The 222,512-nt window shown below is 62.7% G+C and carries 219 protein-coding genes, 3 tRNA genes, 1 other RNA gene, 6 pseudogenes and 2 riboswitches (2 of these 231 running past the window's edge); of the genes and pseudogenes, 124 read left to right on the plus strand and 105 right to left on the minus strand.

The features are described from left to right. From V1292_RS12005 to tkt, 8 genes are all read right to left on the minus strand, one after another. A protein-coding gene (locus V1292_RS12005; protein ID WP_334372739.1) for an inositol monophosphatase family protein crosses the window boundary here: on the minus strand, positions 1-548 show its 5' portion. The gene continues 247 nt to the left of window position 1, outside the view; 548 of the gene's 795 nt are visible here — the first part of the coding sequence; it begins with the start codon at positions 546-548; the stop codon falls past the left edge of the window. A 40-nt stretch (positions 549-588) separates the two neighbouring features. Then, positions 589-1,740: a tetratricopeptide repeat protein gene (locus V1292_RS12010; RefSeq protein WP_334372740.1), complete on the minus strand. Its 1,152-nt coding sequence runs from the start codon at positions 1,738-1,740 to the stop codon at positions 589-591. A gap of 9 nt (positions 1,741-1,749) precedes the next feature. Further along, positions 1,750-2,460: a thiamine phosphate synthase gene (locus V1292_RS12015; RefSeq protein ID WP_334372741.1), complete on the minus strand. Its 711-nt coding sequence runs from the start codon at positions 2,458-2,460 to the stop codon at positions 1,750-1,752. A gap of 2 nt (positions 2,461-2,462) precedes the next feature. After that, complete coding sequence (locus V1292_RS12020; RefSeq protein ID WP_334372743.1) at positions 2,463-3,488, minus strand: class I fructose-bisphosphate aldolase; 1,026 nt, start codon at positions 3,486-3,488, stop codon at positions 2,463-2,465. A 114-nt stretch (positions 3,489-3,602) separates the two neighbouring features. Continuing rightward, on the minus strand, positions 3,603-4,670 hold the full coding sequence (gene fba / locus V1292_RS12025) for a class II fructose-bisphosphate aldolase (RefSeq protein WP_334372745.1): 1,068 nt from the start codon (positions 4,668-4,670) through the stop codon (positions 3,603-3,605). Positions 4,671-4,720: 50 nt separating this feature from the next. Further along, positions 4,721-5,917, minus strand: a complete 1,197-nt coding sequence (locus V1292_RS12030) for a phosphoglycerate kinase (RefSeq protein ID WP_334372747.1) — start codon at positions 5,915-5,917, stop codon at positions 4,721-4,723. A 129-nt stretch (positions 5,918-6,046) separates the two neighbouring features. Beyond that, entirely contained in the window at positions 6,047-7,054 is a 1,008-nt protein-coding gene (gap, locus tag V1292_RS12035; RefSeq protein ID WP_334372749.1) for a type I glyceraldehyde-3-phosphate dehydrogenase, read from the minus strand. A gap of 140 nt (positions 7,055-7,194) precedes the next feature. Continuing rightward, entirely contained in the window at positions 7,195-9,180 is a 1,986-nt protein-coding gene (gene tkt / locus V1292_RS12040) for a transketolase (RefSeq protein WP_334372751.1), read from the minus strand. Positions 9,181-9,467: 287 nt separating this feature from the next. Between tkt and V1292_RS12045 the strand changes: the two genes are divergently transcribed. The 3 genes and pseudogenes from V1292_RS12045 to V1292_RS12055 all read left to right on the plus strand — a co-directional run. Then, complete coding sequence (locus V1292_RS12045) at positions 9,468-9,794, plus strand: DUF4164 domain-containing protein (protein ID WP_334372753.1); 327 nt, start codon at positions 9,468-9,470, stop codon at positions 9,792-9,794. Further along, positions 9,791-10,174, plus strand: a complete 384-nt coding sequence (locus V1292_RS12050) for a cell division protein ZapA (RefSeq protein WP_028349229.1) — start codon at positions 9,791-9,793, stop codon at positions 10,172-10,174. Before V1292_RS12045 ends, V1292_RS12050 begins: the two co-directional genes overlap by 4 nt. Positions 10,175-10,464: 290 nt before the next feature. Beyond that, positions 10,465-11,580 (plus strand): annotated as a pseudogene (locus tag V1292_RS12055) (IS481 family transposase); the annotation flags it as partial. A gap of 287 nt (positions 11,581-11,867) precedes the next feature. On the opposite strand, the gene V1292_RS12060 reads toward V1292_RS12055, so the two are convergent. Beyond that, positions 11,868-12,263, minus strand: coding sequence for an endonuclease domain-containing protein (locus tag V1292_RS12060; RefSeq protein WP_334372754.1), 396 nt, complete (start codon positions 12,261-12,263; stop codon positions 11,868-11,870). 248 nt (positions 12,264-12,511) lie between these two features. On the opposite strand from V1292_RS12060, the gene ssrS reads away from it, so the two are divergent. The 3 genes from ssrS (at position 12,512) to V1292_RS12075 (ending at position 14,268) form a co-directional block, all read left to right on the plus strand. Next, a non-coding RNA gene (ssrS, locus tag V1292_RS12065) (6S RNA) lies at positions 12,512-12,672 on the plus strand. 195 nt (positions 12,673-12,867) lie between these two features. Next, on the plus strand, positions 12,868-13,443 hold the full coding sequence (locus tag V1292_RS12070) for a 5-formyltetrahydrofolate cyclo-ligase (RefSeq protein ID WP_334372756.1): 576 nt from the start codon (positions 12,868-12,870) through the stop codon (positions 13,441-13,443). A 3-nt stretch (positions 13,444-13,446) separates the two neighbouring features. After that, positions 13,447-14,268 (plus strand): TIGR00282 family metallophosphoesterase, encoded by an 822-nt coding sequence (locus tag V1292_RS12075; protein WP_334372757.1) that lies wholly within the window; start codon positions 13,447-13,449, stop codon positions 14,266-14,268. Between the two features lie 195 nt (positions 14,269-14,463). Here V1292_RS12075 and V1292_RS12080 read toward each other — a convergent pair whose 3' ends face one another. The 4 genes from V1292_RS12080 to V1292_RS12095 form a co-directional block, all read right to left on the minus strand. Further along, positions 14,464-16,671 (minus strand): xanthine dehydrogenase family protein molybdopterin-binding subunit, encoded by a 2,208-nt coding sequence (locus V1292_RS12080; RefSeq protein ID WP_334372759.1) that lies wholly within the window; start codon positions 16,669-16,671, stop codon positions 14,464-14,466. A 5-nt stretch (positions 16,672-16,676) separates the two neighbouring features. Continuing rightward, on the minus strand, positions 16,677-17,693 hold the full coding sequence (locus tag V1292_RS12085) for an FAD binding domain-containing protein (protein ID WP_334372761.1): 1,017 nt from the start codon (positions 17,691-17,693) through the stop codon (positions 16,677-16,679). Then, the gene (locus V1292_RS12090) at positions 17,690-18,169 is read right to left on the minus strand and encodes a (2Fe-2S)-binding protein (RefSeq protein WP_334377016.1); all 480 of its coding nucleotides are present in this window, start codon (positions 18,167-18,169) and stop codon (positions 17,690-17,692) included. The genes V1292_RS12085 and V1292_RS12090 overlap by 4 nt, the downstream gene beginning before the upstream one ends. Before the next feature lie 322 nt (positions 18,170-18,491). Beyond that, the gene (locus V1292_RS12095) at positions 18,492-20,249 is read right to left on the minus strand and encodes a methyl-accepting chemotaxis protein (protein ID WP_334372763.1); all 1,758 of its coding nucleotides are present in this window, start codon (positions 20,247-20,249) and stop codon (positions 18,492-18,494) included. A gap of 199 nt (positions 20,250-20,448) precedes the next feature. On the opposite strand from V1292_RS12095, the gene V1292_RS12100 reads away from it, so the two are divergent. From V1292_RS12100 to V1292_RS12155, 12 genes are all read left to right on the plus strand, one after another. Next, positions 20,449-21,195, plus strand: a complete 747-nt coding sequence (locus tag V1292_RS12100) for a YebC/PmpR family DNA-binding transcriptional regulator (protein WP_065743088.1) — start codon at positions 20,449-20,451, stop codon at positions 21,193-21,195. Positions 21,196-21,413: 218 nt separating this feature from the next. After that, positions 21,414-21,941, plus strand: a complete 528-nt coding sequence (ruvC, locus tag V1292_RS12105; protein ID WP_334372765.1) for a crossover junction endodeoxyribonuclease RuvC — start codon at positions 21,414-21,416, stop codon at positions 21,939-21,941. A gap of 298 nt (positions 21,942-22,239) precedes the next feature. Continuing rightward, positions 22,240-22,857, plus strand: coding sequence for a Holliday junction branch migration protein RuvA (gene ruvA / locus V1292_RS12110; RefSeq protein WP_334372767.1), 618 nt, complete (start codon positions 22,240-22,242; stop codon positions 22,855-22,857). Then, positions 22,854-23,303, plus strand: coding sequence for a hypothetical protein (locus V1292_RS12115; RefSeq protein WP_334372768.1), 450 nt, complete (start codon positions 22,854-22,856; stop codon positions 23,301-23,303). The genes ruvA and V1292_RS12115 overlap by 4 nt, the downstream gene beginning before the upstream one ends. Before the next feature lie 123 nt (positions 23,304-23,426). Further along, positions 23,427-23,846: a cytidine deaminase gene (locus tag V1292_RS12120; RefSeq protein WP_065726757.1), complete on the plus strand. Its 420-nt coding sequence runs from the start codon at positions 23,427-23,429 to the stop codon at positions 23,844-23,846. Further along, positions 23,843-24,889, plus strand: coding sequence for a Holliday junction branch migration DNA helicase RuvB (gene ruvB / locus V1292_RS12125; RefSeq protein WP_334372770.1), 1,047 nt, complete (start codon positions 23,843-23,845; stop codon positions 24,887-24,889). Before V1292_RS12120 ends, ruvB begins: the two co-directional genes overlap by 4 nt. A gap of 147 nt (positions 24,890-25,036) precedes the next feature. After that, positions 25,037-25,948, plus strand: a complete 912-nt coding sequence (locus V1292_RS12130) for a metallophosphoesterase (RefSeq protein WP_334372771.1) — start codon at positions 25,037-25,039, stop codon at positions 25,946-25,948. A 75-nt stretch (positions 25,949-26,023) separates the two neighbouring features. Further along, entirely contained in the window at positions 26,024-26,239 is a 216-nt protein-coding gene (locus V1292_RS12135) for a hypothetical protein (protein WP_334372773.1), read from the plus strand. A 9-nt stretch (positions 26,240-26,248) separates the two neighbouring features. After that, entirely contained in the window at positions 26,249-26,539 is a 291-nt protein-coding gene (locus tag V1292_RS12140; RefSeq protein ID WP_334372774.1) for a type II toxin-antitoxin system RelE/ParE family toxin, read from the plus strand. After that, positions 26,536-26,988 (plus strand): tol-pal system-associated acyl-CoA thioesterase, encoded by a 453-nt coding sequence (gene ybgC, locus V1292_RS12145; protein WP_334372776.1) that lies wholly within the window; start codon positions 26,536-26,538, stop codon positions 26,986-26,988. Before V1292_RS12140 ends, ybgC begins: the two co-directional genes overlap by 4 nt. 122 nt (positions 26,989-27,110) lie before the next feature. Then, positions 27,111-27,578 (plus strand): nuclear transport factor 2 family protein, encoded by a 468-nt coding sequence (locus tag V1292_RS12150; protein WP_334372777.1) that lies wholly within the window; start codon positions 27,111-27,113, stop codon positions 27,576-27,578. Between the two features lie 4 nt (positions 27,579-27,582). After that, positions 27,583-28,149, plus strand: a complete 567-nt coding sequence (locus tag V1292_RS12155; RefSeq protein ID WP_334372779.1) for a TetR/AcrR family transcriptional regulator — start codon at positions 27,583-27,585, stop codon at positions 28,147-28,149. 182 nt (positions 28,150-28,331) lie between these two features. Here the strand turns inward: V1292_RS12155 and V1292_RS12160 are convergent, their stop codons facing one another. Next, complete coding sequence (locus tag V1292_RS12160) at positions 28,332-28,976, minus strand: glutathione binding-like protein (RefSeq protein ID WP_334372781.1); 645 nt, start codon at positions 28,974-28,976, stop codon at positions 28,332-28,334. Positions 28,977-29,083: 107 nt separating this feature from the next. Here V1292_RS12160 and V1292_RS12165 point away from each other — a divergent pair, with 107 nt between their 5' ends. Next, on the plus strand, positions 29,084-29,743 hold the full coding sequence (locus V1292_RS12165; protein ID WP_334372783.1) for a TetR/AcrR family transcriptional regulator: 660 nt from the start codon (positions 29,084-29,086) through the stop codon (positions 29,741-29,743). Between the two features lie 41 nt (positions 29,744-29,784). Here the strand turns inward: V1292_RS12165 and V1292_RS12170 are convergent, their stop codons facing one another. After that, positions 29,785-30,750 carry a 2-hydroxyacid dehydrogenase gene (locus tag V1292_RS12170; RefSeq protein ID WP_334372784.1) on the minus strand — a complete coding sequence of 322 codons (966 nt, stop codon included), beginning with the start codon at positions 30,748-30,750 and terminating at the stop codon, positions 29,785-29,787. Positions 30,751-31,084: 334 nt separating this feature from the next. Between V1292_RS12170 and V1292_RS12175 the strand changes: the two genes are divergently transcribed. From V1292_RS12175 to V1292_RS12195, 5 genes are all read left to right on the plus strand, one after another. After that, a complete protein-coding gene (locus V1292_RS12175) occupies positions 31,085-31,453 on the plus strand; it encodes a YciI family protein (RefSeq protein WP_334372786.1) in 369 nt (122 codons plus the stop codon). Beyond that, positions 31,450-32,721: an RNA polymerase sigma factor gene (locus V1292_RS12180; protein WP_334372788.1), complete on the plus strand. Its 1,272-nt coding sequence runs from the start codon at positions 31,450-31,452 to the stop codon at positions 32,719-32,721. Before V1292_RS12175 ends, V1292_RS12180 begins: the two co-directional genes overlap by 4 nt. Positions 32,722-33,080: 359 nt before the next feature. After that, positions 33,081-33,494: a DoxX family protein gene (locus V1292_RS12185; RefSeq protein WP_334372789.1), complete on the plus strand. Its 414-nt coding sequence runs from the start codon at positions 33,081-33,083 to the stop codon at positions 33,492-33,494. Positions 33,495-33,526: 32 nt separating this feature from the next. Beyond that, entirely contained in the window at positions 33,527-34,063 is a 537-nt protein-coding gene (locus tag V1292_RS12190; protein WP_334372790.1) for an SRPBCC family protein, read from the plus strand. Between the two features lie 104 nt (positions 34,064-34,167). Continuing rightward, positions 34,168-34,581: a VOC family protein gene (locus V1292_RS12195; RefSeq protein WP_334372792.1), complete on the plus strand. Its 414-nt coding sequence runs from the start codon at positions 34,168-34,170 to the stop codon at positions 34,579-34,581. A 146-nt stretch (positions 34,582-34,727) separates the two neighbouring features. Here the strand turns inward: V1292_RS12195 and V1292_RS12200 are convergent, their stop codons facing one another. The 4 genes from V1292_RS12200 to V1292_RS12215 form a co-directional block, all read right to left on the minus strand. Then, positions 34,728-35,165, minus strand: a complete 438-nt coding sequence (locus V1292_RS12200; protein ID WP_442894467.1) for a hypothetical protein — start codon at positions 35,163-35,165, stop codon at positions 34,728-34,730. 547 nt (positions 35,166-35,712) lie between these two features. Next, complete coding sequence (locus V1292_RS12205) at positions 35,713-36,501, minus strand: SDR family NAD(P)-dependent oxidoreductase (protein WP_334372794.1); 789 nt, start codon at positions 36,499-36,501, stop codon at positions 35,713-35,715. 165 nt (positions 36,502-36,666) lie between these two features. Then, a complete protein-coding gene (locus V1292_RS12210) occupies positions 36,667-38,352 on the minus strand; it encodes a methyl-accepting chemotaxis protein (protein ID WP_334372796.1) in 1,686 nt (561 codons plus the stop codon). Positions 38,353-38,560: 208 nt separating this feature from the next. Next, a complete protein-coding gene (locus tag V1292_RS12215; protein WP_334372797.1) occupies positions 38,561-39,058 on the minus strand; it encodes a winged helix-turn-helix transcriptional regulator in 498 nt (165 codons plus the stop codon). A 115-nt stretch (positions 39,059-39,173) separates the two neighbouring features. Between V1292_RS12215 and V1292_RS12220 the strand changes: the two genes are divergently transcribed. The 11 genes and pseudogenes from V1292_RS12220 (at position 39,174) to V1292_RS12270 (ending at position 47,158) form a co-directional block, all read left to right on the plus strand. After that, positions 39,174-39,719, plus strand: a complete 546-nt coding sequence (locus tag V1292_RS12220; protein ID WP_334372799.1) for a dihydrofolate reductase family protein — start codon at positions 39,174-39,176, stop codon at positions 39,717-39,719. 53 nt (positions 39,720-39,772) lie between these two features. Beyond that, on the plus strand, positions 39,773-40,426 hold the full coding sequence (locus tag V1292_RS12225) for a glutathione S-transferase family protein (protein WP_334372800.1): 654 nt from the start codon (positions 39,773-39,775) through the stop codon (positions 40,424-40,426). 11 nt (positions 40,427-40,437) lie between these two features. After that, positions 40,438-40,806 (plus strand): nuclear transport factor 2 family protein, encoded by a 369-nt coding sequence (locus tag V1292_RS12230; RefSeq protein WP_334372801.1) that lies wholly within the window; start codon positions 40,438-40,440, stop codon positions 40,804-40,806. A gap of 283 nt (positions 40,807-41,089) precedes the next feature. Continuing rightward, positions 41,090-41,503, plus strand: coding sequence for a YciI family protein (locus V1292_RS12235; protein WP_334372803.1), 414 nt, complete (start codon positions 41,090-41,092; stop codon positions 41,501-41,503). 136 nt (positions 41,504-41,639) lie between these two features. Beyond that, the gene (locus tag V1292_RS12240; protein ID WP_334372805.1) at positions 41,640-42,065 is read left to right on the plus strand and encodes a YciI family protein; all 426 of its coding nucleotides are present in this window, start codon (positions 41,640-41,642) and stop codon (positions 42,063-42,065) included. A gap of 138 nt (positions 42,066-42,203) precedes the next feature. Then, positions 42,204-42,927 (plus strand): annotated as a pseudogene (locus V1292_RS12245) (TetR/AcrR family transcriptional regulator). Positions 42,928-43,034: 107 nt separating this feature from the next. Beyond that, complete coding sequence (locus V1292_RS12250; protein ID WP_334377019.1) at positions 43,035-43,520, plus strand: DUF2852 domain-containing protein; 486 nt, start codon at positions 43,035-43,037, stop codon at positions 43,518-43,520. 426 nt (positions 43,521-43,946) lie between these two features. After that, positions 43,947-44,234 (plus strand): hypothetical protein, encoded by a 288-nt coding sequence (locus V1292_RS12255; RefSeq protein WP_334372807.1) that lies wholly within the window; start codon positions 43,947-43,949, stop codon positions 44,232-44,234. 236 nt (positions 44,235-44,470) lie between these two features. Further along, complete coding sequence (locus V1292_RS12260; protein ID WP_334377020.1) at positions 44,471-44,860, plus strand: serine O-acetyltransferase; 390 nt, start codon at positions 44,471-44,473, stop codon at positions 44,858-44,860. Positions 44,861-44,981: 121 nt separating this feature from the next. Then, entirely contained in the window at positions 44,982-46,226 is a 1,245-nt protein-coding gene (locus tag V1292_RS12265) for a DUF1963 domain-containing protein (protein ID WP_334372808.1), read from the plus strand. A 173-nt stretch (positions 46,227-46,399) separates the two neighbouring features. Beyond that, entirely contained in the window at positions 46,400-47,158 is a 759-nt protein-coding gene (locus V1292_RS12270) for a serine O-acetyltransferase (protein WP_334372810.1), read from the plus strand. Between the two features lie 770 nt (positions 47,159-47,928). Here the strand turns inward: V1292_RS12270 and V1292_RS12280 are convergent. Continuing rightward, complete coding sequence (locus V1292_RS12280; protein WP_334372812.1) at positions 47,929-49,197, minus strand: serine hydrolase domain-containing protein; 1,269 nt, start codon at positions 49,195-49,197, stop codon at positions 47,929-47,931. Between the two features lie 1,377 nt (positions 49,198-50,574). On the opposite strand from V1292_RS12280, the gene tolQ reads away from it, so the two are divergent. The 11 genes from tolQ (at position 50,575) to V1292_RS12335 (ending at position 63,755) form a co-directional block, all read left to right on the plus strand. Beyond that, positions 50,575-51,288 carry a protein TolQ gene (tolQ, locus tag V1292_RS12285; RefSeq protein ID WP_057847291.1) on the plus strand — a complete coding sequence of 238 codons (714 nt, stop codon included), beginning with the start codon at positions 50,575-50,577 and terminating at the stop codon, positions 51,286-51,288. Between the two features lie 37 nt (positions 51,289-51,325). After that, positions 51,326-51,802: a biopolymer transporter ExbD gene (locus V1292_RS12290; protein ID WP_065743115.1), complete on the plus strand. Its 477-nt coding sequence runs from the start codon at positions 51,326-51,328 to the stop codon at positions 51,800-51,802. Positions 51,803-51,855: 53 nt separating this feature from the next. Further along, positions 51,856-52,782 carry a cell envelope integrity protein TolA gene (locus V1292_RS12295; RefSeq protein ID WP_334377021.1) on the plus strand — a complete coding sequence of 309 codons (927 nt, stop codon included), beginning with the start codon at positions 51,856-51,858 and terminating at the stop codon, positions 52,780-52,782. Between the two features lie 71 nt (positions 52,783-52,853). Beyond that, positions 52,854-54,185, plus strand: a complete 1,332-nt coding sequence (gene tolB, locus V1292_RS12300; RefSeq protein ID WP_334377022.1) for a Tol-Pal system beta propeller repeat protein TolB — start codon at positions 52,854-52,856, stop codon at positions 54,183-54,185. Positions 54,186-54,366: 181 nt separating this feature from the next. Further along, entirely contained in the window at positions 54,367-56,700 is a 2,334-nt protein-coding gene (locus tag V1292_RS12305; protein ID WP_334372814.1) for a putative bifunctional diguanylate cyclase/phosphodiesterase, read from the plus strand. Between the two features lie 163 nt (positions 56,701-56,863). After that, positions 56,864-57,604 (plus strand): N-acyl amino acid synthase FeeM domain-containing protein, encoded by a 741-nt coding sequence (locus V1292_RS12310; protein ID WP_334372816.1) that lies wholly within the window; start codon positions 56,864-56,866, stop codon positions 57,602-57,604. A 301-nt stretch (positions 57,605-57,905) separates the two neighbouring features. After that, complete coding sequence (gene pal, locus V1292_RS12315; RefSeq protein ID WP_028351332.1) at positions 57,906-58,397, plus strand: peptidoglycan-associated lipoprotein Pal; 492 nt, start codon at positions 57,906-57,908, stop codon at positions 58,395-58,397. A 566-nt stretch (positions 58,398-58,963) separates the two neighbouring features. Next, positions 58,964-60,109, plus strand: coding sequence for a tol-pal system protein YbgF (gene ybgF / locus V1292_RS12320; RefSeq protein WP_334372818.1), 1,146 nt, complete (start codon positions 58,964-58,966; stop codon positions 60,107-60,109). A 50-nt stretch (positions 60,110-60,159) separates the two neighbouring features. Then, positions 60,160-61,191: a tRNA lysidine(34) synthetase TilS gene (gene tilS, locus V1292_RS12325; protein WP_334372819.1), complete on the plus strand. Its 1,032-nt coding sequence runs from the start codon at positions 60,160-60,162 to the stop codon at positions 61,189-61,191. 267 nt (positions 61,192-61,458) lie between these two features. Further along, positions 61,459-63,381: an ATP-dependent zinc metalloprotease FtsH gene (gene ftsH / locus V1292_RS12330; protein WP_334372821.1), complete on the plus strand. Its 1,923-nt coding sequence runs from the start codon at positions 61,459-61,461 to the stop codon at positions 63,379-63,381. 134 nt (positions 63,382-63,515) lie between these two features. Further along, the gene (locus V1292_RS12335; protein ID WP_334372822.1) at positions 63,516-63,755 is read left to right on the plus strand and encodes a hypothetical protein; all 240 of its coding nucleotides are present in this window, start codon (positions 63,516-63,518) and stop codon (positions 63,753-63,755) included. 40 nt (positions 63,756-63,795) lie between these two features. Here the strand turns inward: V1292_RS12335 and V1292_RS12340 are convergent, their stop codons facing one another. Together V1292_RS12340 and metE are read right to left on the minus strand one after the other, a co-directional pair. Beyond that, a complete protein-coding gene (locus V1292_RS12340) occupies positions 63,796-63,996 on the minus strand; it encodes a hypothetical protein (protein ID WP_334372824.1) in 201 nt (66 codons plus the stop codon). A 164-nt stretch (positions 63,997-64,160) separates the two neighbouring features. Continuing rightward, positions 64,161-66,551 (minus strand): 5-methyltetrahydropteroyltriglutamate--homocysteine S-methyltransferase, encoded by a 2,391-nt coding sequence (gene metE, locus V1292_RS12345; RefSeq protein ID WP_334372826.1) that lies wholly within the window; start codon positions 66,549-66,551, stop codon positions 64,161-64,163. A gap of 114 nt (positions 66,552-66,665) precedes the next feature. Continuing rightward, positions 66,666-66,879, minus strand: a riboswitch (cobalamin riboswitch). A 133-nt stretch (positions 66,880-67,012) separates the two neighbouring features. After that, positions 67,013-67,230: riboswitch (cobalamin riboswitch) on the plus strand. Between the two features lie 114 nt (positions 67,231-67,344). Here metE and V1292_RS12350 point away from each other — a divergent pair. The 5 genes from V1292_RS12350 (at position 67,345) to V1292_RS12370 (ending at position 74,311) form a co-directional block, all read left to right on the plus strand. Beyond that, on the plus strand, positions 67,345-70,251 hold the full coding sequence (locus V1292_RS12350) for a ribonucleoside-diphosphate reductase subunit alpha (protein WP_334372828.1): 2,907 nt from the start codon (positions 67,345-67,347) through the stop codon (positions 70,249-70,251). A gap of 25 nt (positions 70,252-70,276) precedes the next feature. After that, entirely contained in the window at positions 70,277-71,407 is a 1,131-nt protein-coding gene (locus V1292_RS12355; protein WP_334372830.1) for a ribonucleotide-diphosphate reductase subunit beta, read from the plus strand. Between the two features lie 249 nt (positions 71,408-71,656). After that, positions 71,657-72,880 carry a glycosyltransferase family 87 protein gene (locus tag V1292_RS12360; protein ID WP_334372831.1) on the plus strand — a complete coding sequence of 408 codons (1,224 nt, stop codon included), beginning with the start codon at positions 71,657-71,659 and terminating at the stop codon, positions 72,878-72,880. Positions 72,881-73,104: 224 nt separating this feature from the next. After that, positions 73,105-73,779, plus strand: a complete 675-nt coding sequence (locus V1292_RS12365) for a TetR/AcrR family transcriptional regulator (protein WP_334372832.1) — start codon at positions 73,105-73,107, stop codon at positions 73,777-73,779. A 106-nt stretch (positions 73,780-73,885) separates the two neighbouring features. Continuing rightward, positions 73,886-74,311 (plus strand): OsmC family protein, encoded by a 426-nt coding sequence (locus V1292_RS12370; protein ID WP_334372833.1) that lies wholly within the window; start codon positions 73,886-73,888, stop codon positions 74,309-74,311. Positions 74,312-74,461: 150 nt separating this feature from the next. Here the strand turns inward: V1292_RS12370 and pyk are convergent, their stop codons facing one another. Then, positions 74,462-75,898: a pyruvate kinase gene (gene pyk / locus V1292_RS12375; RefSeq protein ID WP_334372834.1), complete on the minus strand. Its 1,437-nt coding sequence runs from the start codon at positions 75,896-75,898 to the stop codon at positions 74,462-74,464. Further along, the gene (locus V1292_RS12380) at positions 75,895-76,479 is read right to left on the minus strand and encodes a DUF1036 domain-containing protein (protein WP_334372835.1); all 585 of its coding nucleotides are present in this window, start codon (positions 76,477-76,479) and stop codon (positions 75,895-75,897) included. The genes pyk and V1292_RS12380 overlap by 4 nt, the downstream gene beginning before the upstream one ends. Before the next feature lie 200 nt (positions 76,480-76,679). Between V1292_RS12380 and V1292_RS12385 the strand changes: the two genes are divergently transcribed. Together V1292_RS12385 and V1292_RS12390 are read left to right on the plus strand one after the other, a co-directional pair. After that, positions 76,680-76,982, plus strand: coding sequence for a DUF1244 domain-containing protein (locus tag V1292_RS12385; RefSeq protein ID WP_028351318.1), 303 nt, complete (start codon positions 76,680-76,682; stop codon positions 76,980-76,982). A gap of 277 nt (positions 76,983-77,259) precedes the next feature. After that, on the plus strand, positions 77,260-77,532 hold the full coding sequence (locus tag V1292_RS12390; RefSeq protein ID WP_057847308.1) for a DUF2312 domain-containing protein: 273 nt from the start codon (positions 77,260-77,262) through the stop codon (positions 77,530-77,532). Between the two features lie 212 nt (positions 77,533-77,744). Here V1292_RS12390 and V1292_RS12395 read toward each other — a convergent pair whose 3' ends face one another. From V1292_RS12395 to V1292_RS12415, 5 genes are all read right to left on the minus strand, one after another. Beyond that, positions 77,745-79,388 carry a DUF882 domain-containing protein gene (locus V1292_RS12395; RefSeq protein ID WP_334372836.1) on the minus strand — a complete coding sequence of 548 codons (1,644 nt, stop codon included), beginning with the start codon at positions 79,386-79,388 and terminating at the stop codon, positions 77,745-77,747. 255 nt (positions 79,389-79,643) lie between these two features. Next, positions 79,644-81,791: a L,D-transpeptidase family protein gene (locus V1292_RS12400; protein ID WP_334372838.1), complete on the minus strand. Its 2,148-nt coding sequence runs from the start codon at positions 81,789-81,791 to the stop codon at positions 79,644-79,646. A gap of 360 nt (positions 81,792-82,151) precedes the next feature. Beyond that, the gene (locus tag V1292_RS12405; RefSeq protein WP_334372839.1) at positions 82,152-83,651 is read right to left on the minus strand and encodes a sigma-54-dependent transcriptional regulator; all 1,500 of its coding nucleotides are present in this window, start codon (positions 83,649-83,651) and stop codon (positions 82,152-82,154) included. Between the two features lie 102 nt (positions 83,652-83,753). Beyond that, a complete protein-coding gene (locus V1292_RS12410; protein WP_334372841.1) occupies positions 83,754-84,395 on the minus strand; it encodes a TerC family protein in 642 nt (213 codons plus the stop codon). A 117-nt stretch (positions 84,396-84,512) separates the two neighbouring features. Next, positions 84,513-84,854 (minus strand): hypothetical protein, encoded by a 342-nt coding sequence (locus tag V1292_RS12415; protein ID WP_334372843.1) that lies wholly within the window; start codon positions 84,852-84,854, stop codon positions 84,513-84,515. 78 nt (positions 84,855-84,932) lie between these two features. On the opposite strand from V1292_RS12415, the gene V1292_RS12420 reads away from it, so the two are divergent. The 14 genes from V1292_RS12420 (at position 84,933) to V1292_RS12485 (ending at position 95,879) form a co-directional block, all read left to right on the plus strand. Beyond that, entirely contained in the window at positions 84,933-85,265 is a 333-nt protein-coding gene (locus V1292_RS12420) for a helix-turn-helix domain-containing protein (protein WP_334372845.1), read from the plus strand. Between the two features lie 2 nt (positions 85,266-85,267). Further along, positions 85,268-85,705, plus strand: coding sequence for a hypothetical protein (locus V1292_RS12425; protein WP_334372846.1), 438 nt, complete (start codon positions 85,268-85,270; stop codon positions 85,703-85,705). A 42-nt stretch (positions 85,706-85,747) separates the two neighbouring features. Continuing rightward, the gene (locus tag V1292_RS12430) at positions 85,748-87,610 is read left to right on the plus strand and encodes a M3 family oligoendopeptidase (protein ID WP_334372847.1); all 1,863 of its coding nucleotides are present in this window, start codon (positions 85,748-85,750) and stop codon (positions 87,608-87,610) included. Positions 87,611-87,709: 99 nt separating this feature from the next. Beyond that, positions 87,710-88,297, plus strand: a complete 588-nt coding sequence (locus tag V1292_RS12435; RefSeq protein ID WP_334372849.1) for a dioxygenase family protein — start codon at positions 87,710-87,712, stop codon at positions 88,295-88,297. A gap of 131 nt (positions 88,298-88,428) precedes the next feature. Next, positions 88,429-88,689 carry an AbrB/MazE/SpoVT family DNA-binding domain-containing protein gene (locus V1292_RS12440; RefSeq protein WP_334369030.1) on the plus strand — a complete coding sequence of 87 codons (261 nt, stop codon included), beginning with the start codon at positions 88,429-88,431 and terminating at the stop codon, positions 88,687-88,689. Next, a complete protein-coding gene (locus V1292_RS12445) occupies positions 88,686-89,072 on the plus strand; it encodes a type II toxin-antitoxin system death-on-curing family toxin (RefSeq protein ID WP_334365052.1) in 387 nt (128 codons plus the stop codon). Before V1292_RS12440 ends, V1292_RS12445 begins: the two co-directional genes overlap by 4 nt. Before the next feature lie 83 nt (positions 89,073-89,155). After that, the gene (locus V1292_RS12450; protein WP_138831019.1) at positions 89,156-89,308 is read left to right on the plus strand and encodes an aa3-type cytochrome c oxidase subunit IV; all 153 of its coding nucleotides are present in this window, start codon (positions 89,156-89,158) and stop codon (positions 89,306-89,308) included. Between the two features lie 133 nt (positions 89,309-89,441). Then, on the plus strand, positions 89,442-90,569 hold the full coding sequence (locus V1292_RS12455) for a Re/Si-specific NAD(P)(+) transhydrogenase subunit alpha (protein WP_334372852.1): 1,128 nt from the start codon (positions 89,442-89,444) through the stop codon (positions 90,567-90,569). 11 nt (positions 90,570-90,580) lie between these two features. After that, on the plus strand, positions 90,581-90,898 hold the full coding sequence (locus V1292_RS12460) for a proton-translocating transhydrogenase family protein (RefSeq protein WP_018453812.1): 318 nt from the start codon (positions 90,581-90,583) through the stop codon (positions 90,896-90,898). A 43-nt stretch (positions 90,899-90,941) separates the two neighbouring features. Next, a complete protein-coding gene (locus tag V1292_RS12465; RefSeq protein ID WP_334372855.1) occupies positions 90,942-92,339 on the plus strand; it encodes an NAD(P)(+) transhydrogenase (Re/Si-specific) subunit beta in 1,398 nt (465 codons plus the stop codon). A gap of 18 nt (positions 92,340-92,357) precedes the next feature. Next, the gene (locus V1292_RS12470) at positions 92,358-93,215 is read left to right on the plus strand and encodes an alpha/beta hydrolase (RefSeq protein WP_334372857.1); all 858 of its coding nucleotides are present in this window, start codon (positions 92,358-92,360) and stop codon (positions 93,213-93,215) included. Positions 93,216-93,219: 4 nt separating this feature from the next. Continuing rightward, positions 93,220-94,317 (plus strand): calcium:proton antiporter, encoded by a 1,098-nt coding sequence (locus tag V1292_RS12475; protein WP_334372858.1) that lies wholly within the window; start codon positions 93,220-93,222, stop codon positions 94,315-94,317. Between the two features lie 15 nt (positions 94,318-94,332). Then, positions 94,333-94,617 (plus strand): cupin domain-containing protein, encoded by a 285-nt coding sequence (locus V1292_RS12480; RefSeq protein WP_028351303.1) that lies wholly within the window; start codon positions 94,333-94,335, stop codon positions 94,615-94,617. A gap of 185 nt (positions 94,618-94,802) precedes the next feature. After that, positions 94,803-95,879 carry a hypothetical protein gene (locus V1292_RS12485; RefSeq protein ID WP_334372860.1) on the plus strand — a complete coding sequence of 359 codons (1,077 nt, stop codon included), beginning with the start codon at positions 94,803-94,805 and terminating at the stop codon, positions 95,877-95,879. A 23-nt stretch (positions 95,880-95,902) separates the two neighbouring features. Here the strand turns inward: V1292_RS12485 and V1292_RS12490 are convergent, their stop codons facing one another. Continuing rightward, entirely contained in the window at positions 95,903-96,574 is a 672-nt protein-coding gene (locus tag V1292_RS12490; protein WP_334372861.1) for a tetratricopeptide repeat protein, read from the minus strand. Between the two features lie 197 nt (positions 96,575-96,771). After that, positions 96,772-97,074 carry a 30S ribosomal protein S21 gene (gene rpsU, locus V1292_RS12495; RefSeq protein WP_028350145.1) on the minus strand — a complete coding sequence of 101 codons (303 nt, stop codon included), beginning with the start codon at positions 97,072-97,074 and terminating at the stop codon, positions 96,772-96,774. A 254-nt stretch (positions 97,075-97,328) separates the two neighbouring features. Between rpsU and aqpZ the strand changes: the two genes are divergently transcribed. After that, positions 97,329-98,051 (plus strand): aquaporin Z, encoded by a 723-nt coding sequence (gene aqpZ / locus V1292_RS12500; protein WP_334372863.1) that lies wholly within the window; start codon positions 97,329-97,331, stop codon positions 98,049-98,051. Between the two features lie 35 nt (positions 98,052-98,086). Here aqpZ and V1292_RS12505 read toward each other — a convergent pair whose 3' ends face one another. Together V1292_RS12505 and purE are read right to left on the minus strand one after the other, a co-directional pair. After that, the gene (locus tag V1292_RS12505) at positions 98,087-99,190 is read right to left on the minus strand and encodes a 5-(carboxyamino)imidazole ribonucleotide synthase (protein ID WP_334372864.1); all 1,104 of its coding nucleotides are present in this window, start codon (positions 99,188-99,190) and stop codon (positions 98,087-98,089) included. After that, positions 99,187-99,675, minus strand: coding sequence for a 5-(carboxyamino)imidazole ribonucleotide mutase (gene purE / locus V1292_RS12510; RefSeq protein ID WP_334372865.1), 489 nt, complete (start codon positions 99,673-99,675; stop codon positions 99,187-99,189). The genes V1292_RS12505 and purE overlap by 4 nt, the downstream gene beginning before the upstream one ends. A 151-nt stretch (positions 99,676-99,826) precedes the next feature. On the opposite strand from purE, the gene V1292_RS12515 reads away from it, so the two are divergent. Then, entirely contained in the window at positions 99,827-100,513 is a 687-nt protein-coding gene (locus tag V1292_RS12515; protein WP_334372866.1) for a GGDEF domain-containing protein, read from the plus strand. A 110-nt stretch (positions 100,514-100,623) separates the two neighbouring features. Here the strand turns inward: V1292_RS12515 and V1292_RS12520 are convergent, their stop codons facing one another. The 3 genes from V1292_RS12520 to V1292_RS12530 all read right to left on the minus strand — a co-directional run bounded on the left by V1292_RS12520 (position 100,624) and on the right by V1292_RS12530 (position 101,519). Further along, positions 100,624-100,875 carry a hypothetical protein gene (locus V1292_RS12520; RefSeq protein ID WP_028350150.1) on the minus strand — a complete coding sequence of 84 codons (252 nt, stop codon included), beginning with the start codon at positions 100,873-100,875 and terminating at the stop codon, positions 100,624-100,626. 27 nt (positions 100,876-100,902) lie between these two features. Beyond that, positions 100,903-101,109, minus strand: a complete 207-nt coding sequence (locus tag V1292_RS12525; protein ID WP_334372868.1) for a hypothetical protein — start codon at positions 101,107-101,109, stop codon at positions 100,903-100,905. A gap of 203 nt (positions 101,110-101,312) precedes the next feature. Continuing rightward, entirely contained in the window at positions 101,313-101,519 is a 207-nt protein-coding gene (locus V1292_RS12530; protein WP_028350152.1) for a YdcH family protein, read from the minus strand. 240 nt (positions 101,520-101,759) lie between these two features. On the opposite strand from V1292_RS12530, the gene V1292_RS12535 reads away from it, so the two are divergent. Next, positions 101,760-101,945, plus strand: coding sequence for a YdcH family protein (locus V1292_RS12535; RefSeq protein ID WP_057858669.1), 186 nt, complete (start codon positions 101,760-101,762; stop codon positions 101,943-101,945). 73 nt (positions 101,946-102,018) lie between these two features. Here V1292_RS12535 and V1292_RS12540 read toward each other — a convergent pair. After that, a pseudogene (locus V1292_RS12540) lies at positions 102,019-103,200 on the minus strand (NAD(P)/FAD-dependent oxidoreductase); the annotation flags it as partial. Between the two features lie 180 nt (positions 103,201-103,380). On the opposite strand from V1292_RS12540, the gene V1292_RS12545 reads away from it, so the two are divergent. The 4 genes from V1292_RS12545 (at position 103,381) to V1292_RS12560 (ending at position 110,600) form a co-directional block, all read left to right on the plus strand. Further along, positions 103,381-106,086: a sensor domain-containing protein gene (locus V1292_RS12545; protein WP_334372870.1), complete on the plus strand. Its 2,706-nt coding sequence runs from the start codon at positions 103,381-103,383 to the stop codon at positions 106,084-106,086. A 403-nt stretch (positions 106,087-106,489) separates the two neighbouring features. Beyond that, positions 106,490-108,016 carry an ABC-F family ATP-binding cassette domain-containing protein gene (locus tag V1292_RS12550; RefSeq protein WP_334372872.1) on the plus strand — a complete coding sequence of 509 codons (1,527 nt, stop codon included), beginning with the start codon at positions 106,490-106,492 and terminating at the stop codon, positions 108,014-108,016. A gap of 92 nt (positions 108,017-108,108) precedes the next feature. After that, positions 108,109-109,569 carry a glycerol-3-phosphate dehydrogenase gene (locus tag V1292_RS12555; protein ID WP_334377023.1) on the plus strand — a complete coding sequence of 487 codons (1,461 nt, stop codon included), beginning with the start codon at positions 108,109-108,111 and terminating at the stop codon, positions 109,567-109,569. Positions 109,570-109,583: 14 nt separating this feature from the next. Further along, positions 109,584-110,600 (plus strand): adenylate/guanylate cyclase domain-containing protein, encoded by a 1,017-nt coding sequence (locus V1292_RS12560; protein ID WP_334372874.1) that lies wholly within the window; start codon positions 109,584-109,586, stop codon positions 110,598-110,600. A 22-nt stretch (positions 110,601-110,622) separates the two neighbouring features. On the opposite strand, the gene V1292_RS12565 is transcribed toward V1292_RS12560, so the two are convergent. Continuing rightward, positions 110,623-111,933 carry a tetratricopeptide repeat protein gene (locus V1292_RS12565; RefSeq protein WP_334372875.1) on the minus strand — a complete coding sequence of 437 codons (1,311 nt, stop codon included), beginning with the start codon at positions 111,931-111,933 and terminating at the stop codon, positions 110,623-110,625. A gap of 36 nt (positions 111,934-111,969) precedes the next feature. Continuing rightward, positions 111,970-112,470 carry a GlcG/HbpS family heme-binding protein gene (locus V1292_RS12570; protein ID WP_334372877.1) on the minus strand — a complete coding sequence of 167 codons (501 nt, stop codon included), beginning with the start codon at positions 112,468-112,470 and terminating at the stop codon, positions 111,970-111,972. 235 nt (positions 112,471-112,705) lie between these two features. On the opposite strand from V1292_RS12570, the gene V1292_RS12575 reads away from it, so the two are divergent. From V1292_RS12575 to V1292_RS12585, 3 genes are read left to right on the plus strand one after another with little or no spacing between them, the layout of a single operon-like run. Continuing rightward, positions 112,706-113,824, plus strand: coding sequence for an ABC transporter ATP-binding protein (locus tag V1292_RS12575; protein WP_334377025.1), 1,119 nt, complete (start codon positions 112,706-112,708; stop codon positions 113,822-113,824). Continuing rightward, a complete protein-coding gene (locus tag V1292_RS12580; protein ID WP_334372878.1) occupies positions 113,821-114,735 on the plus strand; it encodes an ABC transporter permease in 915 nt (304 codons plus the stop codon). The genes V1292_RS12575 and V1292_RS12580 overlap by 4 nt, the downstream gene beginning before the upstream one ends. Next, positions 114,735-115,550, plus strand: coding sequence for an ABC transporter permease (locus V1292_RS12585; protein WP_334372879.1), 816 nt, complete (start codon positions 114,735-114,737; stop codon positions 115,548-115,550). The genes V1292_RS12580 and V1292_RS12585 overlap by 1 nt, the downstream gene beginning before the upstream one ends. Positions 115,551-115,666: 116 nt before the next feature. Here the strand turns inward: V1292_RS12585 and V1292_RS12590 are convergent, their stop codons facing one another. From V1292_RS12590 to V1292_RS12615, 6 genes and pseudogenes are all read right to left on the minus strand, one after another. Further along, a complete protein-coding gene (locus V1292_RS12590) occupies positions 115,667-116,518 on the minus strand; it encodes a carbohydrate ABC transporter permease (RefSeq protein ID WP_334372880.1) in 852 nt (283 codons plus the stop codon). Beyond that, a complete protein-coding gene (locus V1292_RS12595; protein ID WP_334372882.1) occupies positions 116,515-117,387 on the minus strand; it encodes a carbohydrate ABC transporter permease in 873 nt (290 codons plus the stop codon). Before V1292_RS12595 ends, V1292_RS12590 begins: the two co-directional genes overlap by 4 nt. 200 nt (positions 117,388-117,587) lie before the next feature. Next, on the minus strand, positions 117,588-118,967 hold the full coding sequence (locus V1292_RS12600) for an ABC transporter substrate-binding protein (RefSeq protein ID WP_065743166.1): 1,380 nt from the start codon (positions 118,965-118,967) through the stop codon (positions 117,588-117,590). A 310-nt stretch (positions 118,968-119,277) separates the two neighbouring features. After that, positions 119,278-119,559 (minus strand): helix-turn-helix domain-containing protein, encoded by a 282-nt coding sequence (locus tag V1292_RS12605; protein ID WP_028350166.1) that lies wholly within the window; start codon positions 119,557-119,559, stop codon positions 119,278-119,280. Then, entirely contained in the window at positions 119,556-119,693 is a 138-nt protein-coding gene (locus V1292_RS12610) for a type II toxin-antitoxin system RelE/ParE family toxin (RefSeq protein ID WP_334377237.1), read from the minus strand. The genes V1292_RS12605 and V1292_RS12610 overlap by 4 nt, the downstream gene beginning before the upstream one ends. 55 nt (positions 119,694-119,748) lie before the next feature. Beyond that, positions 119,749-119,814 (minus strand): annotated as a pseudogene (locus V1292_RS12615) (type II toxin-antitoxin system RelE/ParE family toxin); the annotation flags it as partial. Positions 119,815-120,168: 354 nt separating this feature from the next. On the opposite strand from V1292_RS12615, the gene V1292_RS12620 reads away from it, so the two are divergent. Next, positions 120,169-120,717 carry a DUF6650 family protein gene (locus V1292_RS12620; protein WP_334372883.1) on the plus strand — a complete coding sequence of 183 codons (549 nt, stop codon included), beginning with the start codon at positions 120,169-120,171 and terminating at the stop codon, positions 120,715-120,717. Between the two features lie 139 nt (positions 120,718-120,856). Here V1292_RS12620 and V1292_RS12625 read toward each other — a convergent pair whose 3' ends face one another. From V1292_RS12625 to V1292_RS12650, 6 genes are all read right to left on the minus strand, one after another. Further along, on the minus strand, positions 120,857-121,285 hold the full coding sequence (locus tag V1292_RS12625; protein ID WP_334372885.1) for a hypothetical protein: 429 nt from the start codon (positions 121,283-121,285) through the stop codon (positions 120,857-120,859). Continuing rightward, positions 121,282-121,887: a nucleotidyltransferase domain-containing protein gene (locus V1292_RS12630; protein WP_334372886.1), complete on the minus strand. Its 606-nt coding sequence runs from the start codon at positions 121,885-121,887 to the stop codon at positions 121,282-121,284. The genes V1292_RS12625 and V1292_RS12630 overlap by 4 nt, the downstream gene beginning before the upstream one ends. A gap of 67 nt (positions 121,888-121,954) precedes the next feature. Continuing rightward, positions 121,955-122,434 (minus strand): DUF2269 family protein, encoded by a 480-nt coding sequence (locus tag V1292_RS12635; protein WP_334372888.1) that lies wholly within the window; start codon positions 122,432-122,434, stop codon positions 121,955-121,957. After that, a complete protein-coding gene (locus V1292_RS12640) occupies positions 122,431-123,705 on the minus strand; it encodes an SDR family oxidoreductase (protein WP_334372889.1) in 1,275 nt (424 codons plus the stop codon). The genes V1292_RS12635 and V1292_RS12640 overlap by 4 nt, the downstream gene beginning before the upstream one ends. A 122-nt stretch (positions 123,706-123,827) precedes the next feature. Then, the gene (locus V1292_RS12645) at positions 123,828-123,989 is read right to left on the minus strand and encodes a DUF2934 domain-containing protein (RefSeq protein WP_334372891.1); all 162 of its coding nucleotides are present in this window, start codon (positions 123,987-123,989) and stop codon (positions 123,828-123,830) included. Between the two features lie 240 nt (positions 123,990-124,229). Continuing rightward, on the minus strand, positions 124,230-124,409 hold the full coding sequence (locus V1292_RS12650) for a DUF3072 domain-containing protein (protein ID WP_235984094.1): 180 nt from the start codon (positions 124,407-124,409) through the stop codon (positions 124,230-124,232). Between the two features lie 97 nt (positions 124,410-124,506). Here V1292_RS12650 and V1292_RS12655 point away from each other — a divergent pair, with 97 nt between their 5' ends. The 3 genes from V1292_RS12655 to V1292_RS12665 all read left to right on the plus strand — a co-directional run bounded on the left by V1292_RS12655 (position 124,507) and on the right by V1292_RS12665 (position 125,695). After that, the gene (locus V1292_RS12655) at positions 124,507-124,788 is read left to right on the plus strand and encodes a hypothetical protein (RefSeq protein WP_334372894.1); all 282 of its coding nucleotides are present in this window, start codon (positions 124,507-124,509) and stop codon (positions 124,786-124,788) included. Between the two features lie 150 nt (positions 124,789-124,938). Next, the gene (locus tag V1292_RS12660; protein ID WP_334372895.1) at positions 124,939-125,166 is read left to right on the plus strand and encodes a hypothetical protein; all 228 of its coding nucleotides are present in this window, start codon (positions 124,939-124,941) and stop codon (positions 125,164-125,166) included. A gap of 55 nt (positions 125,167-125,221) precedes the next feature. Further along, positions 125,222-125,695 carry a hypothetical protein gene (locus V1292_RS12665; protein ID WP_334372896.1) on the plus strand — a complete coding sequence of 158 codons (474 nt, stop codon included), beginning with the start codon at positions 125,222-125,224 and terminating at the stop codon, positions 125,693-125,695. A 112-nt stretch (positions 125,696-125,807) separates the two neighbouring features. Here V1292_RS12665 and V1292_RS12670 read toward each other — a convergent pair whose 3' ends face one another. Next, positions 125,808-127,754: an AsmA family protein gene (locus V1292_RS12670; protein ID WP_334372897.1), complete on the minus strand. Its 1,947-nt coding sequence runs from the start codon at positions 127,752-127,754 to the stop codon at positions 125,808-125,810. A gap of 263 nt (positions 127,755-128,017) precedes the next feature. Between V1292_RS12670 and V1292_RS12675 the strand changes: the two genes are divergently transcribed. From V1292_RS12675 to V1292_RS12685, 3 genes are read left to right on the plus strand one after another with little or no spacing between them, the layout of a single operon-like run. Further along, positions 128,018-128,755, plus strand: a complete 738-nt coding sequence (locus V1292_RS12675) for a CoA transferase subunit A (RefSeq protein ID WP_334372898.1) — start codon at positions 128,018-128,020, stop codon at positions 128,753-128,755. Further along, positions 128,755-129,405 (plus strand): 3-oxoacid CoA-transferase subunit B, encoded by a 651-nt coding sequence (locus tag V1292_RS12680; protein ID WP_057847341.1) that lies wholly within the window; start codon positions 128,755-128,757, stop codon positions 129,403-129,405. Before V1292_RS12675 ends, V1292_RS12680 begins: the two co-directional genes overlap by 1 nt. 4 nt (positions 129,406-129,409) lie before the next feature. After that, positions 129,410-130,063 carry a GNAT family N-acetyltransferase gene (locus tag V1292_RS12685; protein WP_334377028.1) on the plus strand — a complete coding sequence of 218 codons (654 nt, stop codon included), beginning with the start codon at positions 129,410-129,412 and terminating at the stop codon, positions 130,061-130,063. 255 nt (positions 130,064-130,318) lie between these two features. On the opposite strand, the gene V1292_RS12690 is transcribed toward V1292_RS12685, so the two are convergent. From V1292_RS12690 to V1292_RS12700, 3 genes are all read right to left on the minus strand, one after another. Then, positions 130,319-131,965: an ABC transporter permease gene (locus tag V1292_RS12690; protein WP_334372900.1), complete on the minus strand. Its 1,647-nt coding sequence runs from the start codon at positions 131,963-131,965 to the stop codon at positions 130,319-130,321. 273 nt (positions 131,966-132,238) lie between these two features. Continuing rightward, entirely contained in the window at positions 132,239-133,264 is a 1,026-nt protein-coding gene (locus V1292_RS12695) for a Fe(3+) ABC transporter substrate-binding protein (RefSeq protein WP_334372901.1), read from the minus strand. 196 nt (positions 133,265-133,460) lie between these two features. Further along, a complete protein-coding gene (locus tag V1292_RS12700; RefSeq protein WP_334372902.1) occupies positions 133,461-134,420 on the minus strand; it encodes a threonine/serine dehydratase in 960 nt (319 codons plus the stop codon). 51 nt (positions 134,421-134,471) lie between these two features. Here V1292_RS12700 and V1292_RS12705 point away from each other — a divergent pair, with 51 nt between their 5' ends. Next, positions 134,472-134,789, plus strand: a complete 318-nt coding sequence (locus V1292_RS12705; RefSeq protein ID WP_213253309.1) for an ArsR/SmtB family transcription factor — start codon at positions 134,472-134,474, stop codon at positions 134,787-134,789. Between the two features lie 5 nt (positions 134,790-134,794). Further along, a pseudogene (locus tag V1292_RS12710) lies at positions 134,795-134,947 on the plus strand (cyclic nucleotide-binding domain-containing protein); the annotation flags it as partial. A 20-nt stretch (positions 134,948-134,967) separates the two neighbouring features. Here V1292_RS12710 and V1292_RS12715 read toward each other — a convergent pair. Next, on the minus strand, positions 134,968-138,297 hold the full coding sequence (locus V1292_RS12715; protein WP_334372903.1) for an adenylate/guanylate cyclase domain-containing protein: 3,330 nt from the start codon (positions 138,295-138,297) through the stop codon (positions 134,968-134,970). Between V1292_RS12715 and V1292_RS12720 the strand changes: the two genes are divergently transcribed. After that, positions 138,297-138,602: a hypothetical protein gene (locus tag V1292_RS12720; RefSeq protein ID WP_334372905.1), complete on the plus strand. Its 306-nt coding sequence runs from the start codon at positions 138,297-138,299 to the stop codon at positions 138,600-138,602. The two genes, V1292_RS12715 and V1292_RS12720, sit on opposite strands and share 1 nt — an antisense overlap. A 23-nt stretch (positions 138,603-138,625) precedes the next feature. Here V1292_RS12720 and V1292_RS12725 read toward each other — a convergent pair whose 3' ends face one another. The 3 genes from V1292_RS12725 to V1292_RS12735 are packed head-to-tail and all read right to left on the minus strand — an operon-like array spanning position 138,626 to position 141,590. Further along, positions 138,626-140,125 carry a tripartite tricarboxylate transporter permease gene (locus tag V1292_RS12725; RefSeq protein ID WP_334372907.1) on the minus strand — a complete coding sequence of 500 codons (1,500 nt, stop codon included), beginning with the start codon at positions 140,123-140,125 and terminating at the stop codon, positions 138,626-138,628. Next, a complete protein-coding gene (locus V1292_RS12730; protein ID WP_334372909.1) occupies positions 140,125-140,625 on the minus strand; it encodes a tripartite tricarboxylate transporter TctB family protein in 501 nt (166 codons plus the stop codon). The genes V1292_RS12725 and V1292_RS12730 overlap by 1 nt, the downstream gene beginning before the upstream one ends. Continuing rightward, positions 140,622-141,590, minus strand: a complete 969-nt coding sequence (locus V1292_RS12735) for a Bug family tripartite tricarboxylate transporter substrate binding protein (protein WP_334372910.1) — start codon at positions 141,588-141,590, stop codon at positions 140,622-140,624. Before V1292_RS12735 ends, V1292_RS12730 begins: the two co-directional genes overlap by 4 nt. Positions 141,591-141,937: 347 nt before the next feature. Here V1292_RS12735 and V1292_RS12740 point away from each other — a divergent pair, with 347 nt between their 5' ends. Beyond that, positions 141,938-142,627: a glutathione S-transferase family protein gene (locus V1292_RS12740; protein WP_334372911.1), complete on the plus strand. Its 690-nt coding sequence runs from the start codon at positions 141,938-141,940 to the stop codon at positions 142,625-142,627. Between the two features lie 155 nt (positions 142,628-142,782). Here V1292_RS12740 and V1292_RS12745 read toward each other — a convergent pair whose 3' ends face one another. Beyond that, entirely contained in the window at positions 142,783-145,824 is a 3,042-nt protein-coding gene (locus V1292_RS12745) for a PAS domain-containing protein (RefSeq protein WP_334377029.1), read from the minus strand. A 296-nt stretch (positions 145,825-146,120) separates the two neighbouring features. On the opposite strand from V1292_RS12745, the gene V1292_RS12750 reads away from it, so the two are divergent. The 6 genes from V1292_RS12750 (at position 146,121) to V1292_RS12775 (ending at position 149,275) form a co-directional block, all read left to right on the plus strand. Next, positions 146,121-146,504, plus strand: a complete 384-nt coding sequence (locus tag V1292_RS12750; RefSeq protein WP_334372913.1) for a phasin family protein — start codon at positions 146,121-146,123, stop codon at positions 146,502-146,504. 260 nt (positions 146,505-146,764) lie between these two features. Next, positions 146,765-147,199: a phasin gene (locus V1292_RS12755; RefSeq protein ID WP_057847481.1), complete on the plus strand. Its 435-nt coding sequence runs from the start codon at positions 146,765-146,767 to the stop codon at positions 147,197-147,199. A 231-nt stretch (positions 147,200-147,430) separates the two neighbouring features. Next, a tRNA-His gene (locus tag V1292_RS12760) sits at positions 147,431-147,507 on the plus strand. A 124-nt stretch (positions 147,508-147,631) separates the two neighbouring features. Continuing rightward, positions 147,632-148,033 carry a hypothetical protein gene (locus tag V1292_RS12765; RefSeq protein WP_334372915.1) on the plus strand — a complete coding sequence of 134 codons (402 nt, stop codon included), beginning with the start codon at positions 147,632-147,634 and terminating at the stop codon, positions 148,031-148,033. A gap of 57 nt (positions 148,034-148,090) precedes the next feature. After that, positions 148,091-148,420, plus strand: a complete 330-nt coding sequence (locus tag V1292_RS12770) for a hypothetical protein (protein ID WP_334372917.1) — start codon at positions 148,091-148,093, stop codon at positions 148,418-148,420. 174 nt (positions 148,421-148,594) lie between these two features. Continuing rightward, positions 148,595-149,275: a ParA family protein gene (locus V1292_RS12775; protein ID WP_057847356.1), complete on the plus strand. Its 681-nt coding sequence runs from the start codon at positions 148,595-148,597 to the stop codon at positions 149,273-149,275. Positions 149,276-149,344: 69 nt separating this feature from the next. Here V1292_RS12775 and V1292_RS12780 read toward each other — a convergent pair whose 3' ends face one another. Further along, positions 149,345-149,476, minus strand: coding sequence for a hypothetical protein (locus V1292_RS12780; RefSeq protein WP_334372919.1), 132 nt, complete (start codon positions 149,474-149,476; stop codon positions 149,345-149,347). A 232-nt stretch (positions 149,477-149,708) separates the two neighbouring features. Between V1292_RS12780 and V1292_RS12785 the strand changes: the two genes are divergently transcribed. Next, positions 149,709-149,849, plus strand: coding sequence for a hypothetical protein (locus tag V1292_RS12785; RefSeq protein WP_334372921.1), 141 nt, complete (start codon positions 149,709-149,711; stop codon positions 149,847-149,849). Between the two features lie 49 nt (positions 149,850-149,898). On the opposite strand, the gene dapA is transcribed toward V1292_RS12785, so the two are convergent. The 3 genes from dapA to trxB all read right to left on the minus strand — a co-directional run bounded on the left by dapA (position 149,899) and on the right by trxB (position 153,215). Then, on the minus strand, positions 149,899-150,831 hold the full coding sequence (gene dapA / locus V1292_RS12790) for a 4-hydroxy-tetrahydrodipicolinate synthase (RefSeq protein WP_334372922.1): 933 nt from the start codon (positions 150,829-150,831) through the stop codon (positions 149,899-149,901). A gap of 495 nt (positions 150,832-151,326) precedes the next feature. Continuing rightward, the gene (locus tag V1292_RS12795) at positions 151,327-152,247 is read right to left on the minus strand and encodes a LysR family transcriptional regulator (protein ID WP_028350191.1); all 921 of its coding nucleotides are present in this window, start codon (positions 152,245-152,247) and stop codon (positions 151,327-151,329) included. A 2-nt stretch (positions 152,248-152,249) separates the two neighbouring features. Beyond that, a complete protein-coding gene (trxB, locus tag V1292_RS12800) occupies positions 152,250-153,215 on the minus strand; it encodes a thioredoxin-disulfide reductase (RefSeq protein ID WP_334372923.1) in 966 nt (321 codons plus the stop codon). A gap of 280 nt (positions 153,216-153,495) precedes the next feature. On the opposite strand from trxB, the gene V1292_RS12805 reads away from it, so the two are divergent. Next, entirely contained in the window at positions 153,496-153,975 is a 480-nt protein-coding gene (locus V1292_RS12805) for an Lrp/AsnC family transcriptional regulator (RefSeq protein WP_213288791.1), read from the plus strand. Between the two features lie 139 nt (positions 153,976-154,114). Here V1292_RS12805 and V1292_RS12810 read toward each other — a convergent pair whose 3' ends face one another. The 5 genes from V1292_RS12810 to V1292_RS12830 all read right to left on the minus strand — a co-directional run bounded on the left by V1292_RS12810 (position 154,115) and on the right by V1292_RS12830 (position 160,219). Then, positions 154,115-154,525 (minus strand): DoxX family protein, encoded by a 411-nt coding sequence (locus V1292_RS12810; RefSeq protein WP_334372926.1) that lies wholly within the window; start codon positions 154,523-154,525, stop codon positions 154,115-154,117. Positions 154,526-154,917: 392 nt separating this feature from the next. Next, positions 154,918-155,391 (minus strand): transcription elongation factor GreA, encoded by a 474-nt coding sequence (gene greA / locus V1292_RS12815; protein WP_141686413.1) that lies wholly within the window; start codon positions 155,389-155,391, stop codon positions 154,918-154,920. Between the two features lie 216 nt (positions 155,392-155,607). After that, complete coding sequence (gene carB / locus V1292_RS12820) at positions 155,608-159,072, minus strand: carbamoyl-phosphate synthase large subunit (RefSeq protein ID WP_334372927.1); 3,465 nt, start codon at positions 159,070-159,072, stop codon at positions 155,608-155,610. Between the two features lie 287 nt (positions 159,073-159,359). Continuing rightward, positions 159,360-159,435 (minus strand) — tRNA-Ala (locus V1292_RS12825). 79 nt (positions 159,436-159,514) lie between these two features. Next, positions 159,515-160,219 carry a class I SAM-dependent methyltransferase gene (locus tag V1292_RS12830; protein WP_334372929.1) on the minus strand — a complete coding sequence of 235 codons (705 nt, stop codon included), beginning with the start codon at positions 160,217-160,219 and terminating at the stop codon, positions 159,515-159,517. 122 nt (positions 160,220-160,341) lie between these two features. Here V1292_RS12830 and V1292_RS12835 point away from each other — a divergent pair, with 122 nt between their 5' ends. After that, positions 160,342-160,872 (plus strand): Dps family protein, encoded by a 531-nt coding sequence (locus V1292_RS12835; RefSeq protein ID WP_334372931.1) that lies wholly within the window; start codon positions 160,342-160,344, stop codon positions 160,870-160,872. 149 nt (positions 160,873-161,021) lie between these two features. Continuing rightward, positions 161,022-161,357 (plus strand): hypothetical protein, encoded by a 336-nt coding sequence (locus V1292_RS12840; protein WP_334372932.1) that lies wholly within the window; start codon positions 161,022-161,024, stop codon positions 161,355-161,357. Between the two features lie 54 nt (positions 161,358-161,411). Here V1292_RS12840 and V1292_RS12845 read toward each other — a convergent pair whose 3' ends face one another. The 7 genes and pseudogenes from V1292_RS12845 to V1292_RS12875 form a co-directional block, all read right to left on the minus strand. Next, complete coding sequence (locus V1292_RS12845; protein WP_334372934.1) at positions 161,412-161,846, minus strand: DUF2721 domain-containing protein; 435 nt, start codon at positions 161,844-161,846, stop codon at positions 161,412-161,414. A gap of 30 nt (positions 161,847-161,876) precedes the next feature. Continuing rightward, positions 161,877-162,893 carry a SphA family protein gene (locus tag V1292_RS12850; RefSeq protein WP_334372935.1) on the minus strand — a complete coding sequence of 339 codons (1,017 nt, stop codon included), beginning with the start codon at positions 162,891-162,893 and terminating at the stop codon, positions 161,877-161,879. Between the two features lie 249 nt (positions 162,894-163,142). After that, positions 163,143-164,148, minus strand: a pseudogene (locus V1292_RS12855) (HupE/UreJ family protein). Positions 164,149-164,163: 15 nt separating this feature from the next. After that, a complete protein-coding gene (locus V1292_RS12860) occupies positions 164,164-165,003 on the minus strand; it encodes a peptidylprolyl isomerase (protein WP_334372938.1) in 840 nt (279 codons plus the stop codon). A 105-nt stretch (positions 165,004-165,108) separates the two neighbouring features. Continuing rightward, positions 165,109-167,427, minus strand: coding sequence for a DUF3604 domain-containing protein (locus tag V1292_RS12865; protein WP_334372940.1), 2,319 nt, complete (start codon positions 167,425-167,427; stop codon positions 165,109-165,111). 69 nt (positions 167,428-167,496) lie between these two features. Continuing rightward, positions 167,497-169,110 (minus strand): DUF1254 domain-containing protein, encoded by a 1,614-nt coding sequence (locus V1292_RS12870; protein ID WP_334377030.1) that lies wholly within the window; start codon positions 169,108-169,110, stop codon positions 167,497-167,499. Between the two features lie 123 nt (positions 169,111-169,233). Further along, the gene (locus tag V1292_RS12875) at positions 169,234-169,887 is read right to left on the minus strand and encodes a hypothetical protein (protein WP_334377032.1); all 654 of its coding nucleotides are present in this window, start codon (positions 169,885-169,887) and stop codon (positions 169,234-169,236) included. Between the two features lie 261 nt (positions 169,888-170,148). On the opposite strand from V1292_RS12875, the gene V1292_RS12880 reads away from it, so the two are divergent. Then, on the plus strand, positions 170,149-171,258 hold the full coding sequence (locus V1292_RS12880) for an HlyD family secretion protein (RefSeq protein ID WP_334372942.1): 1,110 nt from the start codon (positions 170,149-170,151) through the stop codon (positions 171,256-171,258). Positions 171,259-171,450: 192 nt separating this feature from the next. Next, on the plus strand, positions 171,451-171,756 hold the full coding sequence (locus V1292_RS12885; protein WP_334372944.1) for a hypothetical protein: 306 nt from the start codon (positions 171,451-171,453) through the stop codon (positions 171,754-171,756). A 14-nt stretch (positions 171,757-171,770) separates the two neighbouring features. Here the strand turns inward: V1292_RS12885 and V1292_RS12890 are convergent, their stop codons facing one another. From V1292_RS12890 to carA, 3 genes are all read right to left on the minus strand, one after another. After that, a complete protein-coding gene (locus tag V1292_RS12890; protein WP_334372946.1) occupies positions 171,771-172,304 on the minus strand; it encodes a cupin domain-containing protein in 534 nt (177 codons plus the stop codon). Positions 172,305-172,442: 138 nt separating this feature from the next. Further along, entirely contained in the window at positions 172,443-172,943 is a 501-nt protein-coding gene (locus tag V1292_RS12895) for a PaaI family thioesterase (RefSeq protein ID WP_334372948.1), read from the minus strand. Positions 172,944-173,111: 168 nt separating this feature from the next. Continuing rightward, on the minus strand, positions 173,112-174,302 hold the full coding sequence (gene carA / locus V1292_RS12900) for a glutamine-hydrolyzing carbamoyl-phosphate synthase small subunit (RefSeq protein WP_028350201.1): 1,191 nt from the start codon (positions 174,300-174,302) through the stop codon (positions 173,112-173,114). A 272-nt stretch (positions 174,303-174,574) separates the two neighbouring features. Here carA and V1292_RS12905 point away from each other — a divergent pair, with 272 nt between their 5' ends. From V1292_RS12905 to V1292_RS12930, 6 genes are all read left to right on the plus strand, one after another. After that, complete coding sequence (locus V1292_RS12905) at positions 174,575-175,030, plus strand: GatB/YqeY domain-containing protein (RefSeq protein WP_334372949.1); 456 nt, start codon at positions 174,575-174,577, stop codon at positions 175,028-175,030. A gap of 91 nt (positions 175,031-175,121) precedes the next feature. Then, positions 175,122-176,648 carry an FAD-dependent oxidoreductase gene (locus V1292_RS12910; protein ID WP_334372951.1) on the plus strand — a complete coding sequence of 509 codons (1,527 nt, stop codon included), beginning with the start codon at positions 175,122-175,124 and terminating at the stop codon, positions 176,646-176,648. A 159-nt stretch (positions 176,649-176,807) separates the two neighbouring features. Further along, entirely contained in the window at positions 176,808-178,418 is a 1,611-nt protein-coding gene (locus V1292_RS12915; RefSeq protein WP_334372952.1) for an acyl-CoA synthetase, read from the plus strand. A 33-nt stretch (positions 178,419-178,451) separates the two neighbouring features. Next, positions 178,452-178,922, plus strand: a complete 471-nt coding sequence (locus V1292_RS12920; RefSeq protein ID WP_334372954.1) for a MarR family winged helix-turn-helix transcriptional regulator — start codon at positions 178,452-178,454, stop codon at positions 178,920-178,922. An 80-nt stretch (positions 178,923-179,002) separates the two neighbouring features. After that, on the plus strand, positions 179,003-179,371 hold the full coding sequence (locus tag V1292_RS12925) for a nuclear transport factor 2 family protein (protein WP_334372956.1): 369 nt from the start codon (positions 179,003-179,005) through the stop codon (positions 179,369-179,371). A 2-nt stretch (positions 179,372-179,373) separates the two neighbouring features. Then, positions 179,374-179,817, plus strand: coding sequence for a hypothetical protein (locus tag V1292_RS12930; RefSeq protein ID WP_334372958.1), 444 nt, complete (start codon positions 179,374-179,376; stop codon positions 179,815-179,817). A gap of 196 nt (positions 179,818-180,013) precedes the next feature. On the opposite strand, the gene V1292_RS12935 is transcribed toward V1292_RS12930, so the two are convergent. From V1292_RS12935 to V1292_RS12960, 6 genes are all read right to left on the minus strand, one after another. Further along, positions 180,014-182,242: an ATP-binding protein gene (locus V1292_RS12935; RefSeq protein WP_334372959.1), complete on the minus strand. Its 2,229-nt coding sequence runs from the start codon at positions 182,240-182,242 to the stop codon at positions 180,014-180,016. 101 nt (positions 182,243-182,343) lie between these two features. Further along, entirely contained in the window at positions 182,344-182,916 is a 573-nt protein-coding gene (locus tag V1292_RS12940; RefSeq protein ID WP_334372961.1) for a Fic/DOC family protein, read from the minus strand. An 8-nt stretch (positions 182,917-182,924) separates the two neighbouring features. Further along, the gene (locus V1292_RS12945; RefSeq protein WP_334372963.1) at positions 182,925-183,128 is read right to left on the minus strand and encodes a hypothetical protein; all 204 of its coding nucleotides are present in this window, start codon (positions 183,126-183,128) and stop codon (positions 182,925-182,927) included. An 87-nt stretch (positions 183,129-183,215) separates the two neighbouring features. After that, complete coding sequence (locus V1292_RS12950) at positions 183,216-183,728, minus strand: SRPBCC family protein (RefSeq protein WP_334372965.1); 513 nt, start codon at positions 183,726-183,728, stop codon at positions 183,216-183,218. Beyond that, the gene (locus V1292_RS12955) at positions 183,725-184,192 is read right to left on the minus strand and encodes an SRPBCC family protein (RefSeq protein ID WP_334372966.1); all 468 of its coding nucleotides are present in this window, start codon (positions 184,190-184,192) and stop codon (positions 183,725-183,727) included. Before V1292_RS12955 ends, V1292_RS12950 begins: the two co-directional genes overlap by 4 nt. Further along, positions 184,185-184,499, minus strand: coding sequence for an ArsR/SmtB family transcription factor (locus tag V1292_RS12960; RefSeq protein WP_334377033.1), 315 nt, complete (start codon positions 184,497-184,499; stop codon positions 184,185-184,187). Before V1292_RS12960 ends, V1292_RS12955 begins: the two co-directional genes overlap by 8 nt. A 115-nt stretch (positions 184,500-184,614) precedes the next feature. On the opposite strand from V1292_RS12960, the gene V1292_RS12965 reads away from it, so the two are divergent. From V1292_RS12965 to V1292_RS12975, 3 genes are all read left to right on the plus strand, one after another. Further along, positions 184,615-186,060 (plus strand): LVIVD repeat-containing protein, encoded by a 1,446-nt coding sequence (locus V1292_RS12965; RefSeq protein ID WP_334372968.1) that lies wholly within the window; start codon positions 184,615-184,617, stop codon positions 186,058-186,060. A gap of 10 nt (positions 186,061-186,070) precedes the next feature. Next, entirely contained in the window at positions 186,071-186,625 is a 555-nt protein-coding gene (locus tag V1292_RS12970) for a hypothetical protein (protein WP_334372969.1), read from the plus strand. Between the two features lie 106 nt (positions 186,626-186,731). Continuing rightward, positions 186,732-187,349 carry a LysE family translocator gene (locus V1292_RS12975; protein WP_334372970.1) on the plus strand — a complete coding sequence of 206 codons (618 nt, stop codon included), beginning with the start codon at positions 186,732-186,734 and terminating at the stop codon, positions 187,347-187,349. Positions 187,350-187,375: 26 nt separating this feature from the next. Here the strand turns inward: V1292_RS12975 and V1292_RS12980 are convergent, their stop codons facing one another. Next, positions 187,376-188,173: an N-formylglutamate amidohydrolase gene (locus V1292_RS12980; RefSeq protein ID WP_334372971.1), complete on the minus strand. Its 798-nt coding sequence runs from the start codon at positions 188,171-188,173 to the stop codon at positions 187,376-187,378. 151 nt (positions 188,174-188,324) lie between these two features. Here V1292_RS12980 and V1292_RS12985 point away from each other — a divergent pair, with 151 nt between their 5' ends. Further along, complete coding sequence (locus V1292_RS12985) at positions 188,325-188,723, plus strand: gamma-glutamylcyclotransferase family protein (RefSeq protein ID WP_334372972.1); 399 nt, start codon at positions 188,325-188,327, stop codon at positions 188,721-188,723. Positions 188,724-188,774: 51 nt separating this feature from the next. Here V1292_RS12985 and V1292_RS12990 read toward each other — a convergent pair whose 3' ends face one another. Further along, positions 188,775-189,341: a chlorite dismutase family protein gene (locus tag V1292_RS12990; RefSeq protein WP_334377034.1), complete on the minus strand. Its 567-nt coding sequence runs from the start codon at positions 189,339-189,341 to the stop codon at positions 188,775-188,777. Positions 189,342-189,593: 252 nt separating this feature from the next. On the opposite strand from V1292_RS12990, the gene dnaG reads away from it, so the two are divergent. Together dnaG and rpoD are read left to right on the plus strand one after the other, a co-directional pair. After that, on the plus strand, positions 189,594-191,597 hold the full coding sequence (gene dnaG, locus V1292_RS12995; RefSeq protein WP_334372973.1) for a DNA primase: 2,004 nt from the start codon (positions 189,594-189,596) through the stop codon (positions 191,595-191,597). Between the two features lie 338 nt (positions 191,598-191,935). Beyond that, positions 191,936-194,047 (plus strand): RNA polymerase sigma factor RpoD, encoded by a 2,112-nt coding sequence (gene rpoD / locus V1292_RS13000; RefSeq protein ID WP_334372975.1) that lies wholly within the window; start codon positions 191,936-191,938, stop codon positions 194,045-194,047. Positions 194,048-194,458: 411 nt separating this feature from the next. Here rpoD and V1292_RS13005 read toward each other — a convergent pair whose 3' ends face one another. Next, on the minus strand, positions 194,459-194,695 hold the full coding sequence (locus V1292_RS13005) for a hypothetical protein (RefSeq protein WP_028350223.1): 237 nt from the start codon (positions 194,693-194,695) through the stop codon (positions 194,459-194,461). A gap of 145 nt (positions 194,696-194,840) precedes the next feature. On the opposite strand from V1292_RS13005, the gene V1292_RS13010 reads away from it, so the two are divergent. Continuing rightward, the gene (locus tag V1292_RS13010; RefSeq protein WP_334372976.1) at positions 194,841-196,187 is read left to right on the plus strand and encodes an MFS transporter; all 1,347 of its coding nucleotides are present in this window, start codon (positions 194,841-194,843) and stop codon (positions 196,185-196,187) included. A 45-nt stretch (positions 196,188-196,232) separates the two neighbouring features. On the opposite strand, the gene V1292_RS13015 is transcribed toward V1292_RS13010, so the two are convergent. After that, a complete protein-coding gene (locus V1292_RS13015) occupies positions 196,233-197,789 on the minus strand; it encodes a hypothetical protein (protein WP_334372977.1) in 1,557 nt (518 codons plus the stop codon). A 282-nt stretch (positions 197,790-198,071) separates the two neighbouring features. Between V1292_RS13015 and V1292_RS13020 the strand changes: the two genes are divergently transcribed. Further along, the gene (locus V1292_RS13020; protein WP_334372979.1) at positions 198,072-198,863 is read left to right on the plus strand and encodes a lytic murein transglycosylase; all 792 of its coding nucleotides are present in this window, start codon (positions 198,072-198,074) and stop codon (positions 198,861-198,863) included. A gap of 186 nt (positions 198,864-199,049) precedes the next feature. Continuing rightward, positions 199,050-199,856, plus strand: a complete 807-nt coding sequence (locus tag V1292_RS13025; protein WP_334372980.1) for a lytic murein transglycosylase — start codon at positions 199,050-199,052, stop codon at positions 199,854-199,856. Positions 199,857-199,999: 143 nt separating this feature from the next. On the opposite strand, the gene V1292_RS13030 is transcribed toward V1292_RS13025, so the two are convergent. Continuing rightward, positions 200,000-200,845, minus strand: coding sequence for an SDR family NAD(P)-dependent oxidoreductase (locus tag V1292_RS13030; protein ID WP_334372982.1), 846 nt, complete (start codon positions 200,843-200,845; stop codon positions 200,000-200,002). 153 nt (positions 200,846-200,998) lie between these two features. Between V1292_RS13030 and V1292_RS13035 the strand changes: the two genes are divergently transcribed. The 4 genes from V1292_RS13035 (at position 200,999) to V1292_RS13050 (ending at position 204,606) form a co-directional block, all read left to right on the plus strand. Then, positions 200,999-201,400, plus strand: coding sequence for a response regulator (locus tag V1292_RS13035; RefSeq protein ID WP_028350228.1), 402 nt, complete (start codon positions 200,999-201,001; stop codon positions 201,398-201,400). A 50-nt stretch (positions 201,401-201,450) separates the two neighbouring features. Continuing rightward, positions 201,451-202,068: a LysE family translocator gene (locus tag V1292_RS13040; RefSeq protein ID WP_028350229.1), complete on the plus strand. Its 618-nt coding sequence runs from the start codon at positions 201,451-201,453 to the stop codon at positions 202,066-202,068. Between the two features lie 655 nt (positions 202,069-202,723). Beyond that, complete coding sequence (locus tag V1292_RS13045) at positions 202,724-203,947, plus strand: GGDEF domain-containing protein (RefSeq protein ID WP_334372984.1); 1,224 nt, start codon at positions 202,724-202,726, stop codon at positions 203,945-203,947. A 35-nt stretch (positions 203,948-203,982) separates the two neighbouring features. Further along, a complete protein-coding gene (locus V1292_RS13050) occupies positions 203,983-204,606 on the plus strand; it encodes a peptidoglycan recognition protein family protein (RefSeq protein ID WP_334372985.1) in 624 nt (207 codons plus the stop codon). A 203-nt stretch (positions 204,607-204,809) separates the two neighbouring features. Here the strand turns inward: V1292_RS13050 and rpoH are convergent, their stop codons facing one another. Both rpoH and V1292_RS13060 read right to left on the minus strand, forming a co-directional pair. Continuing rightward, positions 204,810-205,706 carry an RNA polymerase sigma factor RpoH gene (rpoH, locus tag V1292_RS13055; protein WP_334364943.1) on the minus strand — a complete coding sequence of 299 codons (897 nt, stop codon included), beginning with the start codon at positions 205,704-205,706 and terminating at the stop codon, positions 204,810-204,812. A gap of 215 nt (positions 205,707-205,921) precedes the next feature. Further along, the gene (locus tag V1292_RS13060) at positions 205,922-206,935 is read right to left on the minus strand and encodes an RluA family pseudouridine synthase (protein WP_334377035.1); all 1,014 of its coding nucleotides are present in this window, start codon (positions 206,933-206,935) and stop codon (positions 205,922-205,924) included. Between the two features lie 70 nt (positions 206,936-207,005). On the opposite strand from V1292_RS13060, the gene V1292_RS13065 reads away from it, so the two are divergent. Then, entirely contained in the window at positions 207,006-207,344 is a 339-nt protein-coding gene (locus V1292_RS13065) for a hypothetical protein (RefSeq protein ID WP_334372987.1), read from the plus strand. 126 nt (positions 207,345-207,470) lie between these two features. Then, positions 207,471-207,545, plus strand: a tRNA-Glu gene (locus V1292_RS13070). A gap of 112 nt (positions 207,546-207,657) precedes the next feature. On the opposite strand, the gene V1292_RS13075 is transcribed toward V1292_RS13070, so the two are convergent. After that, on the minus strand, positions 207,658-207,825 hold the full coding sequence (locus V1292_RS13075) for a hypothetical protein (protein ID WP_334372988.1): 168 nt from the start codon (positions 207,823-207,825) through the stop codon (positions 207,658-207,660). Here V1292_RS13075 and V1292_RS13080 point away from each other — a divergent pair. Continuing rightward, complete coding sequence (locus V1292_RS13080; protein ID WP_334372990.1) at positions 207,819-208,865, plus strand: DUF3800 domain-containing protein; 1,047 nt, start codon at positions 207,819-207,821, stop codon at positions 208,863-208,865. The two genes, V1292_RS13075 and V1292_RS13080, sit on opposite strands and share 7 nt — an antisense overlap. Positions 208,866-209,199: 334 nt before the next feature. Here V1292_RS13080 and V1292_RS13085 read toward each other — a convergent pair whose 3' ends face one another. The 6 genes from V1292_RS13085 to V1292_RS13110 form a co-directional block, all read right to left on the minus strand. Beyond that, positions 209,200-210,264, minus strand: a complete 1,065-nt coding sequence (locus V1292_RS13085) for an HNH endonuclease (RefSeq protein ID WP_334372992.1) — start codon at positions 210,262-210,264, stop codon at positions 209,200-209,202. 640 nt (positions 210,265-210,904) lie between these two features. Then, positions 210,905-211,315: a hypothetical protein gene (locus V1292_RS13090; protein WP_334372994.1), complete on the minus strand. Its 411-nt coding sequence runs from the start codon at positions 211,313-211,315 to the stop codon at positions 210,905-210,907. A 260-nt stretch (positions 211,316-211,575) separates the two neighbouring features. Next, positions 211,576-211,956, minus strand: a complete 381-nt coding sequence (locus tag V1292_RS33845) for a hypothetical protein (RefSeq protein ID WP_442895519.1) — start codon at positions 211,954-211,956, stop codon at positions 211,576-211,578. A 120-nt stretch (positions 211,957-212,076) separates the two neighbouring features. After that, entirely contained in the window at positions 212,077-212,964 is an 888-nt protein-coding gene (locus V1292_RS13100; RefSeq protein WP_334372995.1) for a hypothetical protein, read from the minus strand. 499 nt (positions 212,965-213,463) lie between these two features. Further along, positions 213,464-213,730: an HGGxSTG domain-containing protein gene (locus tag V1292_RS13105; protein WP_334372997.1), complete on the minus strand. Its 267-nt coding sequence runs from the start codon at positions 213,728-213,730 to the stop codon at positions 213,464-213,466. Beyond that, positions 213,727-214,389 (minus strand): hypothetical protein, encoded by a 663-nt coding sequence (locus V1292_RS13110; RefSeq protein ID WP_442895612.1) that lies wholly within the window; start codon positions 214,387-214,389, stop codon positions 213,727-213,729. The genes V1292_RS13105 and V1292_RS13110 overlap by 4 nt, the downstream gene beginning before the upstream one ends. 482 nt (positions 214,390-214,871) lie before the next feature. On the opposite strand from V1292_RS13110, the gene V1292_RS13115 reads away from it, so the two are divergent. Next, complete coding sequence (locus V1292_RS13115) at positions 214,872-215,168, plus strand: hypothetical protein (protein WP_028350271.1); 297 nt, start codon at positions 214,872-214,874, stop codon at positions 215,166-215,168. Between the two features lie 203 nt (positions 215,169-215,371). On the opposite strand, the gene V1292_RS13120 is transcribed toward V1292_RS13115, so the two are convergent. Together V1292_RS13120 and V1292_RS13125 are read right to left on the minus strand one after the other, a co-directional pair. Next, positions 215,372-216,382: a hypothetical protein gene (locus V1292_RS13120; protein ID WP_334373001.1), complete on the minus strand. Its 1,011-nt coding sequence runs from the start codon at positions 216,380-216,382 to the stop codon at positions 215,372-215,374. A gap of 8 nt (positions 216,383-216,390) precedes the next feature. Next, positions 216,391-219,252, minus strand: coding sequence for a penicillin-binding protein 1A (locus tag V1292_RS13125; protein ID WP_334373003.1), 2,862 nt, complete (start codon positions 219,250-219,252; stop codon positions 216,391-216,393). A gap of 387 nt (positions 219,253-219,639) precedes the next feature. Here V1292_RS13125 and V1292_RS13130 point away from each other — a divergent pair, with 387 nt between their 5' ends. Then, positions 219,640-220,218, plus strand: coding sequence for a hypothetical protein (locus V1292_RS13130; RefSeq protein ID WP_334373005.1), 579 nt, complete (start codon positions 219,640-219,642; stop codon positions 220,216-220,218). Between the two features lie 67 nt (positions 220,219-220,285). Here the strand turns inward: V1292_RS13130 and V1292_RS13135 are convergent, their stop codons facing one another. The 4 genes from V1292_RS13135 to V1292_RS13150 all read right to left on the minus strand — a co-directional run. Beyond that, positions 220,286-221,095 carry a methyltransferase domain-containing protein gene (locus V1292_RS13135; RefSeq protein WP_334373007.1) on the minus strand — a complete coding sequence of 270 codons (810 nt, stop codon included), beginning with the start codon at positions 221,093-221,095 and terminating at the stop codon, positions 220,286-220,288. A 214-nt stretch (positions 221,096-221,309) separates the two neighbouring features. Then, a complete protein-coding gene (locus V1292_RS13140) occupies positions 221,310-221,534 on the minus strand; it encodes a tautomerase family protein (RefSeq protein ID WP_065732441.1) in 225 nt (74 codons plus the stop codon). A gap of 58 nt (positions 221,535-221,592) precedes the next feature. Then, positions 221,593-222,147 carry an OsmC family protein gene (locus V1292_RS13145; RefSeq protein ID WP_334373010.1) on the minus strand — a complete coding sequence of 185 codons (555 nt, stop codon included), beginning with the start codon at positions 222,145-222,147 and terminating at the stop codon, positions 221,593-221,595. 132 nt (positions 222,148-222,279) lie between these two features. After that, a protein-coding gene (locus V1292_RS13150) for an alpha/beta fold hydrolase (protein WP_334373012.1) crosses the window boundary here: on the minus strand, positions 222,280-222,512 show its end. The gene runs 799 nt beyond the window's last position; only the last 233 of its 1,032 coding nucleotides appear in the window; its start codon lies off the right edge, out of view; its stop codon occupies positions 222,280-222,282.

A 222,512-nucleotide genomic window follows, 5' to 3' on the forward strand; every position in this document is an offset into this window, starting at 1 on the left:
CCGGCGACCTTGTTTTGCAGCGCGGCCATTTCCTTCAGCGCCAGCGCATGATCGCCACGGCCGATATGCGGCAGGCCGCAAGCGACCACGCATTCGTTGAGCTGGCGGCGGCCGGCGACGCGCAGCCGCTGGTCGTTGAGGAACGCGCCCTTGCCGCGCTCCGCGATGTACAATTCGTCATTGGCGGGATTGTAGATCACGCCGGCGATGATGGTGTCTTCGCGCCGCAGGCCGATCGAGATCGCGAATTGCGGAATGCCGTGCAGGAAGTTGGTGGTGCCGTCGAGCGGATCGACGATCCAGGTGTGGGTCTTGTCGGCGCCCTCGCGCGTGCCGCCTTCCTCGCCGATGAAGCCGTAGCCGGGACGTGCCTTGGCAAGGTCCTCGTACAGCATTTCCTCGGCGCGCTTGTCGGCCTTGGTGACGAAGTTCGCCGGCCCCTTCAGCGACACCTGCAGATGCTCGATCTCGCCGAGGTCGCGCTTGAGGCTGCGGCCAGCGCGGCGCGCGGCTTTCACCATGACGTTGATAAGGGCTGAATACAGCATGATGCGAGCGCTTATAGTGAGAGGGAACGGCGCAATGCCGTCAGGGTTTAGGGACTGGGTGCCCTGCTGATATGCCGCCGTCAAGGCGTGATTTGTCGGCGGTACCGGTCCATTTCCGCGCCGCCGCCTCTACCTTGGCGCGATCCTCGGGATTGAGCTCCGAGAGCCTCTCATCCAGTTCGGGATCGCCCTTGCCGGCGGTCTTGGCGACAAGGTGCCACTTCAGGCCTTCGATCTTGTCCATCTGCACCCCCAAGCCGCTCACGAGCACGCGGGCGAGGCGGTTCTGCGCGATCGGCGAGTTCTGCCGCGCTGCCTTCCGCAACAGCGCGACCGCCGCAACCTGGTTCCTCGGCGTGCCGGTGCCGTTGAACAGCGCGATCGCGTACTCGACCTCGGCATCGACATTGTCGGCCAGCGATGCCGCCTGCAACAGCCGCACCGCCTTGTCGATGTCCTTCGGTACGCCGGTGCCTTCCTTGTAGAAGGTAGCTAACGCGTATTGTGCTTCCGGACTGCCTGCGTCGGCTGCGACGCGCAGCAGTTCGGCAGCGCGCCGGACATCCTGCGGCAGCGTGTTGCCGTCAAGGTAGAGCAGCGCCAGATTGTAGGCCGCCTTCGGGTTGCCGAGCTTGGCCGAGGAGGCCAAAAGCTTGACGGCCTGTTCCCGATTGGTCGGCCCGCCGCGGCCGGACAGCCGCATCATGGCGAGCGCGAACATGCCCTCGCGGTCGCCGGCATCGGCCGCACGCTGGTACCAATCGGCGGCCTTCGCATAGTCGCGCTTGATGCCGAGCCCGTTGGCGTAGAGCTCGCCCAGCATCGTCATCGCCTTTGGGTCGCCGTTATATTGCGCGCGCGTCGTCGCGAGATCGAACGCCGTCTTGTACATGCCGCGCTGATAGGCGCCGTAGACGAGATCGACGTTGGGATCCTCGAAGGCCGCCGTCGGCGAGGGCGAGGGCGCGGGCGAGGGCGTCGCCGCCGGTTTGGGCGCTGGCGCCGGCTTCGGTGGCGCAGCGGGCTGCTTCGCTGCGGGCGGCGCTTTTGGCTTGGGCGGCGCTTCCTTTTTCGCCGGCGGCGGACTGGCAGGCGGTTGTGCAGCGGGCGGCGTCAGCGAGACCTGCGCGGAGGCGCCGGCCATCATCATCAAGAGGCCCGCAAGCAGCGATATGGGACGCAGGAGTTTCATTGTCCGGCGCTATCCGTGCCCGGCCTTATCCGTGCCGGACTTATCGGTACCAGCTTTGGCTTTTCCGAACGCGGCTTCGTACGCTTGCGCGATTGCCTGCGCGGCGTCGATCAGTGCCGCCTTGGCGCCGCGCGGGTCGGCCCAGATGAAATCGCCGACCAGCACGAAATCGGCGCCGGCAGCCGCAAATTCGCAAAGCTCCTCGCGCGAGGCGGCAAAACCGACGCAGGGCGGCTCGAACAGTTCATCCCACCATTGCAGGCGTTCGGCAATCGCTTCAGTCGATGGCCGCTGGCCCTTGGCATCGGGCTCGCCGAACAGCACGTAGTCGGCGCCCGCTTCGCCCGCGGCCATCGAATCGTGCCGCGTGGCAAGGCCGCCGATGCCGGCGATGCGGTCCGGCTTCAGCGACGGCCAGGCATCTTCCAGCGCGGCGAGGCCGGTCAGATGCGCGCCGTCGGCGCCGGCACGCGCCACCAGCTCGACATGGCCGTCGAGCAACAGCGCCGCGCCGCTATTCTGGATCGCGGGCGCAAGTGCTTTCACGCGCGCGATCATCGTGCGCTGGTCGGTCTGCTTCAGCCGCAGCAGCACCGCCGCGACGTCGGCCGCAGCCAACAGCTCCGGAAGCTGGTTTGCGAGCTGCGATGGATCGTCCACCTCGGGCGTCGCGAGATAGAGGCGCGGCGCCGGGCGCGGCGGAACGGGTTTGTTGGACAAATCTAGGCGACCTTCTTTTCCTGGCCCGTGTCCCACTCGCCCTTGCTCGCCAGCGCGTTCATCCGCGCACGGTGTGTGAACGCGCGCTGGCCTGCGGCGACGTTCTCGGCCTTACCCGACCACGCCTTCTGCGGCGCCGCCTGCAGCGCCCGGCCATAGGAGAAGGTCAGCCGCCAGGGCAGGCCGCCGATCCGGTTCATGGCATTCAGATGCGCGGTCGCTTCCTCATCTGATTGTCCGCCGGAGAGGAAGGCGATGCCGGGCACGGCCGCGGGAACGCACGCCTTCAGGAGACGGACGGTTTTCTCCGCAACTTCCTCGACGGAAGCCTGCTTTCCGCACTTCTTGCCTGAAATGGCCATGTTGGGCTTCAGCACCATGCCCTCGAGCTCGACACGCTGGACCCGCAATTCCTGGAATGTCTTGTTCAGTACACGCTGGGTCACGTCGTAGCAGCGCTCGATATCGTGATCGCCGTCCATCAGCACTTCCGGTTCGACGATCGGCACGATCTGCGCCGCCTGGCACAGCGCGGCGTAGCGCGCCAGCGCATGCGCGTTGACGTGGATCGCCGTCTGTGTGGGGATGCCGCTGCCGATATCGATCACTGCACGCCACTTGGCGAAGCGCGCGCCGCGCTCGTAATATTTTTTCAGGCGCTCGGCGAGCTTGTCGAGGCCGACGGTCACCAGTTCGCCCGGGCATTGCGGCAGCGCTTGCGTTCCCTCATCGACCTTGATGCCGGGGATGGCGCCGGACTGCTCGATCAGCTTGACCAGCGGCGTGCCGTCCTTGGCGTTCTGCCAGATGGTTTCGTCGTAGAGGATGACGCCCGAGACGTACTTGCTCATCGCCTCGGTGGAGCGGAACAGCATTTCACGGTAGTCGCGGCGATTCTCCTCCGTGGATTCGACCTTGATGGCGTCAAAACGCTTCTTGATCGTGCCCGAGGATTCGTCGGCGGCGAGAATGCCCTTGCCTGGGGTGACCATGGCGAGGGCAACCTTGTTGAGGTCAGCAAGATTCATGGGAACGTTCTCCGAAAACATCATGCCCTTGCGCACCAAAATAGGCGGTTCTCGGGCAATTGCCTAGAAAACGTTCGTCGCACCCTGGGTGTTTGCAAGGCGCGGGGCGCCGGCTCAGGCGACCCGCGGGTCCAGCTCACCCTTGCCGTACCGCTTGGCCATTTCCGCCGTCGTCAGCACTTTCTTGATCTTGCTGGCCTGCCCTGCGGTATTGAATTCCTGCAGCCGCTGCTTGCACAGCTTGGCCATCGCTTCCATCGCGGGCTTGAGGTATTTGCGCGGGTCGAACTCTTCCGGATTGTCCTTGAAGACTTTGCGGATCTGCCCGGTCATCGCCATGCGGTTGTCGGTATCGATGTTGATCTTGCGCACGCCGTTCTTGATGCCGCGCTGAATCTCGGACACCGGCACACCCCAGGTCGGCTTCATCTTGCCGCCATTGGCATTGATGATTTCCTGCAGGTCCTGCGGCACCGAGGACGAGCCGTGCATCACCAGATGCGTGTTCGGCAGCTTGCGATGGATTTCCTCGATCACGTTCATGGCGAGGATGTCGCCATCCGGCTTGCGGGTGAACTTGTAGGCGCCGTGCGAGGTGCCCATCGCGATCGCCAGCGCGTCGACCTTGGTCTCCTTGACGAACTTCACGGCTTCGTCGGGGTTGGTGAGCAACTGGTCGTGCGACAGCTTGCCTTCGGCGCCGTGGCCGTCTTCCTTGTCGCCCATGCCGGTCTCCAGCGAGCCGAGCACGCCGAGCTCGCCTTCCACCGAGATGCCGCCGAGATGGGCCATGTCCGTGACCGTCCTGGTCACGCCGACATTGTAGTCCCAGTCGCCGGGGGTCTTGCCGTCGGCCTTGAGCGAGCCGTCCATCATGACCGAGGTGAAGCCGGCCTGGATCGCGGTCATGCAGGTCGCGGGCTCGTTACCGTGGTCGAGATGCACGCAGACCGGGATCTGCGGATAGATTTCGGTGACGGCGTCCATCATGTGCCTGAGCATCACGTCGTTGGCATAGGAGCGCGCGCCGCGCGAGGCCTGGATGATGACGGGCGCGTCGACCGCGGAGGCGGCCTCCATGATGGCGAGCGCCTGCTCCATATTGTTGATGTTGAACGCCGGCACCCCGTAATCGTGCTCTGCCGCATGATCGAGCAATTGGCGCAAGGTAATGCGAGCCATTCAAATTCTCCTGTATTTGCCGCGCCTTCGGCGCTTCATTAAGTCGTGGTCTAACGCAGTTTGAGAACTTCGACGCCGGGAAGCGGTTTGCCTTCCATCCATTCGAGAAACGCGCCGCCGGCGGTTGATACGTAGGAAAAATCGTCGGCCACGCCGGCCTGGTTCAGCGCCGCGACCGTGTCGCCGCCGCCGGCGACAGAGGTCAGCTTCTTCGCCTTGGTACGCTCCGCTGCGTGCTTGGCCGCAACGACCGTGCCGCGGTCGAATGGCGTCATCTCGAACGCGCCGAGCGGGCCGTTCCAGACCAGCGTCGCGGCGTCGTCGATCGCGGCGTGAATCCGCGCGATCGATTGCGGCCCGACGTCGAGGATCATGCCATCGGTGGGAATGGCGTCGAGGCCATAGGCGTGCGAGGGCGAGTTGGCGGCGAAGTGATAGGCGACCACGGCATCGACGGGGAGGATGATGGCGCAGTTCGCAGCGGTGGCCTTTTCCAGGATACGCAGCGCGGTCGCGGCGAGGTCCTTCTCCGCCAGCGACTTGCCGACGCCGACGCCCTGCGCGTGCAGGAAGGTGTTGGCCATGCCGCCGCCGATCACGAGCGCATCGACTTTCGTCACCAGGTTTTCGAGCAGATCGATCTTGGTGGATACCTTGGCGCCGCCAATGATCGCGATAACCGGCTTGGTCGGCGCTTCCAGCGCCTTGCCAAGCGCGTCGAGTTCGGCCTGCATGGTGCGGCCGGCATAGGCGGGCAGCTTGTGGCCAAGGCCTTCGGTCGTAGCGTGCGCACGGTGCGCCGCCGAAAAGGCGTCGTTGACCCAGATGTCGCCGAGCTTTGCCAGTTCGGTTACGAACGTCGGATCGTTCTTCTCTTCCTCTTTATGGAAACGGGTGTTTTCCAGGCAGAGGACATCGCCGTCCTTCATCGCGGCCACGGCCTTGGCGGCAGCCTCGCCGATGCAGTCGTCGGCAAACGCAACCGGCTTCTTGATGACGTGGCTGAGCGCCGCTGCCACGGGCTTCAGCGAATCCTTGGCGTCGCGCCCCTTCGGCCGGCCGAAATGCGCAAGCAGGATGACCTTGCCGCCCTTGTCCGCGATCTCGGCAATGGTCGGCGCGACACGCTCGAGCCTTGTCGCGTCGGTGACGCGTCCGTTCTCCATCGGCACATTGAGGTCGACGCGCAGCAGCACGCGCTTGCCCTTCACGTCGACGTCATCGAGGGTTCGGAATGTTTTCGGCATTTGCGCTCTCTTGTCCCGGGCGCACTGCGGCGCCAAGCGCCGCTGTGCAGAACCGGGACCTCTACGCTGGAGTGGGTCCCGGCTCTGCGTCGCGTCACTTCGTGCCGCGCCGCGTCCGGGACACGAGACTTACAGCAACTTCCCCATCGCCACGGCGGTGTCCGCCATCCGGTTGGAGAAACCCCATTCATTGTCGTACCAGGACATCACGCGCACCAGCGTGCCGTTCTGCACCTTGGTCTGGTCCTCGTGGAACGTCGACGAGTGGGGATCGTGGTTGAAGTCGATCGAGACATTCGGCGCGGTGGTGTAGCCGAGGATGCCCTTGAGCTGCTGCTCGGAGGCGCGCTTCATCGCCGCGTTGATTTCCTTGGCATCGGTTGCGCGCTTGGCGACGATCTTGAGATCGACGACCGAGACGTTCGGCGTCGGCACGCGGATCGCGACGCCATCGAGCTTGCCCTTCAGTTCGGGGAGCACGAGGCCGATGGCCTTCGCCGCACCGGTCGAGGTCGGGATCATCGACATCGCCGCCGCACGGCCGCGATAGAGATCCTTGTGCAGGGTGTCGAGGGTCGGCTGGTCGCCGGTGTAAGCGTGGATCGTGGTCATGAAGCCGGTCTCGATGCCGACGGTGTCGTTCAAGACCTTGGCGAGCGGCGCCAGGCAGTTGGTGGTGCAGGAGCCGTTGGAGACGACCAGGTGATCCTTGGTCAGCGTGTCATGGTTGACGCCGTAGACGATGGTGGCGTCGGCGTTGTCGGCGGGCGCCGAGACCAGCACGCGCTTAGCGCCGGCGGTCAGATGCGCGGAAGCCTTGTCCTTGGCGGTGAAGATGCCGGTGCATTCCAGCGCAATGTCGACGCCGAGCGCCTTCCACGGCAGCTTCGACGGGTCGCGCTCGGCGGAAACCTTGATCTTGCCGTTGCCGAGGCTGATCGAGTCGCCGTCGACAGTCACAGTGCCGGGGAAGCGGCCGTGCACGGAATCGAAGCGCAGCAGGTGGGCGTTGGTCTCGACCGGGCCGAGATCGTTAATGCCGACCACTTCGATATCCTTGCGGCCGGATTCTGCGATGGCGCGCAAGATATTGCGGCCGATGCGGCCAAATCCGTTGATCCCGATGCGGACTGCCATGCTGGTTTCTCCTCTGATAGCCGGTGCCCGCCCCGCGGAGACGTTCCACGGAGGTGCTGACGGCGGAACGCCCGGTTCGGCCGGGCGGGAACGGTCAATATGGGGGTCTAGGTAGTCCTTTTTCCCCCACAGCTCAACCGTCAGCCCACGCGCTTCAGGACAGCGTTAACCGCAGCCTCGGCAGTAATTCCGAAGTGCTTGAAAAGGTCCTTGGCGGGGGCGCTTGCACCGAAACCGTGCATGCCGATGAATTCACCATCCTGGCCGATCACGGCGTCCCAGCCCCAGCGTACCGCGGCCTCAATGGCGACCTTGACCGGCGCATTGCCGATAATCGCTGCCTTTCGGTCGGCCGGCTGATCCAGCAGGAGCTCGAGCGAGGGCACCGAGACCACCCGCGACGGGATGCCACGCTCGCTCAGTTGCTTTTGGGCTGCCACCGCGATCTCGACCTCGGAGCCCGAGGCGAACAGCGAGACTTTTGCCTCGCCCTGCGCCGCGACCAACTCATAGGCGCCATGCGCGCAAGGATTATCGTTGGGCGCATTGGTGCGAAGCTGCGGCAGGTTCTGGCGGGTCAGCGCCAGCACGGTCGGGCCGTCGACCCGGTTGAGCGCCAGTTCCCAGCACTCCGCGACCTCGACGGCGTCGCAGGGCCGGAACACGCGCATGTTGGGAATGGCGCGAAGCGCCGCGAGATGCTCGACCGGCTGATGCGTCGGCCCGTCCTCGCCGAGCCCGATCGAATCATGGGTCATCACGTAGACGACGCCCGCGCCCATCAGCGCGGCGATCCGCATCGCGGGCCGGGCATAGTCCGTGAACACCAGGAAGGTCGCGCCGTTCGGCGCGAAGCCGCCATGCAGGAAGATGCCGTTCATCGCCGCGGCCATGCCGTGCTCGCGGATCCCGTAATGGATGAAGCGGCCCTTCGGTGCCTTGGCCGAGAACGCCACTGCCGACTTCGCCTTGTTGTTGTTGGAGCCGGTGAGGTCGGCGGAGCCCGCCAAAAATTCCATCGGCATCGCGGCGGCGATCGCCTCGATCGCGGCTTCGGAAGATTTCCGCGTGGCAACATTCAGCGGCGATTCCAAAAGCGCCTTCTTGTGCGCCCGCAGCGCCTTCGACAGCGCGGCGGGCCGCTCGTGCCGCATCCGCCGCTCGAACTCGGCGCGCTTGCGGGGGCCGAGCTCGGCGAAAACGCCTTCCCACTCCTCGCGCGCGGCAGCGCCGCGGCTGCCGGCGGCACGCCATGCCTTCAGCACATCGTCAGGCACCGAGAAGGCGTCGAGCGAAATGCCGAGCTTTTCCTTGGCGCCCTTGAGCTCGTCGGCGCCGAGCGCCTCGCCATGGGCCTTCGCCGTGCCGGCCCGCGTCGGCGCGCCGTAACCGATCGTGGTCTTGCAGGAGATCAGCGACGGCTTGTTGGATTTTTGTGCGCGGGCGATCGCGGCGGCAATCGCCTTCGGGTCCTGGCCGTCGATCAGTTCGGCCGCCCAGCCCGCGGACTTGAAGCGCTTCACCTGGTCGACCGAATCGGCGAGCGAGGTCGGGCCATCGATCGAGATGCCGTTGTTGTCATACAGTACGATCAGCTTGTTCAGCTTCCAGTGCCCGGCCATCGCGATCGCTTCCTGCGACACGCCTTCCATCAGGTCGCCGTCGGAGGCGAGCACGTAGGTGTGGTGGCTCACCACCTTCTTGCCGAACTCGGCGGCCAGCATCTTTTCCGCCAGCGCCATGCCGATCGAGGTGGCGATGCCCTGGCCGAGCGGGCCGGTGGTGGTCTCGACGCCGCTGGTTTCGAAATTCTCCGGATGTCCCGGCGTCTTGGAGCCGAGCTGACGGAAATTCCGGATCTGATCGAGCGTCATGTCCTTGTTGCCGGTGAGGTACAGCAGGGCATAGAGCAGCATCGAGCCGTGTCCGGCCGACAGCACGAAGCGGTCGCGGTCGGGCCAGGTCGGTGCCGCCGCATCGAATTTGAGGAACTGTGTGAACAGCACGGTCGCGATGTCGGCGGCGCCCATCGGCAGGCCGGGATGGCCGGATTTCGCCTTTTCGACGGCATCCATGGCAAGCCCGCGAATCGCATTGGCCATACGGGTATGATCGACCTGCGTCATGTGAAAATCCGCCTGAAATGAGGTGCTTGGTTAGGGGTATGTACCGGGCGAAGGCCGCAATACGGGCGTGTTTGAGGGAAAGTGCGGGCTGGATAGCACCTCAATCCCCGGGAGTCCAAGGCGTGGAAACGCCCTTGCCATGCGAAAAGTTGCTTAGCAGTGCATAGCTTCGCGCGGGCGTTGCGCTCGGCTCGCTTGCCACGTAAATTTCGTGCTCTAACCGCTTGCCGAACCGCGGATTTTGCTGCCGTGCGGCGGGCCTACCGCGAGGGTGCGCGCTGTCTCTCATGAGCGATCGTCACACCAACGGGGCCGGCAATGCCGAGCCGGTCCAAGTCGACATCGACGCCGCTACGCGGCGCCTGATGCTGGCACTCGATGCGCTCGAGGCTGCGGCCGAGCGGCGGCGCGACGCCGACCGCGACGAGAACGAGCTGGCGAGCCGGATCCAGGCGCTCGGCGCCGATCGCTCGCGGCTCGCCGACGAACTCGACGGTTCGCTGGTGAAGACGCGGCGGTTGGAGCGCACCAACCGCGAGATATCAGAAAAGCTGGATGCCGCGATCGGCACCATCCGTGCGGTGCTCGATGCCGACGCCGGGGAGAGTGAATGAGTCACATCAACGTCACCATCAACGGCCGGCAGTATCGCATGGCCTGCGAGGAAGGGCAGGAGGTGCGGCTGTTGAAGCTCGCCGAGAGCCTGGAGTCGCGGGTCGGAGAGTTGCGCGGCAAGTTCGGCGAGATCGGCGATGCGCGCCTCACCGTGATGGCCGCGCTCACCGTGTGCGACGAACTGCTGGATGCCAACGCGCGCATCCGCGCGCTGGAGGGCGAACTCGAAACCCTGCGCAACGTTCGCACCGCCGCCGCCGACCGCGCCAAGGCCACCCAGGTCGCCGTCGCCAACGCGCTTAACGCCGCCGCCGACCGCATCGAAAAAACCACGCAGGTCATCAACCGCACCATCGGCAGCGGCGTCGCGATCGGGTAAGACCGCGCCAATTCTTCACCCTCCCCTGGAGGGGTCCGAGACGAGCGAAGCTCGCTCGTGGGTCGGCTCACAGCGAGCGAAGCGAGATGTGAGGCGGGGTGGGGTGATCTCTCAACACGGGCAGCGCCCGATACGAAAGACTGTCACCCCACCTCGGTTCGCATTTCATGCGAACCGATCCTCCCCCTCCAGGGGAGGATAAGGGGCGGTCCTAACCGGCTACATCGGTGACAGAGTAGACCGACGACATCGATGACAGGTCAACTGGTCAGCAAGGGAGGACCTTGCTGATGGGGTGGAAGGAGACCTGTGCGGTGGAAGAACGGATGCGTTTTGTATTTGCGGCGGAGAAGGGAGAAGATTCGTTTGCGGCCATCTGCCGACGGTTCGGGGTGAGCCGGCAGAACGGCTACAAATGGCTTGCCCGGTACCGGGAGGCAGGTTTGGAAGGTCTGCAGGAGCACTCGCGAGCTCCGCTGCATCATCCGCAAGCGATTGCGGAGGACATTGCCGAACGCTGCCTTGCGGTGCGGCGGGCGCATCCGACCTGGGGTCCGTTGAAGGTACGGGCCTATCTGGAGCGCCGCGCACCTGCGACCGAGTGGCCGGCGGCGAGCACGATCGGTGCGCTGTTCGACCGCGAAGGGCTGACGGTCAAGCGCAAGCTGCGCCGGCGCAGCCCGCCATCGAGCGCCCCCTTTGCCCATTGCGAGGCCGCCAACGACGTCTGGTGCATCGACTTCAAGGGCTGGTTTTTGACCGGGGACGGCAAGCGGTGCGAACCGCTGACGATCACCGATGCCCACAGCCGCTATCTGCTGCGCTGCCAGGCCCTGCCGCGCACGGATACCGAGCATGTCTGGCCGGTGCTCGATGCGGCGTTCCGCGAGTTCGGCCTGCCGCGCTACATGCGCTCGGACAATGGCTCGCCCTTTGCCTCGCGCGGCGCCGGTGGTCTATCAAGGCTGTCTGTGAAGCTGATCAAGGCGGGCGTGACGCCGGAACGCATCGCGCCTGGCAAGCCGCAGCAGAACGGCCGCCATGAGCGCATGCATCTCACCCTGTTGCAGGAGGTCGCCGACCCGCCGGCAGACAGCATGCGGGAACAGCTCAAGCGCTTGCGCAAGTTCCAGCATTTTTACAACGAAGAGCGCCCGCACCAGGCGCTCGACAATGCGACGCCGGCCGACCGCTACCAGATCTCCGCGCGCCGCTTCGACGGCATCCTGCGCGAGCCGAACTACGACGATGACCAGGAAGTGCGTCGGGTCCGTCACAACGGGGAGATCAAGCTGGACGGCAACATGATCTACATCAGCGAAGCCTTGGTCGGCGAACCGGTTGCTCTTGCCGAAACCGAGGATGGCTGGAGCGTCTGCTATGGACCGGTGGTCCTTGGCACCATCGCCTATCGCGGCGACCGGCTACGCAAACCCAAACGCAAAGGCTGTGGACTTGTGGACAACGCTGCGCGTTGCCCACAGGGTCCACAGCCAACAACAACAGACCTGAACGAAACGAGAATTGTGTCATCGATGTCGCCGGTTTGAACTGTCACCGATGTTGTCGGTTGCTCAGGGCGCGCTACGATGGCGCGAATGTCTGCGACAAGTCGCAAATGATTGACGCGCGCTCGCTCTACCCTCCCCGGGAGGGGGAGGGTCGCCGCGCAGCGGCGGGGCGGGGTGACAGATTATCCTCGTCGGCGGTGCTTCAGTGGAAATGTCTCCGCATCACGCGAGCCATACACCTCCAAATAAATCCTCTCCATCACCGCATTCAAATCGCCAGCAACGTCCGAATTCCAGAAGCGGATAACCCGATATCCTTCCTGGTCCAGCCAGACTTGCCGTTCGCTATCGCGCTTGGCGATCGCATCCTCGTTGTGATGCTCGCCATCGAGCTCGATGATCAGACGTTTTGCCGGACAGAGGAAGTCCACGACATAAGGTCCGATCGGCGTCTGACGCCGGAAATGCGAGCCCTCCATCGGCAGCTCTTTCAAAGCACGCCAGAGAGTGCGCTCATGCGGCGTGGTATTCGCCCGCAGCTTCTTCGCTGCGGCGCGTCGGATTGCCGTTGAAACCATATCGATCTCGCTCGTGGATAGATCACCCCACCCCGCTCGCATCGGACGATGCTGCGCATCGCCCGAGTGCGAACGACCCTCCCCCTCCAGGGGAGGGTGAATTGGAGCGCAATCTTAACGCGAGTGCAACTGGCCATTTCGAAAGTTGTGTTCATGTCGAGCGGCCCGTCTTCCGCGTTAGGGGACGGGAAAGCTAAGCTAACCGGTAACCGCTGGCGGACTCGCCTCGTAGCGCTTACATTGGCTTCGCGAAGCTGCGTCGTGCGTCAGGAGCCATATATCCCCGGGGCCTTATCGATCCTTTAGGGAACTGTCCCTGGCCGGGTCCGTGGATCCGGACATATGGTGCCCACCTACTTTCGTAGGGAACTCCGGGATCGAGTGCTTCAACGGCGTTCGCGGCCTCGCACTTTCGTTTTGTTGCTTGCGACCTCGTCCTACCCGCGCACGTCCCGTCATACCCCGCGCATGCGGGGTATCCAGTACGCCGCGGCGTCTCGGTTGAATCACTGAAGTCTCTGGAATACTGGATCACCCGCCTTCCGCCTTCGCTCGTTGAGCTTCGGCGGACAGGTCGCGGGTGATGACGGCGGAAAGATACTGCATGACGGCAACCCTGTCGAAAGCCGATCTCCGCGCCGCAGCTCTGGCGAAACGCGATGCGTTGAGCGACGAGCAGCGCGCGGCTGCGGCGCAGGCGATGGCGAAGCGCGGCCTGCCGTTCGAGGTCGAGCCAGGGCTCGTCGTGTCGGGATATTCGCCGATCCGCAGCGAGATCGATCCGGCACCCCTGATGCGCAAGCTCGCCGAGCAGGGCGCGAAGCTCGCGCTGCCCGCAGTGCTGTCGCGTGGCAAATCGCTCGCGTTTCGCGCGTGGTCGCCCGATGACCGGCTGATGATGGGGCCGCTCGGCATTCTCGAACCGTCGCCGGCGGCGGCCGAACTCGTGCCCGATATCATGCTGGTGCCGCTGGCGGCGTTCGATCGCGCCGGCCACCGCATCGGTTATGGCGCAGGACACTACGACTTCACACTCGCCCACTTGCGCAAGGCGAAGGCCATTACGGCCATCGGCACCGGCTTTTCCGTGCAGGAAATAAAAGCCGTTCCCGCGCTGCCGCACGACGTGGCGCTGGATTATGTGCTAACGGAAAAGAAAGTGTTCGATTTCCGGAGCTGAACTTTGCGTATTCTCTTCGTTGGTGACGTGGTCGGCCGAGCAGGGCGCACCGCGGTCGCGGCATATCTGCCCGGCATGATCAGGGACTGGGCGCTCGACCTCGTCGTCGTCAATGGCGAGAATTCCGCCGGCGGGTTCGGCATTACCGAGGCGATCTATCAGGAATTGCTCGACGCCGGGGCGGATGCCATCACGCTCGGCAATCACGCCTGGGATCAGCGCGAGGCGCTGGTGTTCATCGAGCGCGCGCCAAAACTGGTCCGGCCCGCGAACTATCCAAAGGGCACGCCGGGCCGGGGAGCGGCGCTGGTCGATACCAAGAACGGCAAGCGCGCGCTCGTTATCAACGCGATCGGCCGCGTCTTCATGACGCCGTTCGACGATCCCTTCGCGGTGCTCAATCAGGAACTCGAGGCCTGTCCGCTGCGCGAAGCCGCGGATGCGATCGTGGTCGATTTCCATGGCGAGGCGACGAGCGAGAAACAAGGCATCGGCTATTTCTGCGATGGCCGCGCCAGCCTCGTCGTCGGCACGCACACCCATGTGCCGACTGCCGATCATCAGATCCTCGCCGGCGGCACCGCCTACATGACAGACGCCGGCATGACCGGCGATTATGATTCCATCATCGGCATGCAGAAGGAAGAGCCGCTACGGCGCTTTACGACGGGTATCCCATCAGCCCGTTTCGAACCGGCCGCAGGGGCGGCGACACTCAGCGGTGTCGCGGTCGAGACCGATGATGCCACCGGTCTCGCGCTGCGTGTTGCGCCGGTGCGGGCCGGCGGCAGGCTCGAGCCGGCCGTGCCGGCGTTTTGGGCGTGAAGCGATACAAACGCCGGAGAGTGTCGATGCCGAGGCTGCTGGTTGTTGCGCTGTCACTCTCCGTTCCCCGGACGGAGCGCAGCACGCAGTGATGCGCTGCTGAGCCGGGGTCCAGAGATGATATGCGGAAAGACGGGTCCCGGCTCTGCGGAGCAGCGCTACGCGCTGCACCGCGTCCGGGACACGGACCTCGCTTCAATTGAACTGAACCACCTTGTCGAGCGTAATCGGCAGGTCGCGGACGCGTTTTCCCGTCGCATGATAGACCGCGTTGGCGATCGCCGCCGCCACGCCGACAATGCCGATCTCGCCGAGGCCCTTGATGCCGAGTGGATTGACCATCTCGTCGGGCTCGTCGACGAAGATCACCTTGATGTCGTGCACGTCGGCATTCACGGGCACGTGGTATTCGGCGATATTGGCGTTCATGACGCGTCCGAAGCGATGGTCGAACAGCGTTTCCTCGTGCAGCGCCATGCCGATTCCCCAGACCACGCCACCCATGACCTGGCTGTGGGCGGTCTTCGGGTTGAGGATGCGGCCGGCGGCGACGGCATTGACCACGCGGGTCACGCGGATCACGCCAAGCTGTTCGTCCACCTTGACCTCCGCAAAGATGGCGGAGTGGACGTTGCGCGCCCGCGACTTGTCTTCGGCAACCTTGTTCGCCTCCTCGCGCGTGATGCGATCGGCATTGCCGGATTGCATCGCGCTGGCAATCGAGACCGCGCGGGTCGCATCCCGCTTGTTGACGATCTTGCCGTCGATCAGGGCGACGTCATCCACGCCGGCGCCTGCCAGCGGCGAATCCTTCATGCCGATTGCAAGCTTCAGCAAGTCGCCGCGAACCGCGCGGGCGGTATTGGCAATCGCGTTGCACACTGAGGACGCGATCCACGAACCGCCTTCGAGCGGACATTGTGGCAGCGTGGAATCGCCGAGCTTGACGCTGATATTGTCGATCGGCAGGCCGAGCATGTCGGCCGCGACCTGCGCCATGATCGTGTAGGTGCCGGTGCCGATATCGGACGCGGCGGTCGCCACTTCCGCATGACCGTTCGCCGTCAGCACGATGCGCACCGTGGTCGGCATCTGCAGCGCCTCCCATACGCCGGATGCCATGCCCCAGCCGACCAGGTCGCTGCCCTCGCGCATGGAGCGCGGCTCGGGCGTGCGCTTGTCCCAGCCAAACGCCGCCGCGCCCTGCCGGTAGCATTCACGCAGTTGCTTGCTGGTATAGGGAATATCCCCGCCTTGATCGCGGTCGGAATAGCATTGTAGCCGCAACTGCACCGGATCCATCTTGAGCGCGACGGCGAGTTCGTCCATCGCGTATTCGAGCGCGTAGACGCCGGTCGCAGCCCCCGGCGCGCGCATGTCGCAGGAGGTCGGCAGATCGAGCTTTACCAGTCTGTGCCCGAATTCCGCATTCGGACTCTTGTAGAGCAGGTTTCCCCAGCCAGTATCGTTGCGCGCGAACTCCTCAAACTGCGAGGTCACAGTGATGGCTTCATGTTGCATTGCTTCGAGCGCGCCCTCGCTGCTGGCGCCAAGTGCAAGCCGTTCGATGCTCGCCGGCCGGTAGCCGAGTGCATACATCTGCGCCCTCGTCAGCATGACACGAACCGGGCGTTTGAGTGCCTGCGCTCCCAGAACTGCCAGTACGACCTGGTATTGCGGGCGTAGCCCCGCGCCGAAACCGCCGCCCATGTAGGGCGACATGACGCGCACCTTGTCCGGCTTCATCTTGAACACGCCGCAAAGATACTGCTGGACGTTCTGCACGCCCTGCGTCTTGTCGTAGACCGTGAGCTGGCCGTCATCCCAGATCGCCGTCGAGGCAAACAGTTCCATCGGATTATGGTGCTCGGTCGGAATGAAATATTCGGCCTCGTGGCGCACGGCGGCGGACGCAAATGCCTTTTCGGCATCGCCGCGCGGCTTCTCCGGCTTATCGATGGCAAATGCGTTGGCGCGCTCCGCGTGCAGATCGGTGATGTGAGGCGCCTTCTCGTATTCGACCTTTACCAGCGAAGCGGCGACGCGCGCGGTTTCCCAATCCTCGGCCAGTACCAGCGCAAGCGGTTGTCCGCTGAAAAGGATCATGTCGTCGTAGAGCGGACGATAGGGTGAGCCTTTTTCCGGCGCGACTTCGTCCTTGTAGGCGTCATCCTTGTCGGGCATCTGCGGTCGATTCCGATGGGTCAGCACGTCGATCACGCCATCAACCTCCAGCGCCCCGCTGGTGTCGATGCGCACGATCCGCCCCTTCGGAATCGTCGATTCGACGACATAGCCATGGACGAGGCCGGGGACGTTGAACTCGCCGGCATATTTGGCTTCGCCGGTGACCTTGGCCCTGCCGTCGACGCGGGATGTCGCTGATCCGATATAGCTTGCCATGGCGCTCACCGTATTTTCTTGTCGGAGACCGACTGCGGCGTGCCTCGCGCGGCCTGATCGAGCGTGCGAATGATAGCGCGCCGCGCCAGGCCGATCTTGAAATCGTTGTGCCCGTAGCCCTTGGCGCCGTGCAGCAGCCAATCCGCGGCTTTCGCAAATGCGGTCGCGTCAGTGCGTTGTCCGAGCAGAGCCGCTTCGGCCGCGGTACTGCGCCATGGTTTGTGCGCAACGCCGCCGAGCGCCAGGCGGGCTTCCTTGATCGTGTCGCCGTCGAGTTCGAGCGCTGCCGCCACCGAGACCAGCGCGAACGCATACGACAAACGATCGCGAATCTTCAGGTAGGAATAGTTCGCGCTGAACCCTTTTGGCGGAAGCTCGATGGCCGTGATGATCTCATCGGGTTCCAGATTGGCGTCGCGCTGCGGCGTGTTGCCGGGCAGGCGATGGAAATCGGCAAACGCGATGGTGCGCGCCCCGGCCGGACCTGCGACATGCACGGTGGCCTCGAGCGCTGCGAGTGCCACGCACATGTCGGAAGGATGCGTGGCGATGCAGGCCTCGCTCGTTCCGAGGATCGCATTGATGCGGTTGACGCCATCGATCGCCGAGCAGCCGCTACCCGGCTCACGTTTGTTGCACGGCGTTGCCGTGTCGTAATAATAGAAGCAGCGCGTCCGCTGCAGCAGGTTGCCGCCGGTCGAGGCCATGTTGCGCAACTGCTGCGACGCGCCTGATAGTATCGCGCGCGAGAGCAGTGGATAGCGCTGTTCGATCAGGGGGTGGTAGGCGAGGTCGGTGTTCGGCACCATCGCGCCGATCAGAACGCCGCCGGCGGAGGTTGGTTCGACGCTCCTGAGCGGCAGGTGCGAAATATCGATCAGCCGGCTCGGACCCTCGACATCATATTTGATCAGGTCGATCAGGTTGGTGCCGCCCGCAATGAATTTTGCGGAAGGATCCGTGGCAATCTGCTTGATGGCATCGGCGACGTCGTTTGCGCGCGCATATTGGAACGGGGTCATGATCGCTCCATCGCCTGCTGGATCGCCGCCACGATGTTCGGATAGGCGCCGCAACGGCAGATATTGCCGCTCATGAGTTCGCGAATCTCGTCGGCCGTTTTGGCCTTGCCCTCGGCGATCAGCCCGGCGGCCGAGCAGATCTGTCCCGACGTGCAGTAGCCGCACTGAAATGCATCATGATCGATAAAGGCCTGCTGCAGCGGATGCAGCTCGCCGTCGTGTGCAAGGCCCTCGATGGTGATGATTTCGGCGCCTTGCTTCATCACCGCCAGCGTCAGGCAGGAATTGATCCGCCGCCCGTCGACCAGAACGGTGCACGCGCCGCATTGTCCGTGGTCGCAGCCCTTCTTGGTGCCCGTCAGGTCGAGATGGTCGCGTAGCGCATCGAGTAACGTCGTCCACGGGGCGACCGTCAGTTCCATACGGTTGCCATTGACGGTCAGCCTGATCGGAATTTTCTCCGGCACGGTGGCCATCCGCGTTACACGCTTTGCTGCGCCAGATCGGGCCATTTTTGACCTCCGCCTGCTTGATCTCCGCCTGCCCTGTCTCCGCCTGCCTTGGCTGGTGCGCGAGGGGCCTGCGCGGGGACGATCCAGCCTGCTTGACCTGGCGCGCTGAGGGAGCCGTCAGCCGCGGTTCCAAGCCTGCCTATCAACGAGTTCGAACAAGGAAGGTTCAGGGCGAACGCGCGATAGGCGCATCCGCTTCACGGCACGTTTTCAGGCAGCCATCGGCGCAATCGCGCGAAACGGCGCATGCCATTCGATGCGATATGCGCGGTGAGGGCGAGTGTGGCTAAAGCCGGTAGGCCGTGCGGAAGCCGCCCCAGTGGCGGCCCTTGACGCGGATCGGCACGTCGATCTCGCGCATCATCACGGTGTTGCCGTTGCCCATGTCGCGGGCGTAGCTCTGGATCAGATAGGCGCGCTGATTGCGCCCGGCGGCGAGTCCTGCCGGATCATTGAAGATGCGGCGGTTGCGGCTGTTGGCGGTGTTCCAGGTGACGTCGCCCGGGCGCTGTGGGTGCGAATAGATTTTGTTGTGCACCGGCAAATAGCCGTTGGTGTCGATCATGGCGCAGAACGCCATCCGCTTGTCCTTGGCAAGGAACGCTTCCTGGAACGGCGGCAGCGCGCGATCGGCCCAGTCCAGGATTTTGGTGCGATATTGCACCGGGTTGCTGCCTGGTATCTCGACGTAGTTGGTGTCGAACATGTCCTCCATCGAAATGGCGCCGCTATCGATGCCGTTCTCGAAAATCTTCTTCAGCGCCGCGCCGGCTTCCATCGCGCGGGTGACCGCCTCGGTGTTGTCGTCCTGGATCGACCACAGCTTGTCTTCGATCTTCTCGATCAGCGCGGCATTCGTCCGCTCGAACCGGGCCTGCGTGCCGGCCTTCGAGCGCTCACTGACGCGAATGCGGCAAGCGCCGATATCCTGCAACGTCGCCTCAAAACTCTGGCCCTGCGCCAGCCTTTCGGCGTCTGGCCCGCTGACCAGGATGCCATCGATCGAAATCTCATAGACCGGCGCCGATATCACGCCGCGCGGCGTCTGGATTTCGATCTTGAGGCTGCACGGTAGTTTTTGCTGTTCGCGGCGCTCGGTGCGATCACCCTGGCGCAGCAGCACTGCGCAACGCGCCTTGAGCTTCTGCGCAAACGCGGTGACGGCCCGTCCGGCCTTGGCGACGCTTTCGCCATGGGCCTCGGCTTCCTTGGTGGCGCTGTCGATTTCGGTGGCGCTGTCGCCGACGGAAGCGATGAAGCTCGAAGCGGAGGCCGCATTGTCGGCCATCTCGCCGGTGGTCGCGCTCTGCTCGGCGACCGCGCCGTTGACGTTCTCGAACACCGGGCGGATCGCCTCGATCGACTGCGTGATGCGATGCACGGCATCGACCGAGCCCGCGGCATCCCGCTGCAGCGCCTCGATCTTCTTCGTGATTTCCTCCGTCGCGCTTTGGGTCTGCACCGCGAGCGCCTTCACTTCGGTGGCGACGACGGCAAAGCCGCGCCCGGCTTCGCCGGCGCGTGCGGCCTCGATGGTGGAATTGAGCGCCAAGAGCGTGGTTTGCCGCGCGATCTGCGCGATCAGGTTGACCACGTTGCCGATCGCGGCCGATGATTCCCTCAGGCGGTCGACATTGGCGCCGGCTTCGCGGGCGGCCTCACTGGCCTGGTCGGCGAGCTTGCCGGCGTCGCGCACCTGGGAGCCGATCCCTTGCGCCGATTGGGTGAACTTGTCGGCGGCGTGCGAAAACGTCGTCGCCGTGTCCTGTGCGGCGCTGGTGCGGCTGGTCAGGGCGTCGGTGCGCTGGCGAATGGTGGAGAGCGTCGCAGCGGTCGCCTCGGCGCCGCCGGCGACCGAATTGGCCGCCCGCTCGAGCTGGCGGATCATCGCGCCGAGTTCGAGTTCCAGAAGTTCGAGGATGGCCTTGGCCGAGTCGCCATCGCCTGAGACGGCCTCCGTCACGGCGGCGGCCGTCTGAACCTTGGGCTGGACGGCAGGCAAAGCCGGTTCCGCCACCTGCTTTTTGAACAAACCGAAGGCCATGGGGTCCCTTAAAAGTTGAGGGCGCGTGCGAAATCCTCTCATCCGAGCATGAAATCATGGTTAACAACTGCCTGATATTTCGGCGCGCGGCAGTAGCGGCATACCCGGATGGGACGTAAATCTTTGATTTCAGCCGGTTGCCGGCCTATAAGGCCGCGCTTCACCCCCTACACCCCCGGATGAATCCAAGAGACTCCGCATGGCCGGCCATTCCCAATTCAAGAACATCATGCACCGCAAGGGCCGGCAGGATGCCCAGAAGTCCAAGCTGTTCAGCAAGCTGGCGCGCGAGATCACGGTCGCCGCCAAGCTGGGAACGCCGGACCCGGCGATGAACCCCCGGCTGCGCGCGGCCGTGATCGCGGCCCGCCAGGAGAACATGCCGAAGGACAATATCGAGCGCGCCATCAAGAAGGCGATCGGCGGCGAGAGCGAGAGCTATGACGAGATCCGCTACGAGGGCTACGGCCCTGGCGGCGTCGCCATCATCGTCGAGGCGCTGACGGACAACCGCAACCGCGCCGCCTCCGATATCCGCTCCTATTTCACCAAGTCCGGCGGCAATCTCGGCGAAACCGGCTCAGTCGCCTTCATGTTCGACCGCACTGGCATCATCGAGTACGACGCCAGCAAGGCCTCCGACGACGCGATGCTGGAAGCCGCCATCGAGGCCGGCGCCGACGACGTCGTATCCAGCGAAAGCGGTCACGAGATCTACGCCTCGCAGGAAACCTTTCGCGAGGTTGCGAAAGCGCTGGAAGCCAAGTTCGGCGAAGCCCGCAAGGCAGCGCTGACCTGGAAGCCGCAGAACACGGTCGCGGTGGATGACGAGACCGGCGAGAAGTTGTTGAAGCTGATGGACCTGTTGAACGAGCACGACGACGTGCAGAACGTCTACGCCAATTTCGAGGTTTCCGACGCGCTGGTCGCCAAGATGGGCGGGTAGGGCGCCGCGTCGCCGAGCGCTCCATATTCCGCTGTCGTCGCCCGGCTTGACCGGGCGATCCAGTATCCAGAGGCCGTGGTGATTGCGCCGATAAGCCGCGGCGTACTGGATCCCCGCCTTCGCGGGGATGACAAGAGGAGCAAGGGGCGACGACCGGGGTAGGGGATTTCCGTTCTCTTTATGTTTCGTTCATCCAGCTCTGGCGTTATCACTACGCCATGACATCCCCACCGATTCGCCATCCCGTCCGGATTATCGGCATCGACCCAGGCCTGCGCCGCACCGGCTGGGGCGTGATCGAGACCGAGGGTAACCGCCTCGTCTTCGTCGGCTGCGGCTCGGTGGAGCCGCCGGACAATCTGCCCATAGCGAGCCGCCTGCTCGCGATCCATGAAGGGCTCGCCGCCGTGCTCGGCGATTTCAGGCCGGCGGAAGCTGCGGTGGAGCAGACTTTTGTCAACAAGGACGGCGTCGCCACCCTGAAGCTAGGCCAGGCCCGCGGCGTCGCCATGTTGGCGCCCGCGATGTTCGGCATATCGGTTGCGGAATACGCGCCCAATCAAGTGAAGAAGACCGTGGTCGGAGCGGGCCACGCCGACAAGAACCAGATCGCCGTGATGCTGAAGATATTGCTGCCGAAGGCCGAGCCCAGATCCGCCGACGCCGCCGACGCGCTGGCGATCGCCATCACCCACGCCCACCACCGCCAGAGCGCGGCGCTGCGGCTGAAAGTGGCGAGCGCATGATGAGCTCCCGCCGCGTCAGGCCAAGTGAGGGAAGCACACTCGTCAGGCTCCCTCCCCCCTTGCGGGGGAGGGTTGGGGAGAGGGGTAAGCCGCGGGCTCCGATCAAAGTCGCGCAGCGACAATCTATCAACGAACGCCGCAAGATGATGCGTGAGGATACGAGTGCTTCGCCTCAGACAACTGAGCAAGCGGCACCCCTCTCCCTAACCCTCCCCCGCAAGGGGGGAGGGAACCCATTCTCCGGTGCGTCCCCAACTATTGTCGGTACCGCCATCGCCTTCGAATCCGGGACGCCCCAATGATCGGCAAACTCAAAGGCCTGATCGATTCCTACGGCGAGGATTACGTGATCCTCGATGTCGGCGGCGTCGGTTATCAGGTGCATTGCTCGTCGCGCACGCTGCAGGCGCTGCCGTCGCCCGGTGAGGCCGCGGTGCTGTCGATCGAAACCTATGTCCGCGAGGATCAGATAAAACTGTTCGGCTTCCGCACAGACACGGAGCGCGAATGGTTTCGCCTGCTGCAGACCGTGCAGGGCGTCGGCGCCAAGGTCGCGCTCGCCGTGCTCTCCACGCTCCCGCCGGCCGAACTCGCCAATGCGATTGCGCTGCGCGACAAGGCCGCGGTGTCGCGCACGCCTGGCGTCGGACCGAAAGTCGCCGAGCGCATCGTGTCTGAATTGAAGGACAAGGCGCCGGCGTTCGCCAATGTCGATCCCGCCGTGGTGCATCTGGCCGGCGCCATCGACAGCGACCGCGCACCGCGCCCGGTGACCGACGCGATCTCGGCGCTGGTCAATCTCGGCTACGGCCAGCCACAGGCCGCCGCCGCCATCGCCACCGCCTCGCGCAGCGCGGGCGAGAATGCCGAGACGGCTCAGCTTATCCGGCTGGGCCTGAAGGAACTGGCGAAGTGAGCGGAGCCACATTCTTCCGTGATGAAGCCGGGACGCTGTCGCCGTTCTGGCGGTTCGTGCTAATTGTTGCGATTTTTCTACTGATCTGGCCGCCCATTTTCGGCAACGTCGGTTGGTGGATGAAGTTTGACTTTGGCCCATCGCTCCTTGTTGGCGTGACAGTCATAGCGACGTGGTCTTATTTCTTCGCGCCCGCTGCACTATTCGCAGGCATCATTCATGCTGTTGCTGCCATCAGTTTTCACTACAATTCGGTATGGGTACCTTTGCTGACGGCTGTATGTGCAACAATCCTGATCATGGTCTCGATCTCTGCGATAGGGCCCGGACCAACGCACAGCCTGATCGATGTGCCGCTCGAAGGCTATGTCATTTTTATTGTTGCCTCACTGATAGCGTCGCTGATCTGCTGGCGCCTGACGCGCCGATTTGCGAGGCTGGCATGACCACCCACGCATCGTCGCACCCGAGCGCCGATCCGGCGATGTCGGCGATACCAGGCTGGGGCTGAAGGAACTGGCGAAATAGATTATGTTCGCCACTGACTATCGAAGGAATGCGTTGCTGCCATGTTGAGCGAGAAAGACCAGGAACTAATTGCCGCCGCGATTGACGCGATCAGGCCGCGTTATCGCAATAAGTGGCAGGAGGTCGGCGCTGCGATGCGCACCCGCGACGGCCGCATCGTCACCGGTGTGAATATCGATGCCTATATCGGCCGGATCGCCGTCTGCGCGGAGGCGATCGCCATTGGCCGGGCCATCACCGAAACCGGCGATCGTGGCATCGAGACCATCGTCGCCGTGCGCCATCCCAAGCCGGACGAGCCCGGCAGTATCGCCGTGGTATCGCCCTGCGGCATCTGTCGCGAACTGATCCACGATTACGATGCAAAGGCGCGGGTCATCGTTCCCGACAATGGCCGCGAGCCGAAGGTCGTCACCATCGGCGAGCTTTTGCCCAACAAGTACCGGAGGGGCAACGGGTGAACACCCCCTCCCGCATCGTCACCCCCGAGCGCCGCAGCGACGATGTCGGCGACACCGCGATGCGTCCGCAACTGCTGTCCGAGTTCGTCGGCCAGGCGCAGGCGCGCAAAAATCTCTCGATCTTCATCGAGGCCGCGCGCAAGCGCGGCGAGGCGCTGGATCACGTGCTGTTCGTCGGGCCTCCCGGCCTCGGCAAGACCACGCTGGCGCAAATCGTCGCGCGCGAACTCGGCGTCGGCTTTCGCGCCACTTCCGGTCCCGTCATCGCCAAGGCCGGCGATCTTGCAGCACTGCTCACCAATCTCGAAGAGCGCGACGTCCTGTTCATCGACGAAATCCATCGCCTCAGCCCGGCGGTCGAGGAGGTGCTGTACCCTGCGATGGAGGATTTTCAGCTCGACCTCATCATCGGCGAGGGTCCGGCAGCGCGCTCGGTGAAGATCGATCTTGCAAAGTTCACCCTTGTCGGCGCCACGACGCGCGCAGGGTTGTTGACCAATCCGCTGCGCGACCGTTTCGGCATTCCGATCCGGCTGAACTTCTACACCGAGGAAGAGCTGGAGAAGATCGTCAGCCGCGGCGCCCGCGTGCTCAACATCGGCATGACGCCTGACGGCGCCAACGAGATCGCGCGCCGCGCCCGCGGCACGCCGCGCATCGCCGGCCGCCTGTTGCGCCGCGTGCGCGATTTTGCATCCGCTGCCGACGCCAGCTCGGTCGACCGCGCCATCGCCGACCACGCGCTGAGCGCGCTGGAAGTCGATGCCGCCGGCCTCGATGCGATGGACCGTCGCTATCTGACGACGATCGCGATGAACTATGGCGGCGGCCCGGTCGGCGTCGAGACCATGGCGGCGGCGCTATCCGAGCCGCGCGACGCCATCGAGGACATCATCGAGCCGTATCTGATCCAGTGCGGCTATCTGCAGCGCACCCCGCGCGGTAGGCTGCTCACCTCGCACGCCTTCCGCCACCTCGGCCTCGCCGAGCCCGCCCGCGATCCCGCGCAGTTCGGCTTGTTCGGCAACGGCGACGACGATTGATCGCTTCGAACCCGATCATTCCGGCGGTGCACTAAGGGCAGAATCGCTGGTGAGAAGCTGCTGGAGGTCTGCTAACGTTCTGCACAAACGCACCCCAATTCGGGCCCAATCCGCCACCATGTTGGCGCTGCATCACGATTGGATCACATGTTAACACGCCGTCATTTCTTGAAGTCCATGGGTGGCCTGGGCGCGCTGGGCGCCTCAACCACCGCTTACGGTTTCAGCGCGCCGGTCGTCCGGCTTCGCGTCGCGCGGTACGATATCTCGCCGCCGCAATGGCCGGCCGGTCTCAAGCTCAGGATCGCCGCCATCGCCGACCTCCACGCCTGCGATCCCTGGATGTCGCTCGATCATATCGGTGAGATCGTCGAACGCACCAATGCGCTCAAGCCCGACATCGTCGTCATGCTCGGCGACTACGTGGCCGGACATCGCAAGGTGACGCGCTTCATTCCCGACGCCGAATGGGCGGGAGCGTTGGCCGGATTGAAGGCGCCGCTCGGCGTGCATGCGGTGCTCGGCAATCACGACTGGTGGGAAGACAAGGAAGTGCAGCGCAACGGCCAGGGGCTGCCGAGCGCGGGCCGTGCGTTGGAAGCTGTCGGTATCCCGGTGTACGAAAACGACGCGAAGAAACTCAGCAAGAATGGCCAATCGTTCTGGCTTGCCGGATTGGGCGACCAGCTCGCTTACATTCCGGCGCGCCGCTTCAGGCCGCTCAAGCGGATCGGCGTCGACGATCTCGGCGCGACGCTGGCGAAGATCACCGACGATGCGCCGGTGGTCCTGATGGCGCACGAGCCTGACATCGCGCGCCGCGTGCCCGCGCGCGTTGCGCTGCAGCTCTCCGGGCATACCCATGGCGGCCAGGTGCGGATGCTGGGCTGGTCGCCGATCTCGCCCTCCGGCCAGCAGCTCGCCTACGGCCACATCAAGATGAATTGCGACGTCGTCGTCTCCGGCGGCCTCGGCTGCAGCATCATGCCGTTCCGTCTCGGCGTGCCCCCGGAGATCGTGCTGGTGACGGTTGGGGCGGGGCGGCCGGCGGTGGCGTAGATTGCCGGTCGGCTAAGGTAGGGTCGACCTTTCGTTGATCTGGGCATCCAGACCGAAAGATGCTAATGTGATCTTATGAGTTCAGCCGTCGAAAAAGCCGTAGAAGCGCTTGAGTTGCTGCCTGAGGAAATGCAGGAATCGGCAGCCGACTACTTGCTGTCTCAGGCCAAGAAGTTCCGGGCACTTAAAGACGCCATCGACGAGGGAATGGCCGACGTGGAGGCTGGGCGCGTTGTGCCTTGGGATTTGGAAGAATTCCTCAAGCGGGCTCGCGCGCAGGCGCAACGATAGGGACGGGCTGTGCGGGTCGTTGTTTCCTTGCGCGCCCGCGCCGACATTCTCAACATACATTCTTATCTCGCCGAAAACAGCATTGTTGCTGCAGATCGAATGCTGGCTCGATTTTCACAACGGTTCGATGAGCTGCAAGAATTTCCTTTTCTTGGGCCGGATCGAAGTGAATTGAGAGCGTCGCTGCGAGGGCTCCTGATTGACGGCTATATTGCGTTTTATCTTGTCGAAGTGGATCGGATCGTGATCGTGCGCGTACTTGATGGCCGGATGGATATCAAGCGGGAGATGTCGAAATGACTCCCTCCCTCGACGGCGAGATCCGCGACGGCCGCCATCACATGCAGGTCCGTGTCTACTACGAAGATACCGATTTTTCCGGTATCGTATACCACGCCAATTACCTGCGCTTCATGGAGCGCGGGCGCACCAACCATCTGCGGCTGATGGGCGCTTCGCAGCATGCGCTGTTCGAGCAGGCGCAGGAGGAGATGCCGGGTTTTGCCTTCGTAGTCCGCTCGATGCAGCTCGACTTTCTGCGGCCGGCGCGGATGGACGACGTGCTCGACGTGGTGACATGGCCGGTCGCGGTGAAGGGCGCTTCCATCACGCTGGCACAGGAGGTGCGGCGAGGCGAAGACGTCCTCGTCAAGGCGGAAGTGCGCGTTGCCTTCATCAGCGAGGGACGAGCGCAGCCGATCCCGAAATCGCTGCGGCTGTTGATGAAGGCCGATCTGGCGCCGGAATAAATCTTAGTTTGACGCGTTTTCTTTACGCGAACCGGCATCCACTTCGCTCGAAAACGCTATGGATATTGACTCTCTGTACCGATCGGTACAATCTCCTCCGGCAATCATTCCGGAGAAACCTCATGTCGCGTCCGCCGCTGCCGCCCTTCACCCGTGAAACCGCAGCCCAAAAGGCGCGCATGGCCGAAGACGCCTGGAATTCGCGCGATCCGGTTCGGGTATCGCTGGCCTATACCGAGGACAGCCGCTGGCGTAACCGTTCCGAATTCTTCCAGGGCCGCGAGGCGATCGTCGAATTCCTCACCCGCAAATGGGCGAAGGAGCATGACTATCGCCTGATCAAGGATCTCTGGGCGTTCGATCAGAACCGCATTGCCGTGCGCTTCCAGTATGAATGGCACGACGGTGCCGGGCAGTGGCATCGCTCCTACGGCAACGAGCAGTGGGAGTTCGACGAACACGGCCTGATGCGGCGGCGCGAGGCCAGCATCAACGATATCGCCATCAAGGAAAGCGAGCGTCGCTTCCATTGGCCCGCGCCTGGTCCGCGCCCGGCGGATGTCGCGGGGCTAAGCGAGAACCCGCTATGATCAGATGCTGAAAAGAGGCGTCGAACGTGGAGAGGTACTGCGCGCGCTCGGCGAGGTGTTTCGCGCGCATGGCTACGAGGGCGCCTCGCTGACGCTGATCACGGAAGCCACCGGGCTCGGCAAGGGCAGCCTCTATCATCTATTCCCCGGCGGCAAGGAGCAGATGGCCGCCGAGGTGCTGGCCGAGATCGACGGCTGGTTCGAACTTCATATCTTCGCGCCCTTGCGCACCGCCGACGATCCCGCGCGCGCCATTGCTGCGATGATCGCGGGCGTCGATCAATATTTCCACTCGGGCGATCGCGTCTGCCTGGTCGGCATGGTGGCGCTCGGCTCGGCGCGCGACAGTTTTGCCGAAGCGGTCGATGGCTATTTCGCGCGCTGGCAAACGGCGCTGGCGCAGCTCCTGCGGCGATCCGGGCTCACGACCAGCCAGGCACAGCGGCGCGCCGAAAATGCGCTCCTCACCATTCAGGGCGCGCTGGTGCTGGCACGGGCGCGTGGCGACGCCAAAATTTTTCGCCGCGCGTTGAGCGATCTGACGACGCGGTTGCTGGCGCCGGCGGAGTGACGGCTTTGCTGTTTGCGTTCCCCGGATGCTGCGCAGCGCCATAAGCGCGTTTACGCGCGTCTTCGACACGCTATGGCGGTGCGCTGGCGTTCCGGGGTCCACTGCATGCCGTGAAATAGGTCCCGGTTCTGCGGTGCATCACCAAGGGGTGCTGCACCGCGTCCGGGACACGAGGGGGCGCCTTACGCCGCCGCCTTATGCCGCGCGAGTTCGGCCTTGTAGAGTTCGAACTCCTCGGCGACCGCTTTCGCAACGCTCGGGCGGGTGCGCAGCCGCTCGTAATAGGCTTTCACCGCCGGCCACTTCGCCAGTTCGATCGGCGGCGTCGCCATCGTCCAGTTGATGATGGTGACGAGATAGGCATCCGCGACGCTGAAGTGATCGAGCAGGAATTCGCGGCCCTTCAGGTAGTTCTCGAGATAGTCGAGCCGCGACAGATTCTTGTTCAGCGCATAAGTCTTTGCGTCCTGCGGCGCTGTCTTGTCGAGGAGCGGCACGAACAGCGCCTTGTGCAGCTCGGTGCCGATGAAGCACAGCCATTGATGCAGGCGGCTGCGCTCCTCAGCGGAGTTGGCCGAGATGCCGGCGCCCGGAAAGCGGTCGGCGACATATTGCAGGATCGCCGCGTTCTCCGTCAGCACGGTCCCGTCGTCGGTGCGCAGCGTCGGCACCAGCCCGAGCGGGTTGACGGTGCGAAAATCCGAGCCGTCCTTCTGCACCACCTTGGTCTTGGGATCGACCTCGAGATAGTTGACCTCAACGCCGGCTTCGTACAGCGCAATCCGGGTCGCCAGCGAGCAGGCGAGCGGCGAGAAATACAGGTCCATGATTTGCCTCCTTGGCGGTTGATCAATCGGCCGGCGTTCAAGGCGGGCAGGATTGATTTTTATACTGTTCCGCATAATATAGATCCGGTCAAGGAATTATTTGCGAAATGGTACAAAAAAGAAAGAAGTCCCCGGTCCCCCGGATCGACGCTCCCGTCCCGCCCAAGCGGCGGGGCCGGCCGCGCGCCTATGAGCCGGGCGTGGCGCTCGGCAAGGCGCTCGACCTTTTTCGGAAGGACGGTTTTGCGGCCACCTCGCTCGACGATCTCTCCGCCGCCACCGGCATGAACCGACCGAGCCTCTATGGCGCGTTCGGCGACAAGCGCGAACTCTTCATCAAGAGCTACCGGCGCTATCGCGACGACGCGCGGGTCGCGATGGGCGACATCTTCCGGAACGAGCTGCCGATCCGAAAACGCCTGGAACGCATCTATGCGGTGGCGCTCGATATTTATCTGTCCGGCGAATCCGGTCCGCGCGGCTGCTTCACGGTGATGACCGCAGCCTCCGAGGCGGTGCACGACCCCGATATCCGCGCGATGGTGCTGGAAGGTCTTGCCGAGCTCGACAAGGCTTTTGCGGCCTGTTTCCGGCTCGCCCAGGAAAAGGGCGAGCTACCGGCGAGCGCCGACGCGACCGTGCTGGCGCAACTGGCCTCCGCCACCATTCACACCATCGCCATCCGCGCCCGCGCGCAGGTGCCGCGCAAGGAACTGGAAGCGATTGTCAACGGTGCGATCGACGTGATGGTCGGGGCAGCGAAGTAACTCTCCCCGTCGTTGCGTTCGCTGGGACGACGATAGGGTCGTCAATACCCCCGCTTACGGTCCACCACGTTCTCCAGCGCGCCGCCGGCTTCGAAGCGCGCGATCTGCTGCGCGACGTATTTCGATATCTCGTCGGGATCGGTATCGGCGGCATTGTGCGGGGTCAGCACCACCTTTGGATGGGTCCAGAATGGGCTGTCGGCGGGCAGCGGCTCGGTGGCGTAGACGTCGAGCGAGGCGCCGCCGAGCGTGCCGTCATCGAGGCATTGCAAAATGTCGGCCTCGTTCTGCAGGCCGCCGCGGCCGGCATTGATCACGACCGGTGCGCCGAGCGGACTTCTGCGATTCAGTTTCTCAAACAGCCCGCGATTGAGAATGTGCCGCGTCTCCGGCGTCAGCGGCAGAAGGCATACCAGAATATCGGTCCGCCGCAGGAATGGCTCGAGCTGCGCTTCGCCGTGAAAGCATTCGATGCCCTCGATCGTTCGCGGGCTGCGGCTCCAGCCTGTGACACGGAAGCCCAGCCGCCGCAGTACGTCGGCGGCGTCAGTGCCAAGCGTGCCGAGCCCCATGATTCCGACGGAGATTGCGCCCGCCGCCCATTGCGATTTCGGCGCCCAGCGTTTTTCGCGCTGCGATTCCCGCAAATAGAGTTCCTGCCGGTGGTGCATCAGGACATGCAGAACGACATATTCGGTCATCCGCGCGGTGAGGTCGCCGACCGCGACGCGCACCAGCGGCACGTCGGGCAATGAGCGATCGGCCATCAGTGCATCGACGCCCGCGCCGAGGTTGAAGATGACACGCAGGTTGGGGAAGCCGGCGAGCTCGCCCGGATGCGGCTTCCACACCGCCGCGTAATGGACATCAGCCGGATCGAACGACGCATCCGGCAACAGCAGCACGGACCGCCCCTCGCAAACGTCATCGAACCGGCTCTTCCAGCGCCGCGGCGACCAGTTGTCGGTCCCTCCATGCACCAGCAGCGCAAGCGCACCCTTCGTCATTACCATTCCTTTCGCGTCGCCAACCCGGCGTGACCCGCCTCACATCGCGGACCGAGGTGTTTCTCTAGCCTCCTTTCGTCCGACAAGGGAGACCTTGCATGGCCAATCAGGTTGAGGCCGTCAGATGAAAACGCTCAGGTGCATCGTTCTCATTCTCGGTGTGTGCAGCCTTTGTTCCAAGGCGGCCATTCACGCCTACAGGCATTTCAATCCACCGCCGCCGCCGATTGTAGGTCCCTGACGGCAGGCAGGTCATTTTCAAAATTTCTTCGACGCGCCTGTCGGCTCCGGGCATAATCGTTCGTCATCAAGACAACGGAGATGCTTGAGCCTCATGCTGTACGCCATTCTTTGCTATCACGATGAAGACACCGTCGGTTCCTGGAGCAAGGAACAGGACGCCGCGGTCATGAAGAAATTGTCCGTCGTTCAGGACAAATTGACCAAACAGGGCCGGCTCGGTCCGGTCGCGCGGCTCTTGCCGACCACGGCGGCGACCACGCTGCGCAAGGACGATCCGCCGCTGGTGCTGGACGGCCCCTATGCCGAAACCAAGGAACAATTGCTCGGCTTCTATCTCGTCGACTGCAAGGACCTCGACGAGGCGCTCGGCGTCGCCCGCGATCTCGGCGCGGCCAATCCCGGCGGCGCCTACGAGATCCGTCCCGTTGGCCACTTCACGGCGGGGAGCGTGCAGCCATGACCGATACCGCCTGGATCGATGCCGCACTGACTTCGGCTCGCCCCCAGGCGGTCGGCGCGCTGCTGCGCTATTTCCGTAACCTCGATACCGCCGAGGAAGCCTTTCAGAACGCCTGCCTGCGCGCGCTGAAGAGCTGGCCGCAGAACGGCCCGCCGCGCGATCCGGCGGCGTGGCTGATCATGGTCGGGCGCAATGTTGCGATCGACGACATCAGGCGCGGCAAGAAGCAGACGGCGCTGCCCGAGGACGAGGCGATCTCCGACCTCGACGACGCCGAGGAAGAGCTTGCCGAGCGGCTCGACGGCTCGCATTACCGCGACGACATCCTGCGGCTGTTGTTCATCTGCTGCCATCCGGACCTGCCGGCGACGCAGCAGATCGCGCTCGCGCTGCGCATCGTCTCGGGTCTCACGGTGAAACAGATCGCGCGTGCCTTCCTGGTCTCGGAAGCCGCGATGGAGCAGCGCATCACCCGCGCGAAGGCGCGCGTCGCCGATGCCAACGTGCCGTTCGAAGCGCCGGGCGCAGCGGAGCGCTCCGAGCGCCTCGCCTCCGTCGCCGCCATGATCTATCTGATTTTCAACGAGGGCTACTCGGCCTCTGGCGACACCGCCGAGATTCGGGCGCCTTTGTGCGAAGAGGCCATTCGCCTGGCGCGATTGCTGCTGCGGCTGTTCCAGAGCGAGCCCGAGATCATGGGGCTGACCGCGCTGTTGCTGCTGCAGCATGCACGCTCTGATGCGCGGTTCGATGCCGATGGCGCCGTGATCCTGCTCGACGACCAGGACCGTTCGAAATGGAACAAGGCTCTGATCGCCGAGGGGCTGGCCTTGATCGACAAGGCGATGCGCCATCGCCGCAGCGGACCCTATCAGGTCCAGGCCGCGATATCAGCCCTGCATGCCCGCGCCGAGAAGCCCGAGGATACCGACTGGACCCAGATCGACCTGCTCTATGGCGCGCTGGAGATCATGCAGCCGTCGCCGGTGGTGACCTTGAACCGCGCGGTCGCGGTGTCCAAGGTGAAGGGGCCGGAAGCCGCGCTCGACATGATCGAGCCGCTGGCGGCGCGGCTGTCGAACTATTTTCACTTCTTCGGCGTGCGCGGCGCCTTCCTCATGCAACTCGGCCGCAACGACGAGGCCCGGGTGGCCTTCGACCGCGCTATCGCGCTGGCCAACACCTCGGCCGAAGCCGCCCACATCCGCATGCACCTCGACCGCCTGCAGCGCGACAGCCAGCCCCGCGGCAAGAAGGCCGGGAAGTAGCTCCTTCTTATCCTCCCCTGGAGGGGTCCGAGACGAGCGAAGCTCGCTCGTGGATCGGTTCGCATGAATGCGAACCGAGGTGGGGTGACGGTCTCTCCGCATCCAACAGTGCCCGAGTTGAGAGATCACCCCACCCCGTTTCGCATTTCGCTGCGCTACATGCGAACCGACCCACGAGCGAGCTTCGCTCGTCTCGGACCCCTCCAGGGGAGGGTGATGCCGCGAGCAATCATCCGTCATGCCGGGGCTGGCCAGGGCATCACGGCGTCCTTGTCAAAAAACTTCACTCCCCCTGTCGGTTTCCACCTCCCTCGTTCGTCTTGAATCCGAACAGCCATTCAAGACAACGGGGACCGATCATGACCGTCATCGCCGAGACCGCGCCTGTCTCAAATCCGGCACGCTGGGCGGGCCGCATTCTCTCCGGCCTCGTCATCCTGTTCCTGATGGTCGACGGCGCCATCAAGCTGGTGCCGTGGCCGGTCGTCACGGAAACCATGGACCGGATGGGTTACGGTTCGAGCGACGCGCTGATGCGCGGCCTCGGCGCCATCACCATCATCTGCACCGTGCTCTACGCCATTCCGCCGACCTCGATTCTCGGGGCGATCCTGCTCACCGGCTATCTCGGCGGCGCGATCGCCTCGCACGTCCGTATCGACAGCCCCTTGTTTACACATACGTTGTTCGGGCTCTATCTCGGCCTGATGCTGTGGGGCGGGCTGTGGCTGCGTGACAAGAACCTGCGCAACCTGGTCCCCTTTCGCTGCTGACTAACTTCAACCGATTATTTACGGAGCCCGACATGCTGGAAGTCATTGCCGTTATCGCCGTCATATTGGCGATTGCCATCGCCGTGTTGCTCATTCTCGCCGCGACCAAGCCGAATACGTTGCGGATACAGCGCGCGATCAGCATCAAGGCGCCGGCGGAAAGGATATTTCCGCTGATCTCCGACTTTCAGCAGTGGCGGAGCTGGTCGCCCTACGAGCAGAAGGACCCGGCGATGAAGCGCACCTATGGCGGTGCCGAGCGCGGCAAGGGTGCCGTCTATGCCTGGGACGGCGACAAGAATGTCGGTTCGGGCCGCATGGAAATTCTCGAGGCCGCGGCGCCGTCGAAAATCGTCATCAAGCTCGATTTCTTCAAGCCGTTCGAAGGCCACAACACTGCCGAGTTCACAATGCTGCCGCAGGGCGATGGCACCCATGTCACATGGCTGATGCATGGTCCGGCGAACTTCATGTCCAGGCTGATCCAGGTGTTCATGAACCTGGATCGCATGATCGGCAGGGATTTCGAAGCCGGTCTCGCCAATCTGAAGACGCTCACCGAGAAATGAGTGTGACGATTCTATCGTGTCCCGGACGCGGCGGCGCATCACTCCGTACTGCGCAGCATCCGGGGAACGCCGTGACGGACTAAAGCAAGCCAAAGGAGCCAGCGATGCAGGTCAATCCGTATCTGTTCTACAACGGTAATTGCGAGGAAGCGCTGAACTATTATCAGAAGGTGCTGGGCGCCCAGATCGAAGCGAAGATGCCATATGGCGAGGGGCCCGCCGACATGCCGGTGCCGGCGGACTGGAAAACCAAGATCATGCATGCCCGCATCACCATCGACGGCGAAGTGCTCATGGCCTCCGACGCGACGCCCGGCGATTACCATCAGCCGCAGGGCATGTCAGTTGCGCTGGCGGTCGAAGATCCCGCCGACGCCGAGCGCCGCTTCAATGCGCTCGCCGAAGGCGGCACGATCAGGATGCCGTTCGGCAAGACCTTCTTCTCCAACGGTTTCGGCATGTGCGTCGACAGGTTCGGCATTCCCTGGATGGTGAACTGTCCGAAGGAAGATATGTAGATTCGTCGGAGCCGTAGGGTGGGCAAAGCGACTTGTCCGCCGTAGCTCAACGAGCGAAGGCGGAAGCGTGCCCACCATTCGCGCCACAAGGAAGATGGTGGGCACGGCGCAAGAGCGCCTTTGCCCACCCTACAAGATCTGCAGAATCATCTGCACCTTGGATAGATCGCGGCCAGGTCACGCCCGCGCAGCAGCAACAGCCGCGACGTCAGGCCGCCGTGCCGGCTGATCCAGTCCCGCACGCGGTCGGGATAGGCTGCCTGTACTGCGCGCGAGGCTTCCGGCTCGGCATAGATCCGGCCGCGGCCGTCGATCGAGCGCGCGGCGTGGAATCCGAGCACCGCCCGGCGCGTCACGCAGATGCGCTCGGCCGGCACCGTCATCAGCACCAGCGTGCAGGCCGACAGGCATGGCCCGTCGATCACCACCCGCTCCCCGGTCTCGCGCACGCGATCGAACAGTTCGAGAAACGGCCCGACCTGTCCGCCGGGACTGGCGAGAATGCGAACCTCGGCCCGCACCGGCATGATTGCCGCCAACAGCGCGGCGGCGACAACGATGAGCTTGATGACCGCCATTCCCATGTGCAGCTCCTCCGTCAGCACTGCCCCCGGCCCAGTTACGCTCGAACATGTGGCAAGGTTTGGTCAAGCGTCCGCGTCAGAGACCCCCGGCCCCGGTGAAGGTTACCCATCCCGGCGTGGCAGGTGAGTGCGGCGCGCGCCAGCAGGATCCATGGGTAGCAAGGCGACGGTGTCCACCGTAGCTTCACGAGCGCACGCGGAACCGGGCCCTTCACCTCTACCAGCTTACGGTCGCCGAGTAGCGCAGCGCTGCTCTATCGAAATTGCCGCGCAGCCCAGCGGAACGAACAGTGCGGCCCGCCGTTGTGGACCGCATGGATCATTTTTTCCTTAGCATTATCTGCGCGGGCATTTTGCTGCTCGTAACCGCGTTCGCACTGGGAACGCCGAGTATGCGAGCGGATGCTCCACCGGAACAGACCGTGTTGCTGCACCGCGGCGCGCTGAAGAGTAACCTCCCTCCACGATCCAGCAACGAGAAGCCACCAGCCAAGTCCATTGTTACTGGGCTCTGATCCGCACTCCAAGCGACACAGCCACTGAGGAACTAGCCGTTCCGCCGTTGGCCGCGCAGCGTCGGCAGGCCAATGCCGGCGGCATCGAAGCCGCCATCGACGGCGAGGACCTGCCCGGTGATGTAGCTTGCGCGGTCGCTGCACAGGAAGAAGATCGCTTCCGCCAGTTCCTCTTCGAGGCCATAGCGGTTGAGCGGAATGGCGTCGTGATAGTCGGCGCGGATTTCCGGCGTGTGGACCTGTTTTGCCATCGCGGTCTCGACCGGGCCGGGCGCCACGGCGTTGACGCGAATGCCGAGCGAGGCCAATTCGACCGCGAGCTGTTTGGTCAGATGCGCGAGCCCCGCCTTGCTGGTGCCGTAGGCCGAACGCAGCGTGGAGGCGCGTACCGCCGAGATCGACGTGACGTTGACGATCGCGCCGCCGCCATGTTCCCGCATCAAGAACGCCGCCGCCTTGGTGCACAGGAAAGGGCCGGTGAGGTTGACCTGCAGGATGCGGTTCCAGTCGTCATCCGAGGTGTCGAGCAGCGGCGCGAACACCGCGATCCCGGCATTGTTGACCAGCGCGTCGAGCCGGCCGAAGCGTTCGCTCACCATCGCCACGGCGTTCGCCACCGCTTTGGCGTCGGAGACGTCGCAATGCAGCGCCAGCGTATTGTCGGGGTCGGCGAGGCCGGCGACCGCGCCGCGCAGCAATTCGCCTTCGATGTCGAGCAGCGCCACCTGGCAGCCCTCGGCGAGAAAGCGTTTCGCCGTCGCAAGCCCGATGCCGCGCGCGGCGCCGGTGACGAGAGCAACTTTTTGCGGGGAGGGGGGCATGGGCGGGTCCGTTTGCGAGAGAGAAGATTTCCCGCTCCTATAACCCAGGCCCCGTCGCATGTCCCGGCGACAGTGATGCAGACTTCAGCGCTGCCCGGCCGAGCCGCGGCATAGCAAATCCGGTACGGGCGGCTGTCCCGTACCTGATGCGTTCGATGATGGTATCTAACCGTTCGCGCGCTGCGCGATCGCCTTCGCTTCCGCGGCGGCTCGCTGCATGTTGGAGGACATCTCGCCGGTCACCGTGCTCTGCTCCTCGACCGCGGCGGCGGTGGCGGTGACATATTCGCTGACGCCCTGGATCGCACTCTTGATGCTGTCGAGCGCGCAGACGACGTCTCCGGAGATGCCGTTGAGATTGCCGATCTCCTGGCCGATCTTGTCGGTCGCCTGCTTGGCCTGGGTGGCGAGGTTCTTGACCTCGGAAGCCACCACGGCAAAGCCGCGTCCGGCCTCGCCAGCGCGCGCCGATTCGATCGTCGCATTGAGCGCCAAGAGGTTGATCTGGCCGGTGATGTTGCCGATCAGCTCCACGATGCCGCTCATCGCCTGCGCCGCTTCGTTCAGCCGCTGCGCCTGGGCGTCGGCCGCCTCGACCCGCCCGACCGCGGTCGCCGCCGTCTCACGCGACTTGGTCATGGCTTCGGAGATTTCCCGGACCGAGGCGTTCAGTTCCTCGGCGCCGGCCGCCACCGATTCCATCATGCCGCGCACGCGCTCGTTGCCCATCCGGACCAGCACTTGCGCGGTGGTGTCGGTGGCGTATTTCACCACCTTGAACGGCTTGCCGTTGAGGTCGAGGATCGGATTGTAGGATGCCTGGATCCAGATCTCCTTAGCCCCCTTGCCGATCCGCTTGTATTCGGCCGCCTGATATTCCCCGCGGTTGAGCGCCGCCCAGAATTCACGATAGGCCGCGCTGTCGCGCTCCGACTGTTCGACGAACATGCTGTGGTGCCGGCCGCGGATCTCGTCCAGCGCGTAACCGACCGTCCGGAGGAAGTTCTGGTTGGCGCCGATGATGGTGCCGTCCATCTTGAACTCGATCACGGCCTGCGACTTGCCGATGGCGGCAATCTGGCCGGCGAGATCGGCGGTCGAAAGTTTCTGGCTGGTGATATCGGTGGCGAATTTCACCACCCGGAACGGCTTGCCCTTCTCGTCGAGCACGGGGTTGTAGGAGGCGAGAATCCAGACTTCCTTCCCGCCCTTGCCGATCCGCTTGTACTCGGCCTGTTGGCTTTCGCCGCGGTTGAGGCTCGCCCAGAACTGCCGGTAGGCGGCGCTGTCGCGCTCCGACGGACCGACGAACATGCTGTGATGCTTGCCCTGGATTTCGGCAAGCGTGTAGCCCATCGCTTTCAGGAAGTTGTCATTGGCGGTGACGACGGTGCCGTCCATCTCGAACGCAATGACCGCCTGCGTACGGTTGATCGCGGCGATCTGGCTGGCATCCTCCATGTTCTTGATCTTGCGGGCGGTGATGTCGGTCGCGAATTTCACGACCTTGCAAGGTTTACCGCTGCCGTCGAGCACGGGGTTGTAGGTCGCCTGGATCCAGACTTCCTTGCCGCCCTTGCCGATCCGCCTGTATTCGGCGGCCTGGTATTCGCCGCGCCTGAGCGCCGTCCAGAAGTCGCGATACGCTTGGCTGTCGCGCTGCGACGGATCGACGAACATGCTGTGATGCTTGCCCTTGATTTCGCCGAGCGAGTAGCCGAGGGCTTTGAGGAAATTGTTGTTGGCGGTGAGAATCGTGCCGTCCATGCCGAACTCGATAACGGCCTGCGAGCGGCCGAGAGCGTCGGCAAGCGCTTTATCTGTCGAGGAGCTCTTGAGAAATTGAAACACCGTAGGCCTCATTGCATGGGTGAAAATGACGAGGCTGCTGGTTAATGCCGCCGAGCCCCCTTCCGAGGCAGGTTTGATCAAATGAAAAAAGAATGCGTTAACGATATTCTCCGTAAGATGACGGATAGCATCGCGACGTAGTGCTGATCTTAAGGATGTCCCCGCGCGCGACGCCCGCCGGACGAGCATGCAGCCGCGGATTCGGGGGCTATCTTCCGTTCACGACGCTTTCATACGCCGCCTGCAGTCGCTCACCGACCGACGGACCGCTACGCCTGCGCCGCTTTGCGCCGAGATGGCTCTCGCGCAGCTCGTCCATGAATTCGGCCCACATTTTCGGTCCGCCCTCGCTGAGCAGCCGCGCGCGGATGCCGAGTTCCTTGGTGACGGGTAGATATTTGTAACCCCAGGCCGCCATCTGCGCGAGAACGGGCAAGAGCTCGATGCCTTGCTCCGTCAGCGAGTAGATTCCCTTCTGCTTGTGCGTGGGATCGTCCTCGCGGGTGATGATGCCCTGCTCGAGCAGGGTCTTCAGCCGGTCGGCGAGGATGTTGGAGGAGATGCCTTCCTCCGATTTGGTCAATAGCTCGCGAAAATGCCGCCGGTTGCCGAACATCATGTCGCGGATGATCAAAAGGCTCCATTTGTCGCCGAGCACTTCCAGCGAAAGATTGATCGGACAGCCGGAGCGCTGGGCATCGGTCATGGTCGTCTCCAAAAACGGGCACCAAGGCGCCTTAAAAAAACCGCTTGCAATATCGCACCAGTTGGACCATTCTGCAACCAGTTGCAATTCGCAATCAGTTTAGGGAGAGATCGCAATGGCAAAGTTGATCATGTGGAACCTGATGACGCTGGATGGCTTCGTTGCAGGCCCCAACCGCGACATCTCCTGGCATTCCGACGTTTGGGGCGAGGAACTGGCGCAATTGTCGATCGAGCAGATGAAAGCCGCCGGTGGATTGCTGTTCGGGCGAGTGACCTACGAGCTGATGGCGGGCCACTGGCCGAGTGCGACCGGCGAGGTCGCCGACCTCATGAATGCCGCGCCGAAATACGTCTTCTCGCGCACGGTGAAGAAGTCCGATTGGAACAACACGCAGATGTTCAGCGCCGATGTGCCGGAGACCGTCGCCCGGCTGAAGCGCGACAGCGCCAAGGACATTTTTCTGTTCGGCAGCGCCGATCTCGCCAGCAGCCTGATCCCGCACGGGCTGATCGACGAGTTCCGTATTGCGGTAAGCCCCGTCATCCTCGGCGGCGGAACGCCGCTGTTCAAGCCGGGCGAAAAGCTCAAGCTGAAGCTGCTCGACAGCCGGCCGTTGTCGACCGGCATCGTGATCCTGCGTTACGCGCCGGCGCCGTAAATGTCGGCGGCACCAGACGCAGATCGTCTTGCAAACGGCAAACCGGAGTTTCCATGTCGCTGACCCTGCACTTCCACCCGCTGGCCTCGTTCTGCTGGAAGGCGCTGATCGCGCTTTACGAGAACGACATTCCGTTCCGGCCGAATCTCGTCGATCTCGGCAATCCGGCTGAGCGCGCCGCGCTGCTGAAGCTGTGGGGGATCGGCAAGTTCCCGGTGCTGCGCGACGATGCACGGGATCAGACCGTGCCGGAATCCAGCATCATCGTGGAATATCTCGATTCATACTATCGCGGCCGCGCCCGGCTGATCCCCGAGGATCCCGGCCTCGCCTTGCAGACCCGGCTGCGCGACCGCTTCTACGATCTCTATGTGCATCTGCCGATGCAGAAGATCGTGACGGACCGGCTGCGGCCCGAGGGCAAGCGGGACCCGTACGGCGTCGAGGAGGCGCGGGCGCAGTTGCATACTTCCTACGCCATGATCGAGCAGCAGATGGAAAACGGCGGCTGGGCGATGGGCGAGGATTTCAGCCTCGCCGATTGCGCGGCAGTGCCGTCATTGTTCTACGGCAACATGGCGATGCCGTTCGGTGAAGCGCAGAAAAACCTCAGCGCCTATCTCGAGCGGCTCAAGGAGCGTCCCTCCGTCGCGCGCGTGTTGAAGGAAGCCGAACCGTATTTCCAGATGGTACCCAAGGAGCCCTAAGGGAGCGCTGAATGGCCGAAGCAAACAAGGCGGAGACGATCCGCAAGATTTTCGCAGCTTATCTGTCCAACGATCGCCAATTCGTCGAGAATGCCTTCAGCGAGGATTTCCGCTTCACCAGTCCGTTCGATGACAACATCGACAAAGCGACCTATTTCGCGCGCTGCTGGCAGTCGAGCGACTGGATCGAACGGCACGAACTGGAGCGGATCCTCGTCGACGGCGATCAAGCCTTCGTGACCTACCGCTGCACGGCCAAGGACGGAAAGAGCTTTCGCAATACCGAGTTCGTTGTCTTCGATGGCAAGAAGGTGAAGCGCATCGACGTCTATTTCGGCGCGAACTACCAGGATGGCAAGTTCGTCAGGCAACCGGGATAAATGCTGTTTCCTTCGGTCCCCGGACGCGATGCAGCGCCATAAGCGCGTTCACGCGCGTCTTCGACGCGCTATGGTGCTGCTTCGCAGGGCCGGGGTCCAGTGCACGATGGGCCCCGGTTCTGCGGCGCATCAAGCTGAGCAGCTTGCTGCGCCGCGCCCGGGGCACGACTACCTCCAAAATAATTTCCACTGACATGTCGGCGGCGTAAAAGCCCGCTCGTCTTGTTGACGAAGGCCGACGCGGCAAGTGGCTGGCCTAAGAAGATCAACACGGAGAATAGCGATGCGATTCATGGTGATTGTGAAGGCCAGCAAGGATACGGAAGCCGGCGTGATGCCGAGTACGGAGCTGCTGACCGCGATGGGCAAGTTCAACGAGGAACTGGTCAAGGCCGGCGTGATGGAGGCGGGCGAGGGCCTGCATCCGACCTCGAAGGGCGCGCGGATCAAGTATGGCAGCGGGCAGAGCGTCACCCGCGGTCCGTTCGCACAGTCTGGCGATCTCGTCTGCGGCTTCTGGCTGATCAACACCAACTCGCTGGACGAAGCGATCGACTGGATGAAGCGCGCGCCATTCGCCGATGGCGACGAGATCGAGATCCGCCAGGTATTTGCCGCAGAAGATTTCGGCGAAGCGCTCACCCCCGAACTGCGCGAGCAGGAAGAGCGGCTGCGGGCGCAGACTGCGAAGAAGTGACGGCTTGCCGTCATTCCGGGGCATCGCGCAGCGATGAACCCGGAATCTCGAGATTCCCCGGTGCGCAATTGCGCACCTGAGGTCTGGTCCTTCGGACCATCCCGGAATGACGACACCCGAACAAGGACACCCCACCATGCGATTCATGATGCTGATGATTCCCCTGGGCTATGAGACCGCGCCGCCGGACGTGCAGCTCGATCCTGAACGAGTCAAGGCGATGATGAAATACAATGAGGCGCTGAAGGAGGCCGGCGTGCTGATCGCGCTCGACGGGTTGCATCCGCCCTCGATGGGTGCGCGGGTCTCGTTCGTCACCGGCAAGCCCGTCGTTACCGACGGTCCCTTCACGGAGGCCAAGGAAGTACTCGGCGGCTACTGGATGATCAACGTGAAGTCGCGCGAGGAGGCGATCGAGTGGGCGAAGAAGTGCCCGGCGTCTGAGAACGAGATCATCGAAATTCACCAGGTGCAGGAAATCGGTGATTTCTCCGAAGAAGTGCAGCAGGCGGCCAAGGGTTTCGACGAGCTGCAGAAGGGAAATGCACACAAGGCGCGGTGAGGCTCGCCGCTCTCGACGCTCTGCTCCTTCTCCGCGTCTTTCACGGGGAAGGGGAGCGGAAAGAGCATCCCTGCGTTAACCTTCCTTAATGCTCAAAATAAGTGACCTTTACGGCCAGCTCATGTAAAAGCCTTTAACATGAGCTGGCAAAAGGACCGCCGCGGCGAGCGCGGCTACCATCACGGCAATCTGAAAGAGGCATTGCTGCAGGCGGCGCTCGACCTGATTTCGCAAAAGGGCCCGGCCGGCTTCACCTTTGCAGACGCCGCACGCATGGCTGGCGTCAGTCCGGCCGCCCCCTACCGCCATTTTCGCGACCGCGACGAATTGCTGTCCTCGATCGCGCAACGTGGCTTCGAGCAGTTCGAGGCCATGCTCGTGCAGGCCTGGGACGACGGGCCGCCCCGACACCGTCACCGCGTTCGAGCGGGTCGGCAAGGCTTATCTCGCCTTTGCGCGCAACGAGCCGGCGTTCTATTCGGCGATGTTCGAATCCGGGATTCCAGTCGATTCCAACCCGACATTGATGGCTGCGAGCGAGCGCGCATTCGCCATTATCCGCGCTGCCGCCGAGCGGCTGGCGGCGATGACACCGCCCGGAACGCCGCGGCCGCCGGCGATGATGATGGCGCTGCATATCTGGTCAATGTCGCACGGCGTGGCCTCGCTGTTCGGCCGCGGCGATGCGGCGCGGCGCAAACTGCCGATGTCGCCGGAAGATCTCCTGGAGGCGCAAGTGCTGATCTATCTGCGCGGCCTCGGCTTCCCGACCGATCGCCGGCCTGAGCCAAAACCGCCTGGCCCGCCGCCGGTGCCGCCGGCAGGCGACGCGCCATCTGGTCCCTGGGGGAACCGAAAATAATTTTCGAGGGCGCGGCGAGCCGCCCGCTTGACAAAAACGCGGATTGGTTTAGGTATGTAAATGTTATTTACATTCACAACGGCGTGATCGCCGTCATGGAGAGGGAAATGGCCTACACCGCAGATGTCAATCGATGGCGCGGTCAGACGGAACAGACCTATCGACCGCATATGCTTGAAAGCCCCTGGCACCCCGGCTGGATCGTGGTGACTATCCTCGGCTTCATCATCTGGTGGCCGATCGGGCTTGCCCTTCTCTTATTCACACTAGGGAGCAGAAAAATGGGTTGCTGGAGCCACGGAGATCGCTGGCAGAACAAGATGGAGCGGATGCAGTACAAGATGGACCGGATGCGCGATCGCATGGAGCGCCGCGGTTTCGGCGGCTTCGGCTTCGGCCCGCCGTCCAGCGGCAACCGCGCCTTCGACGAGTACCGCATGGAAACCCTGCGCCGGCTCGAGGAAGAGCAGGTCGAGTTCAAGAACTTCCTTGAGCGCCTGCGCCACGCCAAGGACAAGGAAGAGTTCGACGCCTTCATGGCGCAGCACAAGCAGCGCCCGACCCCGCCGAACGACCAGCCGCAGCAGGGCTGATCGTCAACGGCAAGAAGAGTTCAGCCGCAGGCGTGATGCCCCCATGATGCCTGATGGCGATACAGCCGCCCATCTGCGACCCGCAGGTGGGCGGTTTGTTTTTGTGCCGTGACGAGCGAACTGCGACCGCACCGGGATCGGACTCCCTCTCCCGCTTGCGGGGGAGGGCCGGGGTGGGGGTGCCGCCACGAGTCGCGCCGCCCGTATGGAGAGAGCCCCCACCCAGATCGCATCTTCGATGCGATCTGACCTCCCCCGCAAGCGGGAGAGGTGGAGGCGAAGTCTTCTAGAAGGAACCGGAGTCAGACCGTTCGCTCGCCCCATCTCGCCTGGCTCAACCTGAGATTTATTCATGGATCGGCTTCGCGTGCGGTGATAGGCTGCGCGAGATCAACCCCGTTTGTCGCGAGTCATACGGAGATCAGCATGGAACAGATTCTGACTAACCTCGTTGCAGGAGCGCTTGGCGGCGTGGGTGCGGGCAAGTCATCGCCGACTTTCGATCTCGGTACGATTGGTAACGTTGTTGCCGGCTTGGTCGGAGGCGGGGTGCTCGGCCAGATCGTAACGTTGTTGATGCCATCAATCATGGCCGCAGCCCAGTCGGGCGATGTGAGCATTGGCGGCATTGTCTCACATGCGATCGCCGGTGGTGCTGGCGGGGCCATACTCACGGCGCTCGTCGGTGCAATCAAGAACAAGGCTGCTGCCTGACGGTCAACCGGCAAAGTCTGAAATTCCCGGTCGGTGTCTCCACGAGTCACGCCCCCGTATGGAGAGAGCCCCCACCCGGATCGCATCTTCGATGCGATCCGACCTCCCCCGCAAGCGGGAGAGGTGGAGCAATCGGCGAAAGTCAGCTCATGAAGGCATCACCGTCTGGTGGCGCTGTTTCGCGGCCGGTCTATTTTGTATGGACGCGCTAATGCAGGACGGCCGTCATGAATGAAATGGTGTCTATCGATCAGATCTGGCGATCGATCCGCCGTGAAGCGGACAGCGCCGTGGCGCGCGACCCGGTATTCGGCGCCGCGCTCTTCTCATCCATTCTCGATCATCCCGACTTCGCTCATGCACTGGCGCACCAGATCGGCGCGCGGCTCGGCCAGACGCACGCAGATCGCGCGCGCTTTGCGCAGCTTGCCCGTGACGCCTTCGCGTCTTCGCCTGATCTGATCGACGCGGCGAGCCGCGATCTGCAGAGCATAGCCGTTCACGATCCCGCGACCACAACGCTGCTGCAGCCGCTGCTGAACTTCAAGGGATACGTCGCGCTTCAGGTCTGGCGCATCTCCAACTGGCTCTGGCGTGAAGGCCGCCTGACAAGAGCAGTTGCATGAGGGGCGAGGTCTCGATTGCCAGGATCGCTTGGCGACAGCCGTCGCAAAACAACGCTTAACGAATGTCCGGCATTCTCTTCGCGCTTGAAAGAAGGCGGGAAATGGCCGGGAGAGGAAGCGCATGAAGCTCTTACGGGATATTTTGCGGCACGAAGCCGACACGGAGAAGATGCGCGAGAGAGCACGCGGCGCGGATCGCGCTTGCGCCATCCTGACCCCCATTGTCCCCATTGCCTTCAACGAGGCGGATAGTTGGTTCGGTGGCAAGCCGAAGTTGCCGAAAGATACCTCCTGGCCAGAGCAGAAGGGAGTGCCGCTGCATTTTGTGTGTCAGATCAATCTTTCGCGCCTTCCAGCCGGTCTATGGTCGGGGGTTGGGCCACGCGACGGTTGGCTGGCTGTGTTCTTTCACCCTGAAACACATGCTCCGAAAGTCCTCCACGTTCGAGGCGAGATAGAAGAGCGTGACGGACCGGGGCAAATGGCGGCGCAATGGGCGAGGACATACGCATCCTATGCAGTCAAAGCTAAAATGGATCTCCTTCCCCAGTGGCCGGTCAAAATTGAAGAATGCCATCAAGTACATTTGACGCATTTGGGAAGTGTCAAATTTGCCCCAGAATCTTTGAAGGATGAAAAGCCCGATCTCGCAAACTCCGCTATTCATCCCTTCGACGCGGATACGCTCGGGGTTCTACTCGACAGTCTGGAGGAGTTTTTCATCCAGCAGTTGAAGCAGATGTGCCGCTTTCCTGCGATGAAGAAGGTCCGCCAGGATGACCTCGACTGGATGCTCGAAACAAAGGCGCTAGCCTTCCAGGGCCTTGAGGAATTCTACAAGGTTGAAGGCATTCTTGCGCCTGGCAAATACAACTTCGATTCCGGAAAGGTTGCTTCGGAGCTTCCGAAGATCGCCAACCTTCCGACCTACGAGTTCAATTATCTCAAGGACGACGAAGATGGCTATTGCTGTTTGGAGTACCGCCGTTCGTCGCTCTCCGAATTGCCGGTTAGCTCTCGATCCCTGCCCGCTTGGTGGGAGCGATACAATTCCCGACTCTATTGGCAATGCGGCCACGCCTACACGAATGACCCAGGACGCCTGCATCCGACGCTACGCGAAAGGATGGAGCGAATCTGGCTTCACGAAACGCAAGGATTTCATGGCGCCATGGGACATGCGCCCGAGGGGCATATTTATACACCGCACGGCCCCGAAACCGACACCGAGGTGTTGCTTGAACTACCAACAAGCCGAATGCAGGGTTGGATCTGGGGAGATACCTATTCGATCGTGCTACTGATCAAGCGTCAGGCGCTGTCGCGGGGTAACTTCGTCGATGTGATCGTGGACATCACCAACTGAATGTAGTTTCAGCCACTAGGCACACTCGTCTAAGCAATGAGGAAAATGCCGGGAAACGGATGGTTGGAAGGACGCACGATGTTGTCCTCCCTGCACTCCGCTGCGGCTCTCATGGCGCTGCTTCGCGGCCGGCCTATATTATTATGTGGATGCGCTAATCCGAGGCGGCCGTCATGATTGAAATGCTGTCTGTCGATCAACTCTGGCACGCGATCCGCCGCGAAGCTGAAAGCGCCCTGGCGCGCGACCCGGTATTCGGCGCCGCGCTCTCCTCATCCATTCTCGATCGTCCCGACTTCGCTCATGCGCTGGCGCACCAGATCGGCGCGCGGCTCGGCAAGACGCACGCGGATCGCGCGTGCTTTGCGCAGCTTGCCCGTGACGCCTTCGCATCTTCGCCCGATCTGATCGACGCGGCGAGCCGCGATCTGCAAAGCATTGCCATTCACGATCCCGCGACGACAGCGCTTCTGCCGCCGCTGCTGAACTTCAAGGGATACGTCGCGCTACAGGTCTGGCGCATCTCCAACTGGCTCTGGCGTGAAGGCCGCAACGATCTGGCGCTGTTGCTGCAAAGCCTGTCGTCCGATCAGCTTCAGGTCAGCATTCACCCCACCGCTTCGATCGGCACGTCGGTGTTTCTCGATCACGCCACCGGCATCATCATCGGCGCCTTTGCCGTGATCGGCGACGAGGTGACGATTTTGCAGAACGTCACCATCGGCCGAATTCATTCGCAGCCGGACCGCGCGCCGAAGATCGGCAGGGGAGTGTTGCTCAGCGCCGGATCGACCATTCTCGGCAATGTCAGCGTCGGCGATTGCGCCAAGATCGGCGCAGGCGCAGTCGTCGAGCACGATGTGCCGCCCTGCTGCACCGCCGTCGGCGTTCCCGCGCGACTAGCGAATTGTCCGGAGAAGATTTCTGTCTGAGCGCATGGCAACCGTAGCCCAGGCGAGCGAAGCGACCCCCGGGACAATGTCTGAAGGAAACAATTTGATGGTTTCTGATAGTATCCCTACAAAGCCATGATCCTTATCAGTACATGACCGAAGCCATTATCCGCTCTGCGGCAGAACACGAGCTGCCCGAGGTGTTGAACCTTTACCGACACCTTCATCCGCACGATCCTCAGTTGGAGACAGCTACTGCTGAGCGCGTCTGGTCGACGTTGCTTACATCCAGCTTCATGACCGTGATCGTGGCGCAAGCAGCGGAACTGCTTGTATCTTCGTGCACGCTCGCGATCGTGCCTAACCTGTCTCGAGGCGGTAGATCGTATGGGGTGATTGAGAATGTAGTCACTCACGCCGACTACCGTCGGCTGGGGCTCGGCCAACGTGTTCTCATGCGCTCGATGTTGCTTGGCAGGCCGACTGCTACAAAGTCCTATTGGCGACGGGTTCGAAGCTGGAGACCACCCTACGCTTCTATGAGGGAGCCGGCTTTCATCGTGGTGGCAAAACCTACTTCGAGGTACGCCGTCCTTAGCGTGCAGTTTTGTACATATCGTACGGTGACCCCGTAACTCAGCGCCCCTACGACGCCACGGGACGGGGCGCTTGAGCAAACTGAGCGCTCCACGCCCCGTCCCGTTGCTCAACCGAGCCCCATGGGCTCAGATGACGAACAGACTCTACTCATACGCGGATGAGAAACGGGACTCGCGTCACGGGCTCCTAATTCACTCGCGGACTGCAAACTACCGCACCATGGCGCCGTAAACGATGTCCTGCACCTGCTCGCGATAGTACTTCCGAAGTTCGCCGGGCGCCGCCGTTCCCACGACCACGACCAGGCGCTCTTTCGGGTCGCAGAAGAACTGCGTGCCGTAGGCGCCATTCCAGGTGAACTCACCGGGATTGCCCGGTACCGACGACAGGCCCTCGCTGGTGCGTACTGCCACGCTAAGGCCGAAGCTGAAGCCGCCGCGATGCGGCTCCACATTGGCGACGTTGTTCTTGATGTCAGGCCCAAGGTGGTTGGAGATCATGTGATGCACGGTCTTGGGCCCGAGAATGCGCTGGCCGTCGAGTTCGCCGCCATTGAGCAGCATCTGTCCAAAGCGGACATAGTCGCCCACGGTGGCAAACGCGCAGGCGCCGCCGCAATCGAACTTGGTGGGCGTGTCGAGCAGCTTGATCGCCTGCGGCTTGCCGGTCAGCGGATCATTGGGAAAGGGCCGGGCAAGACGTGCGCGCTGCGCCTCGGTGGGGCGGAACGTGGCGTCCTTCATGCCGAGCGGCTGCCACACATTGCCGGTGAGGTAGTCGCCAAGCCGCAGCTCGCTGACTTTTTCAACGACAGCACCGAGCACGTCGATCGAGAAGCCATACTCGAAAACCGTCGCCGGCTGGTGCGCTAGTGGCAACTTGGTGATGCGATCGATGAAGGCCTGGGTATCGCCTTCGATCGCCGGCGCGGTGCCATCGGGATACTGACGGGCGATCGGGCTTGAGCTGTCCGGTCGTCCTCCATACATCAGCCCGGATGTGTGCCGATAAAGATCGTGGATGAAGATTGGCGAAGCCTGCGCGTCGAGCCTCAGCGAACCGTCCGCTTGCGGGACGCCCACCTTCATTTCGGCAAAGCCGGGATAGTAGTCCGCAAGCTTTGCCTGCAGCGGAAGGCGCCCCTGTTCCATCAGCGTCAGGGCCGCGACGGCGGCCATCGGCTTGGTCATGGAGGCAAGCGCAAAGACGGCATCCAGCGGCATCGGCGTGCCCTTGGTCGGATCAAGCTGGCCATACGCCTTGTACTGCACGAGCTTTCCGTCGCGAGCTATCGCGACCACGGCGCCGGGCACACGCTTCGCAGCGATCTCGCGGGCAAAGAAATCATCAAGACGGGCCAGTCCCTGCTGCGAAAATCCGACGTCATCCGGCTTTGCCTCGGGCAGCGGCGCGGCATTTGCCGCATTGGCAGCGATGCCGGCAACAACCGCCGCGGCCATCATCATGAATGGCTTCATCGTCTTCTCCCTCGAATGCGGTTCAGGTCCGCAAGATTATTATGTTCGGGGCACCATGTTAGATCGCGCCTGCACGAGCGACAAGGAGAGCGCGCGAGCAGGGCACTCGTTGTGCCGGCAAAACTGTTCTGATTTGCTCGTCGGGCAACTGTAGCCCGGGCGAGCAAAACGACCCCGGGGTCGTGTGTTCCCGCATGTCGCTTGCGCCCATGCGGGCTACAATTCATCTCGCAGTGACTGATTTGCTTCAATTCTGATTTTCCGAAATCGTGTCAAGCCCAGGAAACAAAAAGAATCGAAAATATTCCGCTTTCGTTCTCACCCAAATCAGTCGCATAACTCCGTCCGTCTCGCGGCAGATGAGGGGCGTTGGCCACGTCACGAACGCGCGGTGAGATGCGATGGACGACGATGGCGCGCTAGACGTACGCGCCGGAAGCGTACGGCGAAGTCGTGTGGTTCGGGCGCCGCGGTGCTGGCGTTAAGTCCTTAAGAAGCGAAGCTTCTCAGGGGCGACGGAGGCAAAAGAGCCGTTCTCCGGGGAGAGCACGAAGTAAGCCGTAAAGCCATTGCGCAGGGAAGGCCGGGATGCTCCCGCTGTACCTGTATGCTCGTGTGCGTTTTCCTTTGCGCACTTTGCACACGAGACCGCGGGTGCGGCGCGCACCCGGTCTTCCCTGCGCCCTCAGATAGGAGAGGGCGAAGAAGCGAAGATGCAAACCTCGGGCGCAATGCGTCGCGAGAAGGTCACCTCATGCTCCGTTGTCGTCACCCGCGAAGGCGGGTGACCCAGTATTCCAGAGATAGCAGTGATTGAACCGAGAAGCCGCGGCGTACTGGATCCCCCGCCTTCGCGGGGGACGACAGTCGAGTGTAGCGCCACATTCTCCGCGTCATTGCGAGCGCAGCGAAGCAATCCATTGGCGCCTCATACGCGGAAAGATGGATTGCTTCGCTGCGCTCGCAATGACGGCGAACGGCTTTCGCCACATTGTCCACCCGCCGCCCTGAGGCCGGGCCAACAAACGTCACGAGGCGCGAGGCCGGCCGCCCGGACCACCTGTCGGCGTATGGAACCCGGACCCCAGAGGCCCGCAACCGTCCGGCCGCACTGGACTTCCGGCAGTGGAATTCCCTATTGGTAACCGAAAGTTAACTAAGCTTAGCGTCTGGTTAGGGACGGAATGACGCGCTGGCAGCCCTCGTTTTGACATGTTGGCAGGGGAAGCAATGCCCGGCTTTCGGCGGGCCCCCCATGCGACAGGAAACAGGCTCTCGCGCTGGCGCAAATCGCCGCGCCCGACGCGCGGCTGTGAAAACCGGCGGCCATTTGCTCCCGGAGGAATTAGGGACACTTGCGTTGAGAGGATACTACTCATGAATCCCGCCGACGTGGCTCCGTCAGCTCTGCCGCTCGTCTCGGCCGACGTGTCGCTGATCGCGCTGTTCTGGCAGGCCCACTGGGTCGTGAAGTCGGTCATGATGGGCCTGCTCGCCTGCTCGGTCTGGGTCTGGGCGATCGCGATCGACAAGATTTTCCTCTATTCGCGCACCAAGCGCGCGATGGACCGCTTCGAACAGGCGTTCTGGTCGGGACAATCGATCGAGGAGCTCTATCGCGCGCTTTCGGCGAAACCGACGCAATCGATGGCGGCGTGCTTCGTCGCCGCCATGCGCGAGTGGAAGCGCTCGTTCGAGAGCCAGTCGCGCTCCTTTGCCGGATTGCAGATGCGGATCGAGAAGGTGATGAACGTCTCCATCGCCCGCGAGGTCGAGCGGCTGGAGCGGCGGCTCCTGGTGCTGGCAACTGTCGGCTCCGCCGGCCCGTTCGTCGGCCTGTTCGGAACCGTCTGGGGCATCATGTCGAGCTTCCAGTCGATCGCGGCGTCGAAAAATACCTCGCTCGCGGTGGTGGCACCCGGCATTGCGGAAGCGCTGTTTGCGACCGCTATCGGTCTTATCGCCGCCATCCCGGCGACGATTTTCTACAATAAGTTCACGTCCGAGGTGAATCGGCAGGCGCAGCGGCTGGAAGGTTTTGCCGACGAGTTTTCAGCCATCCTGTCCCGCCAGATCGACGAGCGGGCGTGAGGGCGGCAAATGACGAGCGCATCGTGAGATCAAGATCATGGCGATGAACATGGCAGGTTCGGCCGGAGGCGGTGGTGGCCGTCGCGGCCGGCGTCGTGCCGCGGTGATGGCGGAGATCAACGTCACGCCGATGGTCGACGTGATGCTGGTGCTGCTCATCATCTTCATGGTGGCCGCGCCATTGATGACCTCGACCATCGATATCGATCTGCCCGTCGCCGGCGGCGGCAAGCAACTGCAAGCCAACGCGCCCCCGCTGACGCTGTCGGTCAAGCGCACCGGCGGTGCCTGCAATTCGAACGTCGAGCTCTATCTCGGGGACACGCTGATTCCGGCCAATGAGCTCCTGCCCAAGATAACGGCGATCAAGGAGACCAGGTCGGAGGCCGAGAGGGTGGTATACCTGCGGGGCGACAAGGACGTCTGTTACACGGATATGATGAAATTATTGGGGTATATTCGGACGGCGGGGTTCAAGGCGAATATTGTCATCGTGCCGGAGCAGGGCTCCTGAGCCATGCAGCGGCGCGCGGTGATTGACGGCGGAGCGGAAAAGCGCAGGTGAAGATCAAGGTCGACAAGACGGTGATGGCGTCGGTTGCCCTGCACGTCCTCGTGCTGGGGTGGGTGATGCTGTCGTTCTCGACCAAAGCGCTCGAAATGCCGCCGGAAGAGTCGGTGGCGGTCGATGTCGTTTCGTCCGACCAGCTTGCCAAGGTGATGGCGGGCATGAAGACTGGCAAGAAGGAAAACCCGAAGCCGCTGGTCGAGAAAGTCGCCGAAGCCAAGCCGGTCGATGATGCTGTCGGCAAGATCACCGAGAAAGCGCCCGTTGTGACCGAGACCGCGGCGCCTCCGCAGCCGAAGGTCGAGGAAAAGCCGGTCGAGAAGAAGCCCGATCCGCCGAAGGTCGTCGAGAAGCCGAAGGAAGAGCCGAAGCAGGTCGAGAAAAAGCCCGATCCGCCGAAGGTCGATCAGATCGGCGACACCATCAAGAAGGAAGAGAAGAAGCCGCCACCAAAGCCGCCGGTGCAGGCCGCCAAGCCGCCAGAGCCGCAGAAGCAGAGGATCGTGGAACGTCACTTCGACCAGAACCAGATCGCGGCCCTGCTCGACAAGCGTGATCCGTCGCGCCAAGCCACGACCGGCGACACGCTGAATTCGAACGCCGCCCTCGGCACGGCCAAGGGCGCAGCCGCGGATAATTCCGCAACCTGGGGTTCGATGTTCCAGCGCCAGGTTGAGCGATGCTGGAAGAAGCCTTATGGCGGGATCGAGTCGCAGAAGCCTGAAGTCGCGTTCGCGATCCGTCTGAAGCGCGACGGCACGCTCGAAGGCACGCCGGTTCCGGAAGGCGTTCCGGCGACGCCCTATCTCCGAGTCTACCAGGAGAGCGCGCTACGCGCGATCATCGAGTGCCAGCCGTACAAACTGCCCGCGGCCTTCTATGAGGAATGGAAATATTTCGCGCCGGTGTTCAAAGAAAAAGTCTGATTGCGCTCGCCCGTTGGCGATCACACATGAGCAAGATCGAAGCGATGACTGACAAAGATGGATTGCCAACAATGCCGTTCCGCCTGAACCGCCGGCAGATCATTACCGGAATGGCTGCGCTTGGCGCGGTCGCCGGCGGTCGCAACGCCTTCGCGCAGGCGCCGAAGCGGATCCCCATTCCCGAAGGTGAGTTCGTTCCGCTGCCGATCGCGATCCCGAATTTCGTGGCGGGCACGCCTGGCGATGCCGAGGTCGGCGTCGGCGTATCGCAGGTCATCACCAACAACCTCAAGCGCAGCGGGCTGTTCGCGCCGATCGATCAGGCCGCCTTCATCGAGCGCATCACCAATATCGATACCGCGCCGCAATTCCAGAGCTGGAAGCAGATCAACGCGCAGGCGCTGGTGACGGGACGGATGACGCGGCAGGGTGACGGCCGCCTGAAAGCGGAATTCCGCCTCTGGGACGTCAACACCAACCAGCAGCTCACCGGCCAGCAATACTTCACCTCGCCGGAATACTGGCGGCGCATCGCGCACATCATCTCCGACCAGATCTATGAACGGCTGACCGGCGAGAAGGGGTATTTCGACAGCCGCGTCGTGTTTGTCGACGAGACTGGGTCCAAGGAGCGCCGCGTCAAACGGCTGGCGCTGATGGATCAGGACGGCGCCAATGTCAGGTATTTGACCAGGGGCTCCGACCTCGTGCTGACGCCGCGCTTCTCGCCGTCGACGCAAGAGATCACCTACATGGAATTCGGCCAGGGCGATCCGCGCGTCTACCTGTTCAACGTCGAGACCGGGCAGCGCGAGATCGTCGGCAATTTCCCCGGCATGTCGTTCTCGCCGCGGTTCTCGCCGGACGGCCAGCGCATCATCATGAGCCTGCAGCAGGGCGGCAATTCGAACCTGTTCGTGATGGATTTGCGTTCGAAATCGACGACGCGGCTGACCGATACGCCGGCGATCGACACCTCGCCGTCCTATTCGCCCGACGGTAGCCGGATCTGTTTCGAATCCGATCGCGGCGGCAAGCCGCAGATCTACGTGATGCCGGCCACCGGCGGTGGGGCGCAGCGCATTTCGTTCGGCGAGGGCAGCTATTCGACGCCGGTGTGGTCGCCGCGCGGCGACTACATCGCCTTCACCAAGCAGGGCGGCGGCGCGTTCGCCATCGGCATCATGAAGACCGACGGCTCGGGCGAACGAATTCTTACCTCCGGTTTCCACAACGAAGGTCCGACCTTTTCGCCGAATGGCCGGGTCGTCATGTTCTTCCGCGATCCCGGCGGCAGCGGCGGGCCGTCGCTGTACACGGTCGATATCTCCGGTCGCAACGAATTGCGCGTACCAACGCCCGGTTTCGCCTCCGATCCGGCGTGGTCGCCGCTGTTGTCATAATGGAACCCGGCCGCGCGGACGGCCTGTCATTAACCGGCAAACATTGCCTAGCCTGCTGATTTTTCAGGCAGATTTCCACAACCGGAAACGCACGGCAACGTCTCGGTAACGATGTTCCCTCAGAAAGACTTCATCTCAGAAGGGTAGAACTACGCACCCCTAATAAGACGCGTGCCCCCATATGCAGCTCGCAAATCAGAGCGGAGAGCCGGATCAGCGACAGATATCGCCGAAGATTGCGGCGGCGCTGATCGATTCGCTGTTCGAAACTCAAGGTCCGGTGCACGTCGGCATCTTCTTCCTGGCCGTCGCGGCGAGCCTGACGGCGCTGAAGACCGGCGAAAATCTGATCTGGGCGTGCGTCGGGCTTCTACTGTTGGCCGGTGCCATCAGGGCTTTCGATTTGCAGCGGTACCAGGCGTGTAAAGCGAACCTGACGGCCGACGAAGCTGAGCGGTGGAAAAAGCGATATCAGATCGGGGCGATTATCCAGGCCGCTGCAATCGGCATATGGGGCGCCGTCACCATGCTGAGCAGCGACGACGCCGTCGCCCATATGATTTGTTTGTCCGTCATTACGGGGGTCTTATCGGGAGGCGCAGGCAGGGCCTATGGACGGCAATGGACATTCCAGTTGCAGGCTGCACTTGCCTTCGGTCCAACCGTGATCGCGCTGGCGCTGCGTGGCACGCCCTATTACGTCGCGATGTCGGTCATCACCGCTGCATTCCTTATCGTTGTCATGCAGATGTCGGCCAATTTGCACGGCATATTCTTGCGGGCGCTTCTGGCGCGCGAGCGCGAGGCGGCGCTCGCCGGACAGTTCGATACCGCCTTGAACAACATGCCCCACGGTCTGTGCATGTTCCGCGGCGACGGACAGCTCGCGGTGATGAATCACCGCTTCTGCGAAATGATGGATCTGTCCGAAGATCTCGTGCAGCAGGGCGCGAGCGCGCCCGACATCATCGCCGCCTGCGTGATTGCCGGATCGATCTCAGCGGCGAGTGGACAAATGATCCTCGCCGAAATCGAGAATTCACAGGCCAAGGACGTCATCACCGCCGACCCCGACATCACCAGAAACCGTTCGCTATCGTGGACCTTCCAGCCGATGGCCGGCGGCGGCGCAGTGGTGCTCCTGGAAGACATTACCGAGCGGCGCAACTCCGAAGCCAAGATCAGCCATCTGGCCCGCTACGATGAGCTCACCGAACTCCCCAACCGGGTCAATTTCCGCGACGAGATCGGACATCTTCTGGCAGCCCAGCAGGGCGCCGAACAGTTGTCGGCGCTGCTTTTCGTCGACCTCGACCAGTTCAAGCAGGTCAATGACACGCTCGGCCATCCCTGCGGCGACCAGTTGCTGTGCGCGGTGGCCGCTCGCCTGCGCGAGATGCTGCGGCCCGAGGATTTCGTGGCGCGCTTCGGCGGCGACGAGTTCGTGGTATTCCAGCAGAACGTCCAGTCCCCCGACGACGCCGCCGGTCTCGCGCGGCGCATCGTCGATCGCCTGAGCGAGCGCTACAAGATCGACAACCATCTGGTCGAGATTGGCGCCAGCGTCGGCATTGCCATGAGCTCGCGCGGCGTCAGCGCCGACACACTGCTCAAGAATGCCGACATGGCGCTCTATCGCGCCAAGGCCGACGGCCGCGGCACCTTCTGCTTCTTTCGGGAGGAGATGGCGCAAATCGTCGAGTCCCGCCGTATCCTCGAACTGGACCTGCGCAAGGCGCTGGCCAACGAGGAGTTCGAGCTGTTCTTCCAGCCGCTGGTCAACCTCAAGTCGGGCCGGATATCGACCTGCGAGGCGCTGATACGCTGGAATCATCCAGTCCGCGGCACGGTGTCGCCGACCGATATCATTCCAATCGCCGAGGATATGGGCCTGATCGTCGATCTCGGCCGCTGGATTTTGCGCAAGGCCTGCATGGAATGCATGAAATGGCCTGAAGCCGTCAGCGTTGCCGTCAACTTCTCGCCGCAGCAGTTCCATCAGCGCGACGTGCTCAGCGAAGTCCGCTATGCACTCGAGGTCTCCGGTCTGCCGGCGAACCGGCTCGAAATCGAGATCACCGAATCCTCGCTGCTGCGTAACACGCAGTTGACCCACGACGTGCTGTCGCAATTGCATTCGCTCGGCGTGCGGATCTCGCTCGACGACTTCGGCACCGGCTATTCGAGCCTCAGTTATCTGCACAACTTCCCATTGCAGAAGGTGAAGATCGACCGCTCCTTCCTGGAAGGGATCGATAGCGACCGTCCGCTGACGCTGCTGCGCGGCGTGGCGCGGCTGTCAGCCGATCTTGGAATGTCGGTCGTGGTCGAGGGCATCGAGACCAACGAGCAACTCGAATTGATCAGCGCCGACGGGGCGGTAACGGAAGCGCAGGGCTATCTGTTCAGCCCGCCGGTCCCGGCCGTGCGCGTCCGGCAGTTGCTCAATGCGTCGCACGGTCGCCGCATGCCTGACGACCAGCTCATCGCTGTTTCTTCGCGATCGATCGCCTGACTTCAGCGTAATCAATCCCCCCTGTTCGTGCTCTCGACACGGCTACCCCCGGCTTTGCGGGTTGCAAGGGTTAACCCTAACGTGTCTAAGCCTTTGCAATTTTGTTAAGGAGCCGTTAATCTTTCTCACTCGTGGAAGTTGTTGTGGAAGGTTAGGAGTACAGATGAAGGCCGGAGCCGAACCGCGCACTTCGCTCTTTGGGCCGGAGTCAGGGTTGTCCGATCGGGTCGATTACCGACTGATGGAAACTCCCGAGGAAAAAGATTGCATCTATTTGATGCGTTACAAAGCCTATCTGCATGGCGGAGTAACCGCGCCGTCAGAGTCTGAGCGCGTCAGCGATCATTACGACGACGCCCCCAACGCCTGGATGTTTGGAATCTATGTTGACGGAGAACTCTGTAGTTCTATCCGCCTCAACGTCGTGACGTCAGAATGTCGGATTTCCGGTTCGGCCGACTTGTTCGGCGATGTTCTTCACCCGCGGCTCGATCAAGGTGAAGTTTTCATCGATCCGCTTCGTCTTGCTGCGCTCCCCGACAAGGCGAGGCGGTTCCCTGACCTTCCCTATCTGACGGTGCGGCTGGCCTATATGGCATGCGAGCATTTCAACGCCGATACCGGGCTCGCGCTCGTTCGTGCCGAGCACCAGGCGTTCTATCGCCGGGTCTTCATGTCCGAGGTCATCGCCGAGCCGCGTTCGTTTCCGGGCTTCTTGCCCAAGGTGGCATTGATGGCGTCCGATTACCGGGCCGTGCGGGAAAAGGTCATGACCCGTTTTCCCATCATGCGTTCGACGTCCGTCGAGCGGCGGATGCTGTTCCAGCGCGCCGGTGAGCGCCATTCCTCGCCGCGCGGGGTCGCCAGATCCTTCGAGCAGGCCTCGATCGTTCCGATTTCCTGAACCGGCCGGACAACGACGGACCAGACCATCCGCCCCATAGGCTCCTATCCGAATTCCGCGCCTTGTCATTCCTGGGTCACCGTTGCCTAAACACCGCAAATCCGGTGATTTCGGCCCCTGCGCGCTTGCCTTCACCCTCGCGCCACATTTACAAACCATTAACTATCGCGGTCGCTTTTCACGGTTTGTCGGCATTTGATCGGGTCTGGCAAGGTTCCATCAAGGTTGACGGAATGTTTGCTTAACCATCGACCTGTAGACCAGATAACAGTCGAAAAACGTGAGCGTTGGAGGCTCCGGAATGAAATACCAGATGCGTATCCTCCAGGGATGGAAGCTGGCGGCTGTGGTCGCTGTGGCGCTGTCGATGGGCGCCTGCGCCAAGAACAACGTCGGCGCCGATGGCGCGATGGCCAGCGCGGCAAGCCCGGGTAGCCAGCAGGATTTCGTGGTCAATGTCGGCGACCGCGTGTTCTTCGAGAGCGACCAGACCGATCTGAGCCCGCAGGCGATCGCCACGCTGGAGAAGCAGGCGCAGTGGCTGCAGACCTACAACCGCTACTCCTTCACCATCGAAGGCCATGCCGACGAGCGCGGCACCCGCGAGTACAACATCGCGCTCGGCGCACGCCGCGCCCAGTCGGTACGCAGCTATCTCGCCTCGCGCGGCATCGACCCGAACCGGATGCGCACGATCTCCTACGGCAAGGAGCGCCCGGTGGCGGTCTGTAACGACATCTCCTGCTGGTCGCAGAACCGCCGCGCAGTCACGGTGCTGAACGCCGGCGCCTGAGCCGTCAGGCCTTTCGCAGAGTTTCAAAGCCGGCGCCTTCGGGCGCCGGCTTTATTTTGGGCGCGGGATGCCGCCGAACGACGCGCCGAGGACGATCGGATTAGCGATGCCAAGGGCGTCGCAGAACGCGTGCACGTCGTCGCCCCATTGCGCCAGCGCTCGCGCGGGCCGTCCTCGCTGCGGCCGTTGCCGCGGTGGTCGAGGTAGACGATCTGGGCGATATCGGACAGGCGGAATAAGCCGGCCGGTAGATCGAGTGGTCGAAGCCTGGACCGCCATGGAGCATCAGCACCACCGGTATTTCCCGCATTACCGGGCCGTCGGGGACGAATTTCGCGCCCTCCACGTCGAAGAACAGCCGCACCCCGTTCACGGGCACGTGCATCGGCGGGTCTCCCTCGATTTGTGAACGGTCGGCCGCGTCGGGCGGCTTGTCTTGAAGCGGATACTAAACCATACCGGAATTCGGCGAGACGAATCGGAACGGCCAGTCACAATTCTGGCGTACTCCCTCTCTCAATGTGTTCTGCTTTCGTTTGACACGTGATTTTCGTCGTCAGGGCAAAATGTCATCCAGATTCCTCAATGCTGCCGGCGCCGCGGCGATTGCCGTGATGCTCGCTTTGTCTGTGCAGCCCTCGGTCGCACAGATCACGTTCCCGTGGGAGCGTTCCCCGCAAGGACCCCCGCAAGTCCAGGCGCAGTCCGACGACGCCGACCTGGAGATGCGGATCCAGCGGCTGGAAAATCAGCTCCGGCAACTGACCGGCCAGAACGAGGAACTGCAATACCGCAACCGCCAGCTTGAGGATCGGCTGCGGCAGCTCGGCGCCGCGCCGCCCGCGGCGGGCGGCCAGCCCCAGGGTGCGCAGCCCAGTGTGGCTGCAGCGCCGCCTCCAGTTCAGCCCGGCCCACCGCAGCAACAGGGCTATCCCCAACAAGCCTATCCGCAGCAGGGGGCTCGCCAGCCGCAGGGCTATCCGCAGGCCCAACCCGGCTATGACCGGCAACCGCAGATCGCCTCGCCGGCGCCCATCGCGCAGGAGCCGGGAGCCCCGGCGGTCGGCGGCCGCCGCCGCGGCGATGCGTTCGACCCCAGCCAGAATCCCAGCGCTCCCGGTGCGCCGCGTGCGCTCGGCGGCGGCCAATTGCCGATCTCGAATGAAGCTTCGGTCGGCGCGCCCGGCGGACGCGGACCCGGTGAGCCGATCAATCTCGGCGGTCCGCGCGATCCCGGTGGCGCCTTGCCGCCGCCCGCTGCAGCCGCACCGCCGCCGCGCGGCCCGGGGCCCGGCGCCAGCGCCGCGCTGACCCCATTGCCGCCCTCGGCCACCCCGAAGGACGAGTTCGATCTCGGCATCGGCTACATGCAGCGCAAGGATTATGCGCTGGCCGAAGAGACCATGAAGAACTTTGCGCAGAAATATCCGAGCGATCCGCTGATTGGGGATGCGCAATACTGGCTCGGCGAAAGCCATTTCCAGCGCCAGCAATATCGCGACGCCGCCGAAGCCTTCCTCGGCGTAACCACCAAGTTCGACAAATCAGGCAAGGCGCCAGACGCGCTCTTGCGGCTCGGCCAGTCGCTGGCGGCGCTGAAGGAAAAGGAAGCCGCCTGCGCGGCGCTCGGCGAAGTGACGCGGAAGTATCCGCGCGCATCTGCCGGCGTCAAAGCCGCCGTCGATCGTGAGCAAAAGCGGGTTAAGTGCTAAAGCGGAAGCCGGTCGAGGCCGCCATCGGTCTCGAGTAGACTGGCGATGCCATGCCTGACGACGACCACGCGCCGATCTCGGTACAGCAAGCGAAAGAGCTGTTCGCGCACTGGAAGGCCGCGCCAGCGCTCGTGCTGGCGGTGTCCGGCGGGCCCGATTCCCTTGCCCTGATGTGGCTTGCCGCCCGCTGGCGCCGTGCGCTCTCGCGCGGGCCGCGGTTGATCGCCGTCACGGTCGATCATGGCTTGCGGCCCGAGGCCGCGCGCGAGGCGCGCGACGTCAAGCGCCTCGCGCGCTCGCTCGATCTGCCCCATCGCACGCTGCGCTGGACCGGCACCAAGCCGAAAACCGGATTGCCGGCTGCAGCGCGGGAGGCGCGCTATCGCCTGCTGGCAAAAGCTGCGCGGGCGAGCGGCGCGACGCACATCCTCACCGCGCATACCCGCGACGATCAGGCCGAGACATTGTTGATGCGGATGCTGCGCGGCAGCGGCATCGCCGGTCTCGCGGCGATGGCGCGCGAGAGCGAGCGAGAGGGCGTGTGGCTGGCGCGGCCGTTGCTGGACATCCCGAAGTCCCGGCTCGTCGCGACGCTGGACAAGGCAAAGATCGCCTTTGCCGACGATCCCACCAATCGCGACGTGAGCTTCACGCGGCCGCGGCTGCGTGCATTGATGCCGGCTTTGGCAGAGGAGGGCGGCGACAGCCGAAATCTCGCGCGGCTGGCATCAAGGCTGGCGCGGGCGAATGCCGCGATTGAAGTGCTGGCCGACGGCGCCGAGCGCTATCTCGCGGTGAGAGATCGTGATGATGCCACGCGCTTCGGGTTCGATGCCCAGGCGTTTGCCGGTCTGCCCGAGGAAATCCGGCTTCGGCTGCTCAAGCGCGCGATTGACCGGGCCGGTCACGAAGGACCCGCGGAACTCGGCAAGGTCGAGGCGCTGCTGGCAGTACTGGACAACGCCATTGCGAACGGCCAAAAGCAATCAAGACTGAAACAGACGCTTGCCGGGGCCGCAATCAGCCTTACCGGAGGCCGAATTTATGTCGATGCAGCGCCGCCGCGGGGTAGCCGGGCGTGAGAAGCGTTCCTATCTCCCAATATCCGCAATATCGGGACGAAGAGCCTTAACCACCCCGGAAAAACACTGGCCTTTTGCGCCATTTTTTGACCGGGAATCGCGTTAAGATGCGTTAAATAGTCCCGTGTGGTTCCCTTGGCATTGACCCGGGCGCCACCTAGATTGGGTGCAGTGGACCGGGGATTCTCGCCTCACTACCCAAGGAATATTCTAGGGTTACTACCAAGGACATAGGGCCGCGATCCGCGCGACCACGAAGGAAGATCAATGAACGCCAATCTGCGCAACTTCGCCCTCTGGGTCATCATTGTCTTGCTGCTGTTGGCATTGTTCACGCTTTTCCAGAATCCGGGTCAGCGCACGTCTTCGCAGGACATCACGTTTTCGCAGTTGTTGAGCGAGGTCGATCAGAACCGCGTGCGCGACGTCGTGATCCAGGGGCCGGAAATCCACGGCACCTTTACCAACGGCTCCTCGTTCCAGACCTATGCGCCGAATGATCCGACGCTGGTGAAGCGTCTCTATGACGGCAAGGTCTCGATCACCGCCAAGCCGCCCGGCGATAACGTGCCGTGGTTCGTGTCGCTGCTCGTTTCCTGGCTGCCCTTCATCGCGCTGATCGGCGTGTGGATCTTCCTGTCCCGCCAGATGCAGGGCGGCGCCGGCAAGGCGATGGGCTTTGGCAAGTCGCGCGCCAAGATGCTGACGGAGGCCCATGGCCGCGTCACTTTCGAAGACGTCGCTGGCGTCGACGAAGCGAAGCAGGACCTGCAGGAGATCGTCGAATTCCTGCGCGATCCCGGAAAATTCCAACGCCTCGGCGGACGGATTCCGCGCGGCGTGCTGCTGGTCGGCCCTCCCGGCACCGGCAAGACGCTCATCGCGCGTGCGGTCGCGGGCGAAGCCAATGTGCCGTTCTTCACCATTTCCGGTTCTGACTTCGTCGAAATGTTCGTCGGCGTCGGCGCCAGCCGTGTCCGTGACATGTTCGAGCAGGCCAAGAAGAATGCGCCCTGCATCATCTTCATCGATGAAATCGACGCGGTCGGCCGTCATCGCGGCGCGGGCTTGGGCGGCGGCAATGACGAGCGCGAACAGACGCTCAACCAGTTGCTGGTCGAGATGGACGGTTTCGAAGCCAATGAAGGCGTGATCCTGATCGCGGCGACCAACCGGCCCGACGTGCTCGATCCCGCGCTGCTGCGTCCCGGCCGTTTCGACCGCCAGGTCGTGGTGCCGAATCCGGATGTCGTCGGCCGCGAACAGATTCTCAAGGTTCATGTTCGCAAGGTGCCGCTGGCGCCGGATATCAACCTCAAAACCATCGCGCGCGGCACCCCGGGCTTCTCGGGCGCCGACCTGATGAACCTCGTCAACGAGGCCGCGCTGACCGCCGCCCGCCGCAACAAGCGGATGGTGACGCAGGCCGAGTTCGAGGAGGCCAAGGACAAGGTGATGATGGGCGCCGAGCGCAAGTCGCTCGTCATGACCGAGGAAGAGAAATTGCTGACAGCCTATCACGAGGGCGGCCACGCCATCGTCGGCCTGAACGTCGTCGCGACCGATCCGATCCACAAGGCGACGATCATTCCGCGCGGCCGCGCGCTCGGCATGGTGATGCAGTTGCCCGAACGCGACAAGCTGTCGATGTCGCTCGAGCAGATGACCTCGCGCCTCGCCATCATGATGGGCGGACGCGTCGCGGAAGAACTGATCTTTGGCCGCGAGAAGGTTACCTCGGGCGCGGCCTCCGACATCGAGCAGGCGACGCGTCTGGCGCGCATGATGGTAACGCGCTGGGGCCTGTCGGAAGAGCTCGGCACCGTGTCCTACGGCGAAAACCAGGACGAGGTGTTTTTGGGCATGTCGGTGTCGCGCACGCAGAACGCCTCGGAAGCGACCGTCCAGAAGATCGACAAGGAGATCAAGCGGCTGGTCGAGGAAGGCTACAACGAGGCCACCAAGATCCTCACCGAGAAGCGCGAGGATCTCGAGACGCTGGCCAAGGGCCTGCTCGAATTCGAGACGCTGAGCGGCGACGAGATCATCGATCTCTTGAAGGGCAAGAAGCCCAACCGCGAGTCGGTCTTGGAGCCGAGCACGCCACGCGCTTCCGCCGTACCCCCGGCCGGCAAGCCGCGCCCGCGTCCCGATCCGGACCCGGGTCTGGAGCCGCAGCCCCAGGCGTAAGCGGCGCTCAATTCTGAACAACGAAAAACGCGGCGATAACGCCGCGTTTTTTTATGTCGCTGACCTCGTCGTTCTGCGAAGTGCAGACGGGGATGGATTTGAGCGATGACTATTGAGGATGGGGTGACCGTCGGATGAAAATCCCTGAATTGCGGCGCGCTCTTGCAGCGCTCGGCGTGCAGCGCCGAGCCGTGAGCATCGACGGCGTCAAGGCGACAGAAGAGCAATATCGCCTCGAACGGGATGGGGACACCTGGGCCGTCTACTATTACGAGCGAGGAAACAAGAACGAACTCCGGCAATTCGCTACCGAAGATGATGCTTGCGAGCATTTTCTCAAGATCGTCCGGAACGACCCCACGACCAGAAGGTAGGCGTCCCGTTCACGAGCTGACCGGGATTGATTTCGAACCGTCAAGGCGCCGCGGCTGGTGCCCCGAGGTGTACAGCCAGAATGTGTTCCGGCGTCTCCGTCACCTCGATGGTCTGCCCATCGCCGCCGACAAAGGTGAGCACGGTGCGCTCCCCGTCGCGCGACATGCTGCCGACGAGCGCAATATTGATGTGAATGGGTCGCCCCGTCTCGAATCTCGTGCATTGAATCCAGAAGCGCATAGCGGTCTCCTCATATTGCCTGCAGCAATCAAAACGGGCCGTAGGGTGGGCAAAGCGAAGCGTGCCCACCCTTCAAACCGACGATCTCGGAAAGATGGTGGGCACGGCGCAAAAGTGCGCCTTTGCCCACCCTACACAAGCTTACCCGTCGCCGACCGGTAACGTTACGCCATCGCCCGCAATTCGCGGGCGGCGGCGACCATATTGGCGAGCGCGGGTCGGACCTCCTCCCATTTGCGCGTTTTCAATCCGCAATCCGGATTGATCCAGATCTGGGTATCCAGGAGCCGCTCTCGCGCCAGCTTCAGCAGGCCGGTCATCTCGCCGATCTCGGGGACGCGCGGCGAATGGATGTCGTAGACTCCAGGGCCGATTTCGTTCGGATAGCGGTAATCCCTGAACGCATCGAGCAGCTCCATCTTCGAGCGCGAGGTCTCGATCGAGATCACGTCGGCGTCCATCGCGCCGATCGCGCCGATAATGTCGTTGAACTCCGAGTAGCACATGTGGGTGTGGATCTGCGTTTCGTCGCGCACGCCGGACGAACAGAGGCGGAAGGCGTCGACGGCCCAATCGAGATAAACCTTCCATTCGGACTTGCGCAGCGGCAGGCCCTCCCGCAGCGCTGCCTCGTCGATCTGGATCATGCCGGCGCCGGCAGCTTCGAGATCGGTAACCTCGTCGCGGATCGCGAGCGCGATCTGCCGGCAGGCTTCGCTGCGCGGAATGTCGTCGCGGACAAACGACCAGTTCAGAATGGTGACCGGGCCGGTGAGCATCGCCTTCATCGGCTTTGTCGTCAGCGACTGGGCGTATTGCCACCACTCGACCGTCATCGGCTTCGGGCGAGAGACGTCGCCGAACAGCACAGGCGGGCGAACGTAGCGCGATCCGTAGGATTGCACCCAACCGTGCGTAGTGAAGGCAAAGCCCGCCAGCTGTTCGCCGAAATACTGCACCATGTCGTTGCGCTCGAACTCGCCATGCACAAGCACGTCCAGCCCGATATTTTCCTGCCAGCGCACGGTGCGGGCGGTCTGGTTCTGCAGGTAGAGCTTGTAGGCTTCGTCCGTCAGGGCGCCCCTGGCGTGCGCGGAGCGGGCGTTCCTGACGTCGGCGGTTTGCGGGAACGAGCCGATGGTCGTGGTCGGGAACGCCGGCAGGTTGAAGCGCTCGCGCTGGACGGTAGCGCGTTCAGCGAAGATGCTGGCGCGGAAGCGCATCGGTTCATCGATGCTGGCAACGCGTGCCGCTACCTTCGCATCGTGAATGCGCGGCGACGCCTTGCGGGAGGTCGCCGCCTGATCCGATGCCTTCAGGCTGGCTTCGACTGCTCTGCGGTCATCGGCGAGTGCCGTTCCGAGCGTGGCCAGTTCCTCGAGCTTTTGTATCGAAAACGCCAGCCAGCTCTTGATTTCGGGATCGAGCCCGGTCTCCAGTGCCAGATCGATAGGGACATGCAGCAGCGAACAGGAGGGAGCGATCTGCACGCGATGCTTGCCAAGTTTGGCGATCACGGGCTCGAGCCGATCGAGAAGCCGGCTCAAATCCGCGCGCCAGATGTTACGGCCATCGATGATTCCGAGCGACAGCACGCGGTCATCAGGGAAGCCGGCAAGCTCGTCGATCTGCTCCGGCGCGCGCACGAGGTCGAGATGCAGGCCGGCGACGGGCAGGGATAGCGCGGTGTCGCGGTTGGCGCCGAGCCCGCCAAAATAGGTCGTCAGCATGATCTTGAGCTGCGGTACGGCGCTCGCGATCTCCGCATAGGCATAATGCAACGCCTGCTGGGCGACGATGTCGAGGTCGAGCACCAGACACGGCTCGTCGATCTGCACCCATTCCGCGCCCCGGTAGGCAAGTTCGCGGAGCACCTCGACGTAAACCGGCATCAAGCGATCAAGCAGGGACAGCGGATTGAAACCGGCATCCTTGCTCTTGGCGAGTTTGAGAAACGTGACGGGGCCGACCAGCACGGGGCGGGTTTGATAGCCCAGCGCCTTGGCTTCCTCGTATTCCTCGATCGGCTTGCGCGAGGCGAGAGTGAACTGCTGATCCTTCGCCAGTTCGGGCACCATGTAGTGGTAGTTGGTGTCGAACCATTTTGTCATCTCGAGCGCCGGCACGCCGTGCGCGGCGCCATGTCCGTGATGGGCATGGCCGCAGCTCGCCTCATGCGGCTTGCCTTGCGCGCCGCGGGCCATCGCGAAGTAAGTCGCAAGCGAGACCGACCCGCCGTTCCAGCGATAGATCTCCGGGATTGCGCCGACCATCACTGATGTGTCGAGCACCTGGTCGTAGAACGAGAAATCGTTCGACGGGATCACGCTGACGCCGAGCTTTTTCTGGCGCGCCCAGTTGGCGGCGCGAAGGCCGACGCCGGTTTCGATCAGCGCCTTCTCGTCGGTTGCGCCCGACCAGAAACACTCCAGCGCGAATTTCAGCTCGCGGCGCGGACCGATGCGCGGCGTGCCGAGGGAGGCAACGGAAAGTGAAGCAGTGGAGATGGTGGAAGAAGACGTAGCTTTGGAAGAAGTAGCATTGGAAGTAGACATTGGCTTAACCCCAAAAGTTGGGGGCAAAGGCCGAAGTGACACGTCTGGATTTTTCGCGGACGGCAGAGCGCGCGCGGAAAATCGCAACCGCACCACCGGGACACCCCGCCCGAGGACGTGTATGTTGTCGAGGCAGGTCTCCTGGCTCGCGGGTCAATGCTGCTGTCCGGCCTTCCCGAAACCTTGCGAGGTCTCAGTGACTTTGTTGGACAGCGGCTCGCCGCTTACAGTTGCGGGGGCAGCTCCGGCTTTGGCTTTTCGGCCGCACCGGCTTCCCTCTTAGCTTCGGAAGAACGTCTCCCGAAGAACCACGACGGGTCCACTTATCGGCAACGCGGCAGGCGCGTCAACTCGACGACATTCACCGGTGCGTTGTGATCGTTGTTCACAGCCAGAGGGTTCCGTCGCCGAAATTCTTGCACATCGCCCGCTCGCCCCATTGACAGCCGCATCCGAATAACACCAGATATAGCCGTCACGGTCCGCCATGGCCCAACACATGGTGGCTAAGAGGGAAGCCGGTGATCGCGCGAAAGCGCGAAAATCCGGCGCTGCCCCCGCAACTGTAAGCAGTGAGTTGCTCCCGAATCTTACGTCACTGATGCGGCATCGCATTGGGAAGACACGGGAACAACGGCGACCTGCGAGCCAGGAGACCTGCCGCGACACCGAAGAAAACGTCCACGGGCGGGGTGTCCCGGCGGCGCTTGCAGATTCGTGCCCGCGTTTTCGCGTGGGCTAAAGCTGTAGCGTCTTCAGACATCCGGCCCCAACACCATCACGGGGTCTCTTGATGTCACTCTCTCTCGATCGCGAAGCCAACGCCGCTCCATTCATCCGACTGCGTCCCGAATCGCTTGCCGCCTCGGAAGCGCAGCCGCCGATGCAGGTGATTCGCCGCAACGGAACGGTCTCGAAATTCGACGCGAGCAAGATTTCGGTGGCGATGACCAAGGCGTTTCTCGCGGTCGAGGGACATGGCGCGGCGGCCTCCCGCCGCGTGCATGAAATCGTCGAGCAACTGACCGCCGAAGTCGTCGGTGCGCTGTCGCGCCGGATGAGCGAGGGCCGCACCTTTCATATCGAGGACGTGCAGGACCAGGTTGAACTTGCCCTGATGCGCAGCGAGCATCACAAGGTCGCGCGCGCCTATGTGCTCTATCGCGAGGAACGCACGCGCCAGCGTGCCGGACAGGACGTGGCCAAGGCCGCCCCTCCATCGGGGAAGCCCTCGTTACGTGTCACGCTGGCCAGCGGCGCGCAGGTCCCGCTCGATATCGCGCGGCTGACGCTGATCATCGAAGAAGCCTGCACTGGTCTCGAGGGCGTCGGCGCCACGGCGGTGCTCGCCGAGACGCAGCGCAATCTCTATGACGGCATCAGCGAGGACGAACTGGCGCTGGCGTCGGTGATGGCCGCGCGCACGCTGGTGGAGCAGGAGCCGAACTACGCCTATGTCAGCGCGCGGCTCTTGCTCGACAAGCTGCGCACCGAGGTGCTGTCTTTCGTGCATGATACGCCGACCAGCGCGTCGCAGGCCGAGATGGCCGAGCGCTACGGCGAGTACTTTCCGGCCTATATCAAGGCCGGCATCAACGCCGAACTGCTCGATCCCGATCTGGCACGCTTCGACCTGAAAAGCCTTGCTGCCGCGTTGAAGCCGGAACGCGACCTGGCGTTCCAATTCCTGGGTCTGCAGACGCTGTACGATCGCTATTTCCTGCATGTGCACGGCAACCGGATCGAGCTGCCGCAGGCGTTCTTCATGCGCGTCGCGATGGGGCTGGCCGTCCGCGAGATCGACCGCGAGGCGCGCGCCATCGAGTTCTACGATCTGTTATCGTCGTTCGACTTCATGGCCTCGACCCCGACGCTTTTCAATTCCGGCACGCTGCGGCCGCAATTGTCGTCCTGCTTCCTCACCACCATCGCCGACGATCTCGACGGCATCTTCAAGTCGGTCAAGGACAATGCGCTGCTCGCAAAATATTCCGGCGGACTCGGCAACGACTGGAGCCGCGTGCGTGGGCTCGGCGCGCACATCAAGGGCACCAATGGCGAAAGCCAGGGCGTGGTGCCGTTTCTAAAGGTGGCCAATGACACCGCGATCGCCGTCAACCAGGGCGGCAAGCGCAAGGGCGCAGTCTGCGCCTATCTCGAAACCTGGCATATCGACATCGAGGAATTTTTGGACCTGCGCAAGAACACCGGCGACGACCGCCGCCGCACCCATGACATGAACACCGCAAACTGGGTGCCCGACCTGTTCATGCAGCGCGTCGAGGCCGACGGCGAATGGACGCTGTTCTCGCCGGACGAGACACCCGACCTGCATGACCTCTACGGCAACGCATTCGCCGAGCGTTACGCGGCTTACGAAGCAAGGGCGGCGGGGGGTGAGATCCGCGTGTTCAAGCAGATCCGCGCCACGGATCTCTGGCGCAGGATGCTGACCATGCTGTTCGAGACCGGGCATCCCTGGATCACGTTCAAGGATCCCTGCAATCTGCGCTCGCCGCAGCGCCATGCCGGCGTGATCCATTCCTCGAACCTTTGCACGGAAATCACGCTCAATACGTCGGACGACGAGACCGCCGTCTGCAATCTCGGTTCGATCAATCTGCTCAATCACGTGCGGGAAGGTCGGCTGGACCAGGCGCGGCTGCAACGCAGTGTGACGACGGCAATGCGCATGCTCGACAATGTCATCGACATCAATTTCTACACCATTCCGGAAGCGCGGCGTTCGAACCTGCGGCACCGCCCGGTCGGCCTCGGGCTGATGGGATTCCAGGATGCGCTGCAAGCGATGCGGATCGCGATGGCTTCCGACGCGGCGGTGACCTTCGCCGATACCAGCATGGAGATGATTTCCTACTACGCCATTTCAGCCTCCGTCGATCTCGCCGCCGAGCGCGGGCGGTATCCGTCGTTCGATGGCTCACTGTGGAGCCGCGGCATTTTGCCGATCGATTCGATCGAACTGTTGGCCGAAGCCCGCGGCGAACTCACGATGGACCGCGGCATGACGCTCGACTGGGATCGCCTGCGCGAGCGCGTCAGATCGACCGGCATGCGCAATTCGAACGTGATGGCGATCGCGCCGACCGCGACGATTTCCAACATCTGCGGCGTCGCGCAGTCGATCGAGCCCGCCTACCAGAACCTCTACGTCAAGTCCAACATGTCCGGCGACTTCACCGTGGTGAATGAATTTCTGGTTCGCGACCTCAAGGCGCGCGGGCTGTGGGACGAGGTGATGGTCAATGACCTCAAATATTTCGATGGCAGCTTGGGGGCCATCGATCGGATTCCCGACGACCTCAAGGCGCTCTATGCCACCGCGTTCGAGATCGACAGCGCCTGGCTGATCGAGGCGGCGTCGCGGCGGCAGAAATGGATCGACCAGTCGCAGTCGCTCAACCTCTATATCGCCAATCCTAGCGGCAAGAAGCTCGATACGCTCTATCGGCTGGCGTGGGCGCGCGGATTGAAGACGACCTATTACCTGCGCTCGCGCAGCGCGACGCATGTCGAAAAGTCCACGCTCCGGGGGACCGACGGCAAGCTCAACAGCGTCGCGTCCGCGGCGATGATGGCTCCAGCCCCAATCATCGTCGCGCCGGCCGCCACCGCGCCGGATTTAACCGGCGCGGTGGCGTGTTCGATCGACAATCCCGAATGCGAAGCCTGCCAGTAAGCAGCAAAAAACAAAGGAAGCCACAATGCTCGACTGGTCCGAACCATCCGCATCCCCGCGTCAGACGCCGCCGCCCCTCGTGGCGCAATCCGATGCCCAAGTCGAACAAACCGGCCTCTGCATGATAGATCGTCGCGGCGGACGCGTATCTGTCGACGACAAGCTGATGATCAACTGCCGCGCCGACGTCAATCAATTGCTGCCGCTGAAATACAAATGGGCCTGGGAGAAATATCTCGCCGGCTGCAATAATCACTGGATGCCGACCGAAGTTTCCATGCAGGCCGACATCGCGCTGTGGAAATCGCGCGACGGGCTGACGGAAGACGAGCGCCGCGCCATCAAGCGCAACCTCGGCTTCTTTGCGGCCTCCGAAAGCCTGGTCGCCAACAACATCGTGCTGGCGATCTACCGCCATCTGACCAATCCGGAGTGCCGGCAATATCTGCTGCGGCAATCCTTCGAGGAGGCGGTGCACACCCATACCTTCCAGTACATCGTCGAGAGCCTGGGGCTCGACGAGGGCGAGCTATTCAATATGTATCGCGAGGTGCCGTCGATTACCGACAAGGCAGCCTGGGCGCTGAAGCACACGCAGCATCTCGACGATCCCGATTTTAAGACCGGGACGCCGCAAGCCGATCAGGCGTTCCTGCGCGATCTCGTCGCCTTCTACGTCATCTTCGAAGGCATGTGGTTCTATACGGGCTTCGCGCAGATCCTCTCGCTCGGCCGCCGCAACAAGATGGTCGGCATCGCCGAGCAGTACCAGTACATCCTGCGCGATGAATCCATTCACCTGAATTTCGGCATCGATGTCATCAACCAGATCAAGATCGAAAATCCGCATCTATGGACCAAGGCGTTCCAGGACGAAGTCCGCGCCATGGTGCGCGAGGCGGCTGAACTGGAAGCGGCGTACGGGCGAGACACCATGCCGCGCGGGTTTCTCGGGCTGAATGCGGCGCTGTGCGAGAGCTACATGCACTTCATCGCCAACCGCCGCTGCGCGCAGCTCGGGCTGCAGCGGGTGTTCGACGAGACCGAGAATCCGTTCCCCTGGATGTCGGAAGCGATGGACCTGAAGAAGGAGAAGAATTTCTTCGAGACTCGGGTGATCGAGTACCAGAACGGCGGTGCGCTGAGCTGGGAGTAGGTGGGCGGATGCTCTCCGCTCGCCGTCCCGCGCACGCGGGGACCCACACCGCGTGATTCCTCAATGAGGCATTTAGGTGGACGCTCATTGTAAACAATTAGCTCCAGTGGTTATGGGTCCCTGCGTTCGCAGCGACGACGTAAAATCCCGCCGCTTGCGCCCGAAAACTTAAGATTTCGTCAATTCAGTCCGGCCTATTGCTTGAAGGCGTGCGCGTTCGGACGAGGCGCGCCCAGGCAAGGACTGCGCATGACCGCCTCTCTTTCCAGCCCCAAACCCAGCCACGACCAAGCTCCAATTCCCGAATGGCTCGTCAGGGTCTGCCTGGTACTGGCGGTTGCAAATGTGAGCCTTTGCGGAGTGGCGTATTTCTCGCACTGGTGGGTGTACGATACCAACGGCCTCGGTATTCCGACTGACTTCATCAACGTCTGGGCCGCGGGCCGTCTGGTGCTCGATGGCGTTCCGGCGCAGGCCTATGATTGGGACATCCAGAAGCAGATCGAGGTCGCCAAGCTCGGTCAGGATTTCGTCGGCTATTTTGCCTGGCACTATCCGCCGCCGTTTCTGTTCGTCGCATCCCTGCTGGCGCAGCTTCCTTATCAGCTCGCCTATATCGGCTGGGTCGTGGTCAGCTTCTTACCCTTCCTTGTCGCGGTGCGTGCGATCGTCGGCCACACCTTCGGCTATCTGCTTGCGCTTGCCATTCCGATGGCTTTCATCAACGCGCTGGTCGGGCAGAACGGCTTCCTCACCGCTGCGCTGATCGGCGGCACGCTCTATCTGATCCCGGTACGGCCGGTGCTGGCGGGCATCTGCCTCGGGCTATTGACGTACAAGCCGCAATACGGGCTGCTGTTTCCAATCGCGTTGATCGCAGCCGGGCAGTGGCGGGTGTTCATCAGCGCCAGCGTCACGGCGATCGTGCTGGCCTTTGCCTCATGGCTTGCTTTCGGCATCGAAAGCTGGCTGGCGTTCTTCCACTGGATGCCGAAATTCTCGCAAGCCTTCCTGACCGAGGGCAAAGCCACATGGTGGAAGCTGCAGAGCATTTTCTCGCTGGTGCGTTACTTCGGCGGCAGCGAGCCGCTCGGCTGGGCGTTCCAGTGGGTCCTCACCGCCTCCGTTGCCGTGGTCATGGCGCTGATGTGGCGAAGCCGCGCGCCCTACACGTTGAAGGCCGCTAGCCTTGCCGCTGGCACGATGCTGACCACGCCCTATCTCTTCATGTACGACATGATGGTGCTAGCGATCCCGATCGCCTTCCTCATCCGCATCGGACTGAGGAACGGCTTTCGCACCTACGAGCTTCCGGCGCTGGGTGTCACCGTCGCCCTCATCGTGTGTTATATGTTCACCGGTATTCCGACGGGACTCGGCGCCACGCTGATCGTGGGCGGTCTGGTCTTGCGCCGCGCCGGTCCCTGGTGGCGGCGCGAGACGGCGCCGGCATTGGCTACGGCACGTGCGTGAACGGCCCGACGCCAGGCCGGCCAGCGTGAGAGCTTGTTAGTGGTTCACAAGCCCCGCCGGCAAAACCTCTCCCGATCCCTGTTGCAAAACCGTCTTGTCATCAGCCGTGAATAGTTGTTCACTTCTTCAAGCGATAGCGCTCTTTATCGCTCAAGACATTGAAGGTGTGCGCGTTCTGGCAGGCTCCGCGGGGCTCGAAGGCGCGCCGGGGACGGAAACGCGCCATGGTCTATCGGCGAACCCATCAGGTCGTAAAGCGGCTGGCGGCGCGGCGTAGCGCCATCCTGGCGGCGGCGCGGGATGCTGCGGCCGAAGGCGGCATGGCGGCGGTGCAGATCGCCCCGGTTGCGGTCCGCGCCAATGTCGCGGCCGGCACAGTCTATCGTTACTTCCCCTCCAAGGCCGAACTGATTTCCGAACTGATCGCCGAGGTCTCGCGGGATGAGCTGGCCGCGATTCGCCGCGCGGCGGATGCGGCGCCGGGACCGTCCTCGGCGCTCGCCGCCGCCGTCACCACGGTTGCCGTGCATGTGCTGTCGCAGCGCAGGCTCGCCTGGGGCATTCTGGCCGAACCTGTCGATGTCGACGTCTCGGTGTCGCGGCTTGCCAGCCGCCGCGAAATCTCCGGCGAGATCGCTGCCAGAATTGACGCCGCGGTGCGTGCCGGCCATCTGCCGGCGCAGGATACCGCGCTCGCCGCCACCGCGCTGCTCGGTGCGCTGCATGAATCGCTGGTTGGCCCGCTGGCGCCCGAGAATCTGGATGACCCCGCGAAGCTGCGCGACGCCGTGCAAACGGTCACACTTTTGGCGCTACGTGCCGTAGGCGTGATGGATGCCCGCGCCCGCGGCCTCGTGGTGCAGGCGGTGCTGCCGGCCAAGGCGCTGGTCGGGGCCTAGGAACTTCCCGCCTTTGCGACACGCCCTTTGTCGCAACCATTTGTGTCGCAACCATTTGCCACGCTGCGGCTTATCGACGGGTCCAACCCGCGATCAGGAGCATGCGATGAGCACGACATCAGGGTCTGCCAAATGGCAGGGCGGTATCAAGGACGGCAAGGGCGCAATCTCGACCAAAAGCGGCGCGCTGAGTGACTATCCTTACGGCTTTTCGAGCCGCTTCGAGGGCAAGCCTGGCTCCAATCCGGAAGAGCTGATCGGCGCGGCGCACGCCGCGTGCTTCACCATGGCGCTGTCGCTGATTCTGGGTGAAGCCAAGCTCACCGCCGAGCACATGGAAACCAAGGCCGACGTAACGCTGGAAAAACAGGGCGATGGTTTTGCCGTCACCTCGATTCATCTGACACTGAATGCGAAGATACCCGGCGCTGAGGACACGAAATTTCAGGAGCTGGCGGGTAAGGCCAAGGAGGGCTGCCCGATCTCGAAGCTTCTGAACACCAAGATCACGCTGGACGCGAAGCTGCAGTAGTCGGCGCGAAGCGGCGAACTATGGTGCAATTGCGCACCTGAGAATCTCTCGCGCCACAAGCTCGCCACAAGCTCTGGATTCCGGGCTCGCGCGTGCGCGTGGCCGGGAAGGACGGTGAGAGCTGACGGTCGCGCCATCACCTACACGCCATCACTTATCGGGCTTGCCCTCCCCACCGACAGTGGCGATGCGCACCATGTTGGTGGTGCCGGGGATGCGAAGCGGCACGCCGGCGACGATGATCACGCGCTGGCCTGCGTTGGCGAAGCCGTCACGAAACGCGATCGAGCCGGCGCGGTCGACCATGTCGTCCTGGTCGTGCGCATCTTCCGCCACCACGCAATGCACACCCCAGACAACCGACAATTTGCGGCCGGTCTCAAGGTTCGGCGTGATCGCCACCACCGGCAGCTTCGGCCGCTCGCGGGCCACGCGGATCGCCGTGGAGCCCGACGAGGTCCAGCAGATGATCGCGGATAATTCCAGCGTCTCGGCGATCTGCCGCGCGGCGTCCGCGATGGCATCGCCGACCGTATTCTCCGGCTCGGCCCGCTGCGCCGACAGCACCGAGCGATAGGTCGGATCGCGCTCCACCTCTTCGCCGATGCGATTCATGGTCGAGACTGCTTCGACCGGGAATTTGCCGGCGGCGGACTCCGCTGACAGCATGATGGCGTCGGCGCCTTCATAGACGGCGGTCGCGACGTCAGAGACTTCGGCGCGCGTCGGCACCGGCGCCTGGATCATCGATTCCAGCATTTGCGTTGCGATCACCACCGGCTTGCCGGCCCGACGCGCCATCCGCGTCATCTGTTTCTGCAGGCTCGGCACCCGCTCCAGCGGCAGCTCGACGCCGAGGTCGCCGCGCGCCACCATCAGCGCGTCGGAAGCATCGATGATCTCGGCGAGCCGGTCGATCGCCTGCGGCTTCTCGATCTTGGCCATGACAGCGGCGCGGCCGCGGATCATCCGCTTGGCTTCGTTGACATCCTCGGCGCGCTGCACGAAGGAAAGCGCGACCCAGTCTATCCCGGTCGTCAGCGCGGCTTCCAGATCGGCACGGTCCTTCGGCGTCATCGCCGACACCGGCAGATCGGTATCGGGCAGGCTGACGCCCTTGCGGTCCGACATCTTGCCGCCGATCACCACCCGCGTCACTGCGCGCTCGCTCGACGTCTCCTCGGCAATCAGGCGCACCTTGCCGTCGTCGAGCAGCAGCGCATGACCCGGCCGCAGTGCTGCGAGAATTTCCGGATGCGGCAACTGCACGCGGTTGTTATCGCCGGGCGTCTTGTCCGAATCGAGCACAAAACTCTGGCCGTTCTTGAGCTGCGTCGAACCTTCGGTGAACGCGCCGAGCCGCAGCTTCGGTCCCTGCAGGTCGACGAGGATGCCGATCGGACGGCCGTAGCTGCTCTCGACATTGCGGATGGTATTGACCAGCTCGCGCATCTTGTCGTGCGGCGTGTGGCTCATGTTGATGCGGAACACGTCCGCACCGGCCTCGAACAGTTTCCGGATCATCGCGCTGTCGGACGATGCCGGGCCGAGGGTTGCGAGAATCTTGATACGACGGAGCCGTCTCATTGCTTGGGCGCCGGGGCTGGCGGCAGACCCGGTCCACCCGGCGGATTGGACAGGCCGGGAACCCCGCCGGGGCCCCCCGGTCCCATTGTGCCTGGAATTCCCGGCACGCGCTGCCCGGGCTGCTCGTTGGCTTCTGTCAGTTGCACGGTCCACGCTCGCTGTTCGCCTGTATCGACCTCGAAGAACCCGGTGCGGTCATAGCCACGCGCCAGGCAGTTCTCGGTCCCCTTGATGGTGAATTCCTTATCACGCGAACACATGAAGGCCTGTCCCGACCATTCGCCGCCGCGGTCATAGTCGAGCGCGTAGATGTAATAGTAGCGCGCAACAAGAGTTCCGCGCAGCAGGGTCTCGCAACTGCGTGACGACACGTTCCACCACCCTTCGGTGGTCCAGCCCTCGGCATCCTTGTAGCCCAGCGCGATGCCGACCCGGCTGGACGTATTGTTGCAGAGCCGGAAATCGGCCGCCGCTGGACTGCTCCACAGACACGCCACCGCCAGTGCAAACAGCGGCGCAAGGCCGGCGGCGGTCACGCGAGCGGGGAGGGGAGACAAGCAGCGCGAATCTTTTCCGATCATGCAGCGAAGCTATATCAAATCATTGACGATTTCGCGTGACCCGGCGGGGCCTGTCAACGGCAGGGGAACGCCTTTCCCGCGCTATGGGAAACCGCGGCTCCTTGTGAGGTTGCCAATTTTGCGCGCAGATATGGCAAAATCTGTGACAATTACCACCTGATATCAATATGCTCGGAACATGTGACGCGGGATGCAAGGCCATGACGATCGACGACAAAACCAGAACAGAACTGGAAGCCGCCGTTTTCCGGCGCCTGGTCGGCCACCTGCGTGCCCGCACCGACGTCCAGAACATCGATCTGATGAATCTGGCCGGTTTCTGCCGTAACTGCCTGTCCAACTGGATGAAGGAAGAGGCCGACGCCAAGGGGGTCGCCGTCAGCAAGGACGAGAGCCGCGAGGCGGTCTACGGCATGCCCTATGAGGAGTGGAAGGCGAAATATCAGGGCACCGCCACGCCTGAGCAGCTAGCCGCAATGAAGAAGGTTCATCCCGGGCATTGAGCCGTTCTGGCTCCTTTGTTCGTCATGGCCGGGCTTGTCCCGGCCATCCACGTCTTCATTGCCGCGACGCTGTTAAGACGTGGATGCCCGGGACGAGCCCGGGCATGACGGAAACAGAATCGCCCTCATCTCCTGTGGGCGCGCTGTGGATGAGCGCGATGCTGCCTTGACGCGAGGCCCCCCGATCTTGAGGGTCATCTGCGAAAAAGCGCCGTGCGGTAACGCGTGCGGCGCTTGATCTTTCAGCATCACCATCAGTTCCACTCAGGAGTACCCGATGGCCACCTCCGCCGCCGCCGTCCAGGACGAGCCCGCGACAAGATTCGCCAAAGACCAGCTCAAGGCCATCATCGAGCGCATCGAGCGTCTGGAAGAAGAAAAGAAGACGATCTCCGACGACATCCGTGACGTCTATGCCGAAGCCAAGGGCAACGGCTTCGACACCAAGGCGCTGCGCACCATCGTGCGGATGCGCAAGCAGGATGCCAACGAGCGCGCCGAGCAGGAAACCATTTTGGAAACCTACATGCAGGCGCTTGGGATGCTGTGAGGCTTCCGTCGTCCTGGCCAAGCGAACCAACGGGTCCGGCCCTCGGCCGGCCCGATGACAGGCTCCGTGAGCGCGAGCTGGGACCCATAATCACAAATGGTGATGTTGCGCAAAGCTGGGGCCACAGCCGGCTCTAAGGCGCACGTTTGTGGCTATGGGTCATCGCGTTCGCGAGGACGACATCGAGATTGTGGAAGCAGTGCGGGCCGCGCCTAGCGCAGCGCGGCGGTGCGCAGCACGAACGACTGCGTCGGCAGTTGCACGGTTGCCGATCCGGTGAAGCGATCGCAGGTCATGCCCATCATCGGATCTTCCGAGAACGTCATGGAGACCGCGGCCTGCGGCTTGACGAAGTGGGCGCGCATCTGGGTCATCTCGGTGTCGCCGAGCACGGTCGTCGACATTGCGCTGCTGGCACTCGGCGCCAGCATCACCACCCGCATCCAGATATTGTTGCCCTGTGCGGCGGCAAGGCGGGTCGAGGTGGCGACCACGCTGTCCTGACCCTGGGTGCCTTTGGCGACAACGGTGTTGATTTCGGTCGCAGCGGCGCCGGAGCTGCGCGCCGGACGGGCGGGGCGCGGGATAGCCGCGGAGGCGGCGACGATGTTGGAGCGATCGAGCGGCGAAGAAGCGGCCGGCGCATAGGCCATCGCCTTGTTGAACGCGTCGCTGACGCTGGCGGTCGGCTGCGGATCGGTGGCGGCGGCGAGCGCCTGCCGGGCGCGGAGGGCCGCAACCTGCGCCGGGGTTGCCTGGTTCGCCGCGGTCGGCACGTCGTCCCAGAAGCCGCGGGAATTGATGATATCGGCGGGCGTTTGCGGCCTCGGCTCGGCCTTGTCGGCGGACGCCTGCGCAACCTGTTTCGTCTCAGGCTTGTTCGTCTCAGGCTTGGGCTCGGCTCGAGCTTTGGGCGCCGACGCGATCTGGGCGTCGGCCGACGCGAGCTGGATCGTCGCACCGACCGGCTTTGCGCGCGGGGTCGGGACCGGTTCGGCGGATTTCACAGCAGCCACACTGGTCGGTGCAGGCTTCTCGTTCTTGACGGGGGCGCTGGCGGCCTCGTCATCCTCTTCAGTCGACTTGCCGCCCCTGAACAGGGCTGCGAACAGGTTCGGCATCTTGATGGTAGCGGCACTGTCGCCATTGCCGCGGCGTTCGATGTCGGCGCGGGCCAGTTCATAGCCCTTCATCGGACCGCCATTGGACGGCAGGTGCACCGTGCGTCCGTCCGGGAATACCCTGGCAAGCTGATCGTGGGTCATGCGCGGCCAGTGACGAACGCTGCCGGTATCGAGGTGGACGAAAGGCGATCCGGAGGTCGGGTAGAAGCCGACGCCGCCGCGCTGCAAGCGGAGGCCGGCGGCGCGGATCTGCTCCAGCGGCACGTCCGGGATGTAGAAGTCCATGGCGTGGCCGAGCATGTGCTGGCTGAAACGCGCCACGCCGGAGGAGCGGCGGCGGAGCATGGAGTTGGTGGCGGGGGAGCGATAGGCGGAGATGATCTGGATCGGCTTCTTGCCGTCGACGTCGCGGTAGACTTCCCAGATGATATCGAACAGGTGCCGATCCATCGTGGTGGAGTCCTGGCTGCGCCAGTCGCGAAGGAAGTGATTGAGCTTCTTCAGCGCCTCTTCGTCGTAGCGCCCGTCGCGCTTGAAGGTGACGGTGAGATCTTCGCCGGAATGGGTATGGTGAAAGGAGAGGGTGCGGGTTTCGTTCAGCGCCGTCGCATCATGCACCGTGCCCGCGCCAGCCAGCAGCAAAAGCGACGTCAAGCCGATCCGACATCCGGCCTTTGGCAGAGCAAGCGGATTGAATTGGCGCGCGAAACCAGCCAGCACGTATGAGCCCACCCAGTCGACGAGCGTTCACGGTGTTTCTTTTGCAGACCCCCGGCAAAAGACGGTGAACGCTTTCTTAAAGCAGGAGGGTTAACCGAGGTTTACCGTCCTGCCCCCAAGCAAGCCTTAACCTAACGCGTTGACTATGGCGAAAAAGTGCCCGGTGTCGAATCCGGATGGATGGTGGTTAACGTAAACAATCTCTCCGGCGAGGAGAGATTGTTGATTTTGTTCGAAAATTCAGCCCTCAGGCGGTAGTGCTCCGGATTACCGGGTGAACCGCGGTTGCGGTCGCCGGCCGATCGGTGCCGGCGGCGTCATGGGCGACGGACCGCCGAACAGGCGCTCGAAGAATGACGGGCCGGACGAGAAGGTGTTGTCGCTGGCGAAGTTGACGCCGGCCGGCAGGCTCGAGCCGGCCGGGCGCGAATAGCTCGGCTGCGCATGGGCAACCATGGCCTCCAAATCCCTGCTGCGGCCGTTCTTGAGCAGGGCGATCATCGTGGCGTCGCGGCCATAGATGTCCTTGCGGATCTGCAGCTTGCCGGCATCGTCCACGAAAGCGGTCTGGTAGGTGATGTTGACCGGGATCGGCGTCGGGAATTTCAGGTCGATCTCGCTGCGGCCGTACATGCTGCGGATCTTTTCCGGCGTATAGCGCTCGTTCGGCATCGTGATGTTGAGCAGCGTCGAGGCGTATTGATCCGGATTCTGCACCCGCATGCAGCCATGGCTGAAGGCGCGCTCTTCCTTCGCGAACAGATGCTTGTCCGGGGTGTCGTGCTGATAGACCAGGAACTTGTTCGGGAAGTTGAAGCGGATGCGGCCGAGCGCATTGGCTTCACCGGGCGGCTGCGAAATGTGGATGCTGCCGTCGCGGCGGCGCTCGAGCCTCAGACCCATGCGATCCAGCACGGTCGGATCCTGCTGCAGCGCCGGCAGATATTCGTTGTAGATGATCGACGGCGGCACGTTCCATGTCGGGTTGACGGTGATGAACTTCATCGTTTCCGTCAGCATCGGCGTGGCGTGCTTGCCCGGCTTTCCGGTCACCACGCGGGTGGTCCACACCGGGGCCCCGTTCTGCATCACCTTCAGCGTGAAGTCGGGCACATTGAGGATGACATAGGCATTGCCGAGCGAGGCAGCGCCGAGTTGGCGCGGCAGCCAGCGCAAGCGCTCCAGATTGACGAGGACGATGTCGATCTGCCGGTCGCGCTTCGGGCTGTTGATCGCCTTCACCGTGCGGTCGTCAAGCACGCCGGTCGGCTTGAGATCGACGCTCTCCTGGAATTTGCGTACGGCGGCAGCAACCTTGGCGTCGTAATGCGTGCCGTCGGGATTTTCGGTGACGCCGAGCTTGGCGCGCAGTTGCGGCACGCGCGGGTCTTCCGGCGCGACCTCACCCTGCTTCTTGGTGGCGGCCTTGTACGCCAGCGCCGGACCCTCGGCGATGTGGATCATCGGTCCGTCGCCCTGGCCGCGCAGCTCGGCGAGCTTGGCCTTCAGATCCTTGTAGAGCTTGTGCGGCGGGTTGTAGCCGTCGAGCGCAGCTGAAGCGTCCTTGGCAGTCGAGATGTTGGCGAGCACTTCGGCCGGATCGGTCGGGTGCTCGGGGTACTGGATGTCGGCAGCGACCTGCGACCAGTGCATCCGGCCGCTCTGGGCCTGCCGCGCATAGTCGAGCATGCTCGCGGTCAGTTTCAGTTCGGCTTCGGCGAGCTGGTCCGGCGAAGTGGCGGCGGCAAAATCCGGTACCGGATAGTCGGCCGGATTGAGGCCTTCGGCGGCGGCGTCCTTCATGCGGGCTATCACGCCCTTGCCGCTGTCGGTCAATTTGCCCGCTTGCGTCCATTGCGGCGCATAGTCCCGCGTCGAGTAGAACTTCTCGACGGCAGCGCGCTCGTTCTTGCGGTCGAAATAGCGCAGCGATTTGGCGCCGAGCATGTCGCGCAACCGGTCGGCGACCGGCTGGTCGGCCGGTGCGACGGTGCTGACCTTCACCGGCTCCGTGGCGGGTTCGGAGGCGGGCGCGGTGGCTGTCGCGGCCGGAGGCGTGGTTGTGGCGGCGTCGCTCGGCTTGGCCGCCGGCGCGGTGACGTTCTCCGTCGGCTTGATATCCATCTTGGGTTCAGCCGCCTTCGGGGCCGTCCTCGGTTCGGCCGGCTTCTCTGTTGCCTTGGCCGCATCGGGCACTGTGCCGGTCGAGTCCATCTTGAAATCGCCGATGGTGGGAGGCGGAACGTTAGCGGGCTCGGGACGGGGAACTGCTGCATCGATCGCGAGTTCGGCAGCACTGGCGCGCGGCGTATCCGACGGAGCCGCCAGTGCTGAGGTCGCTGATACCGTGAGGAAGGTTGCCGCGACGGCCATCAGCACGCGGTCAAATCCTGCACGATTCGAACAGTCACGCATCGTCACACCCCCTTGGGCGAAACTGCCCCGGCATGGAACAGTCGTTGGAATGATTCATAGCTTGCGCGGGAAAGCGCCGGCTTCGGTCGGTTTCTCTGTCGTACGCCTGCACGCTACGATTCAAACGCAGACGATACATGTGCCCCTTTCATGCAGCCAGCGCCATGCGGGACCACTCACGACAAACTGACCTCAAACTACCCGTTTGCATTCGGGTCACGCGGTTTTGCCACGCCACCCGTCATTTGTCTGTCACCGCCAAGCCACGGTTCAAAAGCTTCCGAACGACCGATGTCCTTGGTTTGCCACGATCTTTGCCACGCGGGCGCCGTAATCGCGCAAGCGCCCGTTGCTCGCGTCTCAGCTAGCGTCCTGTGCGCCGTCTTCGGCCGGGTCGTTGGCGGCGGCCTCATCGAGCTTGCGGTAGAGCGTGGAACGACCGATCTTGAGCCGGCGCGCGACTTCCGACATCTGGCCGCGATAATGCGAGATCGCGAAACGGATGATCTCGTTTTCCATGTCTTCGAGCGGCCGCACCTCGCCCGTGGTGGTCAGCATCGAAAGGCTGCCGGCAGTGGCGAGCGGGGCAATTGGTATTTCACTACCCGAAACCATGGCGGGCGCCGTCGACGGCGCGACGACCAGCGGTTCGCTGTGCGTTAGCTGGCCGTCCGGTACGCCCTGGCCGAGCACTTGCGGGAAATCAGACAGGCCGAGCTGATCGCTCTCGCTCATGACAACGGCGCGATACATGGTGTTTTCGAGTTGGCGGATGTTGCCGGGCCAATCGAGCTGCGCGAGATGGGCCACGGCCTCGCCGCTGATGCCGGTGATGGTGCGGTTCTCCTCGGCGGCAAAGCGCGCCAGGAAATGCCGCAACAGATGCGGGATGTCTTCGCGCCGCATCCGCAGCGGCGGGATGGTCAGCGGCAGCACGTGCAGCCGGTAGAACAGGTCCTCGCGGAACCCGCCGCTCTTCACGAGGTCGAGCAGCTTGCGGTTCGTTGCGGAAATGATGCGAACGTCGACCTTCACCGGCTTGCGGCCTCCGACCGCCTCGACGGTTCCTTCCTGCAGCGCGCGCAAAAGCTTTACTTGCGCCGCGAGCGGGAGCTCGCCGACCTCGTCGAGAAACAGCGTGCCGCCGGAAGCTTCGACGAACTTGCCCATGTGCCGTTCGGTGGCGCCGGTGAAGGCGCCCTTCTCGTGGCCGAACAGGATCGATTCCACGAGATTGTCGGGAATGGCGCCGCAATTGACCGCGACGAAGGGTTTTGCCTTGCGTTCGCCGGAGCCGTGAATGGCGCGGGCGAACAATTCCTTGCCGACGCCGGATTCGCCCTCGATCAGAACAGGAATGCTGGAAGCTGCCGCCTTCTGCGCGGTGCGCAGCACGGCTGCCATGGTTTCGCTGCGCGTGATGATGTCGGCAAAGGTCAGCCGTCCCTCGCGGCTGTGGCGGATGCGCTGCAATTCGCCCTTGAGCGCCGAGGTGTTGAGCGCGTTGCGCAGCGACACCTGCAGCCGTTCGAAGCCGACCGGCTTGACCACGAAATCCTGCGCGCCGGCGCGCATCGCCGAAACCACATTGTCGATGCCGCCATGCGCGGTCTGCACGATGACGGGGATGCTCAGGCCTGCTTCACGCATTTTTGCGAGCACGCCGAGCCCGTCGAGGCCTGGCATTACGAGGTCGAGCACGACCGCGTCGACCGCTTGCGCATCCGGAGCCGTCAGCAAGGCGACGGCCGCATCGCCGCTGTCGACGACCAGAGGCTCATAGCCGCACTTCTGCACCATGTTTTCAACCAAACGGCGCTGCACGGCGTCGTCGTCGGCAATCAAAATGGTGGCAGCCATGGCTCTCCCCGCACGCTACTGTATTGTACCGAATCGGGGCAATTTCGCCGATGCCGATTAACGTTCTCTTAAACGTTGAAAAACGGCGTTGTTGAGAAGCGGCTAGGCGTTGAGGTGCGGCCACACTTCGAGCGCGCCGCGATAGCACATGTCGAGAGCCACATAGAGTATGATGGCGAGGCCGACATAGGCGATCCAGCGCTGCTTTTCCAGGAGGCGCGCGATGAAGTTGGCGGCGAGCCCCATCAGCGCGATGGAGAGCGCCAAGCCGAAAATCAGAATCATCGGATGCTCGCGCGCGGCGCCCGCGACGGCGAGTACGTTGTCCAGCGACATCGAAACGTCGGCGAGCGTGATCTGCCAGACGGCCTGGCCAAGCGTTTTTTGATGACGTCCACCGGCTGACGCATCGATCGCGCTTGCGGCCGAGAGACTCTGCATTTTCGGTTCATGATGCGACGTACGCAACTCGCGCCACATCTTCCAGCACACCCAAAGCAGCAGAATGCCGCCGGCAAGCAGCAGTCCGATGATTTGCAGCAATTGGACCGTTACGGAGGCGAAGCCGATCCGCAGCGCCGTGGCGGCCAAAATGCCGATCAGAATCGCCTTCTTGCGCTGGCCCTCGGGGAGACCCGCGGCCGCAAGTCCGATGACGATCGCATTGTCGCCGGCGAGCACCAGGTCGATCATCACGACCTGGAAAAACGCTGTCAGGGATTGAGAGGAGATCAACTCTAGCATTTGGGCCACTCCGTTGAAGTGTCCAATCCGACATCGCAGTTCGCGTGAACTGCCAGAGGGGCCCGGGCTTGGACGCACATGTAAAAGGGCGCAGTCAGGCTGCGAAAACTGCTTCCGTTACTCAGGTTGGTCGGAAAGGGCGAAGAGCTCGACGAGTTGATCCGGTTCGATCAGGACGGACAGGACGACGCCGATGAACGTCAGGCTTCCGGCGAGGTCGAACCACATGATGCGGAATCGGTCGCGCCGGCAGAGCAGCGCGAAGCCGGCCGTTAATGCGGCAACGCCAAAGAGCAGGGTGACGATCGCGGGCGCCAGCGCATCCGCCGGCACCACGTTCCGGATTCCTACGGTCGCAATCAGCGCCACGAGCAGGATGCCGGCGAACAACTCCTTGCCGCGAGCCGCAGGGGAGCGGGCGGTCGTTTCAACAATCTGACTGCGGTCCAAGAAAGCCATCGGATTCTTATTCGCGAGCTGAGATTGTGGTAGGGAACATTACCTACCCGGTCATTCATTCCAGATAGTTTAGTAATCATGAAACGAGTAAAACATCAAGATGGTTCCGCTGAACGTCAGCCGGCTAAGGTCGCGCCGGACGCCAAGCAGTTGCGGAAACTGGCCGGGGATTGGCTGAAGCAGCGAAGGGCTGATGCCGAATTGTCGCAGGCGGATCTCGCTGCCCGCCTCGGCCTGAAATATTACACGTTCATCTCCCAGGTCGAGAACGGGTTCAGTCGAGTTCCAACTGAAATTATGGGAGCTTGGGCCGGCGAATTGGGTCTTGAACCGGCCGCCTTCGCTAGGCATCTGTTAAGGTACTACGAGCCGGAATTGCACCGGCTGCTGTTCGGAGCGGAAAGCACATGAGTGTGGTTGCGTTCGAGCGCAAACAGGATGCGGGCGAGTGGAGCGAGCGAGAACTCAGCACCATCGTTGCGGCTCTGAACGCAGCGCTTGCGCCGGGCACCGGACGCGAATGGGAAACCGGCATGACGGAGAAGCGCGATCCCCAGTTCTACCTGCTGGGACCGCTTCCGGATCAGGCTTGCGAGTTGTGCGTCTCGCGGATCGGCGGACGCTATATCCTTGAGGATGGATGGGGGCGGCTGCTCTTCGAGCACCGAAACCTCGATCTGGTCGTTCTGCACGCGCGGGCGGCAGTCCCGAGCACGTCGTGGCTTATGGTACGCGTGATCGTGTTGTGGTGTGCGATCCGTGGTGTGATGCACGAAAGGATCGAGCCGATGCTCGCCGAAAGCGAGGAGCTGCTTGTCCAATTGGCACCGCAGCTTTCGGCTTTCGCCTGATCTCGCCCAATTTCCCAATCACCTCCCAATTTTGAAAGTGCCATGAGCGCAAAATCTGCGACCTCCCGAGCCGTCAAGACGTCCCGTAAGCCCGTCAAGGGCGGCAAGGCGAGCGCAGCCAAACCCAAAACCGGCAAATTGCCGGAATGGAACCTCGCCGATCTTTATTCCGGCATCGACGCGGCTGAAATCGCACGCGATCTGCAGAAGATGGATACCGACTGCGTCGCGTTTGAAACGGACTACAAAGGCAAGCTGGCGGAAAGCGTTGCCCGCGATGAGGGCGGTCTTTGGCTAGCGGAGGCGGTCAGGCGCTACGAGGCGATTGACGATTTGGCCGGCCGGCTCGGCTCCTACGCAGGCCTGGTTCATGCCGGCGACAGCGTCGATCCCGTGATTTCCAAATTCTACGGCGACGTCTCCGAGCGGCTGACGGCGGCCTCGCTGCATCTCTTGTTCTTCGCGCTCGAACTCAACCGCATCGAAAACGCCGTGATCGAGCGCGCGATGCAAACGCCCGAGCTCGCGCATTACCGGCCGTGGATCGAGGATCTGCGCAAGGACAAGCCGTATCAGCTCGAAGATCGCGTCGAGCAGTTGTTTCACGAAAAATCCCAGAGTGGCTATGCCGCCTGGAACCGGCTATTCGACCAGACCATCTCCGGCCTGCGCTTCAAGGTCGGGACCAAGGAGCTCGCGATCGAGCCGACGCTCAATCTGCTGCAGGACCGTGCGCCGGAAAAGCGCAAGGCCGCCGCGCAGGCGCTGGCGAAAACGTTCAAGGATAATGAGCGGACCTTTGCCCTCGTCACCAACACGCTCGCCAAGGACAAGGAAATTTCCGATCGCTGGCGTGGCTTCCAGGACGTTGCGGATTCGCGCCACCTGAACAACCGCGTCGAACGCGAGGTCGTCGATGCGCTGGTCGGCTCGGTTCGCGCGGCCTATCCGCGGCTGTCGCACCGCTACTACAATCTGAAAGCCGGCTGGTTCAAAAAGAAGAAGCTGGCGCATTGGGACCGCAACGCGCCGCTGCCGTTCGCGGCGGCCGGCACGATCGCCTGGCCCGAGGCGCAGAAGATGGTGCTGACGGCCTATCGCGGCTTCTCCGCCGAGATGGCCAACATCGCGGAACGTTTCTTCACCGACCGCTGGATCGATGCGCCGGTGCGGCCGGGCAAGGTGCCGGGCGCGTTCTCGCACCCGACCACGCCCTCGGCGCATCCCTATGTGCTGATGAATTACCAGGGCAAGCCGCGCGACGTAATGACGCTGGCGCATGAGCTCGGCCATGGCGTGCACCAGGTGCTGGCGGCGAAGAACGGCGCACTGATGGCGCCGACGCCGTTGACGCTTGCGGAGACGGCAAGCGTGTTCGGCGAAATGCTGACTTTCAAGCGGCTCCTGTCGCAGACCAAAAACGCCAAGCAGCGCCAGGCGCTGCTGGCCGGCAAGGTCGAGGACATGATCAACACCGTAGTGCGGCAGATCGCGTTCTATTCGTTCGAGCGCGCCGTGCACACCGAGCGCAAGAACGGCGAACTGACCGCCGAGCGCCTCGGCCAGATCTGGCTCAGCGTGCAGGGTGAAAGCCTAGGGCCGGCCATCGACATCCGTCCGGGCTACGAGAATTTCTGGATGTACATTCCGCACTTCATCCATTCGCCGTTCTACGTCTACGCCTATGCGTTCGGCGATTGCCTGGTGAACTCGCTTTACGCCGTCTACGAAAACGCCACCGAGGGTTTCGCCGAGCGTTATCTCGCCATGCTCGCAGCCGGCGGCACCAAGCATTATTCCGAATTGCTCAAGCCGTTCGGCCTCGATGCCAGGGATCCCAAATTCTGGGACGGCGGGCTGTCGGTCATCGCAGGCATGATCGACGAGCTGGAAGCGATGGGCTGACGGGTTCGGCCCCGGGCACGAACGGAATTGTGATGGGCGCGGATACAATTTCCGCCGCTGTCACCCTACATGATAGCGGCGACAAGAGGGGAGTGCCCCATGATCGACACCCCGACACGGCGCGCGGTGCTTGGAGCGGGCGTCTTCGCCGCCGGTTCGCTGCTCACGATTGACGCCAGCATTGCTGAGGCCCCGCTAGCCCTCACCCCGGAATGCCATGACGGCGACACCGCAACATTGGCGCAGACCGAAGGGCCGTACTTCAAGCGCTCTTCACCCGAGCGCGCCGAGCTGATTGAAGAAGGCATGGCGGGACAGCCGATCGAACTGGTCGGCTTCGTTCTTACCCGCGCCTGCACGCCGGTCAGCGGAGCCTTGCTGGACTTCTGGCAGGCCGACGACAAGGGCCGATATGACAATTCCGGTTTTCGCTTGCGCGGTCACCAGTTCTCCGATGCGGAAGGGCGCTACAGGTTGCGCAGCATCGTGCCCGGCGCCTATGTCGGCCGCACACGCCATATCCACGTGAAGGTGCAGCCGCGCGGCGGCCGCGTGCTGACCACTCAGCTCTATTTCCCGGGCGAAGCGCTGAACCGCACTGACGGCCTGTTTCGCAAGGAATTGCTGATACGCACCGCCAAGAACGCCGGCTGGCTCGCCGGGCGTTTCGATTTCGTGGTGGCTTAGGGGCGGCTCGCTTTCTGGCCGAGCGACCGAGTGGAGAACCCCGCGTAAAACATTTGTTGAACGGACCGTAAGGCCGTGTTATACATATTGTACAACACGGAGCTGGTGCCATGAGCAAAACCCCTCGCGGAATGGAGGAAGCCTCTCGCGAATACAGGCTGGAGGACACCGCCCTTCAAATCCGGAAGATCGGTAACTCGGTCGGCGTGATCCTGCCAAAAGAGCTTCTTGCCCGGCTCAATCTCAAGGAGGGAGACAAGTTCTATCCGGTCGAGCAACCGGATGGCAGTCTGCGGCTCTCACCTTTCAATCCGAAGCACGCGCGGACCATGGAAATCGCCCGCAAGGTCATGCACGAATATCGCGATACGTTTGCAGCGCTTGCAAAATGAGTGAGCCAATTTGGCTCGATGTCGATGAAGTCATCGACATGCATGCCGAGCAACTGGCGATATTCGGTGGACCGGAAGGCATTCGAGACCGTGGCCTTCTTGAGTCGGCGATTTTGCGGCCAGTGAACCAATGGAATTACGGGCAGACCGATATGGCAGCGCTCGCCGCAGCCTATGCGTTCGGTCTTGCCCGTAATCACGCGTTCGTGGACGGCAACAAGCGGATCGCGTTCCACGCCATGATGGTCTTCTTGCGCGTCAACGATATACCCTTTGCGCCCGATCCGGCGCACGCCACCGCCATCATCCTCTCCCTCGCCGCCGGCGAGGTCAGCGAAGAAAGCCTGGCCCGCTGGATCCGGGATAATTGGCCTTCCGAATGACCCGATAGGAAAGGGGCCGTTGCCCTCCCAAACGCTTTGCGGTAATTGCACGCGAGAAACGCGGATTTTGACTGGGGATACCGATGGCAGACCATAACGAAGTGGCCTACACGACCGCTGACGGCAACGACTACCCGGCCCATGAGCAGACCTATGAAGGGTTCATCATGTTGGTCAAATACGGCACCGTCGCCGTCGTAATCATTGTCGCCCTGATGGGTTATTTCCTGACCTGACGCGTCGCTGCCTGCACCGCCGGCCCCGGCGGTGGCCAGAAATTCGCACGCATGCCGGTTGCGAAACCGGTATCCAACTAAGCGAAAAAGACGCTAGTTTGCTTGCGCGCGCCCGCCGCGCCGGGGAGGCCTCATGAAAATTGCCGTTGCCAAGGAAATCGATCCGTCCGAACCGCGGGTTGCCGCTTCCCCGGACACCGTCAAGAAGTTCAAGGCGCTGGGCGCCGAAGTCGCGATCGAACCGGGTGCGGGCGTCAAGTCGGGCCTGCCGGATTCCGAATTCACCGCCGTCGGCGCCACCGTCAGCGCGGATGCGCTGAAGGACGCCGACATCATCATCAAGGTGAAGCGGCCTGAAGCGAGCGAGTTGGCGCAGTACAAGCGCGGCGCGCTGGTGATCGCCATCATGGACCCTTACGGCAATGAGGCGGCGCTGAAGACGATCGCGGAGGCCGGCGTCTCGGCATTTGCGATGGAACTGATGCCGCGCATTACGCGCGCACAAGTCATGGACGTGCTGTCCTCGCAGGCAAATCTCGCCGGCTACCGTGCGGTGATCGAGGCGGCCGAGTCGTTTGGCCGCGCGTTCCCGATGATGATGACGGCGGCCGGCACCGTGCCGGCGGCGAAGGTGTTCGTAATGGGCGTCGGCGTTGCCGGTCTGCAGGCAATTGCGACCGCGCGCCGGCTCGGTGCCGTCGTTACCGCAACCGACGTGCGTCCTGCCACCAAAGAGCAGGTCGAATCGCTCGGCGCCAAATTTCTCGCGGTCGAGGACGAAGAGTTCAAGAACGCCCAGACCGCCGGTGGCTACGCCAAGGAAATGTCGAAAGAGTATCAGGCAAAGCAGGCCGAACTCACCGCCGAGCACGTCAAGAAGCAGGACATCGTGATCACGACCGCGCTGATCCCGGGCCGCCCCGCGCCAAGGCTCGTCAGCGCCGAGATGGTCAAATCGATGAAACCGGGTTCGGTGCTGGTCGATCTCGCCGTCGAGCGCGGTGGCAACGTCGAAGGCGCGAAGGCGGGCGAGGTCGTCGATGTCGATGGCATCAAGATCGTCGGCTACACCAATGTCGCCGGCCGCGTGGCGCAATCGGCCTCGAGCCTTTACGCCCGCAACCTGTTCTCGTTCATCGAGACGCTGGTCGACAAGGCGAACAAGGCGCTCGCGGTCAATTGGGAAGACGAACTGGTGAAAGCCACCGCGCTGACCAAGGACGGCGCCGTCATCCATCCGAACTTCCAGCCGAAAGCCTAAGGAGAGAAGCCATGGAGCATGTCGCCCAAGTCGTCGACCCCTTCGTATTTCGGCTGTCGATTTTCGTCCTCGCCGTCTTCGTCGGCTACTTCGTGGTCTGGTCGGTGACGCCGGCGCTGCATACGCCTTTGATGTCGGTGACGAATGCGATCTCCTCGGTGATCGTGGTCGGTGCGCTGCTCGCGGTCGGCGTCGGCATGATCTCGAGCGGCTCGGGCTGGGCGCGCGGCTTCGGCTTCATCGCGCTGATCTTCGCCTGCGTGAACATATTTGGCGGCTTTCTTGTCACCCAGCGCATGCTGGCGATGTACAAGAAGAAGGTGAAGTGAGTGGCGTGCACCTCGTGGTGACAAAGTCAAATGGGGACCTGAGATGAACGCCAATCTGGCAGCAGTTCTTTATCTCGTGGCGGGTGTGCTGTTCATCCTGTCGCTGCGCGGGCTGTCCAGTCCCGCATCGTCCCGCCAGGGCAATCTGTTCGGCATGATCGGCATGGCGATCGCGGTCGCCACCACGCTCGCCAGTCATCCGCCGGCGGACGGCATCGCCTGGGTCCTGGTCATTCTCGGCATCGCCATCGGCGGGGCGATCGGGGCCGTGATCGCGCGGCGGGTGCCGATGACCTCGATGCCGGAACTGGTCGCGGCTTTCCACTCGCTGGTCGGCATGGCCGCGGTGCTGGTCGCCGCCGGCGCCTTCTACGCGCCCGAAGCCTTCGACATCGGCAAGCCCGGCGCGATTCACGCGTCCAGCCTGGTCGAAATGTCGCTCGGCGTCGCCATCGGCGCGCTGACCTTCACCGGCTCGGTGATCGCTTTCCTGAAGCTTTCGGCACGCATGAGCGGTGCGCCGATCATCCTGCCCGGACGCCACATCATCAACATCGCGCTCGCGCTTGCGCTGGTGTTCTTCATTTTCGGCCTGGTCCGCTCCGGCAGCGCGCTCGATTTCTGGCTGATCACGATCATCGCGCTGGTGCTCGGCGTGCTCATGATCATCCCGATCGGCGGCGCCGACATGCCGGTCGTGATCTCGATGCTGAACTCCTATTCGGGGTGGGCCGCGGCCGGCATCGGATTTACGCTCGGCAATTCCGCGCTGATCATCACCGGCGCGCTGGTCGGCTCCTCCGGCGCGATCCTGTCCTACATCATGTGCCACGCGATGAACCGCTCGTTCATCTCGGTCATCCTTGGCGGCTTCGGTGGCGAAACGGCGGCCGCGGGCGGCGGCTCCGGCGAACAGAAGCCCGCCAAGCTCGGCTCGGCCGACGACGCCGCCTTCATCATGAAGAACGCCTCCAAGGTCATCATCGTGCCCGGCTACGGCATGGCGGTGGCACAGGCCCAGCACGCGCTGCGCGAAATGGCCGACATGCTGAAGAAGGAAGGCGTCGAGGTGAAGTACGCGATTCACCCGGTCGCGGGGCGCATGCCTGGCCACATGAACGTACTGCTCGCCGAAGCCAATGTGCCCTATGACGAGGTGTTCGAGCTCGAGGACATCAACTCCGAATTCGCCCAGGCCGACATCGCCTTCGTGATCGGCGCCAACGACGTCACCAACCCGGCTGCGGAAGAAGACAAGACCTCGCCGATCTATGGCATGCCGGTGCTGCAGGTCTGGAAGGCCGGCACCGTGATGTTCATCAAGCGATCGCTGGCATCGGGCTATGCCGGCATCGACAATCCGCTGTTCTATCGCGATAACACCATGATGCTGCTCGGCGACGCCAAGAAGGTCACCGAGAACGTCGTCAAGGGGATGTAACGCGCTAGCAGGAAGTTCATGACCGGGCTGAAATGGCTGCTGATCATCGCTTCGGCGGGTTATATCTGCGGCCTGCTCGCGCTGTTCTTCGCGCAGCGCGCCGTGCTGTTTCCTGCCCCGACGGGCGCGCGCACGCCGCCGCAAGCGGCGGGCTTTCCCGAAGCAGAAGAACATGTCCTGGCCACCGCCGACGGTGAGAAGGTCATCGTCTGGCATGTTCCGGCCAAGCCGGGGCGTCCGGTCGTCCTCTACTTCCACGGCAATGGCGATTATCTCGCCGGCTTCTTCGGCCGTTTTCGCGGCCTGATCGCCGACGGGATAGGAATCGTCGCGCTCTCCTATCGCGGCTATGCCGGCTCGAGCGGGCAGCCGAGCGAGCAGGGATTGCTGCAGGATGCCGCGGCGGCCTATGCTTTCACGACAGCGCGATACAGCGCGGACAGAATCGTTGCGTGGGGATTCTCGCTCGGCACCGGCGTCGCAGTTGCGCTGGCGGGCGAGAAGCCGGTCGGAAAGCTGATCCTGGAATCGTCCTATACTTCCATTGTGGACGTCGCCGCGTCCGCGTTCTGGTTCGCGCCGGTGCGGCTGTTGATGCGCGATCAATTCCACTCCGATCGGCACATCACCCGGATCAGGGTTCCGCTGCTCATGATGCATGGCGCGCTCGATCCCACGATACCCGTTGCCTTTGGCGAACGGCTGTTCGCGCTGGCGAACGAGCCGAAACGGTTTGTCCGCCTCGCCCGCGGAGGTCACAACGATCTGGACAATTTCGGCGCGATTGAAATCGCGCGGAATTTTATCAACCTTGCGCAGGGATGGTCGCAGCATGGACGGGCATACCTTCCGTCCACGAACCGGTCGGGAACGTAACCGCATGAGCGCACATGGACCGATGCCGCGATCGGCCTGGATATTCCCCGCGCTGGCGATGGTGCTGTTTGCCGTGGCCACCGGCCTCGGGCTCAACTTTACGCCGTCGGTTGGCGGGTTCGTGTTTGCGGTGCTGCTGCTCGCAATCCTGTTCGGCACCGTGTTCGCAGCCGTGCACCATGCCGAGGTGATAGCCGAGCGGATCGGCGAACCCTATGGCACGCTGCTGCTGACGCTTGCTGTCACCATCATCGAGGTCGCGCTGATCGCGACCATCATGCTCGGCGAAAAGCCGCAGCCGGCGCTGGCGCGCGACACCGTGTTTGCGGTGGTGATGATCGTGTGCAACGGCCTCGTGGGCCTGTGTATCTTCATCGGAGGCTTGCGCTACCGCGAGCAGGATTTCCAGGTCTCCGGCGCCAACCTTTATCTCAGCGTGCTGTTCGTGCTGTCGACCATTACGCTGATCATGCCGAATTATACGCTGACGGCGCCGGGACCGATCTATTCGGCGGCGCAGCTTGGCTTTGTGGACCTGGTCACGCTCATGCTCTACGGCGTGTTCCTTTATACCCAGACGATCCGGCACAGTGATTATTTCATCAAGGGAGGCGCCGGTGCTGCCGCCGAAACCTCATCCCTCTCGAATCCGATGCTGGCGCTCAGCATCGGGCTGCTGCTTATCTCCCTACTCGCCGTGGTGCTTCTGGCGAAGAAATTTTCGCTGGTGGTCGATGTCGTGACCGCGATGATCGGCGCCCCACCGGCGTTCGCCGGCGTGCTGGTCGCGCTCCTCATCCTGCTGCCGGAGGGAGTCACCGCTATTGCAGCCGCGCGCAATAACGATCTGCAGAAGAGCATCAATCTCGCGCTCGGATCGTCGCTGGCGACCATCGGGCTGACTATTCCCGCGGTCGGCCTGGCTACCTACGTGCTCGACAAGGAACTCGTGCTCGGGCTCAACGGTCAGGGCATGGTGTTGCTGCTGCTCACGTTCTTCCTGAGCATTCTCACCTTCGGCACCGGCCGCACCAACATCCTGTTCGGGCTGGTACATATGGTGGTGTTTGCTGTGTTCGTGTTTATGGTGTTCGTGCCGTAATCGGAGAAGAATGAAATGCTTGCCGCCAAGTCCGACGTTCAGGTCGACACATCAGAAGTCCGCGTCACCGAATGGCGGCTGGCGCCCGGCAGTGCTACCGGCCATCACACCCATGAGATGGATTACGTGATCGTGCCGATAACCTCGGGCGAGATGACCATCGTCGCGCCGAACGGCGAACGCACCAAGGCGCAGCTCGCCTCCGGCAAATCCTATTTCCGGAAGGCCGGCGTCCAGCATGACGTGCTGAACGAGACCGCAAGCGAGATTGTGTTTCTGGAGGTCGAGCTGAAGCCCTGAGCCTCTCTCGGGTTCCAGCTTGGTTGCGGGTGCCGTGCCCACGGCTCTGGGAGGAACTCGCAGGGCAATTGGCAGACGTCGCTGCACCTGCACAGGAACTGCTGAATTGCCATCGATCCGTCGTAGTTGATCCCTCAATGTGCCTCAAAGTTCCGGCAATTGGGGCGCCGTGGGGAGTGGCCGGAATGCTGAACTACGTGAAGAAATTTGCGGTGGACATCTTCCCCTCGGTGGCTGCAACCGTCATCGGGGCGTACATCGTCAACCACTACATCGTGACCAAGCCCAGCGCGGACGCTCCCGCCGCGGCGTCGGCGGCCGCCAATCCCAGCAAGGCTGCAGCCAAATCCGATGCCAAGACGTCCGATACCAAGGGGTCCGAGACCACGGCCAGCGTGAGCAATATTCCGGCCGCAGGCGTCAAGGCGAGGGGTATCTCCGAGAAGGCCATCATGGAGAAGACCGCTGCCGAACGACCGGCGGCGGCTGAAAAGGCCCAAGCGAAAGCGGAAGAAAAGTCCGAAGCGAAGGCTGACGCCAAAGCCGATGCCAAGTCCTCCGATTCCAAGTCCTCCGATTCCAAGTCTTCCGATTCCAAGTCTTCCGAATCCAAGTCTTCCGATCCTAAGTCCGATGTGAAATCGGCCGAGAATCCGGCCGACGCCGCCAGCAATCCGGCCGACCAGCGCCGTCATGCAGCGGCGCCACGCGAAAAGGAAAAGATCAGGGTCATACTGCCGTCGCCCGTGCAGCCTGTGGCGTCCCAGGCTACTCCGGTGGTGGCGGCTGCGCCGGCCGCCGCCCCGGTCGAGACTGCGGCTACGCCGGATGAACGGCGCGATGCCAACGATCTGGCGCGCGCCGCGATCGAACGCCTGCGCGCCAACGGCGAAACGTCTCCTCCGCGCGCCCCCGAGACGGCCCGTGCTCCTGAAGCACCCCGTGCCCCCGAAACATCCAGGGTCGCAAATGCGCCTGCTGCCGTGAATGCGCCCGCGCTTCGTCCGCTGCCGCCGCCGGTCATGCTCTCGGGCCCACCCGCTGGCGAACCCAATGGTCAGGTTTCGCCGCAGCCACGGCCGCCTTATGCTGAGGCCATCGACCCGAACCGCCCGGTCCCGCCCGCCGAAATTCCGGTCTCGCGCCCGCTCGATCTGCGTGCCGAAGTTGCCGCGCCTTCCGTCCGCGAACGCGCCTCGGCGGCTGCCGAGGACGCGCTGTCCACTGCGAAGTCGATCTTCCACGCAGTGCTCCCGAAATAATCTGCGGTCTTCGATAGAAGACTCTAGCCGCCGGTGCGTGCGAGCCCGCTTCGTGCGGCGTCGTCCTTGGGGCGGAGCGCGAGCGCACGGCCGTAGGATGTGAACGCCTTGGCCTTGTCGCCCAGGCGCTCATAGGTGACGCCGCGTGCCGACCAGGCTTGCGCGCTGTTGGGATCGGCCTGCACTGCTTCGTCCAGATCGGAAGCGGCTTCCTTTGCCTTGTCGATGGCAAGGTAGCTGCTCGCCCGCGCCAGCAGCGGCTCGACCCGTTGCGGCGTCAGGCCATTGGCCGCGGTGAAATCGGCGATCGCCTGCTCATGCTGCTTGTCGGCTTGATAGATCAGGCCGCGGCCGTACAGCGCCTGCACGTTGTAGGGATCGAGTGCGAGCGCGCGCTCGAATTCCGCGAGCGCTTCCTCGGCCTTGCCGGATTTGGCGAGCGTCTGGCCGCGCGTTGCGTGACCCTGGGCATCGCTGACGCTTTGTCCGCTGATCGTGCCGGTCGGTTTCTGCTCGACTGCCTGTGGCTTTTCCCTATCCGATCCCCACGATCCCAAGTCGAACGAACAGCCGCCGAGGGGCAGGCCGAGAACGATCGCGAGCAGCACGATGGATCCGGCCGTGAAGCGCGAAGCGCGGTGAAGTGTATTGCAATCGGTAACGGCCATGCGGCGGAATACTCGCGCGTCGAACATGGCATAGGTAACCCGAGGGCTCGCAAAATGCATCGGTCAAAATGGCCGCAACGGCGTCGACGGCGATGTGGGTGATCGAGCAGGGCCGCGCGCGAGAGCGCCGATTTTCCGGCGCACCCGAATTCTGAGGAACAAGATCGCGAAAAACAAAACGCGGACCCAAGGCCCGCGTTTTTCATTCAAATCTAGCGAAGTGCTTAGCGCGGTCCGCGCGGACCTGCGCCCGGGCCACGGCCGCCAGCGCCACCACGGTCGCCACCCGGACCGGCGCCGAACACCGGCTTGGGCTTCATCGGCAGCAAGCCTTCACGCTGCAGCTTCTTGCGGGCCAGCTTGCGCGCGCGGCGCACGGCTTCGGCCTTTTCACGGGCCTTCTTCTCGGACGGCTTTTCGTAATGGCCGCGGAGCTTCATCTCGCGGAAGATACCCTCGCGCTGCATCTTCTTCTTCAGCGCCTTGAGGGCTTGATCGACATTGTTATCGCGGACGAGAACCTGCACGCGGCATCCTCTTTCAATTGATCGGATAGGAATTCTGGTAAAGCGAAAGGCTGGCGAAAGGCCTGGCCCTCAACCCTGAGCGCGGGCATGTAGCAGACAAAACCGCAGATGTCCACCTGAGAAGCCGGTTTCCGGCCCGGAAAAGCCCGGAAAATCGGCGGGATTAGGCCTGCAGACGCCGATTTCCTCAAATAACGAGCCCTTCACGGCACCTCCCTAGCATCCAGCTACGCAAAAACATGCGGGAGGCGAGTATGAATACCAAAAAATATACCGCTGAAGCGATCGGCACGTTTTGGCTCACTTTTGCGGGATGCGGCAGCGCGGTCATCGCCGCCGGTTTTCCAGAGGTCGGTATAGGCCTGGTCGGTGTGTCCCTGGCATTCGGCCTGAGCGTCGTGACCATGGCCTATGCGATCGGCCACATCTCCGGCTGTCATCTCAATCCCGCCGTCACGATCGGTCTCGCGGCCGGCGGACGGTTTCCGGCACAGCAGATCGTTCCTTACGTGATCGCGCAGGTGATCGGTGCTGTCGCTGCCGCGGCGTTGCTCTATGTGATCGCAAGCGGCGCGCCCGGCTTCGATCTGGCCAAGGGCTTTGCCTCCAACGGCTATGGCGCGCATTCGCCCGGTCAGTACGGCATGGTGGCCTGCTTCATCACCGAAGTGGTGATGACCATGACGTTCCTGTTCATCATCATGGGCGCCACCCATGGCAAGGCGCCTGCGGGCTTTGCGCCGCTCGCCATCGGATTGGCGCTGGTGATGATCCATCTCGTCAGTATCCCCGTCACCAACACGTCGGTGAATCCCGCGCGCAGCACCGGGCCGGCGCTGTTCGTCGGCGGCTGGGCGCTGGCGCAGCTTTGGCTGTTCTGGGTGGCGCCCTTGATCGGCGGTGCGCTCGGCGGCGCGATCTATCGCTGGCTCAGCGAGGAGCCGGCCGGCGTCGTGGAAGGCTTGAAGACCGCCTGATCTGCAGCGCGCTCGGCGAGAGCGCGGCGGGCGAGCTATTTCTTGATTGCCGGAGTCACTTCAGTGACATGGCCCATCTTGCGGCCCGGCCGCGGTGTGCCCTTGCCGTAGAGATGAACCGTGGCGCCGGGAACCGTCAGCCATTGCTCATAATCGAGGATATCGTCGCCGATCAGGTTGGTCATGGTGACCTGGCCGTGACGAACCGGCGTGCCGAGCGGCCAGCCGGCAATCGCCCGGATGTGCTGCTCGAACTGGGAGATCGAGGCGCCGTCCAGCGTCCAATGCCCGGAATTATGCACCCGCGGCGCGATCTCGTTGACCAGCACGTGCGGTCCGCCGTTTCCGGCAACGACGAACAGCTCGACCGCGAGCACGCCGACATAGTCGAGCGCATGGGCGATCTTCTCGGCAACGGCTCGCGCCTGTGCGGCCAGCTCATCCGATATCGCGGCCGGCACGCGCGAGAATTTCAGGATGTGATCGCGATGCTCGTTTTCGGTGACGTCGTAGCATTCGACATGGCCATCCGCCGATCGCGCGGCGATCACGGAGATCTCGCGCTCGAAGGGAATGAAGGCTTCGAGGATCGCGGATTTGGTGCCTAGTTCTTCCCAGATGCGAATGGGGTCGTCGCCCTCGCGAATGATCGCCTGGCCCTTGCCGTCATAGCCGAAGCGGCGGGTCTTGATCACGGCGGGAAGGCCGATGCGGGCAATGGCGCTCTGCAGGGTTTCCACGGACGACACGTCGGCATAGTCGGCGGTGTCGACGCCGAGCCGCTTGACGAAATCCTTCTCGATCAGCCGGTCCTGCGTGGTTTCGAGGATTTTCTGCGCCGGCAACACCGGACGGCGCGCAGCCAGCACCATGGCGGTGGCGGCCGGCACGTTCTCGAATTCATAGGTGATGACGTCGACATCGTTGGCGAACAATTCGAGCGCCTCGACGTCGGCATATTCGGCACAGGTTGCGTTCAGCACCACGTCGAAGGCGGGCGAATCCGGGTCCGGCGAAAACACCTGGCATTTGAGGCCGAGGCGCGCCGCGGCCATGGCCAGCATCCGGCCCAATTGTCCGCCGCCGAGAATTCCGATGGTGTCGCCCGGCTTCAGCTTCACCTTGTCTGAAACCGTCACGCCGAACCCTCCGGGCGCTCCTTGACCGCATCCGTCTGCTGCTTGCGCCAGGCGGCCAATCGTGTCGCCAGCGCCGGGTCATTCAGCGCGAGCACGCTTGCCGCGAGCAGCGCGGCGTTGATGGCGCCGGCCTTGCCGATCGCCAGCGTGCCGACGGGAACGCCAGCCGGCATCTGCACGATCGAGTACAGCGAATCGATCCCCAACAGCGCCTTGGATTCGACGGGAACGCCGAACACAGGGAGTTCCGTCAATGCTGCCGCCATACCGGGCAGGTGCGCCGCGCCACCGGCGCCGGCAATGATGACCTTGAAACCTTGAGCCTTGGCGCCCTTGGCGAAGGCGAACAGCCGGTCCGGGGTCCGGTGGGCCGAGACGATGCGCTTTTCGCAGCCGATCCCGAGCGCCGCCAACGTCTCGGCGGCGTGGCGCATGGTCTCCCAGTCGGACTGGCTGCCCATAATGATGGCGATCGGTGCGGTCATCTCGTCAATTCTGTTCGGGAATCCAGAAACATAGGCCGATTATAGGGTCGGCCCGGGGCTCATCCAAGGCGTGGCAAGGGATCAGGAATGGACTATCCTGTCTTGGTGAATCCCGGCAAGCCTTCATAAGCGTGCCTGCACAGGGAAGGCCATGAAGAAGAAAACCAGGGCGACCGCCTCCAGGGCCGGAAAACGCCCCAAAAACGCGGCTTCCGGGCGAAAATCCGCACCGCGGCGATCGCCGCCACCGGCATCCCGGCCGCCGGCAACTTCCAACGAAACCAAGACGACGATTCGCCGGCTGAAAGCGCAACTCGCCCGGACTCAAGCGCAGATCGAGGAACTTCAGGCCTCCGCCGATACCGACTTCCTGTTGGGCATCCCGAACCGGCGCGGTTTCGAGCGCGAGCTCAATCGCGCGATCGCCTACATGAAGCGGTATCGCGCCAGCGGTGCCCTGGTCTTGCTCGACGTCGATCGGCTGAAGCCGATCAACGACGCCTTCGGACATGCCGCGGGCGACCAGGTGCTCAAGGCCATTGCCGCGGCGCTGCTGGCGCAGGTGCGCTCTTCCGACATGGTGGGCCGGCTCGGCGGCGACGAGTTTGCGCTGCTGTTGTGGAATCTCAGCGAGACCGACGCCAGGGCCAAGGCGGCCGCGTTGGAGGAGGCGATCGATCGCCTCAGCTTCGTGTTCGATGGCCGAACCATTACCGCGGGCGCCTCCGCGGGCGTCTCTGTGCTCGATACCCACTCCGAAGCCGGCCGCGCGCTGGAAGCGGCCGACAGCGCCATGTATGTGCGCAAGGCGCTGCGGCGGCATGAGGCGAAGGCGTAGGGTAGGCAAAGATCTGTAGGGTGGGCAAAGGCGTTCTTACGCCGTGCCCACCATCTCTCTGGCGAGCATGATGGTGGGCACGCTGCGCTTTGCCCACCCTACGACGACTCCTACAACCCGCTGAGATCGTCCGGCACGTTGCCGAACTTGCGCAGCAGCTTCGCGTCGCCGAATTCACCCATCATGGGATCGCCGCTGCGGCTGAAGGCAACGGCGCCGATGCTGCCGGCCATCCGCGACATCGTCTCGGCGCGCCGCAACGCGGTGGTTGGGCTCTGGCATTCTTCCGCGGCGCCCGCCACCGGCGAGCCGCTATCGTCCTGCAGGAATGGCATTGCGACGTAGTAGGTGACATCGGCCATTGTATCGCTCCAGTGTGATCGTTCAGATCAGGCCGCGTTGCTACTCGCACGTTTGGCCGGCACACAGCCGGCCGCTATCGCGGCCTGCAGCTCCTCCAGTTCGATTTCCAGATACTCGTTCGCCATGATCAGCGCCTTGATGGTCGAGCGCAGATTGCCGTCGCACATCGCAATCGCCTGATCGCAGGCCTGCTCGTAACGGTTGTTGTCTGACAAGGGCGGTGTGGCGGACATGGCTGGACTCCCGAGGCTGGCGGCAGGAAGGCATGTTCTCTTTTTGTTCTATTCGAGTCAAGCCGCATCCGCCAGCCGGAGGCCCTTTTTTGCTGGCCGCCCGGCAAGCTCATCGCGCCGCGTCGTGTGGATGTCGGGGAAAAGAATCTGCCGAAGGCGGACTGGTTGCGCGCCGAACTAACGGAGCGCGGCAAGCGCAACGATCAGGCGATGATGTCAGGCGTGATCTGGTCTTCGATGAAGGCGATGCGGTCGCGCAATTGCAGCTTGCGTTTCTTCAGCCGCTGCAGCCGCAACAAGTCCGGCGCTGGCGACTGATGCAGCGCGTCGATCGCCGCATCGAGATCGCGATGCTCCTGCTGCAGCCTGGCGAGCTCGGTTTCAAGCTCGCGCTCATCATCGTCGGTCATGGTGTACGTTAGCTGAAAGCGCGATCAGGTTGCGAACGGATTCTTCGGAAGCTGGCGGTGAATATCGTCCCTGCGAGGCCGCTCCGCAAGCTGATCGGGTTCCATAGTCACGATTGGTTACAGATAAATCCGAAAATATGAGAGGCCCCGATTCTGGATACCCATCGACAGATTCGGCGACTGGTGTACACTCGCGCGTCCGGATCGAACCTGAGGTTTAACCCACCGAGGAGATTTCGTATGGCACTACAGGCGCATCTTGTTGAACTTGAACGTAAACACAAGATTCTCGAGAATGAATTGCACGAAGCGCTCGTGCACCTTTCCACAGACGACCTGCAAATTGTCGAGTTGAAGCGCCGCAAGTTGATGGTCAAGGATCAGATCGAGCGGTTGAAGCAAACCGCCGACGAAACCCTCCACTAGTAGTCCAGCAAAGTATCGAAAATCCCCACACGGCCGGATGGGCGTCGATGCGCTCGTCCGCCTGTCGGTGATGTCACAGCTCCACCAGCGCGCCGACATGATCGGCGATCGCGAGCGATGACGTCAGTCCCGGCGATTCGATGCCGAACAGGTTGATCAGTCCGGCGATGCCGTGATCGGCAGGACCCTGGATGAGAAAATCCTGCGTGGCGACGGCCGGCGGCACGATTTTCGGCCGGATTCCGGAATAGCTCGGCATCAGCGCGCCGTCCGGCAGCGTCGGCCAATAGCGCCGGATCGCGGGATAGAATCGCTCGGCGCGGGCAGGGTCCACCGCATAGTCGATGCTCTCGACCCATTCGACGTCGGGGCCGAACCGGGCCTGTCCGGCCATGTCGAGGGTGAGGTGCACGCCCAGCCCACCGGGCTCCGGCACCGGGTAGATCAGGCGCGAAAATGGAGCTCGCGCACTGCAGCTAAAATAATTGCCCTTCGCGAGATAAGCGCAGGGAATCATTTCGATCGGCATGCCATCAATGTTGCGCGCCACCGCGGGCGCGCCCAATCCGGCCGAGTTCACGAGCAGGTTGCACGCAAGGGTCATCGGCGCATCGCCGCCGGCTTCGATTTCGATACGACCGGTGTTGGTTCGCGCGTGCAGCAGCGGGGTGTGGAATGCGAAAGCCGCGCCGGCTTCTTCCGCATCGCCCCGCAGCGCCAGCATGTAGGCGTGGCTGTCGATGATGCCGGTGGACGGCGACAACAGCGCCGCGTCGCAATTCAACGCCGGCTCCAGTTCGCGCGCCGCTTCGCCCGTCAGCAACTGCATGTCGTCGACGCCATTGGCCTCGGCATGCGCACGGATCGATTGCAGCTTCTCGGTTTCCTTCGGCGTCGTCGCCACGATCAGCTTGCCGCAATTGCGGTGTGGAATGCCGTGGTCGCTGCAATACCGGTAGAGCGCGCGCTTGCCGCTGACGCACATCTGCGCCATCAGGCTGCCGGCGCGGTAATAGATGCCGGCATGAATCACCTCGCTGTTGCGCGAGGAGGTGACGGTACCGATGCCCTCGGCGGCCTCGAGCACGATGACTTCGCGGCCCGCCTGGGCCAGGCGCCGTGCGATCGCGAGCCCGATCACCCCCGCTCCGATGACGACGCAATCGACCTTGTCCATGTCAGCTTCAGGCCCGGAAATCTGGCGCAGGAATCGGCGCTTGCCACGCTCGGCAATCATCGTTGCGTTCGGTGGAGCTGTCGAACAACCCGTTGGTTTGCCTCGAAATACGCAGTAAACGCAGTTCCATTAACGAAGCATTAATCATGTCGGGCCAATTGCCGTAATTTGGGTCGTATTTTAGAATTGTGCGGGTAGTCGTTTACCCGATCCAAACCCGTCAAGCCAGACACTCCGCCCGCAAACCTCGGGTGGGTAATGGCTGACAGCAACCGGCAGGCAGGACGGAAGAATTGGATTCCGGCGCAGGCCCTCGCCTGTCTGCTCGCCATTGCTGCGCCGTGCGGGCCGGCGTGGGGGGCCGCATCCTCCAGCAGCTTTGCGCCGGCGAGCTATATCGGGGAATTCGATTCCGCCATGGTCTGGGAGTTCCTGATCGGCGGGATCGTCGTCGTCTCCTTCCTGGCCGCGATCGGTATCTGGATTTTGTCGGCGCTGCGCGGGGCGAAGCGCGCGCAATTGCAGCGCAGCGCGTTCATCAGTTCGGCGCTCAACAATCTCAACCAGGGCGTGATGATGACCAACGCGCAAAACCGCGTGGTCTTCTGCAACGACCGTTTCCTCGAAATGTACGGGCTGAGCCGCACCGAGATTTCGAGCAGCATGACCGGCCGCGAACTGCTTCAACTGCGGCGCGAGCGGGGACTGCTCAATCTTACCGTCGAGGAGTTCGGCAACCTTGCCCGCCGCCCGGAAGGTGTCGTCACCGAACTGCCGAACGGCCGATCGGTGTTGTCGAAGATCTTCCGCCTGCCCAATGGCGGGACGATCGGAACGCATGAGGATTGCACCGAGCAGCGCCAATTGTCGCGCAAGCTGGCATCGACCACCAAATTTCTGGAATCGGTGCTCGACAACGTTCCGGTCTGCGTCGCCGCCAAGAACATCGAGGACGGCCGCTATATCTTCGCCAACCGTGCGTTCGAGCGATTCTCGCGCTTCTCCCGCGATCACATCATCGGCAAGCGCGCCGACGAGATCTCTCGGCCCGAAACCGCGAAAAGCATCGAAGCGGCGGACCAGGCGGCGCTGACCGCGCCGGAAGGCTATCACCGCAGCGAATACGTCGTCGAACGGGGCGAAGAAAAGCGCGTTGTCTCCGCAAACCGCGTCGTCGCGCGCAACGAGAACAATAAGCCGGAATTCCTGATTACGCTGTTCGACGACGTCACCGACCGCCGGTCGCTGTCGCGCGAACTCGAAAACACCAAGAAATTCCTCGAGCTGGTGGTCGACAACATCCCGGTATCGCTGATCGTGGAGCGCGTCAGCGATGGGCGCTACCTGCTCGCCAACCGCAGCGCCGAAACCATTCTCAATCGCCGCCGCGAGGATGCCACAGGCCTGACCGCTACCGACATCTTCAATCCGCGTGAAGCCAAGCTGATCATCGCGCGCGACGAGGCCGCGATCAAGAAGCGCGGCCTGCTCACCGAAGAGCACCCGATATCCACCAAGGACGGGCTGCGGCTGTTCCTGACCCGCCGCATGACGGTACTCGACGAGGCCGGCGAGCCGCAATATCTGATCAAGACCCATGAGGACGTCACCGATCGCCGCCAGACCGAGTCGCGTATGGCGCACATGGCCTACCATGACGGTCTGACGGATCTGCCGAACCGCGCCGCCTTCCTGCAGGCGCTGGCCCAGATGATCGAGGCCTGTGCCGGCACTGACGAGGAATTCGCGGTGCTGTGCGTCGACCTCGACGGCTTGAAGGAAATCAACGACGTGTTCGGCCACGCAATGGGCGACAAGCTCCTGATCGAGGTTGCAGGCCGCATCCAGGCCTGCGCCCGGGGTGGCGTGGTGGCCCGGCTCTCCGGCGACGAGTTCGGCCTGATCATCGACGGCAAGCAGCCGGAGGCGGGCAAGGCGCTTGCCGAAAAACTCGCGCAGACGATGTCGGACGAGTTCGTGATCGACGGCAAGTCGGTGCGGACCGGGGTGACGACCGGCATCTCGGTATTTCCGCATAATGGTTCGGATGCGGCTTCGCTGCTGGCCAATTCCGGCGCGGCGCTGTTCCGCGCCAAGCAGAAGTCGCGTGGCTCGATCAGCATTTTCGAACCGGAGATGGACCAGCAGATCCGCGACCGCCGCGTGCTGCACCAGGATCTCTCGATGGCGATCAGGAACGGCGAATTGTCGCTGTACTACCAGCCGCAGGCCGCGGCGGGCTCGACGATCGCCAACAGCAAGGTCATCGGCTTCGAGGCGCTGGCGCGCTGGATACATCCGGTGCGCGGCTTCGTGTCGCCCGGCGATTTCATTCCACTTGCCGAAGAAAGCGGCCTGATCGTCGAAATGGGCGTCTGGATCCTGCGCGAAGCCTGCCGGGAGGCTGCCTCCTGGCCGGTGCCGATGCAGATCGCCGTCAACCTGTCGCCGGCGCAATTCATGCATGGCGATTTGGTCAGCCTGGTGCATTCGATCCTGCTCGAGACTGGCCTCGCGCCCGACCGGCTCGAGCTCGAAATCACCGAAGGCGTGCTGATCGAGGATTTTGACCGCGGTCTGGCACTGCTACGGCGGCTGAAGGCGCTCGGCGTGCGCATCTCGATGGACGATTTCGGTTCCGGCTATTCCTCGCTGAGCTATCTGCAGGCCTTCCCGTTCGACAAGATCAAGATCGACCGCGCCTTCGTCATGAATCTCGGGCGCAATCCGCAATCGGCGGCGATCGTGCGCGCCGTCATCGATCTCGGCCACGGCCTCGAAATGTCGATTGTTGCCGAAGGCGTGGAGACCCAGGAACAGCTCGGCTTCCTCGCCGACGAGGGCTGCGACGCGGTGCAGGGCTATTTCCTCGGCAAGCCCCAGCCTATCGGGCACTACGCCGGGCTGGTCGGCCGCAGTGCCGCAAATGCCGTCGAGACTGCGCGCAAGCTCGCCAGCGCCTGATTCCGCTAAATTGCGTCACCGATGTCTCACGACCCAATGATGCCATTGAGCGCGTAACCTTTCGGGCTTTTCGGATTTGAGCCCGACGAGGCCTTTGCTTGCCTTCCTTTGCAGGCCCGGCTAGTTTGACGGCCTATCTGATCGAGAAAGGAGGGCTGTGCGGTGACGACATTTTTCCGGCACTATCGCCAGCATGGCCCCGTCAACGCCCTGCAAATGCGTTTGCAGGGCTGACCAGAGACCCTTCGCAAATCTCTTCCTGGTCTGCCCCCGTGGCAATGCGGCGTCGAACGTTTGCTCGCTCGCGCCTGCATTTCGGTAACTCGCCGCGCTCCGACACCAACATCCGGTGATGGCTGCATGCCCCGGACGTCGTGATCGCCGGCAAGACCAGGGATAGATCATGACCGTCATCAACATCCGCAATCTCGGCGTGACGCTGAACGCTCCGCTGTTTTCCCGACTGAATCTCGTCGTCAATGCCGGTGACCGTATCGGGCTCGTCGCAGCCAATGGGCGCGGCAAGTCCACGCTGCTGCGCTGCATTGCCGGCCTGATGGAGCCAGGCGATGGCGAGATTACTAGATCGCGAGGATTGACGATCGGCTATGTCGAGCAGGACATGCCGTCTGTGCTGATGGATACGCCGTTTGAGGCTGCGGTGCTCGAGGCGCTACCCGTCGAACGACGGCAAAGCGAAAGCTGGCGAGTCGAAATGGCCCTGGAGTCGCTGGAGGTGCCTGAGGCGCTGCGGCGGAGGCCGCTGAAGCAACTGAGCGGCGGCTGGCAGCGGCTTGCCTTGCTTGCCCGCGTCGTGGTGACCGAGGCCGACGTGTTGCTGCTCGACGAGCCAACCAACCATCTGGACCTCGCCCGGATCGGTTGGCTTGAAAATTGGTTGAACGCGCTGCCGCGCGATATGCCGTTCGTGATATCGAGCCATGACCGGGCCTTCCTCGACGCGACCACGAACCGCACGGTATTTTTGCGACCCGAGCAGTCGCAAATATTTTCGTTGCCCTATACGCGGGCCCGCGCCGCGCTCAGCGAGGTGGATGCATCGGATGAGCGGCGCTACCAACGTGACGTAAAGGCGGCCCAGCAGCTTCGCCAGCGCGCTGCAAAGCTCAACAATATCGGCGTCAATTCCGGTAGTGACCTTCTGTTGCAAAAGACGAAGCAACTGAAGCAGCGAGCCGAGAAGTTGGAAGATTCAGTAAAGCCCGCGCACCTGGAGCGATCCGCAGGGACGATCAAGCTGGCCAATCGCGGAACACATGCCAAGGTTCTGATTGCGCTGGACGATGCCGCCGTCGCCGCCCCGGACGGCAGGTTGCTTTTCAAGACCGGCAAGCAGTTCATCTGCAAGGGAGACCGGATCGTGCTCCTGGGACCGAACGGGACCGGCAAGACCCGGTTCGTGGCGATGCTGCGCCAAGCGATCGAAAACTCGGAAGCCATGCGGGCCTGTATCAAGGTTACGCAATCGCTTGCTCTCGGCTATTGCGGACAGGATCTTGCCGACCTTGCAGATGCAGACACGCCGATGCGCACGATCGTCAGCCGATTCGACGTTGGTGATCAGCGGGCACGCGCATTACTCGCCGGCGCAGGCCTGTCGGTTGCGATGCAGAGCCGTCCGATCGGCCGGCTTTCCGGCGGACAGAAGGCGCGCCTCAGCATGCTTTTGCTGCGGCTTGCCCAGCCGAACTTCTATCTGCTCGATGAGCCTACCAATCACCTGGATATCGAGGGGCAGGAGGCGCTGGAAGACGAACTCCTGGAGCATCAGGCAAGCTGCCTGCTGGTTTCACATGATCGCAACTTCATGCGCACGGTCGGAAACCGGTTCTGGCTGATCGAAAAAAAGAAGCTGGTGGAACTGGAGGGACCGGAGCGCTTCTTCGCATCGATCGGCGCAACCGGCTGAGCGGCGCTTGATTGATTTCCAGGAGCGGCATCCACTTTTGGCCATCATGACCTAGTGTAGTGAAGTCAGCTTCTCTCCAGTCACCCTTGCGTATGGCGGACTACGATCTCGCGATCATTGGCGGCGGGTTGAACGGCGTCAGCATCGCGCGGGACGCCGCCGGCCGCGGCTTGCGCGTCATCCTGCTGGAGCAGGGCGATCTCGCCGCGGGCGCGTCGTCGGCCTCGCCGCGGCTGATCCACGGCGATCTGGCGAGCCTTGAGCGCCGGCATTTCTTGCGGGTTCGCACGGCGCTCGCCGAGCGCGATATCTGGCTCAAGATCGCGCCGCATCTGGTGCGCCCGATGCGCTTTGCGATTCCCGCCCATTCGGATGAACGCCCGGACTGGCAGTTGCGCTCATGGCTTCTGTTGTACGACCGGCTTGCCTCGCGCAGCGGTCTGCCGGCCTCGGCGACTGTCGACGTCACGCATCATCCCGTCGGCAACGCGCTGAAGCGGCCGTTCGGCACCGCCTTTGAGTATTCCGACTGTATTGTGGACGATTCCCGGCTGGTGGTGCTCACGGCCGTCGATGCCGCGGCGCGCGGCGCGGTGATTCGTAGCGGCGCACGCTGCACCCGGGCCGAACGGGGCAAGGAATGGCGGCTGGCGACGATCGATCGCGGCTTTCGCCAGGTGATCACGGCAAGGGCGATCGTCAACGCCAGCGGCGCCTGGACGTCGTCCGTCGCCGAGACGGTGTTGCGCGTGCCGCCGCCGAAGGTTGCCGCCGAGCAGATGGACCAGATCGTGGTTCGCCGCCTGTTCGACAGCGACAATATCTATGTATTCCAGAACAGCGACGGGCGGTTGATTTTCGCCAGCCCCTATGAACGCGATTTTACCCTGATCGGCACCGCCAGCCATGCTTTCAAGGGCGATCCCGCCATCGTTGCGATGGCGGCCGGTGACGTCGCCTACCTCTGCGATGCGGCGAACCGCTATTTCCGCGAGCGGATCGAGACGGTCGACGTGGTGCGTACGCTTTCCGGGGCCAACATGGTGCGGAACGCCGCGAGCGGGCGCGACGGGGCGATGACGCTCGACCACGGCCGCGCAAGGGCGCCGCTGCTCACCGTGTTCGGCGGCGACGTCACGACGTCGCGGCTGCGCGCAGAGCAGGCGGTCACGAAGCTGACGCCGTTCTATCCGATGTCGCCGCGCTGGACCGCAACGGCGCCGCTGCCCGGCGGTGATTTTGCCTGGGACCGCTTCGACAACGAAGTCGAGGAAGTGCGCGAGCGCTGGCGATTTCTCGGCAAGGAAGAGGCGAGGCGCCTGGTCGCGGCCTACGGCTCGAACGTCAAGGCGATCCTGGGCGACGCCAAGGAGCGCGGCGAACTCGGCCCTGCTTTCGGGCCGGAATTGACGGGCGCAGAGGTCCGCTATCTCATGCTACGGGAGTGGGCGCGCTTTCCGGACGACATTTTGTGGCGGCGCTCCAAGCTCGGCCTCACCATGCCGCCCGCGGACCGCGAGGCGCTGGCGGCGTTCATGGCGGCGGCTGTGTGAGGAATGGATGGGACATGCGGGGCGTGATCAGGCCAACCGTTTTCCTGGCGATCATCGGCTTGCTCGGGGGAATAGCCTATCGCTATTTCATCGACGATCCGACTGAAGCAACGCCGTCGTACTATCTCCGGAGCAGCTTGCACGGGATGGGCATAACGCTGGCCGCCTGGGGCGTTCATCTCTACTTCACGTCGCGACGAAGTGAGTGGATCAGCAAATGGCCGCTGCTGGCGGAACTGGCGGTGCGCTCCGCGGCCATGACCATCGTCGTCGCGAGCGCGGCGCTGGTCTTGCAGATGGCGCTGTACGGAGAATGGATCGAGACGAAGTGGCTGATTGAGAAGTTTCCCATTGTCGTTGCGTTTAGCTTCTTCGCGTCCCTGCTCATCATGTCAGCTTTCGAACTGACTCGGCTGGTCGGCAGCCGCGTGCTGTTCAATGTGGCGCTCGGGCGTTACCGAAGCCCGGTGCGGGAAGCGCGCGTATTGATGTTTCTCGATCTGGCAGGCTCGACCTCGCTCGCGGAGTCAATGGGAGAATTGCGCGTGCAGGGCCTGCTCACCCGGTTCTTCTTCGACATCGATGGCGCGATCGTCGCGCATGGCGGCGAGGTTCACGCCTATGTCGGCGATGAAGTCATTGTGACGTGGCCGCTCGATCACAGGATGTCGGCGGGCCGCTGCATCGACTGCTTCTTCGCGATTGCCGACATCATCGCAAACAAAGCGGACGCCTACAGGCAGGAGTTCGGCATGGTGCCGAGTTTCCGCGCCGGCCTGCACGCCGGTTACGTGGTGATCAGCGAGTGCGGCAGCTCACGCCGCCAGCTTGCCTATTTCGGCGATACCGTGAACGTGACGGCGCGACTGCAGGAGCACTGCAAGGAGGTTGGCCGGAACTTGCTGGTGTCTTCCGACCTGCTGCAACACATGAAGCTGAAACCGGCCTTCGTTACCGAAGCGCTTGGAGAGGTTCGCTTGCGCGGCCGCGCGTCGGCAATCGAGGTGTTTGCCGTCGAGCGACGTGGCTGATGGTCGGGCGAGCTTGCCTCGCTTAGTTTTGCAGCGCTTGCCGCGACCAGGCCTCGTCACGCGCCGAAGGCCTGCGGTCGAGCCGGGCCGAGATGCGGCTCGCGGCCGCTTCGCCGCGACCGGCGCGAAGATACGCCACGATCAGCGTGTCCTCCCACAATTCGCGCTGGGCGTGGCTGCCGCCGATCCGCGTCAACTCGGCAAGGGCCGGTTCGAGCAGGCGGATCGCCTCCGCATTGTCGCCTTCCGCAAACGCGCGGATGCCGCGGCAGAGGTCGATGGCGGTCTGCCCCGGCAACAGCTTGCCGTTGGCTGCGCGTGCTTCGAGTTGCGCCAATCGCGTTTCCAGCGCATCGCTGCCGGTCATTGCGGTGGCCAGCGCAAAATGAACGTCGGCAAAATGCGCGCCGGCTTGCGGAAAGTACTTTTCGCCATAGGCGGCGATATCCCGCCAATGCGCCTCCAGCCCGGTCTGGCCGGCCAGCGCAAGCCGCCACAGCAGCGAGGCGCCGTCGGTAAAGATGTTCAGCGGCGGATACGGCCGGCCCGCCGGCTTGATATGCTGCTCGTAGATCGCAAGCGCGCCGTCGAGATCGCCGGCGTCGAGCAACGTCAGCGCGACGTGCCAGGCCAGGTGCCCATGCAGAAAGCTCTGGCGGTCATGCGCGGGCATCCATTGCCAAAGGAAGTTGCGGCCGGCTTCCATGTCGCCTTGCTCGAACATCGCATGCGAGAGGCCATGCGCCGCGTTGGCGTTGGCCGACCGCAGCCCCATCGCGCGCTCGGACAGGCTCCGGCCGGTGGAGAGGTTTCCCGCCTCGGTGTGCGACCAACCGAGGTAGCTGACAAACCACCAGTCCTCGCCATAATGCCGTGCGTGGCGTTCGCAGATCGCGAGCTTGGCCGCATCGTGATCGGGACGGCCCGAGAACGCGTAGAGACCGAACGCGCCGAGCAGGATCGACAGCACCTGCGCGTCGCGCGGATATTCTTCGAGATGCGCCTCGGCGCCGGTCAGCGCGACCTTCGGCTTGTTCTCGATCACGGCAGCCATGATCTCGACATGGCCTTTTTCGCGCGGGGGGGCGCCGGCCGCCAGTTCGCGGGCTTGCGCGGCAAGAGCACGCGCCTTGCTGCCCTCCATGTTGAGCTGATGCAGCCGGGCACGACCGATATGCGCCAGCGCAAAGCCCGGATCTTCCGCAATCGCCTTGTCGAAGGCGTCCTCGGCACCGTGCCACGCCGACAGCATGCAGTCGACGCCGTCGCGATAATGCGCCGCGGCGCGATCCGAGGCGGTTGTCAGCGGGAGGTCATATCTGTCGCGGTTCATCGTTCTTGTCCTGGGAGCGCGATGACATCGTCAGGTCTAGAAGTCGAGCTTGTCTCGTATGGCATCGATGCCTGCTTTGGCGCAGGCTTCGTCCGCGTCGCCGCCGGGAGCTCCGGAGACGCCGACAGCGCCCACCAGCGAACCTGCCGCTTCGACTGTCAGCCCGCCGCCGATGATGACGACGCCCGGCAGATCGCGGATTCCGGACTGCATCGTTCCGGGCTGGCTGTTGGCAACGAGTTCGGTCGTGCTGGTGCGGAAGCTGACGGCCGTCCACGCCTTGCCCGAGGCGGTCGAAACCGTATGTGCGCCTGCAAAGCGGTCGCGCAGCAGCACTTGCGTCACGCCGAAGCGATCGACGACGGCGACCGACACCTGAAAGCCGCGCTTGCGGCAATCCGCCAGCGTCGCGCGCGCCAGATCGAGCGCCACCTCGGGGCTCAGCGATTTGTAGGTGACAATGGCTTCCTGGGCGGCGGCCGAGCTGGCGAGCAGGCAAGAGATCGCCGTCGCTGCCACCAAATTCCGAACGTTCATCAATCTCTCCCGATCATTCCCATCGTGCGCGGCGGCCGCGTCTCTGCGAATTTCGAACCTTACCAGAGACGGGAGCTGCATCCAGAATATTGTGGCTGCTTGTTCCGGGGCAGTTGAGCGGATGGCGATCCGCCGCTAGCGTGCGGCCATGACGGCGCAGGCAAACGGCATGAACGGGCAATCGCCTGAGATCGACACAGTGAAAATCAACACGGCGGTGGCGCAGGCGACGCCGATGGCGCCGGCCGACGACACGCCGCTGCTCCGCATCGAAGGCGTATCCAAGAAATTCGGTGATTTCCGCGCAGTGGACCGGCTCTCGCTCGACATCAACGCAGGCGAGTTCTTTGCGCTATTGGGCCCGAGCGGCTGCGGCAAGACCACGCTGCTCAGGATGCTTGCCGGTTTCGAGACCCCGGACGAGGGCCGCATCCTGCTCGGTGGCCGCGATATCGCGCCGGTGCTGCCGCATGAGCGGCCCGTCAACATGATGTTCCAGAACTACGCGCTGTTTCCGCATCTCTCGGTCCGGGACAACATCGCGTTCGGCCTGAAGCGCGCCGGGATGGCGCGCGCCGCCATTGATACCCGCGTGGGCGAGATGGTCGCGCTGGTCAAGCTCGATGGCATGGAGAAGCGCAGGCCGGATCAGCTTTCCGGCGGCCAGAAGCAGCGCGTGGCGCTGGCGCGCTCGCTGGCGCGGCGGCCCAAGGTCCTGCTGCTTGACGAGCCGTTGGCCGCGCTCGACAAGAAGCTGCGTGAAAGCACGCAGCTCGAACTGATGGAACTGCAGCGCCGCCTCGGCATGACTTTCATTGTCGTCACCCACGACCAGGAAGAGGCGATGACGATGGCGAACCGGATCGGCGTCATGGATGCCGGCCGGCTCGAACAGGTCGCTACCCCGCGCGATCTCTACGAGGCGCCTGCCTCGCGCTGGGTCGCCCAGTTCGTCGGCGACGTCAACTTGTTCGATGGCGAGGTCACCTCGTACGAAGACCATCGCCTGACGATTGCGACCCGCGACGGCGGAAGCATCGTGGTCGCCGAGCCGCGCGATCTCGTCGGCAAGACGGTGGTCTCGGTTGCGATCCGTCCCGAGAAGGTCAAGCTGTCGCGCCGCGGCCCTGGATCGGACGGGGGCAATGCGCACGCGATCAACCGGCTCGAAGGCGTCATCACCGATGTCAGCTATCTCGGCGGTTCGACGGTCTACAAGATCAAGCTCGATTCCGGCGCAGTGGTGCGCTCGTCGATCGCCAATACTGCGCGGCTTGATATCAACACGTTGAGCACCGGTCAGCGCGTGGTGGTGTGGTTCACGCCCGACGATTGCGTGGTGCTGGAACGATGAGCACGCGCCGCATCTTCGCGCATCCGGCGCGGTATGCCGCCATCGCGCCCTATCTGTGGATGGTGCTGTTTTTCCTGGTGCCGTTCGGGTTCGTGCTGAAGATCAGTTTGTCGCAGACCGCGATCGCGCAGCCGCCCTATGTACCCGTGTTCGATTTCTCCGAAGGATGGACTGCGATCAAGGCGGCCTTCGCGCAGTTGTCCTTCGATAATTTCAGGCTGCTGATCTCGGACAGTCTCTACATCAGCTCCTATTTGCGCAGCGTCGTTGTTGCCGTAACCTCGACATTGATCCTGCTATTGATTGGCTATCCGATCGCCTATGGCATGGCGCGGCTGCCGCTGCGCTGGCAGCCGATCGCGATGATGCTGGTGATCGTGCCCTTCTGGACCTCGTTCCTGATCCGGATCTATGCCTGGATCAATATTTTGCAGCATGACGGGCTGCTCAATAAAATTCTGCTCGCGCTGCATCTGGTCTCGTCGCCGGTGGTGTGGCTCTCGACTGACAGTGCGATGTATCTCGGCATCGTCTATTCCTATCTGCCGTTCATGATCCTGCCGCTGTACGCGACGCTTTCGAAGATGGACACCTCGCTCTTGGAAGCCGCAAGCGATCTCGGTTCGTCGCCGCTTCAGGCGTTCTGGCTGGTGACGTTCCCGTTGTCCTTGCCCGGTGTCGGCGCCGGCGCGCTCTTGTGCTTCATCCCGATCATCGGCGAATTCGTGATCCCCGATCTTTTGGCCGGCTCTGGGTCGATGATGATCGGCCAGACGCTGTGGCTGGAATTCTTCACCAACAAGGACTGGCCGGTCGCCGCCGCCGCCGCGGTCGCCTTGCTGGTGCTGCTGGTGCCGCCGCTGTTGCTCTACGACCGGCTGCAGCGCCGCACGTTGGAGGGCGCGAAGTGATGGCGCGGCGTATCGGCAGGATATCGCCATTCAACATCACCGCGCTCGCGCTGGGGATGGCGTTCCTGTACCTGCCGATCGTGATCCTCGTCATCTATTCGTTTAACGCCTCGCGGCTGGTCACGGTGTGGGGCGGCTGGTCGCTGCGCTGGTACCATGAATTCTTCAACGACCGCGCGATGCTGGATGCGGCATGGATGAGCCTTCGCGTCGCCGCGGTATCGGCCACGATCGCAACGCTGCTCGGCACGCTGGCGGCAGTGGGGCTGGTCCGCGGCGAACGCTTCAGGGGGCGGACGCTGTTTTCCGGCATGCTCTATGCGCCGCTGGTGATGCCGGAGGTGATCTCAGGGCTGTCGCTGCTGCTGCTGTTCGTGGCGCTCAACGCCGAGCGCGGCTTCTGGACCGTGACGATCGCGCATACCACGCTGACCATGTGCTTCGTCACCGTGGTGGTGCAGTCGCGTCTCGCCTCGCTCGACCGCAGCCTGGAAGAGGCCGCGATGGATCTCGGCTGCGATCCGGTGCAGGCGTTTGTTCGCGTGACGCTACCGCTGATCCTGCCGGCAATCGCCGCCGGTTGGATGCTCGCCTTCACGCTCTCGCTCGACGATGTCGTGATTGCAAGCTTCACGACCGGCCCCGGCTCGGCAACGCTGCCGATCCGGATCTATTCCGAAGTGCGGCTGGGGGTGAAGCCGGAGATCAACGCGATCTGCACCATGGTGATCGCGCTGATCGCGGTGCTGATCGTGGTCGCTTCGCTCGCTTCGAAACTGTCGGGCGCGCGCGGCGAGAGCGCGGCGCCGCTGTAGTAGCCCCGTCATTCCGGGGCGATGTGAAACATCGAACTATGGTGCGCACTTGCGCACCTGAGAATCTCGAGATTCCGGGTCTGGTGCTAGCGCACCATCCCGGAATGACAGAACAATCACGACTTAACCGCGCCCGCGGTCAGTCCTCCCACCATATACCGCCTGAACGCGTAATAGATCGCGGCCGGCGGCAGCGCGTAGATGAAGCCGGTGGTCATCAGCAATTCCCACGGCGAGTCGTCGGCGGCCAGGAAGTTGCCAAGCGCCACGGGGAGCGTGATCTCGGTATCCTTCGACAGCAGCAGGAACGCGTAGAGATATTCGTTCCAGGCGAGCAGGATCGCGTAGGTGCCGATCGCGACCAGCGAGGGCATCATCAAGGGCACGTAGACCAGGCGGAACAATTGCAGCGTGGTGGCGCCGTCCATGGTGGCGGCTTCATCCAGTTCGACCGGCAGCTTGTCGGACGCCTGCTTCAAAACCCAGATCGCGTAAGGGGACGCGATCGTCACCATCGCGAGAATCAGCGACCAGTGATTGTTGAGGAGACCGTAATTGCCCATGGTGCGATACATCGGCACCGCGAGGAACGCCGCCGGGATGAAATAGGTGAACAGCGCCAGATTCATCACCCAGCGCCCGCCGGGAACGCGCAGCCGCGAGATCGCGAAGGCAGCGGCGGTCGCGATCAGGAGCGTCAGCGCGCCGGCGGAAAGCGCGATCACCACCGAATTCCAGAACTGGATCCAGAAGTCGCGCAGGAAGTAGTGCTGCTGGTGGAACACGATGCTGAAATTGTTCAGCGTCGGATGATCGGGCCACAGCTTTCCGGAGAACGCGTCTTCCTTCGGCGAGATTGCGAACAGGAACATGTGGTAGATCGGCACCATGGTCCAGATGAACACGGGAATGCCGATCAGCAGCAGTTTTGCTTCGGTGCCGACTTCGCGGAGTGTTGGCAGCTTCATCGCGACAACCGTTTCATCATGAAATAGACCAGCGGCAGCACCAGCGGCAGCGCGCAAACGATGGAGGCCATCGCGAGCGAGAGCTGGTCAAGCCGGAGGTAGCGGATACCGAGCGTGGCGAGCACATGGGTGAGGTCGGCGGGGCCGCCGCCGGTGAGCAGATATACGCTGTTGAAGTCGCCCAGCGTCCAGATCATCGAGAGCAGCGTGCAGGTGATGTAGAGAGTCTGCATCGACGGCCAGGTGATGTAGCGGAATTTCTGCGACCAGCTTGCGCCGTCGACCTCGGCGGCTTCGTAGAGATCGTGCGAGATCGCGAGCCGCCCGGTCATCAGGATCAACGTCCAGAACGGCAGCGATTTCCAGATGTGCACGCCGATCGCCATGGCGAGCGCGACGCTCGGATCGTTCAGCCAGTTCGGGCCGTCCTCGGCGGTGAACTTGAAGATCAGTTGGTTGATCACGCCCCATTCCGGATTGAGCATGAAGCGTACGGAAAGAATTGTCGGGATCGACGGCACCGCCCAGGGCAGGATGAACAGCACCGACAGCCATTTGATCCAGGTGCGCTGCTGGGCGAAGAAGCCGGACAGGAACAGCGCGATCGCCATTTTCAGATTGATGCCGACCAGGAGGAAGATCAGCGTATTGACGGCGGCGCGCGCGAAGATCGGGTCGTGATAGAGCGCGACATAGCTCGCCGGATGCCGCGCCAGCCACAGCCCATAGCCAACGGGGTAGACCACGAAGGCCAGGAACACCAGCAGATAGGGGGCGAGCATCACGATGCCCCAGACCTGCGGTGTGGTCAGCCGGGCCGATAGCGGCGGGCTTGGGATTGCCTGATCGCCCGAAAGCGTGATTGCCATACATCTACTCTTGCAGTCTTAGAATGAGATGCCGGCCACGGCTACGCCGTCGTCCCTGCGAACGCAGGGACCCATAACCACCGGCTAATATTGCACGCGAAAGCCGACGACCAGCATTTTTCAAAACGACCGCCGCGGAGTATGGGTCCCTGCGTTCGCAGGGACGACGGACATACTCGCGGCGGCCGGCATCGTTTACATCAACCCGCGACCTGCTTGATGCGGGCGATCAGTTCGTCGACGGCCTTGTCGACCGGCACCTTTTCGCTCACCACGCGGTTCATCGCCTTGGCCCAGACGTTCTCGTTGTTCAAAATCGTGAACTTCCAGTTCTTGGTGAAGTCGAACGGCGTGGTGCCGCCGGTGAACTGATTGTACACCGCCTTGCGATGCCGGTCAGCCTGCCAGAACGGGCTCTGCTGGCTGGCCGTCGTCACGGGGAACCAGCGGCCGAGCGCGCCTTCGATGTAGGGCCGGACGTTCTCCTCCTGCAGCAGGAACTTGATGAACTCCTTGCCCTCCGCCTTGTTCTTGGCGACCGTGAACATCAGGCCGGTCTTGACGTCGGAGCGATACTTGATCGGCGTGCCGTCCGGCTTGTTGGGGAAGGACGCGGTGATGATGGTCTCATCATAGTTCTTCTTGCCGAGCGCGCGTTGCTCCGGCGTCAGCGCCGGGTTGTTGGCGTCGTCGAGCCATTTCGCCGCGATCGATATCGTGAAGTTGTGCGTCATCACGATCGTCTTGTTGTGGAAGGCGACGTTGTTGTCCGGATCCTTCCAGGTGGTGGAGGACGGCGGCGTGCAGCCCTTGATGTAGGTGTCGGTGTAATCCTTCATCGCCTTGATCAGGTTTTCCCGCACCTTGGGATCGTCGACCAGGAGCTTGCCGTCGTCATCGACCAGCTTGACGTTGTAGGCGTCCATGAAGGTGTAGAACGACTGGAACGAGTCGGTGGATTCCACGCCCATCGGCTGGCCGACGGCATAGACGCGCTGACCGGTGGCCTTGCGGCTGGCGGCCTGCACCTTGTTGCACCAGAACGACCAGTAGTCTTCCCATTTGGTCGGAATGTCGCTTTCCTTGAAGCCGGCCTGTTCCAGCATGTCCTTCCAGATCTGGACGTGCATGCTCTGCTGCTTCAGCGGAAAGCCGTAATAGCCCTTCTTTTTTGTCTGGTCGTTATAGAGAAAGGTGGTCTCCAGCGTGTTGGGCGCGAACGCGGACTTCATCGGCAAAAGGATGTCGCCGAGATCCTCGAGCTTGCCCTCATAGGCCCACTTGCCCTGCGCCTGCACGTCATAGCTGTCGGAATAGGCGACATCAGGCACAGTGCCCGAATCCAGCGCCGCCACCGTCTTCGGGATCATGTCCTGAATGGCGTATTGCGAAAGCTCGACCTTGATGCCGGTCTTGGCCTCGAATTTCTTGATCGCCTCTAAGAGCGCATCGTCCTCGGACTTGTAAAAGCCCTTGCCGAACCAGACCGTGATGGTCTTCTGCTGGGCGAGCGCAGGCGCCGTGGCGTAAAACAGGCCGACGGCTGCGACCGCGAGCGAAACTGATCTCCTGGATATCACATTGTTCTCCCTGAAAACGCCGGCTTGTTAACCGGTTGGATAAAAGACTAACCCATGCGCGCGGCGCGATCCAGATGGGGCGATGCAAACTTCTGTAGGGGGATATTCAGGGCGCAAATGCGGCAAAGATGTCTGCGCACGCGTGGGCGTTTTGGTTCAACCATTTTGGTTCAATCATTTTTTGCATCCTTGCCGGGGAGCATGACCGACCGTAGGCGCGAAGGCGCGATCTGGCGACGTTGAGTGCGGTCCCCGCACACGACTCTGTCATTGGCGGATTGGCGGTTCGGTAATCGCCGCGATCGAGGGGTCAGGCCGCCGACAGCCGCACATGAAATTTGCTGCCGGTCGCCTCGGCGTAACGCAGGAGTGTCTTGGTGCTCGGAAGCGTGTGACCGTTTTCAAGCCGGGCAATGGTGGATTGGCTGGTACCCATCCGGGCTGCCAATTCGGCCTGCGACAAGCCTGCGCGTAGGCGAGCACGGAGCAACTCGGCAGCGATCTCGAATTCCGGCGCGAGCGCGTCATACTCGGCCTTGACCTTGGGATTGGCGAGCAGGCGGGCTTTCAGCTTTTCGAACTGGATGGTCATGTGATGTCCTTTGCTCGTCGCAACGCGAGTTCGATTTCAGCGCGTGGCGTCTTCTGCGTCTTCTTCACGAACGCTCGCACAACGACGACCCGGCGGCCGATCGCCGTGACGTATAGCGCGCGGGCAATTTCCATCTCGACCTGTCAACCGCAACTCCCAGAGCTTTCCCTCAAGGTGTTTCACGTGCGGCTCGCTCAAGCTTTCAAGCCCGGCTGACGCAATGCGCTCGGCTAGCCGCAGAAATCGCGCCTGCATGTCGGTCGGAAGGGCGGCGATCTCCGCGGCGACGGTTTCGTCAAGGATTTCGACTTGCCAGGGCACTCTCCCTTATATCTCAATTTTGAGATATTGAAAAGAGGCCAAATCGTCTGCCGGCCGCTTCGGCGTGACGCAGCAGCGCCTTCGTGCTCGGAAGTGCGCGACCATCTTCAAGGCGGGCGATGGCGATCGGCTGGTGCGCCCAGCCAAGCCGTCAGTTCAGATTTGCTCCAGGCTACGCCCTGCCTGCTCGTTCTGCAATTTTTGGTTGCGGGAGATATTCACAAGCGTAAGATTTAACCTCGATTGCTAAGCGGTCGGCTCGGCGGCCTAGAATTGACTGGGGGTTTCATGACTACGAGCGAGAAGGTTCGGATAAAGGGCCAAGAGCTCTTGAGTCGTCTCAGCAGTTTATCTTTGCTCGGATTTGGAATCGGGGTGAAATTTCCGGAAGCAGAGCGTGGAGTGGTGCGCGAGATCATCATCTTCTTGGAAGATCGTCGAGTGCTCTACGTAAATTTTAACCTCGAGGTTGAATCTCAAGTAATTGACTCTGTTCTCAGCATGCGGAAGGAGCTTACGAGTGCATTAAAACGTGTAGATTCTGACTCTCCTGCGGCGAAGGCATTCAATTCTATGCGAGCGGAATGTCGTCGGTTTCTTACCAGCCCTCGGGCTGGCTTTCCGAATATTGCCGGTGACGGCCCACGAGGCCGAGGCGGGATGGATGCTTCATTTTTTGAATCGCTTGGAAAGCTTCGAACTGTATTCGGGCTGCAACTCGCGGGGTTAGCTGCACTATACGATTTGGATTTGTCTCCAGAGCTTGAGACTATTTTGCCGCCACCTCCAGATACTGACGAGGAGGATGATTTGGAGAGACGGCACTGGCGCTATTGAGATCGAAAGCCGAGACTCGAATCAAGTCCGCGCCGGATGTTGCACCCATCGTCAAGATGCGAAACGGACAGCAGTCGGCGCAAAGCGCATAGCTAAGCTATCCTCATCGATATCGCCTCGCTCTTCCGGGCTGCGCTTCCTACTTCCCGGCCGGCGGATCGAGTTTTACAACCGCCGCCTCAATCGTCTTCGTACAGCGGATCAGGTCGGCGAGAAGCTTCTCGTCGATTTCCATGCGGCCCTCATACTCGGCGAGGTTCCGCTCGTTATGGGCTTGAAGGAAGATTTGCACGTCGGCGGCCGTCGTGCCCAGCGTATGCACCAGCGTCTGAAAGACGGTGATGCGGTTTTCCGAGCGATAGCCTTCGCGGCGCAAGGCTGCGAGCGCTAGCCTGTGGGCCGCGCCATAGGCCAGATCAAAACGGCTGTCGGGATCGAGATCCTTGTGCTGCGCGTCCTTCAATCGGCTGCGCGCGGCTGTCACCATGCCGAGATATTCGTTGCGGGTAGGCGGCTCGGCCTTGAGGCGCGCGATCTTCACGAGATTGTCCAGCTCGGGCTTGCTCATGCGTGGAGATCGCGCTTCGAGCCGAGAACGAACAATTTAGGTTGCGCGCCAAGCTTCTTGACGAAGGAGCCCTCCTGGGACGACCTCCGGCGCCACTCGTTCGTCGTGAGAAACACCGGATTGATCTTGCGCCGTATGCGATCCTCGACATCTTGAAGCGCGGAATAGAGTTTCGAATAATTCAGCTCGTCTCCAATGACCATGAGATCGATATCGCTCTGCGCGTTATCCGTTCCCTTCGCGACCGAGCCAAATACGAACGCGGCCTTGATCTTGTCTGCATGGGGGTCAAGCGCTTGCTTGAGCGGCTCCTTGAGAGCCACCGTCTTGAGAATCAGCCCATGCAGTTCCTCGAAAATCGGCGAATGTTGATTGGCGCGGTAGTGCTTTTGATTGCCGATGCGCTCAACCGACACGAGCCCGCTGCGCTGAAGACGCGAAAGCTCGCGCTCGACGGCTCCGCTGCCGGAATCGACCGTCCTGATGATTTCGGAAGTGTAAAAGCTGCGGTCAGGATGCGCGAAAATCAGGCCGAGCACGCGTTGCTGAACCTTGGAGAACAGCGCGCTCGAAAGGTTGACGGTTTGCGTGGTCGTAGCCATGGAGGAACATAATACCCAAATTGGGGAGGATTATCAATCCAATGAGTTTAATTATTGCCGGCGCATTTTAGAGAACCCCGATCTGCGGTTTGGCGATCATCAGCCACAATATCACGGCGATCGCCGTAAACGCCGGAATGCCGAACGCGAACCATAGCCGGAAGATCCGGTGATATTCCTTCGGCAGTGGCCTGCCCTCTGCCGCTGCGATCACGGCGAGGTCGCGCAGGCGCATTTGCATCCACACCACCGGCAGCCACAGCGCGCCGGTGATGACGTACAGCACGATCGACCAGACGATCCATCCGTCCCAGAACGAATAGCCGACGTTCCAAACCAACAGCGTGCCGGTGATGGGCTGCACGACGACGGCGGTCGCCGTGAAGATGAAGTCGGCAATCACGACGATGCGGGCGACGCCTGCGATCACGGCCGGCTTGCCGCCGAGGTGAGCCGCCAGCATGAAAAAGGCGATTCCTGCGCCGGTGCCGAGCAACACGGCGGCGCCGACGACATGGAGATATTTGAGGACGAAGTACAGCGTCATCGGTCCTCGAGCACGGCCAGGCCTGCGAAATGCAACACGATGATCGGCCAGATCTTCAGCATCGGCCCCAGCGGATCGGCCCAGAGCCGTGGCACCAGGATGGTGCCGATGATCGCGTAGGCGAAGGAAATCGCGATGGCCGCATAGAGGCCGTAGCGGCTGGTCGGCCTGTAGGCGATCGCAATTCCAATCACCAGATCGGCCAGGGCGCCCGCGATGATCGTCACTGTCGCAGCCGTTCCTTCCACGCCGCCTTCGCCCATCAGGCCCATGCCATAACCCCAGCCGGGCCCCAGCGAGACAAACGCGGTCGAGAGCCAGAACAGGGATAGAACAATAAAGATCGCGGGCTTGACCAGGTACATGCCGGCAAACCAGCGTTCCTGCACCGAAGCCGGTTCAGCGGCGAAGAATTCGGGAAGGTTTTTGGGATGCAGCCCGAGCCGCTGCATGTCTTCGAGATTGCCGACGGCGCCGCGCCCGATCTCCCGTTCGGCGGTACTGCGTACGGGAGGCCGCCAGCCGAGATACGAAACCATGTCGCCGAACTTGTACATGAGGCTTGAAGCGGACTGTGGCAGGTGAAGCTCCCGCGCCGGCGGCCAGCGGCACCAGCGGCGGATCAGCGCGACGACCGCGCTGAATGAATAGCGATGCGGGCCGACCAGCTCGACAACCTGCCGCGCGGGCGCGGCGGGATCAAGAAAATGCTCCACGGTCCGTACCACGTCCTCAAGCAGGACGATCTGGAGCTGTCCCGTGTTCGGCATCACGGGAATGGCGGGCAGCGCAGCCAGCCCTCGCATCAGCGCGCTGGCGCCATAGGCCGCGCGGCCGATCACGACGGAAGGCCGCAAGATGACCCAATCGAGATCGCGCTCCATCAGCGCCTTGTCACCGGCCAATTTCGATCGGGAGAAATCGCTCGGGGTTTCGCGATCGACGCCGATGGCGGAAAAATGGATGACGCGACGGATCTGGAGCTGCTCGCAAGCGGCAAAGAGATTTGCGATGCCGTGATGATGCACCATTGAGGTGGAATCGCCGGGACTGTCCTGGAGCACCCCTGCGCAATTCACGACCGCCTCGATGCCATCGAGATGCGGCAACCAGTATGCGGGCGACTTCGCCTCGGAGATATCGACCCTGTGAGCTCCAGGGCCGGAATGGTCGCTTCTGCTCATTGAAACGACGGAATGACCACGCGAGGACAGGTGAGCCACGATGGCCGATCCGATCAGTCCGGTCCCTCCAACAACGGCAATCTTCATGACCGGCTCCGCGCCGAGAAGTCACGCCTGCTTCCGAGAACGTGCGCCCCGAATGAATTCCTCCAGAAGGGGAAGCGCTTCAAAAAACGTGGACCACAAGCCCCGGCGACGTTCGCTTCCGTCTACAGGGTGTCGGGCGTGCGGACGGGCGACGACTTGTCCTCGTTTCGCAGCTCTTGCTCCGCAAGCCGCCAGAATTCCTCCTCTTTGCCTTCGGGCCTGCCGTTGCGCTCCCAGATCTCATAGGCGCGGTTCTTGATTTCCTTTTCGGTCGGCTCGCTCATCCGGGTCTCCTCCATCCATCTCTGTACGGTAGCCGTCGCGCGGCCGATCTCAGCGCGTGGGGGCGAGACATCGCGCCTGCACGCGGCACAGCGTGACGGCTTTCCTTCATTCAGGGATAAGCACGCAGCGAAGAGCAATGTTCCTGGATCAAACCGGGCTTAGGTCGGTTTTGGATTGAAGGTGGCCCGTCGATTCGTCCTTTGGCAGCGCTCCATGTCCCTTCGTTCCGGTCAGGCGGCTCAGAACGAATTCGCCAATTCGATCTCCGCCTTCAGCGCGGCAATCCGCCGTTCGGCTTCCCTGGCCGTCAGGTTTTTCTCGAACAGTTTTGGCTGATAGGCCTCGGCGCTGAGCGTGCGCAGCGTCGCCAATTGGCGCGGCGTCATCGGCGCATCCACCTGGTCCGGTAGCCGGGACATCTGAAACCTCAAAGAATCTTTGATTCGATCAGAACTCTTAACTTGAAATTTGTTCTTTATTTGTTCTTATGGAGTTCTACCGCAGCGAGGTGGCCCCATGGACAACAATTTGAATGAAATTCGCAGAAAAATCAGGTTCTTACGGTCGGAGATGCTGAGCGCGGAGGATAACATCCGCAGACAGCTCAACCGCGATGAGGACTGTTCGGAAGCAGCGACGCGTCTGATGGCCATGCGGGTCACCATGGTCGGCCTCATCGGCGAGCGGAACCGGCTTGGCGGCGAAGAGCGGCTGCTCAATGTCGATGAGCGGCTGAAGCTGGATGTCCGTGCGGTCAGCAGGAAGCCTGTGATCGGGGCGCCCGGCCGCCGTGAGTGATGATCCCATTCAAGCCCTGCGCCGGCGGATTGCCGAACTGGATCAGCTTGCTCGTCAGCTCAATCAATCCGGCCTGGATAACGCGCGGGCTCAGCTCCTGCTCGCGCGCAAGCGGGCGGAGTTGGAAGATTTCATCAACAGAGGCCGGCGATGTCAGGACCGCTCAGATGGTACGACCCCAACGCAGATAACCCGCCGTGGCTAAAAGCCCTGGCGGAGGTTCGGATCAGGGCGACGCGGGAAGGATGGTGCCATGCACACGTCCAGGCGATCGTGGTCGCGATCGATCAATATGCCGAAGCGGCGCTGGGCAATCGGGATTACTTCCTCAACAGGCCGCATAGCATCGGTGGCCGCAGCAACAATAGCATTCCCTGAAGATCGCTTTCGATGGAATTGAGCTAATGGCTTGGAGGGGTTGGATGTTTGAGCGATGCGGCTACAGGGCGGCGCTTTACCTTTTAGCTTTGATCGCGGCTGTAAATTGCAGCCTTTCATCTATTCGCAGTGGTATGTGCCACGCCTTAGCGATGGTCTTGCGGTCCACGCGGTGGCAGCGCTGGTCATTTTGCTGGGCCTCTGGCTGTTCAGCAAAATTGCGCGATACGCAGGTGCGGCATTTTACTTTCTTGCTGCGGGATCTGCCGCCTTTGCATTTTGGGGCTTTGCTGGCCCAGTGCATGCCGGCGTCATCTGGAGCGCGATAATAGGAGTTCTGAGTCTGGCTGCCGCATTGATCCTCGTTTTCTCAAAACCGTTCGCAAGAGAATTTGCGGCCGAGCGCGAAGGGCGACCTGCGTATAAGAAGGCGCTCCTTCACGCGTTCACCTTGGTGGTCGTCGTTGCGGCGGGAGCTGCCGCATTGGTCGATGTCGTCGCTTTGTTTTCCAGCTACCAAGGCCAGTAGGACGGATTAGCCCAACGGGTCCGCGCATGGCGCGGCCCGATGACAGGCTCCGGCATAATCCGCCAACTCGGGGTCGTTAAGGCGGATTACGCTGACGCTTATCTGCCTTACGTTAATTCGCCTTCGCCCCGGTCGGTGCGTTGGCCGGCGCGTCCGCAGCCGCCTCCGGCACCGCCTGCCGCGATCCTCCGCCGGTAAACCGCTCGATCACCGAGCGCACCGCATCGCGCGTCTTGCGATCCTTCACCGCATCGAGCAGGGGCGCCGCGCCCGGCGAGCGGCGGATCAGGCTTTCCGGATCGGGAAACACCAGCGGATCATCCCACGGGCCCTGCACGACGAAGGGCAGCTCGAACCCCTTATCGCCGGCGGCGGCCGACGTCAGGCTGGCGATGCCCTTGAGATCGTATTCGCGTGATGGCACCGAAGCGGTGCCGGTCAGCGTCAGGCGCGTGGTCGGTCCGTTGACGCGGATGTCCTCGACGGTGGCGATGCCGTCGTTGAAGTGCACCGAAACGGTGAGGTTGTCGTAGGGTGTCGTGCCGGAGCGGAAATTGCCGCCGCCGGATAGCGGCCGGCGCTCCAGCCGCTTCAGGAGCTGCTCGACATTGAAGCCGGCGATCGCGCCGTCATGACCGGTGAGCGTGGCGGTGCCGTCGAGCGAGGAGGCGAGCCCGAACGGGCTCGAGCCGGATGCCATCAACGAGACGCCGAGATTGCCGCGGCCGGAAAGCTTGGTGATGCCGAACAATTCGCTGGCGCAGGTCTGCAGATCGACATCGGTGAACTGGAACTGCGCCTTGACGTCGGCGATCGCATCCGAACGCGCGATGCCGAACGAGCCCTTGGCGATGCCGCCATACATCTGCGCTTCGCCGACCGAGAGCGCCAGCGCGCCGCCGCGCAGATTGGCGCCGAACGCGGTGCGACCGAGTCTCGTCGGGCCGACCGTCACCCTCGCCGCCGACAGGCGCATGTCGAGGTCGGTGGCGGAGAGCGAGGTGAGGTCGAACAATTGCCGGTTCCAGTCGCGCGCGCCGCTCGCAAGCAGGCGGACGGTCGAGATATAGGGCGTGAAATCCAGGTTGCCCGCGGCGAGCGTCGCCTGCAGCGTCTGGCGGCCGTTATTGGCAACCGTCATCACGCCCTCGGCGACGTTGCCGTCGAGTTCGACATTCACATTCGTCAGCGCAACCGAGGCGCCAACGACGTTGGCGCGGGCCCTCAGCGCGAAGCGGCCGAACCCGCCGCTGCCGGGCACCGGCTGTCCCATCCAGCGCAACGCGTTGCGCAGCGACACGCTGTCGACGGTAACCGTGCCTTCCATCATCAGGCTGGTGCGGTTGGCCAACGAGCCGTCGAAGGCGAGCTTCAGCGGCGCGCTGACCAGCCGCGCCTTCAGACCCGAGCGGTCGCCCGAGAGCATCGCGACGAAGTCGCTGGCTGAGATCGAGCCGTCGACGCGTTCGCCGCGCCAGTCGAATTGTCCGGTCGCCGCGAACGAGCGCGAGATCGACGGCCAGGCCAGCGAGAGATCGATGTCACTGAGCTGTTCGGTGGCACGGTTGGCGGCATCCTCGTATTTGAGCACGCCGTCCTGAATCCTGATTTCCGAGAACGACACCTGGTTTTCGGCGCCGGGCTTCATCGTGCGCGCGATGCGTTCGACGAACGGCGTCCAGTTGCTCTCGCCGCCGGCCTCTCTGACGACGCGGATATGCGGCCGCAACATCATGACGTCTGCGATTTCGAAGCGGCGCAGCAGCAATGGCAGCAGGCGCAGGTTTGCGGTCAACACGTCGACCTGCAGCGCGGGGTCGGTGGTGTCGCCGCCCTTCAGCCCGACATTGTGGAACGAGACATAGCTGCCCGGAAACACCGATACGTCGATCGCGCCGGTGACAACCAGATCGAGCCCGGTGACCGCGCGGATTTGCGCCTCGACCGCCTGCCGTAGCGCGTCGCGGTTGATGAACCAGGAGGTTCCGATCAGGGCGAGCACGGCCAGGCCGAACAGCGCCGCAACCGGCATCCCGAGGCGCTTCATTCCTTGGGCCATCGTCAGTGACATATCCGGATCTGGCTTAACCGAACTCGGTTGATCTACAAGGATCTCAGTTGATAGGGCAGGCGGCGCAAACGTTAAGCCCGTGCCAACCCACACAACTTGAAGGCTTTTCTTGACGCTTTCAAGGCCGACATGGCGCTCGGTGGGCGGTTCGGCGGCATAATCCACCCGTCATTGACGCACCGCGAAGAATTCGCCTAATAATCCGAAGATAATGCCGGCTTCGGCCGTTCCCCTCCATCAGGTCATATTTCATGAACAAGGTTTACCCCGACGCCAAATCGGCACTCGACGGCGTTCTCAAGGACGGCATGATGATCATGTCCGGCGGTTTCGGTTTGTGCGGTATCGCCGAAACCCTGTCGGACGCGATCCGCGATTCCGGCGTCAAGAATCTGACGGTAGTGTCCAACAATGCCGGCGTGGACGGCATCGGGCTGAGCCGGCTCCTGGAGACGCGCCAGATCAAAAAGATGATCTCGTCCTATGTCGGCGAGAACAAGCTGTTCGCGCAGCAATACCTCGCCGGTGAACTGGAACTCGAGTTCAATCCGCAGGGCACGCTGGCCGAACGCATCCGCGCCGGCGGCGCCGGTATCCCGGCGTTCTTCACCAAGACCGGCGTCGGCACGTTGATCGCCGAGGGCAAGGAAGTGAAGGAGTTCGACGGCGAGAAATACATCATGGAGCGCGGCCTGTTCGCCGATCTCGCCATCGTCCACGCCTGGAAGGGCGACACCGCCGGCAACCTGATCTACCGCAAGACCGCGCGGAATTTTAACCCGATGATGGCGACCGCCGCGAAGATCACCGTGGCGGAGGTCGAGCACCTGGTTCCGGCCGGCGAACTCAATCCCGACCACATCCACACGCCCGGCATTTTCGTCAAACGCATCATCGAGGTCGGCACGGCCAAGAAGCGCATCGAGTTCCGCAACACCCGCCCGCGCCCGTCGAGCGCGTCCGCGGCGGCAACGGGAGTAGAAATCTGATGGCCTGGACCCGCGAACAGATGGCGGCGCGCGCCGCGAAGGAACTGCGCGACGGCTATTACGTCAATCTCGGCATCGGCATTCCGACGCTGGTTTCGAACTACATCCCTGCAGGCATCGACGTCAGCCTGCAGAGCGAGAACGGCATGCTCGGCATGGGCCCGTTCCCCTATGAGGACGAGGTGGACGCCGACCTGATCAACGCCGGCAAGCAGACGGTCAGCGAATTGCCGTCGACCAGCTATTTCTCCTCGGCGGATTCCTTCGGCATGGTGCGCGGCGGGCATATCGATCTCTCGATCCTCGGCGCGATGCAGGTGGCGCAGAACGGCGATCTCGCCAACTGGATGATCCCCGGCAAGATGGTGAAGGGCATGGGCGGCGCGATGGACCTCGTCGCTGGCGTCAAGCGCGTCGTCGTGGTGATGGAGCATTCCGCCAAGGACGGCCCAAAGCTCTTGAAGAAATGCAATCTGCCGCTGACCGGCGAACGTGTGGTCGACATGGTGGTGACCGATCTAGCTGTCTTCACCATCGACAAGCACGGCAAGGACGGCATGGCGCTGATCGAGCTCGCCGACGGCGTTACGCTGGACGAGGTGAAGGCCAAGACCGAAGCCGAGTTCCGCGTCGCGCTGAAGAACGTCTGACGTGATGGCGGGGCGGTCGCGAGCAGCGATCCGTCCCGCGCGTCCCGAAGACGCAGGCTTCATTGCCCGCAACATTCTGTCGTCGCAGCGCGGCCCGTTCCCGCGCGGCTGGTTCGACATCGCGCTTGGCTGGGACGAGCCGCAATGTATAGCGTTCGTCGAATGCATCGCGCTCGCGCAAACGCAATCGTGGTGGCACATCACCCAATTCATCGTCGCTGAGGTCGAGGGTGAGCCGGCGGCATCGCTCTGCGCGCTGCCCGCTGAAGGCACCGAGGCCGCCGCGCGGGCGGCGATCAAGGAGGTGGCGGCCGCGATAGGGTTGAGCGCCGCCGATCTGACGACGATCTTCCGGCGTGGCGCCTATGGAGCGAATTGCTGGGTTCAGGGCGGCGAGGGCGACTGGCTGATCGAGCATGTCGCCACGCTGCCGGCCTATCGCGGACGCGGGCTGGTGCAGGCGCTGATCGATCACGCGCTCGCGGCCGGCAAGCAGGCGGGATTCGAACGGGCATCGATCTCGTTTCTGATCGGCAACGAGGCGGCGGAACGGTGCTATTCCAAGGCGGGGTTTGCATTCGCCGAAGAAAAACGCGATCCCGCATTCGAAGCGTTGACCGGTTCGCCGGGCTTCCGTCGCTTTACGCGCGGGATTTGAGACCGGTCGCGTAGGGTGGGCAAATTCTACTGCGTCACACCCGTTCAAACCCTCATCCTGAGGAGCCCGCAGAGCGGGCGTCTCGAAGGATGTAGGCCACAGACGGGGCCTCATGGTTCGAGACGCGCTTCGCGCTCCTCACCATGAGGAGCTTATGACGCAGTAGGGCAAAGGCGCTCTTCGCGCCGTGCCCACCATCGAACACTGTGCTCGTGATGGTGGGCACGCTGCGCTTTGCCCACCCTACACGTCCACTCACGCCGGCCCGGCCGGCACGTCCGAAAACCGCGTCAGCCACGCCACCGGGCCGATACTGGCGGCGACGATCAGGAGCGCGGCAAGCGCGCCGTCCTCGAAACTGCCGCGGCTGGCGTACTGGTAGATCGAGGTCGCCAGCGTTTCGACATTGAGCGGCCGCAACAGCAGCGTCGCAGGCAATTCTTTCAGGCAATCCACGAACACGACGATGACCGCGCCGAGCATGGCGGGGCGCAAGAGCGGCAGATGGATCAGCCGCATCGTCGTGGTCTGGCCGGCGCCGGCGGCGCGCGCGCTGTCGTCGTAGTCGTGCGGGATCCGCTCGAACCCTGCCTTGATGAATCCGGTCGGCACCGCCAGAAACCGGATCACATAGGCGATCACCACGGCAGCACCTGAGCCGACCACGATCAATCCCGGCAGCGATTGGCCAAGCCATCCGGCGAGCGCGTTCAGTGCATTGTCGATGGCGAGCACCGGCGCGAGCAGGCCGAGCGCCAGCACCAGCCCCGGCAGCGTGTAGCCGGTCTGCGCGATGTTCATTGCGACGAAGCGCAACCCATTCGGCCGCCAGCGCCACGCGAGAATGGTCGCAAAGCCGAGCAGAAGCGCGGTCAGCGTGGCAATGCTTGCGAAGGCGACCGAATTGAATGCATCGCGCCACAGCGCTACGTCGAAATTGGCAAAAAGCCCGCGCTTGAAACTCTGCTGCGCGAGATACAGGAGCGGCACGAGGAATCCCAGCACCACCGGCAGCAGGCACGCCGCGAATGCACATCCGCCCTTGATGCCGGTGAGTGGGGTCCGCGGCGTGAGCCGCGGGCTTTCGGCGGAAAATTCCGTCGTGACATTGCGGCGTCCATAACGTTCGACTGCGATCAGGCCGGCCACGATCGCCAGCATGAAGCAGGACAACTGCGCGGCGCCGGCGAGGCTGCCGCGGTTGAGCCAGGTCGTGAACACCGACACGGTGAGGGTACGGACACCCAGATATTCGCTGGCGCCGATGTCGTTCAGCGTCTCCAGCGATACCAGCGCGACGCCGACCGCGAGCGCCGGACGTGCCATCGGCAGCGAGATACGCCAGAAGGTGGTCCAGCGGCTGGCGCCGAGCGTCTTCGCGGCCTCGGCGAATTCCGCGCTCTGGTACTGGAACATCGTGCGCGCCGAAAGATAGACGTAGGGGTAAAGCACCAGCGCGATCACGACGACCGCGCCCGGCAGCGAGCGCAAATTCGGAAGCATGCGCACCGCGTCCTGCAGCGTAAGCCAGTGCGCGAGCGTCTTGTGGACCAGGCCCAGCGGCTCGAAAAGGTCGACATAGACGTAAGCCGCGAGGTAGGTCGGGATCGAGAGCGGCAGCGGCAGCAGCCATAGCAGCATTTTCCGGCCGCGGAATTCATGCAACGAAACTGTCCACGCCGTGCCGGTGCCGATCGCAAGCGACAAGATGGCGACGCCGCCGAGCAGGAACGCGGTGTCGAAGATGGTCGCCGGTAGCACGTAGTCAATCAGGTGCTGCCAGACGTCAGGCGCCGGCTGCAGCGCGAGCGCAATGATCGAGATGACGGGAGCTGCAACGAGGATGGCGGTCGCAACCGCAATCGCTGCCGCGATGCGGCCCGAGCGCGTGACGGGACTCACGTCCGCACACGTCGGCAAGGTAAGCCGAGGTTTATCCGCTTGCGCAGGTGGGCTCCCTCCCCCCCGCAACCGGGGTTTACCCCGGTTGCGCATTTTGATTTTGCGCAAGTCGGGCAGGCCGGACTTGCGCCGGGGGAGGGCGGGGGAGAGGGGTAAGCCACGAGCACTGCCGTTGCCGCCACCCCTCTCCCTAACCCTCCCCCGCAAAGGGGGAGGGGACGCAGTTGTGTGCGCGGCGCGATCACGGGTTTAATGCTTCGCCCTCACCGCCGTTCAATTATCGAATCCGACCTTGTCCACCAGCGTCGAGGCCGCCTTGCGGTTGGTGGCGATCTTGGCGATCGGCAGCGGGTCGGCATTGAGCTTGCCGTAGCCTGCAATCGTCGGATTGACGGCGACGCCGGCGCGAACCGGATACTCGTAGTTTGAATCGGCGTAGATCTTTTGCGCCTTTTCACCGACCAGCCATTCGATCAGCTTGACGCCGTTGGGCTTGTTGGGCGCCTGCTTGGCCAACAGCACGCCGGAGAGGTTGACGTGGGTGCCGCCGCCTTCGAAGGTCGGCAGCACCACTTTCGTTGCTTCCGCCCACGGCTTCTTCTCGGGATCGTTGTTCATCATCAGCGCCCAATAGTAGGTATTGGCGACGCCGATGTCGCATTTGCCGGCCGCGATATCGCGCGCGACTTCGCGGTCGCCGCCCGAGGGTTTTTGCGCCAGATTGGCTTTCAGGCCCTTCAGCCACTCCTCGGCCTTGGCTTCGCCGTACTTGGCCACATAGGCCGCGAACAGGCCGTTGTTGTAGATGTGCTGGCCGGAGCGGATGCAGACCTTGCCCTTCCACTTGGGATCGGCGAGTTCTTCATAGGTGATCTTGTCCTGCTTGACGCGGTCCTTCGAGGCGTAGATCACCCGCGCGCGCATGGAAATGCCGGCCCAGTGGCCGTCGGGGTCGCGATATTGCGCCGGCACGGTTTCGTCGATCACCACCGACTTGATCGGCTGGGTGACGCCGGCCTGCACGGCGTCGTCGAGGCGGCCGATGTCGACCGTCAGCAGCACGTCGGCGGGGCTGTTGGCGCCTTCCGCCTTCATGCGCTGCTCGAGACCAGAGCTTGCGGAAACGATATTGACCTTGATGCCGGTGTCCTTGGTGAAGGCATCGAACAGGGGCTGGATCAGCTTGGTTTCGCGGTAGGTGTAGACGTTGACCTCGCCGTCGGCGAACGCCGTCGAGGCTCCGAACGCGGTAAAACAAAGCAACGCTGCGGTTGCGGCGGTAGCGCGAATATTGATCATGGGGCTGCCCGACAAAGCTGATGAAGATGCCCGTCTCAGTAGCGCAGCGGCCACGGTGCCGTCAGCGACCGGATGTCGCGAACGGCTCGATTTAGAAGGATTCCACGCTATAATTTAGAGCGATTCCAAACATGGCGAGCCGTCACACCATGCGACTCCTGAAGCACGGCGGGGACGCAGATGGCTGGGGCACAACCTATCGGCTACGCATAGCGAGGTCGAAATCGACAGCAGCGGTGTTGCCGCCGCTGATGACGACTGCAATGCGTTCGCCGGCGGCGGGCTTGTAGGCGCCCGACAGGATCGCGGAGAACGCTGCTGCGCCGCCCGGCTCTGCAACGATGCGCAAGGCGCGCCAAAGCGTCGCCTGTGCGTCGGCGATCGCGGCGTCGGAAACCAGTACGGTTTGTCGCGCATATTTCTGGACGATCGGGAAGACCTGTTCGCCGACGCGCCGCGGCGCAAGCGAATCCGCAGCCAACCCGCCGGCCTCGGCATCGATCGGATGGCCGGCTTCAAGGGCCCTGGTCAACGTGGGCGATGCAAGCGGCTCGACGCCGACCACCTTGATGCGGCCGGCATACCAGGCCGCGATCCCGGCGATCAGCCCGCCGCCGCCCACCGCTACGAGCAGGGTGTCGATGTCAGGTGCCTGCTCCGAGAGCTCAAGGCCGATCGTTCCCTGTCCCGTGATGGTTTCCCTCTGGTCGAAGGCCGGCACCGGCAGTGCGCCGGTTTGCTGCGCCCATATCTCGCTCGCCGCGAGCGCATCGGCATAGCGGTCGCCTTCAATCGCGAGGTCGGCGCCGTAGTCGCGGATGCGTTGCACCTTCGCAGCCGACGAGACGCTCGGAACGAAAATCTTGGCCGGCTTGCCCAGCTTCATCGCGGCATAGGCGACCGCCGCGCCATGGTTGCCGCCCGACGCCGCGACCACGCCGGCTTGCGGCACATCGCGGGTCAATAGATTGGCAAAAGCGCCGCGCGCCTTGAACGAGCCGGAGTGCTGCAGAAGCTCGAGCTTGAGCGTCAGCGTACGGCCGGGAAGCCCGAACTCGGCGCCATCGACCTCGACGACCGGCGTCCGCCGGATAAAGGGCCGAATGAGCCGCTCGCATTGTGCGATCGTTTCCGAGGTTACTACCGGCGCGTCCATAAGGCACTCCCCACTCATTGACAAGAATTAGTCATTTAGCTAATTAGCAATATGCCTTCTTTGCAAGACGACGTCGAGTCTGCTTTTCGCGCGCTCGCCAACGATCGGCGGCTGTTGATCCTGGAGTGGCTGAAACGCCCCCGGGCGCATTTTCGCGAGCAGGTCGACGGCGATCTCGTCAAGGACGGCGTGTGCGGGGTGCTGATTGCCGAAAAGCTCGGCGTCAGCCAACCCACCGTGAGCGAGCACCTGAAAATACTGTCGCAAGCAGGACTGGTGAGCGCCAAGCGCGTCAAGCAGTGGACGTTCTACAAGCGCGATGAAGCACGCATCGCAAAGCTGAAAGCGGCCATGCTCGCGAGGATCTGAAGTTCGTCGCGAACACCTACCTGGCCGACCTGATGCAGCAATATGCCGGTCAGGGTAACCATCTCTCGATGGTCGGCGAACTCCTGCAGAGCATGATCAACCTGCCGCCGACAGAGGTTTCGCCAGGCTCGGATCGGCAATCCGACTCCAGACTCTAGCTGCTTTGGCAGAAGCATCGCTAGCGGCTTTTCCTGAGCAGTTTCTTCGCTTGTTCGATTTCGGGGAGGCCATGCCCCGTTTCAAAATCGACGAGCGCTCGCGCGACTACCTCGGATCCGGCCGCTTCCCGGCCGTTGTTGATGCAAAGACGCGCAAGTCCAATTGCGCTGCGCAATTCGAAAGCTTTCGTCTGCTGGCTTCGGGCTATCTCAAGCGCCCGGTTAAAGGCGCCTTCGGCCCCGCAGAGGTTCGTCGGGTCGCGACCCAACAAAAGCTCACCCTGAACACGATGCAGTTCGGCATCGAGCCAATGCTGACCGGACTGTTCCGTCACGGCGATCAACTCGCGCAGTATCTCCAACCCAGTGTCCGTTTGCCCCGCCGCTGCATTCGCCTCGGCAATCTGCATTCCCCAAAACGGTTCGCAAAGGTAACAGTCATTCTCATGCAGCAAGGTCCAGCCTCGACGCATTTCCGCAAGCCCGGCCTCTCGGTCGCCGGCGCGCCACTTTGCAAGGCCAGTGAGGTATGTGCCCGCGGCTACATACAACGGCATCGTATGGTCGCGAGCGAGGGCGAGCGCAAGGATTGTCTCTGTTTGCTGTAACGGCCCGCCGCACAGTCCGTCGAAAACCGCCTTATGGACGAGCGCATTGGCTTGGGAGAGCGCTCGCTTTTCTCCCGAGGAACGCACTGCTTCCGCGGCGAGCTGGCGGGCGCGATCAATCCGTCCGATCGGCCAAAGCACCAGAGCAAGAAATCTCATAATGACGAACGGCAGGTCCAGCGTTGAGGCCCTGAAGGTCTCAAGATTCGGTTCAGCACCATAGGCCGCAAGCGCCTGCTCAAGATGCGTTCTCGCGTTCATATAGTCGCCGCCGAACCAGCAGGTCGCCCCGTTTGTCCAATGCGCGACGACTGCGGCCACGGGGGAGTCCGGATGTCTATTGGCGGCGTTCATGGTTGCATCCGCCAACTCCCACATCGGCGCGATCTCGCCATGCGTCAGACAGGCATTGAACAGTCCCGAATAGATCGGCGCCAGCTCAACCGGATCATTGATATCAGCCGCGAATTGCCGGGCGCGCGTCCATGCGGCGACGGTTTGCGGGGCGCTGTGCCCAAGGTTGCCTCGCAGCGCGCGGCTGTAGATGATTTGAAGATGAAGCCGGCTCATGGTTCTGCCCGGGTCATCCGGCAGCCCGTCGGCAATCGCAACCGCCTTGCCGAGATGCGCGATTGCCTCGGTATAGGCGGAGCGCTTGAGCGCCTGCTGGCCTGCCTTGAGCCACCAATCGAGCGCAACCCCGTCGAGTCCCGCTTCGGTGAAGTGATAGGCCACGACTTCGGGCTCGGTCTCGGCGATGGCCGGAAACTGATCGCGCAGCACATCGCCAATATGTTTGTGCAGCAGTTGCCGGCGGCTCTTGAGCAGGCTCTCATAAGCCGCTTCCTGGACCAGCGCGTGCTTGAAGCTGTAGCTCGCTTCCGGCGGCGTCCCGCGGCGCAATAGCAGTTCGGCCTCTTCCAGTTGCCTCAGCGCGGTGTTCAGCGTCAGATCATCGCGCCCCGCCACACACCGCAGCAATGTGTATGAGAAGCCGCGGCCAATGGCGGCGCCTATCTGTGCCACTTCCTTGACCGGCGCCAGTCGGTCAAGGCGCGCCATCAGCGAGTCTTGCAGCGTCGCGGGAATGGCGAGTGGCGGTAGCGGACGATCAAGGCGATAGCGCCCGGCATCTTCCACCAGCAGTCCGGACTCCAGTATTGTCTTGGTCAGTTCCTCGATAAACAGCGGGATGCCATCCGTCCTGTCGATGATCTGCGTCATCATTTCGCCTGGCAGATGTCGACCGACGGTCACCTGCTCGATCAGAGTGCGCGCGTCCTGCCTGTCAAGTCGGTCGAGCCGCAGCAGGCTGACATTGGCGAGACCCGCCCAAGGCGGCTCGAACTCGGGCCGGAAAGTCATGAGCGCGAGGATCGGCAAGCCCCTGATCCGGTCGACCGCGAGATCGAACAGCTCAAGTGTCGTGGCGTCGGCCCAATGCATATCCTCGCAGACGATCAGCACAGGTTGCTGCCGGGCCAAACCCTCAAGCTGATCGAGCAGAGCGGCGAACGTCTGTCGCCGCTGCTGCACCGGATTCAGGCCGAGCGGCGGATAGCGCTCGCCCGTTGCGATCGAAAGAAGAGCTGCGATCAGCGACGCCGCGTTGGCCACCTGCTGCGTTCCAAGTGCAAGCATTGCCTCAAGCTTGTCGAGCTTTTGCTCGGGCGTGTCCTGTGACCTGATACCGGCGCCGCGCTCGAGTTGAGCGACAAAGGGATGAAGCGCACTGTTGATGTGGTAAGGCGAGCACTGATACCGCACCCGGCAGTGTGCCCCCAACACAGGGTTCTCGCAGAGCATTGCGACCAGGCGCGATTTGCCGATCCCGGCCTCGCCGGAAATCAACACCACCTGACCTTGACCCTGCCACGCCAGCTGCTGGCGCGAGAGCGCGAATTCGATTTCTGCCTTACGGCCGACAAAGCCCAGCGAGCGCGCCATGCGCACCGCCTCGAAGCGGCTCTCCGACGCCGCCCCACCTTCGACCGCCCAGACCGCGATGGGTTCGGAGATGCCCTTGACTTGGCGCAGGCCGAGGTTACGGAAAGTGAACAAATCTCCAAGCAGCTCGCGCGTCGAAGCAGCAACGATAACCGCGCCCGGCTCAGCCAGGCCCTGGAGCCGGGCGGCGATGTTCGGCGTATCGCCGACCATCGCCCGCTGCTCCGACGCGCCTCCGCTGATGAGGTCGCCCACCACGACAAGCCCGGTCGCGATCGCGATCCGCACCTCAACCTGTTCCGCGCGCGTTTCGAGCGGCCTTATCGCGGCGATCATGTCGAGCCCGGCTCGCACGGCGCGCTCGGCGTCGTCCTCGTGCGCGCGGGGGTAACCAAAATAGGCGAGTACTCCGTCGCCGACAAACCTGGCGATGCTGCCGTCGTAGGTGGCAATAACTCTTGCGCAGGCAGTCCGATAGGCGCGGATCACCTCCCACATGTCCTCTGGATCAAGGCGAGCAGACAGCTCAGTCGAGCCGACCAGATCGCAGAACATCACGGTGAGGTGGCGTCGCTCGGCATCATGCTGCCGAGCCTGCTCGTCGGCCAATTCGACTTGCTTGAGTTCGGCGATCGCGCGCAGCATCTTGCGGCGATGGCCGAGCAGGACTCCGAGTCTATCGAAGTCCTGATCCGTTAGCTCGGGAAGGACACCGAGATCGATTCCGTTCTCGGCAAAACGCAACGCGTATTGTCCAAGCCCAAGCTTCTCGAGCCAGTCTGCAATCTGCTGCATTGGCTCCACCGAACGGTTGGCTGGCGGCTGGCCGGATTTTGGACCACTGCTATAAAAATGCCATTCAATATTTTTCGGGATGCGGTATTGGGCTGCGGGCCCATCAAAAAATCACGCGCAGCAACCAGGCTGATATGATCGACGACGCCGGCAAATTGAACGGGGAGCCCGCGACAGAAATTCGCGCAGCATCTGCTTTTCGAAACAACACGACAACTCGTTTGCAGCGCATATTGATCAAATCCAAATATGCCCGGGAAAACAGGCGATCCGCAGTCGGATGCATTCAGGCAGACTGGATTTGAGCAAGAATTGTGCCGGTCGCGGACTAGTCTTCGCTCGCCCTGAACCGGCCGAGCCCCTTCAGCACGAACGGCGCTACTAGCGCAATCAGCGCAATGCCGAGCAGCGTCGCCGACATCGGACTCTGCAGCAGCACGATGGGATCGCCGAGGCTGATCGCGAGCGCGCGGCGCAACTGGCTTTCTGCGATTGGACCCAGGATGAGACCGACGACGACGGGTGCGATCGGGAAGTCGAACCGGCGCATCAGAAAGCCCAACACGCCGAAGGCTGCCAGCATCGACAGCTCGACCACTGAAGGTTTTGCGGCGATGGTGCCCATGGTCGCGAACACGAGAATGCCGGCGTACAGCCACGGCTGCGGGATCGCGAGCAGTCGCACCCATAGCCCGACCAGCGGCAGGTTGAGTACCAGCAGCATCACATTGGCGATGAAGAGGCTCGCAATCAGGCCCCATACCAGATCGGGCCGCTCGGCGAACAGCAGCGGTCCCGGGTTCAGGCCGTATTGCTGAAAGCCGGCCAGCATCATCGCAGCCGTCGCCGAGGTCGGAAGCCCCAGCGTCAGCAACGGCACAAGGGTGCCGGCGGCGGAGGCGTTGTTGGCGGCTTCCGGCCCCGCGACGCCTTCGATCGCGCCCTTGCCGAATTCCTCCGGGTGTTTCGATAGCCGCCTCTCGGTCGAGTAGGACAGGAATGTCGGAATTTCCGCGCCACCCGCGGGAAGCGCGCCGATCGGAAAGCCGAACATCGTCCCGCGCAGCCACGGCTTCCACGACCGCATCCAGTCCTGCTTCGTCATCCACAGCGAGCCGCGCACCGGCTCGATCTTTTCCTCGGCGTGATGGCGGCGCGATGCGACGTAGAGCGCTTCGCCGACGGCGAACAGGCCGACGGCCAGCGTCGTGACCTCGACGCCATCGAGTAGTTCGGGCATGCCGAAAGCGAGTCGCGCCTGGCCGGTGAGCTTGTCGATGCCGATCAGCCCGAGCGTCAGCCCGATGAATAGGCTGGTCAGCCCGCGGATCGGCGAATCGCCGAAGGTCGCGGACACCGTGACGAAGGCCACGCACATCAGCGCGAAATAATCTTCAGGCCCGAAGCGCACGGCAAAATCCACCAGCCACGGTGCGAGAAAAGCCAGGCCGATGGTGGCAATGGTGGCCGCGACGAACGAGCCGATCGCCGACGTCGCCAGCGCCGGACCGCCGCGGCCGGCCTTGGCCATCTTGTTGCCTTCGAGCGCGGTCGCCATCGACGCACTCTCGCCGGGCGTGTTGATCAGGATGGCGGTGGTCGATCCGCCATACATGCCGCCGTAATAGATGCCGGCGAACATGATCAGCGAGCCGCCGGGATCGAGCTTGTAGGTGACCGGCAACAGTAACGCGACGGTGAGCGCCGGCCCGATGCCGGGCAGCACGCCCACGGCAGTGCCGAGGAACACGCCGATCAGCGCATAAAGCAGGTTCATCGGCTGGACGGCGACGGCCATGCCATGCGCGAGCGCAGCGAAGGTTTCCATTACAGCAGTCTTTCCAGAGGGCCGGCAGGCAGGCTCAACGTCAGCAGCCGATCGAAGGCGAGATAGATCAGCGTGGTCATTACGAGCGCGATGACGAGGTCGGCGAGGAGTGCGCGCCGCCCGAACGCCGCCGAGGTGGTGACGAACAGCGCCGATGTCGCCAGGATGAAGCCGCCGCCGAGTCCGATGATGGCGATCAGCAGCGCAAGCCCGCCGAGGATCAGCAGCACGGGCTTGGGATCGGCACTCTCGCGCGGCGGCAGGTTGCCGCGCAGCGTGTCGATCAGGTTGGCAATCGCGAGAATGCCGAGCCCGACTGCTACGACGACCGGCATTGCCTCCGGCCCCATGCCGTACATCGATGTGGATGACAGACGGCTAGCGTCCCATACCAGCACCGCAGCCAGCACCGCGAGCGCCGCGGCGATGACCAGACCGGCGGGATCGATGCGCCGCGAGGCCGGCAGCTGCGGAAGATCGCTGGAAGCGCTGTCCGTCATGATTTGACGAGGCCGACCGACTTCAGCACGTCGGTGACGCGCGTCGTTTCCTTCTTCAGGAAGTCGGCGAACGCATCGCCGGAAAGATAGGCGTCATCCCAGCCCTTCTGCTTGAGGATGTCCTTCCAGGCATCGGACTTGACCATCTTCTCAACCGCTTCGCTCAACGTCTTGCGCTGTTCTGCCGTGAGGCCGGGAGGCGCAACCACCGAACGCCAATTGGCGAGCACGAGGTCGATCCCTTGTTCCTTGAACGTCGGAATATCGATCCCGGCGATACGCTTCTCCGAGGTCACGCCGAGTGCGCGCAATTTGCCTGATTTGATCTGTCCTTCGTATTCGCTCAGGCCCGAAATGCCTGCCGTGACTTTGCCGCCAAGAATGGCCGCCAGCGACTCGCCGCCGCCGGAGAACGGAATGTAGTTGATCTTCTTGGCGTCGGCGCCGATCGTTCCCGCAAACAACGCCGCCATCACGTGGTCGACGCCGCCGGCCGAGCCGCCGGCAAAGGTCACCTTGGCGATATCGGCCTTCACGGCAGCAGCCAGATCCTGCGCCGTCTTGAGCGGCGAATTCGCCGGCACCACGATCACCTGGATCTCCTCGGTGAGGCGCGCAATCGGCGTCACCTGTTCGAGCGTCACCGGCGACTTGTTCATGGCGAGCGCGCCGACCATGACGAAGCCGTTCACCATCATCTGGTTGCCGTCGCCCTTGGCGCCGTTGACGAACTGCGCGATGCCGATGCTGCCGCCGGCGCCGGCCACGTTGGTAACCTGGACGCTGCGGGCGATCTTGGCGGCGACCAAAACCTGCTGCATCGCGCGGGCGGTCTGATCCCACCCGCCGCCGGGAGCTGCCGGCGCCATGATCTTGAGCTCGAGCTGCTGCGAGAGGGCAGGCGCTGTGGCTGCAAGCGTCAACGCGACGACCGCGCCGAACAGGCGCGTATGAAACGGCATCATGGGATTTCCTCCAGGCTCACGCGGAACCGCTGTGTGTCAATTCGTCGCATATCAACCGGAAACGCCGCCGCTGTCCAGAAGGACCTTCGCGTGGGCGGACCGGATCTCAAAGATTTCGCTAGAGCTTTGACGCTCGTGCGTTTTTGGCCTTCGGCACTTGCTGGACCGAAAGTGAAACGCCAATTGCTCGGCACACGTCCGACAGGCACCGTGCTTTGTATTGCCTTGGCCTGGCTATGGCGCCTGAACAAGACGCGATGACGAAGGCGGCCACGGCCTCGGGGTCGAACGCGCCGCTGATGATTGAGGGGAAATTGATGCCCGAGAACGTTCAATCCGATCGAGAAATGAATCGAAGCAGCGACCGCAAAATGCGGCTGTTCTCCGGTCCCCTGAGCATGTTCGGCGCCAAGGTTCAGATCGCGGCGCACGAGAAGAACATCGATTTCGACCTGGTCATGGTCCCCTTCACCATGAAGGAGGGGTACGCGCCAAAGCATCCGGAAGTCCTGCGCATCAATCCGAAGCGCCAGGTCCCGGTGCTGATCGACGGTGATCTCGAGATTTTCGATTCCACCCAGATCTTCGAGTATCTCGAAGACATCAAGCCGAGCTCTGCGCTGTGGCCCGCTGCTCCTGCCGCGCGAGCCTGGGCTCGCCGGCTGGAGCATGAATCGGACGAGGTCTATTTCCCGCATATCATCAAGTTGATGCCGCTCTGGAATAGGCCAGGCGATCCCGCCGGGACGCCCGCGCGCGAGGCCGCCGCTGCCTATTATCGAACCATGGAGCGTGTCCTTGGCGACCGCGAGTTTCTCGCCGGCGAATATTCCTTTGCCGATATCGCGTTCTATATGGCGCAGCTCTTCGGTGCCCGCATGGGTGCCGACATGACCGGCGAAACGCCGAGACTTCTGCAATGGCGGCAGCGCATGACGACGAGACCGGCCGTCATCAAGGTCGTTCGACCGATGGCCGACTATTTGCGCAGCGATGGCCGTAGCGTTCCAGCGTTTCTGTCGCCAATAGCGACGTGATCAACGCTGCGGGGTGCGGACGCCTGTAACCCCTCATGGTGAGGAGCGCGAAGCGCGTCTCGAACCATGAGGCCCCGTCTGTGGCCTACATCCTTCGAGACGCCCGCTCTGCGGGCTCCTCAGGATGAGGGGTTGAGCAGCTATGAGCAGTAAGATTAAGCCCGCACCACCGCGGGCGGAAACACGATCTCGATCAGCGTGCCGGAGCGGCCGCCGGTCTTGATCTGGAATTTGGCGCGGTTGGCTTCGACGAGCGCCTTGGTGAGCGACAGGCTGACGGCCGCGGTCTCGGACTGATCTGACGGCGCCCGCGTGCGGAACGGCTCGAGGGCTGCGGCAACCTCGTTGTCGTTGAGGCCGTTGCCGGTGTCGCGGACCCGCAGCATCACCTCGCCGAAATCGGACAGCGCGGTCGAGACGATGACCTGGCCGCCGGCATTGGCGAGATGGATCGAATTGCCGATCAGGTTCAGCGTGATCTGGCGCAACGCCTGCGCGTCTGCGACCACAGGCGGCAGCGTGTGCGCGAGCGAAGTGCGGATGATGATGCGCTCGCGATTGGCCTGCGGCTGCATAACCGCCACGCAGCTCTCGACCAGCTCGTTGAGATTCTGGTTGGTGAAGGCGAGATCGAGCTTGCCGGTTTCGATCCGAGAGAGATCAAGCAGGTCGTTGACGATGGCGATCACGTGTTCGCCGGCGGCGCGGATGTCCTTCATGTATTCGCGGTAACGCTCGTTGCCGAGCGCGCCGAAACGCTCCCCGATCATCACTTCGGCAAAGCCGATGATGGCGTTCAGCGGCGTCCGCAGCTCATGGCTGATCCGGGCCAGCACGTCGGCTTTGGCGTTGGCGGCGCGTTCCGCCAGCCGCCGCGCCTCGCGCAACTCGCTCTCGGTCTTCTTGGCCTGCGAGAGATCGCGGAACACCGCGAAGAAATTCGGGCCGTCCGGGCGGGTACGGCCGATGGTCATCGACAGCGGAATGATGCCGCCCTTGCTTTCGCGGCCGAGCACCTCGCGGCCGTGATCGAGCAGGCTTTCGACGCCGGAAGCCTTGATGCCGGCGAGATATTCGAACACGCCGTGCTGGCTTTCCGGCGCAAAGAGGTCGGCGAGATTGCGTTGCACCAGTTCGTCGCCGTCATGGCCGAACAGCGCTTCGGCGCTGCGGTTGGCTGCATGGATGTTGCCCTCGGCATCGAACATCAGGAGGCCTTCGGCTGTGGTGTCGAGGATGGCGGCGAGTTCTTCGGCATTGGCATGGCCGACATCGGACGGTTCGGGAATGTCCAGCTCCGCTACCGGCTCGGCTTGCGAGATGGCAGCCGCGATCGCCGCGCCCTCATGGCGCGTGGTCGAGAAGATCAGGGCCAGCGCCGAATCGCCGTCCCATGAAATCGTGTGGAGGCGGGCCTCGGCCGCCGATGACGGCGCATCTGCATCAGGCCCGCTTGCGGAAATCGTCACCGGCCTGCCGGTGTCCGACGTCGAGGACGCATTGGACGTGCCGGGTTCGACATAGAGCGCGTCGAGGCCGCCGGCATCTTCCAGCGCATGCAGGCTGGCATAGCCCATCTGCGTCAGGAAGGCGGGGTTGGCATATAGCAGGCGGTCGAGCCGGTAGATCAGGATGCCGACGGGTAGGAGATCGAGCAGCGCCTTGTCGCGCACAGCTTCGCCATGCGCGGGCGGTTCGGATGGCGCCAGCCATTCCGGCGGCCCGCCGGCTGGTTCGCGCGCGAACGATGCGACGGTTGGTTCAAATATCGTTTCACCGGTGACGTTCGGCACCGCCTCGTTGCCATTCTCGGTGTCGAGCCGCGCCGACAATTGCCGCGCGAGTTCGTCGAAGGCGCTGTTCTCGACCGGCGTCAGCGATAGCGGCTTCGCCTCGCCGGGGGCGCGGAATGGCACGACGTTGGGAGCGTCTGTGGGCAATTCCGTCACGGTGTCCTTCAAGGCTTCGTTGGCGCTTTCCTTGACGCTTTGCTCGACGCTTTCCTTGACGCTTTCCTTGGGAGGTTCCACGGGCGTTTCCAAATCGTTTTGATGTGAAGTCTCGGCAGCAATCGGTTCGGGCAAATCGTCGAGCAAAGGCGGTGCAACGCCTGTCGGGTTGAGAAATTCCGGGGCGGGCGGTTCTTGCGGCGTTGCCATCTCGCCGGACAATTCCGCCAGGCGCAGGGCGGCGAGCCGGGCGAGGGCGTCGAAGTCGCGGCAGACGCCAAAGCCGCGATAGCCGATGAAATTCCGCTGCCCATCGAAGATCGGCAAGCCGGACAGTTCAACCGGTAGCGTGCCGCCGCCATCGACCGGCCAGTTCAGCACGATGCCGCTCCACGTCGCGCATGTGGCGAACGCCTTCATCACCCGCCCGTCGGGATCGAGCGCAAAGTTCTCGGCGATCTCGCGCCATGGCCGCCCGAAGCCGGCCGTGGTGCGCGGACCGATCAGGCCGGTGAATTCGTCGGTGCCGAGCGTGAAGCGGCCTTCCCGATCCATCTGCCAAGTGAAGCGCAGCGGCAGGCGGCGGGTCGGCTGGCCGGCGAGTGCTTCGAGCGCCGGGAATGGCGTGCGTGGAGCGCGCTCAGTCGCGGCCGGCTCCTCCGCGGCGGCGGGCTCGGCAAACGCATCGAACAATGCAAACTCGGCGGGCGCTTCGCCCGATTGCGCCGGCTGTTCGTAGTCGGGAGCCGGCTGCGGCGCGACCGGTTGCTGCTCCATGACCGGCGCGCTCGGCTGCGGGGCTGGCGTTGACGCAGTGGCCTCGGGCTGCATCTCGTTCTCGGGCTGCTCATGCGCCCGCGCCGGCCGCGCCGCGATCAGCGCGATGTCGCCGGCGGCGATCAGGACACCGTGGCTGCCATTGGGAAAGTCGAACCGCGAACAGCCGCAGGTCGCAAGCATGCCGGGCGCCGCGCCAAATCCCTGTAACCGCTCCAGGCGGACGGCGCCATTGGCGAGCAGCCGTACTGCAAGCCGCGCGATCTGCCGCCGGTGCCGGTCGGCCGGTCCGAAGGTCTTCTCAGTAAGGGCTGCGGCGCTGGCGGCGCCGAACAGGCGGGCGCCGGCCGGATTGGCCCACAGGATCCGCCTGCCGTCGGCCGTCCACAGCCATGCGGGCAGGCGGCTCGCCGCATAGGCCGCCAATCGCGGATCGCTCTGCGCCCGCCACTGAAATTCCGCGTCCTTCATCGCAACTACATGACCGTCCGGCGTCACGATCGGCACCAAAATGCCGATAACGTTAAGGGATCGTTACTATCGCAAGCCGGCGGCGGCAGGTCCACGGCCCGGCGGTCCGGCAGTGGTTTAAGCGGCGGATAACCTTAACCCGGCTGAACTCTTTGGCCGCCGGCCGCGTTGGGTGGGTTGCGGCCGTCAGGGGCCACCATCAGGAACCTCTCTGGCGCCGCATCCGTTCCGGCCGCGACCCTTACGACCTCTGGCGGCAACCGGACGCAATCCCTGCCCGTGCAAAGGAGCGCACCATGAGCGACGATGTGCGAGACCGTTTCGAGATACCCAAGGAAATGCGATCGATGGCGGAAGCGAGCCTGGAGCAGGCCCGCAAGACGTTTGAGAAATTCGTCGCCGCCGCGCAGACCACCGCCGATACCATCGAGGAGCGCAATGCCACGGTGCGCGAGGGCGCCAAGGATGTCAGGCAGAAGGCTGTCGCCTATGCCGAGAAGAACGTGCAGGGCTCGCTCGATTACGCGCAGTCACTCCTGAAGGCCAAGGATCTGGCCGAGATAACGCGGCTGCACAGCGAATATGTGCAGGGGCAAATGCGTGTGCTGGCGGAGCAGGCCAGCGAAATGAGCCAGATCGTCGGCAAGGCCGCCATGGACGCGGCGAAGCCGAAAGCCTGACTCGCCCAGCAGCGGGCAGTATTGCAACTACGAAATGGACCGGCTGGAATGCGCATCCGGTGCGGGTTCCCCATGTGGCGTCGCACCAGAAATTGCAGTGCGTTGCACAAATTTGACACGATATGGGTGCTTATTGGGCGAGCCCGTGGATGGGCAAACTTCCGTGAGTGCGTGTGTACGTGATCCCTTTCGGCGTTCCGGTCATCCGCCCGGCATCCGCCAGGGAACATCGATTAACCCCATTGTGAAGGATGCAAGCCGTGACCAGCTCCACCGATCCCTTCTCCGCCGCCATCATTCCCTTCGAAGTTCCCGAGCAGATGCGCGCACTCGCCGAAAAGGGCGTTTCGCAGGCCCGCGACAGCTACGCCAAGTTCAAGGATGCCGCCGAAACCCATAACGGCACCATCGAGGCCGTGTTCACCACGGCCAGCAAGGGCGCCGGCGAGTACAACGCCAAGCTGATCGAGTTCTTCAAGGCCAACACCTCGTCCTCGCTCGATTTCGCGCAGGAGCTGCTCGGCGTGAAGACGCCGGCGGCGGCGCTCGAGCTGTGGACTGCGCACGCCAAGAAGCAGTACGAGACCTTCACCGCGCAGGCCAAGGAGCTTGCCGAGCTTGGCCAGAAGGTTGCGACCGAGACCGTCGAGCCGATCAAGGCCTCCGCCTCGAAGTACTACAAGCCCGCCGCCTGATCGGGCCCGGCATTGCCAACGAAAAGCCCGGGCGAAGCGGCCCGGGCTTTTTGCTGTCCCAAGAGACTTTTTTTCCGGGCCTCGCTGGACTCCGGCGCGGCCGGCACATGAACGCAACACGCGCCCGAAACGACTATATAATTGGACGCTTCCCGGCCTTGCCAAAGGCCGGCGTTGCACCTAGTTTCCGGCCCATTCGCGACCCCTCTTTTGGGGCCCCGCGCGAGGGATGCAGTTGTAGCTCAGTTGGTTAGAGCGCCTGTCTGTGGAACAGGAGGTCGGTGGTTCGAGCCCACCCAACTGTACCAGCACTCCCCTGAACTGCCGCTCGCCTGCCGCGACACTTGTGCTGTGGCGCGTTGCCCAGCCGTGCTTGCCAAGCCCCACCCGTTCACCCACAATTCCGGGAATCATTGCGGCCTGGGGGAATTCATGGCGATCTTTCGGATCGAAAATTTTCAGCTCGGATTGTTGCTTGCCGCCGCACTCGCGGTTTCGATCTCGCCCGCCGCCAGTCAGACCTACACACCCGAACAGGAGCAGGCCTGCACCGGCGACGCATTTCGCCTCTGCAGTTCGGATATCCCTGACATCAGCCGCGTCACCGCCTGCATGGTGCGCAACAAGTCGCAGCTCTCGCCGGCTTGCCGGGCGCACTTCCGTCCCGAGTCCGATGAAATCACGGCCCGGCCCGTGGGCCGGCCGACCATCATCCGGCCGGCAGCCCCGCGCAAGGCCGTGAGCGCCAAGCCGCGCAAACACCAAAAAGCCGGCGAAACCGGCGACTTGACGGCGCATTACGCCATTTTAAGGTTTCCTCGCGCGGCAGACTGACGCCTTGTTTGCGGCGTCTGCAATGAACATCTCCTTTGGGCAAGAGGAGAGGGTTCATTGATTGATCACAGTAAAGAGCTCGACCGGCATTTTGCCTGGTTCGAGAGGAAGCTGCCGCCGGGGCCGGCGAAGTTCGTCGGCTGGGTGCGCAAGCCGTCGTCGATCTACGTCCGAGTACCGCTCGCCATACTGCTGGTCGTCGGCGGCTTTCTCAGCTTCCTGCCGGTGCTCGGGCTCTGGATGCTGCCGCTCGGACTCCTTTTGTTCGCGCAGGACATCCCGCCGCTGCAGAAGCCGTTGGCGCTGGGGCTTGGATGGATCGAGCGCAAATGGCTCGAACGCCAGCGCGCAAAGCTCGAACGCGACCGCGCAAAAAGCGCGCAATAAGCCAAGTACGCGTCTTTCCGATTCCTTCTCGCGTCACCGGGGTTGCACGGTGTGACTCAAAAACCAGCCTTATTGGCAATTAAGTGGCTTCATCGCGGCGGGTGATAAATTTTTCTTTCACGAATCACCGCGCTGATTCATTTTCGGCTTCTGGGGTCAACTGGAGGCCAAGGTATGAACGTAATTGTTTTTGCATCACGTAAAGGGGGCTCGGGAAAAAGTACCCTGGCTGCTCACCTCGCTGCCCATGTTCATAAGGCAACGAAGCCCATCCTGCTTGTCGATGCCGATCCGCAGGGCTCGCTTACGCTCTGGCACAAATTGCGCGGCACCAACGAGCCGCCGATCAAGCCCGCGGTAAATTCCGTCAGCGGCATCGTCGCTGCCGCCAAGCGCGACGGCATCGAATGGGTGTTCATCGACACGCCGCCGAATTTGTCGGCCGTCGTCGACGATGCGATCCGCAACGCCACCATGGTGATCATTCCGGCGCGGCCCGGCGTGTTCGACGTCAACGCGGTGCAGGAAACCATTCAGACCTGTCGTTCGGCGCGCAAGCCCTACGCGGTCGTGATCAACGGTGCGCCTGCCGAACGCGACGGCGCCGAGAGCCGCATCGTCAGCATCGCGCGTGAAGCGCTGGCGAAATTCCGCGCGCCGGTGTGGAGCGGCCAGATCACCAACCGCGCCGATCTGATCATGGCGCTGAGCCAGGGCGAAGGCGCCCGCGAATATTACGCGGAAGGCCGGGCGGCTGCGGAAATCAGCAGGCTGTGGGGCGCGATCGAGCGTTCGATCAAGGCGATCCGCGGAACGGCGTCGGCATCGGGCGCAATGCACAAGCAGGCGGCGTAACAACGCCGCTTTCGATCTGCCGGACTGATAAAGAACGCGCGGGCTCCGCGCGTTTTTCTTTTGGTGTCCTTACGCCACCATCAGCACGTAGAACACGACGACCGGCGACAGCGTCAGGATCACCGACCAGATGCCGACGGCCCACAGAATGTCCTCGGTTGAAAAGCCCTGTTCAGAAATGCTGTTGTTCTCGAAATGCACGACGCGCCCCCGCGTTTTTCTGTTGTATGGGGATGTTGATACGCGAACGGTTTTAAAAACCCGCTTGCGATTTCGCTTGCATTTGACCGCACCTGCTACCGCCGATTAACCACCGCCACATCTGGTTAACTTTCCCTGATCGCACGGCGTCAAAGTCGATCGAAGCCTCGTCCGTAACATTAGAATTTTATGCGTATTGATCTCCCGTTCAGAAAAACGACGGGGGAAAGCGATGAGCACTCACGACAAGAAATTTCCGATTGCCGAGTACGCCCAGAGCATGCACGACGTTCTTCTGGTGTCGTCATTCGCCGCCTGGGCGATGCTGCTCGGCTTCGCGCCCGTGATGGCCTATCGCCTGCTGGTCAGCTAATTCCATTTCTCCCTCTCGCTGTTGAGACGAGAGGGAGCCGACGCCAGCCTTAAGCGCGCCGCAAAAGCTGTGGCCTGCGCCGCTCGATCTCCTCGTCGAGCAACGCCGCCAACTCTGCGCTTATCTCCACCATCGGCAGGCGAACCTCGGCGCTGTCGATCAGTCCGTTGCGCGCCAGCCAGTATTTTGCGGGCGCCGGGCTCGGCTCGGCAAACAACAGCCGGGTCAGCCGGGACAGCTCCTTCCAGAACACGCGCGCGCCGTCGCGGTCGCCCTGCGCGAGCAGCGTCCGCAGCGATGCGAAGGCCTCGGTCTCCAGATGCGCCGACAACAGGATTGCGCCATCGGCGCCGTCGGCGAGCGCGTCGTGATACTCCGCGTCTTCGCCGGTCAGCACGCGAAAGCCTGCTGGCCGTCTCGCCAGAAAGTCAATCGACTGCGCGCGGTCGGCGCCGCAATCCTTCATGCCGACGATGTTCGGATGCAAGGCAAGCTGCAGCAGCGTCTCATTGGTGAGGCTGACGCCTGTCCGGTAGGGAATGTTGTAGAGCACGATCGGCCATGAGGCGTGATCGGCGAGCGCGGTGAAGTGCTGCACGAGGCCGCGCTGCGACGGCCGGATGTAATAGGGGCTCGCAATCAGATAGCCGTCGACCGGCCAGGTCGCGGTCTCATCCAGCGCATCGAGCATCTTCGCGGTGGAGGCGCCGGACAGGCCGAGCAGGATCGGCAAGTGGCGCCGGCTGGCGGAGAGCTCGCTCTGCGTCAGCGTCACCAGCCGCTCGAGTTCGCCTGCGCGGAGCGACATGCCTTCGCCCGACGTCGCCGCGAGAACGAAGCCGTCGACGGGGCCAGCCGCATAGTGTCGGACGAGCCGGCGCAGCGACGCCTCGTCGAGTTCGCCGTCGCGAAATGGCGTGATCAGCGGCAGCCACAGGCCTTGCAGGCGGCTTGCCAGGTCGTTGGTCGAATGGGCAGTCATCGTTCCATCTCCTTGGGGGTAAGCGCCGGAGACGGGACCAACAAAAAAACCCCGTCCAGACGGCGGGGTTCGGGATCGTCGGTTCGCGACAGACTAGCGCGCGCGTCGATCTCGGGTCCCCGGATGGGGACCTTTTTTCGACGACAGTGCTGCGCACGAACTCGTGATCATGTGCCGGATGATGGAGGCCGAGAACCTCAATGTCAATCTGTGCGGGAACATGACGCGGACGTGAAAAAAAGCCGGGCTCGAACGAGCCCGGCTTGAGGTATTGGCCACGTGAGGCCGACACAATCACCTTCCAAGAGGGATTACTGAACCGCCGCGTCACTGGAGGAGGGGGACATATGCGCAACGCGACCGCTCAGCGTTTAAGCACTATGATCCTCATCAGTGCCTTGCAGCAACCGTCCAAGCCGCATGTCAGTCATGCGGAGAGCGGGGCCTCTATAAAATAGGCTAATCCGGAAAGCGGGAGACCGAGCGCCACCGTTTCTAGGAGGGCCAGCGCTGCGCCTTGCTCACCACGAAGTCGCGGAATACCTGCACGCGTGCGACCGTCTTCAGTTCCTCGGGGTAAACGAAATACGTATCCACCGCGATCGAATCGGTTTCGCCGAACAACTGCACCAGGCGGTTGTTCTCCTCGACCAGATAGTCGGGCAGGGCGGCGATGCCGAGCCCCTGCTGGCAGGCGCGAACGAGCCCTAAGATGTTGTTCACCTTGAAGTAGGCTTCGCGCGGACCCGAGCCGTTGCGGCCGGCGTCGATCAGCCAGCTCCGGTTCTGCAGATGCGGCGGCACCTGCGCATCGCCGAGCATGATGATGCGGTGCGAGTCGAGGTCGTCCAGCGTCCGCGGCGTGCCGAAGCGCTTGATGTATTCCGGCGAGCAATAGGCATGGAAGCCGATCGAGAACAGCTTGCGCTGGATCAGGTCGGGCTGGGTCGGCTTGCGGGTCCGGATCGCGACGTCGGCCTCGCGCATCGACAGATCGAGATCCTCGTCGGTGACGATCAGCGAGATGCGGATATCCGGATAAAGCGCGGTGAACTCGTCGAGCCGCGGGATCAGCCAATTGATGCCGAGCGCGGGCGGCGTCGTGATCTTGAGGTCACCGCTCGGCCGCTCGCGGCTGTCGGTCAGTTTTGCGCGCGCCGCCTGCAACTGCATGAAGACGTCATGCGCCGTGCGGAACAAAAGATCGCCCTGCTCGGTGAGGATGAGCCCGCGCGCGTGGCGGTGGAACAGCGACACCGCAAGCTCCTGCTCCAGCGCGCTGACCTGCCGCGATACCGCGGATTGCGAGAGTCCCAATTGCTCGCCGGCATGGGTAAAGCTTCCCGCTTCCGCCGCCGCGTGAAACACCTTCAGCTTGTCCCAGTCCATGTCAAATCCGTCTCGTGTTCTAGGCATGACTATTCAGCCGCCGCGCGATCGCTCGCGCGCAAAGCAAGGAAGCGTTCGGCCTCAAGGGCCGCCATGCAGCCAAGGCCCGCGGCCGTGACCGCCTGGCGGTAGGTTTCGTCCGCCACATCGCCGGCGGCGAACAGGCCGGGTATCGAGGTCGCGGTCGAGTTCGGCGCCACCTCGACATAGCCTGATGGCTTCAGCTTGATCTGGCCTTTGACGAGGTCGGTTGCCGGCGCATGCCCGATCGCGATGAAGACGCCGTCGGCCGCAACCTTCGTGAGGGCGCCGGTCTTGACGTTCTTCAGGCGCACATGGGTGACCTTGGTCGGGTTCTCGGCGCCGCAGATCTCGTCGATCGCCGAGTCCCACACCACCTTGATCTTCGGATTCTTGAACAGGCGATCCTGCAGGATGCGCTCGGCGCGGAAATGATCGCGGCGATGCACGATCGTGACGGTCGATGCAAAGTTGGTCAGGAACAGCGCTTCCTCGACCGCGGTATTGCCGCCGCCGACCACGATCACTTCCTTGCCGCGATAGAAGAAGCCATCGCAGGTCGCGCAGGCCGAGACGCCAAAGCCCTTGAACTTTTCTTCCGAGGGAATGCCGAGCCAGCGCGCTTGCGCGCCGGTGGCGAGGACCACGGTTTCCGCCAGATAGACGTCGCCGCTATCGCAGGTCAGGCGGAACGGCCGCTGCGCCAGTTCGAGCTTGTTGACGAAATCGGTGACGATTTTGGTGCCGACATGGGCTGCCTGCTTCTCCATCTGCTCCATCAGCCAGGGGCCCTGGATGACGTCGGCAAAGCCCGGATAGTTTTCCACGTCGGTGGTGATGGTGAGTTGTCCGCCGGGCTGGATGCCCTGGATCAGCACCGGCTCCAGCATCGCGCGCGCCGCGTAGATCGCCGCGGTGTAGCCGGCGGGGCCGGAACCGATAATGACGACCTTGGCATGAATAGGCGCAGGCATCGGCGGATCCCTCTCTTATTCGGGGGTTTGTTTTTGACTTGAGTAGAAAGCGCCCGGAAGGACGTCGCGGGGCGCCGAAAGTGTCAAATCCAAGTCTAAGATATCTGGGTAGCTATGCAAGAATTGCAATTCATCCCAGCGAATTTTCCCCGGAACTGAAGTAACAATCGCGAAATACAGCGTCGCACGCGCAATAAAATTGCGCAAGACGCGCGGCGTGCGCTAAGAGAGTTGCCAGTAAGGCCAGCTCACGCGGCCAGAATTAGGGAACCCGACGCGCGTGTCGAAGAATCTTGACGAAATCGACCTTCGAATTCTTGCCGAAATCCAGGCCGACGGCCGAATCACCAACGTGGAACTGGCCAAGCGCGTCGGTATCTCGCCGCCGCCCTGCCTGCGCCGGGTCCGCACCTTGGAGGAAGAAGGCTACATCCAGGGCTATCGGGGCTTGTTGGATCCGCGTCGGCTGGGCTTCGACGTCACCGTGTTTGCTTCGGTCCATTTGTCCAGCCAGGCGGATGCGGATTTGCGCGCGTTCGAGGATTTCGTCCGCGCCGAGCCCCTGGTGAGGGAATGCTGGATGCTGTCGGGCGAGGTCGATTTCATCCTCAAATGCGTCGCGCCCGACATGGCGACGTTTCAGGATTTCGTCACGCACCTGACGGCCGCGCCGCATGTGCGCAACGTCAGGACGTCGCTGGTGCTGCACAATTCGAAATATGAAGCGGCGGTGCCGCTCGATGTGAAGGTGACGGGCTAACCGTCATTCCGGGGCGCGCAAAGCGCGAACTCAGGTGCGCAATTGCGCACCCGAGAATCTCGAGATTCCCCGATGCGCAATTGCGCATCTGAGGTCTGGTGCTTACGCACCATCCCGGAATGACTGAGCTGACGCTCAGTCACTTCTTCCGCATCGCGTCGACGCTGTAGGGCCCACCGCCCGCGGTCGCCAGATAGAGGCAGGCGAAGCAGAACAGGATCGCGGCGGTGCCGCCATTGAGCAGCGGCAAGAACACGGGTGCGGCGGGATTCTTGAACATGTGCCCGATAAAATAGGCGAATGCCATTTGGCCGGCCAGGATGAACGCAGAGATGCGCGTGAAGAAGCCGACCATCAGAAGCGCGCCGAGCACGAGTTCGATCGTGCCTGCCACCGTGATTAGCGGCGGGATGTTGGCAAACATCGGCACGGCCGGGAATTTGAATATCTTGGCGACGCCGTACTGAAACAGCAAAAGCCCGGTGATGAAGCGAAACAGGCTCAGCGCCGTCGGCTCCCATTTCGCGAGCATCTTGTCGAATTGGTCCATGTCATCGTCCCCCTTGTTTGAATGCGCTAGAACTAGCGCCACGAGATTACACGGTCTTGTCGGATCGCGTGTGATGCCGACACAACACCCCTAAAATTGAATCATTCCCCTTCACCGCGCCGCTTCACGACATTGTTGCGATTGCGGCGCAACACGATGCCGCCTCGGCAGCGCCTGCAGCTCATCGCTGGAAAATCGCAATGCCGGCACGTCCGGTCCAGTTAGTTATAGTCTATAAGCATTGCCCGGGATTCGGATATTCTGAAATCCGCCGCACCACTACTCACATTCCCGTCAGGACCACGGCAACAAAAAAGCCGCGTGGAAAACGCGGCTTTGTCGCAACAGTAACTTGCAGGTGACTACGAACGCGTTTGCGCGGAGATCATGCTCTATCGCCACTCGACCTTGGTGATCTCGTAGGCCTTGGCGCCGCCGGGAGCCACGACCTCCACGGTCGAGCCCTTCTTCTTGCCGATCAGGGCGCGAGCCAGCGGCGAGGTGATCGAGATGCGGCCCTTCTTGGCGTCGGCTTCCGGCTCGCCGACGATCTGCCACACCGCTTTCTTTTCGGTGTCCTCGTCGACCAGCGTGACGGTCGCGCCGAACTTGACGGTGTCGCCGGACAGTTTCGAGATGTCGATGATGTCGGCGCGCGCGAGCTTGTCCTCGAGCTCGGCGATGCGGCCTTCGTTGTGCGACTGCTCTTCCTTGGCCGCGTGATATTCCGCGTTCTCGGAGAGATCGCCATGCGAGCGCGCCTCGGCGATATGCTCGATGATGCGCGGACGCTCCACCGACTGGCGCTGCTTCAATTCGACCTCCAGGGCGGCATACCCGCTAGCAGTCATCGGAACCTTGTCCATCATCTCTTTTCGTCCTTCCCTCGTGCGAGCCGCCAAAAGTTGCGCGCACGAGCCACGCTTTTGATTTCGATCAGGCCCTTGAACTCGACACATGAACCCGCCAGCCCGTTGATATTAGGCCCCGTCAGGGGCCTTACAACATCCAAACGGGCGGTGGGTTCCAGCCATGCCGGCTTATTGCCGATCGTTTCGCGGGCATTTTCGCCCGGCGAACGATCAGTTTTCGGAAAAATAGCTCTGTAGCGTGCGGACCTCAAGGTCCCCGCCCAAATAGGCGCGGATGCCCTGGGCGGCCGCAACAGCACCCGAAAGAGTGGTGTAATACGGCACTTTATGCAAGAGGGCAGCCCGCCGCAGCGAACGGCTGTCGGCCAGCGCCTGCGGCCCTTCGGTGGTATTGAAAACGAGCTGAATGTCGCCATTGGTGATGGCATCGACGATGTGCGGCCGCCCCTCCAGCACCTTGTTGACCTTCTCGGTCGGAATGCCCTTGTCGGTCAGGAAGCGCTGGGTGCCCGAGGTGCCCATCACCTTGAAGCCGAGCGAGTGCAAGAGCCGGACCGCCTCGGCGATACGGGTCTTGTCGATCTCGCGCACCGAGACGAAGACGGTGCCCTTGCGCGGCACGCGGGTGCCGCCGCCGAGTTGGCTTTTTGCGAACGCCACCTCGAACGAGCGGTCGATGCCCATCACCTCGCCGGTCGAGCGCATCTCCGGACCGAGCACGGTATCGACGCCGGGGAAGCGCGCGAAAGGGAAGACGGACTCTTTGACGCCGACATGGCCAAGCTGTTTCTTCTTCAGCTTGAAATCGGCGAGCTTCTCGCCGGCCATGATCCGTGCCGCGATCTTTGCCACCGGCGTGCCGACGACCTTGGCGACGAACGGAACGGTGCGCGACGCGCGCGGATTGACCTCGAGCACGTAGATCTCGCCGTCCTTGATCGCATATTGCACGTTCATCAGTCCGACCACGTCGAGGCCGAGCGCGAGCTCGCGGGTTTGCCGCTCGAGCTCCTCGATCATCTTCGCATCCAGCGAATGCGGCGGCAGCGAACAGGCGGAATCGCCGGAGTGAATGCCGGCTTCCTCGATATGCTCCATGATGCCGACGATGAAGGTGTCCTTGCCGTCGCATAGGCAGTCGACGTCGATCTCGGTGGCATCGGACAAATAGCGGTCGAACAGCAGCGGGTTCTTGCCGAGCACGGTGTTGATCTGCCCGGTCTTGTCGTTGGGGTAGCGCGCCTTGACGTCGGCCGGCACCAGCTCGGGCAGCGTTCCGAGCAGGTAATCGTCGAGCTGGGTTTCCTCGCGGATGATCTGCATCGCGCGGCCGCCCAGCACGTAGGACGGGCGCACCACCAGCGGCAGGCCGAGATCGGCCGACACCAGCCGCGCCTGCTCGACCGAATAGGCGATGCCGTTCTTGGGCTGCTTTAACTTCAATTTGTCGAGAACGCGCTTGAAACGGTCGCGGTCCTCCGCGAGGTCGATGGCGTCGGGCGAGGTGCCGAGGATCGGCACGTCGGCGGCTTCCAGCGCGCGCGCCAACTTCAGTGGGGTCTGGCCGCCGAACTGCACGATCACGCCGTGCAGCGTACCGTTCTGCCGCTCGGTGGCGACGATTTCCAGCACGTCCTCGGCCGTGAGCGGCTCGAAATACAGCCGGTCGGCGGTGTCGTAGTCGGTCGACACCGTCTCCGGATTGCAGTTGATCATGATGGTTTCATACCCGGCATCGTCGAGCGCGAAGCAGGCGTGGCAGCAGCAATAGTCGAATTCGATGCCCTGGCCGATCCGGTTCGGGCCGCCGCCGAGAATGATGACCTTCTTGCGGTCGGAGGGCGCGCTCTCGTCGGCCAGCGCGCCCGCAAACGGCGCTTCATAGCTCGAATACATGTAGGCGGTGGGGGAGGCGAATTCGGCGGCGCAGGTGTCGATGCGCTTGAAAGCGGGGCGTACGCCGAGCGCGTGACGCTTCGCGGTGATCTCGGCTTCGGTGGACTCCGACAGCACGGCAAGCCGTGCGTCGGAAAAGCCCATCGCCTTCAGCATGCGCATGCCATAGCCGTTCGGCGGCAGGCCGTGCGTCCTGACCTTCGTTTCCATGTCGATGATGCCGCGCATCTCGGCGAGGAACCACGGATCGATCTTGCAGGAATTGAAAATGTCTTCGTTCGACCAGCCGAGCCGCATCGCCTGCGCCACCTGCAGGATGCGGTTCGGCGTCGGCGTACCCAACGCGGCGCGGATCGCGTTCTTGTCGTCGCCGCGCCCTAACCCCTCGATCTCGATCTCGTCGAGCCCGGTCAGTCCGGTCTCGAGCCCGCGCAACGCCTTCTGCAGGCTCTCCTGGAACGTGCGGCCGATCGCCATGACTTCGCCGACCGACTTCATCGAGGTCGTCAGTGTGGCGGAAGCGCCGGGAAACTTTTCGAACGCAAAGCGAGGGACCTTGGTCACGACATAGTCGATGGTCGGCTCGAACGAGGCGGGCGTGGCGCCGCCGGTGATGTCGTTGGCGATTTCATCGAGCGTGTAGCCGACGGCGAGCTTGGCGGCGACTTTTGCGATCGGAAAGCCGGTGGCTTTTGATGCGAGCGCCGAGGAGCGCGACACGCGCGGGTTCATCTCGATCACCACCATGCGGCCGTCGTCGGGGTTGACGCCGAACTGCACGTTGGATCCGCCGGTCTCCACGCCGATTTCGCGCAGCACCGCGATCGAGGCATCGCGCATGATCTGGTATTCTTTGTCGGTCAGCGTCAGCGCCGGCGCCACGGTGATGGAATCGCCGGTGTGCACGCCCATCGGATCGAGGTTCTCGATCGAGCAGACGATGATGCAATTGTCCTTCTTGTCGCGCACCACCTCCATCTCGAACTCTTTCCAGCCGAGCACGGATTCCTCGATCAACACTTCGTTGGTCGGGGAGGCGTCGAGGCCGCGTTCGATGATGTCGAGGAATTCTTCCTTGTTGTAGGCGATGCCGCCGCCGGTGCCGCCCATGGTGAAGGAGGGGCGGATGATCGCCGGCAGTCCGATTTCGGACAGCGCCATCAGCGCCTCGCCGAGCGCATGCTCCTGGTAACGCTTGCGGCGCTCGTTTTCGCCGATCGTCCATTGCCGTTCGAGCTCATCCAGCGCGTCGCCCGTTAGCTTCTCGCGTTCGGCGAGGTATTTGTCGCGATAGGACTTTTTCAGCGCCGAGGCATTGGCGAGCCGCGATTTCGGCGTCTGAAGACCGATCTTCTCCATCGCGTTGCGGAAAAGCTGGCGGTCTTCGGCCTTGTCGATCGCGTCAGCGGTAGCGCCGATCATCTCGACGTCGAATTTGTCGAGCGTGCCCTGACGGCGCAGCGACAGCGCGCAGTTCAGCGCGGTCTGGCCGCCCATGGTCGGCAACAGCGCAAAGCCGCCGGGGATGACGTAGCGCTCCTTCTCGATGATCTTGGCGACGATTTCGGGCGTGATCGGCTCGATATAGGTCGCATCAGCCAATTCCGGATCGGTCATGATGGTGGCCGGATTGGAATTGACGAGGACGATACGGTAGCCCTCTTCCTTAAGCGTCTTCACCGCCTGGGTGCCGGAATAATCGAATTCGCAGGCCTGGCCGATCACGATGGGACCGGCGCCGATGATCAGGATGGTGGAGATATCTGTTCTTTTGGGCATCAGCTCTCAGACTGGATTTTGGGCACAAAAAAAGGGCGCGCAGCCGCGCGTCCCCTAAGCCAAGAGCGCGGGTCACCCTCGCGCGCGGGTGGTCTTTAGACCAGATTCCGCACCCGCGAAACCCCCAAAAACGGGCCATCAACGGGGAATTCAGGGATTTGGCGCTTGGTTCGACGCGAGGAGGCCAGTCCGTCTACGCTTTCGCTTTGCTCAAGCTACGCCGGACACGCTTTGCCCCGCCGGTCTCCGGCGTGGCTGCGCCACGCGTAGCCCGTCAGGGCGAAGCGTGGAGGCCCGGCCTGGATTTGAACCAGGATAAAGAGCAATGCACTGCTCCCGCGTCGACGCTTCCGCCACCGGGCCGTAGCAATCATTGCCCATCACGGCGCGGTGAACCATCCTTACCGTGCTTTAGGGTTAACAACCTCTACGCGCGTCGCTCTCAGTGGCGTTGGAATGCGTGCCGCGCAACGAACGTCATCCGCCACGGGTTGTGGCCGATGTTCTGATGCGCGCGGGAGGCGGTGAAGCCTGAGGCGGCGAGCTTCTTGATCATCTCGTCTTCACTGTAGCGCTGTAGCCCGACGCGCGTGCGCAGTTGGCGGTAGTCCGACAGCGCCGTGCTCGCAAGGCCATACAGCGCGTCTTTCAGGAAGCCGTGAGAGCGTGCGAATTTCAAGAGCGCCAGCACGTCTCTGGCCATGCCGACGTCCGGCCGCAGGATATCGCCGAGCACCAGGCGACCGTTGGGCTTCAACAACCGGCTGATGACGGCAAGCGCCGAATCCAGCTCCCCTGGCGTCATGTATTGCGCGACCGAATTCATGACGACGAGGTCGACCGAGCTTTCCGCCATTCGCGTGAGATCCTCGAGCGAGCGGACGCGGATCTTGGTGTTCGGTGCAAAACGCGCGATCAGCCGGCCGCGAACGCCGGGCGCCGGTTCGGCCAGATAGAGTTTTGCGCAGGCATCCGCCACCTTGGCAGCCGACAGCGCTTCGCCGCAGGCATAGTCCAGCACGACAGCGTCGGGCGAAGCGATATAGCCGATGATATCGCGCGCGATGACCTGGAAATGCAGGTCGCGATGCAGCCTGCTCACATAAATCGTATGCGTGGAGTCATAGTAGTCGATCCATTCGTCCATCGCAGTCGGGTCCGGCAAAACTGGGGGTTCCGGCAACGGAACCGGTACCTAGGTGGGGCGTTAGACGGCCCGGCGCTCCCTGCCAATGCCGTCGTGCCCAATTCCTAACAGGAAGGTTCAACGTGAGCAAAACCAGTAAATCCGACAAGGTATCCGCCGACCTCGATACGCCCACCGACCTGCCGCCGGCCGCCGTGGACAAGATCTCGGCCTCGCTCAATACGCTGCTGGCGGACGCGTTTGCGCTCTATCTGAAGACCAAGAATTTCCACTGGCACGTCAGCGGCCGTCATTTCCGCGACTATCACCTTATGCTGGACGAGCAGTCGGAAGCGATCTTCGCCACCACCGACCAACTCGCTGAGCGGGTCCGCAAGCTTGGCGGCACCACGCTGCGCTCGATCGGGCAGGTCGCCAGGCTGCAGACCATCAAGGACAATAACGAGGACTACGTGCCGCCGCGCGAAATGCTGCGCGAGCTGATGGAAGACAACAAGCATGTGGCGGCGGCGCTGCGCAAGGCGCACAAGCTCGCCGACGAGCACGAGGATTCCGGCACTGCGGGCCTGCTCGAGACCTTCATCGACGAGACCGAGCGCCGCACCTGGTTTCTGTTCGAGGCCAGCCGCCAGGAAGGCGCCAACGTGGCGTGAGCATGCGATTCGCAGATTCGCAGGGTGGGGTTTGCCGTCCCTGCGTTCTGCGGCGACTGCCTTCCGATTTGACATTCCCGTCGCATTCCGGCCGGTTTTGGCATAGGCTGGCGTTGCAGCTCTAGATAGAAGCGCTGCGCCCGGAAGCTTTGGCTGCGATCGGAAGGGGGCTGGAGATGCCTATTTCTTTCTCGATGATCGTTTTGAGCTCGCAGATGGTTGTTGCGGTCGCAGACGGCGTGCCGAAATTCGACATTGCCCGGAGTTGCAAGCTCGACGTCGCCGCGACTGCCGGCCTCACCGTTGATCAGTCGATAAAGAGCTGCGTGAACGATGAACAGAAGGCGAAGCGGCAGCTCGCAAGCCAATGGTCGAAATTCCCCGCGCCAAGCCGGGCAAGCTGCATCTCGCTAGAGAGCATCGGCGGCACGCCAAGTTACGTCAGCTTGCAGACATGCCTCCAGATGGGGCAGTGGGCGCGTTAGCCGCCTGACGTGAGTGCTCTGCCAGGCCCTAGCCGGGCAGTGCGATAGTTTGCGTCAGGCGTGATGATCGAACTCGCTCAACGCAATGCGCACCTCCCGGGCAAAATCAACAAGCGATACCGTGAAGGCACCGAGGGCTACCATGAACAGGATGGCCACCCCGCGCTCATGCTGAATCTGAAGGAACGCACTTGCGAAGGCGACGATGACAACGAGCGTTGCCGAAATACTTCCGATCACCGCCCAGAAGATTGCCCGGTTCAGCATGGCCGCACGTCGCATCAAACGCGGAAGATCGGCCTTGAGCCGATATCTGACGGTGTCGTCATCGGAGATGCCGTTGAGGACAATCGTTCGATCGATCACTCTGTTCAGGCGGGAGATCAAAACGGCTATGAAAGCTGCCAAAGCGCCGAGAAGAAACGCAGGCGCGGCCGCCTGCGAAATGACATGGGATAGCTGACTGACGGTCGGCGTATCGGGTAGCATCGCTTGCCGCTTTCTGCGCGCGATGATGCCTTACTTTGTCACGATCCGGCGTGGCGTTGGCGTCACCGTGCTGGCGGGGGCCATCGGCGAGATCGCGAACGTCAGCCAGATATTCCACCCCGCAGGCCGGTTCTCGGCGGCAAATTCTCCGTAGCCTTTCAGGTTGAGATATCCCTGCATGTCGCCGATCGGAAAGAGATATCCGAACTGCGGGCCGATGCCGAAGACACGGGACCGGAAGCCGCCGAGCGCCGGATGCTGACCGAAGTCGTCGGTGATCTGTTGATATCCATATCCGACGAAACCGACGAAGAACTGCTTGGAGAGGAATTGCGAGATTCCCCAATCGACATGGAAGTCGATTCCGCTCTGGTATTGCGTGTCGGGATTCTTGAAGTTGTAGGTGAAGCCCGCGACGGCCGAGAATTCGTGCCCTGCGGCCTGATTGAAGTAGGTGTAGCCGCCGCCGGCGTCGATCGCGGCGTGACCGATGCCGAGGTTACTGAGGCGGGCGGGATTGTAGGCGCCCACTGGAATGTCGCCCGTCACATAGGTCATGAAGTTGTGCAGGCCGGCATTCCACTTCAGCGTGGCCTGCGGATACAGGTCGCCGACGGAAGTGAGTGAATCCGAGATGCTTCCCGTGCGGGTCGTCACGATCGGTCCGACTGCCGCGGTGAGCGTTCCGTCAATGCCGGTGCTTGCCCGGCCGAATATGCCGGTGACGCCGATGGCCAGTTGGCCGCCCAGCACAGGTGTGGCGAAAGTGTAGGTGGGATTGAGCAGAATAAGATCGCCTTGTGCGTTCAGACTGGCATTGAAATCGACGTTCACCGTTGCCGGAAATCTGCCGATCTGAATCTGCCGTGCCGCAGCGACGGCGCCCGATGCTTCGACCGAGGTGTGATAATACACCGCGGCCATGGACCAGCCCGGCACCGCCGGTGTCGCCGCAAAGCTGCCGAAGCGTCCGGGAAGCCAGTAGGAAACACCGCTCTCGTCAGCGTAGGCGGCCTCCGACATGGAGCCGAATATCAGCAGAGCCATGCCGATGTTGCGCCAGGTGTGCCGACGGCCTGAATCTCGTTGAGGAATGTTGTGCGCCATCTGTTTGCCCCTAATGGCTCGAGATCACAGTGATCAACCCTAGATTGGCATAGATTGAATGTCCCGTCGTAGGGCATCGCTCTGCGAAACGGTCTGCATCGAAAATCCATCGCGACTGTTGCGTTGAGGTCACGAGGCAATCGCCTGCTATGCACCTCAACGGGAGTTTCGCAGACTCCGCTCGCCCGCTCAGGCGGCGAATCCAGCCAATCGCTCAGTAAACCAGTAGGCGGCCATGATCCCGATCGCATAAGTCGTCACCGGCCTCGCATGACGTTCGAGGAAAGCAGGTAACCTGATCCACTTGGCGCATCTCAGAGCGCCCAGGACGGCTGCAATGAAGACCAGTTGTCCGGCCTCCACGCCGACATTGAACGCAAGCAGCGCCAGCGGAATGTCTCCCTGAGGCAGACCGATTTCCGTCAGCGCGCCGGCGAAGCCAAATCCATGCAGCAGGCCAAACGAGAACGCGACCAGCCACGGCCATTGCGCGGTCAGGCTCGCTTGTCCCCGGTCGGACCGGATGATCTCGCAGGCCAGAAGGAGAATACTCAACGCGATCGTTGCTTCGACCGGCGGTCCGGGTATGTGCACGACCCCCAATGTGGCAAGGCTCAGGGTGATCGAATGTGCAACCGTAAAGGCGGTGACCGTGATCAGAAGCACCCGGCCGCGACGCACGATCAGGATCAGAGCCAGTACGAACAGCAAATGATCGTAGCCCAACAGGATGTGCTCCACACCATGCATCAGATAGGTGGTGGCGACCTCAAGCGAACTGCGCGAGGTCGCGATCTCGATCCACGGTTTGGACGGTCGTACCAGCGTGGTGGAGTAGGTGCCATCGAGCATTTGCACGCGTACCAGCGCGTCGGTGATGGTCGCCTGCAGGCCCACGATCTCGATGCGGGTGCCGGCGAGCCCGTTGTCCAGTTCGATCACCCTGCGTTCGACCAGCGAATCCTGGAGTTCACGCAGTGTCGGGTCGGTGACGTTGCGCGTTTTTTTCCGGGAATCGGAGCGCTACCGGAAGCCGCATGCCGGATAGCAGCGGCGTGCGCCAGACAATCTGATACCGCTGCGGCGCTATCTCGGTCACTTCCATATACGCCGGACGGGACTCGTGTGCGGACGCGGTACTGAAAAGTCCGAACGTCACGAAAAGGATGCCGAGAAATGCCGATCGTAAACTCAAAGCCTTCTCCGTCGGCTAATTTGGCAGCTTCTCCGGCAGCACGACCTGATAGCGTGCTCGCATGGCTTCATAGGCCTTTGCCTTCGCCTGAGCGCGCTGGTCAGCGATCCAGCCTGCCTTGATGTCCGACTCGATTTCCTCGAAGGCGGGTACCCTGCTCGGAGCGGAAGAGTCGACAAAAATCAGGTGCCATCCGTACCCGGATTCCACCGGTCCTTGCCACGAGCCAGGCTTGATGCTCACGAGCGCTCGGGCAAAGTTCAGCCCGAACAGCTTGGCGATATCATCGAACGACCGATCGCCGTAGTGATCCTGGTACATGAAGGGGTCACCAAGAGCCGCAACGTCCTTCGCTTCGCCCGATTGGTCTGCGATTTTCTCCAGGGCTTTCGCGGCAGCTTCCCGTGTGCGCTCACCATGTCGATCGGAGGAAAAATAAAGATGGCGGAAAGAGACGCGCGGCAGAAGCGCAAATCGCTGCTGATTGTCCATGAACCAGGCCTTCAGCGTATCGGTCGAAGGGTCGTTATCGATTGCAGCGCCCTCAGCCAGAAATTCCATTTTCTGCGCCAGGCGCCGCTTGACGATCGTGTCGTCCTTGTCCAGTCCGAGTGCCATTGCCTCGCGAAACAGCACCTCCTCCCGAACCTTGAGTTCAATGAGGTTCTGCATTTGCTCAGGAGTCGGAGGAGGCCGGCCCTTCGCCAGCCAAGCCACACTTATCTGAACAAGATCGTCCGGCGTCAGGACAATCCGGTTGGATTCGGATGTGGCTTCTGATTTGGGATGCAAGACGCTGTAGCCAACAAACAGTGCCAAGCCGACCAGAAGAAAATGAACCAGCGGTTCGCGCAACCATCGTCGCAGCAGCGATGGCTGCGCCGGTACGGCTGCGTCCGGGTTCTTGCCGGACGCAGCGCTCCCATCTGTTGGATTATCTAGCACTGACAACCAACCACGCTAGAACGGAGAACGTGCGGCTTGACCCGAACTGAGATTCTCCAGATTTATCGGTGCCGGAACGACCTCGTAATTGGCGTAGCCGTATTCATTGCTGCGCGCGCCAAAGTACTTATCGCCCACCTTATAGACGGTGACCTCGTAAGGCAGGTTTCCGAACGCGGTAACGATCTTGCCATCCTTGATGGAATAGGACGATGGCGAGCCAAGTTCACCGCTATGCATGACGTCGCCGACCTGCCCCGGCTGTGGCAGCGTCCCGTCGACATTGGTGATCAGGCGCCGGCCGGCCGTGCTCCAGATGACCTGGAAGACGCTGCCGGTCGCGTTGTTGCGAATCCACGTCGACTTGCCGACGATCAGGTCCTTGAGTTGGTCATCATTCAGCGCAGTCACGCCCGGCTGCTGTTGCAGGCTGGCGACGGTCATGCCGGGTTTCGCCGTCACGCGCGCCTGTTCGGTCGGTGTGTACCAGATCGGCGAAGCCCACGCGCGCTCTTGTACCGTGGCCGACACGATCTCGGGCGGATTGATTCCGAGATTCTTGGCCTGAATCGTGGTCCACCGTGGCGTCGGGATTTCAAGTGCCCGGGCGTAATAGAACGCGTTCAGACCGGGGTCGAATTCCGGATCACTCCACACGGTCTTGAGTTCGACTGCACCGATCGTGTTCTTGTAGCTCGCTTCGTGAATGTTGACGGTGCTGCCGATTGGCGGGACCTTGCCCGTGACTGGATCGGGCGTACGTTTGCCCGCCCAAACCACATCAAAGACCTTTTCGAAGGATTGGCCATCTTTGGTCCATCCCTTGACGATTTGAATGCGGTCAAGGTTGCCCGATGTCGGGTCCTTCACGGCCCACACCGCGAAGGATGGCGCCTTCTTGTCGGCCGGCATCGACGGCAGGTCGCCTCCCATCGGCACGCCCTGCGCATAGGCGGTACGGACCCACAGCCGGTCCTTCAGCCAATCTGGAACGATATTCCAGACTTCCCTGTTCTTTACGTCCTTTGCGTCTTGGCTGTAATCCCATCCACCAAAGAAGCGCAATTGGATGCGCGGTCCGCTGGTGGCAAAAGTTTCCTTGCGCTGCATGGCATTGAACAGCGAAGCACGGGTGTTCTCCTCGGCCCACAGACCGGTGAGGCCGGCGGGATTCTCGAGACGAACGTCGAGGCCGGCGAACACGTGACCCGACATGCGCTGCTTTTCATCGCCGTCGTTGCGGGCGTGGCCGCCGTAGAAGTTCTCCTGGCGATAGGGGACGCCGGTATTGTGCGAGTCGGATCCGCCGACGATACCGAATTTGTAGGGGTTGTAACCCCGTGTATCCTGCATCGCGATGCCGGTCTTGTAGGCGTCGCGAATGTAGCTGCCCGGGATGGTCGGGAAACGTCCCGCCGGATCGCCGAGTAGATAGGTCAACACCTCGAAATTCGCGAACTCGTCATTGGGCGACAGTGTCGGATGCGTCTCCGACTGCCCCTTGATCTGCTTGATCTCGGACAGTTTCTCATTGCGTTCGCGCGACTCGGCCCAGGCCTTGTCGATCGGCCGTCCCTTGAAATCGACTTCCGTCGGAAACATGATTCCGTCGGAGAGGTTCGCGTTGTGCGAGATTGCGAGCAACTCGCTGCCGGCCTTGCGCTGGACGTCCATCCAGTCCCACAGATCTTCCGGAGCGGACGAATCGATGGCGCTGAACGGTAGCTCCGGCACCTTGGCGCAGTCCTTGAAGAACACGTTGCGGTGCATGTTGCGGTTGTCGGGCGTCGACGTCCATTCATAGGAACAGAACGCGGTAAATTTGCCGGGCTTGTTGAAGCGATCTGCGATCGCATTGTTCTCTTTCCAGATGTTGCCGGCTACTTCCGGGCTGATCAATTCCTTGATCGGCTTCTTGTCGACGATCGTGTAGCCGAGCCAAAGATATATTCTCTGAATATCGGCGGGGGTGCGAACCTTCAGCTTCTCGGCGATCGGTAGCTTGCTCAGGGCCGAGCCAGGAGTATTCGCCAGCTTCACCGTCCCGACATATTCGGAGTGATCGGTCACGCCCATCCAGTCCAGCGGGGTCGTGATCTTGATCGGATAACCCATTGGGTGCTGGATGATCTGTCCCGTCGCATATTTGTAGGCTTCCTCCGGCCCGGTCTTGGTGTTGCCGAAGATGTAGGCGTCGAACGACCAGCCTGTATGGACGTGGGTTTCCCCGAAATACGCGTTTCGCTCCGGGGTGGTTTGAGCGAACGCCGGCAAGATCAGGGCGGTGGAGGCTGCAAAGGCGAGTAACGCGATGCGGTGGTTTGAACTCTTCATGGCAGTACCCTTACGATTGCGAATCGATCGATCGACTCGTTGATCAAACGCTTCGTCTCGTCGCCATCGTCATCGACCGGCGGCAGCGAGTTCAATCTCGCTCGGCCGCCATTCCTTGGTGAAGAAGGGCTCAAGCGGGCTGTAGAGACGAAGGATCGTAAACCAGCCCTTGTTGGGCATGGTCTGAATCCAGTTGCCGCGCGGCACTCCTTGCGGCTGCGTCGGGCCGAAATAGACGGTCGTTGAGCCGTCGGCACTGGCTTCGGCGGCTGGCGATGGGTAGGTCTGGCTGCCGGCGCGCGGATAGCGCTGCGGCGTGTCGAGCAGCGATCGCGTCTGGTTGTCGTAAAGCGTGAACGACCAGAACGCCCGCGCGGGGATGCCCTTGGGCAGCGTCACCTTGTAGGTTTTGCCGCCGTCAAAGGGGTTGTTGGCGGAATCGACAAAGCCCATGAGATATTGCGAGCCGACATCGGGAATGCGCATGATCATGCCCGGTGAATCGAGCGTGTAGCCGTAATAGAACGCCGTCCTCGAATCCAGAGTCCGTGCGCCGGTCGGCGGGAGCGGCTTGAACATGCCCTCCCTGGTGAACTCCGGCGGCGGTGTCTCGAAGTTGGCCCCACCTTCCCACAGCATGCTTCCCCACATCGAGTTGGGATAGTACGCCCATTCCGGATGGGACACGGCGTAGCGCCAGTTCAGCAGGCGACCGGCCGCGTTCCCCACGGCGGCAGCATCGGTGAGTATTTTCTTCATCCGCGCATCAGGTTTGAACGGCTTGCCCTTCACGATACCGATGGCGGCCATTTGCCCGGCGAGTTCTACGTCGTAACTGGTGGCCGGTTCCTGCTGGACGTTCTCATTGATCATTTCGAAGAAGCCGTAATCGCCGGGCGGAATCGTGTTGAACGACTTGCCGCTTGCCTCGATAAACTTGGTCTCGGGAGCAGGCGGGTTCTTGGCGAGCCGCACCTTGCCTTCCAGGGCTGTCGCGATGCTCGTACCTACGCCGCCCGGCGTGTAGGGATAGATCTTGAGATGCTTCTTGATCAGCTCAGCAGTTGGCTTGGGATCATTATTGGTCAGGAACGATCGCGCTGCGTACAGCACGCGGTTGGTCTTCGAACGCGCGATGTAGAAGCCACCTTCGGGCAGCGGCCCGTCGTAGCCGGGCGGTATGATGAGGTACTTGCCGCCCTCGCCGCGATCCGGCCCCGGGAAGCCGATGTCGATGATCCAGGAGAACCACATGTCATTGATGGTGCCTAGTCCCAACGGGGGCTGCTCGACTACCATCGGGCCCTTCGACAGGTTCACTACCGCCATGTAGTAGATGGTGTCAGCGTTGGCGGTGAGAAACAGCGACTTTGCGTCCATCAAATCGGAGAAGATGATCGGGGTGTTGTCCTCGGCGCCGATACTCTGGAAGCCCTTTCCCAGGGCATACGCCGATGCGCCGCGGAAGCTGTTGTTGTACACGTTCAGGGCGCGTGTGAAGTCCAGCGTGTCGCGGACCTTCTCTGCGGTTTCGATGGTGGGCGCGCCGTCCTTGAACTCGAGCGTGCCGATCCGTGTGTCGACCTTGTCCGGCGTCACAAGCGAAGGAGGGGTTGCGGCGGCAGTCTGGGCGGCGGCTAGCTGAGGCAGCGCCAGTGTTGCGCAGACGACGGCTGCTGTCATCAGTTCGACAAGCTGTTTCACGGCGGCATTCCTTTCAAGCACTGATACGTTCAATCACGGGTCGAAGGCGAACCAGTCGATTGAGCACGGGAAAGCGCGTGCTTCCCCGTGTCTTCATTCGTTTCAATAGCAGGGCGGGTACGGATAATAGCCGCAGGCCGGACGGGCGTACGCGTAGGGGTGGTAGTACGCAGCCGCACCATACGCAGCCGCACCGAGCGCGCCGGCATACATCGCGCCGCGGAATGCGTTGCGCCGGGCGAAACCGGCAAACGACAGCGGCGTGAACGGACGGCCGATGATGTCGATGAAGAGCGCGGCCCCGCCGTCGGCGCCGGCAAGATCGCCTTCAAGGGTCTGGACATTGAAGGTGAGCTTGTCGCCCTCGAGCTTCGGATTCTTCAGGACCACGACGGCGTCCTTGACCGAACCATCCTTGCCGAGCACGGAGACCGTCGCGTTCGGCGGATTCTTTGCAAAACTGTCCTCGCCCGATCCCCATTCCGCGATCACGTCGGCGGTGGGTTGATGGCCCGCGCCCCGCACCGGACGGTCTGCAAAGATGATCGAACTGGGTGACACGCCGGTCAGAGTGAGGGTGTCGCCCAGCAGCGTCGCACCGCGGGAGTTGAGCACGAACAGCGAGGGCACGATCTCGGGCTTGGCCGGCGCGCCGATGGTTTTCATGGAGGGCGGTGTTGCAGCGTTCTGGGCAAGTGCTGCGTCCGTACCGCACAGGATGGTGGCCAGAGCCAGCAATCCGAAAATCTGATTCATTTTTGTACGCATGACATCGACTCCTTACAAATTACGCGAAGAAGCTCGATCGGCGCTCTCGCTCCAAGCGAGAGGTCGGCAATGGAGAATACAATTCCGGCTGCAGTTTACGCTGTGGGGCGTCTGCAGAATCAAAAATGGGCGCTGGAATTAAAGGTCTTAAGCTTGCCGTCTCTTGCAGTCTAAGGTTGACTTTAGAAGAGTGATGCTTGGGCTACCTCCACGGGAAATGTTAGCACAACCGGCAAAGGGGCGCCAGCCATGGTTATCATTTTGTGCCTCTACATCCTTGCGATGTGGCTCGTATTTTCGAAATTCAAGCTCGTGCGGTGGGGCTGGGTGTCGGGGACAATTTCGCTTGTGGTAGGCGGATTTATTCTCGCGACATTTTTGGCGCTTTTTAATTATCTCACGCCCTCGGGGCGCGTGACGGTGACTGGCCGCGTCGTCGAGGTGACGCCGAATGTGACCGGACAAATCGTCGCAATCCCGGTCAAGCCGAACGTGCCGGTGAAGAAGGACGACGTGCTTTTTCAGATCGACCCGGCGCCCTTCCAATATAAGGTCAGGCAGTTGCAGGCCTCGCTCGCGGCGGCAAAGCAGCAGACCGAAATCCTGAAATCGAACTACGAGCAGGCGACTGCGACTGTGGCCGGACTTGTCGCGCAGGCTGATTACAACAGAAAGCGCCTCGCCGATATTCAATCGCTGGCCGCCGACGATGCCAGCACACAATTTCAGGCGCAGGACAAGCAGGTTCAGTACGAAACCGTGTCGGCGCAACTCGTCGCGGCCAAGGCGGCCCAGCAGAGCGCGAAGCTTGCGCTGGATTCTGAGATCGGCGGCGTCAACACGTCAGTCGCGCAAATTCAGGCGCAACTCGAGAACGCAGATTGGGAATTGTCGCAGACATCCGTTCGCGCGCCCGCCGACGGCTATGTCACCGTCGTTGCCTTGACGGTCGGCGACCGTGCGCTGCAAGCGCGCTCGGCGATATCGTTCATTGTCGAGAAGGAGATTGCGCTGGTCGGCATGTTCTCGCAAAACGGCTTCCAGACCATCAAGGAAGGCACCGCGGTCGACATCGTGTTCGACAACGTGCCGGGCCGCATTTATCACGCCAAAATCATCGGCATTCCCAGGGGCATCGGGCAGGGGCAGATCGTCGTATCCGGAACACTCGCCCGCACCAACACGTTCGGCGGCGCGACGGTGTTTCCGGCGGAAATCTCGATCCCCGACGGGATCGACCGCGACGGGCTCCGGCTGGGAATGTCCGGCAGCGCCACCGCCTTCGCCGACAACGCCGGCGTGATCGGTCTTCTGGCGTCCATCCTCGTGTGGATCAGTTCCTATACGGCATATCTCTAGCCGTCGAACGCCGGCGCCGAAGCGCGGACGATGCGCAAAAAAGCCGCGCGCAAAAATGGTTTCCTGCAAGATTCCGATAATCAATTTAAGCGAGCCTGGGGGAGCTGTCACTATGATCGGTAGTGGCCAACGAGCGAAACGCAGTTACAGCTCGATCGTTTGCCACGGCACTTTAGTTTGGAAAATTGAGCAATGCAGAAAGTAATTGAATTCCGCGCCCCGAAGTCTGATGTCGCGCCGGAGCCGCTGACGACTTCGCCGCCGTCCGTCGAACCGATATGGGCGGTGGTCGATTCATTATCCCGCACCCTCGATTGCATCAAGACCATGTGCGCGACCGAGCCGAACGGGCCGCTCCGCGACAGACTGGAGACTGAACGGGCAAATCTGATCATTGGGCTTTTCGTCGCCCGGGTCGCCGCGATGCGGCTGTCTTCCGGCGAGGAGGTAGGCGATGCTTCAGTAAACGCGGACTTGCCGATGGCTCGCCGCGGCTGACGGTCTCGCCCGCCTCATCGCGTGCCACGCTTCCACAACCGGACCAGCGGCCCGTCTTCGCCCAGCACCGGATCGGTCTTCGGCAGCTTCACTTCCGGGATCGTCTTCAGCGCCTTGGCGTGGTTCTCCGGCGTCGGGCGCGTGATCTGCATCGGCGGTCCCGGCGGATAGGCGCCGACCACGCAGAAATCGGGGCTGGCGAACACGCATTGATGCCCGGTGCCGGCGGGAAGGATCGCGACATCGCCGGGCGTGATTTCGAGCTCCTTGCCGTTGCTGCCGCCGAAGCGGACGCGGGCCCGGCCGCGGGCGACGCCGAGCGCCTCATGCACCGTGGCGTGGTAGTGCACATAGTCGTAGACGCCGTTGCGCCACATCGCGCCCCAGCCATTGCCGCCGAACAGCGTCTCGATGGTCTTTTCCGGGTGATCGTTGGCGACATAGACCGCGCCCTTGTAAACCAGCAACGGCAGGTGATTGTTGGGCACGAGGCCGTCATCCTCGAACACGAAGGTGAGCGGCTCGACATCGGCGCTGACGATGGACATGGCTTGCTCCAAGTTTGTAGGGTGGGCAAAGGAGCGCTAGCGACGTGCCCACCATTGCGGTGCCGCGTGCAAAATGGTGGGCACGCTTCGCTTTGCCCACCCTACACGATTTCCACGATTAAAACCGCCCTCCGCGCTTCACGTTCCCTTCGGAATCTCGAAAACCAGACACGTCGTCGTCGCATGCGCGAGCAGGCGGCCGTTGGCGTCGGTGATCCGCGCCTCGGCGGTGGCGGCGCGGCGGCCGACATTGAGCGTCTTGCCCTCGGTGCGGACAGGGCCGGTATCCTTTGTCATGCCCCTGATGAAAGAGATCTTGAATTCCAGCGTGGTGTAGCCGGTGCCGGCGGGAAGGGCGGAATGCACCGCAAGGCCCATCGCGGAATCCAAGAGGATCGCGGCATAGCCGCCATGCACCGAGCCGATCGGATTGTAATGCCGGAAGCCGGGCACGCTGTAGAACACCACATGTCCCTTCTCGGCGGTGGAATCGAACGGCTCGACATTCTGCATGATCGGCGGCGCCGGCAACTTGCCATCGAAGATGGCGCGCACGAAGTCGAGGCCGGACATCGAGGCCATGACGTGCGTCGGTGCCACGCCATATTCGACGGTGGAGGCGGCGGGCTTAACGTGCATGGAAGAGTTTCCGGCAGCTCTTTATGATGATGGAAATCATATAGCGGCTTGCTTCTGCCGCCAATTCGTTTCACCGTCATTGCGAGCGAAGCGAAGCAATCCATTTCGCCGCTTGCGGAGGCATGGATTGCTTCGTCGCTTCGCTCCTCGCAATGACGGAGGAGCGGCTTACGCTCGCTTCTTCTCTCGCATCAGATCCGCAAACCGCTTGAACAGGTAATGCGAGTCGCGCGGCCCCGGCGAGGCTTCCGGGTGATACTGCACGGAGAACACCGGCTTGCCCTTGAGCTCGATGCCGCAATTGGAGCCGTCGAACAGCGAGATGTGGGTCTGCATCGCGCCCTCGGGCAGCGTCGCCTGGTCGACGGCAAAACCGTGGTTCATCGAGGTAATCTCCACCTTGCCGGTGGTCTCGTCCTTGACCGGATGATTGGCGCCGTGATGGCCCTGATGCATCTTTTTGGTCTTGGCGCCGACGGCCAGGCCCAGCATCTGATGACCCAGGCAAATGCCGAAAGTCGGCGTGCCGGACTGGATCACCTGCTGAATTACGGGCACCGCATATTTGCCGGTCGCGGCCGGGTCGCCCGGGCCGTTGGAAAGAAACACGCCGTCCGGCTTCATCGCCAGAATGTCTTCGGCCGAGGTCGTCGCCGGCACCACCGTGACCTTGCAGCCTTCACCGGCCAAGAGCCGCAAAATGTTGCGCTTGATGCCGTAGTCGATCGCGACCACGTTGAACTCAGGTTCGCTCTGCCGGCCAAAGCCGTTCTGCCAGGCCCACGGCGTCTCGTCCCAGGTAAAGCGCTGTCCCGACGTCACCATCGGCACCAGATCCATGCCTTCCAGGCCGGGCCATTCGCGCGCCTCTTCCTTCAGGCCGTGCAGGTCGAACACGCCGTTCTTGGCATGCGCAATCACCGCGTTCGGCATGCCCTTGGAGCGGATCAGCGCAGTCAGCGCCCTTGTATCGATGCCCGACAGCCCGATGATGCCGCGGGCGCGCAGCCATTGATCGAGGTGCCGCGTGGCGCGGTAGTTCGAGGGATCGGTGATGGCCGTGCGCAGGATAACGCCGCGCGCGCCCGGCGTCGCCGCCATGTTCACCGTCTCGATATCCTCGTCGTTGGTGCCGACATTGCCGATATGCGGGAAGGTGAAGGTGATGAGCTGCCCGGCATAGGAGGGATCGGTGAGGATCTCCTCATAACCGGTCATCGCGGTGTTGAAGCAGACTTCGCCGACGGCGTGGCCCTCCGCGCCGAGGCCAAATCCCTCCAGCACGGTACCATCGGCAAGCACGAGGAGCGCGGTCGGTTTATGGTCCGGCCAGGCTGAAGCGTTTTCAGATGTTGTCATGAGCGCACTTCATAGTCGCAAGCACCCCCGCGCGTCAAAGCCGGAAGGCCAAGAAAAGCCGAAGCAAACCGGCTATTCACATGCGTTTGCCGCATATTTGACATCCGGTTCTATGGACTTGAGCCGGATTTTCCGGTTTTTCACCAAATCCGGTCGAATCTGGAACCGGCAGGGCAATTCGACTGCCGATCCTGCTCGTTCCCGTCCTATATAGGTGGAATCGTTACATAACCCGGCATCTTTCCGGCGGCACCATTCTTAGTGAGGCAACCATGCTGCGCGACGACATCAACAATGCGGTCAAGGACGCCATGAGGGCGAAGGACGAGCGCAAGCTCTCCACGCTGCGCATGGTCAATTCGACCATCAAGAACGCCGACATCGACGCGCGCGGGCAGGGCAAGCCGCCGCTCTCCGACGCCGACCTGCTCGGCCTGTTGCAGAAGATGATCAAGCAGCGTCAGGAATCGGTCGAACTCTACGACAAGGGCGGCCGCGCCGAGCTTGCCGCGCAGGAGCGCGAGGAGATCGCAGTGATCTCTGCCTATCTGCCGAAGCAGATGTCGGACGACGAGGTGAAGGCCGCGATCTCGGCCGCGATCACCGAGACCGGCGCCGCCGGCATGAAGGACATGGGCAAGGTGATCGGCGTGCTGCGTGCGAAATTCGCCGGGCAGATGGATTTCGGCAAGGCCAGCGGCATGGTGAAGGCGGCGCTGTCAGGATAAATTTTTTACGCTCGGGAACCTTCGTGCTGATGAAACATCGTTTGAGTCAAACTCGGAGCGATGAAGTAGCGCAACGCGAGCGGAGGAAGGCATGGCTGACCAGCAAGCTCTGCCCGCCGGTCCCGATCTGTCAAAGGGCATAGCCCCGTCCGAATTCCCAGGCCAGATGTTGCTCGGCCATGTCGGCGACGATGAAGTGCTGCTGGTGCGTTCGGGCTCGGACCTCTTCGCGATCGGCGCCCATTGCACCCATTATCACGGGCCGCTTGCCGAAGGTCTCGTGACTGGCCAGGGAATCCGCTGCCCCTGGCACCACGCCTGTTTCGACTTGCGCACCGGCGAGGCGATCCGGGCGCCGGCGCTCAGTCCGGTTGCGGTCTGGAAGGTCGAGCAGCAAGACGGTCGCATCTTCGTTCGGGAGAAGCTTGAGCAGCCCAAGCCGCAAGTGAAGGGCGCCGTCGATGCGCCCGGCCGTATCGTGATCGTCGGCGGTGGCGCGGCGGGCTTTGCCGCAGCCGAGATGCTGCGGCGGCAGGATTATCGCGGCAGCATCGTGATGCTGAGCCATGAGGCGGCGGCACCGGTAGACCGGCCGAACCTGTCAAAAGACTATCTCGCCGGCAGCGCGCCGGAGGACTGGGTGCCGTTGCGGCCGGATGATTTCTACGCCGAGGCGAAGATCGACCTGCGGCTCAACACCGAGGTCACGTCAATCGATCCCAACGCGCGCCATGTCGTCACATCAGGCGGCGAGACCATCCCCTACGACCGCTTGCTGCTGGCGACCGGCGCGGAGCCGGTGCGCCTGCCGATACCGGGCGCAGATCAGCCACACGTCCACGTGCTGCGCTCGCTGACCGATTCCCGCGCCATCATTGCATTGGCCAGTGGCGCGTGGCGCGCCGTCGTGATCGGCGCCAGCTTCATCGGGCTCGAGGTCGCGGCGTCGCTGCGCGCCAGAAATATCGAGGTTCATGTCGTAGGCCTCGAGCAGCGGCCGATGGAGCGCGTGCTGGGGCCAGAGCTGGGCGACTTCGTTCGTGCCCTGCATGAAGAGCACGGCGTCATCTTCCATCTCGGCGACACCGTAACCGGGATCGACGGCAAACGCGCGATGCTGAAAAGCGGCGGCGCGATCGACGCCGATATCGTGGTGGTCGGCGTCGGCGTGCGTCCGCGCCTTGAATTGGCCGAGCAGGCCGGGCTGGCGATCGATCGCGGCGTCACCGTCAATGCCTATCTGGAAACCAGCGTCCCCGGCATCTATGCCGCGGGCGACATTGCGCGCTGGCCCGATCCGCATTCCCTTGAGACCATTCGTGTCGAACATTGGGTGGTGGCCGAGCGTCAGGGCCAGACCGCCGCGCGAAACATGCTCGGGCAACGCGAGCCGTTCCATGCGGTGCCGTTTTTCTGGAGCCAACACTACGATGTGCCGATCAATTATGTCGGTTACGCCGAGAAGTGGGACGAAATCACCGTCGACGGCGACATCCCGGGCAAGGATTGCCTGCTGCACTACAGGCGCAACGGCCGCGTGCTCGCCGTCGCCTCGATCTATCGGGACCTCGCAAGCCTCGAGGCAGAGCTTGCGATGGAGAAGGCGCGGGCGCCTTAAGTCAGGCCACCAAAAGGTAGCCCCACGTCATGCCCGGGCTTGTCCCGGGCATCCACGTCTTTAGAATTGTCGCCAAGCAAGAAGACGTGGATGGCCGGGACTTTCGATGCGAAGACGCGCTTTTTTGCCTGGCTATGACGAGAGGAAACGACCAAGGCCATGCTCACCGAAGCCTCAACCTACGACGAGCTCTACCGCAACTTCCGCTGGGCCATTCCCGCTCGCTTCAACATGGCTACCGCGTGCTGCGATCGCCATGCCGATGGCTCAGGCCGGTTGGCGCTGATCTATGTGGACGAGGGCGGCGCCACGACGCGCACATCCTTCGACGAGGTCGCGGAGCAGTCGCGCCGTTTTGCCAATGTGCTGAAAGCCGACGGCCTGTCGCGCGGCGACCGCGTGGCGGTGTTCCTGTCGCAGTCTCTCGAACTACCGATCGCGCATTTCGCCGCGTTTCGCTCGGGCATGATCTCGATCCCGCTGTTCGCGCTGTTCGGCGAGGACGCGCTGGAGTTCCGCCTGTCGAATTCCGAGGCGAAAGCCCTCGTCACCGACGAGGCCGGTTGGGAGAAATTAGCGAAAATACGCGATCGTCTTCCTGACCTAAAGAACGTCTACGTCATCGGCGACCGCGCGCCTGCCGGCACAAAGCCGTTCTGGTCCTCGCTCAAGGCCGCGTCGCCGGAGTTCGCCACCGTCGACACCGCAGCCGATGATCCCGCCTTGATCATCTACACCTCCGGCACCACAGGCAATCCGAAGGGCGCGCTGCACGCGCATCGCGTGGTGCTCGGCCATCTGCCGAATGTCGAGATGTGCCACAACTTCCTGCCGCGGCCCGGCGACCTGATGTGGACACCGGCCGACTGGGCCTGGATCGGCGGGCTGATCAACGGCCTGCTGGCGTTCTGGTATCACGGCATTCCCCTGGTCGGCCATCGCGCGCGCAAGTTCGAGCCGCAGGCAGCGATGGCGATGATGGCCGAGCTTGGCATCCGCAACACGTTCCTGCCGCCGACCGCGCTGAAACTGATGCGGCAGGCCGGCGTGAAAAATTCCGGCGTAAAGCTGCGCAGCATTTTTACCGGCGGTGAATCGCTCGGCGGCGAATTGCTCGGCTGGGTGCGCGAAACCTTTGGCATCGACGCGCATGAAGTATTCGGCCAGACCGAATGCAACCTCGTGATCGGCAGCAATTCGAACCTGTTTCCGATCCGCCCCGGCGCGATGGGCAAGGCGACACCCGGATTCGACGTCCGCATCGTCAATGATCGCGGCGAGGAATTGCGTAAGGGTGAGCGCGGCATCATCGGCGTGCGCCAGCCCTGCCCATGCACCATGCTTGAATACTGGAAGAATCCGGAAGCGACCGCGAAGAAATACGCCGGCGAATTTTTGCTGACCGGCGATCTCGGCGTGCAGGATGAGGACGGCTATTTCTGGTACGTCAGCCGCGAGGACGACGTGATTACCACCGCCGGCTATCGCGTCGGCCCGTCTGAGATCGAACATACGCTGATGAAGCATCCGGCGGTGGCGATGTCGGCGGTGGTCGGCATACCCGATCCGATCCGCACTGAATCCATCAAGGCCTGGATCGTGCTGCGCCCGGGCTTTGCCGCGAGCGATGAACTGGCGCGCGAGATCCAGGAGTTCGTGAAAGTGCAGCTCGCCGCCCACGAATACCCGCGCTTCGTGCAGTTCGCCGACACGCTGCCGATGACTGCGACGGGCAAGGTGCTGCGGCGCGAGTTGCGGGCGCTGGGGTAGATTCTTTTTCTGTCAATTCGACGCGGTAGGTACATGCAAAAAAATACTTCTCACGCCGCGGGCCTGCACCGCGCCTCGCTCGGGAAGCTCCACGATTTGGATGCGGCGCTGGAGCTCATGTATTACGGCTGGCGTGGCATGACGCTCTCGGCCGACCAGTATCTCGCCACGGTCGGCCTCTCACGTCCGCACCATCGTATTCTCTACGTGGTTGCGCGACAGCCTGACATCTCGATCGGCGCGCTGGTCGAGATCCTCGGCATATCCAAGCAAGCCGTGAACCGGCCGCTAAACCTGTTGCTGCAGCGTAAACTCCTGACATCGAAGCGGTCGCCCGAGCAGCATCGCTCCAAATTGCTGCGGCTGACGGAAGCAGGAAAGCGCATTGAGCAACGAGCATCGGGCCATGAGCGCAAGGTTCTGCGCGAGGCGTTCGATCGTGTCGGCCCGCCCGGCGCTGCCGCCTGGATGGCCGTCATGGGGGCCATTGCCGACAACAACTGACAATCTTCTAACGTCAATATAGTTGACGTTAGAGCCGCGCTGTGTCATCTCTTCCTGGCAGTTGCACCGAGGGCACGAGCATGAGCGAACAGGCAATGGACCGCGCGGCGGCCGGACGCTTTGTCGAGGCGTGGTGCGCGAACTGGCGCAAGGTCGATATCGATGCGGTCGTTTCGCACTTCGCCGAAAACGCCGAGATGCGCAGCCCGTTGGCGCTCAAATTGACGGAGTCCCCGGTAGTCGCCGGCGCCGAGAACATCCGCGCCTACTGGCAGAGAGCCTACGGCGGCATCAAGAGCGCAGACCTGAAAATCCTGAACTGGAGCTGGGACGACACGATCGCGCGCCTGACGGTGTGGTGGCAACTGGGCGATAGCCGCGCCAGCGAGTTCATGGACTTCGACAAAGCCGGCCGTGTGATGCGCAGCGAGGCCTTCTACGGAAAGTAGTCATGCGATTTTCGGATTTTGTTCTGCTCCTTAACGCGCTCTGGTTCGGCGCCGCATTCATGCAGTTCAGCATCGCGCAGGGCAATACGCTGAAGATACTGGTGCCCCGGGAGGAGCGTGGCAATCCAATCGCGCCGACCTTGTCGGCCAGCGTGGCATTTCTGGGCGCGATCAATCTGCCGATCGGCCTCCTGTCGTTGTATCTCCTGGTGTTCCGGCCGCCCTTCTTTCAGGCGTACGACGCGCAGCTTGCGTTATTCCTGTTCTTTGCCGCGTGTCATTTCAGCCAGTTCGCCTACAACCTCCCGGTCCTGATGCGCGGCGGACGGGTCGGGGTGGCGTATTGGCCCGTGTTGAGGGGCCCGATGCTTCGGATTTTTGCCATCGATGCGATACTGTTCGTGGTGAATCTTGTCGTCTCCCTGCTGCTCATGTCCCGGTCCTGACAAGCGCAATTCCGGTGTACCGGCCGCTGCAGAGTGGCGCAGGAAGCCACCTGCGCGGCGGTGACGTCATCCGGGCAGGCTTGACCAGGATCAATACGCTGTCCGTATACGCCGGCTGCAATGCCCGCATCATGAGGGCGGAAGCTTAACCCTCGCCGTCGTCCCTGCGAACAGGGACGACGGTGGGGATAACCCGTCAACGCGCCTTCAGGACCGAACGCAGCATCGATGCCAGATCGTGTCGACGGTAGGGCTTGTTCAGGATCCGCACGTCCCGGCCGGCCCCATCGATCGCCTCGACGGGATGTTCGCTATGGCCGGAAGTCAGGAGGATCTTCAAGTGAGGCCGCAGGCGGGCGGCTTCCTTCGCAAGCTCGGTTCCGAACATGCCCCCGGGCATCACGACATCCGTGAACAGAAGATGGATGTTCTCCGGGCCGCGCAATATGTCGAGCGCCGCGGCCGCGTTGCGTGTGACGATGACGCGATAGCCGAGCGCTTTCAATTCGCCTTCAACATAGCGGCGCACCATGTCGTCGTCCTCGACGACGAGAACGGTCTCGCTGCCGGTGGGCGCGGCCGGCTGACCGGCGGATGGCGCGGCGGTCGTCTGAATTGTCCGAACGCGGGGGAAGAACAGGTTGACCGCCGTGCCATGCCCCGGTTCGGAGCGTATCTGCATCAACCCGCCGGATTGCTGCGCGAATCCGTAGACCATGCTCAGGCCGAGACCCGTGCCTTTCCCCACCTCCTTGGTGGTGAAGAATGGCTCGAAGGCGCGGCTGGCGACCTCGGCCGTCATGCCGGTGCCGTTATCCGCCACGGCGATCATGACATAATCGCCGGGACGCGCCTCGCCGTTGACGTCCACGTCGGATTCACCGAGTGACGTATTTTGCACCTCGACCGTCAGCTTGCCGCCGAGCGGCATGGCGTCGCGCGCATTCAGCACCAGGTTGAGCAGTGCCGACGCCAGTTGGCCGGGATCGACACTGGCCTGCCACAGGTCTTGATCAATCCGGAATTCACATTCGATATGCTCTCCGAGCGTCCGGCGCAGCAACTGCTCCATGCCGACGATCTTCTGGCCGATGTCGATGTGCTTCGGCATCAAGGGCTGCTTGCGCGCGAACGCGAGCAGGCTGCGCGTCAGGTCCGAGCCGCGTTCGGCGGCGGTCGCGATGCTCTCGGCGATTTTTTGCAACGCCTTGTGTGTCGCAAGCTTCTCGGCAAGGTGCTCCGCATTGCCGAGGATGACGGTCAACAGGTTGTTGAAATCATGCGCCACGCCGCCGGTGAGCTGACCCATCGCCTCCATTTTCTGGGATTGGGTGAGTTTCTGGTTGAGCTCGTCGATGGCGGCGCGCTGATGCTGGAGCGATTCAGCGGTGCCGTTGAGCAATGTCATCAGCCCGCCAAGCTCGCCGCGCGGATAGGGTGGAGCAATCCGCGCGCTCAGATCGCCAACTCCGAGCTTCGTCGCCATCGCAGCCAGGCGCCCGACCTGACGGCCGATGCTCATCGTCGCCAGAACCCATACGCCTGCGAGCAACAGCAGCGAGGCCACCGCAAGTATCGCCAGGTCCTCGTAGAGGCGGCGATTGGCTGCGGCCACCAGACCGTCCTTGGCCCGCCCGACCATAAGGTAAAGTCCGGCATCGCGCACCGAGGGGGAGCGAGCGGCGGTCCAGACATGGGTTCGGCCGTCCCGCCCGGTTACTTCGCGAAACGACTCATGATTCGGCGAGGTCGCAAACCGGAACAGCTCCGAAGTTGCGATCGATGTGCCGGGCGCTTCGGTCCAGTCCTTGCCCTCGGGCGCGACGAGGATCGTGCCTTTCCTGTCGACGAGCAGAATCTGACTGTCGCTCGACAGCCGCTTGTCGTGGTCTTCGGCGAATTTCTTCAGATTGAACGAGGCGAGCAGGATAAATTTCAGCTCTGCCGTTTCCGAGCGAACGGGATAGGCGATCTGCAACACGGAGGTCCCTGTCAACCGGCCGAACACAGGCTGGAGTGTGACGGTGCCGTGCGCAACCAGCGCCTGCTGGAAATATTCGCGATCCCTGAGATCGAGCGTCCGGTCGGTTCGCAACGAGTCGCAGAACAGGCTGCCGTCCGGATTGATGGTCAAGATGCCGGTGTACCGCGGATACTCTTCGCGCACGGCCGACAGGAAGGCGGAGCAAGCCGCCTTGTCGCGCGTATCGAGATCGCGGGCGCGGGCGAGACCATAGTGAAGCTGGGCCGTGCCCTGAATTTTCTCGTCGAGGTCGCTTGAGATGTCGTTGGCGGTTGCCGACAGGCTGGCATGTGCGGCGTTGATTTCGCTTGCGCGATTCTGGACGAAGCGCAGTCCCACAAGGATGGCCGGCACCAGCATCGCGGCGATAACCAGTATCAATAGACGTGTGCGCAGGCTCATCGGTGCGTCGTTCCGCGCTCAAATCAACGGTTCGTTGAGGGGAGTGTGTACTCCCAGCGTTGCGCCAAGTTGATCGAGATGAGCATAGCCCCGCTGCACAATCATGCAATCAGATCATTGATCACATCGGCAAGCGGGCGTTCGTCGCCGTCGAAACTGGCGATCATCGCCGCCAGCATCGCGTCTGGATTCAGTTTTTCGATTTTGAGCGGATGGCCCGCATAGTCGGCGACCAAGGCGAAGAAGGTAAGCTGCGACCGTCCGTTTCCTTCGCGGAAGGCATGAATCGCATTCAGCTCCGCCAGGAAATGTGCCGCTTGGTCTGCGAACGTTTTTGCATCGAGATTCCGAAGGTGATCCGCCGATCGCAAGTCGTCGAACAGCTTATTCGCTTGCCCTTCGATGTTTTCGGGAAAGCAGAATGGATTGCCACCCTTCGCGATCCTGACTGTGCGAGGCTGTCCCGCCCACTGGTATACGTCTTGAAACAGATGGTGATGGATGGACTTGTAGTGTTCGAAGTCCATCGATCCCTCTGGTAATGGTTCTTCGGCTCGTGCGCTGGAAATTTCCGCTTCGAACGCGTCGAGTTCGGCTTGGTTCTGCAAGTCGAGCTTGTTCACCAGCACGGTCGAGTTCTTGTAGGTGTAGGGATCTTCGATCGCATCATACATGCGGTCGGTCAGCCCTTGCGATGGCTGCGAATGATTGCCTGACGATATTCTTCCGCCGTGAGGCCTTTGGTTCGCGCATCGCTGGCGCGTTTTTTCATTGCCGGCGTGAGCTCGATACCCTCGACTTTGCTGATCTTGGCAAAGCCATCGCTTCCGAGCACGAACCGCCCAGACTTCGCACCTTTTGTCGCAACGTTCTTCTGCTTCGCCATCGCTGCAGGGTACCACGAGTCGTCGCCAAAAGCACGCACTGCGTGCGCCAGAATCGGCACGCTAGTGCTGGGGAGGAGGGCCACCGCCTAGGGCGTCCCGATCCCCAATTCCTTCAGCGCGGCCAGCATCCGCTCCGGCGGCTGCATCTTGATTGTCAGCGCGTTGCCGGTCTCCAGCAGGCTCTTCAGGCTCGACAGGATTGCGGGCCAGCCTGTACGTCCGCCGGACAGGATGTCGTCGCTGATCTCCCGGTCATGCGATTGCAGCATCGTCAGTTTGACTACATCGCCGGCCCGCTCGATCTCGTAGGTGACCAGCGTCGGCCCGAGCTTTTCGAGCAGCGCCGGCCAGTTGACGTTGAAGGTGACGGTGAGCTTCCTCAGCGGTTCGCACTCGATCACCTCGCCCGAGATATGCAGTGCGCCGTCCGGCGTGCGCATGATGAAGGCGCCGCCGACCCTGAGATCGACCTCGACCGCCTGGCCGGAGAAATACTGCCTGGAAAACTCCGCTTGCGTCAGCGCCTCCCACACTTTCTCCGGCGTCGAGGCGATGTAGATCGTGTAGGCAATGGCGGGCTTGAAGTCTTTGATGTTCATGACACACCTTCGATGCCGAGAGCGGAAACCGGAATTTCGAGCGCAGTGCCGGATTCCAACAGGCTCTTGAGACTGGACATAATGGCCGGCCATCCCTTGGAGATGCCGTCCAACAGCTTGCTGCCCTCTGCAAAACCTTCATGCGTGAGCGTGAGCTTCACGAATCTGCCGTGCTGCTCGATAGTGAAGACCACCTTCGTAGCCTTCTCGTTGCGGTATGCCTCGTTGGTCACGTGCTTGAAAGTGTAGGAGAGCCGCCGCGGCCGATCGGCCTCGAGAATCTCCCCGGTATCGGTCGTGGTGCCGTTCATGACCAGCGCCAGCGCCGAACCAACCTTCCAGTCGGATTTCAGCTCGGTGCCGAACCAGTAGCGTTTGGAGAATTCGCTGGACGTCAGTGCCTCCCACAATTTCTCCGGCGTGGTCTCGATATAGATGACGTAGACGAATTCCGGCTTACTCATCACGCTTCTCCAACCGTCGTTTCAACTCAGAGAGCGCGGCGAGTTTCCCGCGCTCGAATTTCTTGATCCAGCGTTCGCCGATCTGATGGATCGGAACCGGATTGAGATAATGCAGCTTCTCGCGGCCATGCTTGTGCGTCGTGACGAGGTTGGCCGCCTCGAGAATCCCAAGGTGCTTGGTCACGGCCTGTCGCGTCATCGCAAGCCCGTCACAGAGTTCGTTGAGCGTCTGTCCGCTTTTGGCGTGAAGCCTGTCCAACAAAGAGCGCCGTGACGCGTCGGCGAGCGCCTTGAAGACCTCATCCATGCCAAGAATAATAGGCAACCAAATAGTTGCATGTCAAGGGTGTGTTTTGGACCTCAAGGATGTGTTATCGTGCCGTTAGCCAACGCAGATTGGTTTTGAACAGTCGGGGTGGAACATGAGTGATCGCCTCAAACTCGCGGCCTCTTTCACCGTCTGTTTCCTAGCATCGTCAGGCATCGCTCTCGCGCAGCAACAAGTGATTGGGGCGCCGCCTGAAGCGCTCAACATGAAGCTGGTTGGAACCAGCGATCTGCAGGCGCGCAGCGCCTACCAGCCCACCATCCACCATCAGGGCGATCGCTGGATCGCCTATATCGGCCATCACGGCGGCAGCGACGAGATTCCCGCGCCGGTCAATCCGCAGACCGGTAAGACTGAGCCGAACGGCACGTCGATCGTCGACGTCACCGATCCCTCACAGCCGAAATATCTGCGCCACCTTCCGGGTCAGGAGGGCAAACAAGAAGGCGGCGGCGCGCAGATGGTGCGGATTTGCGACGGCAAGGCGCTGCCGAAGGGCGATCGCAACGCGGTTTATATGCTGCGCACCTTTGGCGGCGAGGCGCATGAAATCTGGAACGTTGCCGATCCCATTAGTCCCGTATTGATGACGCGGATTGCGGGATTAAAGGACACGCACAAGAGCTGGTGGGAATGCGACACCGGCATTGCCTTCCTGGTCTCGGGTGCGCCGGACTGGCGAACGCGCCGCATGACGCAAGTCTATGATCTCTCCGATCCCGCGCATCCGCAAAAGATCCGCGATTTCGGCCTTCCCGGCCAGGAGCCGGGCTCGACCGGTGCGGTGCCGACCGAATTGCACGGGCCGATCTCGACGGGACCTTCCGGCAACCGGGTCTATTTCGGCTACGGCACCAACAAGGGCGGGATTTTGCAGATCGTCGATCGCGAAAAACTGCTTAACGGGCCCAAAGAGCCAACCCCGGACAATCTGCGCGCGCCGGAAATTGCGCGGCTGACCATGTCGCCATTCAACGGTGCCCACACGACGTTTCCGATGCCGGGCATGCCGATTGCGGAATTCGCGCGCGACAAGGACGGCAAGACCCGCGACATCGTGATGATCGTCGATGAGGCGATTTTGAACGAATGCAACGAGCCGCGGCAGATGGTGTGGTTCGCTGACGTCACTGTCGAGAAGGCGCCGATGATGATTTCGAACTACACCGTGCCGGAGGCGAGCGGAACGTTCTGCGAGCGGGGCGGGCGGTTCGGCGCGCATTCTTCCAACGAGAGCATGGCGCAGGTCTTCTACAAGAAGATGGCCTTCATCGCCTTCTTCAATGCCGGCGTCCGCGCGCTCGACATTCGCGATCCCTATCATCCCAGGGAAGTCGGCTATTTCATCCCGTCGATTACGGCGGCGACCGACAAGCGCTGCGTCAAGATCGACGGCAAGGATCGCTGCAAGGTCGCGATCCAGACCAACAATGTCGAAACCGACGAACGCGGCTACATCTACGTTGTCGATCGCGCCAATACCGGCCTGAACATTCTGGAACTGACCGGCCCGGCGCGCGCCGTCGCCGGCCTGCCGTGAGGAGGCGGTTATGCGTCGATGGCCGGTCATCGTTGTTGCGGCCGTGGCGCTCGGTGCGTTGTCGGGCGCCGCGGCCTACCAGCACATCGTGCCGCGCCAAGGCGAACAGAAAGGCTCGTGGCAGGAGATCGCCTGGTCATTCCCGCGCGACGGCTGGCCCGCGGGACGCGCCTTTCGTTGCCGCGGCGCGTCGTGTGGCGATGGCGTCGAGGTATACGTTCGGCCGAAAATCGGTTTCTGCAACTGCGACCGCGGCGTCGCGGACGACGACGAAGTCGATCGTGTCGCCGATCTCGACCTGCTCAGCGAGCGCTTTACGCCGATCCAGGCGGGCGATGTCATCAGTGTCGCCGATATGCCGGGACGTAGCCGCGCCTATGATCTCAAAATGACCGGCGGCACGCGGCATGCCGCCGTCGGCATCGCAGTGTCGCGCCGTTGCGACCTGCTGGTCGCAGTCGCGCATGGCAAGGGCGACGCGATGAGGGTGCGGCGGGAGGCGCTGCAGTTGCTTGGCGAAGATGAAATGACGCGGTGGATGATGGCCGCAATGGAGGCACGGTAGCGCCGCTCGTTCTTGTCCCCCGCGAAGAGCGGGGAAAAGCGCGGCTTCCATCTCTCGCCCCCGTCATGCATAATGACGTAACCGCTCTCCCACCGAGTTCATCCCCATGTCCCTTCAGGTCTATCTCGCCTTTGTCGCCGCCTGCATTGCGCTCGCGCTGTTGCCGGGTCCCGTCGTCACGCTGCTGATCGCGAACGGCCTGCGGCACGGCACCCGCGCGGCGCTGATCAATTGCGCTGGCGCGCAAACCGGCCTCGCCATCGTGATCGGCATCGTCGCGGTCGGGCTGACATCGCTGATGGCGACGATGGGCTACTGGTTCGACTGGGTGCGCTTTGCCGGCGCCGCCTATCTGATATGGCTCGGCATCAAGCTGATCTGGCAGCCTGCGGAGGGCGTCAACGCCGACGAGCCGCCACCGCCGCCGCGCGGCGGATTTTTCCTGCAGGGCCTGCTGGTGCTGCTCTCCAATCCGAAGGTGCTGGTGTTCTTCGGTGCGTTCATTCCGCAGTTCATGGATATGGAGAAGGACCACTTCCCGCAGGTGGCGCTGCTCGGCGTCACCTTCATGGTGATCGCGGCATCGACCGACGCGGTCTACGCGCTGCTGGCCGGACGCGCGCGAATGTTCTTCTCCAAGCAGCGGACGCGGCTGGTGTCGCGCGTCTCCGGCGGCTTCATGATCGGCGGCGGCATCTGGCTGGCACTGACGCGGGCGCGGTGAGCGCATCGCCGGGCTAATCAGCGCAATCAAACCAATGTCTGCGCCCGCAGCGTCACTTCGATCTCCCCAAGTATCCGTGCCAGCCGCTCCGCCCAGGCTTTCTCGCCGGCGGGATCCGAAATCAAATCCTGACGGATTTCGATCCCTGTATTCATCAGCCCGCGCGCCTCGCCATGCACGGGGATCGTGTAGTCGGTCTCGTCGCTGACCGCATAAGGCTCGTTGTCGCCGACCACCAGATCGCCCTCGGCGCGCAACGCTTGCAGCAAGCGCGGCGGCAGATGCTTGTCGCGGTGGTAGAGCGCGCCTATGTGCCAGGGTCGTACAATCCCGGCATAGACCGGCGTGAAACTGTGCAGCGACACCAGCACCGTCGGCATCGCAGCGTTTCCGCGCTGGTCGATGATCTCGTCGATGCGCCGGTGGTAGGGATCGAAGATCTGCGCCCGCCGTATCGCGGCGGCCTCGCGCGAAATGCCTTCATTGCCGGGAATCGTGGTCGCCTCGCTGATGCGCGGGATCGAGCTTGCGACGTGCGGCGGGCGGTTGCAGTCGATGACGAGCCGTGAGTAGCGCTGCACGATCAGATGGGCATCGAGATGTTTTGAGAGCGCTTCCGCGACGCCGGCAATTCCGATGTCCCAGGCGATATGGCGTGTCAGTTCGCTCTCTGGCAGGCCGAGGTCGCCGAGCACGCGCGGAATGAGCCTTCCATAGTGATCGCACGTAAGCAGAAACGGCGAGCGGCCGGTGGTGTTGAATTCGTGGACTGGAGGAACATCCTCGGCGCTGAGGAGCAGGGCGGTGCCGGCGGCGTCGTTCAACGTATCTTCCTTGAGCGTTGCTGGTCGAGGAGACGTATCCGAATCGATAATGGCTTAACGATGCCGCTCCGGGTGCTTCCCCACAAGACGGTTTTGGCGATAGGCCGCCCGGCGGATTGCATCGCGTCGCGCGCGATGACATAGAAAACCCATGATTTCAGATCGACTGTTCGTCTACGGCACGCTGATGCGCGGCTTCGACCATCCGATGGCGCAGCTATTGTCACGCAGTGCGGATTTTTTGGGCACGGCCACCTGCCGCGGCCGGCTCTATCTCATCAAGCATTATCCGGGGCTGGTGCTTTCGGATGACGCCAGCGACGTCGTGTTCGGCGAACTCTATCGTTTGCGCGATCGCGACGCGTTGCTGGCCGAGTTCGACATGTATGAGGCCTGCGGCGCGGGCTTTCCGGAACCGACCGAATACATCCGCCGCATGCTGCCGCTGTCGCTGGAAGACGGCGCCGCCGGCGAGGCATGGACCTATGTCTACAACTGGCCGGTCACCGGCCTTCCGCGCATCGCCTCGGGGAAGTTTCTGGAGCGGTAGGAAGAATGCGCGGCTTCGTCTCAGCATTTTCGGTCGTCATACGATGGCGAGTCACCCAGCATCCAGCCGCTCGCGCTCCAATCTGATATCCACCTCGCGCTCGACATAGCGCCATTCCTCGGTCGCGCGCAGCGTGCGGACCAGCTCCTCGAACTCCTCGGCATGCTCGGGCGCGTATTCGAACCAGGTCAGGAAGTCGAAGGGCTCGCCGAGATCGCGGCTGTGATAGAGCTGGCGGGCGATCGCCGGCAGGTATTTCAGGCTGTCGGCGATGTGGTGTGATCTATCCTCAAAGATCTGACGCCGCTCCTCCTGCGTCAGCTCCCACCACGCCGCCGATTTCTTGATCGGGATCAGCGCCGCATTGGTCGCCTCAGGTCGGCCGATCTCGGCCCGCACGGCGTCAAGCTGCGTTTTCTCGGCGCGCTCGGTATAGCGCAGATGGCTGGCGAAGCCGGCCAGCCGCCACGAGGTCGGCGAGGGCAGGATCGGCAGCGTGATCGACAGCGAATGCACGACCGACAGCGAAGGCGTCGGCGAAAGCGACGCGCCCTTGACCGGCGCAAACCGCGTCACCCGCCACGCCCCGCTCCTGCCACCCCGGAACACCGTGAACATACGGGACATGGAAGCGCGGAACTGGCGGCGATTCAAGCTTGCGCTGTCATTCCGGGGCGCGAAGCGAACTATGGGGCGTCCTTGCGCCCCTGAGAATCTCGAGATTCCGGGTTCGATGCTTCGCATAGCCCCGGAATGACCGAAGGGGCTGTGAATAGCGGCGAGAAATCCCGCCGACTTCGCCTTTTAGCGGCCCGGCCCTATATCCATGATCGGTTGGCACGGCCCTACGATTCGGCAAAAACTCCATCCATGCGCTTCACGCCCCAATTTCTCGACGAACTGCGCGCCCGGCTTCCGGTTTCGGAAGTCGTGGGCCGGCGCGTCAAGCTGAAGAGGGCGGGGCGGGAGTTTAAGGGGCTGTCGCCGTTCCAGCAGGAGAAGACACCCTCTTTCACGGTCAACGACCAGAAGCAATTTTACCACGACTTCTCCACCGGAAAGCACGGCAACATTTTCGACTTCGTCATGGAGACGGAAGGCGTCTCGTTTCCGGAGGCCGTCGAGCGCCTCGCCGCCATGGCCGGCCTGCCGCTGCCGGCGGCAACGCCAGATGCCGCGCGCCACGAGCAGCGCCGCAAGACGCTGCATGACGTGATGGAACTCGCGGCAAAATTCTTTGCCGATACGCTGGCCTCGCGCAACGGGGCGAAGGCGCGCGGCTATCTCGCTGACCGCGGCATTTCGCTGGCGACGCAATTGCAGTTTCGCCTCGGCTATGCCCCGGGCGAGCGCTTTGCGCTGAAGGAGCATCTGGGCGCGCAGGGCATTTCCACCGACGACATGGTGGAAGCGGGGCTGTTGGTCTCCGGCGAGGACAAGCCCGTTCCCTTCGATCGCTTCCGCGACCGCGTGATGTTTCCGATCGCCGACGCCAGAGGCCGCGTCATCGCCTTCGGTGGCCGCGCGCTGGAAAAGGACGTTCCGGCAAAGTATTTGAACTCGCCGGAAACCCCGCTGTTTCACAAGGGCGACAATCTCTACAACCTTGGCCCCGCGCGACAGGCGGCGCATGACGGCTCGCCGCTGATCGTTGTCGAAGGCTATGTCGACGTCATCGCCATGGTCACCGCAGGCTTTGCTGGTGCGGTGGCGCCGCTTGGCACGGCCTTGACCGAAAACCAGCTCGCGCTGCTCTGGAAGATGGCGGACGAGCCGATCCTTTGCTTCGACGGCGATCGCGCCGGGCAAAAAGCAGCGTACCGCGCTGCCGACCTCGCGCTGCCCAATCTCGCGCCCGGCAAAAGCCTGCGCTTCGCGCTGCTGCCGGAGGGACAGGACCCCGATGACCTCGCCCGCACCGGGGGCCGGGTTGCGATCGAGGAGGTGATCGGCGCCGCGCGCGGGCTCGCCGACATGATCTGGTCGCGCGAGATCGAGGGCGGCACGTTTGCGACCCCCGAACGGCGCGCCGCGCTGGAAGCGCGTATCAACGAACTCTCTAACGGCATCCGCGACGAGGTCGTGCGCCGCTACTACCGCCAGGATCTCGCCGAGCGCCTGCAGCGCACCTTTGCGCCCGATGCCGGCCGCGGCGGTTACGGCCGGGGTAATTTCCGACCCGGCCGCCCCGAATCACCCCGCGCCTTTGCCCCGCGCGGAGCGGGCCCGGCCGGCCGGTTCGCCCCCCGCGGCGGCCGCCCGCCGGGGATCGCTTCGGGAATCGCCCCCGGCCCCTACCAGGCGGCGAGCCCCCAGCTTGCGACCAGCCCGATCATGCGCGGCCAGCGCAGCGCGATGTCCCGCCGCGAGGCCTTGATCCTGCAATCCCTGATTAACCACCCCTGGCTGCTGCACGATCATCTGGAGGAAGTGGCCGCCCTGGAACTGGCGCATCCCGAGGCCAACAAGCTCCGCGCCGGCATTATCGCAGCCTTCGCCAACGACCATCACCATTCCCCCGACGTCGAAGAGCAGGCCGAAAAAATGCGCGCCGATCTTGAGGTGCGCGGATTAAGCGAGGTTCTTCAACGGGTTGAACGGGCGATTACGACCGCGGCGGTCTGGGGCGCCAAGCCCGGCGCGGCCCGCGAAGACGTTTTGGCCACTTGGCAGCAACTCGTTGTCTTGCATCAGAAAACGCACGCCCTACTTAGGGAGAAGAAAGATGCCGAACTGGCATTGGCCGAGGAGACCAGCGAGGCCAATCTGGCATGGCTGAAGGATGTCGGCGCCCGGCTGGACTCCATCGACGGCACCGAGGCCCTGATTGAGGGTTTTGGCGAGCTTTCGGGCCGGTTCCGCAAAAGCGTTTGACGATTAAAAAATGATGCGGACGGCCTTGGCCGAGCCCGCGAAAAGACTCGCCAAATCCATGATTTGGCGGCAAAAACAGGGTTAAGCAAAGCTTAAGGGCCTTCGGGCTACGAAAGACAGATACCGGTGATGCGGAAGGCAGGGGTGGCGATAGTCTGCGCCGCCCTTTGCGCGTCGTAACCATGGTGCGGAAAAGCGGGTGCCGCTTTCGACCGATCATGCGAAGGCGAATGAACAGAGCAAGGTGACGATCGAACGACGTCATCTCGAACGAATTGAGTTGAAGAGCGCGGGCGGCGACGCACGCCCGCATGAAGCGCGTTTCGGGAGCTTGATGAATGGCCACCAAGGCAAAGACGCTGCAGGTTAAGGACAAGGAAAAAGACGACAAGGCAGCGGACGCCCCTGAGAAGGATAGCCCCGACGCGCCGTCGCCGTTGCTCGACCTGTCCGATGCCGCGGTCAAGAAGATGATCAAGCAGGCCAAGAAGCGCGGCTTCGTGACCTTCGATCAGCTCAACGAAGTCTTGCCGTCCGACACCACCTCGCCCGAACAGATCGAGGACATCATGTCGATGCTCTCGGACATGGGCATCAACGTCTCCGAGGCCGAGGAGGCCGACGAGGAGGCCGAGAAGGAAGAAGCCGACGACGACACCGACAACGAGCTTGTCGAGGTCACGGCGAAGGCTGTCACCGAGGTCAAGAAATCCGAGCCCGGCGAGCGCACCGACGATCCCGTCCGCATGTATCTGCGCGAAATGGGCACGGTGGAATTGCTGTCGCGCGAAGGCGAAATCGCGATCGCCAAGCGCATCGAGGCCGGCCGCGAGGCGATGATTGCGGGTCTCTGCGAAAGCCCCTTGACCTTCCAGGCCATCATCATCTGGCGCGATGAACTCAACGAAGGAAAGATCTTCCTTCGCGACATCATTGATCTCGAAGCCACCTATGCTGGCCCCGACGCCAAGAACAACATGAACCCGGCGATGATCGCCGCCCCCGCAGGCGACGGCCAGGCCGCCAACGGCGAAGCCGCGCCCGCGCATGTCGCGCCGCCGGCTGCTCCCCCGTCGCCGACCCCGTTCCGCACAGCGCCCGCGGGCGATGCGGAAACCGAGGAGAAGGATCCGGCGGAAGCTGCCGCCGAAGGCGACATGGATGACGACGAGTTCGAAAACCAGATGTCGCTGGCCGCGATCGAGGCCGAGCTGAAGCCGAAGGTGGTCGAGACCTTCGACAAGATCGCTTCCGAATACAAGAAGCTGCGCCGCCTGCAGGAGCAGGACATCGCCAACCAGCTTCAGAGCGAGTCGCTCTCGCCCTCGCAGGAGCGCAAGTACAAGAAGCTGAAGGACGAGATCATCGTCGAGGTGAAGTCGCTGCGGCTGAACCAGGCCCGCATCGACAGCCTCGTCGAGCAGCTCTACGACATCAACAAGAAGCTGGTCTCGTTCGAGGGCCGCCTGCTGCGCCTCGGCGACAGCCACGGCGTCGCGCGCGAAGACTTTTTGCGCAACTACCAGGGCTCGGAGCTCGATCCGCGCTGGCTCAACCGTGTCTCGAAATTATCGGCCAAGGGCTGGAAGAATTTCGTCCATCACGAGAAGGACCGCATCAAGGAGCTGCGCCACGAGATCCAGTCGCTGGCGGCGTTGACGGGGCTTGAGATCGGCGAATTCCGCAAGATCGTGCACGGCGTGCAGAAGGGCGAGCGCGAGGCGCGCCAGGCCAAGAAGGAAATGGTCGAGGCCAACCTGCGTCTCGTGATCTCGATCGCCAAGAAGTACACCAACCGCGGCCTGCAGTTCCTCGACCTGATCCAGGAAGGCAACATCGGGTTGATGAAGGCGGTCGATAAATTCGAGTATCGCCGCGGCTACAAGTTCTCGACCTACGCCACGTGGTGGATCCGGCAGGCGATCACGCGCTCGATCGCCGACCAGGCCCGCACCATCCGCATCCCCGTGCACATGATCGAGACCATCAACAAGATCGTGCGCACGAGCCGCCAGATGCTCAACGAGATCGGCCGCGAGCCGACCCCGGAAGAGCTCGCCGAAAAGCTCGGCATGCCCCTGGAGAAGGTTCGCAAGGTCCTGAAGATCGCAAAAGAGCCGCTCTCGCTCGAAACGCCTGTCGGCGACGAGGAAGACTCACACCTCGGCGATTTCATCGAGGACAAGAACGCGATCCTCCCGATCGATGCGGCGATCCAGTCCAATTTGCGCGAAACCACCACGCGGGTCCTGGCCTCGCTCACCCCACGCGAAGAACGCGTGCTCCGCATGCGCTTCGGCATCGGCATGAACACCGACCACACGCTGGAAGAAGTCGGCCAGCAGTTCAGCGTGACCCGCGAGCGCATCCGCCAGATCGAAGCCAAGGCGCTGCGCAAGCTGAAGCACCCGTCAAGAAGCCGGAAGCTGCGGAGCTTTTTGGATAACTAGTACTGCCTGTCATTGCCGGGCTTGCTTGCCCGGCGAAGCCTCGGCGAAGACGGGACCCGGGCATCCATCGAAACAACAGCGGCGGGCAAAAGCCCGCCGTTTTTGTTTAGCTAGCTCGCAGCAAATTTTTCACGCCAGCGCCCGGGGCCACCCCTCTCCCCAACCCTCCCCCGCAAGGGGGGAGGAGTCCTGCCAGCGTGCTCGCCTCACATTGCATTACGGCCTTGCTTCACATTGCGTCATGGCCATCCCTGGCGTCAGGGACGCATCGGCGGCAGGGTTCCCTCTCCCCTTGCGGGAGAGGGTTAGGGAGAGGGGTGCCGCTTGCTCCGCTGGTCATTGAGCAAGTGGACAACACCGCTCTCTGCCGATCGCGACGTTGGTTGATGCAACCGGACCTTGCCTGCGAGGCTACTTCTTCTTCGCGCCGACCCGGCTGATGCTCTTGATCTTGAGCTGCGGGCGGCCGGACTTCTCGGCGATCTCGCGGTCCTGCTCCATGATGTAGCCGCGCGCCGGCTCGTCGCCGTCGAGCCCGCCGAGCAATTCGGCAGGCACGCGCCGGTTGGAGCGCTGCGAGTCGTCCTCATAGACGACATTGAAAAAGGCGAACTCGCCCTTGGGATTGGTCCCGGGTTTCTTTGGCATGCGCGGCTTGTCCTCGATAGAGGCGCCGCTGTCAATCATCCTCGCTGCGCGCCGGCCTGCCTTGCGAGACGGCGTGGACGCGATTTATCTATGACCGCTTTGCCGGCATACTGTTCGCCCGGAACGAACGGAAGGGGTGGTGGTGATGCTGGCAACCTCCCACGCGAAGAGCAACCTCAAGCCGGTGCTGATGGCCTGCTGCCTTGCCATGCTGGCGGTGGGCGACAACAGCACGGCGATCATGGCGGCGCTTCCCGACATGAAGGGCAGCCTGCAGCTTGGTCCGGCGGAGCTCGAATGGGTGGTCAATGCCTATCTCCTGACCGCCGCCATCTTCATCATTGTCGGCGGCGGCGCGGCGGATCAGCTCGGCGCGCGAAGGTCCTCGATTGCCGGCATCGCCGTGTTCGCACTTGCGTCGCTGCTCATCGCGCTGGCGCCGGTCGGCTTCGTGGTGGTCGGCGCGCGGGCGCTGCAAGGGCTGGGAGCCGCGTTTGCGGTGGCCGGCACGCTTGCGGCGGTGACCGAAGCCGCACCTGACGAGCGGCGCCCCGAGGCGATCGGCGCCTGGACCGGCTTTCTGATGCTCGGCTTCAGCATCGGGCCGCTCGTCGGCGGAGCCGTGACGCATTACGCGGGCTGGCGCTTCATCTTCTGGCTGAACGTCATTGCGATGGTGCCCGCCGGCCTGATGCTGCTGCGGCATCCCGGCGCCGGCGGCCGGCGCGCGATTTCGATGGACTGGGTCGGACTTGGCCTTCTCGCACTCTTCATGGTGACGTTGATATCGGGATTGCAGGCGTTGGCGCATGTCCGCACCAACCCGTTGTCTGCCATCGTCCCGCTTGTGCTGGCGGCGATCGCGTTTCCTCTATTGCTGCGGACGGAGATGCGGCGCCCTCAGCCGCTGGTCGACTTCGGCCTGTTCGCGAACCGGAATTTCGCGATTGCCGCCGGCCTCTTGTTTCTCGTGATGTTCGACATCATGACGCTGCTGCTTTACTACAACCTCTTTGCGCAGGCCGCTGATGGGCTTGGCATGTCCGCCGTAGCGGCGGGCCTTTCCCTTGTGCCGCTCTCGATTGCGCTGTTTGCCTTCGCGCGCGCGGCTCCCTTGATTGCAACGAGGATCGGTATGCGGCGCATGCTGACAGGCGGATCGCTGCTCCTCGCCGTCGGCTGCGCCATCATCTGGTTGTCGTTTCAGACGAACGCAAAGTTCGCGCTGCTGATGCCCGGCCTGTTTGTCGCCGGCGCAGGGATAGCACTTGTCTACGCATCGGCGCCGCGGCTCGGACTTGCGACACTGCCACCGCTGCAGGCGGGGAAGGGCTCCGGCATGCTCAATTCGTGCAGCTTTCTCGGCGGAACGGTCGGGGTAACCTTCGGCGGCATCGTGTTCGCGCTGAGCGGATTATCCGGCGTGCTCGTGCTGCTAGGCGTTTCAGCGCTGGCGAGCGCCATGCTCTGCCTTCGGCTACGCGTGGATTGAAGCCCGCTCGTCTGAGTGAAATCTGCAAACCGGAATCCGGGAAACTCAACCGCATGCCGGATTTCCAGCACCTTCAACCGTGAGAAAAGCAATCGTGGCCGGCGCGATCTCGACCACACCCGGCGGCGATGTCACCGCCGAGACCTGCGGAAGATCGTCATTCGGGCCGAGCTCCAAAACCGTTCCATTCAGCTTCACGCCGGCGCTTTGCAGATGATCCGCCGACAGCGTGTAACGCTCGCTGGCCGCGGGCAACCGCAGCATTGCGGCGCTCGTCCTGTCCGTATTGATGGCCAGCAGCGTGACGGCGCCACGCATGCCTCGCCGGCAATGCGCGTAGAGGTGCACGCCATCGTGCACGCCGGCGTCGAGAACGGTCGTGCCCATCAGCCTGCGCCAAAGCAGCGCCGCCCAGTAGTTTGGCCGCGGCCGCAACGTCGTCTCGTCAAGCAGGCCGTAGTCGCTGGCAGCCAGTGTGTTGTGCGCCACCATCTGGACGCCCGCCCTGGCAAGGCGGCCCAGTTGATCGAGATATCGGAACGTATCGAGGAAAGTGGAAGCCCAGGGATTGCCGCCGCAGGCTGCCTCGGCGGTTTCGGTCAGCCACATCGGCTTGTCAGGCGCAAACTCGTCCCTCAGCGAGCGGTAGAACGCGAGCGTTTGCTCCGTGCTCGCTAGCCAGCTTTCCGAAAGCGCGGCCTTCTCCGTGGTTTGACCCGGAATCCCGGAGCATCGTTGCGAAAGGGCGCCGTAGTGATGATAGGAAAAAGCATCGATGCCGGGGCCGGATGCGGCAAGCAGATCCCGCGTACGAAGAAAATCGGAGCTGGATTGCGGGGGTGATTGCGACGCTGTCGTCTCGCCGATCGAACCGGGGCCGAGAACGATCACATCCGGTTCGCTGGCCCTGATGTACGCAACAAAGGCTTTGAAGTCCCGCCCGTATGCTGCCGCATCGTATCCTTTCGGCGCGCGCCCCATGGCGGCCAGCGTCGGTTCGTTCATGAACTCGGCGGCGGCAATTCTGCCACCGACGGATCTGGTGTAGGCGAACAGCCGACGCGCCTGATCGCTCTGCCATCGGCCTGCTGCGTCCCGGACACCGGGGCTTATGGCCATCGACGTCACGATCTCTGCGCTGACGGCGCGGGCAAAGTCGATGACGCCTTTCCAGCGCTCGCGGCTCAGCACCGCGCGGAAGCCATCAGGCGGCGTCGGCGGCGTCGCATCGTTTTCAGCAAAGTAGGTGCTATTGGCCCAGGTGCCGCTGACGCGCAGGTAGGCTGGGGCCAGCGCAGCGGCCAATATGCGCAGCCGGCGGTTCGACAGGTCGATAGGTGCCCGATACGCGTAGCGATCGGGGTTCGCGCCCGCCGGGATATTTTCGGCGTTATCGGCGCCCCGAGCAGATGGCGCCGAGGCACTCGCTTTGTAAGGTTTCCAGAACCGTCCGCCGGTGACCTCGACCATCTCCACATTGTACGATTGAAAGCGGGCGTCGACGGTGCCGAGACGCGGCAATCGTGAAGGGTCGACGGAAAGCGTTGGCGCTTGGGCGGCCGCGTTCGCGATTGCCGTGAGCGCGGCGATCGCAATTCCCATTCCGACTTTGAAGCCACTGGACCTGGTCATTGCCATTGTCCTTGTGAGGGCCAAGGCGGGCGTCGGGCCACGTGTTCCAGCTACGGCGCCACCAATTCGACGCGGTGGTTTAAGGAACGGCCAGCATATCGATCGATTCAAAATAGTCGCAATCATGGCCGTTTCGAGAGGCCAGGGGTTAGCAGATTCTGCCCATGCATCTGCCGCAACTCTCGAAGCGCGGCTGAGGACGTGCTAGAAACCGATGCGTACTTGCAGTGCTCTCTTAGGAACGGTCCTTCCATGCTCCGTATCGCATTTGCTTTCAGCGCCACCGTCGCATTGTTCGCATCCCTAAGCTCCTACGCCCACGCCGCCCAATGCGGCAGCTCGGCCGCCGGCTACGCCGCCTGGAAACAGGAATTCGCCGGCGAGGCCCGCGCCAAGGGCATCGGCGCATCGACCATCCAGGCCCTGATGGCGACGAACTACGCGCAGGCGACCATCAATGCCGACCGCGGCCAGCGCAGCTTCAATCTCTCGCTCGACCAGTTTCTCGCCAAGCGCGGCGCAACGACCATCGTCTCGCGCGGGCGCTCGCTGAAGCAATCGCAAGCCGCTCTGTTCTCTTCCATTCAGCAGCGCTACGGCGTGCCGCCGGGGCCGCTCATCGCGATCTGGGGCATGGAAACGGGGTTCGGCAGCCAGCGCGGCAATCAGAACATGCTCGCCTCGATCGCGACGCTCGCCTATGACTGCCGGCGCTCGGCCTATTTCACCGAGCACCTCTACGCGGCTCTGCAATTGATCGATCGCGGCGCGCTCCCTGCCAGCCAGCGCGGCTCGATGCATGGCGAAGTCGGCCAGACGCAGTTCATGCCAAAAGCCATTTTGGCTTACGGTACCGGCAATCTCGAAAACTCGGCCAACGCGCTGATGTCGACCGCGAACTTTTTGCGGGCGCATGGCTGGCGCGCGGGCGCCGGCTATCAGCCGGGCGAGCCGAATTTCGCCGCCATCCAGGCCTGGAATGCCGCCGGCGTCTATCAGAAGGCGATCGCGCTGATGGGCCGCCAGATTGATGGTGGGGAATAGGGGAGGCCGCTAGTTCTCTCCGTCGTCATGCCCGGGCTTGTCCCGGGCATCCACGTCTTCTCTTCCTTGGGGCGCCAAAGACGTGGATGGCCGGGACAAGCCCGGCCATGACGAGAACACCACAAGCTCCTGCCGCCCGCCGTTTTCCCATGGCATAACGGACGCGGGAATGAACAAGGGATTCGCATGCGCATATTTCGTTGGGCCATTTTTCTCGGTGCCGTCATCTTCTCCACCCCCACTTACGCCGCCCGCTGTGGCGGCGATTTCAACACCTTCGTTTCGGCGATGGCGGCGGAGGCGCAGGCCGCCGGCGTCTCGCAAGCGGTGATCGGCCAGGCCTTTGCCGGCATCACGCAGGATCCGGCGGTGCTCGTTTTCGACCGCCGCCAGCGCGGCACTTTCAACAAGACGTTCGAGCAATATGTCTCCACCCGCGTCGGCCCCGGACGCATCAACATCGGGCGCCAGATGCTGCTGAGGCACGCGTCACTGCTGGCGCGCATCGAGCAGAAGTTCGGTGTGCCGCCGCAGATCATCGTCGCGATCTGGGGGCTGGAGAGCGATTACGGCAAGGGCGACATCGGCAAGATGCCGGTGATCCGCACGCTGATGACCATGGCCCATGATTGCCGCCGCACCGAATTGTTTCAGGGCGAATTGCTGGCCGCGCTGAAGATCGTGCAGCGCGGCGATCTCCCGCTGCGCGATTTGATCGGCGCCTTCGCCGGTGAGATCGGCCAGACGCAATTTTTGCCGTCGTCCTACATCAAGTACGGCGTCGATTTCGACGGCAACGGCCATGTCGACCTGCGCCACAGCGTGCCCGACGTGCTCGCCTCCACCGCGAACCTGCTGCATGTGTCAGGCTTCAAGGCCGGCGCGCCATACGGCGAAGGCACTGCGAATTTCGAAGCCATGCGCGAGTGGAACAGGGCGACGATCTACCGCAAGACGATTGGGTATTTTGCGGACCGGCTGGTGGGGCGTTGATTCCGCTTGTCGTCACCCGCGAAGGCGGGTGACCCAGTATTCCAGAGACGATAGTGATAGAGCCGATAAGCCGCGGCGTACTGGATCCCCGCCTTCGCGGGGATGACAGCTTTGAGCGTCGACAGTGTCACTCACAAATGAAATCACTTACCCGCCTGCGCGCCCATCTTCCCGATCCGCTTCGCCAACACCGCCCAATAGGTCGCCGGGCGAAACCGCTGCAAGAGGTCCATGAACTTTGCGTCGTTGCCGATCAGAATGCGCGGCTGGTTTTTCTCGATGCCGAGAATGATGCGTTGCGCCGCGGCCGGCGGCGTGGTCCTGGCGATCGCATCGAAACGCTCGATCGATTCGGCGCGGCGCGCATTGTCGGCGATGCCGCTGCCGGTGCGGGAGTTGCGCACGATGTTGGTCAGGACACCGCCGGGATGCACCACCGAGAGCTTCACCGGGCTGTTCGCCATCGCAAGCTCATGCCGCAGGCTTTCCGAAAATCCGCGCACCGCGAACTTGGCGGCGCAATAGGCGGTCTGGCCCGGCGGGGCGACGATGCCGAAGATCGAGGAGAGGTTGACGATATGCGCCTCCGGCCTCGTCGAAAGATGCGGCAGGAAGGCGCGTGTGCCGTGCACCACGCCCCAGAAATTGATGTTGATCAGCCATTCCATCTGCGCCTGGTCGACCTCGTTGAAGGCGCCGAGCAGCGCGACGCCGGCATTGTTGATGACGATGTTCAGTTCCGGATGCGCGGCGATTGCCGCGTTGGCAAATTCCTGGATCTGGGCGGGCTCGCCGACATCGACGCGGTGGATCGTTACCTTGCGCTTGTTCGCTTTTCCGATCTCGGCGGCCACCTGCTGCAGCCCGGCCTCGTCGCGGTCGGCGAGCGCGAGATCGCAGCCGCGCGCGGCCAGTTCCAGCGCCAGCGCACGGCCGATGCCGCTGGCGGCGCCGGTCACGGCGGCCGCACTTCCAGATATCGCGGTCATGTCGGATCGAACTCCTTGCAGGTCGGGGATAGGTGGGTTCCTGCAAACTTTCGCAAATTGGAACCGAACCATAAAGCGGTTTCCGCGCTTAGTGTCGAATACCCGACAGAGGGGCGGCATCGCCAGCCGACGCGATTCTGAGAGGAGGCTCACATGGGACAATCCAAACCCCATCGCGCAACGGCCCTGATCGTCGAGGACGACCCGATGCAGCGGAACATGATCTGCCTGCTGCTGGAGGAGAGTGAGGTCGATGTCATCGAATGCGAGAGCGCCGAGGCCGCTGAGCTGGTGCTGGAGCGCGCTGCCGGCAGTCTGGTCTTGATGATGACGGACGTGCAGCTTGCCGGCAACATGGATGGCGTCGAACTCGCGCACATCGCCCGGAAGTACAATCCCGAGATGGGCGTGATCGTCACCTCGGGCAAGCCGCTGCATCAGGAATTGCCCGACGGCGTGCAGTTTTGGGCCAAGCCCTGGGCGCCGCTCGACGTGATCCGCGAGGCGGAGCGCATGGTCTATGCACGAGAGCACGGCGGCGAACCGCGCCCGTGAGCGCCGCCGCCCTGCTTTCGCGCCCGATGCCATCGTGTTAATGGCAGGGCATGACCCTGTCGTTCCTGTTGACCTCGCTGATCGTGGTCGCTTCCCCCGGCACCGGCGTGCTGTACACGCTGGCGGTGGCGCTGACGCTGGGCGCACGGCCGGGCATCGCGGCAGCCTTCGGCTGCACCCTCGGCATCGTGCCGCATATGCTGGCCGCCATGCTCGGGCTCGCCGCCGTGCTGCACACCAGTGCTCTGGCTTTTGCCGCGCTGAAATGGTGCGGCGTGGCGTATCTGCTTTACATGGCCTGGCAGGCGTTGCGCGAGACGGGCGCGCTTGCCATCGACACGCGCCCGGCCGCGAAGGCGCGCTCCAGCCGGCGCGTCATCGTCACCGCCGTCCTGGTCAACATCCTCAATCCAAAGCTCTCGATCTTCTTCCTGGCCTTCCTGCCGCAATTCGTCGCGCTCGACGAGCCGCATCCGCTGGCGCGGATGCTGGAATTGAGCGCGGCCTTCATGGCGATGACGTTTGCGGTGTTCGCGCTCTACGGCCTGTTCGCGGCCGCGATGCGCGACCGCGTCATCACCCGGCCGAAGGTGATGGCCTGGCTGCGCCGCAGCTTTGCGGCGGGATTTGCCGCGCTCGGGGCGAAGCTGGCGCTTGCGGAGCGGTAGATTTTTTCGCGCGACCGTCATTGCAGGCGCAGCAACGCGATCCGTATTGAGTTCGCCGCCGCAAATAAAAAGGCGGACCCGCGGCCCGCCATTCTCCAAAACTAGCCCGGAGTTGGGAGCCCGGGCGGAGCTGAGCACTCCACCCGGGCTGAAATTCACTTCTTCTTCGACTTCTTGGCCTTCTTGGCCTTCGCCTTCTTCGCCTTCTTCGCTTTCTTAGCCATAGTATCCTCTCAAGGTTTTCATGGATTGAAACGCGACACCGAGGCATGCTTGGCGGAGGGCCAGCCTCGCAACATCCTCGCACACGATCCCAGCAGATTCGCAGGCCGCTGCCGCGTGCCGTCATGGCGGTGTCATCATGTTATCCACAGTTGTTATGCGTTTTGATGCGATTTTTTGCCGAAACGAGCATCGCCGCTGCCGCTCGCATGCGCGCGCATCATGCTTAACGATGTCCGAACGCGCGCGATCTTCATCAATTCAAAACCACGGTTTGGATTGGCCGGCGGCGGTCAGGGTCCGTTAAGCGGCGCAGATGCATTTTGTCCCGTAAGACGACGGAGTTCGTCGTGGGGACGCCTCGAGGCGCGCAGGTCTTGAGCAGTCGTTAGACAACAGGGGAGACGGGACGCGCGCGCGTCCTGAGTTCGCGATGCTGAGCGTTCCGACGCTGTGGACGGTGTTCGTCATCAATTTTCTCGCGCTGGGCCTGATCTGGGCCTACGTCATGCGATGCTATCCGTCGTTCGAGGCCGCGCGGTTCTGGACCGGCTCGGCATTCGTCGCGGCGGCGGGCGCTGCGATGGCGATGCTGCGCGTAGTCTTCCCGGATTCTCTCGTGCCGTTGCTGTTCGCCGGCACCGCGCTGGTACTGGCGATCTGCCTTGCCACGATGGGAATTCAGAAATTCTTCACCCGGCCCGTTTCGTGGCTTCACACCGCGTTGACGTCAGGCCTTGCGTTTGTCGGTCTGTCCTTTTTCATTTTCGTCTACGACAGCATACCGGCGCGGATGACCGTCTTCACGATCGCGCAGACGCTGCCGATGGCGCTGGGCCTGAAACTGCTGCTCAGCCGGCATGACGGCCGCGCCAATCCGGGCGCCCGGCTGGCCGGCATCGTCACCATCGTCATCATGGCGATTTTCGCGGCCCGGCTGTTCGCCGCGGTGACCGGCATGGGCGGCGGCTTCTCCTACATGCATGTCAGTCCGGCGCAGTCGGTCGTCATCCTGGTGCTGGTGTTCCTGTCGATGTCGCTGAATTTCGGCTTCCTGCTGATGGCGATGGATCGGTTGCGCAACGAAGTCGCGGATCTGGCGCTGCTCGACGACCTTACCGGCGTCGGCAATCGTCGTCATCTGGTGCAGCGGCTCACGGAAGAATGCGCGCGCTCCGAACGCAGCGGTCAGCCCTTCGCGCTGTTGGTGATCGATCTCGACGGCTTCAAGGGCATCAACGACACCTATGGTCACGCCGCGGGCGACGCCTGCCTGCAGCATTTCACCCTGATGGCGCAAACCAGGCTGCGGCCTGGCGACATGCTGGCACGCACCGGCGGTGACGAATTCTGCATCGTGTTGCCGTCCTCGACGCTGCGCGAGGGCGCGATGATTGCGCGCCGCGTGCTGGAGGTCTGCCGCGCGGACGCCGAACAATGCACCGGCAACGACATTCCGATCGCCGTGTCGATCGGCGTCGCACAATGGACCCGCGAGATGGGCGGCTTCCCCGATCGCCTGATCGCCGCCGCCGACCACGCGCTGTACGACGTCAAGAAGGCCGGCCGGAACGGCTTTGCCGTCTACGATCCGGCGCCGCCGCTGGTGCCTGAAGCCGAAACGGAAGCGGAGGTGGCTCTCCGCAAGCGGGCCTGAGGCGTGCTACTAAGGTTCGGCACTGGACCTCGGTCATGAATTTTCGCCTCGTTGCGGCGGCACTGTTCGCTGTCTCACTTCCTGCCTGCGCCTCCGCGCAATCGCCCGACCTCGCCGCGATCGCGCGTTCGTCGGGCACGCCAGATATTCCCGGCTTGAAGATGGTCTGGCTGGCGCCATGGGGCGATCTCGCAAAGGCCCATCCCTGGCGCAACATCATCGTGCATCAGACCGAGGGACCGGTGGGCTCCGCGCGCGGCGGCGCGCTGGCGCAATCGAAGAACCCGACGCGGCGCGGCGTGATGGTCTGGGTCGAAACCGACGGCACGGTGTACTGGGCGGTCGGCGAACATCTCGTTCCGACGCATGGCGACGGCGCCAACCGCAACGACAACAAGTACATCGACAACGGCCCGACCTATCGCCAGGTGATCGGCAGCAATTCGGTCGGCGTCGAATTCGCCGGCAACTATCCTGATGTGACGCGGGGCCCGACGGATGCGCAAGTCGCGGCGTGGCGAATTCTGGTAAAGGTGCTGCGCGCGCGTTACGGCATTCCGCTCGATCGCGTCTATGCGCACAACTGGATCGACTTCAAGGACGCCCGCTATTGCGAAGGCTGTGCCCTGGCCAAGATGGCGCGGGAGTGGGGGGAGTAAGCCACCACTGTCATCGTCCGGCTTGACCGGACGACCCAGTATTCCAGAGACCGTAGTTATTGCGCGCAGTCTCACCACCGCCGCGGAGTACTGGGTCCCCCGCTTTCGCGGAGGACGACGGCCGAGTTAGTGGAGACAGGGTGCCACAAAACAAAAAGCCGGCGTTGCCGCCGGCTTTCGTTACTTGATACCTCTGCCGTGAATTAGTGCGCGGCTTCGAGTTCGGCTTCCTGCCGGGCAATCGTGCCCTTGACGGCCGACTGCACCTTTTCGAACGCACGGACCTCGATCTGCCGCACGCGTTCGCGCGAGACGCCGAATTCGGCGGCGAGGTCTTCCAGTGTCATCGGCTCTTCCGCCAGGCGCCGCGCCTCGAAGATGCGGCGTTCACGCGGGTTGAGCACGCCGATGGCGCCGTTCAACGCCTGACGGCGATGATCGAACTCCTCGTGCTCGGCCATCACGGCTTCCTGGTTGGGCGAGTTGTCGACCAGCCAGTCCTGCCATTCGCCGGCTTCGCCGTCGTCGCGGATCGGCGCGTTGAGCGAGGCGTCGCCGCCGAGACGGCGGTTCATGTCGATCACGTCCTGATCCGTCACGCCGAGACGCTTGGCAATCAGCTTTACCTGATCGGGGCGGAGATCACCTTCGTCCAGCGCGGAGATCTTGCTCTTCGCCTTGCGCAGGTTGAAGAAGAGCTTCTTCTGGTTCGCGGTGGTTCCCATTTTCACGAGCGACCATGAACGCAGAATGTACTCTTGAATCGAGGCCTTGATCCACCACATGGCGTAGGTGGCGAGACGAAAACCCTTCTCGGGCTCGAACCGCTTGACCGCCTGCATCAGGCCGACATTGCCCTCTGAGACGACCTCAGAGATCGGCAAGCCGTAGCCGCGATAGCCCATGGCGATCTTGGCCACGAGCCGGAGATGGCTGGTGACAAGGTGATGCGCCGCGTCGCGATCGTCATGCTCGCGCCAGCGTTTGGCGAGCATGTATTCCTGCTGGGGTTCCAGCATCGGAAATTTGCGGATCTCGGCGAGGTATCTAGAGAGACCGGATTCTCCATTGAGAACCGGTAACGTAGCTGTACGGGCCATTTGAGCGCCCTCCAGTGGTTCAGGCCCCCGATAGCGGCGGGCCCGGCAGGTGACCGCTGTGTTAAAGCCAATCACGCTGCGATGTTCCGCGTTGGATATTCAACGCGTATGCAACATAGCAAAACACGAACAAATAGGGAAGGAATGCTGACGTCACGTCCCCGTGTGGCAGGAATAACCTATTGGCATAGCTTATGTTTCCTGAAAAGCCTGCGTCATAGGGCCGCTTCCAGGGCGCTTTGCAGAAGGATGAGATCCTCCGGCAGAGGCGCCTCCCAATGCAAAAGTTCTCCCGTTCGGGGGTGTTCCAGGGCGAGCAGATAAGCGTGCAGGGCTTGCCGGCCGAGGGCGGTCAGCGCCGCCTGGCCCTCGGGGCCGAGGTGGCCGGCCTTGGTCTTGAAGTGCGGGCCATAGACGGCATCGCCCATCAGGGGGTGGCCGATATGGGCGAGGTGCACCCGGATCTGATGGGTCCGTCCGGTCTCGAGCTGGCAAGCGAGGAGGGAAGCGACCGGTTTGCCGTCGCGCCCCTGATAGGCCGCCTGCAATTCCCAATGGGTGACGGCCTCGCGTCCGCCCGGGCGCACCGCCATTTTTTCGCGGGCGTACGGATGCCGGTCGATCGGGGCTGTGACCGTGCCGCGCTGGCGGTTGGGTACGCCCCAGATGAAGGCCATGTAGCCGCGTTGCATCGGACCCGTGCGACCGTGATCGGCGAATTGCACGGTCAGCGATTGATGGGCGTGGTCGTTCTTGGCAACCACCATCAGGCCGGTGGTGTCCTTATCTAACCGGTGCACGATGCCCGGCCGCCGCACGCCGCCGATGCCGGAAAGGCTGGCGCCGCAATGCGCGATCAAGGCATTTACCAGCGTGCCACTCTCGTGGCCGGCGGCCGGGTGCACGACCAGCCCCTTCGGTTTGTCGATGACGATGATGTCGTCGTCCTCATAGACGATATCGAGCGCGATATCTTCGCCCAAAGGCTCCGGCGGAGCGGCTTCCGGGACGTCGATTGTGATCGTATCCCCCCGCGCGACATGATAAGCGGGGTCGCGGATGGGAGCGCCCTTGGCGGTAACGGAACCGGCCAGGATCAGCGCTTTCAACCGCGAGCGCGACAGTTCCGGGCGGAGCACCGCGAGCACGCGGTCGAGGCGAGGCGACCCCTCGTCGCCGCCGACGGTAACCTCCAGCCTTTGACCGCCGTTCGATGATCTCTGTTCCATCATGTTTGACGCATGATCCTCTCGGAAAACCGGTTTCCACTTTTCCGGATCATGCTCTAAAGAGCCTCGCATGACCGATACCGTTGCGCCCGAACCGACCCCCGAACAGGCCGCGCTGATCGCGCGGGTGCGGCGGATGATGCTGATCGCGGGCCTGACCTCGGCGCTTGCGGTGGCCGTGGTCCTGATCGCCGTCGGGTACCGTCTTTACCGCGGCGAGGGAAGCCCCACCCCTGGCACGACGGACATCACGGAAACCCTGCCCAAGGGCGCCCGCATCGTCTCGACCGCAGTCGCCGGCGAGCGGCTGGTGCTGACGCTGGATATAAGCGGGGTGACCGAAATCCGCACTTTCGACGCCAAGACGCTGAAACCGGCCGGAAAGCTCAGATTCGTCAACGAACCCTGAGGCAGGGCGGATCGGGCGTGCACCGGGTCAGCCCGAGGACCCGAAGCAACAGGGTTAACCACCCGTGCGAAGGCTGCAGACTTGCCTTGCCGACCGCACATTTCGAGGCTATTCCCTGAACCACACGCTCCCTTCGTCTAGCGGTTAGGACGCGGCCCTCTCAAGGCTGAAACAGGGGTTCGATTCCCCTAGGGAGCGCCAAACTGCATTGTATTCCACGACACCGCACGCTGCCGCTCCGGTTCGGGAGGGCGACCCCGCTCGATAATGGACCGGCCGGGCAGGCGGCTCGGCGCTTCGCGCCTATCCGAAGCTAGGAAATCCGCTCCGAGTAATCTTTCCTCAGCGTCGTGTAGGCGCCGCTGCCGACCAGGATTCCCATCAGAACGAGCGCCATGCCGGCGACCAGCTCCGCGGTCAGCTTCTCTCCCAGCACGACAATCCCCAGCACCATCGCGGCGATCGGAGGCGGCCATGGCATGGGGCGAGTTGCCCCAAGCGGCTGCCGGCCACAACCACTTAGTGTGGATAGCCATTCTCTCAGCCTTGGCAATCGTGGGATTGCTGCCCATTCTCCGATGCAAACGGCGGATTGCCACATGGCACAGCCGCATATCGATGATGATTTGTTCGGCGACCATTCTCAAATGTCTCTATTTCTTCATGAGCAACGCACCATCGCACTATTATGTGGCCTTTATTGATGAGGCAGGCGATCCCGGTCTGAACACGGTTCGTCCTATCGACAAAACGGGCAGCACTGAGTGGCTCTGTCTGGGCGCGATTGTCGTAAAAGCTACTGACGAACCAAAGATCGGCGGTTGGGTTAGCGCGATTAAATCCAAAGCGGAGATTAAGGGGCCCGTAGACTTGCACTACCGCAACCTGCCGGACTTTCGCAAAACGATTGTGTGCTCAGAATTGGCAAAATTGCCGCTCCGAGCCTTCATCCTTACATCCAACAAGAAGAACATGCGGCGGCATCGTAACCCCCGTGCTGAGCGTTATTCGTCTCAACAGTGGTTTTATAATTTCTGCCTGAGGTTGCTCTGCGAACGCGTAACACAGTTCTGTTACGAGCATGCAAGATCTCAAAGAGCAGATGGTCGCCTTCTAAAGCTCGTCTACAGTGAGCGTGGTGGGCATTCTTACGGCCAAACTATTGCCTACCACGAGCTGCTGAAGAATCAAGCGAAGGCTGGCAAACTGTTTCTAACCAAGCGCAGAATTTACTGGGAAGTTTTGGACTGGCGTCTTGCTGAGGCAGTATCTCATAAATCATGCGACGGCGCGCAGCTCGCAGATATCTTAACGAGCGCATTCTACCAGGCGGTTGATACATTGCCGCCGACGAAATGGGATAATTCTTTTGCCAAACTATTGAGACCCGTCATGGCCAAGGAGAACGGGAGTTACATGAATTTTGGAGTTGCACTCCAACCGACGCCGCCAAGCAAAGGAAAGCTGACAGATCAGCAAAAAGAAATCTTTGAGTTTTATGGATACGCATTTTTTCCATAGTCCACCGACACTCGTTTTTTGCGAGCGCGCCTATGATGCCCTCGACCGGCATAACCGATCTGAATTATTTTTAGGAGCGCTGCTAGCCACGGCAGGCTTTGCGTTATTGCCGACCTTGTTTCAGCCAACGGAAAAGCTGTTTGAACTGGCGAAGGCTTTTGCCGGACCGCTTTAAACACTATGCGCAGCTATCGCGGTTGGTTGGGTGGCGTCGGTAATGCGGCAGGTAGGCGCGGCAGTTGCAGGTCATCGGCGCACCCAATGAAAAGCATCGATTGGCAACTTCGATATCGTTAGTTGCTCAAGGTTGATTTGTCTGCACCGCTAGTCGGCCCTATGTAGGTAGCGTGATGCCGGTAATCTGCCTATAGCGTGTAGTGGCTCGATCAATGTCGCGTTCGATCTCCGCCAGATTCTCTCGTGCAAACGTTTGAACCGCTTCGCGTCGCTCCGGGCTCAAAATTCTGCTAAAGTCCGCTGCTAAAAAATTGTCGAGCACATACTTTGACGCCAAATCCAAATAGAACTCCATAATGATCCGGTGAGCACTCGCGTTCCCTGCGAACGTGGGCAGTGACCCAAGGTCTGGCCCGATTTCCTCGAGATTTCCGTTGAGCTTCAAAACGGGACCTTCGCCCCATCCGGGATGGAGTGCACTTCGATTGGCCATCGCGAGTCCGTACTCATCGAACAGGTCGACTGGCAGAATGACCTGACCGATAATGAGTGGGGCGGCGAAGAACTTTAGGCGCTTTCCAGGTTCGTCGGCGAGGTCTATTTCAGCAGATATGTCCCCTGAACTGTACATGTAATGCTTAATGCTTAGGTTGCTGAGATGCCGGCTGACGAGAAAGTCGGTGGACACGCTGACGAGTGCAATATTGTTGATCAAGAACCCAATTGCGCTCGGCGACCACATGAAGAACTGGGTCGCGCCCCAGATACCAAGCCCCTTCATGCGCGGGCCGGGCGGATACTTCGCAGCGAGAAGGATGCGGTCCTTATGGGCCATTCGTTCATTGATGCGAAATTTGGGGATTAATCCCCAGTCATCTTTCCCAACATCAACGCTCCACAACCACAATCCAACTCGCACCTTATCCAACCAATCGAGCAGTGAGCGCCCATCAGACGACGTTAGGACATCTCCATCCCTCAGCTTCGCGTAAGAAATACTGGCCTGTCGTTCCAAATCCGAACTTAGGTCATTGCAGATTTCACAAGACCGGCCGCCTATGCGGCTCATTGCGGCGCTGAACTGCTTGGTTGGAAAATCGATCGGCGCGGTTCGCTTCGAGAGGTCGGCCTCGCGAACCAGCCAGCGCGGAATGACGTGCTCGAAGTTATGGTTTTGGCCCGTAAAAGGTTCGCCGCAAAACAGGCACCTCCGCTCCGCCATGTATACTCCGTTGAACCGTGCCGACCTTCATCTAGCCAACTTTCAGATTCGTGCAACTCAATCTATACAACTCCCTGGCCTGATCGAGTTCGTGTTCAAAGGATTGGCGCAAGTCCGCGCCATGCTTCATATTGAAGCGATGTTCAGGCAGCGCTAAAGGCGTTCCTTCTTAGACATGCTGCTATCGTTGAAGATGGGTAGGAGCAAGTGAGCCCGTCCAAGTTCAGCGCGTGTCATCATCTGCTCGCGCTCTTCGATGCTACCTCTTTTGCAGGATTGGCTCGTAACAATGCTCAGTCGCTCTCAAGAGGACCGGTCGGCCTCGGGTTTGCTTGGTCGACCTGGTCTCAATTTCGAAGCCCGCCAGGTCTCTGCGAAACCAGATCATTTCATCCCTTGCAAGAATTTCCGCGCTTCCCCCAGCAACCTGAATCTGCCTTCGTTCCGCGATCGCATCTCTGGTGAACAGGCCGCGCTTGCGTGCGTTCTGGTTTGCCCTTGGCGCGCCGGATTCCTGTGCACCGCCGTGCATCCGGCAGCGCGTCTTTGCAGCCGTCGCGACGCAACGGCGCGCTAGCACTCCTGATGATCTGCACTGGTCGAGCAGACCGCCTAAGCTCGAATTACATGACAAACACTGCTAGTGAACGCGACCGTCTGGCGGCGGATTGTCTGGCGAGTAACCCAGACGTTCCAATACAAGAAACGATCGGGTGAGTGCGGCATCAACGAGCTTGTGCAGTGCTTCCATGTGCATTCTCGTCCGCGTCAAACCCTCCAGAATGTTTCCGGCTTCGCCGTCCTTAACGAAGCCGGCCATCAACTCCTTGAGCTTGTCCTGATCGACGGCCACATGGATCGCGGCTAACCGCACCCAGGGCAACCACGTCGCGGCCCAGTCGTCGTTACTCCAGTCAAATTCAGCTTTGATTGCCTCGAACTGGAGTGCGTCGCACTCTTGCTGCGTCATGGGCCGGCTGATCGGCTTTCTGCGTCTTTTGCGATGCGTGGCGACGGGTAGACTGTTCGCGTCCGGAATCTTGATGGGCATGGTGTGTCCCTCCTGTGCGTTGGAAACGCTGTGGTGGGTGGCTGAATGTCTAGATTAGCAGCGGACCGTCGTTGAACGAAGGTTTGGGCGTCCGTTCTGAAACGCCTTGAAGAACAATGAGGCGTTCCTTGCCCAAACTTTTCGATAACCCATTGAAGTTGCTGGAAGCCTGCTCTTCCCTAGGGAGCGCCAAGCCGAAAAATCTCCCTTGATTTCGTGTCGCTTCTGCACGCTTTAGCCAAACCGGCGGTCAGGTTTATCTACGCCGGATCGGCACCGAAGGCTTCGGTCAGGATGCGCGGTTTCTTCTTGATAAGCTGTATCCAATTAAAATTACGGCGACAGTGCACGAAACTCTCACTGGAGTTGAGTGCACTGTCACCGCAATCCGGCCGGAAGAACTCGGCATTCGCGCCAAGCTGCTCAGCGACGGCGGCCCGACCATGTGGGCCGAGCTGATGGACGAGCTGCGCGAGATCCATCTCGGCTTGAAACCGAAGCGTCGAACCGGCCCAAGCGTAGGCGAACGGCTGTAGGCGGCCTATGAGAAGGTGGTGGCGAAGAGGGCCAAAGGCTGACGTCAGCGCGAGGCGCAGCCGCGATTGCCTGACGAACGTCGCGGGACAAGCAGCCTCACGCATACGCAAAAACGGCAACTGTCCCCTTAGAGCATGATCCGGAAAAGTGGAAGCCGGTTTTCCCTCGCGACAAACGCGGAACGCGTTTGCGCGGAGATCATGCTCAAACAAAGATGAGCAAAGCTATCGAGCCGCCGTCACTCGCAATGATTTCCTCAGAGCCCGTTTGGGGCTCGATTCCGGATCCGCGATCGGGCGGCGGTAGGTCGCGACGCGGCGCAGCCAGCCGACCTCGAAGACACGGTTGGATGGAAGGTTGCGAACCCTCTGCTGCAGGACGAACTGCGCCGCATCGGCGAATTCGGCGCGCACGGCCTTCGGATCGCCGGTCACACCGTTCATCTTGAGCAGCACCTGCTTGAGACCCCAACCCTGCCGCCGCCCGGTCTCCCTGTCCATGGCGGCTTCGTTCGGGTTGGTGCCCTCGCCCTTGAAGTTGATGTAGTCGATCAGCGGATAAAAATCCTCGGAGGCGCGAATGACGCGCGTGAACTGGATGACGATATGTTCGCGCTCCGTGCCGTCGGGCGTCGTCTTGAGGATCTTCTCCATCGCACCTTGCGCCCGCGTCACCATGAATTGCGTCTGCTCCGCCACGGTGTCGCGCAGAAACTGCCTCAACTCTTTCATCTGCGGTGAGTTGGAGTTCCTCCTGAATTCAGCCCGGCTTGTCCACGGGTTGGCCGGAATTTGCGTCTGGTCCAGCCAGGCGGGCAAACGCACGTTCTTCTTGCGCATGAATTCGAGCAGGGCCGGAAAGCTCTCCTCGAAAGGCAGCCATTTGCCGACAGGAAACCAGATGAAATGACCGATGCCTAGGGAAGCGAATTCCTCGTTCGCATTCCATGACGTGATCGCATCACTTTTTCCGCCTGTTTCATTCAGCCAGATCTTCTGGCCGATCTTCTTCGCCAGATCATCCGGCAAGACGAGCTGTGGTACAGGTAAATCCTTGGCTAGATCCTTGGCTAGATCCTTGGCCTCGTGGCTCGGTTTCCGTGCTTCCGGCATTTGAACGGCAGCTTCCGGCGCCGGCTTCTGCACCTCCGGCTGTCGCAGGACTGTTTCGGGTTCCGACTTCTGCGTGCGGGATGCTTGCGCGACGCCAGGCCCTCCCTGCTCTTTTTCGTTATCAGCGACGCGTGTCGCGGCCGGCGCGGCTATTTCCGCCAATGCCGTTTGCGTCGCCATGCCAGCGACGATGACACACGAGAGCAGCAATGAGCCGCAAGCAAGCACCTTCGCGCTGTACTGTCCGGGTTTCGCTTGCCGTGCCGTTCTCCTGCCGCTACCCGCACGCCAGCGGCCAATGAAATCACCGCCCATGTCTCTGTTTCCGAAGGCTAGCCTGACGGGAAGGGTCGTACGGGCGAACAACACGATGCGTATGGCGAAATCGTGGGGTCATAATGGCGGCCCGGTGCCGGCGCCACATGGGCGACAATCCTGCGCATCGCGCCGACGAGGGGGCGAGAAAGCGGTAGGCGGCGAGCGGGGCTGCGGAATACACTCACTTCATCTCCTCCATCAGCTTCCGCGCTTCACCCAACAGCGCCTGAATCTGCCTTCGTTCGGCGATCGCATCCCTGCTGAACAGGCCGTGCGTGCGCGCGTTCTGGTTTGCCTTCGGCGCGCCGGACCCGTGTGCGCCGCCGTGCATGCGGCAGCGCTTTTTGCCGTGCACCGCCGGCGAGCGGCACGCGCCACTGGCGCGGGTTTTGGCGCCACAACGCGGGCTCGCCAGCATCGCACCCGTATTTCTGATGTGATCGCTCATGCCTGTGCTTCCGGCTTGGCAGCAGCGGAACTGCGCCTTCGCCTGGAGCCTGCGGCCTTCGGCGCATTGCGCGCCGCGGACGCCGGATTCTTGTCCGATACGATCACGCGCGCATGTTGCGTGACGTTGCCGACAATGGCCTTGCCGCCATCCCCGACCGATACGTTCTGCACGGTGATGGCGGGCTCGCCATGGCTGCGGTAGCGGTTGAGCGCCTCGATCTGGGCGGGAAACGTGCGGGCGAGCCTGCCCAATGCGCGCGCGGCGCTGTCGTGCTGAGCGAGATCGTCCGCATTCGCAAGGTGATGGGCGCACCGCATCGCCATCACATGAACCGAAACCATCTGCGCCACCAGCATGGCTTCGACCGAATCCCGGGGGCGAATGCTCTTCACCATCGAAATCATGAAGGAGAGGTTGACCTCGTCAGGACTCTCGCCACTCACGCTGGCCTTGACCAACTGCCGGAGGATGCCATGCATCGCTTCGCGATCGGAGACCCCCAGTGCATTCACCATGAGCTGTTCGCCGAGTTCTTGATCTGGATGGTCGATCGAGAATCCGTGCGACAGCAGCTTTATCCGCGGGGCTGCGGCAGCTTTGGCCTGGTCATTTGCGGCGATCGCCGTTGGCACAGTGATATCAGGAGCGGTGTTCATGTCGAGATTCCCCGGGGCGGCGCGCGCGGCCAGCGCGCGCGGTTCGGCCACGCGCAGGCGATCGCTCGCCGCGGTGATCCCTGCGATTTCAATTGTGGGTGAGGATTTTTCGGCTGCAATCGCGACGGACGCGCCCGCTATTGCAGGGCGCGTCGGGCGCGTACAGGATTTCGGAATAATCGAAAAATGCCCCTGATTTGCCCGACGTGTCAAGTTGCCTTGTCAAATGCCGGCGGCTGCCTGCTACTTTGCATGGGGTTGTTCTCGATATTTTCGCGGGCGCGCACCTTCGAAGGGGCGTTCTCCAACGCCACCCGCAGCGATGGGCTTCACAAAAGCTCGACCCGTCCTACGCGCTCCTATTCTCAGTCGTCATTCCCGGTCTTATGTATCTATCGACAAGCACCAGCCCGACGGTAACCGCGACATTGTTTGCGGGGACCAGCGATGCTGGTGAAACCAACGACCCAGGGAGTTGATCGATGAGGTCCTTTCTGCTGCTTACGGCCGGTGGTCCATTGCTGGTCCTCACGTCCCACGAATCGCTGCACGATCCGAAGTTCCTGAGCAGGCTAAAAGCCAAGGGAATCGGCAAGTTTGTCGCCTTCGATGTGCCGCTTGATCTCGCGAAGGAGCGCTATGGCGGACATTTCCACGCGGTCGAGAGCGATTTGCACGAAACAGACGATCTGAGGATGCTCGATTACAATGGCCAGCGGATCTATCAACTGTTTCGTTTCGACGAACTCGGCGCCGCGATACTGCAAGAACAAACCTGAGGCGCGTTTGATCGCGCAAGATGCGAGTGAGGCGCCAGTCTGGTTCTACTGCGTCACAGCGCTCAACCCTCATCCTGAGGAGCCCGCGGAGCGGGCGTCTCGAAGGATGTAGGCCACAGACGGGGCCTCATGGTTCGAGACGCGCTTTCGCGCTCCTCACCATGAGGGGCTGGTACTAACTAACTAGTTCGCGCACGCGATGCTCATTCCCGCTCCATGATCTCGGCGATCGCCTTGATGCGGCTTCTGGCGTATTTCGGCAGGCCGGCGCTCAGCGAATCGCCGCTGTTGAAGGAGCTGTTGCCCATGAGCAGTTGCGCGGGCACGAGGTTTCGCAGCATGGGTGTATTGCTGTATTCCCTCTGCTTGTTCAGCACGTCGTTCCTGACCGCAATCAGGATGTAGACCGTCGCGATGGCGGCTTCCCGCTCGGTCGGATGCTGTTGCAGAACCGCAAGCAGCTTGCCGAACTGGATGACCTGGTTGACCCAAAAGATGTTCTGCTCGAGCCCGCTGGTGACTGCGGAGTCGAGCCCGGTCAGGCTCGGCAGCTCGGCAAGGTCCGGCTGCGTGACCAGCATGATCTCACTCTGGAACTCGATGAAATCCGGAATCGGCTTTTTGCTCTCCTCGCGCAGCTTGTTGGCAAGCTGAATCCCTGCCGGAATTTTTCCTTCGAACATGTAGCGGGACTGCACGCAGACCGCCTTGGCGTCCTCGCACCAGCGGCGATCCGGCGGACGGTTGTGTGCGGCGCCCGCGTCCTTGTTGGGAACAGCATCGCTCGCCGTGATCGGCCGGTGCTTGACTGCCGGATCGATCTGCTCGAGGAACGCGACATTCGCATACCGCGACAGATCCAATGCCGCTGCCGGCTTTGGAAGTCGAAATCGCGCCTCCGCCTGGTATATCGAGAGCTTCAGCTTCGTTTGTTGTTTGAGCGTGGGCTCAACGAAGCTTGGGAAGAGCGAGAGGAAGCGCCGCTGAACCGGACGTGAGCGGGCCCAATCGTCGAAAGGAATGAGCCCGGTCGAGGAATCGGCAAGCTTGTCGTTGCGTTGGTCGGCGAAGATGACCGTGCGCGGTTTGATCTGTGCGATCGGAACGCTGGCGGCTGCGGGCACGTCCTCCAATTGGAATTCCTGCGCTGCCGCCGCGCTCGTGCAAAAGGCCACGCAGGCGGCGATGAGGACAGCGGCACGGTGGAGGCTCATGGCAATGCTCAATTCAGCCGCCGCCAGAAATAATCGGGATCGACTCGGAGCGGCGGTCGCGGGAGGCGGTCCTCGTCATCGGGATATTCGCGCCAGGAGGGATGTCCGCGCGGACCAAGACGCCAGGCTGGGAATGGAAAGGGCAGCCGGTTATCGCCGTAAACGCGATTGCCGTAGGACCACTGCTGGGATGGCCCGTCGTCTTCGTCACGACCGCCGCGATAGGTGTAGCTTTCTGCACGCGAGACGATCCGAAATTGCGAATCATCGATTCTGCCCGCCGGATCCCTCTTGAAGTACTCGGTGAAAGCACGCCCGGAGCCGGCCGGTGCAGGATCGCCGGTATGAGGATCGATCGACAGAGTAACGAGCTGACGCATGGCTTCGCGCGAAGGGCCGTTCAACGCCGTCTTGGGAGCGTGCAGCTCCCAGGCTGCCTGCACGATCGGCTCGAACATCGGCAGCGCCACTTTCCCCCCGGTCTGGCCGGGCCCAAGGGTGCGTCGCCCGCCGTCGCTGTTGTCGTAGCCGACCCAGATGGCGACGGTGACGTCGTTTGTGAAACCGACGAACCAGGCATCGGCCGAATTATCGGTGGTACCGGTCTTGCCGCCGACATAGGGCGAGAGATGCTTCGCCGCGCGCGCGGTTCCGCGCGCGAGCACGCCCTGCAGCATCGATTTCAACTGGTAAAACGATGCGCGGTCGGCGGAGCCGATCCAGTCCACCGCGCGCGGATCGTGCCGGTAGATTGCGCGGCCGTCCTGTTCGATCGTTTCGATCGCGTGGGGCCGGGGCCGTGCGCCTTCGTTGGCGATCGCCGCATAGAACGCCGCAAGGTCGATGAGCCGCACAGTTTGGGCACCGAGCACGAACGGGTAGTAGCGCATGCAGTCTTTGTAGAGCTGCGCTTCCATCGCGAGCTCGCAGACTCGGTCGAGGCCTCGCTCGGCGCTGTCGTCGAGGCCGGTCGCGAGCAGTTGCGCGGTGGCGAGATTCCGGGAGTTTTCCAGCGCACGCCGCAGTGTAATGGCGCCCGAAGCGCCGCCGTCGTAGTTCTTCGGCGACCAGAAACCGCGCTGGCGCGCGTAGCCCGTCGCGCCGATCGGTGCCAGCGTAATGGGCTCGTCCATTACCAGCGTGTTGGGCTGCAATCCCTTCCGGAGGGCGGCGAGGTAGGTCAGCGGCTTCAGGGTCGAGCCGGGTTGCCGCAGGCTCTGGACGACGCGGTTGAGCTGGCTTGCCGGATACGAAAAGCCGCCGGCCATCGCGAGCATGCGGCCGGTTTCGTTCCCGAGTACGAGCGCCGCTCCCTGTACGGTCGGTCGAATGCGCAGATCGGCCCGCGCCGCTTGCTTACCCTTGGCTTCGCGCACCTGCACATAGACCACGTCGTACGGCTTGAGACCGCGCCCGATCGCGGCGCTCCAGGTGTTCAGCGGCAGGATGCTTCCGTCGGTCAGACCGACGTTGATCGCATGGCCGCGCTTGCCACGCGTATTCTCCAGGACGACCGCCGATTGCCAGTGAACGTCATAGAGAGGCAGCCGCGTCGTCTTCAATGCCATGAGCCAAGCCGGTTCCGTGACCTTCGGGTCAGCCGCTCTCAGACGGACAGCATCGGAAATGTTCGCCTCGGGTCCCTCAAATTTGTAACGACCGGTGCTTAGCTCGTATCGCGCGAGGCCCTCCTGCAATGTCGCCTCGACTACGCGCTGCAGGGCCGAGTTGACGGTCGAGCGCACCGTGTAGGAGGAATTGGTGAGATTATCGAGGCCCGCGACCGTCTTAGCCTCGCGGGCGATGTGATCGACGAAGTGAAAGCCGAAGTCCCGGCGCGTCGGCCGGTATTCGACGAGCTGCGGCAATACTGCTTGCGCTGCGGCGTCGATCATGGCGTCGTCCTGCATGCGGCCCAGCACGTAGGCGAGGCGCTCGCGCGCGCGCTCAGGGTGGTGGTCGGGATTGAAGTAGTTCGGTCCCTTGGCGAGCCCGGCGAGCAGCGCGCCCTCCACTGCGGAGAGCGCCTTGGCTGGTTTGCCGAAATAGCTGCGCGCCGCCATCTCGATGCCCCAGGCTCCGCGACCGAGATAAATCGAGTTGAGATAGAGCTCGAGGATTTCCGCCTTGGTCAGGGCGCGCTCCATCCGCGAGGCAACGATCATCTCGCGCAATTTTCTTTCGTAAGTGACGTCATTGCCCACCAGCAGGTTCTTGGCGACCTGCTGTGTAATGGTCGAGCCGCCCTGCGGCCGGCCCGGCTTGGTGAAGTTGCCGATGAAGGCGCGGACCAGTCCGCGCTCGTCAAGGCCGGTGTGTTGGAAGAAGCGCTTGTCCTCGGCGGCGATGAATGCATTGCGCACCGCTTCCGGGATATCCGCAAGCTTGACCCAGATGCGGCGATTGTTCGGCGCGTAAATCTCGGCAACGCGCTCGCTCTTGTTATCGAGGATTACGCTGGTGCCGGGAAGCTTGAGCTGTTTAAGCTGCTCGGCGTCGGGCAGATCCCTGGCCGCGCTGTTGTAGAAAGCGATGACCTGACCGAGATCGACCGGAGAACCGTCCACTTTTTCGACTTTGCAGAACTCCCGGTAGGCCACGTGGAGGTCGGCCAGATTGAGTCCTCTGAGCGCCTTGATCTCACCGCTCAACGCCTCCTTGTCATCCATGGCAGTGGCAATCAGATCGTCCAGGTTGATGTCCTCGATGTCGAAAGCCTTGCGCATGTGGGCGCAGCCGGCACTCAAAAGCTGCGCCACCTCGAAGCGGTCGCGCACCGCATCGAACTCCGTCTTGACCCCATCCGGCCGGGTAGTGACCTGGCTGAAGGCAAGCGCCGTGGCGAAGATCTTGATGAGAATCGAGTCCATGACCTGCCGACGGTCGAAAAAGCCGCCTCCGTAAGGTCCCTTTTTGTAGGACAGTACTAAACAAGGCTGTTTTGCGGAAAAAGTTCCCGCTAGCTCGCTTTGGCCGCGGTGAGATGCCGGTCATTCAGGAAAGACAGTGGGGACTTCTGGTACCGCCGGTGCACGGCGATGCGCATGTCGGGATTAGTCCTTCGAGCCACCTCGACAACATCGGGTCGGCCCAAGCTTTTGCCGCCGATGCATCGCCAACGAAGAGATCATCTACAGCTGAGCGCAGCCATGCGATGGCGTGCCCCGCCGCTTCTCCGGCCGTTCAGCACCGCTCCCGGCCACGGAACCAACGCTGCAGCCAATGCGTTTTAGAAGCTCAGCATTGGCAGCGTACTCATGAATGCCTTTTTTAATGCCTTTTTTTCGGCCGTGCTTGCCGCGGCGCTCCTCAGCGCCACCATCGCCACGATGCCTGCGGATGCTGCTCCTCGAAAAAAGAAGACCACCGTCCCCCCTGCAGCCAGCGTCGCTCAGCCGCCGACGGACAGATTTTTGGCCTGCGACGTTCGGGTGCGAGACTATCTTCGCGAAGGCGGAGCCGTGATACGGGTCACCAAGATCGAAGTGGATGATGCCCGACTGCAGTTGAACATTCATCATGAGTACGGAGAGGCGGGCAGGTCGTCCCGAAAATACCTGCGCGGGGACAGTGAAGAGGAAATGCGCAAAAATCTGCGCGGAATATTGGATGAGTTCGCGGCGGCTGCGAAGGCTGCCGCGGCCGGTCGCGCATGGTATGTGATCGCCGCTCGCAAGGTCATGCCGGACCTCCGCGACGGTTCGGGCGAGAACACGAGCCCGTGGACGGCGATTGTCCTCGCGGATTTCGAGGGAAAATGCAGACCCATCACGTTCTATCAGTCTATCGATCGGAGCAAGCTCGATCCTGAGGTGAGCAAGAAATTGGATGAGTGAAGTTTTGCACCCGGCTTGAGTTGGTCTGACGTGATCTGCTTCTTCGGGATCGAAGCAAGCCGTGATCCTACGCCACCGAAGGTCGTCTGCAGGTTGCGAGATGCGCCGATATGCCGAAAGCAAGCCCATCGGCCGTGAGATAGCGCGCGAAGATTGTTTCCGCCTCTGCCAGGATGCGATTGATCTGCGGCTCCGGCAGCACAACTCCCATGACGGGCAGCCACCCCCTGAGTTCGGACTCGACGAATTCGCGTATGTTGGGGAACCGTGCTGTGCCGCTACAGGTCGTAAGATCTACAAAGCTGGCTCCGGCACCCTTGAACAACACGGCGAGCCCCTGCCTGTCACCCAGCACAAACGGTGCGCGAAGCGCGTCACCGGCGGGTTTTCCGGCAACGCGATCCAGCAAGTCCACGAGGGCAGCGAAGGCGGGGGCGTGCTCGATGATATCCCAAACTGCGACCGCGCACCTGCCGCCAGGCACCATCACGCGCAGCATCTCCCGGACTGCTTTATCGCGATCCGAAAAGAACATCAGCCCGAATTGACACACAACGACATCGAAAGAGCGATCCGGAAACGGCAGTGCCTCGGCCGCTCCATCGCGCCAGTCGATGCCGGGCGCGAGCTCTCGCGCCACGGCCAGCATTCCTGCGTTTGGATCGAGTCCGACGACACGATTTGAGCTTTCGGTCCGCCTTGCCGCCTCGCGCGCCAGAACCCCGGTGCCGCAGGCAATGTCCAGAACGCGATCGCCGCGCTCAATCCTGGCGGCATCTGCCACCATCGGCGCCCATTGCTGAAAGAGTGCCGGAACGAACAGTGCCTCGTAGGCCCTCGCAGCGTCGACCAAGGTTTGCGAAACAGGTGAGGTCATCGTGTCACCTCGCGCAAAGCAAACTATGGTCGGGGAAGCTGATGCCTTGATCCGGGAGGCCTTTCACAAGCCGGTATCGGGTTCGCTTGCCGACCAAGCTTCGACATCCTCGCGGAAGTCGAGTGGATCGGCAAGCACGATGGCGTGATCGAGCCCCGGAGGGTTCCGCTCCCGGATCACCGGCGTTCCCTGTAAGGGCACTGTGGCCCGTCGGCTATGCCGCGCGTCCGGCAGCGATCGCCTTTACCTTTTCGGACGTCAGCCTTTCTCCGCCGATCGCCCAGTCGCCGCTCGCAACCTCGTTGATCTTCACCCAGGTGACGCCGCGCATGTTCTCGCCCTCCACGGCGACCATCGCTTCGGTCACCTTCTCGATTAGCTGTTGCTTCTGGGCCGGTGTGAAAACGTCGCGAATGACGTGAATATCGACGAGTGGCATGGTCTGTTGCTCCTGTTCCGGGTTCAAGGTTTGGATCGCCGCGATCTCTCGACGCGGCTCATTCAGCGGATACAACGGCTGCCGGTCCGCGGAATCTCGTGTCCACCGCGATGTCGCTACGCAACGTCTGAAGAACGACGCAGCACCGCTCGGCGAGTGATGCAAGTTGACTGATCTGCGCGGGATCGGTGTGCTCTTCGGCCTCGATGAGCACACCGACATCGATCCGCTGGAAACCGACCGGGATCTGACGGTCCACCACCAGGCAGCCGCGTACGTCGGCGAAGGCCTTCACCTCGACCGCTAGCGTCTTAAGCGCGATTCCCATGCGCACCGCGATCATCCGGAGCGTCGAGTCGAGGCAGGCGGCCAGCGCTGCACACAGCATGTCGCCCGGATTCAGTAGATCATGGTCGCCGCCAATGGCTCGGTGGATGCCGAAATCCAGCGAGACCTCACCATCGCCTGCGACGACCGCACCATGGAACGGATCCCGCTCTATGTTTGCAGTCCGTGCGTGATCTGCGATCTGCGCCTGCTCCGGCCTCTCGCGATAGCGCCTGCGCAGAGGCTCCTGACGCGGCGTTACCATATCGATCGTGCTAGCGCTCATCGGGCCGCTCCCATGTATGCTGGGCGATGATGCGAAGCATGCGGCAAGGCAGGTGAGGGCGCATGAGGCGCCGGTCCCATCGATGCGGATTATTTTTCCGTGAAAGGCGCCGACTCGGGACGTTTGTCCCGGTCAGTTGCGGCCGAGGCCGGCCTCGCGCGCCGTGACGATCGCCTGCGCGCGGCTGACAAGGCCGAGCTTGGCAAAAATCGTCGTCAAGTGATTTCGCACGGTCTTTTCGGAAATGCGCAGCAGCGTCGCAATCTCTCCGTTGCTAAGCCCGCGGGCGACTCTGTCCAGTATCTCCCTTTCACGCGCCGTGAGACCGGGCAACTCGCTGGTCGACACTGCCCGGACAGACTCGT

Origin of the sequence: Bradyrhizobium sp. AZCC 1719, assembly GCF_036924525.1 — a bacterium.
Lineage (GTDB): Bacteria > Pseudomonadota > Alphaproteobacteria > Rhizobiales > Xanthobacteraceae > Bradyrhizobium.

Excerpts from the sequence above, each read along its gene's own strand:
- V1292_RS12370 (WP_334372833.1), top strand. The coding sequence starts at position 73,886 with ATGAGCACGACATCAGGGTCTGCCAAATGGCAGGGCGGTATCAAGGAC.
- V1292_RS12175 (WP_334372786.1), top strand. The coding sequence starts at position 31,085 with ATGCTGTACGCCATTCTTTGCTATCACGATGAAGACACCGTCGGTTCC.
- V1292_RS12605 (WP_028350166.1), bottom strand. The coding sequence starts at position 119,559 with ATGACCATCCAGTTCGAAAAGCTGAAAGCCCGCCTGCTCGCCAATCCC.
- V1292_RS12415 (WP_334372843.1), bottom strand. The coding sequence starts at position 84,854 with ATGGCTTTCTTGGACCGCAGTCAGATTGTTGAAACGACCGCCCGCTCC.
- V1292_RS12520 (WP_028350150.1), bottom strand. The coding sequence starts at position 100,875 with ATGGCCGATGTCACCTACTACGTCGCAATGCCATTCCTGCAGGACGAT.
- V1292_RS13100 (WP_334372995.1), bottom strand. The coding sequence starts at position 212,964 with ATGCCGGAAGCACGGAAACCGAGCCACGAGGCCAAGGATCTAGCCAAG.
- V1292_RS12850 (WP_334372935.1), bottom strand. The coding sequence starts at position 162,893 with ATGGCTCTGCTGATATTCGGCTCCATGTCGGAGGCCGCCTACGCTGAC.
- V1292_RS12380 (WP_334372835.1), bottom strand. The coding sequence starts at position 76,479 with ATGATCGGAAAAGATTCGCGCTGCTTGTCTCCCCTCCCCGCTCGCGTG.
- ruvA (WP_334372767.1), top strand. The coding sequence starts at position 22,240 with ATGATCGGCAAACTCAAAGGCCTGATCGATTCCTACGGCGAGGATTAC.
- V1292_RS12970 (WP_334372969.1), top strand. The coding sequence starts at position 186,071 with ATGCGTCGATGGCCGGTCATCGTTGTTGCGGCCGTGGCGCTCGGTGCG.
- ruvC (WP_334372765.1), top strand. The coding sequence starts at position 21,414 with ATGACATCCCCACCGATTCGCCATCCCGTCCGGATTATCGGCATCGAC.
- V1292_RS12680 (WP_057847341.1), top strand. The coding sequence starts at position 128,755 with ATGGCCTGGACCCGCGAACAGATGGCGGCGCGCGCCGCGAAGGAACTG.
- V1292_RS13135 (WP_334373007.1), bottom strand. The coding sequence starts at position 221,095 with ATGACCTCACCTGTTTCGCAAACCTTGGTCGACGCTGCGAGGGCCTAC.
- V1292_RS12735 (WP_334372910.1), bottom strand. The coding sequence starts at position 141,590 with ATGATGCCGTTTCATACGCGCCTGTTCGGCGCGGTCGTCGCGTTGACG.
- V1292_RS12475 (WP_334372858.1), top strand. The coding sequence starts at position 93,220 with ATGAGCGCACATGGACCGATGCCGCGATCGGCCTGGATATTCCCCGCG.
- V1292_RS12225 (WP_334372800.1), top strand. The coding sequence starts at position 39,773 with ATGTCGCTGACCCTGCACTTCCACCCGCTGGCCTCGTTCTGCTGGAAG.
- V1292_RS12355 (WP_334372830.1), top strand. The coding sequence starts at position 70,277 with ATGCTCGACTGGTCCGAACCATCCGCATCCCCGCGTCAGACGCCGCCG.
- carB (WP_334372927.1), bottom strand. The coding sequence starts at position 159,072 with ATGCCCAAAAGAACAGATATCTCCACCATCCTGATCATCGGCGCCGGT.
- V1292_RS13105 (WP_334372997.1), bottom strand. The coding sequence starts at position 213,730 with ATGAGCGATCACATCAGAAATACGGGTGCGATGCTGGCGAGCCCGCGT.
- V1292_RS12400 (WP_334372838.1), bottom strand. The coding sequence starts at position 81,791 with ATGCGTGACTGTTCGAATCGTGCAGGATTTGACCGCGTGCTGATGGCC.
- tolQ (WP_057847291.1), top strand. The coding sequence starts at position 50,575 with ATGAATCCCGCCGACGTGGCTCCGTCAGCTCTGCCGCTCGTCTCGGCC.
- V1292_RS13115 (WP_028350271.1), top strand. The coding sequence starts at position 214,872 with ATGAGGTCCTTTCTGCTGCTTACGGCCGGTGGTCCATTGCTGGTCCTC.
- V1292_RS13065 (WP_334372987.1), top strand. The coding sequence starts at position 207,006 with ATGACCGATACCGTTGCGCCCGAACCGACCCCCGAACAGGCCGCGCTG.
- V1292_RS12740 (WP_334372911.1), top strand. The coding sequence starts at position 141,938 with ATGAATCGAAGCAGCGACCGCAAAATGCGGCTGTTCTCCGGTCCCCTG.
- V1292_RS12925 (WP_334372956.1), top strand. The coding sequence starts at position 179,003 with ATGAGCGAACAGGCAATGGACCGCGCGGCGGCCGGACGCTTTGTCGAG.
- V1292_RS12135 (WP_334372773.1), top strand. The coding sequence starts at position 26,024 with ATGAGTTCAGCCGTCGAAAAAGCCGTAGAAGCGCTTGAGTTGCTGCCT.
- V1292_RS13090 (WP_334372994.1), bottom strand. The coding sequence starts at position 211,315 with ATGCCCATCAAGATTCCGGACGCGAACAGTCTACCCGTCGCCACGCAT.
- V1292_RS12180 (WP_334372788.1), top strand. The coding sequence starts at position 31,450 with ATGACCGATACCGCCTGGATCGATGCCGCACTGACTTCGGCTCGCCCC.
- V1292_RS12070 (WP_334372756.1), top strand. The coding sequence starts at position 12,868 with ATGACGGCAACCCTGTCGAAAGCCGATCTCCGCGCCGCAGCTCTGGCG.
- V1292_RS12525 (WP_334372868.1), bottom strand. The coding sequence starts at position 101,109 with ATGTCCGCCACACCGCCCTTGTCAGACAACAACCGTTACGAGCAGGCC.
- V1292_RS12675 (WP_334372898.1), top strand. The coding sequence starts at position 128,018 with ATGAACAAGGTTTACCCCGACGCCAAATCGGCACTCGACGGCGTTCTC.
- V1292_RS12985 (WP_334372972.1), top strand. The coding sequence starts at position 188,325 with ATGATTTCAGATCGACTGTTCGTCTACGGCACGCTGATGCGCGGCTTC.
- V1292_RS12845 (WP_334372934.1), bottom strand. The coding sequence starts at position 161,846 with ATGCTACCCGATACGCCGACCGTCAGTCAGCTATCCCATGTCATTTCG.
- carA (WP_028350201.1), bottom strand. The coding sequence starts at position 174,302 with ATGACAACATCTGAAAACGCTTCAGCCTGGCCGGACCATAAACCGACC.
- V1292_RS12920 (WP_334372954.1), top strand. The coding sequence starts at position 178,452 with ATGCAAAAAAATACTTCTCACGCCGCGGGCCTGCACCGCGCCTCGCTC.
- V1292_RS12960 (WP_334377033.1), bottom strand. The coding sequence starts at position 184,499 with ATGGATGAGGTCTTCAAGGCGCTCGCCGACGCGTCACGGCGCTCTTTG.
- V1292_RS12560 (WP_334372874.1), top strand. The coding sequence starts at position 109,584 with ATGCGGGGCGTGATCAGGCCAACCGTTTTCCTGGCGATCATCGGCTTG.
- V1292_RS13060 (WP_334377035.1), bottom strand. The coding sequence starts at position 206,935 with ATGGAACAGAGATCATCGAACGGCGGTCAAAGGCTGGAGGTTACCGTC.
- V1292_RS12230 (WP_334372801.1), top strand. The coding sequence starts at position 40,438 with ATGGCCGAAGCAAACAAGGCGGAGACGATCCGCAAGATTTTCGCAGCT.
- ybgC (WP_334372776.1), top strand. The coding sequence starts at position 26,536 with ATGACTCCCTCCCTCGACGGCGAGATCCGCGACGGCCGCCATCACATG.
- V1292_RS12430 (WP_334372847.1), top strand. The coding sequence starts at position 85,748 with ATGAGCGCAAAATCTGCGACCTCCCGAGCCGTCAAGACGTCCCGTAAG.
- V1292_RS12365 (WP_334372832.1), top strand. The coding sequence starts at position 73,105 with ATGGTCTATCGGCGAACCCATCAGGTCGTAAAGCGGCTGGCGGCGCGG.
- V1292_RS12640 (WP_334372889.1), bottom strand. The coding sequence starts at position 123,705 with ATGAAGATTGCCGTTGTTGGAGGGACCGGACTGATCGGATCGGCCATC.
- metE (WP_334372826.1), bottom strand. The coding sequence starts at position 66,551 with ATGTCTACTTCCAATGCTACTTCTTCCAAAGCTACGTCTTCTTCCACC.
- V1292_RS12945 (WP_334372963.1), bottom strand. The coding sequence starts at position 183,128 with ATGGCGAAGCAGAAGAACGTTGCGACAAAAGGTGCGAAGTCTGGGCGG.
- V1292_RS12730 (WP_334372909.1), bottom strand. The coding sequence starts at position 140,625 with ATGACGGACAGCGCTTCCAGCGATCTTCCGCAGCTGCCGGCCTCGCGG.
- V1292_RS12435 (WP_334372849.1), top strand. The coding sequence starts at position 87,710 with ATGATCGACACCCCGACACGGCGCGCGGTGCTTGGAGCGGGCGTCTTC.
- V1292_RS12645 (WP_334372891.1), bottom strand. The coding sequence starts at position 123,989 with ATGAGCGAGCCGACCGAAAAGGAAATCAAGAACCGCGCCTATGAGATC.
- V1292_RS12450 (WP_138831019.1), top strand. The coding sequence starts at position 89,156 with ATGGCAGACCATAACGAAGTGGCCTACACGACCGCTGACGGCAACGAC.
- V1292_RS12830 (WP_334372929.1), bottom strand. The coding sequence starts at position 160,219 with ATGGACGAATGGATCGACTACTATGACTCCACGCATACGATTTATGTG.
- V1292_RS12010 (WP_334372740.1), bottom strand. The coding sequence starts at position 1,740 with ATGAAACTCCTGCGTCCCATATCGCTGCTTGCGGGCCTCTTGATGATG.
- V1292_RS13015 (WP_334372977.1), bottom strand. The coding sequence starts at position 197,789 with ATGGGAATTGCGATCGCCGCGCTCACGGCAATCGCGAACGCGGCCGCC.
- V1292_RS13020 (WP_334372979.1), top strand. The coding sequence starts at position 198,072 with ATGCTCCGTATCGCATTTGCTTTCAGCGCCACCGTCGCATTGTTCGCA.
- V1292_RS12470 (WP_334372857.1), top strand. The coding sequence starts at position 92,358 with ATGACCGGGCTGAAATGGCTGCTGATCATCGCTTCGGCGGGTTATATC.
- V1292_RS12745 (WP_334377029.1), bottom strand. The coding sequence starts at position 145,824 with ATGAAGGACGCGGAATTTCAGTGGCGGGCGCAGAGCGATCCGCGATTG.
- pyk (WP_334372834.1), bottom strand. The coding sequence starts at position 75,898 with ATGAGACGGCTCCGTCGTATCAAGATTCTCGCAACCCTCGGCCCGGCA.
- V1292_RS12260 (WP_334377020.1), top strand. The coding sequence starts at position 44,471 with ATGGTGTCTATCGATCAGATCTGGCGATCGATCCGCCGTGAAGCGGAC.
- V1292_RS12195 (WP_334372792.1), top strand. The coding sequence starts at position 34,168 with ATGCAGGTCAATCCGTATCTGTTCTACAACGGTAATTGCGAGGAAGCG.
- V1292_RS12685 (WP_334377028.1), top strand. The coding sequence starts at position 129,410 with ATGGCGGGGCGGTCGCGAGCAGCGATCCGTCCCGCGCGTCCCGAAGAC.
- V1292_RS12795 (WP_028350191.1), bottom strand. The coding sequence starts at position 152,247 with ATGCCTAGAACACGAGACGGATTTGACATGGACTGGGACAAGCTGAAG.
- V1292_RS12090 (WP_334377016.1), bottom strand. The coding sequence starts at position 18,169 with ATGGCCACCGTGCCGGAGAAAATTCCGATCAGGCTGACCGTCAATGGC.
- V1292_RS12810 (WP_334372926.1), bottom strand. The coding sequence starts at position 154,525 with ATGGACCAATTCGACAAGATGCTCGCGAAATGGGAGCCGACGGCGCTG.
- V1292_RS12250 (WP_334377019.1), top strand. The coding sequence starts at position 43,035 with ATGGCCTACACCGCAGATGTCAATCGATGGCGCGGTCAGACGGAACAG.
- V1292_RS12750 (WP_334372913.1), top strand. The coding sequence starts at position 146,121 with ATGAGCGACGATGTGCGAGACCGTTTCGAGATACCCAAGGAAATGCGA.
- V1292_RS12885 (WP_334372944.1), top strand. The coding sequence starts at position 171,451 with ATGCAGAAAGTAATTGAATTCCGCGCCCCGAAGTCTGATGTCGCGCCG.
- V1292_RS12290 (WP_065743115.1), top strand. The coding sequence starts at position 51,326 with ATGGCGATGAACATGGCAGGTTCGGCCGGAGGCGGTGGTGGCCGTCGC.
- V1292_RS12280 (WP_334372812.1), bottom strand. The coding sequence starts at position 49,197 with ATGAAGCCATTCATGATGATGGCCGCGGCGGTTGTTGCCGGCATCGCT.
- V1292_RS12440 (WP_334369030.1), top strand. The coding sequence starts at position 88,429 with ATGGAGGAAGCCTCTCGCGAATACAGGCTGGAGGACACCGCCCTTCAA.
- V1292_RS13050 (WP_334372985.1), top strand. The coding sequence starts at position 203,983 with ATGAATTTTCGCCTCGTTGCGGCGGCACTGTTCGCTGTCTCACTTCCT.
- V1292_RS12165 (WP_334372783.1), top strand. The coding sequence starts at position 29,084 with ATGGTACAAAAAAGAAAGAAGTCCCCGGTCCCCCGGATCGACGCTCCC.
- V1292_RS12705 (WP_213253309.1), top strand. The coding sequence starts at position 134,472 with ATGCCTTCTTTGCAAGACGACGTCGAGTCTGCTTTTCGCGCGCTCGCC.
- V1292_RS12550 (WP_334372872.1), top strand. The coding sequence starts at position 106,490 with ATGACCGTCATCAACATCCGCAATCTCGGCGTGACGCTGAACGCTCCG.
- V1292_RS12340 (WP_334372824.1), bottom strand. The coding sequence starts at position 63,996 with ATGCGCTTCTGGATTCAATGCACGAGATTCGAGACGGGGCGACCCATT.
- rpoD (WP_334372975.1), top strand. The coding sequence starts at position 191,936 with ATGGCCACCAAGGCAAAGACGCTGCAGGTTAAGGACAAGGAAAAAGAC.
- V1292_RS12630 (WP_334372886.1), bottom strand. The coding sequence starts at position 121,887 with ATGGCTACGACCACGCAAACCGTCAACCTTTCGAGCGCGCTGTTCTCC.
- V1292_RS12965 (WP_334372968.1), top strand. The coding sequence starts at position 184,615 with ATGAGTGATCGCCTCAAACTCGCGGCCTCTTTCACCGTCTGTTTCCTA.
- V1292_RS13025 (WP_334372980.1), top strand. The coding sequence starts at position 199,050 with ATGCGCATATTTCGTTGGGCCATTTTTCTCGGTGCCGTCATCTTCTCC.
- V1292_RS12935 (WP_334372959.1), bottom strand. The coding sequence starts at position 182,242 with ATGAGCCTGCGCACACGTCTATTGATACTGGTTATCGCCGCGATGCTG.
- V1292_RS12185 (WP_334372789.1), top strand. The coding sequence starts at position 33,081 with ATGACCGTCATCGCCGAGACCGCGCCTGTCTCAAATCCGGCACGCTGG.
- V1292_RS12565 (WP_334372875.1), bottom strand. The coding sequence starts at position 111,933 with ATGAACCGCGACAGATATGACCTCCCGCTGACAACCGCCTCGGATCGC.
- ftsH (WP_334372821.1), top strand. The coding sequence starts at position 61,459 with ATGAACGCCAATCTGCGCAACTTCGCCCTCTGGGTCATCATTGTCTTG.
- V1292_RS12660 (WP_334372895.1), top strand. The coding sequence starts at position 124,939 with ATGTCAGGACCGCTCAGATGGTACGACCCCAACGCAGATAACCCGCCG.
- V1292_RS12100 (WP_065743088.1), top strand. The coding sequence starts at position 20,449 with ATGGCCGGCCATTCCCAATTCAAGAACATCATGCACCGCAAGGGCCGG.
- V1292_RS13110 (WP_442895612.1), bottom strand. The coding sequence starts at position 214,389 with ATGAACACCGCTCCTGATATCACTGTGCCAACGGCGATCGCCGCAAAT.
- V1292_RS12910 (WP_334372951.1), top strand. The coding sequence starts at position 175,122 with ATGGCTGACCAGCAAGCTCTGCCCGCCGGTCCCGATCTGTCAAAGGGC.
- rpoH (WP_334364943.1), bottom strand. The coding sequence starts at position 205,706 with ATGGCCCGTACAGCTACGTTACCGGTTCTCAATGGAGAATCCGGTCTC.
- V1292_RS12545 (WP_334372870.1), top strand. The coding sequence starts at position 103,381 with ATGGCTGACAGCAACCGGCAGGCAGGACGGAAGAATTGGATTCCGGCG.
- V1292_RS12190 (WP_334372790.1), top strand. The coding sequence starts at position 33,527 with ATGCTGGAAGTCATTGCCGTTATCGCCGTCATATTGGCGATTGCCATC.
- V1292_RS12665 (WP_334372896.1), top strand. The coding sequence starts at position 125,222 with ATGCGGCTACAGGGCGGCGCTTTACCTTTTAGCTTTGATCGCGGCTGT.
- V1292_RS12575 (WP_334377025.1), top strand. The coding sequence starts at position 112,706 with ATGGCGCCGGCCGACGACACGCCGCTGCTCCGCATCGAAGGCGTATCC.
- V1292_RS12235 (WP_334372803.1), top strand. The coding sequence starts at position 41,090 with ATGCGATTCATGGTGATTGTGAAGGCCAGCAAGGATACGGAAGCCGGC.
- V1292_RS12775 (WP_057847356.1), top strand. The coding sequence starts at position 148,595 with ATGAACGTAATTGTTTTTGCATCACGTAAAGGGGGCTCGGGAAAAAGT.
- V1292_RS12270 (WP_334372810.1), top strand. The coding sequence starts at position 46,400 with ATGATTGAAATGCTGTCTGTCGATCAACTCTGGCACGCGATCCGCCGC.
- V1292_RS12620 (WP_334372883.1), top strand. The coding sequence starts at position 120,169 with ATGACTACGAGCGAGAAGGTTCGGATAAAGGGCCAAGAGCTCTTGAGT.
- V1292_RS12150 (WP_334372777.1), top strand. The coding sequence starts at position 27,111 with ATGTCGCGTCCGCCGCTGCCGCCCTTCACCCGTGAAACCGCAGCCCAA.
- V1292_RS12870 (WP_334377030.1), bottom strand. The coding sequence starts at position 169,110 with ATGACAGCAGCCGTCGTCTGCGCAACACTGGCGCTGCCTCAGCTAGCC.
- V1292_RS12670 (WP_334372897.1), bottom strand. The coding sequence starts at position 127,754 with ATGGCCCAAGGAATGAAGCGCCTCGGGATGCCGGTTGCGGCGCTGTTC.
- V1292_RS12580 (WP_334372878.1), top strand. The coding sequence starts at position 113,821 with ATGAGCACGCGCCGCATCTTCGCGCATCCGGCGCGGTATGCCGCCATC.
- V1292_RS13080 (WP_334372990.1), top strand. The coding sequence starts at position 207,819 with ATGGCATGGGGCGAGTTGCCCCAAGCGGCTGCCGGCCACAACCACTTA.
- V1292_RS12655 (WP_334372894.1), top strand. The coding sequence starts at position 124,507 with ATGGACAACAATTTGAATGAAATTCGCAGAAAAATCAGGTTCTTACGG.
- V1292_RS13040 (WP_028350229.1), top strand. The coding sequence starts at position 201,451 with ATGACCCTGTCGTTCCTGTTGACCTCGCTGATCGTGGTCGCTTCCCCC.
- V1292_RS13030 (WP_334372982.1), bottom strand. The coding sequence starts at position 200,845 with ATGACCGCGATATCTGGAAGTGCGGCCGCCGTGACCGGCGCCGCCAGC.
- pal (WP_028351332.1), top strand. The coding sequence starts at position 57,906 with ATGAAATACCAGATGCGTATCCTCCAGGGATGGAAGCTGGCGGCTGTG.
- V1292_RS12460 (WP_018453812.1), top strand. The coding sequence starts at position 90,581 with ATGGAGCATGTCGCCCAAGTCGTCGACCCCTTCGTATTTCGGCTGTCG.
- V1292_RS13010 (WP_334372976.1), top strand. The coding sequence starts at position 194,841 with ATGCTGGCAACCTCCCACGCGAAGAGCAACCTCAAGCCGGTGCTGATG.
- V1292_RS12590 (WP_334372880.1), bottom strand. The coding sequence starts at position 116,518 with ATGAAGCTGCCAACACTCCGCGAAGTCGGCACCGAAGCAAAACTGCTG.
- V1292_RS12650 (WP_235984094.1), bottom strand. The coding sequence starts at position 124,409 with ATGTCCCGGCTACCGGACCAGGTGGATGCGCCGATGACGCCGCGCCAA.
- V1292_RS12215 (WP_334372797.1), bottom strand. The coding sequence starts at position 39,058 with ATGACCGATGCCCAGCGCTCCGGCTGTCCGATCAATCTTTCGCTGGAA.
- V1292_RS13140 (WP_065732441.1), bottom strand. The coding sequence starts at position 221,534 with ATGCCACTCGTCGATATTCACGTCATTCGCGACGTTTTCACACCGGCC.
- V1292_RS12515 (WP_334372866.1), top strand. The coding sequence starts at position 99,827 with ATGAAGAAGAAAACCAGGGCGACCGCCTCCAGGGCCGGAAAACGCCCC.
- V1292_RS12080 (WP_334372759.1), bottom strand. The coding sequence starts at position 16,671 with ATGGCAAGCTATATCGGATCAGCGACATCCCGCGTCGACGGCAGGGCC.
- V1292_RS13075 (WP_334372988.1), bottom strand. The coding sequence starts at position 207,825 with ATGCCATGGCCGCCTCCGATCGCCGCGATGGTGCTGGGGATTGTCGTG.
- V1292_RS12610 (WP_334377237.1), bottom strand. The coding sequence starts at position 119,693 with ATGGAAATTGCCCGCGCGCTATACGTCACGGCGATCGGCCGCCGGGTC.
- V1292_RS12915 (WP_334372952.1), top strand. The coding sequence starts at position 176,808 with ATGCTCACCGAAGCCTCAACCTACGACGAGCTCTACCGCAACTTCCGC.
- V1292_RS13045 (WP_334372984.1), top strand. The coding sequence starts at position 202,724 with ATGCTGAGCGTTCCGACGCTGTGGACGGTGTTCGTCATCAATTTTCTC.
- V1292_RS12485 (WP_334372860.1), top strand. The coding sequence starts at position 94,803 with ATGCTGAACTACGTGAAGAAATTTGCGGTGGACATCTTCCCCTCGGTG.
- V1292_RS12940 (WP_334372961.1), bottom strand. The coding sequence starts at position 182,916 with ATGTATGATGCGATCGAAGATCCCTACACCTACAAGAACTCGACCGTG.
- V1292_RS13120 (WP_334373001.1), bottom strand. The coding sequence starts at position 216,382 with ATGAGCCTCCACCGTGCCGCTGTCCTCATCGCCGCCTGCGTGGCCTTT.
- dnaG (WP_334372973.1), top strand. The coding sequence starts at position 189,594 with ATGCGCTTCACGCCCCAATTTCTCGACGAACTGCGCGCCCGGCTTCCG.
- aqpZ (WP_334372863.1), top strand. The coding sequence starts at position 97,329 with ATGAATACCAAAAAATATACCGCTGAAGCGATCGGCACGTTTTGGCTC.
- V1292_RS12205 (WP_334372794.1), bottom strand. The coding sequence starts at position 36,501 with ATGCCCCCCTCCCCGCAAAAAGTTGCTCTCGTCACCGGCGCCGCGCGC.
- V1292_RS12765 (WP_334372915.1), top strand. The coding sequence starts at position 147,632 with ATGGCGATCTTTCGGATCGAAAATTTTCAGCTCGGATTGTTGCTTGCC.
- purE (WP_334372865.1), bottom strand. The coding sequence starts at position 99,675 with ATGACCGCACCGATCGCCATCATTATGGGCAGCCAGTCCGACTGGGAG.
- V1292_RS12490 (WP_334372861.1), bottom strand. The coding sequence starts at position 96,574 with ATGTTCGACGCGCGAGTATTCCGCCGCATGGCCGTTACCGATTGCAAT.
- V1292_RS12700 (WP_334372902.1), bottom strand. The coding sequence starts at position 134,420 with ATGGACGCGCCGGTAGTAACCTCGGAAACGATCGCACAATGCGAGCGG.
- V1292_RS12535 (WP_057858669.1), top strand. The coding sequence starts at position 101,760 with ATGGCACTACAGGCGCATCTTGTTGAACTTGAACGTAAACACAAGATT.
- V1292_RS12865 (WP_334372940.1), bottom strand. The coding sequence starts at position 167,427 with ATGAAGAGTTCAAACCACCGCATCGCGTTACTCGCCTTTGCAGCCTCC.
- V1292_RS12725 (WP_334372907.1), bottom strand. The coding sequence starts at position 140,125 with ATGGAAACCTTCGCTGCGCTCGCGCATGGCATGGCCGTCGCCGTCCAG.
- V1292_RS12570 (WP_334372877.1), bottom strand. The coding sequence starts at position 112,470 with ATGAACGTTCGGAATTTGGTGGCAGCGACGGCGATCTCTTGCCTGCTC.
- V1292_RS12220 (WP_334372799.1), top strand. The coding sequence starts at position 39,174 with ATGGCAAAGTTGATCATGTGGAACCTGATGACGCTGGATGGCTTCGTT.
- V1292_RS12595 (WP_334372882.1), bottom strand. The coding sequence starts at position 117,387 with ATGGCAATCACGCTTTCGGGCGATCAGGCAATCCCAAGCCCGCCGCTA.
- V1292_RS12635 (WP_334372888.1), bottom strand. The coding sequence starts at position 122,434 with ATGACGCTGTACTTCGTCCTCAAATATCTCCATGTCGTCGGCGCCGCC.
- V1292_RS33845 (WP_442895519.1), bottom strand. The coding sequence starts at position 211,956 with ATGCGTGAGGCTGCTTGTCCCGCGACGTTCGTCAGGCAATCGCGGCTG.
- V1292_RS12785 (WP_334372921.1), top strand. The coding sequence starts at position 149,709 with ATGAGCACTCACGACAAGAAATTTCCGATTGCCGAGTACGCCCAGAGC.
- tolB (WP_334377022.1), top strand. The coding sequence starts at position 52,854 with ATGCCGTTCCGCCTGAACCGCCGGCAGATCATTACCGGAATGGCTGCG.
- V1292_RS12305 (WP_334372814.1), top strand. The coding sequence starts at position 54,367 with ATGCAGCTCGCAAATCAGAGCGGAGAGCCGGATCAGCGACAGATATCG.
- V1292_RS12310 (WP_334372816.1), top strand. The coding sequence starts at position 56,864 with ATGAAGGCCGGAGCCGAACCGCGCACTTCGCTCTTTGGGCCGGAGTCA.
- tilS (WP_334372819.1), top strand. The coding sequence starts at position 60,160 with ATGCCTGACGACGACCACGCGCCGATCTCGGTACAGCAAGCGAAAGAG.
- V1292_RS12455 (WP_334372852.1), top strand. The coding sequence starts at position 89,442 with ATGAAAATTGCCGTTGCCAAGGAAATCGATCCGTCCGAACCGCGGGTT.
- V1292_RS12390 (WP_057847308.1), top strand. The coding sequence starts at position 77,260 with ATGGCCACCTCCGCCGCCGCCGTCCAGGACGAGCCCGCGACAAGATTC.
- greA (WP_141686413.1), bottom strand. The coding sequence starts at position 155,391 with ATGGACAAGGTTCCGATGACTGCTAGCGGGTATGCCGCCCTGGAGGTC.
- V1292_RS12420 (WP_334372845.1), top strand. The coding sequence starts at position 84,933 with ATGAAACGAGTAAAACATCAAGATGGTTCCGCTGAACGTCAGCCGGCT.
- V1292_RS12160 (WP_334372781.1), bottom strand. The coding sequence starts at position 28,976 with ATGGACCTGTATTTCTCGCCGCTCGCCTGCTCGCTGGCGACCCGGATT.
- V1292_RS12060 (WP_334372754.1), bottom strand. The coding sequence starts at position 12,263 with ATGGTTTCAACGGCAATCCGACGCGCCGCAGCGAAGAAGCTGCGGGCG.
- V1292_RS13035 (WP_028350228.1), top strand. The coding sequence starts at position 200,999 with ATGGGACAATCCAAACCCCATCGCGCAACGGCCCTGATCGTCGAGGAC.
- V1292_RS12360 (WP_334372831.1), top strand. The coding sequence starts at position 71,657 with ATGACCGCCTCTCTTTCCAGCCCCAAACCCAGCCACGACCAAGCTCCA.
- V1292_RS12335 (WP_334372822.1), top strand. The coding sequence starts at position 63,516 with ATGAAAATCCCTGAATTGCGGCGCGCTCTTGCAGCGCTCGGCGTGCAG.
- V1292_RS12265 (WP_334372808.1), top strand. The coding sequence starts at position 44,982 with ATGAAGCTCTTACGGGATATTTTGCGGCACGAAGCCGACACGGAGAAG.
- trxB (WP_334372923.1), bottom strand. The coding sequence starts at position 153,215 with ATGCCTGCGCCTATTCATGCCAAGGTCGTCATTATCGGTTCCGGCCCC.
- V1292_RS12890 (WP_334372946.1), bottom strand. The coding sequence starts at position 172,304 with ATGTCCATCGTCAGCGCCGATGTCGAGCCGCTCACCTTCGTGTTCGAG.
- V1292_RS12030 (WP_334372747.1), bottom strand. The coding sequence starts at position 5,917 with ATGCCGAAAACATTCCGAACCCTCGATGACGTCGACGTGAAGGGCAAG.
- V1292_RS12350 (WP_334372828.1), top strand. The coding sequence starts at position 67,345 with ATGTCACTCTCTCTCGATCGCGAAGCCAACGCCGCTCCATTCATCCGA.
- V1292_RS12445 (WP_334365052.1), top strand. The coding sequence starts at position 88,686 with ATGAGTGAGCCAATTTGGCTCGATGTCGATGAAGTCATCGACATGCAT.
- dapA (WP_334372922.1), bottom strand. The coding sequence starts at position 150,831 with ATGACTGCCCATTCGACCAACGACCTGGCAAGCCGCCTGCAAGGCCTG.
- V1292_RS12255 (WP_334372807.1), top strand. The coding sequence starts at position 43,947 with ATGGAACAGATTCTGACTAACCTCGTTGCAGGAGCGCTTGGCGGCGTG.
- ybgF (WP_334372818.1), top strand. The coding sequence starts at position 58,964 with ATGTCATCCAGATTCCTCAATGCTGCCGGCGCCGCGGCGATTGCCGTG.
- V1292_RS13125 (WP_334373003.1), bottom strand. The coding sequence starts at position 219,252 with ATGGACTCGATTCTCATCAAGATCTTCGCCACGGCGCTTGCCTTCAGC.
- V1292_RS12955 (WP_334372966.1), bottom strand. The coding sequence starts at position 184,192 with ATGAGTAAGCCGGAATTCGTCTACGTCATCTATATCGAGACCACGCCG.
- V1292_RS12095 (WP_334372763.1), bottom strand. The coding sequence starts at position 20,249 with ATGGCCTTCGGTTTGTTCAAAAAGCAGGTGGCGGAACCGGCTTTGCCT.
- V1292_RS12895 (WP_334372948.1), bottom strand. The coding sequence starts at position 172,943 with ATGCACGTTAAGCCCGCCGCCTCCACCGTCGAATATGGCGTGGCACCG.
- V1292_RS12200 (WP_442894467.1), bottom strand. The coding sequence starts at position 35,165 with ATGGGAATGGCGGTCATCAAGCTCATCGTTGTCGCCGCCGCGCTGTTG.
- V1292_RS12480 (WP_028351303.1), top strand. The coding sequence starts at position 94,333 with ATGCTTGCCGCCAAGTCCGACGTTCAGGTCGACACATCAGAAGTCCGC.
- V1292_RS12975 (WP_334372970.1), top strand. The coding sequence starts at position 186,732 with ATGTCCCTTCAGGTCTATCTCGCCTTTGTCGCCGCCTGCATTGCGCTC.
- V1292_RS12120 (WP_065726757.1), top strand. The coding sequence starts at position 23,427 with ATGTTGAGCGAGAAAGACCAGGAACTAATTGCCGCCGCGATTGACGCG.
- V1292_RS12020 (WP_334372743.1), bottom strand. The coding sequence starts at position 3,488 with ATGAATCTTGCTGACCTCAACAAGGTTGCCCTCGCCATGGTCACCCCA.
- V1292_RS12905 (WP_334372949.1), top strand. The coding sequence starts at position 174,575 with ATGCTGCGCGACGACATCAACAATGCGGTCAAGGACGCCATGAGGGCG.
- V1292_RS12050 (WP_028349229.1), top strand. The coding sequence starts at position 9,791 with ATGAGTCACATCAACGTCACCATCAACGGCCGGCAGTATCGCATGGCC.
- tkt (WP_334372751.1), bottom strand. The coding sequence starts at position 9,180 with ATGACGCAGGTCGATCATACCCGTATGGCCAATGCGATTCGCGGGCTT.
- V1292_RS12045 (WP_334372753.1), top strand. The coding sequence starts at position 9,468 with ATGAGCGATCGTCACACCAACGGGGCCGGCAATGCCGAGCCGGTCCAA.
- V1292_RS12990 (WP_334377034.1), bottom strand. The coding sequence starts at position 189,341 with ATGTTCACGGTGTTCCGGGGTGGCAGGAGCGGGGCGTGGCGGGTGACG.
- gap (WP_334372749.1), bottom strand. The coding sequence starts at position 7,054 with ATGGCAGTCCGCATCGGGATCAACGGATTTGGCCGCATCGGCCGCAAT.
- V1292_RS12875 (WP_334377032.1), bottom strand. The coding sequence starts at position 169,887 with ATGAATCAGATTTTCGGATTGCTGGCTCTGGCCACCATCCTGTGCGGT.
- V1292_RS13130 (WP_334373005.1), top strand. The coding sequence starts at position 219,640 with ATGAATGCCTTTTTTAATGCCTTTTTTTCGGCCGTGCTTGCCGCGGCG.
- V1292_RS12085 (WP_334372761.1), bottom strand. The coding sequence starts at position 17,693 with ATGACCCCGTTCCAATATGCGCGCGCAAACGACGTCGCCGATGCCATC.
- V1292_RS12405 (WP_334372839.1), bottom strand. The coding sequence starts at position 83,651 with ATGGCTGCCACCATTTTGATTGCCGACGACGACGCCGTGCAGCGCCGT.
- V1292_RS12155 (WP_334372779.1), top strand. The coding sequence starts at position 27,583 with ATGCTGAAAAGAGGCGTCGAACGTGGAGAGGTACTGCGCGCGCTCGGC.
- V1292_RS12880 (WP_334372942.1), top strand. The coding sequence starts at position 170,149 with ATGGTTATCATTTTGTGCCTCTACATCCTTGCGATGTGGCTCGTATTT.
- fba (WP_334372745.1), bottom strand. The coding sequence starts at position 4,670 with ATGGCTCGCATTACCTTGCGCCAATTGCTCGATCATGCGGCAGAGCAC.
- V1292_RS12555 (WP_334377023.1), top strand. The coding sequence starts at position 108,109 with ATGGCGGACTACGATCTCGCGATCATTGGCGGCGGGTTGAACGGCGTC.
- V1292_RS12130 (WP_334372771.1), top strand. The coding sequence starts at position 25,037 with ATGTTAACACGCCGTCATTTCTTGAAGTCCATGGGTGGCCTGGGCGCG.
- V1292_RS12385 (WP_028351318.1), top strand. The coding sequence starts at position 76,680 with ATGACGATCGACGACAAAACCAGAACAGAACTGGAAGCCGCCGTTTTC.
- V1292_RS13085 (WP_334372992.1), bottom strand. The coding sequence starts at position 210,264 with ATGGCGGAGCGGAGGTGCCTGTTTTGCGGCGAACCTTTTACGGGCCAA.
- V1292_RS12950 (WP_334372965.1), bottom strand. The coding sequence starts at position 183,728 with ATGAACATCAAAGACTTCAAGCCCGCCATTGCCTACACGATCTACATC.
- V1292_RS12410 (WP_334372841.1), bottom strand. The coding sequence starts at position 84,395 with ATGCTAGAGTTGATCTCCTCTCAATCCCTGACAGCGTTTTTCCAGGTC.
- V1292_RS12695 (WP_334372901.1), bottom strand. The coding sequence starts at position 133,264 with ATGATCAATATTCGCGCTACCGCCGCAACCGCAGCGTTGCTTTGTTTT.
- V1292_RS12585 (WP_334372879.1), top strand. The coding sequence starts at position 114,735 with ATGGCGCGGCGTATCGGCAGGATATCGCCATTCAACATCACCGCGCTC.
- V1292_RS12625 (WP_334372885.1), bottom strand. The coding sequence starts at position 121,285 with ATGAGCAAGCCCGAGCTGGACAATCTCGTGAAGATCGCGCGCCTCAAG.
- V1292_RS12240 (WP_334372805.1), top strand. The coding sequence starts at position 41,640 with ATGCGATTCATGATGCTGATGATTCCCCTGGGCTATGAGACCGCGCCG.
- V1292_RS12465 (WP_334372855.1), top strand. The coding sequence starts at position 90,942 with ATGAACGCCAATCTGGCAGCAGTTCTTTATCTCGTGGCGGGTGTGCTG.
- V1292_RS13005 (WP_028350223.1), bottom strand. The coding sequence starts at position 194,695 with ATGCCAAAGAAACCCGGGACCAATCCCAAGGGCGAGTTCGCCTTTTTC.
- V1292_RS12170 (WP_334372784.1), bottom strand. The coding sequence starts at position 30,750 with ATGACGAAGGGTGCGCTTGCGCTGCTGGTGCATGGAGGGACCGACAAC.
- V1292_RS12930 (WP_334372958.1), top strand. The coding sequence starts at position 179,374 with ATGCGATTTTCGGATTTTGTTCTGCTCCTTAACGCGCTCTGGTTCGGC.
- V1292_RS13145 (WP_334373010.1), bottom strand. The coding sequence starts at position 222,147 with ATGAGCGCTAGCACGATCGATATGGTAACGCCGCGTCAGGAGCCTCTG.
- V1292_RS12530 (WP_028350152.1), bottom strand. The coding sequence starts at position 101,519 with ATGACCGACGATGATGAGCGCGAGCTTGAAACCGAGCTCGCCAGGCTG.
- V1292_RS12715 (WP_334372903.1), bottom strand. The coding sequence starts at position 138,297 with ATGCAGCAGATTGCAGACTGGCTCGAGAAGCTTGGGCTTGGACAATAC.